The following is a 182,630-nucleotide window of genomic DNA, read 5'->3' as shown; positions in this document are numbered from 1 at the left end:
GCCCCAATATTGCCCCTTGCCTTTTTCCACAAACCCTGTCACCCATATGCATGCTCGGGCATTTTCATGCCGGTGACTGGACTGATTTGGTGATCCGCTGACGGCAGGCAGTGGTTGGGTTTCGGACCCGCGCAGACGTTCTTTCCCCGTACGTGACTTCTCGACTGGCTTTCGCATGGCGCGGAGGCAAAGCCGTCCGGATTTTCCGGATTAATTAAGACTGATGGGTAAAGGACTATCCCCCATGGCCACCAAGGGCACCGTAAAATTCTTCAACCAGGACAAGGGTTTTGGTTTCATCACTCCGGAAGGCGGCGCTAAGGACGTTTTCGTTCATATCTCCGCTCTCCAGGCTTCCGGCATCCAGTCGCTGCGCGAAGGCCAGCAGGTAACCTTCGACACCGAGCCGGATCGCATGGGCAAGGGCCCGAAGGCTGTCAACATCCAGGCTAACTAAGCCCTAGATGACTGCCTGAAAAGGTTTCGGACGGCGCGGTGCAAACCGCGCCGTTTTTCGTTGCCTTACGCTGTTTATCGTGAGCAGCCATGGCCACCGCATCCTTCCATAGACTCAACAGAAGGCAGGAAAACGCGGCGGAGCAAGCCGAGGCTAAAGCCAGCCGACATCCGAACGAGGACATCCCCCCTCATGGCGAGAAGGGTCGTCGCGAAGTCCAAAGGACCAATTGAAGCGCTTCAGGCGCTCGCGCGCTCGCCTTCACCGGCAAAATCGACCGCTGCAAAGGCGGCTGCGATCACTTCGGGCCCTGCGCCCGGCTTGTTGGCGTCGGTGGAGAGAATCTGGCGGTATCTGCGCGAGCCGGGCAAACCGCTGAACAGGCCGACCATGTGACGCGCGACGTGCTGCAGGCGCCCCCCCTCTGCGATGTGTCGTGCGGTATAGGCCATCATCCGGTCGCGCAGAAAGTTCCAGTCGGTCTCGACGGCCGGCTCGCCATAGAAGCGATGATCGACATCGGCGAGAATTGCGGCATTCTGGTAGGCGGCGCGGCCGAGCATGACACCGTCGACATGGGCAAGATGCGCCTCAGCCTGATCCAGTTTCTGGATGCCGCCGTTGATGCCGATGAAAACCCCAGGCCAGCGCTGCTTCATGCGGTAGACGATCTCATAGTCCAGCGGCGGGATCTCGCGGTTCTCCTTTGGCGACAGGCCCTTCAGCCAGGCCTTACGCGCATGGATCCAGATTGCATCCGCACCAGCATCAAGCACGCGCGTGATCAACTCGGGAAGCGCCTCTTCCGGCTCCTGTTCATCGACACCGATACGGCACTTCACCGTCACGGGCGCCTTCGATACCGCCTTCATAGCCGCGATGCAGGCGGCCACCGTCTCCGGCGTCAGCATCAGGCAGGCACCGAACGTGCCGGATTGCACGCGGTCCGAAGGACAGCCGACATTGAGGTTGATCTCGTCATAACCATAGGCTTCGGCAATCCGCAGTGCTTCGGTCAGCTTAGCCGGATCCGAACCGCCCAGTTGAAGCGCGACGGGATGCTCGGCCGCATCGTGACCCAGCAACCGATCCCGCGGCCCATGGATGATCGCATCAGCCACGACCATTTCCGTGTAGAGCAGCGCATGCCGACTGATCTGCCGATGCAGGAACCTGCAGCGAGTGTCAGTCCAGTCGATCATAGGGGCCACGGCAAAAATCTTGCGGCCGTTTTTCAGTGCGTCGCTATACATGGGATACCTTTCTGCCTCGCGCTCTACACCAAAAGCTTTCCGAAGGCCAGTTTTCCCGGTGGTAACAATGATGCTAGGTTGCCTGCACGGAGTCGGACGGCACATGCCGTTCCGAGATCAATGAGAGTTTTGAAAGCCCCCATGAACGCCAAGTTCAAGACAGTTATCCCACTTCCCGCCCCTGTCCTGCTGCCGATCGAGGGCGAAGCCGAGCATTTCCCCGTGCGCCGCGTCTATTGCGTCGGCCGTAACTATGCCGACCATGCCATCGAAATGGGGCATGATCCCAGCCGCGAGGCGCCCTTCTTTTTCCAGAAGAACCCGGACAATCTGCTCGCGTCGAGCGACTTCCGCTACCCGCCACTATCGTCAGACGTGCATCACGAGGTCGAACTCGTGGTTGCCCTGCGCAGCGGCGGCGGCGATATTCCGGTCGAGCAGGCGCTCGACTGCGTCTATGGCTACGGCGTCGGCATCGACTTCACCCGCCGCGACCTACAGGGCGAAGCCAAGAAGCTCGGCCGCCCGTGGGAGATCGGCAAGGCTTTCGAGCATTCCGCGCCTGTCTCCGCCCTGGTGCCCGCCACCCGCGTCGGCCATCCCGACAAGGGCGGCATCTGGCTGATGCGCAATGGCCAGGGCGCACAGCGGGGCGATCTCTCGCAGATGATCTGGAAGGTGCCCGAGATCATTGCCGAACTCTCCAAGCTCTTCACGCTTGCGCCGGGCGACATCATCATGACCGGCACGCCGGCCGGCGTCGGCCCCGTCTCGCGTGGCGACCGGATCAGCTGCGCCGTCGACGGCGTCGCGACACTGACCTTGAATGTAATCTGATCGAGGAGGATCGACCATGCCGCTCTATGCTCTTGCGGGCCTGACACCGAAGACACCCGGTCCTGGACGGTATTGGATCGCGCCGGACGCGAGCGTGATCGGAAAGGTCGAGATCGGCGAGGATGTCGGTATCTGGTTCGGCTCGGTGCTGCGCGGCGACAACGAACCGATCATCATCGGCAAGGGCACGAATATTCAGGAAGGCACGATGGTCCATACGGATCCGGCTTTCGCCGCCATCATCGGCGAAGGCTGCACCATCGGGCATCATGCCATCATCCATGGCTGCACGATCGGCAACAACTCACTCGTCGGCATGGGCGCCACCATCCTCAACGGCGCCAAGATCGGCAATAATTGCCTCGTCGGCGCCAATGCGCTGGTCACGGAAGGCAAGGAGTTTCCGGACGGCTCCCTGATCGTCGGCGCTCCGGCCAAAGCGATCCGCACGCTGGATGAAGCGGCAATCGAAGGCCTTCGCCGCTCAGCCCGCAATTACGTCGCCAACTGGCAGCGTTTCGCGCGCGACCTTAAAAGATTAGATTAGGAAACGATAATAAATGACTGACGGAGTAGCGAATGCGACTCCGTCAGGGGCTCACGCTGCACAATTGGCGCAATGGCCGCGGATCTCGATCGTCGACTTTTCCGCCTTGAATTTCTGCGATTTCAGCCAATCCATCAGGCGATGATCCACCTCGTGATCGTGGAACTCGATCACCTGGCCGCAGCTTTCGCAAATGGCGAAGGCAACGAGACCATGGCTGTGGCAATCCTCATGCGGATGTGCGCAGGCGACGAAAGAATTGATGCTTTCGAGCCGGTGTACGACGCCATATTCCAGTAGTTTGTCCAGCGCCCGGTAGACCTGCAGTGGCGCGCGAAAACCCTGGTCGCGCAGCTTGTCGAGAATCGTATAGGCGCTGAGTGGCGCCTCCGCCTTGGTCAGGACATCGAAGACGAGGGACTGGTTCTTGGTGAGCATCGGAGTGGTCATGACGACTGTCCTCTCTGTTGCGCCGCTGGCGTGCCGCTCCTGCGAACGAGGGGCAGCAGACTGACAATGAATAGGATGAGCGCAGCAACGACGATCGACGGGCCGGATGGCGTGTCGTAGCGCAGCGATCCGAACAGGCCGCCGACGACGGCGATCGCGCCGAGCAGCGAGGCGAAAACCGCCATCGTTTCCGGCGTGCCGGCAAAGCGACGCGCGGTGGCGGCGGGAATTATCAGCAATGCCGTGATCAGCAGAATGCCGACGATCTTCATGGCAATCGCGATCACCACGGCCATCAGCAGCATGAAGAACAGCCGCGCCCGCTCCGGCCGCAAGCCCTCTGCCTCGGCCAGCTCCGGATTGACGGTTGATGCCAGCAAGGGCCGCCAAAGCCACGCGATCGCCGAGAGCACGAAAATGCCGCCGACCCAGATCACAACAATGTCGGATTGGCTGACGGCAAGAATATCGCCGAAGAGGAAGGCAATGAGGTCGATCCTCACCCAGCTCATGAAGGCGACGATGACCAGGCCGATTGCCAATGTCGCATGCGAGAGAATGCCGAGCAGCGCATCCGCAGACAGCGCCTGCCGCCGCTGTAGGAAGAGCAGCAGAATGGAAACCAGCGCCGCGACCGCGAAGACGGAGAGCGTCAAATTCAACTGGAACAGCAACGACAGCGCCACGCCCAGCAGCGCCGAATGCGAGATCGTATCGCCAAAATAGGCCATGCGCCGCCAGATGATGAAGCAACCCAACGGCCCGGTGGTCAGCGCCAGCCCGACACCGGCAAGGATGGCACGCAGGAAGAAATCGTCAAGCATGGCGTTCTCCCTCGGCGTGATCACGCCCGTGGTGGTGATCGTGGTCAACGTTATCGTAGCTACGGTCGCCGTGCCCATGATGGTGATGGCCATCTTCGGCATGGCAATGATCGGTGATCGAGCCGTCTTCATGCTGCACGCGGCCGTCGGGCAGATGCGTATGATCGTGATGATGGCTGTAGATCGCCAGCGATTGAGCCGCCCGCGTACCGAACAGCTTTACATATTCGGGACTCTGGCTCACCGCCTGCGGCGTACCTCTGCAGCAGACATGGCCGTTCAGGCAAACGACGGTATCGGTCGCGGCCATGACGACATGAAGATCGTGCGAAATCAGTAGGATACCGCAACCTTGCGAGTTGCGAATGGACTTGATGAGGTCATAAAGTGCGATCTCGCCGTTAAAATCGACCCCCTGCACCGGTTCGTCCAGCACCAGAAGATCGGGTTTGCGGGCAATGGCACGCGCCAGCAACGCTCGCTGGAATTCGCCGCCGGAAAGATGCTGCACTTCAGCCTTGGCAAGATGCGCAATGCCGACCGCTTCCAGTGCGGCGACAAGCTCGTGCTCCGAAAGAGGCCCCGTGAGAGTCATCAGGCGCTGTACGGAGAGCGGCAAGGTCCAGTCGACGGCGAGCTTCTGCGGCACGTAGCCGATCTTCAGATCGGCAATGCGATCGACGCGGCCCTCGTCCGGCTTCAACACGCCGATAGCCGTCTTGGCGCTGGTGGATTTGCCGGAACCATTCGGCCCGATCAGTGTCACGATCTCGCCGCGACTCACGGAAAAATCCACACCCCGCACCAGCCAGCGGCCGCTGCGGCGGACGCCGACATCATGGAGCGACACCAGCGGTCGGCTCTTGCTGTCGATGGAAGAAAGCATGAAATTTCCAATTGCACTATTGCGCCATGCTATTGCACACGTTATAGCATAACGCAATTGATGTAATAACATAACATACCCATTCAAGGGCATTAATCGCATGAATGCAATAAAAGCTCTCCTACCTCTAGCCGCTTCTCTCCTGCTATCGGGCTTGCTTGTCAGCACCGCCGCAACCGCAGCCGATGCTCCAAAGGTGGTCGTCTCCATCAAGCCGATCCATTCGCTTGTCGCCGCCATCATGCAAGGTGTCGGCACGCCGGACCTGATCGTCGACGGCGCCGCTTCGCCGCATACCTATGCCCTCAAGCCTTCGAATGCCCGCAGCCTCCAGCAGGCACAGGTGGTTTTCTGGGTCGGTCCCGGCATGGAGGCTTTCCTGCAGAAGCCGCTCTCTTCACTCGGTTCCAACGCCACGATCGTCGAGCTTGACCAGGCACCCGGCATCGCCAAGCTCAAATTCCGCGAAGGCGGCGCCTTCGAACCGCATGATGATGGTGATGGCGACGAGGCCCCAGCCGGCGATAGCCGCGGACATGATCACAGCGACCATGATCACGGAGAATTCGACACCCATCTCTGGCTCGATCCGCACAATGCCAAGGCAATGGTCGCCGAGATCACCACGTCCCTGGTCGCCGCCGATCCGGTAAATGCACTGACCTATGAAACAAACCAGAAGACGTTGAACGGCAAGCTCGATGCGCTGGATGCGGAGATCGCCTCGACACTCGCACCGGTGAAGGACAAGCCCTTCATCGTCTTCCACGACGCCTATCAATATTTCGAGCACCGTTATGGTGTACGCGTCTCCGGCTCCATCACCGTCAGCCCGGAAACCATTCCGGGCGCGCAGCGCGTCGCTGAGATCCACAGCAAGGTCGCAGATCTCGGTGCGACCTGCGTTTTCGCCGAACCGCAATTCGAACCGAAGCTGGTCAATGTCGTGCTGGAAGGCACTTCGGCCAAATCAGGCGTCCTTGATCCCGAGGCCGCGACGCTGCCGCAGGGACCGGAACTTTATTTCGACCTGATGCGCGGCATTGCAAGCTCGCTGAAAAGCTGCCTCGCGGCGCAAGGCTGAAGCCCACCGAAGGAAGCGAGCCGAATGCTCCCTTTTTTAGAACAAAGTATGTAATGATATTACATTACAAGGAATTCTCATGAACAAGAAACTTCCGGTTACCGTCCTCTCCGGCTTCCTCGGCGCCGGCAAGACGACACTGCTCAATCATATCCTCAACAATCGTGAGGGTTTGCGCGTTGCCGTGATCGTCAATGACATGAGCGAGGTGAATATCGATGCCGCTCTGGTGCGCGACGGCGGCGCCAATCTCTCCCGCACAGAAGAACAGCTTGTCGAAATGACCAACGGCTGCATTTGTTGCACCCTGCGCGACGACCTGCTGAAGGAGGTCCGGCAACTCGCCGAGCAGGATCGCTTCGACTACCTGCTGATCGAATCCACCGGCATCGCCGAGCCCCTGCCCGTCGCCACAACTTTCGAGTTTCGCGACGAGGATGGCAGCAGCCTTTCCGATGTCGCCCGGCTCGATACGATGGTAACCGTCATCGATGCGGCCAATCTTCTCGCCGACTACGGGTCGACGGACTTCCTCGCAGATCGCGGCGAAACGGCAGGCGACGGCGATAACCGCACCATCGTCGACCTGCTGGTCGAGCAGATCGAGTTTGCCGATGTCGTCATCCTCAACAAAGTCGGTTCCGCAACGCCGGAGCAGTGTGACGCCGCCCGCAAGATCATCGTCGGCCTCAATCCCGACGCCAAGCTGATCGAAGTCGATTTCGGTGCGGTCGAGCCGAAGGAGGTCCTGGGCACCGGTCGTTTCGACATCGACCGCGCCGAGACGCATCCGCTCTGGTACAAGGAACTACACGGCTTCAAAGACCATATTCCGGAAACGGAGGAATACGGCATTCGCTCCTTTGTCTATCGCGCGAAGAAACCGTTCGATCCCATGAAATTCCAGGCATTTCTCAACCGCTCCTGGCCGGGTGTGGTGCGCGCCAAGGGCTTTTTCTGGCTTGCTACGCACCCCTACCATGTCGGTGAAATGAACCAGGCCGGCGCGCTGGTGCGCACCGGCAAGATGGGCCTGTGGTGGGCTGCGGTGCCACAGGAAAAATGGCCCCGAGATCCCTCGTTCAAGCAGGCTCTGTCGTCTTATCTCGATCCGGTCTGGGGCGATCGTCGCCAGGAGCTGGTGTTCATCGGTGCCGATCCCATGAACCAGCAGCAGATTATTGCCGAGCTGGATGCCTGCTTGCTCAAAACGGATCGCTTTACGCCCGAGCGCTGGCGCGATCTGCCTGATCCCTTCGCAAGCTGGAGCCGGCCCGCGACATGAAAAAACCGAAGGTAATCAGGTTTCACTGCTATTGCATAAAGTGCGACCCTGACGACAAGCCCGTTGACAAGGCTTTGCAACGCGCCATGGCGGATTTGGATCGAAGCAGTGGCGCAGACAAGAACTTGGATCCGCCGCTAGCGGTGGATTCAATCGAAAGAATATTGTTCGGTGCCTGAACGCGCTTTCAGGCTACCAGCATATTGGCCGGCACGACGCTGACTTCGTGCACGACGAGCAATGCACCGATCACCTGCGACCTCGCGCGTAACGGCGTCATACTGCAATGAAACACCTTGCCCGGCTCCATCTGACGATAGGACGGGTAGAGGCACTCGACCTTCTCGCCAGCAAAGCAGGCATCGAGCTTCACCTTGACGCTGTTCTCAAAATAGTCCGAGCCGACGAAATCAGCGATGTGGCGGCCGACAAGTTCCATTTGCTTCGATTTCAGAAACTCTGAATTGGCCGGATTGCTATAAAGATAGCGATAGTCGCGTGTAATCACGGCGACGCGATCCGGCAAACTGTCGAGGATGACATCGTTCAGGACGCTACCCTCGTCGAAGCCGAAGGGATTATCGCGCTCTCCCCTGCCGGTCGAAAATGCCATCAAGACATCCGCCGCAGATTCGTTTGCGCCGCCAAAATAACGATCAATCAGCACAGACAGCGATGCAGAATTGCGCACAACCCGCGACCGATCATCCGACTCTTCCCGGATGAGATTGTTCAGGAATTGCAGCTGCATGTAAATTTCAAGCAGACTGGTGGCCTTGTAAGCCAAAATAGCTGCAATAAGTGGCTCAAGCTCGCTATCAAGCGAATCTACGAGCTCGTCGTCACCTAGTTTTATCGCACGCTGAATCTGACTGCATTTCATGGAAAACGCATGAAAGAGTGCCAGCAAATCACCCTCCTGTCCTTGACCATTGTCAAATACCGAGGCCTCGTTTCCCGGCGTTGCCATGCCCAAGGATAATCAGTTTGGCGTCCGCATTCTCACCAAACTTTCTGTCAGGTGAATTAACATGACTTACAGACCGTTTCAATCCGGGTGAATCTAACTTGTCCGCGAAGCGGAGCGTTCTGAAACGAAGAGCTTACCGAGGGCGAGGAATGCGCGCAAATTGCGCCGCCAGTACCGCCGTATAAGCCGTAGCGGAAGATTAAAAAACAGCGTCCTTGATGTTCCAGCGATCATGGTACCAAAGCCACTGTTCCGGATGCTCCCTCACCCAGCTCTCGACCTTGTCGTTCAGCATTTGCGCGGTTGCAGTCAAATCCAGATTGCCCTGTTCGTTGTAAGGCAATTCCAGCCTCGGCTCGATCTCAAGCCTGTAGCGATTGCCCGGCAGACGAATGCAGCGAGCCGGATAGACCTCGCAGTTGAACTGGCGCACCAGCTTCGGCAGCAGCGGATTTGTCTTGACGTCGCGGCCGAAGAACAAGGTCTTCAAACCCTTGCGGAATTTCTGGTCCACCAGCACGCCGACGCCGCGCCCAGCTTCGAGCTCGCGCGCAAGGCTAAACGATGAGCCGGCATGCGACGGCACAAGTTTTCCCATGCGCTTCGCGCGGAAATCGAAGACCTTCTTCGCCACATATGGATTGTTTGGCGGCCGAAAGAGAACCGTCACTGTCAGGCCGAAGGCAGCCCCTGCGACCGGCAACAACTCGAAATTGCCGGTATGGCCGGTAAAAACGATGAAGGGGCGCGGATTGTCTCTGAGATCGAGAAAGATCGGAATGCCCGAAACTTCGACGCGGCCCGGCTTGTCGCTGTGAGGGTCGAAATCGAACAGCCGGTCGAGAAAGACATATTCCGCCGCAAGCCTGCCCATATTGCCCCAGCTCGCCAGCGCAATCTCGCTGATCTCCGCCTCGCTCTTTTCAGGAAAGGCATTGCGTAGGTTGGTCAACATCAGCTTGTGGCGGCGCAGGCGTGGACCGATCTTGCGGGTCAGCCAATCGGCAAACCTGATGCCGCCGTCCGCTGGAAACAGCTTTAGAAAATTCAGGAATCCGAAGATGACCTGCGCCACCAGCCACTGCCGGAAATTTCTGAGCGCGAGGACGATCCGGGTGATGAAAAGCTTCACGCGGCTCAATCCATCTTCAGGATAATCTTGCCGAAGATCTGACGCGATTCCATCCGCTCCAGCGCCCGGTCGATATCGCTGAAGCTCACTTCGGTGTCGATGACCGGATGAACGAGCCCGCGCGCCATCTTCTGCATGGCGTTGGCCATGTTTTCCATGCGGCAGCCGAAGGAGCCGAGCAGCTTCAACTGCTGCTGGAACAACATCATCAGGTTCATTTCGGTGGAAACGCCGGAAGTCGAGCCGCAGGTAACGAGACGGCCGCCGCGCTTCATGCAGAGCATCGAGCCTGCCCAGGTGTCCTTACCGACATGCTCGAAAACAACGTCGACGCCCTTCTTCTTCGTCAGCTTGCGCACGACGCCCTCGAAGCGGTCGGTGCGATAGTTGATGACGTGATCGGCGCCCAAGGTCTTTGCCTTTTCGATCTTGTCGTCAGAGCCGACGGTGGTGATGACGGTGCAGCCGATCTTCTTGGCAAGCTGGATGGCAGCCGTGCCGATGCCCGAGCCGCCAGCATGAACGAGGATCGTTTCGCCCGGCTCAAGCTTGGCATTGTCGAAAAGCATGTGCTCGACGGTCCCGAAGGTGACGGGGGCCAGTGCCGCGCCAACCGCATCGACGCCGGGAGGTGCCGGAACCAGCAGGCGCGCCGGCAGGTTGACTTTCTCCTGCGCGAAGCCGTCGAGATGGAAGCCATGTACGCCACCGACATGTTCGCAAAGATTGTCGCGGCCTTCGCGGCAGTGACGGCAGAGGCCGCAGGTGCGCGCACCGTAGATCGACACAAGCTGGCCCGGCAGCACGTTGGCAACGCCCGGTCCGATCGCTTCGACAACTCCGGCAGCCTCCGCACCGATGACGAGCGGCATCTTGCGCTTGGCGAATGCCATGCCGCGCCAGCCCCATACATCGATATGGTTGAGGGCGACGGCCTTGACGCGCAAAGTCACTTCGCCAGCGCCAGGCGCCTCCGGCTCGGGCAGATCGGTGATCTCAAGTTTGCGGTCGTCGATCAGTTGCAAAGCACGCATGGCAAAGTCCTTCGCCCCTCGGGCGCAGTTATCATTTATGATTCAAAGGTCCGATTAAGCCGGTTCAAGCGCCATGACAAGGCTGGCGTTCTGACCGCCGAACCCGAAAGAGTTCGAAAGAACGGCATTCACCTGCTTTTCACGCTTCTTGTTCGGCACCACGTCGAGAATAATGGACGTATCCGGGTTGTTGTAGTTGATGGTCGGCGGCAGCGTGCCCGTCAGCATGGTCTGCAGCGAGAAGACTGCCTCGACTGCACCGGCGGCCGTGAGCGTATGACCGATCATCGACTTGTTCGACGACACTGGAATGCCAGGGAGCTCCGCGCCGAAAACGGCGGACATGGCGCCATACTCCATCTTGTCGTTTTCCGGTGTCGACGTGCCGTGCGCATTGATGTAGCCGATGTCGCCTTCGTCCATTCCGGCATCAACCAGCGCTGCACGGATAGTGGCGATCGCCGGGCCGCCATCGGGCGAAGAGCGAGTGCGATGGAAGGAATCGGCCTTGTCGCCGGCTCCCTTCATGATGCCTAGGATCTTGGCGCCACGTGCAATTGCAGCCTCCAGCGATTCCAACACCAGCGTTGCCGCGCCTTCGGCAATGACGAAACCGTCACGGTCCTTGCTGAACGGCTTGGAAGCCTTGGTCGGCGGATCGTTTTGCGTCGAGAGAGCCGACAGAAGCGAGAAGCGGATCAACGCCTCGGCGCTCAGCGAACCATCGGTCGCAACCACCAGAGCCCGCGTCGTCCGTCCCTGACGGATCGCCTCAATACCAAGCTGGATGGCAGTGACCCCCGATGCACAGGCGGTCGACAAGGTCACGGGCAAACCGCGCGTGCCGAAGCGGTCGGCCAGACGCTCGGAAATCGCGCCGAAGAGCGCGGCCTCATGGAAGGCCGGATCCGGCCGCTGACGCATGGCGGCAAGGAAGCGCTCATAGGCGTCACCTTCGTGCTCTGCCGGCGGCGAACGGTCGGCAAGCGCAAAGCGGGCGCTCCATTCCGGCTCGATCGGCGGCGCAGCAAGGAAGAGCGGTGCGTCGAAGTCGCCTGAAATTCCGGCCTGGGCCAGAGCTTCGATCGTCGTTTCGCGGGCGAACGCATAGGAACGCTCGACTGCATTCGGCGCCGGGATATCGATAAAATCTACGGTGCCGGCGATGCGCGTCGAAAGACCGTCGGTCGGGAAGCGCGTGATGTTGTGAATGCCTGAAACGCCCGAGGAAAGCGCGTTCCAATTGTCCTCGAGACCCTGACCGAGCGAGGTAATGATCCCCATGCCGGTGACGGCGACGATCGGGCGTCCGAGATGGTCCTTATAGGCGGATGCGGTCATGATGTTGGTCCTCACGCTTCAGCTGATAGTACGGCGATGCCTTCGCCGCGTACATGGCCAACAGTCGTTACAACAGCATTACGTGTACCGGCCGCCATCGGTTTTTCATGCGCGCCATCGAATGGCGGCACCTTGGCCTGGTTGGCCACGGCCAGTGCCGCAAAAGCGATCCCGAGCGGGAACTGGGCTTCCAGCCCGTGGCCGGAAATGCCGGAATAGGCGCGAATGGGCGAGTTTGGAATCTGCGCCTCAAGCACCGCCTTCTCGCGCTTGGCAAGATCGTGAATCGCCGTCGTGCCGGAAAAGACGATGCTCGCCTCACCGTCCGCCTTCTTGGCAGGCGCCAACATGCGCTCCAGCCGCGCTTCGAACTTGCCCTCATCGCGGCGGCCGCGGTCACCTTCGACCGAATCGATGGTTGCATAGATACGGGCGCCGCGGCTCGCGGCGTGAACTCGCGATTCGAGCACGAGGAAGGCGCTTACCGAACCCATGATCATGCCGCCGCCGTCTTCGGGCTTGCGTGACCAGAGGGGATGCCAGTCGCCGATCGCATGTGCATTGATCGATTCGATCAGTAGGATCATATCGAGACGCTCCGCCGAGAAGGCCGCGCCCACCAGCGCATGGCTCGACTCGCCGGACTTGATGCGGTGAAACGCCGTCTCGACGGCGGAAACGCCGGATGCTTCCTCGCCCATGAAAGTGCGTGACGAGCCCGTAACCTTGTGAACGATCGAGATATTGCCGGCGAGCAGGTTCGAAAGCTGGGCCAGGAAAAGGGTCGGCCGCAGTTCCGTCGTCAGCTTCTCGTTCAGCAGCAACTCGCGGTCGTTGCGCTTCAGGCCTTCATTGACGATCAGCGTATCGACATTGATATCGCGCTCGCCGCCGCCGGCAGCAACGATCATGTCCATGGTGCCGCATGCTTCAAGATCGTCCTTGAAGCCGGCATCGTCGAGCGCCAGGCCGGCGGTGAAGACGCCGATGCGCTGCCAGTTTTCCATCTGGCGCTGATCGCCGCGCTTGGGGATTTGCTGCGACCAGTCGATCTCCGGCAGCGGATGCACCGGGTAGGGCTTGAACTTTTCGGTTTCTACGATGATCGGCGGCGCCTTGTCCGCGGTCAGCAGGGCCACATGCGCATCCTTGCCGACGCCCTGACAGGTAACGATGCCGATACCCGTGATCACCACATCATTCTGAGCCTTGCTCATTCATCAATCCTCTTCGAATGCGGTATCCGCAAGCCGCCGGTGTCAACCGCTGGCGGCGATGGCGTCGAGAAGCCCGACCTCGCCTGCCCGCTTGCGCACGATATCGGCAAGCGGCACCTCATTAAACGGCATGGTGCGCAGCTTCAACTGCGCATCGCAGATCTTCTTTCCGGCAATCGTGATCCGCGCTTTGGTCACCGCGAACCCAGACCCGTCATGCTCCAGATCGGCTTCGATATCCAGCTCTGCTTCCGGCTCGACGAACGTGCGCATCTTGGCGCCATCGACTGACATCAGGAACGGCATATAGGCAAACTTCGTCGCGGCCAGCACAAGCATGCCGGAGGCCTGCGCCATGGTTTCGATCAATAGAACGCCAGGAACAAGCGGCATACCGGGGAAATGACCTTCGAAGACCGGGCTCTTTGCCGGAACGACGGAACGCGCCTTCAACCGGCCTTTGGACAGATCGACGGACTCGACCTTGTCGATCATCTGGAAATATTCCAGCAGCATCAACGCCTCCGCTTAAGACCCGCAACGCAAGATGCCGCGGGCGGAATACGCTATTTAAGAATGAAACCGCCCGGCCGCCAGTTTCAGAGGCGGCTGGGCGTCAAAAAGTGCAAGGATGTTGCTCAGCCCTTGGCGGCGCGCAACTCGTCGATCTTGGCGCAGAGGTTCTTCAGCACGAAGTATTCTTCGGTCGAAACCTTGCCTTCGTTGACTTCCTGCGTCCACTGTTCCAGCGGGATCTTGATGCCGAATTCCTTGTCAATAGCGAAGACGATATCCAGGAAGTCCAGGCTGTCGATGCCAAGGTCGTCGATCGTGTGGCTATCCGGAGTGATGGTGTCACGGTCGATTTCGCTGGTTTCAGCGATAATGTCGGCAACTTTGTCAAATGTAGCAGTCACTGCCCATACCTCTTGAAATAATAATTCAATCCCCCTCATAGGGAAATCCATTCCAAAAGCCAATGGTTTCCACCAGAAACCCCGGCAATTTGGCAGGACACTGTTGCGCAAACAGCAAAAATTACGGTTGCGCCGCAACCTAGAAGGACTGCTGCGCGACATGCGTGCAAGATGCGGCAGCATTGCGGCCGGCCGCATTCGCAAAATCTTCACACAATCCGTCCGCTCACTGGCTGATGACGATACGCGTATTGTGAAGCCCTACGTCAGACGCCAGTGCGAAGAAGGTGGCGGCATTGCGCGTCTCCAGCCGCACGCAGCCATGCGATGCCGGCCTGCCGAGATGCCTGACTTCGTAGGTGCCGTGAACGGCGTAACCGCCATTGAAAAACACCGCATAGGGCATCGGCGCATCGTCGTATTTCTTCGAACGATGATCCTTGGAAAGCCATTTGGCGGTATAGGAGCCAATCGGCGTGACATATCCCTTGCGGGCTGTCGACACCTTCCAGCGATACTTGAAAACGCCGTCCTCGGACACCGTCATCGTCTGTGAACGAAGATCGACCGTCGCAAGAACGGTTCCTGCATTTGCAGCACCGACGTGCAGCTGCATAAAAAGACATGCTATAGTGGCTACTGCTACATATTTCATCTTATCCCCTCCGGCTGCTTGCTTCTTCGTGAAGCAATTCAGACGATGGGAAAGCTTAACAGCAGGCCGATTATACCAAATTAATACGTATAGTGATCAGTCTATTAATTGAAACGACGGGTTACAATAAAATCAGAAAGCCCATGAAGGCGAAGAATGTCAGCACCGAGCACGCCGAATAGAAAATGGTGATCCCGGCTTCGACATCGCTGACGGTGGCCGTATCCCGGCCGGCGCCATTAATCATCGGCTCGCGCACCAACTCACCGCCATAAATTCGCGGCCCTGCGAGCTGGATGTCCAGCGCACCGGCCATGGCCGCTTCCGGCCTGCCGGAATTCGGCGATCGATGCAGACCGCCATCCCTAACCGCGACGCGGATCGCATTGCCGAGTGCGGAGATCCCACGCTTTGCAAGGGCGCCGATGGCGATCAGCAGGATAGACAGCCGTGCGGCAGGCCAGTTCGCGATATCGTCCAGCTGCGCAGCGGCACGGCCGAAATCGATATAGGTTTCCGATTTGTGGCCGATCATCGAATCAGCCGTGTTGAGCATCTTGTAGAGAAACAGGCCCGGCAGACCGAAGATGCCGTACCAGAGCGCAGGCGCGACGACGCCGTCGGAAAAATTCTCAGCAAGGCTCTCGATTGCCGCGCGGCAGACGCCGGGCTCGTCCAGCGTCTCCGGATCGCGACCGACAATGCGCGAAACGGCAAGACGGCCGCCTTCTAGTCCATTGCTTCGCAAGGCCTGCGACACCTCGCCGACGTGATCGCCCAGGCTTTTCTGCGCGAGAAACACGGCAACGAGCGCCGCCTCGATCAATATGCCAAGCCAGCCGAAGATGGCGAGGAAGCCATGCACCACCCAGCCGATAATCGCGGCACCCATCAGCAGCGCGACAATCGACATGGAGCCGTTGCGACGGCGAAGCACGCCGGAGAGATGTTTTCCGTTGAAGCGTTGATCGAAGTAGGAAATCGCCTTGCCGAACAGCACGACGGGATGCGGCAGCCGCTGCCACAGCCAATCGGGATCTCCGACGATCCGATCGAGCAGCAGTGCAAGCACGAGAATGAGCAAATGTTCGTCGGCGGTCATGTCGAATAATCCTCAAGAGCATGATGCCGAAAAGTTTCAGCGGTTTTCGGACGACATCATGCTCAACTTATTTGTTTCTGGAGCGGATTCAGATTTTAGGTCGAACAGATCTAAAATCGTCCGACTCCAGTACCCCGGCGAGTCTTCGATCCCCTTCTTCATCCGGAGCAAGGCCGAAGCGCAGCCAATTGCGCGCATAATCGAACTTGCGGACAAGAATGTGATGGCGGCAGAGATGCGTATATATGCCTTCCGCATGGTCGTCGGCAACCAGCGCGAACAGTGCAGTGCCGCCCGCGACGGATAGGCCGCGGCGGCGAAGAATCGTTTCCAGGGCGAAATGCCGATCGAGAATACGTCGGCGAATGGCGCCCGTATTGCTGTTCATAAGGGACGCCGCGATCGACAGCGCCGGCCCGGATACCGCCCAGGGGCCAAGCCAGTCCTCAAAGCGCGCCATGACCGAAGCCTGGGCGATGACGAAGCCGAGCCGTAAGCCGGCCATACCGAAGAATTTGCCGAACGACCGGAAAATGATGAGGCCGGGCATGGACGACGCGTATGGGGCGATACTGGCCTCCGGCTCGACATCACCGAAGGCCTCGTCGACCAAAAGAAGGCCGCCGCGCCGATATTGCCTCTCGTGCAAATCGCGCAACTGATCGATTGAAAGCCGCCGCCCGTCCGGATTGTTGGGATTGACGACGACGACGAGCCTATCGTCCTCGGTCAGATCGTCCATCGTCAAAAACTGGCGCACCTTTTGGTTCGCGAGCGTAAAAGCGCGGGCATATTCGCCATAGGTCGGCGACAGGATGGCGACGCTTCCACGCGGCATCAGCCTCGGGAGCAACTGGATGACCGATTGGGTACCGGGAACGGGCAAGGGCAGGATATCGCCGCTGCGATAATATCCCCTCGCCGCCTCGCGCGTCCGCTCCTGAAGATGCTGGTCTGGCAGCCGATGCCAGGCCGAAACGGGCACATCCGGCAAAGCAACCGGGTTAGGATTGATACCGGTTGACAGATCTAGCCAATCTTCCGGCCGGCCGCCATATTGACGCGCCGCGGCAGTGATGCCGCCGCCATGTACGATCTTGCCCATCATTGCGTATCACCCGACAGATCGATCAGATGCATATAGGAACCGGCAATATTGGCACGCTGCAGGCCGGCCGCTGCCAGATCGGCGCCAAGCGCATCCTTGACGGCAAACAGGCGATCCGCATCGCCTTCCGAAACGATGGTCGAATAGTGAAACTCATGTGCCGTCATCGGCTTTTCGAAAAAAGAGCCGGCAAGTGGCATCAAGCGCCGATATCCCAGATGCCGTTGGCGCGTCTCGTAACTCGTGACGACGGGCAGCAGGCCGAGCATGGCGTGGCGGGTTCCTACCGAATCCACGAGCCCCTCGCCGAGCACCATGTAGCCTCCGCATTCGCCGTAGATTTTGGCCCCGCGCGCCGCCGCATCCCTGATCCCAGCCTGGAACTGATGGGCGCTTGCAAGCTTTCCCGCATGCAGTTCGGGATAACCGCCCGGCAGATAGACTGCATCTGCATCGGCCGCAGGCGCCTCGTCGGCCAACGGGGAAAAGAAAGAAATCTCAGCACCGCGCCGCCGCCAGCCCAGCAGCATATGCTCATAGCAGAATGCGAACGCTATATCGCGCGCCACCGCGATCCGCTGCCCAAGCGGCATGAGCCGCGCGATGTTGGCAGCAGACGGGCGCACGATATTCTGTTGGCTAGCCCGGAGCAGCATCTCGATATTGCAGGCTTTGGATACGATGTCGGCGGCCGAATCAATGAAATGCTCCAGCGCGATGTGTTCCCCCGCCTGCACCAGTCCGAGATGCCTCTCGGGCAGCGTCAAGCCCTTGTCGTTGCCGATAGCGCCGAAAACGGGCATCCGCATCGCTTCCAGCGCCCGACGCAGCATCCCCTCATGTCTCTCGCTGGCGACACGATTGAGAACGACGCCTGCAATACGGATATCGGCGCGGAAATTGGCGAAGCCGCTGACGACGGCAGCAACCGACTGCGACATGCGCGAGACATCGACGACGAGCACGACGGGCAGGTTAAGCAGCATCGCGAGATCCGCAGGCGTACCAGAACCGTCGGCAGCGCCGTCGAACAATCCCATCATAGCCTCGATCACGAGCAATCGGCCGCCGGCGCGATGAAGCGCCGAATTCGCTGAAATCAATTCGGCGCGCATGGCCCAGGGATCGAAATTGAGACAGGGCGAACCGGCAGCAGCCGCGTGAAAGGCCGGATCGATGTAGTCCGGGCCAGCCTTGCCCGATGCGACAGCGACACCTTTCCGCCGGAGCGCCCGCAGGAGGCCAAGCGTGAATGTCGTTTTGCCGGAACCCGATGCCGGCGCAGCTATCATCAGACCGCTCATGCCGACACCTTATGGCCGTTTCCTGCCCGCACCTCCGTCGCAGGCAGAAGCTTGCGGCCGGAAAGAGCACCAAGCCAGTCGAGGGAGGGCCGCAATTTCACGACCTCGCCGACGACGACGATGGCGGGAGGCTCCAAACCGGAGGCTTCGACATCAGCCGTCGCCCGGCCGAGCGTCGTCTCCAACACCTGCTGCGACGAGGTCGCCGCGTCACAGACGAATGCGACCGGCTCGTCCGGCGAACGGCCGGCCGCAACAAGATTGGCACTGATCTGGGCGATATGCTTCATCGCCATATACATCACGATAACGGGCGATCCCCTGCCGATCGCATCCCAGTTGATCGCATCGGGCACGAGGCCCGACGAATCATGACCGGTCAGGAAGGTCACGGCGTGATTGACGTCGCGATGCGTAACGGGAATGCCGGCATAGGCAAGGCCGCCGATGCCGGCCGTGACGCCGGGAACGATACGGAAAGGAATGCCATGCTCGACGAGCGTCAGCGCCTCTTCGCCACCGCGTCCGAATACGAAGGGATCGCCGCCCTTAAGCCTGAGAACCCGTTTGCCGCCGCGAGCAAGCTCCACGAGGCGCAGGGAAATATCCCGCTGCTTGGCCGAGGGTTTGCCGCCGCGCTTGCCGGCATATTCGAACACTGCCCCTGGCCGGGCGAGCTTCAGGCAATCGTCGTTCACGAGGGCGTCATGCACGACGATATCCGCCTCGGCCAGCCCCTTGGCGGCAAGGAGAGTCAGCAGCCCTGCATCTCCCGGCCCGGCGCCTACAAGCCAGACGGTGCCCGGCTCCAGCGCCGGCAGATTGGAAAATAGGGTATCGCTCATCCTACCTGTCCTATGCCCGCATGGCCGAAATTGCAACGTTGAGAACGGGATAAGGCAGCAACGGCAACGCGAAGGGCGTCCTGCTCGGTCTTGCGATTTTCCGAATTCGATCTGTTCGGAAATTCGACCGGCCACGAGCCAGGCTGGCAGGTCGGCCGCTTCGCGCAAATGGGGTGCGAGGAGAGCTGGATCCCCCTCCTCGCTTTAGGCTCAGTGCTTGACCTTGCCCAGGATCACGTCGCGGATCAGGTCGAGAACCTGCTGCGAACGAATGCCCGTGCAGGCGATCTGGCTCGGCATATTGTCCCAATCGCCCGGCGGAAAGCGGCGGCCGTCCGGCTTGATGATCGTCTGGCCATCGGCGATGCCGCCGCACACGACGCGCATCGACCCCTCGATCGTGTCGAACAGCTCGGGTGCTACCACATAGACGCAGGCGCAGCTGTCATGAACCATCATACCGTCTTCGACCGCGTGCTTGTAGAAATCGATATAGGATTGCGACAGGTCGGCCAGCAACTGCACGGACGGGCCGCCCTCCTTGGCCATATCGGCAAGGTAGCTGCGGCTCATCGTCGTCACCGACGTGACGTCGAGACCAACAACGACAACTTTCCAAGGCGCCTTGACGACGAAGTCGGCAGCTTCCGGATCGCCGTGGATATTGGCCTCTGCGACCGGGGAGACGTTGCCCGGCACATAGAAGTTGCCGCCCATGATCACGACGCCCTTCACGAGCGAAGCGATCTCCGGGGCGTGCTTTACCGCCAGGGCCAGATTGGTCATGCGGCCGACAGCGACTAGCGTCACCTCGCCCGGATTGGCGCGAACGGTATCGATGATGAACTGATAGGCCGGCCGCGGATCGGTCGGCAGGTCAATCGTTTCGGGCACAGCGACATCGCCGAGGCCGTTATGGCCATGAACCATCGTCGGCCAAGGGCGCTCCTGCCGCGAGGGATCGAAAGTGACGCTTGCGCCGCGTGCCACCGGGCACGGAATATTCCACTCGCGCTTCAGAAACAGCGCGTTGCGCGTCGTCGTGTCTACGGAGGCGTTGCCGAAAACCGTCGTCACGCCCAGAAGGTCGATATTCGGGTGACGATGCAGGAAGAGAAGCGCCATGGCGTCATCGACGCCCGGATCCGTATCATAAATGACCTTGTGCATGATTTTTCCTTGCCAATATGCTGAATAAGCTTGATCTTCCGGAAATTTCCTCCCGTCGCGGATCATGCTTGAACTAGTGGAATACACGAGTTCCGCCGATGGCGAAACGCTGCCGTGACGAAGCGCGGATCAATTCTGAGAACATCGGGCGATTGCGGTGCCCTATGCGATCCTCGTGATTGCCACGGTGACAGAGCCGGACTTCATCTTGGGAAGCACGAGTTCCGCATCGGGACCGGCCGCTGCCAATGCCGCAGCCTCGGCAACGCCATGGCAACCGACATGGGCAAAAACAAGCTCGGACGGGTTCTTCAGGCGAGGCGTTTCCCGCTCAAGCGCTGCCGCCTTGAAGAAGCGTACAGGCAGACGAAAATGAGTGGCAACCTCGAGGATGGCCGGCTCGTCCATGCGCGTGTCGATCGAGACGACCGCCAGAAGCTGCTCACTGCCGATGCCAACCTCCCCCAAGGCCTGCTCCACAAGCGCACGGACCTCATTCCAATCCGTGCCACGCTCACAGCCCAGGCCGAGAAAGTAGTTGCGGGTGGAATTGGCATATGTCGTCATATTCACTTCCCGGTGACGGCGGCGGACGCCGATAGCTGTAGCCACCGGATCGCGGCCCGTCAATTTTAACGGCTGTGTCCTGCAGGCGATTGCCATGGCGCTGCGGGAGTGCAAGAAGGCCCTTGATTTCTAGCCTCAGAGTTCCAGCCTTGCACGACATCACGCTTCAGATCCTGCTTCTGCTCTTTGCCACCGCTTTCTTTGCCGGTTTCGTCGACTCCATCGCAGGCGGCGGCGGGTTGGTGACCGTGCCCGCCATGTTGCTCGCAGGCATACCGCCGCTGCAGACGCTCGGCACCAACAAGGTGCAATCGATCTTCGGCTCCGCCTCGGCGACCATCGCCTATGCGCGGCAGGGACATGTGCACCTTCACGAACAATTGCCCATGGCGCTGATGGCCGTCATCGGCGGCATGTTCGGCGCGATGCTGGCAACGGTCATGCCAAGTGAAGTGCTGCGTATCATCCTGCCGTTCCTGCTGATCGCAATCGCACTCTATTTCGCCGTAAAACCCAATCTGGGCGACGTCGAAAAACACAGGCGCATGAGCGCGGGGCTCTTTGGCGTTACCTTCGTGCCGCTGATCGGTTTCTACGACGGCGCCTTCGGGCCGGGCACGGGCTCGTTCCTGATGCTCGCCTTCGTGACGCTCGCCGGCTTCGGGCTGCTGAAAGCGACCGCGCATACGAAGCTGCTCAATTTCGGCTCGAACCTCGGCAGCCTGATCGTCTTCATCTTCTCCGGCGCTATTCTTTGGAAGGTCGGACTGACCATGGGCGTCGGTCAGTTTCTGGGCGCCCAGGTCGGCTCGCGGCTTGCGATGCGCATCGGCGCAAAGCTGATCAAGCCGCTGCTGGTCGTCGTCTGCATCGCCTTTGCCGTCAAGCTTCTGGCGGATCCCGCCCATCCCGTGCGCATCTGGCTTGGGCTCTAAGAAACAGGCTTTTGATTACCTCCGACGTAATTGATACTACTTCGGTACGCGCCGATGATCGCCCTGCCTGAACGGTTCAGGCGATCCAAAGGAGTTGACCGATGACTGATGTAAACGCCATTGCCGACCGCTATATCGCCATCTGGAACGAGGCCGATGCCGAGCGCCGGCGTGCGCTCATTGCCGAGGCCTGGACGGAAAACTGCAGCTATGTCGACCCGATGATGCGTGCCGACAACCGGGAACAGATCCACGCGTTGGTCACTGCCGCTCACGACCGCTTCCCCGGCTTCCGCTTCACCCTGATCACGGATGGTGATCGTCACGGCGACAATCTCCGCTTCTCCTGGGGCTTCGGTCCGGCCGATGCCGAGCCGCTGATCAAGGGCACGGATTTTGCCATCCTGGAAGGGGATCGGCTGAAGTCGGTTCACGGCTTCATCGATCAGTTACCGGCCGCCGCATGATGAGCCCCGCCCGCTCTCTCGGCGATCATCTGCGCGAATGGCGGCGGCGACGCCGCCTGAGCCAGCTCGAGTTCGCCCTCGAAGCCGATATCTCGCAGCGACATCTAAGCTTCATCGAGAGCGGGCGCTCGCTTCCAAGCCGGGAAATGCTGATGCATCTCGCAGAAAGATTGGGCATCCCGTTGCGCGAGCGCAACCCGATGCTTCTCGCGGCGGGGTTCGCTCCGGTCTTTCGCGAACGCAAGCTGGACGATCCCGCCCTCGCTCCGGCGCGGCAAGCGATCGACCTCATTCTGAAGGGACATGAGCCCTTCCCGGCACTCGCCGTCGACCGACACTGGACGCTTATCGCGGCCAATGCTGCCGTCTCGCCGCTGCTTGCCGGTGTCGTCGATACCTCGCTGACCGAGGGGCAGATCAACGTCCTTCGGCTCAGCCTGCATCCGCAAGGCCTTGCGCCCAGAATCGCCAATCTCTTCGAATGGCGGGCGCATCTGCTGGAACGCCTGCGTCAGCAGATCGCCGCCACGGGTGACCCGGAGCTGATAAAACTGCTGGAGGAGTTGTCCGCCTACCCAGCACCAGCGGCGCATCGATCAAACACCCCGGAGCGAGACTTCGCAGGTATTGCAGTGCCGCTTGAGCTTATCACCGGGGCGGGACAGCTTTCTTTCCTCTCGACGACGACGGTCTTCGGAACGCCCGTCGACGTGACGCTGTCGGAACTCGCGATCGAATCCTTCTTCCCGGCAAACCCGCAGACGGCGGAAGCGCTAAGGACGATGCTGCCGGGCCGCTGAAAGCCCGGCCGACAATCAAAATTCGACGCCCGGCTGGCCCTTGATACCCGAGCGGAAAGGATGCTTGATCAGTTCCATCTCGGTGACGAGATCGGCAATCTCGATCAGCTCTTCCTTGGCGTTGCGACCTGTCAAGACCACATGCGTCATATAGGGCTTTTCATTCTTGAGGAATTCCAGCACCTCGTTGATATCGAGATAGTCGTAGCGAAGCGCGATGTTGATCTCATCGAGCAGAACCATCGAATTCCGCTCGTCGCGGATCAGTTCCTTGGCCTTTTCCCAGGCGGCAGAGGCAGCCGCGACGTCGCGGGCACGATCCTGCGTCTCCCAGGTGAAACCCTCGCCCATCGTATGGAACTGGCAGAGATCGGAGAAGTGCTTCTCGATCAGGTCGCGCTCGCCGGTCCACATGGCGCCCTTGATGAATTGCACGACGGCGCTCAGCTTTCCATGGGCGATGTGACGGAAGATCATGCCGAAAGCGGAAGAGGATTTTCCCTTGCCCTTGCCGGTATGGACGATGATCAAGCCCTTCTCGTCGGTCTTGGTCGCCATGATCTTGTCGCGCGCTGCCTTCTTCTTGGCCATCTTGTCGGCATGACGCGCGTCGTCGTTCCTCGGTGCGTCCGCGCCGGTTTCGGCCAGTTCGTCACTCATTATAGTCTCCCGGATATGATTGATTTTTGTGCCAGTGGGCCGCTGCGCCAAAGATAGAGCGCGACAAGCGGCTCGTCTTCCGTCCGCATGGCATGGCGAATATTCGAAGGGTGATGGATGATCCCGCCCGACCAGTGCGGCAGGAATGGCTGACCATCCTTGCTCCATAGGGAGCCATCGGTCAGCGGGATGTAGATTTCCTCTGCCGTATGATGATGGTCGGGATAGTGCACGCCAGGGCCGAGCAAGAGAAAGCCACCGGCCATCTCCGCACTTGCGAAATGCCCGCGTGTGCCGAAGAGCTCGACCCAGCCGTACCTCTGCAGGAAGTCGCTGCCGAAATCGGTGATGCTGTAGGTCTGAGCCCAATGAAGCATATCAGCCGCCTGCAAGAGCCGATCGAATAATGCCCCTTCCGCTCCATTCCCTGCCAGGTGGATCTCGCGAAGACTGCGGACGACAGGCAGATCATGCGAGGCAAGCGGCCGCTGCTCCATCGACCAGTCGAAATCCTCGATGAAATGCTTCAGCGTCAGGTCGCTGCGCGATAGAAGATAATCACGAAACGCAACCATAAGCTCGTCGACCGCACTCACGCCGCTACCTCTTTGCCATCCTTCAGGCTTTCCAGGTCGAATCTCGCCGAATTGCTTCTCGGCGTCCAGAGCTTGCGGTCGATCGCCTCCAGCAGACGCTCGCGCATGTCCCGAAGCGCTGCGGGATTCTTCTCAGCCATGAAATCGCGCACACGCTGATCGACGACAAAGGCCTGGTATACGGCTTCGAAGTGATGATTGCGGACCGCGCCCGTCGTCGCGGCAAAGGCGAAGAGATAGTCCACCGTTGCGGCAATCTCGAAGGCACCCTTGTAGCCGTGGCGCATGATGCCGTCGATCCACTTGGGATTAACGACGCGGCCACGCACCACTCGACCGATCTCTTCTTCGAGCGAGCGAATGACAGGCTTTTCTGGCCTTGAATGATCGTTGTGATAGATCGAGGGACGCGCCCCACCAAGCTGCTCGGCCGCTGCCGCCATGCCGCCCTCGAACTGATAATAATCGTCGCTGTCGAGCAGGTCGTGTTCGCGATTGTCCTGGTTCTGCACCACCGCCTGGATCGAGCGCAACCGCTCCTCGAAGACGCCGCGCTCCGCTCTGCCTTCCTCGCCGGCCCCATAGGCATAGCTGCCCCAGACGAGGTAGGCCTCGGCCAAATCGGCGCGCCGCTCCCAGCCCTTCTCATCGATGAGCGCCTGAAGGCCGGCACCATAGGCTCCGGGCTTGGAGCCGAAGATGCGATAGCCGGCCCGGCGGCTAGCGGAAGCCGTGTCGAGGCCAGCGGCTTCCAACCGCGCGATCTCGCCACGCATGCGCGCCGCAATGGGATTATCCGCCGCATCCTCATCAAGCATGCCGACGGCACGGATTGCCTTGTCGAACAGGGCGATCTGCTCGGGAAAAGCGTCACGGAAGAAGCCGGAGATTCGCAGCGTGACATCGACACGAGGCCGCCGCAGCATGGCAGGCGGAATGATCTCGTAGCCAGTGACACGACGCGAGGTCATATCCCATACGGGCTTGACGCCGATCAGCGCGAGCGCCTGTGCGACATCATCGCCGCCGGTGCGCATGTTCGAGGTTCCCCAGGCCGTCAGGCCGAAGGAGACCGGCCATTCGCCATGGTCCTGAACAAAGCGGCGGATGAGTAGCTCAGCGGATTTGCTGCCGAGCTCGTAGGCAGCTGGCGTCGGCACGGCGCGGCTATCGACCGAATAGAAATTCCGCCCCGTCGGCAGAACATCCGGCCGTCCACGCGTCGGCGCGCCGGAAGGTCCGGGCGGAACAAAACGGCCGTCGAGGCCTTTGAGCAGGGCGGAGATTTCCGCATCGCCGCAGGCGAGGATGGACGGCTGGAGCTTGGAGGCAATCTCGTTGAGAACCATGCGGGTGTTTGGCCAATCTTCAGGGCAAACTGCTTCGCCATCCACGAGTTTTGCGGCCAGAAGTTCGATGCGCTCGACGGTATCGCCCTGGGTGCGCCAGGGGTCGTCTGAGATGTCTTGAAGGATTGGGGCGCGCGGGCCGGTCCAATCGGCGGCCATGTCGCAGTCCAGCGGGTCGAATGGTTTGCGTGGCGAGATACCCTCCTCTGTCAGCTTCGCTGACATCTCCCCCATAAACGTATCCCGCGCAATCGCCCGCTGCAGGCTCTGATCACCACCCTCGCCCAGCCCGCGCGGCACCCGCGCCAGCGCCACCGTCAAATCCGTCAGCAACCGTCCGAACGGCGAAACGCCGAAAATGTGCAGGCCATCGCGGATCTGCATTTCCTTGAGATCGCAGAGATAGGCGTCGAGCTTGCGCAATGCCTCGTCTTCGCCCTCGCCCTTGGCGATGCCTGCATCCTGATCGAGGCCGATATCGGCAACGAGATCGAGGATCTGCTTGCGCAGGAGACGGATACGGCGCGGATCGCCACCTGAGGCTTCGTAATACTCGTCGACCAGCGCCTCCAGATCCTTCAGCGGACCATAGCTTTCGGCGCGTGTCAGCGGCGGCGTCAGGTGGTCGATGATGACGGCACTGGTGCGGCGCTTGGCCTGCGTACCCTCGCCGGGATCGTTGACGATGAAGGGATAGAGGTTCGGCAGCGGTCCGAGGATCGCTTCCGGATAGCAGCTTTCCGAAAGCGCCAGCGCCTTGCCCGGCAGCCATTCGAGATTGCCGTGCTTGCCCACGTGGATGACCGCATGGGCATCGAAGGAGCGGCGCAGGAAGGCATAGAAGGCCATATAGCCGTGCGGCGGGACGAGATCGGGAGAATGATAGCTCTCCTTCGGATCGATATTGTATCCGCGCGCCGGCTGGATGCCGACAAGCACCTCGCCGAAGCGGGCAAACGGCAGGGCAAAGCCGCCATGGAACGCGTAAGGGTCCGCCTCCGGCTTACCCCAGCGCGCAGTCATCTCATCCTGAATCTGCTTGGGAAGCGACGCAAAGAAATCCCTGTAGTGGCTAAAGGAAAGCGTCTCGCGAACAACGCGGCCATCATGCCCCGAATTTGTCGGGCCTTCCGCCAGGTGCCGCATCAACGCATCGCCATCGGCGGGCACATCGGCAACGCCATAGCCTGCCGTTTGCATCGCCTTTAGCACCTCGATCGTGCCGGCCGGCGTATCAAGCCCGACGCCGTTACCAAGGCGCCCATCGCGATTGGGATAATTCGCCATAACCAGCGCAACGCGGCGATCGCTGGGCGATGCATTGCGCAGCCGCGCCCAATTGGCGGCGAGCCGCGCCGTATAACGCACACGATCCTCAAGCGGTTCGCTGGCGACGATATTGGCCTCGACCCTTTCGTCATAGCGGGCGGCCGCCTTGAAGGACACGGCGCGGGCAAGAACGCGCCCGTCGACCTCGGGCAACGCCACGTTCATACCGAGATCGCGGGCCGAAAGCCCTTGAGATGATGCCCCCCAGGCTTCTTTCGAAGAAGCCGAGAAGATAGCCTGCAGAACGACGGCCTCGCCCGTCTCCAGTACCGTCGCCTGACGATCCGCGCCCGGCGCCGAAACGGCAAAGCCCGTGGCGTTGATGACCACGCCCGGCTTCAATTCGGTAAAGACACTCTCGAGAATGCCGACGGACACGGCATCCTTGAGACTATAGGCAAAGACCGGCAGAGGCCGCATGCCCTCAGCGACAAGCGCCTGCATCATGGCTTCGACAGGCTTTGTCTCACCGCTCTGGACCAGTGCGCGATAGAAGGAAATCGCGACCGTCGGGGGTTCGAGTCCTGCAGGGGCCGCCACCTCCGAAACGGAAACCCTCCTCCATTCCTCAACGCCGATCACACCTTTGCCCGGCCACCAAATGCCGGCCTTCATCAGCGGCACGGCAGGCATGGGCTTCTCGGCGCCTGATAGCATCGCCTCGGCGTAAGTGAGAAATTCCGTGGAATTCGCTTTGCCGCCCTCGATCAGATAGGACCAGAGCGCATTGAGATCATCGAGCGCAACATTGGAAAAAGGCGTCAGCCCCGGATCGGGCTTCGAATCCCCCGGCAGCACCGCAATCAAGGCACCCTGACGCGCCGCACAGGCATGCAGCGCCTCCAACGCGTAATGGAAGTAGCTTGCGCCTCCCAGCGCCCGCACGATGATCAGCTTCGCATGCCGGGCCGTCCTGTCGACATAGGTATCGACGGACATCGGATGCTTGAGGCTCATCAGGCTCGCAAGCCGAAGGGAGCGACCACCCTCGCCGTGCGCTGCGGCAATCGCCGCAAGCTCGGTGTCGGCGGCCGATAGAAAGAGGATATCGCCGGGCGATTGCCCGAGGTCGATCGCCTCCTCGCCGTCGCTGATCGTTCCCTTTTGAGCTAGGAGAAGGTGCATGGACTGACCTTAGACCAGCGCTTCGATCGCCTTGCGAACGATCGCCTCGTCCATCTCGTGCAGACCGATGACCACAAGCCGGGTTGCACGCGCTTCGCCCGGTGTCCAGGCGCGATCGAAGTAGGTATCGATACGGCTACCGACGGCCTGCAGCTGCAGGCGCATGGACTTGCCGGGGACATCGACGAAGCCCTTGAGGCGCAGCACGTCATGCTCGGCGATCACGCCCCTCAGCGCATCGACAAAGGCGGCCGGGTCGGCAATGGGGCCGAGTTCGACGACGAAGCTATCGAATTCGTCGTGGTCGTGCGGCGTGCCGTCCTCATGCTCCAGCTCGTGATGCGATTTGCGGTTGACGATATCGTCTTCCGTGCCGATGCCGAGGCCGAGCAATACGGCCGCCGGCACGTCGCCGTTCTTCGCTTCGATGATCGTCGGCTTGCGGGCGGTGCGCGAGGCGACCTCAGCACGGACGCGGCCGAGACCTTCACCGTCGATCAGATCGGTCTTGTTGAGCACGATGAGGTCGGCGCAGGTCAGCTGATCTTCGAACAGTTCTTCGATCGGGCTTTCGTGATCGAGCGAGTCATCCTCGATGCGGCGGGCTTCGACTGCGTCGTGATCGTCGGCAAAGCGACCAGCGGCAACGGCAGCGCTATCGACCACGGTGATCACGCCATCGACGGTAACGTGCGTACGGATATCAGGCCAGTTGAAGGCGGCGACCAACGGCTGCGGCAGCGCAAGGCCCGAGGTCTCGATGACGATGTGGTCCGGGCGCGAATCGCGCTCCAGAAGTTTCGTCATGGTCGGGATGAAATCGTCGGCGACAGTGCAGCAGATACAGCCGTTGGTCAGTTCGATGATATCGTCTTCGGTGCAGTTCTCTGCGCCACAGCCCTTCAGCACGTCGCCATCGACGCCGAGATCGCCGAATTCATTGATGATCAAGGCAATCTTCTTGCCCGCAGCATTCTGCAGGAGGTTGCGGATCATCGTCGTCTTGCCGGCTCCAAGAAAGCCGGTGATGACGGTGGCGGGAATCTTTTCCTGATTCATTATGGATTAACCCTTCATTTTCAGCGGCAAACCCGCTGCGATAAAATAGACTTCGGCACTTGCCGCCGCGACCATCTGGTGCAGACGGCCGGCATGATCGCGAAACTCGCGCGCCATGCGATTTTCCGGCACGATTCCAAGACCCACCTCGTTGGAGACGAGAACAAGCCGCGATCGCGTCTTTGGCAGGAATTCCGTGAGAGCAGCAAACTCCACCGCCATATCCCGCTCGGCCATCATCAGATTGGTAACCCAGAGCGTCAGGCAATCCACGAGTATTGCGCGCCCTTCAGCGTCGACAGCGGCAAGCTGCGCCACCAGATCGAGCGGCTCCTCATGTGTCCACCACAGGTCGCCGCGATCGGCACGATGCTGCGCGATGCGCTCGCGCATCTCATCGTCCCACGCCCGGCCTGTCGCCACGTAGTGACGTTCAAGCCCGGTGTCCACAATCAGGGATTCGGCGAATCTGGATTTGCCTGAGCGCGCCCCACCAAGAACGAAAACAGCCTGAGAAGTCGAAGAGGACATACGCTATTTCCGCCCGCGCACAACGGGGCGTGTCGGCAGCACGTGGCTGAAACTGGAAAAATGGCGTCTACACGCCGAAAACTCGTCTTGCGCCATGACAACCTCCGTGCTGGCAGCGGAACTCGCGTTCCCGAAACAGGCTTTTCGCCCGGCACGCCTGGCAGGTCTCCTGGCTCGCGGATAAGGCGCCGCGACGGGGGCGGACCGAAACCGGTCGCCCCCGATCGTGCGCCAGCGGGTCTTTCTCACCTTCCCGGCAATCCATCATGAAAAGGCGGACGATTCGTAGAATGAGAGGCGTCCAACCCCGGTTGATCATGATGCCACGCCAGTGGCTTTTCCGACTTGCGCCTACCCCGCCTCGTTCGCCCCATGCGAATCATCGACGAAATAGGCTTCAAACCGAACGAAAGACCCTGACCGCTCTACAGTCGCGGGGTCGGCTGTGATGAGAACGCCCGGATTGGGTCCGTCCCTTCACATTCCCTTTTCATCCCATGCGGCAGATCGCCGCCTAGGAACCATTCGTTATGGCGATCATGATTAGGCTCTCGCCCAGTTCGAGTCAATCAAGGGCGTCATTGCGACATTCTCCGCTTCACGCGCGAACTCGTAGCAAATTCCCCGGAGAGCAGCAGTCTTTTTGCCGCATTTCTTTGATGTTAGGAGTTTATAGAGGTTAAGCTCCCACATTCGAGTAGAATATATCGTCCGCTCCCCATGCTACAGAAATTTCAACCTCGCCGTCTTGGCGTCTTCTCGGTCCTATTCGATCTTGGTCGTTTCAGGGCATTGCTGCGCCGTGGCGAACTGGGGCTTGTTTTTGCCGGCGCATTGGCAGGTGTGACCTCAGGCTGTGCCGTGATTGCGATGAGCTACATCTCGCGCAAGCTGCATAGCCTCATTTACGGCATAACGGACTACGAGCGCCTCAGCTCGGCAGCCGTCGCAATTCCCGACAAGTCGGTACTGCTGATCGCGCCGATCGCCGGCGGCATCATTCTCGGGATTCTTCTCTACATATTGTCGCGCACGCGCAAAAAGCCCATGGTCGACCCGATCGAGGCCAATGCGCTGCATGGCGGCCGCATGTCGCTCACCGACAGTATCATCGTCGCCGTGCAGAACCTGATCTCCAACGGGTTCGGCGCCTCCGTCGGGCTTGAAGCTGGTTATACGCAGCTTGCCGCCGGCATCGCTTCGAAGTTCGGTTACAAGATGCAGATGCGCCGTGCGGATCTGCGCATGCTCGTCGGCTGCGGCGCGGCAGGCGCCATTGCTGCCGCATTCAATGCGCCGCTGACCGGCGCCTTCTACGCCTTCGAGCTGATCATCGGCAGCTATTCCATCCTGACACTGACACCGGTCGTCGTTTCGGCGTTGATCTCCACGATGATCGCCCGGCTGCTCGCGGGCGACGATTTCGCCATCGATATCGATCATTTTGGCGCGATCGTCCCGGCGGACTACCTTCCGGCCGTCCTGCTCGGCGCCTTCTGTGCCGGTATCGGCATCCTGATCATGCAGGGCGTCGCCTGGGTCGAGGAACTGGCGCGCAAGAGCGCCATCGCGATGCCCTTCCGCCCGGCCCTCGGCGGCCTGGTCGTCGGTCTGCTGGCGTTGATCTCGCCGCAGGTCCTGTCGGCCGGCCATGGAGCGTTGCATCTCAATCTGTCCACGGACGTAACGCTGGGCGCGCTCGTCGGGCTTTTCCTCCTCAAGTCGCTCGCGTCAGCCGTATCGATCGGCTCCGGCTTCAGAGGCGGCCTGTTCTTCGCCTCCTTGTTCATGGGCGCGTTGCTCGGCAAGATCTTCGCCTATTGTGCGCCCTATCTCGATCACGCGACTCTGACGCCTGCCGTCTACGCGGTGGTCGGCATGAGTTCGCTGGCTGTCGCCATCATCGGCGGCCCGCTAACCATGACGTTCCTGGCCTTGGAAATTACCGGCGACTTCCCGATTACCGCGCTGGTGCTGGCGGCAGTCATCACGTCGTCGCTCGTGGTGCGTACGACCTTCGGCTACTCCTTCGCGACGTGGCGCTTCCATCTGCGCGGCGAAAGCATCCGCAGCGCGCACGATGTCGGCTGGATCCGCAACCTCACCGTTGCCCGCATGATGCGCCCCGATGTTCACACCGGCAGCATCGACATGAGCATCGAGGAATTCCGCAAGAACTTCCCGATCGGCTCGGCCCAGCGCGTCATCCTGATCGACAAGAACGAGAAGTATTCCGGAATGGTTCTCGTGCCGGACGTTTATGCCAGCCCGATCGAAAAGGACGACGAAGAACACGGCCTTGCCGATTTCATCCGTTTTCGCAACGAGTTCCTGCAGCCGCAGATGAATGCCAAACAGGCCGCCGCGATGTTCGACCAGACCAAGAGTGAAGCGCTGGTAGTCGTCAACGACCTGATCGAGCGCAAGGTCATCGGTCTGCTGACGGAAAGCTATACGCTGCGGCGCTACAGCGAAGAACTCGATCGTCGTCGCCGCGAAGTTTCGGGCGAACTCTAGAGCAGGCCATCGACATCAGACTTAGTGAACGAGGCTATCCAGCCAGGCGGGGTCAAGTACTGTTTCAAGCTCCCGAGCAATATCGTCCAGCGCCGCATCGACGCTGGCCCGATAGTCCATGCGTTCGCCGGCGAGACCAAAGCTTGCCAGCAGCTTTGCCCGATAGGCGTCGCTGCCGAACAAACCGTGCAGATAGGTGCCCATCACGCGACCATCGGGCGATATGGCGCCATCGGGTCGCCCATCGATGACGGCCGACGGCCGCTCGCAGTCGCCTCCTGTCGTCACGCCGAGATGAATTTCATAGCCGGAGAGCGGAACATCGTACTCTTTGGAAACGGCAAGGCTGTTGCGCACCGTCTTTTCCGGCGCCATTTCCGTCTCGATATCAAGCAAGCCCAATCCAGGCGTTTCGGCAACCGTCCCCTCGATGCCGAGCGGATCATAGACCATCCGTCCAAGCATCTGATAGCCGCCGCAAATGCCAACAACGCGGCCGCCACGGCGCATATGCGCGGCAATATCGCGATCCCAGCCCTGTTCACGCAGGTCCAGCAGGTCACCGATCGTAGACTTCGAGCCCGGCAGTACCACGAGTGCCGCATCGGCAGGCAAACGCTCGCCGGGGCGCACAAAGACGAGATCGACATCGGGCTCGGCCCGCAGCGGATCGAGATCGTCGAAATTGGCAATGCGCGACAGCACGGGCACAGCAACCTTCAGCGCACCCGCTGAACGGCGTGCGAGCCGTTCCAGCACGACGGAATCCTCGGCAGGCAGGCGCGATGCCGCCTTGAGCCACGGCACGACGCCATGGCATTGCCAGCCCGTGAAGCCGCCGATCGCCTCGATGCCCTCTGCGAACAAGGATACATCGCCGCGAAACTTGTTGATGAGGTAGCCGCGGATCATGCGCCGGTCCTCTTCCGGCAGGATATGGTAGGTGCCGACCAGTGACGCGATGACGCCGCCGCGATCGATATCGCCGACCAGAACCACGGGCACGTTGGCGCGCGTCGCAAAACCCATATTGGCAATGTCGCCCCGCCGCAGATTGATTTCGGCCGGCGAACCCGCCCCTTCGACGATGACCAGATCGGTTCCCGCCCGCATGGTGGCAAAGCTCTCGAGCACGGCCCCAAGCAGCTGCGGCTTCAGCGCCTGATAATCCCTGCCCTTGGCATGCCCCCAGACCTTGCCCTGCACGATAATCTGGCTGCCGGTTTCCGATTGCGGCTTCAGCAGCACCGGGTTCATATGCACAGAAGACGGGACACGCGCAGCAAGTGACTGCAACCACTGGGCACGGCCGATCTCGCCGCCATCCTCAGCTACGGCTGCATTGTTGGACATGTTCTGAGGCTTGAATGGACGAACCCTTACGCCGCGATTGGCAAACAGGCGGCATAGTCCGGCGACCAATACCGTTTTTCCGACATCGGAGCCGGTTCCCTGCAGCATAATCGCCCTTGTCATTCCCCTGCGCTCCAAGATGGCGTGCCCCCCCTGAAAACCCGGCATTCTGCCTTGATTTCGCCGCGATCTTTAACGGCCAGATGCCATCTGCGCCAGGCAAAAATGCATCAGTCGTCATCATGCTCCATTTGCGACATCGGATGACGATTCCATCCGTTGTTAGTTATCCCGAAGAGGATTATTTCCATCGCGAAAAGATACAACGAAACGGGCCGCTGCTGCTCGGAGGAAACCCCAATGCTCTTCATCTTCAACAGACAGAATTCCATCCAGATCGCCTGGAATGGCAAGCTTCCGTCGCACCGTCCGGAAAGCCGCGTACAGCAGCTGGACACACGCTTTGGCACGATCGGCTTTATCCGCACCTACAACGTCGGCTAATACCGGGTCAAGCCGCAGCTCCTCAGCGCGAAAAGCCGCCATGCGCCCGCATCGGCGGCTTTATATTTTGTCGCTGCGGGAACGAAGCCGGCTGATTGGCCAATATTGGCACAGGCACGAAAGTGCATCGCGATCTCTAAGATTCGCTCGTCGCGCTTCCGGCCTTTTGATTTTGCCCATGGTGCAAGTCGCAACACCGCTCAAGACACCTGCGCAAGTTGCGTTAGAAGCGCGAAAACCGCGCGACCCGAAGATCAGCGCGGTTTGCCAAAAACGCCGGCTTCCTTGCACATACGCCGCAAGGTTCGCTTCCCCCGGTACGCAATACCTGATCCGGAGAAGCAGCGGTGTCCCCCGCCACGCATTGATTGATAAACCGACATCGTTACCGGACGGTTATTAAGTGCTTAACCAAGAGTGAATTTGAATTTTTTTTGAAAATTTTCCCATTGTCGTTATGAAATCGCAAACGACGCAAATGGAATAAAAAACGTCTTTCAGGGACGCGATATTTTAGGCTTATTTAATTTCATCCAGGCCGGATGGCTTTCACGGGGCTCGCATTGCCCATTTTGCAGCCGTGAATAGCAGAAAATAGGCTAATTCATAAGCTTATATCCGCTTCTCCAACAGGCACGATAAGTCCATCCCGCGGCCTGACTGTTGATTTCTTTCTTTAAATCCTTAGGCTGCCCGTTGTCGATGCAAAGAATGCCCAACCGCGACAGGGTTCCGCGGTCGCAAAAAGACTAAATGCACGACAGCAGCAAAGGGGACCGTGCGGGCGTCGTCAGCGGCGTATGAACGGTTGTGGTTGAACCACCGCTGACAGGGATCGACAGACATCATGCTTGCCTCTCATATCATGCATATGCCGCGCCGATATCCGCAACGTAACGAAAAATTGGGAGACATCATCAAATGAAGAAGCTTCTCGCTTCCGCCATCTTTGCATTTGGCGCCTATGCTTTGGCTGGCTCGGCGCACGCGGCATCATGCGGCGACGTATCGATCGCCGAGATGAACTGGGCCTCTGCCGGCGTCGCCGCTCAGGTCGATAAGATCATCCTTCAGAACGGCTACGGCTGTAACGTCACGCTGGTCACCGGCGATACGCAACCGACCTTCACTTCCATGAATGAAAAGGGCCAGCCCGACGTCGCGCCCGAGCTTTGGGTCAACGCCGTGCGAACGGCACTCGACAAGGCCGTATCCGAAGGTAGCCTGATCGAGGCAGCGCCGCTCCTCAGCGACGGCGGCGTCGAAGGTTGGTGGATTCCGAAATTCCTTGCCGACGCCCATCCCGACATCAAGACCGTTCAGGATGCGCTGAAGCATCCGGAACTCTTCCCTGCCCCTGAAGATTCCTCCAAGGGCGCGGTCTATAACTGCCCTGCAGGCTGGAACTGCCAGATCTCCACCGCCAACCTCTATAAGGCACTCGGCGCCGACAAGCTTGGCTTTACGCTGGTAGACACCGGTTCCGCTGCAGGCCTCGACGGTTCGATCGCCAACGCCTTCGAAAAGAAGAGCGGCTGGCTCGGCTACTACTGGGCACCGACGGCCATCCTCGGCAAGTACGAGATGGTACGTCTGAGCTTCAACGTGCCGCATGATAAGAAGGAGTGGGATGCCTGCACTGCGATCCAGGATTGCGCCAATCCGAAGGTAAACTCCTATCCCGTCTCTGACGTCTATACGGTCGTGACCAAGGCTTTCGCATCGAAGGCCGGCATCGCCATGGATTACATGAAGACCCGCAAGTGGGATAACGCCACCGTCGGCAAGGTTCTGGCCTGGATGACCGACAATCAGGGTACCAATGAGGACGGCGCCAAGTACTTCCTGAAGACCTACCCCGACATGTGGACCAAGTGGGTTTCGGCTGACGTCGCAACGAAGGTCAAGGCATCGCTCTGATCAGCACGAAAGCATAGGCGGCAGGCCTCCGCCTGTCGCCTATTTCATATTCGCTGGAGGCAACGACCGACGGACAGACGCGGTCGCAGGTCGCAACGAGCACAGATTGGCGCCGGCAAATGTAGTAGGAATTGAAAAGCAGCCTGCAGAACCGGTCGCAGCGCTGTAATACAGTTCGAACATGAAAGGCCACATGCTCGGACTGGACAGAACCGGATCAAGAAGGGGAAATACATGGCTATTCAATGTACGATCCTGCCGGACGTGCTTTGCAATTTTCCGGCAATAAACGAGTCGCTCATACGCGCCGCACGCAAGAATATTGATGATGGATTCAGGGCATCCGTGCGCGCCTACGGCAATCTCATCGACGCCATAGTGCAGCCGCTGCAATGGTTTCTGAATTATTTGGAGTGGCTTTTCACCAACACGCCTTGGTTCATTGTGCTTGTCGTCATGATGCTCGTCGTCTATGCCGCCAGCCGAAACCTCAAGATCGTCGCCGGCACCGCCATTTCCATGATTCTCATCGGAGTGTGCGGCCTTTGGGGCGACACGATGATAACGCTCGCAATGGTGACGGTCTGTACGCTCATCGCCGTCGTTATCGGCCTGCCGATCGGCATATTGATGGCCCGGTCCGACCGGCTGCAGTCGATCGTCAACCCGATCCTCGACATCATGCAGACCATGCCGAGCTTCGTCTATCTCATTCCCGTCGTCATGATCTTCGGCATCGGTAAGGTACCGGGTCTCATCGCCGTCGTCATCTATGCCATCCCGCCGATGATCCGGCTGACCAACCTCGGTATCCGTCTCGTCGACAGAGAAGTGCTTGAGGCTGCGGATGCCTTCGGTTCATCGAACCGACAGAAACTTTTCAACGTGCAGATTCCGCTCGCGCTGCCCACCATCATGGCCGGCATCAACCAAACTATCATGATGTCGCTCGCCATGGTCGTCGTCGCCTCCATGGTCGGTGTCGGTGGCCTCGGCAGGAATACGCTGGTGGCGATCAATAGCCAGTTCTTCACCGTGGGCTTCCTCAACGGTTTTGCGCTGGTCGCGATCGCCATCATTTTCGACCGCACGAGCCAAGCCTATGGCAGACGGCTCCAGAAGCACTCGGAGGTCATCCATGGCTAGTCACGCGATCCAGATCAAAAACCTCTACAAGATCTTCGGTCGCCATGGGCGCGACTGTGTCGATCTGGTCAAGGGCGGCATGGGCAAGGCGGAACTCAATGAGATACACGGCCACGTGCTCGGTCTGCAGGATATCAGCATCGATATGCCGGCCGGCGCGATCACCGTGGTCATGGGCCTGTCCGGATCCGGCAAGTCGACATTGATCCGCCATATCAACCGGCTGATCGATCCGACCGTTGGCGAAGTCCTCTATGACGGCGTCGACGTCTGCAAGATGAATGAGAATGCCCTGCGTGAATTCCGGCGCCACAAGACGGCGATGGTGTTTCAGAAATTCGCCTTGCTGCCTCACCGCACGGTTCTTGAAAACACCATCTACGGCCTGGACATTCAAGGCGTGGCACGCAGCGAAAGCGAAAAGAAGGGCCACTACTGGATCGAACGGGTCGGCCTCAAGGGCTTCGAACGGCACTATCCGAACCAGCTTTCCGGCGGCATGCAGCAGCGCGTCGGGCTGGCCCGCGCTTTGACCAACGATGCCGATATCCTACTGATGGACGAGGCCTACTCCGCGCTCGACCCGTTGATCCGCGTCGATATGCAGACCGTCCTGCTCGAGCTGCAAAAGGAGTTGAAAAAGACCGTCGTTTTCATCACCCACGATCTGGACGAGGCGCTACGCCTCGGCGACAAGATCGCGATCCTGCGCGACGGCAAGGTCGTGCAGCAGGGAAGTGGCCAGCAGATCGTGCTGCAGCCGGCCGACGACTACATCACCGCCTTCGTCAAGGAAGTGAACCGCGGTCGCATCATCCAGGCCCAGACCATCATGAAGCCTTTTGCCGGCGAACCCAGCGGTACGCGTGTCGCCGGTGACATGACGCTGGAAATCGTCGCCAAGCAGATAACCGAAGCGGGACAGACGGGAGCCACCGTCACCGATGCCGGCGGCAAGCCCATCGGCGCGATCGATCTGCAGAGCATTATCGCTGCCATGGTCACTCCCTCCACGCATCAAGCGGCGCAGATGGTAGCCGCATAGGCAAGCGCAGCTCTATCCGATCACCGAGAGCGCCCTCATCAGGCGCTCTCATTTCTAGCGGCGATCGGTCTTGCGTCGGGACAGCTCGCTCGTTGCGCCTGTCAGCAGATACGTCCATATTGACACCTCATACTTTTGCGCCTGCGTATCCCAAGAGATGTCATGCCGACCCCAGCCAATCCCCTCGTCGCTCTTCTTGCTGAAAAAGGCGTCCTGCTGGCCGACGGCGCAATGGGCACGAGCCTCTTCGCTTTGGGTCTAGAGCCCGGTCAAGCGCCCGAACTCTGGAACGAGTGGCACCCGGAACTGGTCGTAAAGCTGCATCGGGATTTTATCCGGGCCGGCGCCGACATCATTCTGACCAATAGCTTTGGCGGAACGCACCATCGCCTAAGGCTGCACCATGCGCAGGAACGCGTGCACGGCATCAACAAGATGGCAGCGGAAATCGCCCGTTCCGCCGCCGATGAAGCCGATCGCACGATTATAGTCGCCGGATCGGTAGGGCCGACCGGCGAACCGCTGATGCCAACAGGCGCATTGGCCTATGAAGACACCGTTTCTGCCTTTGTCGAGCAGATCGAGGGATTGCAAGCTGGCGGCGTCGATATCGTCTGGATGGAGACCATGTCGTCTCCCCACGAAATTCGGGCCGCCGCCGAAGCCGCCGTCAAGGTCGGCCTGCCATATATCTATACCGCTTCATTCCACGTCGGGGGTAGGACCATGGCGGGCCTGCATCCAGAGGACATTCACGGCATAGCGGCAGATATAGGCGAAGGCCCCCTCGCCGTCGGCGCAAATTGCGGTACAGGTCCCGCTGATACGCTAGCAAGCCTGCTGGTCATGACCGAGGCCAACCCATCGGCAACGGTGGCAGTCAAGAGCAATTGCGGCATCCCGGAATCTCGCGACGGCCAACTTCACTACCCCGGCACGCCACGGCTGATGGCTGACTATGCCAACCTTGCCCGGCACGCCGGCGCTAGGATCATCGGCGGCTGCTGCGGCACCTCTTGCAATCATCTGGCCGCCATGCGGCAAGCACTGGACGATTATCGGCTTGACCCTCGCCCCACGCTAGAGGCGATCATCGAACGGATCGGACCGCTAAGTTCCCCGGGGAAATAAGCCAAGCACAGCGTGCCAAAGCGCTGCAAACTCTACATATGCCGCCAGTGCCGGCGGAAAATTGCCGCCGGCTCACTGGAACGGCTCCGGCTCTCGGCGAGCCAGAGCACGCTCGTTCATGCGGAATGGATCACGCCGGCGAAAACACCGTGGACGTCACATCGACGAGCGGCTCTATCGGCTCGAACCAGTTTCCCCACTCGTCGGCATCCACCATCTTGAGTTCGTTGCCGTTACGAAGCGTCCACGCCCTGATACGACCGGCATGTTTCCACAGCAGTTCCTTATAGTTCGACACATGTTCGCCGCTGCGCGCGACAAGATGTACCTCGCAGAGAAACTCGGGGTGAAGCACTGTACGGCGCATATCGTCCGTCTCGTGATCGCAAGCGACGAAGATCACCGGATCTCGTTCACGTCCGCCCACGGCCAATATGAACTCCACCAAGCCATCAGCCTGGTCGGCATCGACAAGATAGATGATCGACGAGGCATCGGCTGCGTCCGAACGCAACAGTGAGACCGGATATGCCGATGAGGGAATATCATCCCGCTTCGTCGCGCTGTCATAGGCCAAACCGAAGCCCATGTTCGATTGACCGTAACTCGCAGGTCGCTGCCCTTCTATCGGCTGCAGCCAACGCTCTCTTCTCGGTACGATGTAGGCGGGAACGCCTTCAGCATGAAGGTATTCTGCGAAACGAGCATCAGCCGTCTTGCTGTCCTGAAAATCGCTCAGCTTCATCTTCACCATGCTGGAATGGAAAGCAGAGGCGTTGGTGCCGACCATATGGACCCGGCGACGACGCATCAAAGCCCGTTCCAATTCGACAACGACCCGTTCGTCGTGCGGGTAGTAGCCTCTGCTCGATTGCAGCATGATCGTGCCGCGAACACCGACTGCCACCAGACCGCGCGCTTGCGCTAGCTCGCCAATCATTCGCGCTACGAAATCGTCGGGATAGACGATGTCGTCATCGCAGGTGATGTAGACGGCATCCTCGACCTGCTCCAAGCCCCAGAACTTGCCGGCATCGCCGTAGCGAACACCGTCCATATCGATGAAATGCTGGATCTTGGGGTGCTCGGCAATGAAGAGCGGCGCTTGCGCGAAACCGTTCAGGTAGAGGTGGAGGCAATCGACTTGGGGCAACAGCGACACCACCGCTGCGCGCAGAGCAATTTCGTTGCCGGCAAAGCTCGCCATGCCGGCGACGATACGCTGCGTCGGCGGCAGCATCGTCAGATTGCGGGGATCGATCAAGTCGACTGCTCGGGTCGGAGCAGCGGCTTCCGAATGGACCGGCTCGAACAGATAGGTCGGAGTATCGTTGTAGAAGCGGATCTTCCGGTAGCCGAGTGGCCGGAGTACGGCTTCGACTGCCCCCAGGATCTCCCGCGTGGCGGCGCTGACAAGTAGCTTGGGCCGAGAGCGGGCGATGATCTCCTGCGCGCCGCGAAGCACGTCGGCTTCTGCCCCGCCGACATCGACCTTGATCAGATGCACTCGATGCTCCAAGAGGAGATCGTCAAGCTTAGCCATCTGGACGGCACCGTGCTCTCCTGGCTGGAAGTGCGCGTCTCCGAGATCGGCGGAATCCGCGCTCACGATCTCCCCCACACCCGGACCGGCGCCAAGAGCAAGCGGGCTAAGCTCGACAAGCCCGTTGATGCCGTTGAGCTCCACATTGGCCTGCAGTGTAGCGAACGCTGCAGGGTTCGGTTCAAAGGCAATCGTGCGGACACCAAGGACGGAGCCGAAGAAGAGCGTATGATTGCCGATATGTGCTCCAACGTCGACGATCAAGGCATCTTCCGGCAATGACGAACCGACATCCTCCAGCATGGCCCGCTCGTAGAAGGCGCTGTTCTGCACGATGATCCTTTGGATGTGATCGTTGAGGTCAGGAAGGTGGAACCGGACTGGATTCCGGTAACTGTTCACTTCACAGGCGATCGTGGCTTGCAGCGTCATCGCAGTTCTTTCCAACATGCAAAGGTTTAAGGGCAAGGACTTGTCGGGAATACATCGGCGGGTCGAAATGCCGTCAGCGACCGCCGACGACCAACAATCCACTGCCACCGATGGCATCAAGGCTGAACTTCAATCCCGCACTGACGCTGGCCCATCGTTCGGCCACCAGCGCCTCGGTTGCGCGGTCCTGCGCGAACAGGCAGAGACTGAACCCCAGAGGCGACAGATTATTCGCCAGCGCCGGCAAGGCCAGAAACGCACTCTCTACCGGATAGGGTGTATTCTGCAGATCCACTACGACCAGATCGAACTTGATACCTTCTGCGATCTGACGCGTATCGGGAAAGGTCGACGTAATTTCTTCGAAGCCCACCTGAGCGACTTCTGTCTCGATGATGGAAATACCCTCCGTCAGGCCGCTCGCGGTGAAACGCCCTTCCAGATCAGCGACGTCTTCCGGCGTCATGCACAGGCAGTTCAGACCGGCGCCGCGACCGGATAGCAACGATGCCAGCGCCAATGCAGAGCGCGGTGCTCCAATATGCAGAACATTCGGCCGCTCGCTTCTTCCGAATGCCGAGCGACGAAGCGCCCATATCTGGATCGGCGTCAGCAGATTGCGGCCAGCAACGCATTGAGCATCGAGCAAGTTCGGATAGTCGGCGGCAAGAATTCCACCTGCCACCGCCTGCCAGGCGTCCGCGCCACTGCCCACGGCGACGGTAGAAGCGGCGTCAGCTGTGCCACCATCGGCGAAAGCGGGTGCAACGACACGCCGCTGTATTGCCGATTTCAGCGGTCGCGTCAGCGGCAACGGCGGCTTGGTGAAAGCATGCTGTGCCGAACGCTGCTGCGCAGTGGAATTCAGGCCGCGCGAATGCGGGTCAAGATTGTGATGCGAGTAGGGATTGCTCGCGGTGTAGCAATGTGCGTTGACCGGCATGAATTCGTAGTGCCGCGTCTGATCGAGGATGGGCAATGCAAGAGCGATATCGCAGGCGGCCATGAACCACTGCCCGGCATCGTCCTTGAAATAGTCTTCGGGAATATTGGCAAGCAGGGACGCGCGAAAACTGAAGAGATGGCTGGTTTTCCAGCCTTGCCGGCGCGGCGACAGATTGGGATCGAGCGGACCATTGCCGCCAAGGCCACCGCCATCGGTGATGAAGTTCGTCCAGACGACGTCCTTGCCGTTCGCATAGCTGTACGACATCTGCTCGAGAATGTCGGCGATGATCAGCTGGTCGTCGCCGTCGAGGATGGCGACGAACTCGGCCATGTCAGCGCGGGGCCTCAAGTGCTCCCAAACGTTGCGCGATTTTCCGAGCTGCACATCATTGCGGATGAAGGTGTGCCGGTTTGGAAAAAGATCGTTCAGAAGGCCTGCGGCGATTATGCCCGTATCGTCCTTGGAGCAATCATCGACAAAAAGGACATGCAGCTCGTCGAGCGTCTGCCTCGAAAGACTAGCGAGGGATTGGCGGACATACATTTCGCAATCGCGCGCCGTCATGAAGATCAGCGCCTTCACCTCGTTTGCAGTATTTGTCATCAATGTTTCGAAGCCTCAATCCGACAATGTGCAGCCAGAGGATATGACATCCCCCTTTATCTTGATTAGCTGATGTGGCTGGCTCCAACCTTGCGCACCGCCGGTCTCAACCCGGCAGCATTTCCGTCACGGCGATGATAGGGCCGAGCGGAAATAGTCCATCGCGCCGCTGCCATTCGGGAATATCGAGGCTGGAAATGCTTCCGTCGAGAAACAGCGCATTCGCGCAACCGAGGTCGTCGCGGAAAAGCGTCGCCAAATCGTGGAAACGCACCGGGCCGTCGGAGATTGCGAAGACCACCTTGCCGTCTTTCGCGACACCGACCCCGTTTCGTGTCTTGAGGCTGGTGCTGTCGGCAAGGAAGGACGGGTGTAGCTGACCGCCGATGACGAGCATGGGACCGGATTGAGTGGCATAGAACGGTTTGATGCCGGAGGCAGCGAAAGCCTTGCTTTCCATAATGCCCGCCCGCCCTGGCAACAGATAGAAGATCCCGTTCGGCAGCAGGTGGAAATTGCCCCACCCCTTGTTGGTATTGATCGCCTTCAACTCGCGCCCGTTCTCGATAAAAAGGCCGACGGGCGACTGGTCGTCGAGATACATGCCGCCATTCATGGCGAAGCGCACATAGATGCGATCCTGGCGCAGGTCGTTCTCCAGCGCCCGGAAGGAACCATAGGGCCTGCCGCTGCGATCGTTCTGAAACAGCTGGATATCGTCCACCGCCGGATCGAAGATGCATACCGTGTAGCCCTCGCCGAGATGCTGAACCTTACGGCACGGCTCGCCCGCCGCCGCGACGCCGGCGCAAACAAGAACGGCAAGGATCATCATCAGTCGAATCAAGCACATGTCCTTGCGAACATAGCATGCGCGAGTGAGCGCGGTGCAATCATGCGCGAGGAGGTGTTGTCTCCCGTGAGATCGGTCGCCGCCGCCTCACTCGATGGCGTCTTACCGCAACATCTCGGCGTCGCCCCTGTAAAAATCCTGGCAACTCTGAAAGTATTCGTTGTAGCGCTGCACTTGCAGCTACTCTCGACCTATGCAGAGCAAACCCGACGATGTCTGATCTCTGGCACCTCCGCACAATTGCGAATATGGTGCTGCTCGCCGTCGCTTTTCGGCCCGGGCAGCGTCGTGCCAAGCGCAGCCCGCTAATCGGCAGCGGTGCATTGTTGGATAAAGGGAAGGGCCGACCTTCTCAAACGGTGGCTCAAGCCGGAGATATCGACGATGGCCGACGCCATGCAAAAATCGAATGCGGCGACACCCATTATGAAGACTGACGCCAGTAATCGTGCATCAGGCATGTCTTCGCCAAGTCCCGACAACCGACACAAATACGCGGTTCGTCTTTGGGTCGTGCGTCACTCCCGTTTCTTCGAATGGTTCTACGAGCATTTTGCCAACGCCTTTCTGCTGCTCCATCCGCTTTGGGCGCTGATCGGCTATCAACGCGCGGAGCGGCCGGTCGCCTTCGTCGAGCGCCATGTGAAGGGCTTCCTGTTCGACTGTCGCATGTGCGGCCAATGTGTGCTGTCGTCCACCGGCATGTCCTGCCCAATGAACTGTCCCAAGCAGCTGCGCAACGGCCCCTGCGGCGGCGTGCGCGCTAACGGCAATTGCGAAGTCGAGCCCGAGATGCCCTGCGTCTGGGTGCAGGCCTGGAAGGGTGCCGGCAACATGCTCCACGGCGGTGCCATCCTGAAGGTGCAGGCACCCGTCAACCAGTCGCTACGCGGTACCTCTTCATGGCTGCGCGTTACCGCGGAAGCAGCGGCAGCGCGTAAGGCCGTAAAAGAGAAAGCCTGACCAATGGCGCAGATCGACGAAAATCCCTTGGGCGCCGGTCTGCCGCTGGATCCCCTGCCTGGCCACTCCTCGCTCGGTCGATTGGAGCGCGTTCTGCGTCGCGGTGAGTTCGCCGTCACCGCTGAGCTTAATCCGCCTGACAGCGCCAATCCGGAAGATGTCTATGAGCGCGCCGCGATCTTTTCCGGTTGGGTCGACGGTATCAATGCGGTCGATGCATCCGGCGCCAATTGCCATATGTCCTCCGTCGGCATTTGCGCGCTGCTGACCCGCATGGGCTATGCGGCCATCATGCAGATCTCCTGCCGCGACAAGAACCGGATCGCCATACAGGGCGATGTGCTTGGCGCGGCCGCCATGGGAGTGTGCAATATCCTGTGCCTGACCGGCGACGGCGTGCAGGTCGGCGACCAACCGGGAGCCAAACCGGTTTTCGATCTCGACAGCATGTCGCTGCTCGAAACCGTGCGCACGATGCGCGACGAGGCGAAATTCCTGTCCGGCCGCAGGTTGACGTCACCGCCGAAAGTCTTTCTCGGTGCCGCCATCAATCCATTCGCCCCGCCTTACGACTTCCGCCCGCATCGGCTGGCGAAGAAGATCGAGGCAGGCGCGCAATTCGTGCAAAGCCAATATTGCTACGACGTGCCGATGTTGCGGGACTACATGAAGAAGGTGCGTGACCTTGGCCTTCACGAGAAGTGCTTCATCCTGATGGGCGTCGGTCCATTGGCATCGGCCAGGACCGCCCGCTGGATGCGGACGAACGTGCCCGGCGTGCATATCCCTGACGATGTCATCCGGAGGATCGAGGGAGCCTCCGATCAAAAGAAGGAAGGCAAACAGCTCTGCATCGACATTATCAATGAAGTGAAGGAGATCGAAGGCGTATCAGGCATTCACGTCATGGCCTACCGGCAGGAAGAATATGTCGCAGAAATAGTGCGCGATTCAGGCGTGCTTCGGGGCCGCCGGCCATGGAAGCACGAAGCCGGCCGCGGCGACGCGCTTGTCGCGGAACGTCTCGGCCACATCCGAGAGGGTAAGGAGGAAAACCAGCAGGCAATGGCGGAGGCAGCCTCCCACTCTCAGCCTCGCAAGGCAGATCGAGACTGAACCACGGATCGGCAAAGCTGTCCGAGCGCGTCAACGAACGGAAATCACGAGCGCGCACGACATATGCCGCCGCTTCAATCGTCCTAGAAGACATAAATGGCTCCGACCGGCTCTTTCGGTCGAGCGAAGTGCCCGCCGATTACAATATCAAGAACTGACCACGCACCAAAACGAAGGAGTAGCGATGTCGCCGAGCAGCCGCCTTTCCAACGACCTGGCCACCCTATGGATTGAAGCACCCATGGTCATTGCGATGCGCATGCAACACATGCGGATGTCTGCCCTGACCGGCAGCGTGAATGCCGCGGAGCTCAATCGAATGGTCATGGAAAAGCTTGTTGCAGCGGGAGAAAGTGCAGTCGCTGTCAACATGGCGCTGGCTCAGCAGAGCATCTCGACGGTGACAGCCATGGCCAGCGGAGCCGCTGTCTCATCGCACCGTGCCGCCGACACCGTCGCCCGGGCAGCGGTCAAGCCTTACAGCAAGCGCGTTTGGGCGAATGTCACTCGTCTCAGCAAACATAGGACCTGATCGGCGAAGCCGGCAGAACCACCGCCACGACAATGTGGCCGGCGACGATCCGCACCTCATGCCGCCATCTTTCGCCCGATCTCGACGAACGCCTGGCGTATGCTGTCGGCTACGGCCTTCATCGGACCCGTCATCTGCGATGCCGTCAGAAGACGAATGTCGAAGGAGGTCAGTTCCGGCAATCCCTCGTTCGGTCCGAGGATTTCCATATCCTCCGTAATGTAGGAGCGCGGAAACGGCGCGACCGCGAGATCCGAGACGATAGCAGCCCGTTGCGCCATGGTATGGGCGCTGAGATAGGATACGCGATAGGGTCTCTTCTGTCGCTCAAGCTGCGCCATCGCCTCCGATCGCCAGATGCAGCCCTCTTCCCAGATGGAGATCGGCAACGGGTCGCGGCGATAGGCGGTGCCGCATTTGGCGCCGGCCCAGACAAGACGCTCGGTATAGATCACTTCGCCTTCCGTCGGGAATGGTCGCGTTGCGCAGTTGATCAGTGCCAGATCGAGCCGTTGCTCTTCGATGCGCTTCTTCAGCTGGATGCTCATATCCACGACGACATCGACCATGATGCCGGGATAGCTTTCCGAGAAGTTTTTCAGAATGGTCGGCAGCAGGCGTTCTCCGATATCGTCAGGCGCACCGAGCCGCACCACGCCACTCAGTTCCGGCATGATGAAGCGCGATACAGCCTCGTTGGAAAGCGCCAGGATGTTGCGGGCATAAGAAAGCAGCATCTCCCCATGCTGGGTGAGGCTCACCGAGCGGGCGTCGCGCAGGAATAAGGTCACGCCGAGCTGCTCTTCCAACTTCTTGATCTGCATGGAGACGGCGGAGGGCGTACGAAAGACCGCATCGGCGGCCGTGGAGAAATTGCCGGTTTCGGCGATGGCCACAAAGGTGCGCAGAACTTCATTGTCAAGCAACGGTATGGGCCGGCGGAGCGGAACGGTCATATCGACACCTTCAATTTTTCTGATCTTAACCACCATATCATTTCATTTGTCTGAATGTCAACGAAACACCATATTAGGCTTAGGAAATTGATACAGGCAGCCGCAAAGGAGCAAAGCCATGGCTGACACGGCACTCAGCGAAACGTCTCGCCTTCTGAGCCTTCTGCATGTGCGCAAAGTCCAGCGGATAGCGCAGCACACGCTGGATGAGATCGCCGCACGCTTTCCGTCGCATCTGATCGACGACGTCAATGCGCGCGGTCTGCCGCCGGATCGTACGCTCTTCGCGCTGGAACGAAAGCCCGGCAAGCTACCGTCGTTCAAGAATTCTAATGCCAACTATAAGATCTATTCGTTTGATTGATGAATAGCTCGGGTTCATATTACCATTCGATGGTAGAGATCGTTTGAAAGTCCAACAAAGAAAGGAGCCTGAAAATGACGTCCATCACCTACAGACATGCTGGCCGGACGCAGGGTTCGTCCCTCTCTAACGGCAGCCACACGCCCCTCTTCTCCCGTGTTGCTGATCGCTGGCAACAGTGGCGCTCGCTGCGTGAGCTTGAGTCCCTGTCCGACGACGTGCGCAAGGATATGGGCTGGCCGGCCGCAAACGAGACCAAGACCCCAAAGGCTACGCGATGATCGCAAGAGCCAGTAAATAGCAAAGGCGACGCTCAACTCCGACGAGTGTCGCCTTTTGAACATCCGCTCACTTCCGCGCGCATTCCACCATAAACTTGATAATTAGACACATATATATTTGATTATTCCGGCAGTTTGCTTGCCTTCCTCCCACCTTCCCTTTCCAGTGATGCATTTTTCAAAGTAAACGCAAATATCCCTTTGCGGCCGCGATTATCCATGCCAATGTCGCTAACAGACCATCCAGTCGACGCATTTGACGCAAGGAATACAGTATGGTCCTGGAGGATGGATTTTCACGATATGAGCAAGACTCCGATTAAGACGCGTTCCCTGGTTTTCTTCCTCGTTCCACACTTCACCATGCTGCCGTTTTCCGCTGCGGTAGAAACGCTGCGGATTGCCAATCGCATGCTGGGCTACCCTGCCTATACATGGCGGCTCGCCTCGACGGACGGTCAGAAGGTCTATTCTTCCAGCGGCATCGGGCTCGAGGTCAACTCGGCGCTTGCCGACGAGCGCCGCTACCTCGGCGGAGAGAACCGCCCGAATATGGTGCTAGTCTGCTCAGGCATCTATGTCGAGGAGTTCCAGAACAAGTCGGTCAATGCCTGGCTGCGGGAAACCTACAATCGCGGCGTCGCCGTCGGCAGCCTCTGTACGGGCGCACATGTGCTTGCCCAGGCGGGTCTGCTGAACGGCAAGCGCTGCGCGATCCACTGGGAAAACCTGCCCGGCTTCTCCGAAACCTTCCCTCAGGCGGAAGTCTATGCGGATCTCTACGAGGTCGACAGCAATCTCTACACTTGCGCCGGCGGCACAGCCTCGCTCGACATGATGTTGAACCTCATTGGCCAGGATTTCGGCGAGAACCTTGTCAACCGGGTTTGCGAACAGCAACTGACCGACCGCGTCCGCAGTCCGCACGATCGCCAGCGCCTGCCGCTGCGCGCGCGCCTCGGCGTGCAGAACGCCAAGGTTCTCTCGATCATCGAACTGATGGAAAGCAACCTCGCCGAACCCTTGTCGCTGCTTGAAATCGCCGATGACGCTGGCCTGTCGCGCCGCCAGATCGAACGCCTTTTCCGTCAGGAGATGGGACGCTCCCCTGCTCGCTACTATCTCGAAATCCGGTTGGACCGTGCCCGGCACCTGCTCGTGCAGTCCTCCATGCCGGTCGTGGAAGTGGCAGTTGCCTGCGGCTTCGTCTCTGCCTCACACTTTTCCAAGTGTTATCGCGAACTCTACAATCGCTCGCCGCAGCAGGAGCGCGCCGAACGCAAGCTGACCATGTCGACGAACCGGACCGGCGTCGTCGTCTGAAGACCCTCGAATGCAATCAGCAGCAATACAGGCGGCTTACTCGGCCGCCTGTTCCGCCATTCGATAGTCTGAATAGACCTGATTGCGGCCATTGTGCTTGGCCATATAGAGAAACTGGTCGGCAGCATTGAGATAATTATCGAAGGATTCGTAACCGACGATCTCGGCAACACCGATGGAAACGGTAACCGAAAGTTCCTCGTCGTCGGCGTGCACCTTCAAGTTCGCCAGGCTGAGACGCACCTCGTCGCACAATGCCGTTGCCGCACGCGAATTCATCTCCGTGAAGAGAATCGAGAATTCCTCACCACCGAGGCGGGACAGCAAGTTGCCGCTTCCTTCAAACAGAGACTGAAGCCGGCCCGCGACCGCCTTCAGCACCTGGTCGCCGATCTCGTGACCATAAGTGTCGTTCAAATTCTTAAAGTGATCGATGTCGAGGATGGCGACCGAACTCGGGCGCTGGCGACGCAGGCACTCGTTCACGAGCTTAGGCCCGTGGTCGTAGAAATAGCGCCGGTTATAGAGACCCGTCAGATAATCACTCGCGGCCGCTGCGCGCAATTGCTTCAATTGCGTCAGCGTCTCAACATTCAAGGCGATGCGGCATTGCAATTCTTCCGGAACATAGGGGCGATAGATGAAATCGCTGGCACCGGCTTTCAGGAACGTCGCAGACAGCAGCCGATCGTTCGAAGAGGAAATGCCGATGATACGCATTCGATCCGACCCATGGCGGTGGCGGATGCGCCGGGTCAGCTCGTGCCCATTCATGTCAGGCATGTTGTAGTCGGTTACGACGACTTCGATGTCATCGAATTGCTCGAGCATCGCCAGTGCCTCGACGCCAGTGCAGGCTTCGGCCACCTTGAACTGCTGGGCCTGCAGCAGATCCGTCAACATCTTGCGAGCCGAAGGCAGATCATCCACAACCAGAACGCGCGTCAACCGGTTGGCGATGGCCCGCCGCACGGCCGAGACGAGATTGTCGAGCGCAAATTCGCTATCCTTCAGCACATAGTCGACGACGCTGCGCTCCATGATGCGGTTGCGTGTTGCGATGTCGAATGACGCGGTGAAGACGATTGTCGGAATATTATGGGCGACGGCGACATCGAGGGCTTCGCCATGCGCGGCATCCGGCAGGTTGAGGTCGATTACCGCCATGGTGAAGTCGCTTCCGACAGACTCCAGTGTCTCATTGAGTATCCTCAACGAGGAACAATGGGTGACGGCGAAACCAAGCTCGGTTTCGAACCGATGCGAGAGGACGGCGGAAAACATGCGCGAGTCCTCCACCAGAAGTATCTTCTGGCTGCTATGGCGACGGCTTACGCCATCGCCGAGGGATCTCGCATGCAATACCATTTCCCTTCAATTCCTCCCATGCCTTCCGGCACACACGAATATTCAGTCAATCGCAGGTCTGCCAAACCATCTTCCACGTATCCTGAACAGGATTCGTGAAAAAATTGGAACCACCGATTGCAGACTTTCACATAAAAATGAATCTTCCTCACATTTTGTCGGAGCAATTTCGCCTGAAACGGCTTGCGTCAGGCGGATTCGGTGACCCGACGGGCGAGCTGGATCTGCAATAACGTGTCCAGGTTTTGATTCACGCGGCAGTAGAATTCTTCATCGATAAAGGGGCGCAGAATGAAATCATTGCCGCCTGCCTTCAGGAAACGCGCGGAGAGCAGGCGATTGTTGGACGAGGAAACGCCGATGATGCGCAACTCATGGGAACCGGTCGTCGCACGAATACGCCGCGTCAGGTCGAAGCCATCCATGTCGGGCATATTGTAGTCGGTGACCATCAGGCCGATATCGGGATTGCTTTTCAGTAGTTCCAAGGCCTTGGCGCCGCTTTCCGCGACGCTGACACGGAAATTGTAGCGCCTCAGCCGGCTGGAGAGCAAAGCACGCGCCGTTGCGCTATCGTCGACAATGAGGACGTGATGGCGATGATTGGTGAGAAAGCGGCAGATCGACTCCGCGAGCATATCGACGGCGAAGACGTTGTCCTTCAGGATGTAGTCGACCACATCCTTGGCGATCAGTTCGTCACGCGTGCCTTCCAGGAAGGTGCCGGTGAAGGCGATCGTCGGGATGCTGAGATCGAGCAGATAGGTCAGCGCCTCGCCCTTTTCTGCACCCGGAAGGTTCATGTTGGAGATCGCCAGCTTGATCGGCTCCGATGACTTGTCGTAGGCAAGTTGCAGCTCATCGAAATTGCGGCAACTCTCAACATCGATATCCAGAAGCTCCTTCAGTTTGGCACTGATCATCGACGTAAAGAGATTGGAATCCTCAACGAGAAGAATACGCGAGCCCGCAAGCGACGCGCCGGAATATTGCATCCCCGAAACACCCAGAAATGGCATAGTAAAAAACCTGTTTGAAAATTACCCCTCTATAGTTTTTCTAGAACGAAAGTCTTTGAGTATTTATTAAGTTGCCTCGCGTCCCAACGATGAAGGAAGCGGGCCGTCGTTTGCGCGCAATTCTTCAGGCAGGCGCCCTGGCCGGCCGCCGGTGTCTGCGGACCTGCAGGATCTCACTCAGTCCTGGCAAAAGCCGAAGCGGCTTCAATCCGGCGGCGTTATCCCGAAGTGAGTTCGATTACTCGGCCGCCGATCTTCCGCGCCGACGGCCCGTGCTCTTCGCGTCGGGCACGCGGTCCTCGGCGGATGAGAGAATGCTCTCGGCTGCATCGCTCTCTCCTTCGGGACCATCGGCCGAATCCGTCAGCTTCTTGTCGCCGACATCGGTCCGCCGGCCACGCCCGCTATCGCGAACGATATGCAGTTCCTGATGCGGATAGGGAATGGAGATCCCCTCCTCGCGGAACCGCTTCAGGATCTCGATGCGAAGATTGTTGCGGGTCTCCATGCCGTCGGAAAGATCCGAGAGATAGAAGCGCATCTCGAAATCGAGCGATGAAGGGCCAAAACGCAGAAATTCTACGTGCGGCTCCGGATTTCTCAGAACCTTCGGAACGCCGCGCACGAGCTCCAGCAGGATCTCCATGACTTTGCGCGGATCCGAATCGAAGCTGACGGAGACCGGAATTTCCGAGCGTGCGAGCCGGTTGCGATGCGTCCAATTGCCGACAGAGGCATTGATGAGCTCGGAATTCGGCACGATGATCGACTGTTTGCGGAAAGTCTCGATCTCGGTCGCGCGAACCGAGATGCGCTTGACAATGCCTTCCGACGTGCCTGACACGATCCAGTCACCGACCTTGAACGGACGCTCGACCAGCAGGATCAGGCCGGAGACGAAGTTCGACACGATGTTCTGCAGACCAAAACCGATACCGACCGACAGGGCGCTGGCGACAAGCGCTAGGCTCGACAGATCGATGCCTGCAGCGGAGATGGAGATGATCGCAGCGACAGCGATGCCGAGATAGCCGATACCCGTCTTCACCGAATTGCGAACACCGAGATCCACCTGCCCGCGCGCCATGACATTGCTGTCGAGCCAGCGCTGGAACCAGCGCGTCACCAGATAACCGCCGGCAAAAAGCAGGATGCCCACGCAGATGCCAAGCAGGGAGATCGATATGTTGCCAATCTTTATCTCGGTGAAGAGCCTGTAGGCGAAAAGTTCCAGATCCTGGATATGGAAACCCCATGACAGCAGGATCAACGGAATGCCCGTCAGCAACGCGACGGCATAGGTCGCAAGTCCTGCCACGAGGCCACCCTGATCGAGTGCCACTTCGCCGAGCTTGAGGCGACTTTCCAGAAACCGGCCGATGATGGTCTCGGCAAAGACGCCCTGCTTGGACACGGCTTTGCCCAGCTGGATCCCGAGATACATGGTGGCGATGACGGCGCTCGTCACGATCATCTGCGTTGCCATGAAACGGGCAAGACCGACATAGCCGATGAAGGAGGTGAAGATCACCAATATGCCGAGGCCGCGAAGAATGATGGCCATGCCATGCGGCCACCGGCGGCCCGGCGCATCGGGATCGCCGTTCTTGGCCAGCATCGGTGAGCCGAAGGAAGCTGCGATGAGGATCACCCCGATCAGCATGGCCGCAAAGAAGCTCTTCGCCACGGTGACGACGACCGGAGATCCCATCGACTCGCTGATGCGGTCGAAGACATAATCCAGCCCGTTGACCACGGCCATGGCCTGCAGGCACCAGGTCAGCGAGTAAGCGCCCTTGTTCGACAGCTTCACCAGGCGCCAATGCGGCCTGAATGGTGCAAAGACGGCATTGCTCAGGCGTCCGACGAAATAGACGAGGCCGATGAAGCCGAAGAGCGCCGCCAGTATCGGCGCGATGTCTGGCCGCAGCACGTTGAAATTCGAAAGGAAGAAGAAGGAGGTGACGAGAAAGGCCGCTAGCGACATAGTGCGGATCAGGGTCGACCAAAAGGCGACGGAGAGCCGGCTGATATAGGGCGGGCTCTCGACCGTTTCGTCCTGCATATAGTATCGGCGAAACAGCCGATAGCCACCCACCAGGAAGATGAGCGCGGCGCCCATCGACAGCAAGACCGCGGCAAGGAGCGAGCCGAGCTTGGCCTTCAGTACGAAACCGATCCAGCTCGTAATAGCATCCCGAAAACTAACGCTCTCCTCGATCAGCGCCGATCCTGCATCCTGCAGTGTGCCCGCTGAAATTTCCGTGCGCTTCAGCAATGTCTCAGCGAACAGCTTTCGGCGCTTTTCCACCAGCTGCATGGATATCCGATTGGTCTCTGCGGTGAGATTGTCGGCATCGAGCATCAGCGCGCTGATTTGCGAACGCTCGGCATTCAGCCGATCACGCTCCTGGGTGACGATCACGGCTTCGGGCGGTTGGCCTTCCTTGGGCACGGGACCAAGCTGCGTCAGGCGCGCATCGATCTCGGAGGTACGAGGCTTCAGCTTTGCCGAGACTGCTGCGATCGAGCGCCCGAGCTCGTCTGCACGGCCGGAAAGCGCCACCAGCGTCTCGTCGTCGCCGCCCGGCTGCTTTGCGCTGTCATGCAGCAACGCATACTCTTTCCTTGCCTTGTTGAGATCGGTGACGGCGGCGTCCAGCAGCCCGTTGGCGAGCGGCTGGAGCTGCTGTTGGGCCGGCTGCGGCGATGGTGCCTCCGCCGGCGTTTCTACCTGTATCGGCTGCTGATCCTGTGCGAAGGCATCCGCGCTCCCCAGCGGAAAGACAGCCACAGTGGCGCTCAATCCCAACAGCAAGACGGGCAGCAAAAGAAGGCGGAAATTCAACAGGCGCAAGCAAAGCTCCTCGTCGCACGTGACGTCACGGGTAATGGATGACCAGAAACGCCACATAGAAAGAAGAATCGAGTCGTTTCCATCGTGGTTGCGAATTTCATAGCCTTTGCGCGTACGCCTTGTAAGACAAAGAAAGGCGACACAAAGGCATTCCGGCGATTATGAAGCATCTGGCCGCACCGATCGCAAGATCGTGTCTCATGCAGCTCGTTGCTTGCCGGAAATAGACTGAAGAAGGCGTACGGCAATAGGCAGTTTCGCGCCCATCCTTGCGATTGGGAAAGAGGCAGAGCCACTCCACCAAACAGCATCGGCCAAAACTAAAACCACACGCTCCACACTGCGTCCCACGATACGACCCACACGAACGCCCTGGCGCGCCGGTCCTTTCGGCGGTTAGCAGGCATCGCCGATCGGTTCGTCGCGGCATGGAGAAAACGGCTTACACCGCCTTGCACTGCGGATGAAATCGCGCTGCCATACTCTCTGCAGCAGCATAGGCCTGCGTGACGATTTCGGGCACCAGGTCGATGTCCGGGAGGCTCCCGAGGCCCAAAGGACCAATGGCGAAAAGCGCGCCCGTCGTGTTGCCATCTACCGCCAGCGCTCCAGTCGCCTCGACCGCCAGACCAAGGCCGAGCTCGTCCGGCACCGCCAGTCCCGCATCGATAAGACTGCGCAGCAAGGAGACATTCAGGTTCGGCGCCTGGCATCGACAGTCGATTACGTCATCCGCGTAGAGCTGCTCGGTATCCTGTCTTCCAGCTGGCCTCAGCACCAATCCGGTCGGCGTCCGGCGAATCAGGTGTCCGCGCCGCAGCAAGGTATTGCCCTCGGCTAGCTCCTGCTTCAGACGAACATGTAGCGCCTCCGGCAATCGATTGCGGTGGCTGTCATAGAGCGCCCGCAAATGACGATTGAACTGCTGCTTTTGTCCGGCGGGCAGAGAGCGCCAGAGGGAGCGTGCATGCTTGCGGAAGCCGTTCATGATCGATTGCCAGCTCTGACCATCGGCCTCGGCTGCTTCGCAAGCCTTGCGAATGAAACGTACGATCTCGCTCAACCGATTGGGCAGTTCATCGGCTGGAAACGCAGGATCGGCATTGCTGCGCGTATGACTTTGCGGCAAGAAACCACGCCTCGAGACGATGGTGATCTGGCCGGCATAGCCATTGTCGCGCATCTGCAGCAACCGGTCCACGACCCGCAGGCCGCTGCCAAGCAGGATCGCGTGCGGCCGCGAGACCAGACGACGTGCGCGCACCGTTGTCGGAATGCTAGCTAGGTCGCCGCCCTGCGCTTCCTGATCGGCCGTACCGTAGCCGGTTGCAAGCACGACCATGTCGAACGGAGCATTGACAGCACCATCGCTTTCGACAACAAAGCGTTCACCTCGGATACGGCGCAGCCCGAAAACCATGTCGCTGCTGACTTGCACGGTCACGTCGCGCCGCGAAGAAAAGGCCTCCGAAAAGCGCTGATAGACATAATCACTGAAAATGCTCTTCGGCACGAAGATTTGCAGAAAGCCCGGTATTGCGGCCGGAACGGCGCTGCGGAAGGGCGCATTTCCGCAAAGCCACTGATTGAAATCATCGGGATCGCCAACGGAAACTGAGAGATCGCGAACGCGGCTGTTGAGGATTTCGCTGCTGTGACCGGATGCCAGTGCCTGACCGCCGCTGACGCTGGAGTTCGGATCGAAAAGCTGAAGATGAAACGGAAAGCGAACCGTCTTCATCAGCGCAATCGCCATCATCATGCCGGAAAAGCCGCGGCCGATCACGGCGATACGGGGAATCGCATAGGCCCGGCTCGCCGCATTCGCCTTGGCGGAAAAAAATCCCTGAACCGTCATATCAACTCCTGGAGCAAGAGGTGGTCGATCATGCTTCTTCTGGGTTTACTCAGTTTGGCGACCTATTACTGTCTGCGAGGCATCACATCCCGTTGCCTGACGCCTGTCAGCCAACGCGATACGGCCCGTGGAACGCAAAAAGTCGCATCGGCTCTCAAAATTCTACGCATCCGCTTAAATTCGGGTTCCAAGCCCCGTTTCAAGAGGGATGCGACACGCGGGTCCAACTCTGATCTTAAACCAGATGCCCGCAATCGGCTGCACGCGTGACGACCAGTATAAAGGGTCAGGGCAGCGGGATTATTGCAATTGTCTACTTATTTAGTCGTATATGAAAGCGCGAAAAGGCGCCGCAAGCAAGTGCTTTCTTGTCGGCAGGGCAATCTCAGCGGATCAGGCGGACGCGGTGATTGCGCGAGAGACGCGTTGTGGCTGCGTGCCTTTCGGCGCTCTACGACCGGGCGCGTCGGTAAGGGAAGAGAATAGCTGGTAGCCCTGCCGCCACTGTCCAAACCCGCTTTCGATATTGATATGCCCGGCATGTCCAAGATCGTGCAGCTTCACCCCCCAAAGGGCCGCATACCGGCGAAGCCTGACGAAATCCATGTAGCGATCGCCGCGGCTACCGACCACAAAAGTCCTGAAAGGCAAGCGATCTGTCGGCATCTCACCGAAATCGATGACGCCAGGATGCAGCCGCTCGGTCCGCTCCAGATCGCAAGGTGCGACAAGGAAGGCACCTCTTACATGCCGCGCTGCCGGACGGGTGGCGATATGAGCCGCCAGCAGGCATCCGAGGCTATGCGCGACCAGCCAGGCATCCCCCACCCTCTCAAGTTCACCTTCGAGCGACTGCAGCCATTCATGCAGCGCCGGCCTCGACCAGGAGGCCTGCCGCACGATCGTCGAAGACGCATTGTCGCGCGCCCAATGGCGTTGCCAATGGCCTTCTGCAGAGCCGTTCAGACCGGGAAGGATCAAGGTCGCGACCATGGCAATCTCCTGCCTGCAAGTGCCCGCCTGAGCCGACGGCACGCTTACAATTTTCTATTTGATCCCTATTATGCCCAACGGCACGGCGCGAATAAGCAAAGAAAATCCATTGTATACGACGTCTATAGAAATTAAGATCTTACTGATTTGCCCTGCCTGAAACACCGATTTGGCAACGGCCGATGGAGTGATGAATGGGGACTGTTTCGCAGTTGCACGAACGCGTCAGGCAACCCGCGCATCGCATTCAAAGCGAAGAGGAAGCGCTCGATATCGCACGGTCGTTAGCGGCCGGTTTCGCGCAGCAGGCAAGCGATCGCGACATCAACCGCGTCCTGCCCTACGATGAAATCGAAATGCTCTCCCAATCCGGCCTGCTTGGCATTTCCGTGCCGTCGGAACATGGGGGCATCGATATCTCCAACTCCGTCCTGACCGAGGTCGTCGCGGTCCTGGCGGAAGCCGACCCTTCCATCGCACAGATCGCGCAGGCACATTTTCATGTGCTGGAGGCCGTGCGGGTCGGCGGCAGCGAAGAGCAGAAGGCGTCCCATTTCGAAAGAGCCATCATCGGCGACCGCTTCAGCGGCGTGTTTGAGCAGATCGATGTCAAAGGGCCGGAGCAAGACGATCTCCGGCTGACCCAGGTAGGTCTCGGCTACCGCCTGAATGGCCGCAGCTTTCATTCAACCAGCATCCTGTTTTCCGATTGGATCGCCATCTTCGTCCGCGACGAGCGCGATGGTGTCGTCGTCTCGGTCCTTCCGAGGAACGCTGATGGCATCCAAATCATCGACGACTGGGATGGCTTTGGCCAGCGCACCTCCGGAAACGGAACGACCATCCTACACAACGTCTATCTCAACGCCGGTGCCGTACTCGCACATAGCGAAAAGTTCAGAGAGCGCAACGTCATCGATGCAGTGAATCAGCTTACCCATGCCGGTATCAATCTCGGCATTGCCCGATCGGCCATGGCGGCCGCAATCGACTTTATCCGTTCACATGACAATCCAGGGGCAGACGGAGACGCGAAACGGACGGTCAGCGACCCGGTGATCGTTGCCAGGATAGGCGAAATCGCCGTTCGCATCGAAGCAGCAACCGCCGTGGTGGAGCGTGCCGGCAGCAAGATCGATGCCGCCCAGATCAATCTTACCGAAGCTCATGTGATAGACGCCGCACTCTCCGTCGCAGCCGCGCAGACGATGACGGCCGAAATCGCGATGGAAACGGCTAATACGCTGTTCGACCTGGCCGGCACTTCGGCAGCGCGCATCGGCCTCAATCTCGACCGTCACTGGCGCAACGCCCGCATTCATACGCTGTACGACCCAGCGCGACGGAAATACACAATGGTCGGAGATTATCACCTGAACGGCATCAAGCCGCCGATGCGCTGAACGCTCCGGTCCTCGACGGCGTGCCGAACCACTCAACCGATGTGTGAGGTACGGAAGTCTTCCGGCTCCTGGATCTCGATCCCCTGGCCACCGCCGGCAACGAACTGCTCCAGCGTCATGTTGTCGAGAATTTCGGCAATGGCATCGCGGACTTCCGTCATCGAGCGCCGCACCTGACAGCGCTCGGGATCGGAACAGTCGTCGCAGGCTTCGTAGGCCGTGCGGCTGGCGCAGCGGATCGGCGCAAGCGGGCCGTCCAGCGTGCGAATGACGTGGCCGATACGAATATCCGCTGCGGGACGGGACAGAGAATAGCCTCCACCCGGTCCCTTCTTCGAGCGAAGCACACCGGCGTTGCGCAGTTCAAGCAGGATAGTGTCGAGGAACTTCTTCGGAATGTTGTTGCGCTGCGCGATATCGTTGATGAACGCGGTTTCGCCGGGCGCCAGGCGCGCCAGATCCACCAGCGCCTTCAATCCGTATTTTCCTTTTTTCGTAAGCATCGCTATCCGCTTTACTGCAAAGTCGATTGTTGGAAGCCCGGCTTGGTTCAAGAGAGACTCAAGCGGCCGATCTTGTCATCATGGATTGCGGACGTAACCCTGCCATCCCGGACGAGCAAGATAGTAACTCACAAATTGTATAGTTTATATGAGTAAATTTAGGCAGATGTATCGTCTAAGCAACGATTTTGCGGCTTTTCTTGGATTTGCAGCATGTTCAGCCAAAATATGCGGCAGTTTTGCGATAATGACGTACGAGACATCCAAAGTTCAAATACCACCAGGCCGACGAGATCAGGAATGGCCATGGGCCTCGTCAGGCAGCGCTACTGGCCCGATGTGCCTTGCTATACTCATTCTCCCGCTCCGCAATTGACGCCGCCACCTGTTCGGCAACGAAAACCGCATGTTCGACAACTTCGGGCAATCCCATGAGTTCGCCGAAAGTCCCGCGGCCCAACGGCCCCGATATGAACAAGGAAGGTACGATTGCGCCAGTCTCATCCAGTGCCCGTGATTGAGGGTCGCAGGCAAGCCCGAGGCCCGTGGAATCCATCGCTAGACACCCTGCGTCCGCCAGCGCCTCGATCCAGTCCTGCGAGTGCAGAATGCCGCGATGACCTGGGCCTGTCGTGACGACCACGGCGTCAAATTGCCGTTCGATGCTCCGCTCTGACCGACTGAGATGGAATCTGCAATCGACAACGCCGTCCGTCACCGCGACGCTGACAACCGAGGCGGCAAGCACCTCAAGCCGGCCGCTTTCGATCGCCTCTTCGCTGACGGCCTCCACCTGCGGCGCAACGCGAAACCGGTGAACATCCCAGAACGGCCGCAAATGCCGCACGACGCGGCGACGCTCTTCGAGCGGAAGCGCCTGCCACAAATGCCGCCCCTGCGCCCGCACCTGATCGATGACGCCATGCCAGCTGCGCCCCTCGCCTTCAGCCTCCTTTATGGTGGCGCGCACACGCCGTAGCAGCGAAACCGCCGTTGTTGATGGATGATCGACGAAATCGCCGAAGAGATCCTGCTTCACATGTGGATGACCGCGTGAACGCAGCCCGCGACGGGATATAGCCGTAATCGGCCCCCTATGTCCCCGCAAATCAAGCGAGGCGATGACATCGGCCGACGTCAGACCATTGCCGACAACCAGCACACGATCATCGGCGCGGATGGCCACAAGCGCATCAGGCCTGGTCGGATCCGGGACGAAGCGCGGATGCGCGGCGAGGACCTCTCTTAGCAAAGCCGGCGGCAGCGGCGACGGATGGCTCGTAGCTATGATGAGAATATCGGCATCCAGACGCTGACCGGCCTCGCCGGTAATCGTCCACATGCCGCCGGACCGCTCGATGCGCTCGACGCCCTGTCTGACGTGAGCAAGGTGCCCACCCTCGACAAAAGGGTGTATCATGCTGTTGATATAATTGCCGAAAACAGCGCGGCGCGGAAACAGGCCACCATTGGCCGCAAGCGCGGCGCTGTCGTCGCCGACCGCATCATGCTCCTGTATCCACTTTTGAAAATGCTCGATGTCATCGGGAAGCAAGCTCATTCTGGCAGCCGGCACATTGATCCGATGCGCGGGATCGCGCGTGTCGTAAGCAAGTCCTGCCCCGAGGCGTTCGCGCGGCTCGAAGATGAACAGCTGGCCGAGCTGCACTGACTGACGCTGCAGCAAATGAAACGCAACTGCCGCACCGGAAACCCCACCGCCGACAATGGCGATAACGGGTAGATCACGCGCCTGATGGTCAGAGCCAATGGTCAATGGCCAACTCCTTCCGGATTGGTCGGCATTGAGCTACCGGCCCGCCGAACAATCGCAATTGCCTTACCCGACGAGGATATACTCTATAATTTTTATTGACAATACGATCCGGACGCGAGCGCTCGCGCAACTACAAACGATACCGGGAAACGAGGCCGATAAAGCTTTATAAACAAGTATTTAATTGTGCCCCGCACAACATTGTTTTTGCACCGCAGGATGTAAAAAACTTGGCACACAACGAATAAAAGAACATACTAATGATTGTTCTGATCCGTTTTCTCTTCGGGAGGAGAAACTCATGGAACTGCTTCGTCTACTCACCGCTTTCGACTATACATTGATACTGCTGCTGGTGGTCATCTTTGTATTTAGCGTGATGGAAGGCGGCCACAGAAAACACTAAAGCGCGTCGCGATCTCTCAGACCCGCCATTTGCGTTTTAGGTTCATGATATCGCGCTTGTCGTTGTCGCAAGATCACTGTACCTTTTTGCGCGGCATGCGTTTGGCTCGCACGTCAAGGCGGTGACATTCGCTGTCGGCAGCGGCCCCACACGTGAATGCGCACCGTGTCGTTAGCGCATATATCCGCAGGCCCAATCGACCGACGACGCCAGAGGCTCAGCGGCATCTATTCCGAGTGCAGCTGTGCCGACACCTCACGATGAAGATAAGCTGCTGCTTGCTGCGCTTCCTGTGGGCGGTCCGCCCAATCATCTCGTGATTTCCCCAGATAGGCATCGCGCGCTTGCGCAAGCGTTTCCGCGACATGATCCGGTAGCCGCAATATCGCCCAATCGGCGGCGGCGTCCTTTGAGACAAACTCGTTCGTGCTTGCCGTTCGCCACATGCGGGCAAGAGTGAGCAGCACATTTCGCTCGTCTCCATGTAAATTTTCCAGAAGCGCCGGCAACGCCTCGCGCATGGCAAGCCGAATCTGGTCGGAGGAAATTTCGGAAAGGATGGCATCAAGCTCAGGCCCAAGCAACGGTTGCGCCTGCTGCCGTGCCTGGGCCAGTATCAGAGTGTTTTCAGGATCGGCGTGAGCCTCGGGAATGCCACCCGCTTCGAAATGCTCGCGCAACCATTCTCCATAGACGACCTCGCTTCGCGCCGGAAAAGCCGGCTCGGAAAGGTCGGCCTTGAGAAATACCATGAGCTCAATGCAGCGCGGGCCGCCTGGGCTGGCCGGATGCGGGCCGGAAACCTCCATCAATGCCGAAACCAATTCCAGGCGCATCGCTTCGGTCATCGGTTGATCGATGACGGCTAGCACGTCGACATCGCTCTGCGGCCGCAACCCATCCTTCACCGCTGAACCGTGCAAGTACATCGCAAGAAGATGATCCGCAAAGATCTCTTTCGCGATCGACATTGCCGACATCGCCTCGGCCGGAACCGTTCGGTTAGCGTTCCCCATCACTCCTCCGCTTTATTGCGATGCGTTATAGCGAAGGAAATTCGCGTGCAAAATATGCAATCTCGCAGCGCCTCCATTTCCATCGGACACGGAATGGATGCAACCCAAATAATTCGCTCTTCCCTCGAATAGATTTTCCATTACTTCCATGTATGACTGCAGGAAAAGCACGTTTCTCCTTCCATCTTCATGTATTTTTCTCACAAGCCTCGCGCAAACAACGCCTGGGACAATGCCTCCTTACAGATGAGACTCTGGACATGAGGGAATATAGTCATGGGATATGATTGGGACGGCGCCAGAACACGGCGAATACAGAAACTGAAATACGGGATCTCTCTATTCCTCTTCACGATATCCCTAGCCGCGCCAACGATCTTCTTCCTGCACTTCCACTGACGCCAAAAACTCCGCATCGACGCGACATCTGCGCCGGAGACAGATGTGCAGAGCGGTACCGCTAAAAATGCACGTAACCGGCCAGAAGGACGGATCATACGACCGGCGTGCTGGGTAAGGCAGGAGCGGTCAGCGATCAATATCATCGGCAGCGGCGCGCGGCGTGCAGCTCGCTTAACGTCGGCTGCTGAAGAAAATCGTCGCAGCCAGAATAAGCGCAGCCGAGACCCCGACGACACTGAAGAAAAGCGGCATCATCCAAATATCGCCATCTGGCCCGACGCATTTCTGAATAGCGCAACCAATCCGGGCGACAATGATCAGAACGAGAAACACCAGGGTGATGAGGCTTGCGACGATAACCGCAGCTGTCTTCAAGAAATTGACCACAGCTTCCATCGTCAGGTCTGCCCCGCGCAGAGGAATGTTTCCCGCAATTTAGCCGGAAGCCGTTAAGTCTCGTTTGTAGCCCTAAGCAATTATTGACCTCGATCGGCGCTGCAGCGTGGAGCCTGATAGCTGCGTCAACCTGACTTCAATGCCGTGCGTCATGGCGCAGGCCGATCGATCAAATCTGATCTACGATACAATGAGCTCCCTGTGAGAGCACTTGGGCGAAATTGAGCGCTACATCTCTCAACAGGAACGGAAGGCAAAGTGTAAAACGCCCGCCAATCGCGTAAAATACGCGCAGTCGAAAACCCTTGAGACGTTTCAATTTATTCAACAATTTCAAGAGGTTTTTGGTGGGTGATGTAGGGCTCGAACCTACGACCCGCTGATTAAGAGTCAGCTGCTCTACCAACTGAGCTAATCACCCGTACCGCTTGATGGCGGCGTGACCGGGCATATAAATAGGATCGGTTTGATTGTCCAGCGGCCAGATGAATTTTCTTTGATTATTTCTCAAAAAAATTTCGGCGGCCACGAAAAACCCTTTAAAATCAAAGCTCAAGAATTCCGGAGGCGATACGCACAGCTTGGCCGCCAATACGCGCATTGGTGATCTGACCGGCATCGATATCGAGATGAAGATGAATCAGTGAGGGTCGTCCCATCTCGATTCCCTGCTCGATGATCACGGGATGATGCCCATCCGGCAATCCGTCGAACTGATTGATGGCTCCGGAGAGCGCCGCGACCGCCGAGCCGGTCGCAGGGTCCTCAACAATGCCCATCCCGCAAGGAAACATCCGGGCATGAAACTTGGCGACATGATTGACGCCGCCGCGGCAATAGATGAAGGCGGAGGCAAGGGCGCCGTCGACGAAGGGCACCGTCTTTTCCCAAAGCTGCAGATCGAAATCCAGCCTCTCGGCAGCGCCGACATCATGCACCGGCACCAGGAGGAAGGGCACGCCGGCACTCCAGATGGACGGGACATGGTTCTCGAAACCGATCTCGGTGATCTTCAGACTGAGGGCATTGGCGATATCGGCCCTGTCGAGCGGCAAGGGAATCTGCTGTGATTTCCTCGGCAGATCGAACTCGGCAAAGCTCGCCTTGTTCTGGCGCAGCTTGATGGCGCAGCGAACGGGGCCGACGCGCTCGTCCAGCACGGAAACGAGGTCGAGATCGCCGCCGTGGCTGGCATGAACCCTCTCCGCAAGCGCAATCGCCGTGCCGACCGTGGGATGGCCGGCGAAGGGCAGCTCGCGGCCTGGCGTGAATATTCTGAGGTTTGCGGTATGGGCGGGATTTTGCGGCGGCAAAACGAACACCGTCTCGGAGAGGTTCATCTCGCGCGCGATTGCCTGCATCGCCTCGTCGCTCAGACCCTCGGCGTCGAATATGATAGCAAGTGGGTTGCCCGCCAGCTTGCTGTCGGTGAACACATCATAAATACCGTATTCGCGCGCCAAACCTGCCTCCATTCACGCTTCCGCACTCAATTATTCATACCGGCAAGCGACTCCAGCGCAAGCCCAAGCTATTTATCCCCGCCGAAGTACCAGGCGAGGATTGGCAGCATCGCCGCGCTGTAGTGATGCGCGGACGGATCGGCCGAACGAATGGCGACAGCGCCGTCAACTTCGTCCTCTTCGGAAACCAGCATATGTGCTTCGATCCTCCGCAGCATATCCTCCGCCGTCCACGGGAAGCGGAAAATGCGAAAGAGAGTGACCGAACGGTTCAGATGCGTACCATAATAGCCGGGCTCGACCACGGCGTCATCGAGATCCAGGCCGGTCTCCTCCAACACCTCGCGACGCATATTGCCTTCGACATCGCAGTGCCCGTCGACGATGTCGCTCTCGTCCATCGATCCGGCAGCGCAATAGACCTGACCGGGATTGGCCGTATGCGGCGCCATGCGGATCGCAATCAATGCTCCGTCGGATGAAATCGCCACGGCAAAGGCAAAGAGGTGAAAGCCGCCCTGCGCCCTCTGCTTGCGCCACCAGAGAAAGGTGGAAAACGGCGCGATATAGGCTTCGCCTTTCACCACGCCATCCCGGATCGACACATGATGCTGGAAGACCATGCGGCCGTCAAAAAGCGCCGGATTGGCATGAACCTCCCTCGCCCAATTCTCCCGCACCGCCGTCAGCTCGCGCAGATGAAACGGATGCTCGCCAGGCAATACGGCGAGATCGATGTGGGAAACCGGAAACACTGTGCCCTCGGGCGGCCAGCCTGCCATGTCGTTCTGTTCTGAAACGGTCATATCAAATCCAATGTCATGACGACGGGGCAATGGTCGGAGGCCTTCGGTCTGTCCCAGCCGACGCGCGGATAGCGCTCCACCTCCTGCCCCGTTGGGAATATGGTGCGGTAAGGCTGGCCCGAGCGGACGATATCGGGAACGCCTGACGCGTTGGCGCGCGCCAGAGCCGGCGACAGCCAGATGTAATCGAGCTGGCAGAGCCGTTGCTCCTGCGGCCCGCGGGCATGATAGAGCGTCCAGCGGTCGAGCTCGTCGCGCCGCCGCGTGACGTTCTCCGCGAAACCGTCATGGCTGAAAATGTCGAGCGCGCTTTCTTTGTCTTCCCTGCGCGGCTCGAAACGATAACCGGTATGGCGGGTGCCAATGACGTCTATCCACTCCTGATAGTCGTTCATGTCGCCGCAGATGGCGAAGTTCTTGGATGCCGTATGACCTGCGCCAAAGCGATTTTCGATGATGCGGCGAACTGCCATCGTCTCCGCGCGACGGATCGGCATGGTCGCATGGCGCCCGTCCAATCCTTCCCGAGCAGGCCCCATCGATTTCAGATGGACCACATAGAGAGAAAACGGCACGCCACCAATATGGAGATGCAACTCAAGGCAATCGCGCTTGAAGATCTTGTCTTCCGCATGATGACCAAGCTCGGCCAGTTCGTCGTTGAAAAGACCGAAGTCGTCGTAAGTCACCATGGCGTGACTTCTTATATCGTTGAGCACGATGGGCTGACCATCGCGCGTCTGCTCACGCATCATCACGGCAACATCGATGCCGCGGCTATCATTGCCCTCGATCAGGTATTTTTGGCGATAGCCATTGCCGACCATGCGATAGAGATAGCCATATTCGAAGGCCTGCAGCGCCGCCATGTTGTCGACTTCCTGCAGGCAGATGATGTCGGCGTCCGCATCGGCAATCGCAAGCGCCGTCATCTGCCGGGTGTCGTCGGTCGCGGCAACCACGCGCGCCGCTTCCAGCTGCTGATAGACCTCTTCGTTGCGGACATCGAAGAGCTGCAACACGCGATCCTGCCGCAGTTGATTGCGAAAACCGGTATAATCGAAACGTGTCAGAAGGTTTTCAACATTGAATGTCGCGAGACGCAGGGACATGAAGCATTCCAATTTACGAGAAGACTGTGAGCCGGCTTATTACTTCACATCAGCCGGCTTTGGCTGTAACGGTCGACTTGAACTTGCCCATCAGATACGGGCCGGAAAGAACAGGCGCGTATTTCGGCTCTTCCCCTTCCTTCAGGCATGAGGGCAGGCAGGCAATCTCGGCAAACCAGTTCGGCTGGTGGAAGAAGGCAAGCGACTGCCGCCGCTGCATGCCACCCTCTTCCGGCGGCGGATTGACGACGCGATGCACCGTAGAAACCCAGCGATCATTGGTCCAGAGCGCCATCAAGTCGCCGATATTGATGACGAAGGCGCCCTCCACCAGCGGCACCGGCGTCCAATTGCCATCGGGCGCGATGATCTCAAGCCCCTTCGAGCCCGGCTGCGGCAACAAAATCGTCAGACTGCCATAATCGGTATGCGCGCCGGCACGAAGCTGGCCGGGTTGCGGCGGCACGTGCTGCTCCGGATAATTCAGTGCTCTCAGCGCGCTGATCGGCGCATCGACATAGGAATCGAAGAAGCGCTCATCGAGGCCGAGCGCGGTTGCGAATACCCGCATGATACGCGCCGCCAGATCCTCCATCGCCCCGTAATAGGCCTTCCATGCCTCGACGAATCCATCAAGCCCATCCGGCCAGATGGTGGCGGCATAGCAGAAGCCGAGCGCGTCAGGGTCGCTCATGCCTGCGGGAACGGAAAGCGGGCCACCGTTGAAGCTCTCCTTCAGGTCCGGCGGCGTGTCGACATTGCGCGATTTTGCGAGCGCCTCGGTGCCGGGCCCGAGATAGCCATAAGGATAGCCCGGATAGAGCGTCTTGGCGCGCTGTTTCGTCTCGGGCGGCAGATCGAAAAACGCCTGCGTCTTCTTCCAAACCTGGCCGATAACGGCGTCGGTGACGCCGTGGTTGGCAATTGCCAGGAAGCCGGTCGAGCGGCATATCCGATCCACTTCCGCGCCGAGCCGTTGTTTCTCGTTATGGTCGGCAGCCTCGAAGGTACAGAGATCGAAAATCGGAAAACTATGATCGGACATACGCGACTCCCATTCGTGACGTCGAAGCAAATCAATCATAGGAGGAGGCAGGGAACAACCATCTTGTCCCCTGTCCACTCAAAGCCGCCATGCAGAGCGAATAGCAACCGGATAGTCGTCGCCCGCGGTAACCGGCTCGCGGCTATAGGCGCGCAGCGCCTGCCCATCCGGCATTGATAGCCTCAGCGCATAGCGCTCGCCCTCATAGAGAACGGAAACCACCCGGCAGCAAATGCCTGCCGCATCGGCAACCACATCTTCGGGCCGCACCAGAATATCTGCACTCTCCGAGCCGTCCGCCCGGTTGTCCCACAAGCCCCGGAAGGAAGGCCAGTCGATGCGACGCAGCCCACCACCAGGAAGGCCGAGCGAGAGAATAGCGCCCTGCCCGACAAGCTCTCCGACCATTTTGCCTTCGGGGCGTGCATAGATTTCCGCCGGCGGCGCCACCTGCAGGAGCCGTCCTTCGGACATGACGGCAACGTCAGTGGCAAGCGCCATCGCCTCGCTCTGGTCGTGGGTGACATAGACCATGGTGGCGCCTGAGCGCTGGTGGAACTCGCGGAAGGTCTCCTCCATCTCCTTCTTCAGGTGGCGATCGAGGTTCGCCAGCGGCTCGTCCAGTAGTACGACGTCAGGCGATGTCACCAGGCAGCGAGCAAGAGCGACGCGCTGACGTTGACCACCTGAAAGGTCGGCGGGCCTGCGTTCGGCATAGTCGCCAAGTCGCACGGTCGTCAGAGCCTCACGCACTTTCTCGCGGTAGCGCTCGCCGGAGATGCCACGCACCTTCAAGGGATAACCGACATTGTCGGCAACGTTCATATGCGGCCAGAGCGCGTAGGATTGAAACACCATCGCCATATTGCGCCGCTCCGGCGGCAACATGTTCGCCGCATCCGCCAGCAGCCGCTCGCCGAGGTGAATGGAGCCATCCGTGGGCTGTTCGAAGCCGGCTATCATTCTGAGCACAGTCGTCTTGCCGCAGCCGGAGGGGCCGAGCAGCGCCAGGAAACCGCCCTCGCGGACATCGAGCGACAAAGCATTGACGGCCGCGCGACCGCCCGTGCTGAAATCCTTGCTGATGTGATTGAGGATCAGCTTCGCCAAGGCACAACTCCCTTCGGCAGGCGCTTGGCCATGATTTCCAAAAGCACCATCATGATGACGACCATGGCAATGACGATGACCGACATTGCCGAGGCTAGATCGGCGCTGCCGCCATCGTCGAGATTGTAGATGACGACGCCGAGCGTCTGCGTACCGGCCGACCAGAGCAGCGCCGAAACGGTGAGCTCGTTGCAGGCAATCAGGAAAACGAGGATCACCGAGGCGCCCGCCGCCGGCGCGACTAACGGCACGATGATGTCGGTCAAGCGTCTGAAGAACCCTGCCCCGGAAAGCCGCGCTGCCTCTTCCAGCGCCGGATCGAGCTGCAGAAAGGCGCTCATGACCGGCTTCAGGCTGACGGCGAAATAGGCGGAGAAATAGGCAAGCAGGATGATCCAGATCGTCCCGTAAAGCGTGACGTTGAGGATCGGTAGCGGCGCTGCAAACACCAGAATGAAGCAAACGGCGATGATAATGCCCGGAAGTGAATAAGGGATCTCGATCATGCCGCCGACGATGCGGCTGAGTGCGTCCTTACGCCGCGTCAGCGCATAGGCCGCGAGCACTGTCACCAAAAGGAGACCCAGTGACGTCATGCCGGCAAGGAACAGCGAATTGGAAAAGGCCGTGCGCGTTATGCTCTGCCGGAACAGGATTTCGGTGAATGCGTGCAGCGATGCCGTCTTGAAGGTAAGCGGCACGCCATAGGCCGGCACCAGCGCGCCTGCGACGAGCGCCAGAAAGGGAGCCACAAGCATAACGAACAGGATGGCGTAAAGCACCGGCAGGGCAAGAAAGCCCCAGCGGCCAAGCGAAAAGGCAGCCGTCGCTCCGGAAATGCCGATGACGCGATAATCGCGGCCCTTCAAAGCCCTGCCCTGCACGGCAAGACCGGCAACGGCAATGACGGCGATCATCGTCGACAGCACAGCGATATCGCCGAAGGTGCGCGGCCCGAAACTGGAGAACTTCGTGAAGATCAGGGTCGAAAGCGTATAAATCGAGGCGGGTATACCGAGGATCGCGGGTATGCCGAAATTGCCGATCGAGGAGACGAAGGCGATCGCAGCTCCGGCAATGACGCCGGGCAGTGACAAGGGCAGAATAATATCCCTGAAGACACGCAGGCCGGACGCGCCGGAAAGCCTTGCGGCCTCGACACCATCGCGCGGTAGCGCCATCAGGCCGGCACGCAGAGCGAGATAGACCAGCGGCGCGTGTTGAACACCGTAGAGCAGCGCAATGCCGCCAACCGAATAGAGTGGCTGCGGTGAGCCGAGCGGCGGCGCAATGTGCAACGCTTTCAGCAAGGGGCTGGCCGGCCCGGACATCTGCACCCAGGCAAGCGCCGTCACTTGCGGCGGGATCATCATCGGCAACACGAAGAGGAAGCCGAGCAGCCCCCTGCCAGACAGGTCCGTCAGAGTCAGCAGGAATGCAAAGAGGCAGCCAAGCAAGACGGAAACGATGGTGCCGAGCACGGCCGTCTCGATCGTGTACCAGGCCGAGCGCCAGAGAGCCGGATCGGTGATCAGCTCATAGGTGCCGCCTCGTAGCAGCGCCTCGATGCCCGCAAGCGCCAGCCGCGCCAGCGGCAGGACGCTGAGCAAAAGCACGACGGCAACAACAAAAGGAAACAGCCAGGCCGGCTGGCTGTTTCCCCTACGCACATGTGAGTACATTTAAAATCCGGGCCGGATCATTTCGACTTGAAGTAGGTGGAGAAGGTCTTCAGATCCTGATCCGTGTTCTTGAGCGCATCAGCTGCATTCAACGGCAAAACCTTGATGCTGTCACGTGCCGGGAAGCCCTCCGGCAGCGGCGTGCCGTTGCGGGCCGGAATATAGCCGAGCTTGAGGAAGCCTTCCTGACCCTTTTCCGAGAGGACGTAGTCGACGAACTTCTTGGCGGCATCGGCATGCTGCGTGCCGGCGAGGATGCCGACCGGCTCGGTGACGGCCGAAACGCCTTCCTTCGGGAAGACGAACTCCAGCGGAGCGCCCTTGGCCTTCTCGCGGATCGGCATGTAGTCAACGATCATACCATAGGCCTTCTCGCCGGAAGCGACCGACTTCAGCACAGCACCGTTGCCGCCGGACGCAATCGCGCCGTTCTCGGCGAGGTTCTTGTAGTAATCCCAGCCGAGGCTGCCGACGCCGGCCAACGTCTGCGCGTGAATGAGAGCGGCACCCGAAGCCAGCGGGCTCGGCATGGCGACGAGGCCCTTGGCTTCCGGCTTGACCAGATCCTGCCAGCTCGCCGGCTTCAGCGAAGCGGCAGTGTTATAAACGATACCGGTCGTGATGAGCTTAGTAGAGTAGTAATAGCCGTCGGCGTCATAAAGCGAGGCGGCGTAGTTCGCAGCTTCCGGCGACTTATAGGCGAGCAGCTTGCCGGCTTCCTTCAGACGCTCGAGCGTCACCGTATCGGCGATCAGCAGAACATCGGCAACCGGGGCGCCGGCCTGCATTTCAGCCTGCAGCTTGGCAATGATCTGCGGTGTGCCGTCACGAACCCAATCGACCTTGATGCCGGGATTGGCCGCCATGAAGCCATCGACGGTGGCCTGCGCATCGGCATTCGGCTGGCTGGTATAGAGGACGAGATCAGCGGCGTTGGCGCTACCGGAGAAAAGAGCGATGGCCAACAGGCCGGCAAAGGCGGAAACAACGGTCTTCATAAAAACGTCCTCGGCTGGGTTGTAGGAGGGTTCTCTAGACGTGCGGCTTAACATGATTGTGACAGTTGAATTTGAATAGTTTGCTGTTCGTATGATGATTGAATCTTGACCGCCGTCATCCAGCACTATTTCCTGACGCACGTATTTCAGATTGAGATTGAGGAGGACAGATCTATGGAATATCGCCTGCTTGGCCGCTCCGGCCTTAAAGTTTCCACCATCACCATGGGCACCATGACCTTCGGCGGCGTCGGCTGGGCGAAAGCGACCGGCGATCTCGGCGTCAAAGAGGCGAAGAAGCTTGTGGACATGTGCGTGGATGCAGGCGTCAACCTGCTCGACACGGCCGATGTCTATTCGCAGGGAGCATCGGAAGAAATCATCGGCGAGATCATTGGCGGCCCGCGCAAGAACGGCGTCCTCATCGCCACCAAGGCGCGCTTCTCGATGGGACCTGGCGTCAACGATGCCGGCTCATCGCGCCTGCACCTCATAAAGGCCTGCGAAGCAAGCCTGAAGCGCATGAAGACCGATGTCATCGACCTCTACCAGCTGCACGAGTGGGACGGACAGACGCCACTGGAAGAGACGATGGAGGCGCTCGACACATTGGTGCGCCAGGGCAAGGTCCGCTACATCGGCTGCTCGAACTTTTCCGGTTGGCACATCATGAAGGCGCTCGGCGTCAGCGAGCGCGACAAGTGCGAACGTTTCGTCAGCCAGCAGATCCATTACACCCTGGAAGCCCGTGACGCCGAAAACGAGCTAGTGCCTGTCAGCATCGACCAGGGCCTCGGCATCCTCGTCTGGAGCCCGCTCGCCGCAGGCCTGCTGTCTGGTAAGCATCGTCGTAACCAGGCAACGCCGGAGGGCACGCGCCAGTTTGTCGGCTGGACGGAGCCGCCGATCCGCGATGAAAACCGCCTGTGGAATATCGTCGACGCGCTGGTGGAGATCGCCGACGGTCGCGGCGTTTCGGCAGCGCAGGTCGCGCTTGCCTGGCTTATCGGCCGCAAGGGCGTGACCTCGGTCATCGTCGGCGGCCGCAACAAGGCTCAGTTCAAGGACAATCTCGCCAGTGCCGAGTTGAAGCTGACGGATGAGGAGCGCAAGCGGCTCGATGACATCAGCCTGCCGCCGCTGATGTACCCCTATTGGCATCAGCGCAATACGGCCAGCGACCGGCTGAGCGAGGCCGATCTCTCACTGATCGACCCACACCTTTCCAAGTAGAGAAAAAACGGTAATGGCGGCTTAGGCCGCCATTMCCCCGATCTCGCTCGCAATCAGCTTGCCGAGCCGCGAGATGCCTTCCTCGATCATTTCTTCATTGGCACAGGAGAAGCTGACGCGGAAGGTGTTCGCGCCGCTACCGTCGGCAAAGAAGGCCTGCCCCGGCACGAAGGCAACCTTCGTTGTCTCGAGCGACCGCGCGAGCAGCTTGGCGCCGTCCATACCCTTCGGCAGGGTGACCCAGACAAACATACCGCCTTCCGGCTTCGTCCAGCTCGTGCCTTCTGGCATGTATTTCGCAAGCGCCGCCAGCATGCAGTCGCGGCGATGACTATAGGTCTTGCGAATTTTGGCAACCTGCGCGTCAAAGCCGCGCTCGGCGACCTGATGGATGGCGATCTGGTTGATCGTCGAAGAATGCAGGTCGGCTGCCTGTTTCATCAGGACAAGCTTGCGGATGACAGACGCATTGGCGACGACGAAGCCGACGCGAAGGCCAGGCGCCAGCGTCTTGGAGAAGCTGCCGCAATAGATCGTCCGCGTGTCGTTGATGCTGCCCTTGCGCGCGATTTCCAGCGCCAGAATCGGCGCAACCGGCTCGCCGTCATAGCGCAGCGATTGATAGGCGGCGTCTTCGATGACGGCGATATCGAGCTCTTCGGCAAGGTCGAGCAACTTCTCGCGACCGGCCAGATCGACCGTTTCGCCCGTCGGGTTGGCGAAGTCGGCCGAAAGATAGGCGAATTTCACCCTGCCCCCCGCCTGAGCAGCCGCGGCGCGATAGGATTCGGGCGTGCGGTTACCGTTCGGCGTCAGCTGATCGTAGGCCGGCTCGTAGGCGTTGAAGGCCTGCAGTGCACCGAGATAGGTCGGCGCCGTCACCAGCGCCGTATCCTTCGGCGACAGGAAAAGCTTGCCGAGATAGTCGAGCCCCTGCTGCGAGCCGGAAACGATGAAGACGTTTTCCAGCTCGCAGGGGATGCCGAGCGCGCCCATCTGGCCGACAAGCCATTCGCGCAGCGGCTTGTAGCCTTCGCTGACCGAATATTGCAGCGCTGCGTTCACCGTCGGGCCGGAAAATATATCGGCATAAGCCTGCTTGAACTCGGCATCGGGAAACAGTGCCGGATCGGGAATGCCGCCGGCAAACGAGATGATATCCGGCCGCTCCAGCAGCTTCAGCAATTCGCGAATTTCGGAGGCGCGCATACGGCTCGAACGCGTCGCAAAGATATTTTCCCAATTCAACATGGGGCTTCCTCGTAATTTTTGGTCTTTCCAGCACAAGATCACGCAATAAAAGATAAGTCAACAATGCTGACCTAATTTGTTTCAACCGTGCCGGATATTCGCCATCTTTCCCGATAGCACTGCGCATCTCCATTAAAGAGAAGTGAGCGACAATACGCATGAGCACGGACCCGACATCGTCTTTCTACACCGACAACGCGACCCTCTATGCCGCGCGCGACCGCAATCTGCCGAGAAAGCGGCTGGATGCCTTCCTCGACACTTTGCCCGCTGGCGCATCCATCCTCGAGCTGGGTTGCGGCGCTGGCCAGGATGCCGCCTACATGCTCTCGCGCGGCTTCGACGTCGCGCCCACGGACGGCTCTGCCGAACTCGCCAGGGAAGCCGAAAAGCGCATCGGCAGGCCTGTTCGAATCATGCGCTTCGAAACCTTGGATTCCGTCAGCGCTTTCGATGGCATATGGGCAGAGGCTAGCCTCCTACATGTGCCGCGCTCGACGCTACCGGATGTTTTCAGGCGCATTCTACAGGCTCTGAAAACCGGCGGCATCTTCCATGCCAGCTTCAAGGCCGGGGAGGCAGAGGGACAGGACAAATTCGGACGCTACTACAACTATCCTTCCGCCACATGGCTTGAAGAGAGGCTGAGCACCGCGGGGTGGAGGATCGTCGCCATGACCGAAGCCGACGGTGGCGGCTTCGACGGCGAGCCGACAAGATGGCTCTATGTGACGGCCCGAAAATAGAAAGGCCGGAGCTTTCGCCCCGGCCCTCCATTCCGACAATGCGGAGAGCTTAGTTGACCGACTTGTCGACCAGCTTGTTCTTGCCGATCCAGGGCATCATGCCGCGCAGCTTGGCGCCGACTTCTTCGATCTGGTGGCTATCGTTCAGGCGGCGGATGCCCTTGAAGCGGGCAGCGCCGGAGCGATATTCCTGCATCCAGTCCGAGGTGAACTTGCCGGTCTGGATGTCCTTGAGGACGCGCTTCATCTCAGCCTTGGTTTCTTCGGTGATGATGCGCGGACCGGTGACGTATTCGCCCCACTCGGCTGTGTTCGAGATCGAGTAGTTCATGTTGGCGATGCCGCCTTCATAGATCAGGTCGACGATCAGCTTCACTTCGTGCAGGCACTCGAAATAGGCCATTTCCGGAGCGTAACCGGCTTCGACCAGGGTTTCAAAACCAGCGCGGATGAGCTCGACGAGACCGCCGCAGAGAACGACCTGTTCGCCGAAGAGGTCGGTTTCGCACTCTTCGCGGAAGTTGGTTTCGATGATGCCGGAACGGCCGCCGCCAACGCCGCAAGCGTAGGAAAGAGCGAGTTCAAGAGCGTTGCCGGACGCGTTCTGATGAACGGCAACGAGGCAGGGAACGCCGCCGCCCTTCTGGTATTCGCCGCGAACCGTATGGCCGGGGCCCTTCGGAGCGATCATGACGACGTCGACGGAAGCCTTCGGCTCGATGAGGCCGAAGTGAACGTTGAGGCCGTGTGCGAAAGCGATCGCAGCGCCGTCGCGGATGTTCGGAGCGATATCGGCCTTGTAGATGTCAGACTGCAGTTCGTCCGGAGTCGCCATCATCATCAGGTCGGCCCAGGCAGCAGCTTCGGCAACGGTCATGACCTTGAAGCCGTCGGCTTCTGCCTTCTTGACAGTCGGCGAGCCGGCCTTCAGTGCGATCACAACATTCTGTGCGCCGCTGTCCTTCAGGTTCAGCGCGTGCGCGCGACCCTGGGAACCGTAGCCGATGATGGCGACCTTCTTCGACTTGATGAGGTTGAGATCGGCATCACGATCGTAATAGACGCGCATTGTTTGTCCTTCCCTTTGCTTGTCTGGTGTAAATTTGGATCTGCTCAGACGGTCGCCGCTGCTTCCGCCAATACTTTTTCCGTGCCGTAGAGCTTGAGGAAGGCAGTAATAGCCTTCTCTGCCTGACTGCTGGAATCCCTCAAACCGGGTTCGCCGAGCAGCATGCGTACATGCAGATCGGAAACGATGAGCCCGTAAAGCGTGTGATATGCCTCGTCGGCATCGGTAAAACGTAACAGCCCTGCCCGCTTGCCGGCATCGATGAGGCCGATGGCGCGGCGGTCGATCTGCCGGCGGCCGCGCTCCAGCAGCAGCTTGCCGAGCTTGGAACCGTCGCGGTTCGACTGGCCGATCGCCAGACGGTTCAGCGCAAGAGAAACATCGCCGGCCAGAACTTCCAGCAGATCGCGCGCAAAAATCACGAGATGATCATGCAGGCTTGCGGTATTCAACCGTTCGCCATTGCGCTCGAAGGTGCGCACCTTGCTGGCCTGATAGGTTATCATCGCCGATAGCAGACCGTCGCGGTCGCCGAACCACTTGTAAAGGCTTTCTTTGGAGCAATTGGCAGCGCGCGCGACACCGGAGGTCGTCAGCGCCTTTTCGCCACCGTCGACGAGCAGACGCAGCGCCTGTTCCAGAACGGCGTTCTGGCGCGGCGAAAACTCGCTCGACTGTCCTACTTCGCTCAGCACGATGCTACTCCCAAATGCGTACCGTACGGTACGGTTCGTGAAACGTTATGTAGCACCGCGAAACGGTCGTCAAGCGGAATTCGTTGCTGCACCGCGGTAAAAATATGCAGAGCGCTTGTCATCAGGAACACACAGCGGATAGACCATGTCGGCCCCTCCATCGCTGGCGAGATTTCCTGATGAAACCCGTAGTCAATCCCTCAGACAAGGTGTCGCCGGCGCGGCGCGATGGAAGCCTGAAGAACGGCAAAGGCCGGGCAATCGCTCAAATCGTCGGGATTTGCCTTGCAATCGGACTATATCATCTACCGGTGCCGGTAGACGCAGCGTCCAAGTCCCTCGCCCGGCCGGCCGGGCACTATTGCGGCAAGCTTCTCTCCAGCGACCGGCTGGTCGATGTCGAAACCTCGCTCCAGGCCGATGCTGAAGGTCACCTATCAGGGACTTACCGTTTCAACGACGATGGCAACACCACGGTCGGCACTCTCTCGGAAATCGGAACGAAACCCGGCAAGATACGAACGCTGCGCTGGTTCGATAAATACGGAATGGGATCTCTGACAATCCGCTTCGATGCGGGCTATCATCGTTTCGAGGGTCTATGGGGACCGCAGGACACCGCTCCGAGCTACACCTGGAATGGCGGCAGTTGCAACGCGCCGATCAGCTAACTTCCGTTAGTACCAGGACCTACTCGGCAGCGACCACGCTATTGCGCATGGCCTCAACATCCTTCAGCGGCGGCAGACCGTAGAGACGGCTGTACTCTCGGCTGAATTGCGAGGGGCTCTGATAGCCGACACGATGGCCGGCCGATCCTACGTCGAGCTGTTCGACGATCATCAGCCGCCGCGCTTCATGCAGTCGCAGCTGCTTTTGATACTGCATCGGCGACAGGGCTGTGACGGTCTTGAAATGGTGATGTAGCGAGGAAACGCTCATGCCGACCCGCTCAGCCAGCTCTTCGATGCGCAGCGGCTGCGTATAGTTGCCGCGAAGCCAGGCGACCGCACGCGCCACCCTGTTGCTCTGGCTCTCCGCCATCGCGATCTGCAGCAGCCGGGGACCATTCGGACCGGTCAGCAGGCGATAGAGGATTTCCTGCTCGATCAACGGCGCCATGGCCGGAATATCTTCGGGCCGATCAAGCAACCTGAGCAGCCGCAACGAAGCATCCAGCAATTCCGGCGAGGCCGCATTGACTGCGATCCCGCGCACAGGCTCGGCAGTGACCGCTTGACGCGGAATGCTGACGCGCGACAGCAGCTCCTTCAGCCGCTCGCTATCCAGCGCCATGCCGAAACAGAGGTACGGCGTGTCGCTGCCGACATTGGTGACCTGCGTCGATACGGGAAGATCGAGCGCGGTCAAAATATACTCGCCGACGCCGTAGTGGTAGGTTTCAGCGCCAATCGTCAGACTCTTGCGGCCCTGGACCACGATTGCAAAGCACGGTCGGTAGGCGCCATGCTGCCAAACGGTTGCAGCCGACTGCCGATAGAGATGAAGGCTGTCGATCGGCGTTTGATGCTCCCCATCTCCCGTGGCGAAACGTGCAACGATCGATGCGAGTTCCTGATTGGGATTGAAAGGCAGCGTCATGTGCAACCGATTGTTTTGGAGTGGGTATCGAGGCTTATCTAGGTAACGTCATTCGATCGTGAAAGACCCATCGCGTATTTAGATTCGCAGGATCGTACATAAAGCTTGCAGGATCGCTCTAACGCTTCGGCCTATTCCCAGTGCATAGTCGGCCATCCCAATTTCACTCCCACCTCTCCTAGAAACAAGGAAATCTCCCATGCCTATCGCAAAGGGTTATGCCGCGACCGACGCGTCCAAGCCGCTTACTCCGTTCACCTTCGAGCGCCGCGATCCCAACGAAGACGATGTCGTCATCTCCGTCCAATATTGCGGCGTCTGCCATTCGGACATCCACCAGGCCCGCAACGAATGGGGCAATTCGAGATACCCGATGGTGCCGGGCCATGAAGTGGCAGGCGTCGTGACCGCGGTCGGTTCGAAAGTCACCAAGTTCAAGGTCGGCGACCGCGTCGGCGTCGGCTGCTTCGTCAATTCCTGCACGACCTGCGCCACGCGCGACCTGGACTACGAGCACTACATGCCCGGCGTCGTTCAGACCTACAACGATGTCGAAGCAGACGGCGAGACGCCGACCTATGGCGGTTACTCCGATAGCATCGTCGTCAAGGAAGGTTATGTTCTCTCCTTCCCCGATAATATCCCCCTCGACGCAGGCGCACCGCTGCTTTGCGCCGGTATCACGCTCTATTCGCCGCTGCGCCACTGGAAGGCCGGTCCCGGCAAGAAGGTTGCGATCGTCGGCATGGGCGGCCTTGGCCACATGGGCGTCAAGCTGGCCCATGCCATGGGTGCCGATGTCACGGTTCTCAGCCAGACGCTGTCGAAGAAGGAAGACGGTCTGAAGATCGGTGCCGACCACTACTATGCGACCAGCGATGCCGAGACCTTCACGAAGCTCGCCGGCACCTTCGACCTCATCATCATGACGGTCGGTATCGCCGTCGACTGGAATGCCTATCTCGGCCTCTTGAAGTTCGATGGCAGTATGGTCGTCGTCGGTGCGCCCGAGCATCCGGTTCCGGTGCATGCCTTCTCGCTGATCCCCGGCCGCCGCAGCCTCTCAGGCTCCATGATCGGCTCGATCAAGGAAACCCAGGAAATGCTCGACTTCTGCGGCGAGCACAATATCGTCTCCGAGATCGAGAAGATCAGCATCCAGCAGATCAACGAAGCCTATGAGCGCGTGCTGAAGAGCGACGTCCGCTACCGCTTCGTCATCGATATCGCCTCGCTGGCATAAATAAAGAAGGCGGCGTCCGCAGCGGGCGCCGCCTCTTTGTTATTCCTCGCGCATGGTTTCCCTTTGCGTGATCAGCCGGGCGCTGTGCTGCCGGCTGATATAGATCCACAGCCAGCTCCAGGCGACCGCGATGCGCCAGCGCACGCCGATCAGGAAGTAGATGTGGGCAAGCCCCCACACCCACCAGGCGAGCCATCCCCTCAGCTTCAGCCAGCCGAAATCGATGATCGCAGCACTTTTGCCGATCGTCGCAAGGCTGCCTTGATGGCGATAGTGGAACGGCCCAGGAACGGGTTTGCCGGCCAACTTTGCCTTGATCACCTTGGCGACATAGGCTCCCTGCTGCTTGGCGGCTGGAGCGATCCCCGGCACCGGACTGCCGTCGTCGCGCATGACGGCTGCCGTATCCCCGATCACGAAGACATCACCCTTGCCCGGTGCCCGCAAATCCTTGTCGACCAGGGCACGGCCGGCGCGGTCCGCGGGAATATCCAGCCATTTTGCTGCTGGCGACGCCTCTACGCCGGCCGCCCATACGATGGTGCGGCACGGGACGAAAACCTCGCCGATCGTGACACCCTCGGCCGTGCACGACGTCACCGGCTTGCCGAAGCGCAGGTCGACACCATGCAATTCCAGCTCCCGGCGCGCATAGTCGGAAAGATCCTCCGCGAAAGCGGCCAACACCCGTGGGCCAGCTTCGACGAGAATGATCTTCGCCTTGCTCGTATCGATATTGCGGAATTCCTTCGGCAAGGTCGTCCGCGCCAGTTCCGAGATGATCCCGGCCAGTTCGACACCTGTCGGCCCTGCCCCGACAATGACGAAGGTCAGGAGCGCCTCCCGGACAGCAGGATCCGTTTCCATCTCCGCCTGCTCGAAGGCCAGCAGCAGGCGGCGGCGGATGGTGGTGGCATCCTCGAGCGTCTTCAATCCCGGCGCCACCGGTTCCCATTCGTCATGGCCGAAATAGGCATGAGTGGCACCCGTCGCTAGCACCAGCGTGTCGTAAGGGATCCTCTGTCCATTCTTCAACAGCACTTCATGCGCTGTGCTGTCGACGCCGACGACTTCGGCAAGCAACGTCGTCACTTCCGGCCTGTCCCCGAAGAAATTGCGGATCGGCCAGGCGATTTCCGATGTTGCGAGCAGTGTCGTTGCGACCTGATAGAGAAGCGGCTGAAACAGGTGGTGATTGCGCCGGTCGATCATCGTTATGCGGACGGGCGCGCCTTTCAGATCGTTGACGACCTGCACTCCGCCGAAACCGCCCCCGACAACGACAACACGATGATCCTGCATGGCAACACCTCATGGCTATGTTTCGTCGAAAACGTAGGGTTGAGACGGGTAAGCAGCAACTCTCTTTTATGCATGGCACCCCTGCATAGGCACATTGCCATGAGGATTAGGATGCCTTTGTTGATTGCGCCCGCGCAATGAGATCAAATACCTCACGCACATTTGTGATTCCAAGAAAGCGAGGAACGTCCGACAGCGCAGGGGTCCAGTTGCTCATCTTACCGCGATAGCCGGATGTTGCTCCAGAATCTGGTCCGAAGTTGATCGTCCCTGTTCCGTCACTTTTCTGATCGAGATCCAGATTGGGCAATTGCTGAAGCGAGAGAGTCAGGAGCTTGGAGAACCAACCTTCGCGCGAAATGATGATGCGCCGATCTGTAACCGCATATTGGGTTCTGGCACGAACGAACGCATCGACCAGAAAACGGCCAATAATGAGATACAAGCCTATCAATACGAATGGCACGCCCCAAAGCTTGAAAAAGAATGGCGTGCCCGCCTGCGTTACAACCGTACTTTCCCAAAAAATTGCAAACCCACCCCACATCAACGAGAACGGCACAAGTAAAGCATCGTTCTTGCTGAACATGATTCCTTGCTTCGGGCGACCGGCCCAAAGCATTTTCTCGCCCGGCTGAAAGTAACTCTGAATGTCGGTGTTGCGGTTGACTACATTTCGCACAATAGGTTCCCTCAAGGCATTGGCCGCTGCTGCGATTGCACAAGTTGGAATCTTGCTATTTCCGTGATGTTTCTGTCCAGTGATTTCGCGTCTGAGTACGACTAAGGCGAGCCTACTGCGCATAACCGACGGGAACCGACGTGCCGCCTTTCAGCTCCTCCATTGAGATCGAGGCGGAGACGTCGAAAAGTTCGATCTTGCGCACGAGCATCTTGTAGATAACGTCGTAGTGCTCCACCCGCGGCAGCACGATCTTCAGAATATAGTCGTAGTTGCCGGTAAGCCGGTGCGCCTCGACAATCTCCGGAATATCGCCGATCGCCTTGCGGAATGCCTCAATCCACTCGTCTGCATGATGCGCCGTCTTGATCATCGCATAGACTGTGGTGGGCACACCCATCTTCTCGCGATCGAGCACGACGATGCGCCGCGCGATATGGCCGCTCTCTTCCAGCCGCTGGATACGGCGCGAACAGGCGGAGACCGATAGAGCGACACGATCGGCAAGCTCCGTCACCGAGGTGCCGGCATCGGCTTGCAAAATTTCGAGAATCTTTCGGTCACGTTCGTCAAGCATGTGCGGCACCTTTTCACTATCGCGCCGCCATTTTGCACAAAATGCGACTTAGGCGCAAATTATTGCAGATTAAATTGTCGATCCCACAAAGATTGCAAACACAAGGCGCATGAATAGCAACACTATTGCCCTACTTACGAACAACAAGCGGAGAACAGCCATATGCGCACTATAGGTCTCATCGGCGGCATGAGTTTCGAGAGCTCGGCGGTTTATTATCGCCAGATCAACGAGATGGTTCGCGATCGGCTCGGTGGTCTCTCCTCCGCCGAAGTGCTGATGTACTCCGTCAACTTCGAGGAAATTGTCGCCCTGCAGAAGGCCGGGCGCTGGGATGATGCAGCCGCCCGCCTCGGTGGCGTTGCCCATCGCCTGCAGGCAGCCGGCGCCGAATGCGTGCTCATCTGCACCAACACCATGCATCTGATCGCGCCGGAAGTCGCCTCGCGCATTTCCGTACCGCTCATCCACATCATCGACGAAACCGCCGCAGCCCTGAAGGCTGCAGGACGGGTAAAGCCGCTGCTGCTTGCCACGCGCTATACCATGGAGCACGGCTTCTATGCCGAGCGCATGGCCCAGAACGGCATCTCCATCATGGTCCCCGGCCCCGAAGACCGGACCGTGACGCACGACATCATCTTCAACGAACTTTGCGCCGGCATCATCAAGGCCGAGTCCCGCAGCAAGCTGCATGACATCATCGACCGCGCCAAGGCCGAAGGCGCCGACAGCGTTATCCTCGGCTGCACCGAGATCTGCCTCATCCTCGATCCCAATGCGCTGGTTCTGCCGGGTTTCGATACGACGACGATCCATGCCGAAGCCGCCGTCGACTTCGCTCTTGCGGATGAAAGCGCACGCAGTCGCGCTGCCTAAGTCAATCCATATACTTGACTCAGTCAAATAAATGACGAACATCGTCTTCTATAACCGAGGAGACGATGTCCCATGACCCCCGATGCAGAATTCGCAACCATTGACGCCGTTCGTGACTTCAATCGCTTCTACACAAACTTTCTCGGCGTTCTAAACAAGGCCTATCTCGACAGTCCCTATACGCTGACGGATGTCCGCGTGCTGTTCGAAGTTGGCTTTCGCGGTGGCGTCGCCGCTTCGACGCTGACACGCGAACTGCATCTCGATCCCGCCTATCTCAGCCGCATCGTCAAGCGCTTCCGTGAAGACGGCTTGATCGAAACGAAGCCCGATCCTGACGATGCGCGCAGCCAGGTGATAAATGTCACCGAGAAGGGACAGGTTCAGTTCCAGGAATTCGTCCGCCGCTCCCGCGCCCAGATCTCCGAATATTTCGACAGGCTTGCCATAGGTGAGCCCGAACGTATCGTCGAAGCGATGCGGACGATCCAGGATACCCTCGGCGCAAACCGCGCCTCTCCACCACCAGCCATCATCCGCCCTCACCGGCATGGCGACATCGGCTGGATCGTGCAAAGCCAGGCGCGCTTCTACTGCAGCGAACTCGGCTGGGATCATCGCTTCGAGGCTCTCGCCGCCGAAGTAGCCGGAAAATTCCTGGCCAACTTCAATCCGGAAATGGAGCGGTGCTGGATCGCGGAACGGGGCGGATTGAACGTCGGCTCGATCATGATCGCCGACGGCGGCAACGGCGTCGCCAAGCTTCGGCTTCTCTACGTCGACAAGACTGCGCGCGGCCTTGGTCTCGGCAAACTGCTGGTCGACGAATGCATCCGCTTCTCCCGCGAGGTCAGCTACACCAAGCTCTCGCTCTGGACCAACGACATCCTCGATACTGCACGAGCTATCTACATCAAGGCGGGCTTCAAGCTCGTCGCGGAAGAAAAGCACCACATGTTCGGACCGGAATTGAACGGCCAGACCTGGGAACTCGATCTCTAGAGTTGGGTCTACGCAGACATGGACAAGGCGCAAGTTGAGTTCTAGTCTCGATGCATCCCTGATTTGCATCGAGATATCCACCTATGGCCGACAGCACCGACATCCTGATCCGTCCCATCGCCGGCGAGCACATTGAAGGTTTTCACAAGGCGCTCGACACGGTCGCGCGCGAACGGGAATATCTGTCCATGCTTGAAGCGTTCCCGCTGGAGCAAATCCGCGCTTTCGTGCTCGAAATGATCGCCAAAGGGAACCCGCAATTCGTGGCGCTTGCAAATGGCGAGGTGGTCGGCTGGTGCGACATCAGCCGGCATGCGTTCCCTTCTCATGCCCATGCGGGTCGGCTTGGAATGGGAATCTTACCGGCCTTTCGTGGTCAGGGTATTGGTCGCAGGTTGATTGAGGCAACGCTGAAGGCCGCACGCGACGTCGGCATTGAGCGTGTAGAGCTCAGCGTTCATGCCGATAACAGCCGGGCCATAGCACTCTACGAGAAAGTCGGCTTTGTTCGGGAAGGGCGTGCTTGCAAATCCGTGCGCATAGACGGACGTTACAAAGACGCGATCCATATGGCCGTCATCAATCAATAGCGGCAGCCAAACCGAGTCCTGAACAGTCCGCAGCCGACAACTACTGCGCAAATCATGCTGCCTTGCAAAATTCGCTTGATTTGGAAACGATCATTTCCTAAAAGAGTCGCATGACGACGGATACCATCGAAATCGCCCCCAAGCTTCGCGGCCGCCCGCGGGAATTCGACATGGACGCAGCCCTCGACGAGGCGCTGCGGGTCTTTTCCGAGCGCGGCTATCATGCGGCCTCGATCAGCGAGCTGACGGAGGCCATGGGCCTAACCGCAGGCAGTGTCTACAAGGCCTTCGGCGACAAGCGCGGCATCTTCCTCGCCGCCTTCGATCGCTATCGCCAAGTCCGCCAACCGCTGATCGAGGCGTGTCTTGCCGAAGCTGCCAACGGCCGTGCAAAGCTTTTCGCATTGACGGCCTTCTTTGCTGAATCGTCCTGCGGCGAGATCGGTCGTCGCGGCTGCCTCGTCGTTGGCAGCGCGACTGAACTGGCACTTTTCGACGAAGAAATTGCCGGCCGCGTCGCCACGGCCTTCAATTTGGATGAAAGACGCATCCTCGATCTCATTCGGCTGGGACAGGCGGATGGATCAATATCGCAAGATGTCGACGCCGAAGGCATCGCCTGCGCGATACTGTGTCTTACCAAAGGGATGCGTGTCATCGGAAAGACCGGCCCCAAACCGGAACGCATGCTCGCCGTCGCGGAGGCGGCGATGAAACTGTTGAATTAATTTTCTTGAAATATCCGGGTAAGCCCTCCCAAGAAGCCCCACGCCCGCACCGAGGACAAGACATGTCTGCAACTGCCGCTGCCAGACGGGAGAGCGCGCCGCTCCCCGAAAAGACTATTTCACCGCTGATGACTTTCATGTTCGCCGCCGCCTGCGGGCTAGTGGCAGCCAATATCTATTATGGCCAGCCACTCGCAGGGCCGATCAGCCAATCGCTCGGCTTTTCGCCGGCCGCGACCGGCCTCATCGTGACTTTGACCCAGATCGGCTATGGTCTTGGCCTGCTGCTGATCGTGCCGCTCGGCGATCTGCTTGAGAACCGAAAGCTGGTGCTGATGCTGGTCGCGCTGGCGGCGCTCGCGCTCGTCGGCGCCGCCTTCGCCTGGTCGCCATCGCTGTTCCTGTTGGCTTCGCTCTGCATCGGTCTCGCCTCCGTTTCCGTGCAGGTTCTCGTGCCCTTTGCAGCTCATATGGCGCCGGATGCCAACCGCGGAGCCGTCGTCGGCAATGTCATGAGCGGCCTGCTCTGCGGCATCATGCTGGCTCGTCCGGCAGCCAGCTTCCTCTCCGAACTTTTCTCCTGGCATGCGGTCTACCTCATCTCGGCTGGCATCATGATCGGGCTGATCGTCATTCTGCGCATCGTGCTGCCGACCCGCGTGCCGCATACCAGGCTGCGCTATACCCAGCTGCTGTCTTCCATGGGCCATCTCGCGCTCCATACGCCGGTACTGCAGCGGCGGGCGCTCTATCAGGCGTGCATGTTCGGCTCGTTCAGCCTCTTCTGGACGACGACGCCGCTGCTTCTGGCAGGCCCGGCGTTCGGCCTGACGCAGAATGGTATCGCCCTCTTTGCGCTTGCCGGCGCGGCGGGCGCGATCGCCTCGCCGATTGCTGGACGTGTCGCAGACCGCGGCTGGACGAGGCTTGCCACCGCCTTTGCCATGACGCTCGCTATCCTCGCCTTTCTGATCGGGCACCTCTCAGGCGGCGGATCACTGCTGGCGCTGATCATGCTGACCATCTCCGGCATCATGCTCGATTTCGGCGTACAGACCAATCTTGTGCTCGGCCAGCGCGCCATCTTCGCCCTCAGCGCAGAGCACCGCAGCCGCCTGAATGGCCTCTACATGGCAACCTTCTTTGCCGGAGGCGCCATCGGTTCGGCGCTTGGCGGCTGGGCCTATGCCACCGGCGGCTGGAGCCTTGCCTCGTGGTTCGGCATCGCCTTCCCGGTGATCGCGCTGCTCGCGTTTCTGACCGAACGTAGGGACTGATCAGGATGGCTGCGGCGCAATCGCCCTCAGCCAATCGCTTTCCCGGAGGCCGGCAGCCGCGAAGGGATCAACCAGCGTGCCCGAGACGATCGCCGCCAGGATCTGCGGTGCCGGCGACACTCTGACGATGGTGGCGACCAACCGATCTCGGATCCAGGCCAGTGCAGCCGAATCCGATTGGTAAAATGGGGTGAAGGCGGCCGAAAGCAGCTGGAACAGCCGCACATGCATCCGTCGCGCCCTTGCATAGGCGGCAAGCGCGGCATGCAGGTTCTCATGCTCGGCCAGCGCATGAGCCAGCGCCGCCACATCGAGCAACGCCATGTTGGCGCCCTGCCCGAGCTGAGGACTGGTGGAGTGAGCCGCATCGCCGACAAAAACCGTTCGCCCGCTATAGGGTATTTTCATTGTGCGATGGGCGTAGCGTGCCAGGGTTAGCTGATCCCAATCGCTGATCTGCTCCAGCAATGGCTCGCATTCCGGCCAATAGCCGCGAATCCTGTCCTTCCAGCGATCGAGGCCACGTCTGCGCACCTCATCAGCCTCGGCGACCTTCAGGCTCCAGAACAAGGCAGCCTGCCTCGGCACGTCAGGCCTTCTGCTGCCGATCGGCAGCACGCCGATCATGACGCTCGCCTTGTCGTATCGCTGCGTCAACGCGGCCTGATCCACCAGCCCGTCCGGACAATCCAGCGTCGCCCAGAACGCGCCATAGGCAAGATTGCGCACCGAAGGTGCCACGGATGACGCAGCAACCAGTTCCGACCGCGCGCCGCTGGCATCGATGACGAGATCATAGGGTCCGAGACGATCGCCGCCCTCTATCGAAAGATAGCTGCGGTCGCCCTCCTCCATCACACCCATCACCCTTTTGCCGGTCAGAATCGGATGCTTGCGGGCGGAAACTTCGTCGTAAAGCGTATCGAACAGAGCCGCGCGGTGAACGGCAAGCCCATAACGACCGCCCGAAAGCGCGCTGTAGCGCACATCCAGCACGATGTTGCCACGGGTGTTTTCCGTACCGAACAGCCGGTCGATCCGATTGCCGGCCGCATGAATGGCGGGACCGAGCCCAAGCGATTCCAGCACGGTCAGTCCGGTCGGCTGCAACATCAGCGCCGACCCGACTGGCGCCGGGTTGTCGAAACGCTCGATGATGTCCGTGGCATGACCCGCGCGGGTCAGGAAGAGGGAAGCGGCAAGACCGGCGGGGCCGGCGCCGACAACGGCGATCTTCAGAGGCTTCACGGCAAGGCTCAGTCCGGGGATTGATCGAATTGGGCGCGTGCAGCACGCACCGCCTCGTGATTGGCCTCAGCCCAATTCAGAAGCTGCGCCAGCGGATCGTAAAGCGAATAGCCGAGATCGGTCATGCGATATTCGACACTTGGCGGCTTGGTGGGAAACACCTCGCGGGCGATATAACCGTCGCGCTGCAGGTCACGCAGCGTCTGCGTCAGCATGCGTTGGGAAATATCAGGCACCATGCGTCGCAGTTCACCGAAGCGATAGGGCCGCTTTGCCAGCGTTTCCAGCAGCAGCACCGACCACTTTCCGCCAATCTGCGAGATCAGATCGCGCACAGGACAATTGCCGAAATCCAGATTGCTGAGATCGACATCGCGTAGCGGCGGGTCCACACTGCGCAGATTGACGACGGTACTGGCGCTCATGCTGGTTCCCTTTTGGTAACTTGGAGCCAAAAAACTGCCTCCTTTACACCGTGAAGTCAATTCCTATTCTAGTGCTAGTCTCTTTTTGAGAGCAGCACGGCCCCTGCAAATCCGCAGCGGTCAAACAAGGGAAAAGACAATGAGCAGCACTCTTCTCGTCACCGGCGCCGCCGGGCAGCTTGGCCAGCGCGTCATTCATCACCTGCTGGAGACTTACAAGATCGCGCCCGGCCGGATCATTGCCGCCACACGCAGCCCGGAGAAGCTTGCCGATCTCGCCGCCAAAGGCGTGGTGACCCGCAAAGCGGATTTCGATGATGCCGTCAACCTGCCCACAGCCTTTGCCGGCGTCGACCGACTGCTGATCATCAGCACCGATGCGCTCGCCGTCCCGGGCCTGCGCCTGAAGCAGCAGACGGCTGCCGTCGAGGCTGCCAAGAAGGCCGGCGTGAAGCACATTCTCTACACTTCCATGCCCGCTCCGGAAGACTCGCTCGTCACCTTCGCCCCTGACCACCTCGGCACGGAAAACGCCATCAAAGCCAGCGGCATCGGCTATACGATCCTGCGTGACGCCTGGTATTTCGACAACTATCTGCATGGCCTGCCGCATAGCCTCGAAACCGGCAAGTGGTATACCGCAACCGGCAACGGCCGCGTCAGCAATATCAGCCGCAACGATTGTGCGCTCGCCATCGCCGCAGCACTCGCTTCCGCCACCGCCGACAATGCCACCTATACGCTGACGGGCTCCACTGCCCTGACGATCGAGGACGTGGCAAACGTCGTCAGCAGGATCACCGACCGTCCGCTTGAAGTGGTGCAAGTCAATGACGAGCAGTTCGCCGCAGGTCTCGCCGGCGCCGGCCTGCCGCCATTCGTAGTCGATATGCTCGTTTCCGCCGACGCCAACACCCGCGCTGGCAGATTCGATATCCTGACCCACGATTTCCAAAAGCTGACCGGCAAGGAGCCGCAGACGCTGCGCAGCTTCATCGAGGAGCACAAGGCCGCATTGCTCGGCTGAGCTTGCGGGAGGTCAGGCGAGGTTCTCTTTGCCACACCTTCACGCGTGGCCCCTCACCCCAACCCTCTCCCCGCAAGCGGGGCGAGGGAATTTTCACACCTCACGCATGATCTCCCCAAAAGTGATGCAATCACTTGGCTTACGCAGCCGTGTCTTCTCTCCGCAGTGCGGGGAGAAGGCTTGGATAAAGGGCTAGACTGAGGGCACGGCAAAGATAGTTGCGCCTGACCAGCCGTAGAGAATCGCCTGACAGCCCAGCGAAGGCAAAGCATGGTGCAGTAAGCCTTGTTAACAAGGCACGGAAACAAAGGGCAAAACCGACAATCAAAGCAACGCTTTAGCTCGCCATTGGCGAGTTGTGGCCGATACGGCCTTCATCCGAGACGAAATCACTCGCATGATTGCGCGAATTGAGAATATGCATGCTGCCGCAATCACGGGCAAAAGCATTGAGTAGATGATCAGCATCGTGTTCGCCTTGTTGCAACGATTTCCGTCAGGACATTGCTCCAATCCGTCCATAAAAGCCGTATAACCGGCAAACCCAACGCCAACGGCGTCGATTAGACTCAACAAACAGAGCGCAACAAGAAGAGCTAATTTAACAGCGTTCATCGTACGCAATTCCCCGGTGTCGGACCTACGCCGGCCGCGACGGCGAGCCTCCGCAGCCTGAGGCTGGAAAAGCAAACCATTTCAGCACTCTCCATGCGTGCAAAATGCCTGCGAATAATACTGAAAACAAGAAGCGTTCTGTCGTTGTTTAGACCAGCGACAACAACGACATCGCGTACGTCAAACCAAGAATGTGCGCGCAGTTGCTAGTTCAAACCGTCTGGCCGCAAGCCCGGCGGAAACGGCGCACCGTTTCGGCCATGCCATATTCCAGCGCATCCGCCGTCAGCCCATGGCCGATGGAGGTTTCGGCAAGCTTCGGAATGCGCTTCATGAGATCAGGCAGGTTCGCGACTGTCAGGTCGTGACCGGCATTGACGTCGAGGCCGATGGCAAAGGCAGCATCGGCAGTCTTCCCCAGCGCTTCAAGGGTAATCGCGGCCTTCGCCGGATCATCATAGCAGCCGCCATACGGACCAGTATAAAGCTCGATGCGGTCGGCGCCGACCTCCTTGGCGATCTTCACCGCGTCGGCATCGCCGTCGCCATCCGCAAACAGCGAGACGCGGCAGCCGATCTTCTTGTACTTGGCGACGACATCGGCCAACAGCGCCCGGTTCTTGCGGAAATCCCAGCCGTGATCCGAAGTCGCCTGGGTGGGATCATCCGGCACGAGCGTCACCTGTTCGGGCTCGGCAGCGGCGCAGAGATCGAAGAACTCGTCGGTCGGATAACCCTCGATATTGAACTCCGCCTCCGGAAACTCGTCGTCGATCAGCGCACGGATGGCGGGGAGATCGGAAAAGCGGATATGCCGCTGATCGGGACGCGGATGAACCGTCAAACCGCTGGCGCCGGCGGCAAGCGCGATACGGCCAAGCCCGATAACGCTCGGCCAGGGAAGATCACGCCGATTGCGCAGCATCGCGATGGCATTGAGGTTCACGGAGAGCTTGGCAGGCATGATCGAAATCCCTGATTTTCAAAGCGGATGATATCAGCCGTTTTATGCCATTATGCCTAGCAAAACCAACGAGATTCCGACATCAACCCATGCAAAACTTTGATGGGCGGGCTCGCGCCAAGTCACCATACCGTGACGGCTCCAAGATTAGCTCTAGACGAGAAGTCAGCGGACGATGGTCAGCGTCTCGGCGGCGCGCGTGATGGCCGTGTAGAGCCAGCGCTCGCGGGTATCGCGAAACGCCCAGCTTTCATCGAACAGCACGACATTGTTCCACTGCGAGCCCTGCGCCTTGTGCACGGTCAGCGCGTAACCATAGTCGAATTCGTCGTATCGCTTGCGCGTCGACCATGGGATCTCGCCCTCAACGTCCTCGAAGGCTTGCTTCAGGAGCTTGATCTTGGCCGCGCCCCTGTCCATGTCGTCATCTTCCGGGCGGATCAAAAGGTTGATACCAGGCTTCGTCGTTTCCCTGGAAGAGGTCATGACCTGCCAGAGCGAGCCATTGAGCAGCCCCTTGGCGGGATCGTTGCGCAGGCAGACCAGCTTGTCGCCGGATTGCGGATAGTCGGCCGTAAAGCCTTTCAGCTCGCGCAGACGCTGATTGTAGCGCCGGCGCGTCCTGTTGGTACCGACCAGAACCTGATCGGCCTCCATCACGAGCGGCTGCGTGACCTCGTTCTTCGAGATCACCTGCGCGGCGCCATAATCGCCATGCATGATTTCCTTGCCCTCGCGCACCTGCATGGCGAGCTGGATAATCGGATTATCGCGGGCCTGACGATGAATATCCGTGAGCAGATAATCCGGCTCCTCGTTCGTGAAGAAACCGCCGCCGGAAACCGGCGGGAGCTGCCCCGGATCGCCGAGCACCAGAATCGGCGTGCCGAAGCTCATCAGATCCTTGCCGAGCGCTTCGTCCACCATCGAACATTCGTCGACGATGATCAGCGCGGCCTTGGCGACCGGGCTCTGGCGATTGATGGTGAACATCGGCGCGATCGACGTCTTGCCGGTCTCTTCATCCTCGACGGCCTCTTCGCCGCGCGGCCGATAGATCAGCGAATGGATGGTCTTGGCGTTCGAAGCACCGCGCGAGCGCAGCACCTGCGCCGCCTTGCCGGTAAAGGCCGCGAACAGCACATCCCCATCAACATGCTCGGCAAAATGCCGCGCAAGCGTCGTCTTGCCTGTGCCAGCATAGCCGAACAGGCGGAATAGCGGCGAGCGCCCCTCCTTCAGCCAGTTGGCAACGGCCTTGAGCGCTTCATCTTGTTGCGGCGCGAATTGCATGCGCCGAAATGGCAGGATTCGGCCGATGGAAGCAAGCAGTAAAAAATACCCGGCGAGCTGGGAATAAAGTCGGAGGCACCTGTGTCTCATGTCCGGCAACGCAAAAATGCGAGGCCTGGGCTACCATCGCCCACCACCCGAGGAGAGATATCATGAAGACCTTGTGTTTCCTGGCCGCCCTCGCTGCGGCATCGGCCCTTGCGACAGCCGCCTTCGCCGCAGCCCCCGTCAAGACGGTCGAAAGCGCCAAGGGCAAGGTCCTTGCCGGCGAAAACGGCAAGACGCTCTATACCTTCAAGAACGACAAGGCTGGCACGTCCAATTGTAACGGCGATTGCGAGAAAGCCTGGCCTCCGTTCATGGCCGATGGCAAAGCCAAGGCCGAGGGTGCATATTCTATCATTACCCGCAAGGACGGGATGAAACAGTGGGCAAAGGACGGGATGCCGCTCTACTTCTTCGTCAAGGACGCAAAGTCCGGTGATGTCGCCGGCGACGGCTTCAAGGGCCTCTGGAATGCCGCACGGCCCTGACCGGACCGAAAACGGCGCGGCGGGAGCCTCCCCCGCGCCCTATGATTTCGAGGCGGAGGTGCTGGCGCTCCTTCCCTCGTTGCGGCGCTATTCCCGCAGCCTCACCCGCTCGGATACCGATGGCGAAGACCTGCTCCAGGATTGCGTTGAAAAGGTTCTGACCCGCCGCAGCCAATGGCGCGGGCTGAACTTGCGCGGCTGGGTCCTCACCATCATGACCAATCTCTATCGCAACGGCCGGCGCCAGCAAGGCGGCCGCAGTTTCGTCGATATCGATGACAACAGCCATCTGGCCGCGGCTGAAACAGACAATGACCCGTTGCAACGGTCACGCCTGGAAACGGCGCTCAACAGCCTCGGCGAAGACTATCGCGCCGTGCTGATGCTCATCGTTATCGAAGGTTACAGCTATCAGGATGTCGCGGACATGCTCGATATCCCGATCGGCACAGTCATGTCGCGCCTGTCGCGCGCCCGCCAGAAGATGACCAGCCTGCTGGCCGCAGGCAACGTTGTCACGCTTCGGAGACCCAAATGAACGAACACAAACCGATCGTGACCGAAGCGGATCTTCACGCCTTTGCCGATGGCCTCCTGCCGCCGGAAAAGCATGAGGAACTGGAAATGTGGCTCACCGAGAATCCTGAGGACGCCGCCGCCATTACGGCTTGGCGTACCCAGAACGACGAAATCCGGGCGATGTTCGCTCCCTATGCCGTGTGGAAGGACAGCGACACCAACCTGATTTCGAGAATCCGGAGCACGCCTTCCGCACAAGCGCTCCCACCGCAGCGAAGCCGCAGGCTGATGATGCTTGCCGCCTCGCTGACGCTCTTCATCGCCGGCGCAGCGACAGGCCATTTCGGCCCGGATCTCCTGGCACCGCGCGAATTGCAACTGACATCGATCGAAGCCCTACCGCAGCAGGCGCGCTCGGCCTTCATCGTCTATGCCAGCGATGTCCGCCATCCCGTCGAAGTCGGCGCCGATCAGGAAGCGCATCTCGCCACATGGCTCGGCAAGCGCATGAACGTGGCCGGCCTCAAGGTGCCGAGCCTGCAGAAGCTGGGCTTCCAACTTGTCGGCGGCCGACTGCTGCCGATCAACGGCACGCCTGGAGCCCTGTTCATGTATGAAAATGCCAGCGGCCAGCGCCTGACCGTGCTGCTAGGGCGCAACAGCGGCAACACGACGACCAGCTTCCGTTTCGCCAGCGACAATGCCGTCGAAACCTTCTACTGGATCGACGGCAACCTCGGCTATGCAGTGACAGGTGAGATTTCACGCGACATGCTGCGGCAGGTGGCGGACGAATGCTACAGGCAATTTTCGTCCTAGCTTGCCCTCAGCAGTAAAGCCACCCTCGGATTGCCCTATCGTTGCGGATCGTTTTCGAGCGCGATCGGTTTGCCATGCGGCGTTGCTTCAGCCGCACGTTGCCAGCTTTGCTGCAGAGCCACGATCGCATCGGCATCCGCAATCCCCTTAGACACGAGCAAGCTAGACAGCGCCGCCACCCAGCAATCGAAATAGTCGCTGCCGTCAACGGCGCGGCCGGGCTTATGTAACTCGCCAGACAGCTGCTCTGCCCATTCGCTCCAGGCGAACAGGCCCTTCTCATACAAATGAACGGTCATCGCGAAAGCATCCGCCGCCCAGGGTTCCGGAAAGACTGGCTCGCCATCGGTTGATTTCGGCAAGCCCGGCGATTGCGCCAGAGGCGATACGATCTCACACGCGCTCAAGATAGCTCTCCCAAGCATCAATCGAAACGGTCAGCGAGGGATCTGCGCCCTCGCCCCAGATCTCGGCGCCATCGAAGACAACCGTATAGACCCATTGCGGATTCTCGCCGCGGCCATGGGCGTTGTCGTCCGGGAAGACGAACGAGCCCTGTACGGCCTCAACGATACCCACCTTGGCACGGGCATAGCGCGGCAATCTGGTATGGCCGGTTGGATTGAAGTTCTTCGTCCGCACATGATCGCCGGTGACAAAAAGAGGCGTGGTATCGAGTGGCCGGTCGCACGGACCGCCCTTGGCCAGAACGCCATCGACCATATCCGCCTTGAGCACCCGCTTCGGTGCTCTGCCCTGTTCGAGCGAGTGGCCGATGCGCAGCTCCTCGGCCGTTGCGAAGCCGTGCCGCTCGAGCAGCATGTCGATGCCCCGCGTCCAGACCTCGTAATAGCTGGCGGCAAGATAATCGGCCGGCGGAATATTTTCGCGCGCATGCCGGCTCTCGTCGATGCTCCAGGCGCCGAAAGCACCGCAGGAGAGCGTGATGCCGAGCGCGCGCTTTTCCCATTCGGCGTGGAAATAGGGGGCGTTCTGTTCAGGCGCAACAGGACCGAAGCCCATCTGGCCGCCGAGATCATGCGGGCCATTCATAGCGCAGCCTCTGGCGTTTTTGCGACTGCCGTTCCTATCATGGCGTCGCGGCTGACGAGATCAGCAAGCGCCCCTTCGTCCATCCCTTCGGAACCGACAGGACGCTCCGGGATCACCAGATAGCGAAGTTCGGCTGTAGAATCCCAGACGCGGATCTTCGTTTCCTGCGGCAAAGTCAGGCCGAACTCTGCGAGAACACCACGCGGATCGATGACAGCACGCGAGCGATAGGCGGGCGCCTTGTACCAGACCGGCGGCAGCCCGAGCACGGCCCAGGGATAGCAGGAGCAAAGCGTACAGACGATCAGATTATGCGTTTCCGGCGTGTTGAACACCGCACGCATGTGCTCGCCCTGTCGCCCGGTAAACCCAAGGCTTGCAATCGCCGCCGTCGCGTCGCTCCGCAGCCAGTCGGCAAAGTCGGGATCGCTCCAGGCCTTCGCCACCACCTGCGCGCCGTTGCGCGGCCCGACCTTCGTCTCATAGGTCTCGACGATACGGTCGATCGCCGACGGGTCGATCAAACCCTTTTCCGTCAGCAGCGTTTCGAGCGCCTTCACCCGCGCCTGCATGTCGGAATAGTGATTGTCGTGGTGATCGTGATGATCGTCGTCATCATGCGAGTGTGCGTGCGACATGGCTGCCTCCTGTCTCTTGCCCGTTACTTTAGCATCGGCCAGAGACTGAGCACCAGCAGGACGGCCATCGTTATGTTGAACCATTTGAGCCGGACGGGATCGGACAGCCAGTCGCGCAGCGCCGAGCCGAAGCCGGCCCAGGTCGAAACGCTCGGGAGATTGACCGCGGCAAAAGCCAGCCCGACGAGAAGGACGGTGACGAGGTAGAGCTGTTCATTGGTATAGGTCGCCATGGCGGTGACTGCCATCACCCAGGCTTTCGGATTGACCCATTGGAAGGCGGCGGCGCTCATGAAGCTCATCGGCTGCGCTGAGCCTTCGCTTTCACTGAGGCTGCGCGAGGTGCCGATCTTCCACGCGATCCAGACGAGATAGGCACCACCTGCAAATTTCAGCACGGTGTAGAGTATCGGCACGGTATGCAGCACGGCGCCAAGGCCCAGGCCGACGCCGAGCAGCAGCGACAGGAAGCCGACGCCGATGCCGAGCATGTGCGGAATGGTGCGGCGGAAACCGAAGTTCACACCGGATGCAAACAACATCATGTTGTTCGGCCCAGGCGTGATCGATGTGGTGAATGCAAAAAGTAAGAGTGCCAGAAATGTATCCAGCGCCATAATGCCTCCTTGGACACCGTATGTGACGAAGGGCGGTATCCAAAATTCTTCTCATGATGTGGTTCATCCCCGCAGACTGCGGCGACGCATGGTCGATCCGACATTAGTTCGCAGGCAATACTAAAGCCATAGGACGATTGTCACGGTGACATCAAGGTCGCAGATTGCAATCGCGCGGAATGAACCTATCCTTGCATCTGAAAACCGAGGACATGCCATGCGAGACCCTATCCCGACAGTCACCCTTCCCTCCGGCATTACCGTTCCCGCGCTTGGGCAAGGGACGTGGAACATGGGGGAGAGCGCCGCCAAGGCCAGAGACGAGATCACCAGCCTCAAGACCGGCCTCGACCTCGGTATGACGCTGATCGACACGGCAGAAATGTATGCCGATGGCGGCTCTGAGGAGATTGTCGGCAAAGCGATCGAAGGCCGTCGTGACGAGGTTTTCCTGGTCAGCAAGGTATATCCGGCCAATGCCAGCCGCAGGGGTGCCGTCGAAGCCTGCGAACGCAGCCTGAAGCGCCTGAACACCGACCGCTTGGACCTCTATCTGCTGCATTGGCGGGGGAACTACCCGCTTGAGGAGACGGTGGAGGCTTTCGAAGGATTGAAGGCAGCAGGCAAGATCGAGGCCTGGGGCGTCTCGAATTTCGACGTTGACGATATGGATGAGCTACTTTCCGTGCCGAACGGCGGCAATGTCGCGGCCAATCAGGTGCTCTACAATCTCGGACGGCGCGGCATCGAATACGACCTTCTGCCATGGTGCCAGGAGCGCAGCATTCCGATCATGGCCTATTCGCCGATCGAGCAAGGTCGCCTGCTTCATGATCACGAATTGATCCGCATCGCCAAGACCTATCAGGCCACGCCGGCCCAGATCGCCCTCGCCTTTCTCTTGGAACGCGACGGAGTGATCGCCATTCCGAAATCTTCAAACCCGCAGCGTATCGAGGAAAATCGCGACTGCATCGATATCGACATGACGGACGAGGATTGGGCAGTGCTCGACGCCGCTTTCCCGCCGCCATCGCGCAAGAAGTCGCTGGATATGCTGTAGGATTCAGGCAGCAGCCTTCTGTTGCGCGACGATCAGCTCAATTGCCTGGAAGACGTCGATCTCTCGCCAGTCGGCCGGATCGCGATAGGTCGGATAAAGCGAGAAGGCCGCAGCGGCGATCTGATCGACCGTCCGCAGCTTCGTCCGGCGCCCGGCAAGTGCAGCTTTGGTGTAGACGCCGAGACGATCTTCGGTCACACCCCAGCCGGCATAAAAGGGGGCGGCATAGCAGCGAACCGGAATGCCACGCAGCAGCGCATCGAAGCCGAACTGGCTCGAGACCGTCCAGACCTCGTCGACAACGTCGAGAATGGACGCCACCGATACCGCATCGTCGAGCAGCACCGCATCGCCCTTGGCAACACCATCCGTAAGATATCCCTTACGGAGTCCGGCCATGACATCCGGATGAGTGCGAATGATACATTGCGCGCCACTCGCCAACCCATCGGCAAGCATCTTCTCGAAGGAAGTCTTGGAGCCGAGCGCCTTGCCAACCGAAACGTCACCAACGACCTGATCGACCATCAGGATGCGGCGCTTGCCGGTCCGCTCGATGTCGGGCGGTCGATGGGGAAGATGATTGTATTTGGACAGCTTGTTGAGAACGATCTGCTCACGAATGCTACGACCAAGCTCTCCCGCCTCTCCCGCACCTTCAATGAGGCGCTCAAGCCGTGACGGCCGCCCCGCATCGACCGGCAAGCCGAGATCGTCAATAACGATGGAAAGAGGAATGGCGCCGGATTTGCCGAGCCCCATGAACCGCAGGAAACCGTCTTCCAAATGCCAATGGCGCAATCGGCGAAACCGCGCAATCCTCGCCGCGATTTTCGCCGGCGCGCGGTCGCCCCAGGAAACGATGCCGCCTATACCAGGCGACAGCGCCGAGGCAAGTCTACGCGAACCGAAATAATGTCCGAGCCAGGGAAAGTCGCCGCGCACGAAAAACGCGGCGCCGAGAGGCATATCCGCCGGCGGATGCCACGGCTTTTCGCCTATATCAGGCAAAGTCTCGCAGGCAACGACTGCCACCTTCTACTCCCGCTGCAAACAGAGCCGACAATCCGGACCGGGCATCGCAGAAACTAAGCGACGTCTGCGAACCGGTCAACGATACAGGCTCTTACATCCCCTGTGGGCCGCGGTTCATCGCAGCGATGCCGGTGCGGCACACTTCGATGAGGCCAAGAGGCTTGATGATAGCGATGAACTGATCGATCTTCGAGGACTTGCCGGTAATTTCGAGGATGAAATGTTCGACGGTCGCGTCAACCACCTTGGCGTGGAAAGCGTCCGCCAGTCGCAGCGTCTCGGCGCGGGTCTCACCGCTTCCAATCACCTTCATCAGCGCCACTTCGCGCTCGATCGGCCGCTCCTGGCCTAGTTCGCGGGCACGTACGGTCAGATCGACGACGCGGTGAACGGGAACGATGCGCTCAAGCTGAGCCTTGATCTGTTCCAATACCTGCGGCGTGCCGCGCGTGACGATGGTAATGCGCGACAGATGGGCCTGATGCTCCGTCTCCGAGACGGTCAGGCTTTCGATGTTGTAGCCACGGCCGGAGAAGAGGCCGATGACGCGGGCGAGAACGCCGGGCTCGTTGTCGACCAGTACTGAAAGCGTATGGCTTTCGGCCGCCGCGGTTTCGGGCGAAATGAAGTAGGCGGAGCCCGTGGGTTGAAGGTGTGCGTTCATTATTCCTGTTCCGTTTCCTCGGTTCTTGTTCGATGGGCCAGCAAGATCGGCCCGTGCGCAGCATCAGCCGCGCCCGGTCTCTCGATCAAACCAGCGCGCGACCCTTGGCGTCGATGGCGTTGGCGACAGCCTCATCGGTCGCTTCATCAGGCAGAAGCATTTCGTTATGCGCCTTGCCGGAGGGGATCATCGGGAAGCAGTTGGCGAGATTGGCTACGCGGCAATCGAAAATGACGGGTTTCTTGACGTCGATCATCTCCTGAATGGCGGCATCGAGTTCGCCCGGCTTTTCGCAGCGCAGGCCAACGGCGCCATAGGCTTCGGCCAGCTTGACAAAATCAGGCATCGCTTCCGTATAGGAATTGGACAGGCGGTTGCCGTGCAGCAGTTGCTGCCACTGGCGAACCATGCCCATATATTGGTTGTTCAGGATGAAGATCTTGATCGGCGCGTCGTGCTGGATTGCCGCAGACATTTCCTGAATGCACATCTGGATCGAGGCGTCACCCGCAATATCGATAACCAGGCTTTCCGGATGGGCGATCTGAACGCCGAGCGCAGCCGGCAGGCCATAGCCCATGGTGCCGAGACCACCCGAGGTCATCCAGCGGTTCGGTTGCTCGAAGCCGTAGAACTGTGCTGCCCACATCTGATGCTGGCCGACTTCCGTCGTGATGTAGGTGTCGCGATGCTTGGTCAGCTCATAGAGACGCTGGATCGCATATTGCGGCATGATGACATCCTCGCTCGGCTTGTAGGCGAACGAATTGCGCGCGCGCCAGCGAGTGATGCTGGTCCACCAATCGCTGAGGCGGTCGGCGGCAGGCTTCTGCGGCAGGGCACGCCACAGACGAACCATATCTTCCAGAACATTGCCAACATCACCGAGAATGCCGATATCGACGTGAACATTCTTGTTGATCGACGACGGATCGATGTCGATATGGATTTTCTTCGAATTCGGCGAAAAGGCATTGAGGCGGCCGGTAATGCGGTCGTCGAAGCGCGCGCCGATACAGACCATGACATCGCAATCATGCATCGCCATATTGGCTTCGTAAGAACCATGCATGCCGAGCATGCCGAGCCAGTTCTTGCCCGAAGCCGGATAAGCGCCGAGGCCCATCAGCGTCGAAGTGATCGGGAAACCTGTCAGCTCGACGAGTTCGCGCAGCAGCCTGGAAGCTTCCGGACCGGAGTTGACGACACCGCCGCCGGAATAGATGACCGGCTGGCGTGCATTCTTCATCAGTTCGATCGCCTGGGTGATCTTGTTGAGATCGCCCTGAACCTTTGGCTGGTAGCTCTTCTGAGCGTCATGCGCTTCCGGCGGCGTATAGGTGCCGGTGGCGAACTGAACGTCCTTCGGAATATCGACGACAACAGGACCAGGACGGCCGGTCTGCGCGATGCGGAAGGCTTCATGAATAACGGCGGCCAGCTGGTTGACGTCCTTGACCAGCCAGTTGTGCTTGGTGCAGGGCCGTGTGATGCCGACCGTATCGCATTCCTGGAAAGCGTCCGAGCCGATCAGCGACGTCGGAACCTGGCCCGTCAGGCAGACGAGCGGGATGGAATCCATCAAGGCATCCTGCAGCGGCGTAACGGCATTCGTCGCGCCGGGGCCGGAGGTGACCAGCATGACGCCGACCTTGCCGGTGGAACGGGCATAGCCTTCGGCCGCATGGCCGGCGCCCTGCTCGTGTCGAACGAGAATATGCTTGATGTCGTCCTGCTGGAAAATCTCATCGTAGATCGGAAGCACGGCGCCGCCCGGATAACCGAAGATGTGTTCGACGCCGTTGTCCTTGAGCGCCTGCAACACGATCTCCGCGCCTGTCATTCGATTGCCGCTCGCCTGATTATCTGTGCCGGTCATACGTTTGTTCCGCTATCTGCTGGAGGTTTGGAAAGGTGAAATCTCGATTTCGGGCATAAAAAAAGGCCCCTTAGGGAGCCTGTCATCTAGCGCATGGGTGGCTATCGCCGGACGGTTACACCATCCTGCCCATGCGCCTTCCCACCACGATAAGAATAATCGAGTTTTTCATGGGCCGAATTGATAGACAGAAAATTTCGAAGCGTCAACGCGTGAAGCAATAAAAAATCGCGGCGCCACGCGAACCCTATAAAATGCGGGGCTGACCGACAGGATTTTGTTAAGCCACCGCCTCTATGCTCCAACATCTAGCGCTTGGGGTAACCTTTTGCTCAATAACGATCTGCAGACATCAGGCAAAGCGGGAGATTTTGATCGCCGCGATAAACTGACGCCGGGAAATCGATTCCTCGGCCGTGTCGTCGCGTGCAGCGGTTCCAAAGCGACGATTGCAGCTGTTGCAGAAGCGGGCGGTACCGACCTGACCGAACTCTGGTCAGTCGGAAAGCTGATTTCCATCAGCGTCGGGAAGAATCGCGTTGCTGCCCTGGTTTATTCGATGAACACAAACGGCGTCGGCTGGGGCGAAGGGCAAGATAACCTCTTCCGCATCGAGGTTGAGTTGCTGGGTGAAGTTCGCGTCGAGCCCGATGGCCGTGAGGAATTCTCCAGCGGCATCTCCGCCTACCCCTATCTCGGTGCCATCGCGCATCGCATCCGCGCCAGCGATCTGATGCGCATTTTCGATGCGGGCAAAAGCAATAGCTGCGTTGTCGGCAAGCTGACGCAAGACACAAGCATCGACGCGACCATCCATATTCCCTCCATGCTCTCGAAGCACTTTGCCGTCGTCGGTTCGACCGGCGTCGGCAAGTCGACAGCCGTCTCGTTGCTATTGCACAAGGCAATAAGCGCGGACCCGAAGCTACGGGTGCTGATCCTCGATCCGCATAATGAATTCGCCGCCGCTTTTCCCCGGCATGCAGTTGTCATCGATACAGATACGCTTGACCTGCCCTTCTGGCTGATGCGGCTGGAGGAATTCGGCGAAGTCGTCTTCCGCGGCCGCCCGGCAGTGCCGGAGGAGCTGGATGCGCTGCGCGATCTCATTCCGGAAGCAAAGCGCGCCTTTCGCGGAAGCGACTCGGGTGTCATGCGCCGCCAGGCAGATAAGGCGTCCGTGACCGCGGACACTCCGCTGCCCTATCGCATGGCCGATCTGCTGGCGCTGATCGACGAGCGCATCGGCCGGCTGGAAGGCCGCCAGGAAAAGCCGCATCTGCGCTCCTTGAAGATGCGCATCATCTCCGCGATCAACGATCCGCGCTACCACTTTATGTTCTCCAACAATACGATCACCGACACGATCATGGAGACCATCGCCAAGATTTTCCGCATTCCGGGCGATGGAAAGCCGATCTGCACCTTCCAGCTCGCCGGAATCCCGTCGGAAGTCATCAACTCCGTCGCCTCTGTGTTGTGCCGCATGGCATTCGAGTTGGCGCTTTGGAGCGACGGCGCGATCCATATGCTCGTCGTCTGCGAGGAGGCACACCGCTATATCCCGGCCGATCAGAGCCTCGGATTCTTCCCGACGCGTCAGGCCATTGCCCGCATCGCGAAGGAAGGACGCAAGTACGGCGTCTCGCTCGGCATCATCACCCAGCGTCCTGGCGAACTAGACCAGACGATCCTGTCGCAGTGCTCGACACTCTTCGCCATGCGCCTCGCGAACGACCACGACCAGGAAATCATCCGCTCGGCCATACCGAATTCGTCGATCTCGACGACCAGCTTCCTCTCATCGATCGGTAATGGCGAAGCGATCGCCTTCGGTGCGGCCATCGCCGTGCCGATGCGTATGCGCTTCTCCCGCGTCGACGAACAGCTGTTGCCGAAGGCCAGTGGCGCTCTGACCAAAATGAGCGAGGAATCGCCCGACACGGTCGACCTGCGCACCATCGTCAACCGCATGCGCGCCACGTCCGGTCCCGACATCAGCGCCCTGCAACAAAGCTACAGCACCGCAAGTGAATTCGCCGCCGATGTCAGGAGCAATCCCGGCGGCATGTCCGAGGAACAGGCTGGCTGGCGCACGGCGGACCCCGAGACATCTCTAAATGAACCCTATCGTCCGGATATGCTGCCCCGTGCCGCAAGCGCACAGCCTGCTGCATCGACACCGACATCACTCGACAGCAGGCTTGCGGAGCTGCGCCGGGAATTCCGCAGCGAGGATACGGCATCCATCGCGCGCCCCGCCCCGATCAGGGAAACATCGCCATCCCCGCGGCGAGAACCGGGCCTTTCACTTCGGGACAGTATCCTGAAGAAGCCGTTGAGCAGCCTCTACGAAAAGGACTGACCCCTCAAATCAAGGGCTGAGGCGCTCCCAACTCTCGTCCATCTGATTGCGAAACCACGTCATCTGCCGTTTGGCATATTGCCGCGTTGCCGCAGCTCCGGTTTCAAGAACGGCGGCGCGCGCCATCTCTCCCTTCAGCATGGCAGCGATCTGCGATACGCCGATCGCCTTCATCACCGGCATCTCAACTGACAATTCCAGCGCCAGAAGAGATCGGACTTCTTCCTCCGCGCCCATGGCAAGCATCTTCTCGAAACGGCCGTTGATCCGTTGATGCAACACCTCACGATCGGGCAGTACGACGATCTTCCGCGCACGCTCGGGATCAATCACGACAGGCCCCGCCTTGCCTTGAAAGGCGGCTATCGACTGGCCTGTCGCTTCAATGACTTCCAGAGCGCGGACGATGCGCTGACCGTCCTGAGGGTTGAGGCTCGCAGCCATGGGTTCGTCGCGACCTGAAAGCTCGCGGTGCAGGACCTCGGCTCCCTCCGTCAGCAATCGCGCGCGCAGACGACCGCGAATACCGGAGGGAATAGAAGGCATATCCGAAAGACCACCCGTCAGCGCCTTGAAGTAAAGCCCTGTTCCGCCGACGAAAACGGGCAATCGCCCCTCGCCGCGCAAGCGCTCCACCAATTCGGTCGCCTCGCGCAGCCAGACGCCCGTGGAATAGGCCTGTCCCGCCGGGACATGCCCGTAAAGATAATGCGGAATGCCTTGCATATCCTCTTCAGAGGGCCGCGCCGTCAGCACGCGCAAAGTGTCGTAGACTTGCATGCTGTCGGCATTAATGACGACGCCGTCATGCGAACGCGCCAATTCGACCGCAAGCGCGGACTTGCCGCTGGCGGTCGGCCCGGTTATCAGGATCGCGTCGATATTGCTCATAAGGTTTCTGCTCATGACCTTCGTTGCCACGCTTATTGCCAATCCGTCAAACCCCGTTCTCGTTCCGGCTATTGCCGAACAGGCGGCGGAAGCCGTGAAAGCCTCCGGGCTCTACTGGCTGGCGGATGGTATCGCTTGCGATATCGCCCTGCGTGACGGCACCGACCTCCAGGCAGCAGAAGCCAATATCCTGGCCGTGATTGGCAGCAAGCCGATCGATCTGGTGATTCAGGATGCCGAAACCCGCCGCAAAAAGCTGCTGATCGCCGATATGGACTCCACCATGATCGGCCAGGAATGCATCGATGAGCTCGCCGCCGAAGTCGGCCTCAAGGAGAAGGTTGCCGATATTACGGCACGTGCCATGAACGGCGAGATCGCCTTCGAACCGGCGCTGCGCGAGCGCGTAGCACTGCTCAAGGGACTGCCACTTTCCGTCGTCGACGAAGTCATCGCCAAACGCATCACCCTCACGCCGGGCGGTCCCGAGTTGATCGCCACCATGAAGACAAAGGGCTACTACACGGCACTCGTCTCCGGCGGCTTCACGGTCTTCACCAGCCGCATCGCGGCGACGCTGGGCTTTGATGAAAACCGCGCCAATATCCTGCTGGAAGAAAACGGCCTTTTGACCGGCTTCGTTGCGGAACCCATTCTCGGCAAGCAGGCCAAAGTCGATGCCCTGAACGAGATTGCAGAAGAACTCGGCATCTCCACCGACGACGCCATGGCCGTTGGCGACGGGGCAAACGATCTCGGCATGCTACAGCTTGCCGGCTCCGGGGTCGCGCTGCACGCCAAGCCGACCGTTTCCGCACAGGCCAGGATGCGCATCGACCATGGCGACCTGACCGCCCTGCTCTACATCCAGGGCTATCGGAAGACAGGCTTCGTCAAACCGTAACATCGGCAGACTGCTGAAATCGGAGGCACTGATGATCATCGCCGAAACCGAGCGCCTGATTATCCGTAACTGGCGCGAGACGGATCGCGATCTGGCCTACGAGATCAACTCCGATGAAGCCGTCATGGAGTTCTTCCCCTTCCGCCGCAACCGCGCGGAAGCCGACGCCTTCTTCGATCGTGTCCATTCCATGATCGCCGAAACCGGGCTTGGTCTCTACGTACTGGAGTTGAAGGCTACTGGCGAGACGATCGGCTATTGTGGTCTGATGCGGGCGGATCACCTGGAGCCATTCATTCCGGCTGGAACGGTCGAGATCGGCTGGCGGCTGGTGGCCCGGCAATGGGGCAAGGGCCTCGTCAGCGAAGCGGCGCGCGCTCTTCTGGCGCACGGCTTCGAAACGCTCGGCCTCGATCAGATCGTTTCCTTTGCAGTACATAACAACGTCAGATCGACCTCTGTGATGCAGAGGATCGGCTTGCATCGCGTCGCCGGCGGCGACTTCGATCATCCGGGCGTGCCCGACACCCATCCTCACCTCAAGCCTCACGTCCTCTATCGTCTGACGGCAACGGAGTGGCGTTCCGGGCGATGACCTTAATCGAAACATCACGGCTGGTATTGCGCCCCTGCCGCGAGGAAGATCGCGATCTGTTTTTCGAACTCAGTTCCGATTCCGAAGTCCTTGGATTTTTTCCGTTTCGCCGCAGCCGCGAAGATGCCGATGCGATCTTCACGATGATCAGGGATATGACGCCCGAAGCCGGTTTCGATCTTTTGGTGATGACCTTGAAAGGGAGTGGCGAGGCGATCGGATTATGCGGCCTCTCGAAGCCGCAGCTCGAACCCTATCTGCCCGCGGAAACGGTGGAGATCGGCTGGCGCATCGCGGCACGACATTGGGGCAAGGGTTATGCCACCGAAGCCGGCATCGCCTTGCTGCACTACGCCTTCAACACGTTGAAACTCAACGAGATGGTGGGGATCGCCGTGGAAAGCAATCTCGCGGTGCTGGCGGTCATGCGGAACATCGGCATGAAGTCGGATCCTGCCTGCGATTTCGACCATCCGCAGATTCCGGACACACATCCCCATTTAAAGCGGCACACGGTCTATCGCCTGAGCGCCGCCGAATGGCTTGCGCTACAGGCGGGGCAAGCGCCGCACTGAACCGCTATTCCAGTGCAACGGCAATGAACCGCAAGTCACCATTCGGAGACGCGATCATCAATTGGGCATTGCGTCGCCCTTCGCGCTTCAGCGAAGACACCTTGTCCGAAGCAGCACTTGGCGTCTGAACGAACTCCTGCGCCACCTCGACCACGACATCTCCCGCCTTCAAGCCCTTTTCGGCAGCCGCCGAACCCGGTGCAACTTCGGTGATGACCACACCATCGACGCTATCGGCGATGCCGAAGCTTTTGCGATTTTCGGCGGTCAGCTTTGCCAGCTTCATGCCAAGCACGGTCGAGCTTGCCTGTGCCGGCGGCTGGGCTTGCGGCGATTGCTGCGGATTGTCGCCCTGATCCTGGCCATCCATGCCGTCGTCATCGCCGTCATCGCTGCCGTTGGGATTGATGACCCCGTCGTGATTGCCGTTGCTGTCAGGCGCCAGCTGTGGCTTCTGTCCACCCTTGTCGCTGCTTGCAGCGGCGGCCTGGGTGCTGTCTTCCTGCCGGCCAAGCGTCACCTTGACGGTCTGCTCCTTGCCTTCACGGTAAATGACGACATCGACTTCCTTGCCGACCGGGCTTTCGGCAACGATGCGCAACAGGTCGCGCATCTCGTCGACTTCCTTACCATCGAATTTCAGGATGACGTCGCCAGCCTTGATGCTGCCATTGTCGACCGGGCCGCCCTTGATGATGCCAGCCACGAGCGCGCCCTTGGCGCTACCGAGACCAAGGCTGTTGGCGACATCGTCAGTGACCGGCTGAATGCGCACGCCAAGCCAGCCGCGACGCGTCTCGCCGAAATCCCTGAGCTGATTGACGACACCTTCGGCCAGCTCAGACGGAACGGCAAAGCCGATACCGATCGAACCGCCGCTCGGAGAGATAATGGCCGTGTTGATACCGATCACCTCACCCTTCATGTTGAAGAGCGGGCCGCCGGAGTTGCCCTTGTTGATCGCCGCATCGGTCTGGATGAAATTGTCGTAGGGGCCGGCATTGATATTACGACCGCGGGCAGAGACGATACCGATCGTCACGGAACCGCCAAGGCCGAACGGATTGCCGATCGCCATCACCCAGTCGCCGATCCGCATCTTGGAGGAATCGCCGAACTTGACCGCAGTCAACGGATGCTTCGGCTCCACCTTAAGCACGGAAAGATCGGTCTTCGTATCGGTTCCGATCAGTTTGGCCTTGAGCTTGGTACCGTTCGGGAAGATCGCTTCGATATCGTCGGCGCCTTCGATGACGTGGTTGTTGGTGACAATATATCCCGAAGGATCGATGACGAAGCCCGAGCCGAGCGAGCTCACCTTGCGGTTGCTGTCGTCGTCCTTCTTGTTGTTGAAGAGGTCATTGAATTCATTCTGGTAAGGCGAATTCTCCGGCAACTTCGGCGTCGCCGGACCGTTTCCCTCATCCTTCACTTTCTGCGAGGTGGAGATATTGACGACAGCATCGAGCAGACCGGCGGCCAGATCGGCAACGGAAGCTGGGCCGGCGTTCATTGCCGGGTTCATCGTCATCGTTGGTGCGGCCGCCTGCGTCGCTTGACTGCCGGCGGTTGCCGGCACCTGAGCGCCAGCCGGCGCACCGCTATTTTGCACCTGAGCGAAAGCCTGTTCCGCGCCGCCCGCAACCGGCCCGACAGTCAAGGCTATGCTGGCCAGCAAAGCAAACGAACGGCTGAAAGGCAGGCGATAGATCGGGGCCATCAGGCATCCTCATCAAAAAAGGGAAATCTTGAATAAGCATCAACATAAGGCGGAATGATGAAGCGTGAAATCACCTTTTTGCGATATCCCCGAACCTCAGTCCATTGCGCGGAAGCCATGGCAACGGCGGCACTGCGTCTAACGGAAAAGGGCCGCCGTGAGGCAGCCCTTCGAGTTCACTATGTTTGACGGGATCAATTCGCTGAAGCCGCCGGATTGGCCAGTGCCGGTGCACCTGTATTGGCCGGGGAGCCCGCGGGACTGTCAAAGAACTTGAAGAAGTCCGACTTGTTCGGCGGCAGGACCAGCGTCTTGCCTCCGGAGGCGAATGCCTTGTTGTAGGCCGCCATCGAGCGATAGAACTCGTAGAAGCCAGGGTCGCGCTTCGAAGCATCGGCGAAGATACCGTTGCGCTCGGCTTCACCCTGACCGCGCAGAACTTCCGACTCCTTTTGCGCATCCGCAACGATCTCGACGACCTGGCGGTCTGCAATCGCACGGCGGCGCTGGCCTTCTTCGTTACCCCGCGCACGGATCAGCTCAGCTTCAGCCAGACGCTCCGCCTTCATGCGGTCGAAGGTCTGCTGCGAGACCTCCTGCGTCAGGTCGGTCCGGCGGATACGAACGTCCTCGATATTGAGGCCGAGCGTTTCGGCATCGCGATGCAGGTCGTCGCGCACTTCCGTCATCATCGATGCACGTTCGCTGGATAGCGCAGCATCGAAACTGCGCAGACCGTAGACGCGGCGCAGCGAGGCATCGAGACGGGTTCTAAGCCGTGATTCCGCTGCATCGCGATCACCCGATACCGTTTCGCGGAACTTCCGCGCATCAGCGATCTTGTAGAGGACGAAAGCATCGACCTCGTAGAACTTACCACCCGAAACCTGAACGCGGATATTGTCCAGATCGAAGCGCAGTTCCTGCTGCTGAATATATTGAACCCGATCGGCGTCCATGAAGGCGAACGGCAGCTTGAAATACAGACCCGGCTCCGTCTTGACCGCACGAATCTGGCCGAAGCGAAGGACAATCGCCTGTTCGCGGGCATTGACCACGAACACCGACGAATAGATGAGTAGCAGCACCACCGCGAACGCGATGAGGATGGCTGGCAAACGGCTGGACGTCATTGTTTGGCCTCCGGCTGAGTTGCATTGGCAGGCTTGTTGACCTGCTTGCCGACTTCATTCAGAGGCAGATAGGGAACAACGCCCTGCTTGTCGTCGATGATGACGCTGTTGGAATTGCCGATAACGGCCTCCATGGTTTCAAGGAACAGACGCTTGCGGGTCACTTCCGGCGCCTTGGCGTATTCGTCGTAGATCGAGATGAAGCGCTGAGCCTCACCCTGTGCTTCCTTTACGATACGATCCTTGTAGGCGGCTGCCTCTTCGCGAATCTGCGCTGCACGACCACGCGCCTGACCGAGCTTCTGGTTGGCGTATTGGTTGGCCTCTTCCACCTGCTGGTCTTCGTTCTGCTCGGCGCGCTGCACCTCATCGAACGCGTCGGCGACTTCGCGCGGCGGAGAAACGTCTTCGATCGGCACGGCATTGATGGAAATGCCGGCATCGTAGCGATCCATCGTGTCCTGGATGATGTTTCTGACCTGAACGGCTATTTCCTGGCGGTTGTCGCGATAGATATCCTGCGCGGGACGGCGGCCGACAACTTCGCGCATGGCGCTTTCAGCCACCTGCTGCAGCGTCTCGTCGGGGCTCTCTATCTTGAACAGATAGGCCTGCGGGTTGGTTACCGCGTAGAGAACGGAAAACTGGACATTGACGATGTTCTGATCGCCGGTCAGCATCAGGCCGTTATTAGCCGAGCTGGCGCTCGAGCGGCTGCCGATGTTGCGCTGCTGCTCAGTCACCTTGACGAACTCGACGCGGTCGATCGGCCAGAAATGGAAATGAAGGCCAGGCATGGAGACTTCTTCGCGCGGCTTGCCGAAACGCAATTCCACGCCACGCTCGTCCGGCTGTACCGTATAGACGCACTGGATAAGCCAGAAAACACCGATAATTGCCGCAATAATGAGAAAGACGCCTGCATTGAAGCCACCGGGGACGAAACCCTTCAGACGATCCTGGCCGCGGCGAATAATATCCTCGAGATCCGGAGGTCCTCCGTTGCCGCTTCCGCGCGGCCGGTTTGGTCCTTGCCCCCAAGGTCCCTGGTTATTTCCACCGCCGCCACCGCCGCCCCATGGGCCACCGCCGCCGCCATTCTGATTGCTCCAAGGCATCAAAACCTCTTTGTTTGTTGACTCCCAGCATCGCGCCAAACCCACGAAATACGTGAGTGGCAGCGATTGCTTCCCGTTATAGGTATCGACGCACCTGCTTTCAACGCGACTTCAGGAACTTCGTCGGAATAACTGGAAAATATTTGATTTTTCGGGGCAGCTTTTACGCATTTCGCCTGAGATAAACGACGAAACGCGTCGGATATGTGTCTTTCTCGCCAGCCGGTACGGCAAGCTCGCTCTCGACCTGCCAGAGGACGGGATCGATCGTGGGAAAGGACGTATCCCCTTCCACTTCGGCCTCGACATGCGTAATCAGCAGACGGTCCGCCACTGCGATCGACTGCCGATAGATTTCTCCGCCGCCGAGAATGCAGATTTCGTCTGAACCGCTCTCCGCAGCGAGCAGCGACGCCATCTCTATGGCTTCGTCCAGTGAATGCGCCGCCGTCACCCCTTCAGCAGAAAAGCCTGCGTCGCGGGTGATGACGACATTCGGCCGGCCGGGCAGCGGCTTGCCGATCGACTCATAGGTCTTGCGTCCCATGATGACGGGTTTGCCGAGGGTCATGGCCTTGAAACGCTTGAGATCGGCCGAGAGCCGCCAGGGCATGTCGCCGTCACGCCCGATGATGCCATTGCGCGAAACGGCGACGACGATGGTTTTAATCGGTTGGCTCATGCTTTCCCCTCAGACGACAATCCATGCCAGTACGAATCGACCGACGATAGCGCCATACGATAGTCGCGACGGCGCAGAAAAAGCACCCCTTTCGATTTACCGTCCGCCATTGTTTAGTTTGTCGAGCTGCTCTGCCAGCAAGCCGCCATGTTCCCGGTCCTCTGCCATCTTTCGATAAAGACCGGCCATGCCCTTGAAGATCAAGGCGGCAGGATCGTCTTCACCGAGGAACTCCGAGATCTCTTCCATCTCGGCAACCCAACGATAGGCTTTAGGATACATGTCCGGAATGGCGCTTGCCAGTTTCGTATCAAGATCCGGTAAGCTCTCCTGCAGCTCGCGTTTCAGGGCCGCATCGGCTCCCGAACGGATCGCGGCAAGCAGCATGGCGGCGCCGAGACCGGTCACGCCCTTATTGATACCGGCATAGCACATTTTCAACGCCGACGCCGCGCCGATCGGTCCATCGATGCGGCGCACCTGGATGCCGTGTTCGGCGAGCACGGCGCTACTGTCGCCGGCATCGCCGCAAACATAGAGTTTGGGGCCTTTCTGCCCGGCTTTCGGCGGGCCACCGATAATGGAGCCATCAAGAACCGTACCGCAATCGCTGCCGAAAATTTCCGCGACCTGCTTCATCGTCTGCGGCGAAATCGCATTGCAGTCCATGAATGTGGTTTTCAAGCCGCGCCTGCGGATCGCAGCGGCGGTTTGTTCGGCAACAGCAATCGCCGTGGCAGGCGGTACAATGGAAAGGATGAGTCCTGCGCCCGCGACGGCGTCAAGATCGGCAGGCTGCATGCCGGCCATCTTCGCCCGCTTTATCGTCACTGCCGAGCGCCCTACCAGATAGGTCAGCACGCTTACGCCGTTTTCGACAAGGCGTTTCGCAATAGCGCTGCCCATCGCGCCCGCTCCGATGACTGCGATCTCCACGGCCGATCTCCTCGTTTGATATAGGGGAACGGCAGGAGCATAGCGCCTCTTGCTCGACCGAACGAGCGGAATGCCATGCAGTAACGGCAAGTTTAGCTCAGCGCAGATCGCTGGCGCTGCTGATCTACAGAGCCTTCTGCCAAGACATCTAAAGGCCTACGTACGACACCTCACGCGTTGCGAAGCACGAGAACGGCATAGATGCATGGCTTCCCGGTCTCGTTTCTGAAAACACAATCCGTCGGCGGACCAAGCTCTAGGCAATCTCCTTCCGACATAACGTGCCGGACATCCCCTTCAAGAAAAGTCAGCCGCCCTTCCAGCACCCATATGAGCTGCCGCATGAAGGCATAGGCCGATGCGGGCATCGGGACTTCAGCTCCCGCAGGTAACTCGATGCGAACCAGATCCAGCGGCAAATCGGACTTCGGGGAGACGTGCCGACGCTTGTAACCAGTCTGCGGATCGATCCAGACGGGTTGCTCCTCCTGGCGCAGAAACCGGCCCTGCTGCATCTCCGCACGCGCCATCAATGTCGACATGCTGAGGCTGAAGGCACCGGAGAGCTTACCGAGGAGGGTCGCCGTGGGGCTGCTCTCGCCACGCTCGATCTTATGGATCATGGCACGCGAAACGGCAGACCGTTCGGCAAGCTCCGTCAACGACCAGCCGCGGCTCTCGCGCTCGATGCGAATGCGGGCGCCGATGCGCCTTTCGATATCGTCATATTGAGACATATGTAAACTATAGTAGACAATCTCGGAGAGAGCAATCGGCACTGGATGACTTCCGCCGACTACATCACAGGAAGCCATCGACAATATAGTGGTCTCGACGCTTTGCGATTTCAGGCCACTTTCCGATTGATAATCAAATCGAATTTCATAAAACTCGTGGAAGCTGCGCCGCTTTTAGCCTTTGGATTTCCATAATAAGATAGTGGACAGACCTATAAATCGGTGTATGACAGCCTGAAACAACAGGATAGGTATCCGTCCAATTTAGTGGATGGCCAATGGGGTTGCCGATGCAAATTCGCGATGCAAGAGAAGAAGATCTCCCGGGGATTACCGCGATCTATAATGACGCCGTCGCCAATACCGCGGCGATCTGGAACGAGACGCAGGTCGACATCGCTAATCGCCGGCTATGGCTGCAGGATCGGCACAAGCTGGGCTATCCGGTGCTGGTGGCGACGAACGATCGAGGCGAAGTTATCGGCTATGCCTCCTTCGGCGACTGGCGCGCCTTCGACGGTTATCGGCACACAGTGGAGCATTCCGTCTATGTCCGAAACGATCAATATCGCGGCGGCATTGGCAAGGCACTGATGATCGAGCTGATCGAGCGTGCCCGCGCGATTGGAAAGCATGCGATGGTCGCAGGCATCGAAGCCGGCAATGTGGCTTCGATCAGGCTGCATGAAAAGCTCGGCTTCCAGCAGGTCGGCGTCCTGCCCGAAGTCGGAACCAAGTTCGGACGCTGGCTTGACCTCGCTTTCCTGCAACTGCTGCTCGACAAGCGCACGTATCCCGATAACGGGCCTGCTGCTTAAAGGCGCACACATCATGCCGATTACGGTGGCAACGCTCATTCTCGCCGGCATATCGCTGGTCTTGCAGAACGCATTGATGGTGCGGATCACCCAGTCGGCATCGACCGTGCTTATCGCGCTGGTCATCAATTCCTCGGTCGGGCTGACGACGCTGATGCTGATCCTGATTTCCCGCAACGGCCTTGCCGGCCTTGCGGAGGCCGTCGGAGCCATCAGGCCCTGGGCGCTGCTGCCCGGACTGCTGGGCTCGTTCTTCGTCTTTGCGGGTATCCTTGGCTATCAACGGCTCGGCGCCGCTCCCACCATAGCCGTGCTCGTCGCCAGCCAGTTGCTGGCCGGCCTGGCATTCGATGCCACCATCTCGGGAAAACTGACCAACCTCAGCGCATCGCAGCTTGTCGGAGCATTCCTGCTCGTGACCGGCGCCGTGCTCGTTGCCGGCCGAAATGCCTAAAGCGCTTCGCGATCTTTCAGATACGCTCTCCGCGCTTTAAGCCCTTATTTTGCTCATGTCGTTGTCGCAAAACCGCTGCACGCTTTTGTGCGGCACGCTTCAGACTGCAACTTCCGCTGCGATCGCAGCATGCGGCTCGTAGCCGGTGACCTCGAAATCCTCGATGCGGTAATCATCGATGCTGTCCGGCCGGCGAAGCAGACGCAAGGTCGGGAAAGGTTTGGGTTCACGGCTGAGCTGTTCGCGGATTGCATCCAGGTGGTTGAGATAGAGATGCACATCGCCGCCGGACCACACGAGCTCGCCCATATCCATATCGACCTGCTGCGCAACCATGGCCAGCAACGCCGCCTGCTGGCAGATATTGAAGGGATTGCCGAGGAAGAGGTCGCACGAGCGCTGGAAGACCATCAGGCTGAGGCGCGGACGCCGACCATCCGTGCCGGATATGTTCGAGACGTGGAACTGATAGACCATGTGGCAAGGGTGCAGCGCCATATCGGCCAGCTCCCCGACATTCCAGGCGTGAAAGATCATCCGCCGGCTGCTCGGATTGGTCTTCAGATCATTGATGACCGTGGCGAGCTGGTCGTGCACCCGGCCCTCCGCATCGCGCCACTGCCGCCACTGCTTGCCGTAGACCGGGCCGAGATCGCCCCATTGCAGCGCGAAGGCCTCATCCTCCAAAATCCGCTTTTCAAAGGCGACCTGATCGATCTCTTCTCCGGTCGCCTTACGATATTTGGCGAGCGGCCAATCGGTCCAGATACGCACATTCTCCTTGAGGAGATTGCGGATATTCGTATCACCGGTCAGGAACCAAAGCATCTCCTTGACGGCAAGCTTCCAATAGACACGCTTGGTGGTGAAGATCGGGATCTGCCCCTTCGAAAGATCGAAGCGCATCATCGCACCGAGGCCACTCAACGTGCCGACACCGGTCCGATCAATCCGGCGGTCGCCATGTTCGAGCAGGTGCTCCATCAGGTCGAGATATTGATACTCTGGGTGACGAGCCATCTTCTGCTCCGAAATCGCTTGAATTTTGCGGACAGCCAAATGCACCGACGATTATCTACCGTCGCCTGCCCGGCCGATTCCCTTTTCGCGATTTTAGTGACAAGCGGGCATGAAACCAACCGCAACGCAAAGTAATTCAGGCAAATCTCGCCTGAGCCACCGCAAACCGATGTTTCGGCAAAGCATTTATGACAATTGCCCTTCCCTTCGCCTGCGGAAAACACTATATCACCCTTGCTGGTCTTCGGGCCGGCTATGGCGATAAATGAGCGGTGTAATAAACCTATTGGACCCGGGGGCGGTACCCGGCGCCTCCACCAAAAACCGGCCGGCAAGACTGGCGACAGACCGGCTTTTGATGGGGGCGAAACAGGATCGACAAGGGTGTAAAGATCGACTTTTTGCTCGGCATTGTACCGCCGTTATCGGGCTAAAATTGTAGTTGCAAACGACAACTATGCGGAAGCTCGTCTCGCTGCTTAATCGCGGTGTGACACTTCAAATAAAGTCCTAAGGGGTCGCACTCTTAGGCGGGGTCCGAAGGCACCTGGCAACAGAAGCCTTCACCTTATCTTTCATTGCTATATTATAGTAAGACCGAGCGATGACTCGCGCACGGGGCTTTCCCCTTGGCGTCGAGCGTGGCATAAGCCTTAGAAAAAGCATGGGCTAACGAAAGACAGGAAAGTATGGCGCAGGATCATATCCGCTACGATATTTTGGCACAGGACGCCCTGCGTGGAGTCATACGCAAGGTGTTGACCGAAGTCGGCGCGACCGGCCGTCTGCCCGGCGATCATCATTTCTTCATTACCTTCCTGACGGGCGCTCCCGGCGTGCGCATCTCGCAGCACCTGAAGTCGAAGTACCCGGAGCAGATGACCATCGTCATCCAGCACCAGTTCTGGGATCTTAAGGTCACTGAGAGCCTGTTCGAGATCGGCCTCTCCTTCTCCGACGTTCCGGAAAAGCTGGTTATCCCGTTCAATGCCGTTCGCGGTTTTTACGATCCATCCGTCAACTTCGAGCTCGAGTTCGACGTGCCGCTGGCCGATGACGAGGAAATCACCACCAGCGAGATCACCGCCTATCCGGTGCCTGCCGAGGGCACGGACGAGCCGGCCGCAGCTCCCAAGGATGGCGAGGAAAAGAAGCCCGGCTCCGTCGTCTCTCTCGACGCATTCCGCAAGAAGCAGTAGGCATATCCGGGGAAGCATCTGCTTCCCCTTTTCATATGGAAAAGGGATAGACCAATGAGCGCGGAAATCGTCAATCTGCGTCAGTTTCGCAAGAAGCAGGCCCGTTCCGAAAAGGAAAAGCAGGCGGAGCAGAACCGCATCAGCTTCGGCCGCACCAAGACGGAAAAGAACCTGACCAAGGCGCTTAACGAGAAGGCGGAAAAAGCCCACGAAGCCGGTCACATCGAGACGCCCAAGCCCGACAAGTGATCGTGCCAAGAGTATAAAAAACTTCCAAAATCAGTTGCTTACTTCAGCATTTTGAATCATTTTGAGAAATACCCCCATCTTTTCCGATTTGATCGATTCACCGATGATCCGTAAACATTCCGCGACGCTGCATGGCCATCGCACGAGCTTTTCCCTTGAGGATGCCTTCTGGACAGAACTGAAGGCAATTGCCAATGCGCGCGGCATCTCGCTTGCTGCGTTGATCTCCGAGATTGACGACGGGCGCGAGGCGGGCAGCAACCTCTCGTCGGCACTTCGCCTCTACGTTCTCAAGTGGCTGAAAGACCGCCATTAGGTCAGGGCTACAAGAAGCCAAAGAAGTTTTATCAAAGATGTTGTGCCGTGCGCGGCGTCGCGCTTATGCACGCCTTGGCCAAGTGCTGGGCAATTCAGGAACGCACCATCGGATGTAGCGCTCCGGTATCCCGTGACCAAGCTATGGTGCTATTGAATGCCGCCAGGCAGCTCGTTAAAATTCAAGGGAGCCGGGGCTTTCGGTGTCTGCACGTTGGGTGCCGGCTGAGCCTCAGCTTTGGCGCGCTGCTCCGCCGCAGCTTTTGCCTTCGCGTCCTCTGCCGCCTGCCTTGCCTTGGCTTCCTCCTCAGCCTGCCTGGCCTTGACGTCCTCTTCGGCCTGCTTTTCCGCAGCGGCTTGCCGAGCTATATCGCGCAGCCGCGTCTCTTCGGCGCGGCGCTGCTGCTCGATGGCCGCATCACGCTGGCGCTGGGCCTCGCGCACGGCAGCCGTATATTTGTAAAGCGACACCTCACGCCGAAGCCGCTGCTTCTCCAGCACATTGGCCTGTAAGCGCTCGACACGCCGCCGTTCGCGCTCGAAGGCCCGAACGGAGAGGAAGCTTGTAATGTCGGTCACATCCATCGTTCGCCCCGGCGTTGCAAGCGGCCCGGCGAAATCGAGGCGTAGAGCCGGCTCAGCGCCACTCTGCGCTTCGCTTCCGGCCTTAAAGCCAATCCCAAGAGATCCGCGCATCCGCTCGTCTGGCAGGCTGATTTCTGCATTGCCCGAAAGCTTCGCCGTGTCGTTGCTGACAACAATGTTGGTGGCGCGCGCGACACCCGCAGAAATATTGAAGGGGATGCTGGTCTGCGCCAACACCGCCTCGCCATTGTTGAGCAGCGTCTGCACGATCGGCAAAACCTTGTCGGCTGTGATCTCGCCCTGAATTTGATCCGTGGCCGACAGCAACGGCGACAGGACGGATAGGTTGAGGCCGCGCACATGCGCTTCGCCGAGCTTGATCTCGCCCGAGCCGCTGGCGTTTGCAGCAAGCTCGGCAATGCTCTTGCCGCTCGCCTCGACATTCATCCCCAAACCGAAACGACCGCTGGCAAGCGGCGCGCCATCGCGTTGCCAGACCACGGCGGCCAGATCTCCGTTGACGAGATTGAGCTTCGTCTGCATCAGGCCCGTGCCGTCGGAATTGGCGAGCATCAGGCTGCCGTTCAACGTGCCGCCATTCCAGCCGCCAGCCAGATCGTTCAGACGAAACTCCTCGCCCTTGTAGACCACATTGCCGGTGAAGTTCGAAATCCGTCCGAACATGCCGGGCCACACCTGCTTTGCTGAAAGCTTGACCCCAATATCGAGCCCTGTGAAGGCCGGCAGACCAAGCTTCTCCTTAGAGAGATTTCCCGTTTTGGGATCCTCCATCGGCCCGTAGATCGCCTCCGCGAGCCAGCCGAGATCCATCTTGTCTAGCGCCAGCTCGCCCGTCGCCTTGATATTGGCCGCCTTTCTGTCGAGCGTGAACACACCCGACACATTGTTGTCTGCAAGCAGCCCCTTCATGTCGGACAGCACGATCTTGTCCGGGCTTAGAGCTGCATTGGCCTGCAACTTGACGGGCAGTCCGCTGCCCATCTGCGGCACCCCAATGCCGTTCATCACGAAATAGGGATCGATATCGGCGCTTTCGAGAGACAAGGCGATATTGCCGTTGAGGAAACTGTCGGGGCGCACATCGACCTTGCCGTTCGCCGTAAACGACGTCTTGTCGGTGGCAAAAGTCAATGCGGCGTCAGCCGGATCCGTACCGCTGGCGGAAACCTTCAGCGTCAGGCGGCCATTGGCATCGGCTTCGACCGGCAGCGGATCAAGCCCGGCCTGGCCAAACACAATCGAGGTGATGGAGTTTTCGAGCGTCCCCTCTAGCGTCGTCGTTCCCTTGCCAGCGAAAGCCGAAAGGTCCGACATGCGGTAGTCGAAATTGACGCGGCTGCCGTTGGAAACGCCTGCCAAGGTCACGGTCAGCGCATTATCCTGATCGCCGCCAAGCGTTACCGCGCCTCGAAGGGCGGTATTTCCGTACCATGCAGCATTGCGCACCAACCGGTCCATCACCGGGTGATGCGGCAGATGCTGACGCAGCATCTCGAAGAACGGCCCAGGATCCGCGGCCTTGAAGGTGATTTCGCCTGATCCCTTGTAGTCTGACGGCGAGCCCTCTGCCCGCCCGGTCGCGGTGATCTCGGCGCCTGCAACGTTGCGGACAGTCAGCTTATCGAGTGTGAGCGAGCCGTCGGCAATTGAAAACGAGGTGTCGACATTGTCTGCCGGCACGCCGAAAGCCATGAACTTCCCGGCTTGCAGATGCGCAGTGATGTGGTGATCGAATAGAGATTCGTCGCTGTTCTGGCCAGTCATAAGCCCAGTCAACGCCCTTAGCGCGTCGAGATCGAGTGCGTCGCCCGAAAGGTCAACGGCAAGCTTCGGAGTGGTCTTGCCGCCCGGCGCCACGCGATCGAGCCTGCCCTTCAGCGTCGCAGCGCCGATCGCGATCTCCAGATTCTCAAAGCGCTGCGCGTCGTGGCGCAGGCTGACATCGGCGGAGAACCCGGCCTGCCGCAACTGGCGAATCGAGGGATCGACGGACCCTACCAGCCACGAAGCAAGGCCGGAGGGCTGGTTCGACGCAACAACCAGATTGCCGACGAAATTCGGCTCACCTTGCAGCACGAGACTCCCACGCGCTTCGACCTGTGTGCGACCCGGCAGCATGCCGATCGCATGATCGATCTTCCATCCCGTTCCCGCCGGCTCCAGATCGAGCTGAACGTCACGGATGGTCGTGTCGCCGGCAACGATCGCCGGCAGGCGGAATGTCGCCTTGCCCGGCACCTGCGGCACCGGAATCTCAGCCGCGATCGCGATCAGATTGTTGAGGCGCTGACGAGCCGAAACCGCCGGGTTTCTGTTGGTCTTGCCATTGGCACCCTTGCTGTTGCCAAGCCGATTGACGTCGATCTGCTGACCATCGGCGGTCAGCAAAAACTCGGGCTTGGAGCCGGTATCCAGCGTCGCCTCGCCCGTGACCACATAGGGATCATCATCTGCACCGACTTCGAGGCGGTATTCCGGCACGCGAATACGATCATTCGTCAGTTCGAAACGACCCTTGATGCGGGGCTGCGCCTTCTGATCGCCAGAATTGCGCGACTGCTTGTCGTTGACCCCCGCCGTAAAGGATCCCATGTAGTCGGGCTTGCTGTTGACCAGCTTCAACTCGCCGTCGAGATCGACATTGAGGGGATGACGGTCAGGCATCAATCGTGTGCGGACGCGCAGGACGCCATTATCATCCGGCTGGCTGCTCGAAACCGTGAAATTGCCGTGCTCGCTATCGAGTGCCGCATCCCCTTCGATGCGCCACGGGCCGGCAAGCGATCTCGCGGACATCTGGGCATTGAGGTTTGCCACGTGCCGGGTGCGGCCCGACTGCTCGTCGATAAAGACGATATCGCCGTTTTCGACATGCACGCTTTCAAGCACCACAGACTTTGCCGGGATCTCGGGCTGACTGCCGCGCATCCAGTCCAGGGTGCCGTCCTTCAGCAACCGCAGACGCACCTTGGGCTTCGATACACGCATGTCGAAGATCAGCGCCTCGCCGGAAAGGAAAGGCGCGAGCTCGGCATCCATGGAGAATTCGGCAATCTGCACCAGCGGCGTGCCATCGGCCTCCTGGCCGACTCGCAAATCATGCAACGTCACGGATGGAAACGGCAACAGTCGCGCGTCGACGGTGCCGTGAACGGTCACCTTCTTGCCGATAATGCGGCTCGCCTGATCCTCGAAATTCTTGCGAAAATCGGTCCAGTCTATGAAGAGCGGAGCAAGCAGTGCCAAAAACAGCACCACCACAAGCAATCCACCCAGAAAAACCAGGACCCTTCCCAACAACGCTAGCCGTCTCCAATCTTCATTCCGAATAGACGATGAATCTCAGTCTATCCAAGCACATACACTACATCGCCCCAGATACGCACTTCTCTATTGGCTCTCAACCAAGAATCGCACCCATTTCCCGAGGCTTGCCACATAATTCAGCCCTTCCTGGCCGCTTTCCATGACATAAGTTGGGAAAAGCCGCTGCAGCCTAGAACATGATGCCGAAAAGTGTAAGCGGTTTTCCAGCGGCATCATGCCCTACTCCCTTGATTCTAGAGCGAATTCGGATCTCAGGTCGGTGTGGCCTAAAATCGCCCGGCTCTAGCACCATTCCGGTGCATAGCAGGCCAGGATCATGGGAATGCTTCACTCTTCAATGCGGGTGGAAAATCTTTCCTGGGTTGAAGATGGAATCGGGATCGAGGGCTTCCTTGACCTGTCGCATCACGTCGACGGCATTGCCGAGTTCCTGCTCGAGAAACGCCATCTTACCCTGCCCTATGCCGTGCTCACCCGTGCAGGTGCCGTCCATGGCAAGCGCTCGGGCGTTGAGGCGCCCCACGAAATCCTCGACAACGGCAATGCCTTCCGCAGTCTTGTCGTCGAAGAGCACGAGCACATGGAAGTTGCCGTCGCCGGCGTGGCCGACAATAGGCGCCAGCAAACCATGTGCCTCGATATCGGCCTGTGTTTCCGCGACGCATTCCGCAAGCCGCGAGATCGGCACGCAGACATCCGTCGACAATGCAGCGAGTTCAGGCGCCAATGCGCGGCAGGCCCAGTAGGCATCATGACGCGCTTTCCAGAGCTTGTTGCGCTCTTCTGCATTGTCGGTCCAGAGAAACTCGCCGCCGCCACATTCCGCTGCGATCTCTCCAAATTGCGCCGATTGCAGCGCGACTGTCTCGTCCGTGCCATGGAATTCGAGGAAAAGCGTCGGCTTTTCTTCGTAGGTCAGGCCGGAATAGCGGTTGGAAGCGCGCATCTGCACGGCATCGAGCAACTCGATACGCGCGACCGGAATGCCCATCTGAATGGTCATAATGACGGCATCACAGGCAGCCTTGATATCCGGGAACGCGCAGGCGCCACCGGCAATCTTTTGAGGAATGCCCTGCAGCCGCAGCGTAACGGACGTCAACACGCCAAGCGTGCCCTCGGCGCCGACGAAAAGCCGCGTCAGGTCATAGCCGGCGGAAGATTTCTTGGCGCGGCGTGCGGTGCGGATTTCCTCGCCATTGGCGGTGACGACGGTCACGGACAGCACATTGTCCTTCATCGTGCCATAACGCACGGCATTGGTGCCAGAAGCGCGCGTCGACGTCATGCCGCCGATCGAGGCATTGGCACCCGGATCGATCGGAAAAAACAATCCGGTGTCGCGCAGATAGACGTTGAGCTGCTCGCGCGTCACCCCAGGCTCGACCGTGCAATCCAGATCCTCGGCATTGACTTCGAGAATGCGGTTCATGCGGCTGAAATCGATGGAGATTCCACCACTCGGAGCGTTCACTTGCCCTTCGAGCGAAGAGCCCGTGCCAAACGGGATGATCGGAACCCGATGCTCGGCACAAGCCTTGACGACGGCCTGCACGTCATCGCGCGTCTCGGCGAAAACGACGCCGTCTGGAAGCTGCGGAGGGATGTAGGTGGTGGTATGGGCGTGCTGTGCACGAAAACTTTCACCGGTCTGGAAACGCTCCCCGAAAGCCTGCTTCAAGACGCCGAGAACGGCTGATATCCCAGCCTCGTTACGTTTTCCCGCCTTCGCATCAGCCAGAACCATAGTCCGAATCTCCCATCGCGAGCACAAAGGACGTTAACCTTTTGCGGTTCTATGGGACATAGAAACAGCCGTGTCCAGCCATGAAAAGGGCGAAACCGACCTCCCTTCCTCAGAGGGGTTGATGATGGCTTCAAACCGCTTGAAGGCGCACCGCCAAAGCCGGTCAGCCGGGCGTTCCCGCCGCGCGAACCATGCTGCTCCAGGCGCCTGGCGCAATACCGAATGCCTTCTTGAAATGCCGGGTCAAATGGCTCTGATCGGCAAAGCCGGTCGCAGCGGCAACTTCGGCAATCGGTTCGCCCTCGACAATCAACGCCTTTGCCTGCCGCAGCCGGCGCATCAGCAGAAATCGATGCGGGCTGGTGGCGAAAGCGGCTCGGAAATGCCGAGCAAGCGCAAACCGGTCGAGGCCAGTGATCTGCTCCAGCTCCTGGGAGCGAACACCGCGTGTGACGTGCGCTTCCAGATATTCCCGCGCCGCTTTCGCCTGCCCCCAAGCAATGCTGCCCAACGGCCGCTGCGGCAGGCGCGCATGCTGCACGAGACCATCGGCCAGGCGAGAAACGAAGTCGTCGACGAATAGCTCGTCCAATTCGCGATCAAGCTCGCCCAGCGCCGCCAGCAGCAAACCGGCAAGCCGATCGTCTTCAACGATCGGGTCATCGACGAAAGGCAGGCCGATGCGCGCGGCCTCCAGACACTGGAAGAGCACCGAAGGCTCCAGATAGAGCATGCGATAGACGAGCCCGTCCTCTGTCGCAGCGCCGCCGTCGTGCAACTCGTCTGGATGAAGGATGATCACCCGCCCCGGCTGGCTATAGCGCCGCTCGCCGCGATAGCGGAACGTCTGCACGCCTCGCATGGTGACGCCAAGCGCATAGGTATCGTGTCGATGCAGATCGAACGCATCGCCTCGAAATTGCGCCTGGATTCGTTCGATACCTGGATAGGCTGGCGCCGATAGGATGCGGTTGGCATCCGGCGTCACGCACAAACGTTCAAGACCCTCGAAGATCTGTCCCGCTACATCGTCGCGCAATGTCCCATTTCCAGGCTGCATGAAAGTGACCATCGATGTTCGATACTAAAATCGCGATCGTTCTGCGGAGCGATCTTCAATCCTGGCAGAAGCTGAACGTGACTGCCTTCCTGTCGACAGGCATCGCCGGGCAACATCCCGATATCATCGGCGAAGCCTATCGCGATCGCACCGGCAACGTCTACCATGCTTTGTCGATCCAGCCGATCATTGTCCTTTCAGCCGACCAAGACAAGATCTCCGCCATCCATCGCCGCGCGCTGGAACGCGGCGTCACCTCTTCCGTCTTCATCGAAGAAATGTTTTCAACCGGCCATGACGTGGCCAATCGTGCAGTCTTTTCCGAGTTCACCCCTGAAGACGCCAAGGTCGTCGGCATCGCCTTGCGCGCGGAAAAGAAGATCGTCGACAAGATCACCAAGGGTGCAAGCATGCATGCGTGACCGTGCGAGTAAAAAGAACGGCCGGATCGTGAGACCCGGCCGTTTCATTGAACAGGTTAGCCGTTCTGCGTGATCGGCGCGATCTGGATCTCGACGCGGCGGTTCTGGGCGCGGCCAGCCTCGTTCGCATTCGTTGCAACCGGCTGCGAAGGGCCGAAGCCGATCGCCGACATGCGACGCTGATCGATACCCTGGCTGCTGAGATAGGAAGCAACCGAGCCGGCACGGCGTTCGGACAGATCCTGGTTATGCTGCAGACTTCCGGTCGAATCGGTGTGGCCGTTGACGTCGATGAGGGTGCGGTTGAATTTGCGCAGAACGATTGCGACGGAATTGAGCGTCGCGAAGAATTCCGGCTTGATCGCATCCCTGTCGATGTCGAAAGTGATGGCCGACGGCATGTTGAGGATGATGCGGTCGCCGACGCGGGTAACCGAGACCCCGGTGCCCTGCAACTGCGCACGCAGCTCGGATTCCTGCTGGTCCATGTAGTTGCCGATACCGGCACCTGCTAGCGCACCGACGCCTGCACCGATCAGCGCGGCATTGCGGCGCGACGATGGCGAATGACCAATGAGAAGACCGGCGACCGCGCCGACGCCGGCGCCGATCGCCGCACCGCCGGCCGTGTTGGACACCTTCTGCTCGCCCGTATAGGGATCAGTCGTGGTGCACGCGTTCAAAAAGGCTGCCGCTAGGGCAAGAATGGCAATTTTCTTGATCATAGAATCGTCGCTCTCCGGTTCGATGTCCGCAGCAGATATGAAACATTGCGGCAAGATGATGAAGAGAAATATTCACCAATTCTCTGTTCCCTGTGTATAGAGCATATGCACAACTCCTGCGGAAAGCGCGGGATACCGGCGCTCTACGGGGTCGATGGTAACCCCGCCCCACCTTGCTTGCGGCGCCGATTGGCGATCAGGCGGCGTGGAAAAGCTGAAGTACGGCATTGAAGCTTGCATTGGCGATCGACAAAGACTGCAGGCCGAGCTGCTGCTGTGCCTGCAGCGCCAATACTCTGCTCGACTGTTGCTCCATGTCAGCGTCCACGAGTTTGCCCACACCGGTCGTGAGGGAATCGTTGAGATTTTTGGCGAACTCAGTCTGAAGACTGATGCGGGACTCGAGCGAGCCGAAAGCAGATCCGATCGTATTGAGCTGCTTCAACATCCCCGTCACCGTGTTGACCATGTCGGTGATCGCCCCCTTCGTCGTATTTGCATCAAGGGAGATTTCGGTCTGGCCGCTGGTGCTGCCGTTTTTGCTGCTGATCAGGACGTAGTTCTTGGCCGCGCCGGCCGCCGTCGCAAAGGCGGTCGATGTCAGCACGCCGTATCCGCCCGAACCACTCGATTGATCGTCGATCAGATATCGGGCATCGGCGGGAACGATGGGGCCGCCGGTCGAGGTCACGCCTTCGTAGTTCAGCATGCCGATCGAGATGCTTCCATTGGTGTTGCGGATAAAGGACCCGGGAATCTGATGCGGCTTTGTCGGATCCGTACCGTCTTGCAACACAGTCCAATTGACGCCGTTGAAGGTTGCCGATTCACCGACGCTGCGCAGTTGCTGCTTGAGCTGGGTGATTTCGTCGTTGAGCTTGGTTTTGTCGACGCTCGTCTCATAGGCGCTGACAAGCTTCGTACGGATCTGCGTCACGACATCGATCGCGCCCTCCACGCCTGTGGAGGCCGTGTTGACGGTCGAGGCAGCAAGACCGAGTGCATCCTGCACCGACGATATCGCGCCGACGTCGGTGCGCGTCAAAGCGGAGATTCTCCAATAGGTGGCGTTGTCCTTGACCGTCTGCACTCGCAGCCCGGACGACATCTGCCGCTCCGCATTGGCCAATTTGGTCTGGGTGTCCCTCAGCACTTCCAGTGCTGTAGTCATAGAGGGAGTGACCCTGATGAAGGTCGAAAAAATACTCACGGCACACGAACTCCGGACGCAACAATACGCAACAAATACAAGGAAACATTGCAACCCTGCCGCGGGCAATCATGCACACGGGCCGATCGTGTCGGCGCACGGGGAACCAGGCAAAAACAACGCCAAAGTTCCAGCGGTTACTCCCCGCTATGATTAGCAAACACACTTAAAAAAGCGCTAAGCCACACGCATAATTTACCATAACTCAGCGTGCACCCTTAAATCTGCGCAATTTATCCGTGTCGACTTCATTCAGCCGCGCGAAGATTGGCCAGCTTTGCGCGCAGCACCGCATCGGACATTTCTTCGTGCAGACGCTGCTCTTCATGCGTCTGCGGCTTGGCGAAACGGGCGATGAGGAGATAGGCGACCGGCGTAATGTAGAGAGTGACCAGGGTCGCGAAACCGAGGCCGCCCACGATCACCCAGCCGAGCGCGATACGGGCTTCGGCGCCTGCTCCTTCAGCGAACACAAGCGGCACGCCGCCGAGAATGGTTGCGATCATCGTCATCATGACGGGGCGCAGCCGCAGCGCACAGGCCTGCTCGATCGCCTCTCGAACCCCCTCGCCCTTGTCGCGAAGCTGGTTGGCAAATTCGACGATCAGAATGCCGTTCTTGGCCATGACGCCGACAAGCAGCACCAATCCGATCTGGCTATAGATGTTCAGGCTCGAACCGGTGACAACGAGCGCAAACACGGCGCAAGCGAGACCGAGCGGCACGGTGGACATGGTGATTAGCGACGACAGCACGCTTTCAAACTGGGCTGCCAGGATCAGGAAAATGATGACGATGGCGAAGCCAAAGGTCAGCGCCATGCCGCTGGAGTTTTCCTCCAGCGTCGCGGCTTCCGCGAGCGGCATCAAACGCGAACCCGGTGGCAGCAGAGGTGTAGCTACTCTCGTCACCTCCTCCACGGCCTGTCCGAGTGACATGCCATCTTTGAGGCCGGCGGTGATCGCCACAGACGCCAGCTGCTGATCGCGGGTAAGCTGCGGCGCGACGGCATTCTCTTTAAGCGACGCGATGACGGACATCGGCACGATCTTACCGTCGCCGGTCTTCAGAAAGACGTTTTCAAGATCCGTGGGATCGTCGATCGGACGCATCGTTGACGTCAGCAGAACCGGATAGGATTCGCCCGCGACGAAGACATCGACCACGGAGCGTCCCTCAAGCAGGGACTGGAGCGCCGTCGACAGTCCGGATATGTCGATGCCGAGATCGGACGCCCGCTCCCGGTCGATATTGACGGAGACCTGCGCCTGCGTCGGTTCGCTATTGAGCCGCGGCGTATCGAAGCGACCGGTCGCATCGAGCGCGTGAACCAGCTTCAAGGCCGCTTCGGTCAACGCTTCGTGATTGCTGCCGATAATGGCCATCTGCACACCGCTACCGGCGCCGCGAATGCGAAGGCTGTTGGCCTGAATGACATTGCCGCGCAGAGCCGGAACATCAGCCATGACGCGGTTGATATCGGCGACAATCTCTTGTTGCGTGCGATGCCGCTCATCCCAGGGCGCCAGCGTTAGCACCATGAAACCGGTGTTCTTCTGGCTGTTCAGGCCGGAAATCGCATAAATATTGCGAAGATCGCCGCTATCCATCAGTGGCTGCAGCCGCTCCTCCACACGCTGCAGCTGATCCTTGGTGTAGTCGAGGCCAGCCCCTTGCGGCGTGGTCAGCCGCAGCATCACCATTGCCCGATCTTCATTGGGCGTGAGCTCGCTTTTGACATTCGTGAAGGCGAAGATGGCGGCGGCCGAAAACAGGGAGCAGAAGACGATGACCACGAGCGGCGCATTGAGACAGGCAAGCAGCGTGCGGCGATAGACATCGGCAAACAGCTCGCCGAAACGGCCGAGCATGCCGTGATCCTCGCGCATCTCCTTGGTCAGCATTCTCGAGGCGAGCATCGGACAAAGCGTCAGCGCCACGATCGACGACAGGCCCACAGAGAAGGCCAGCACGAATCCGAACTCACGGAACAGGCCACCTACCTGCCCCGGCAGGAATGACAGCGGAATGAACACGGCGGCAAGCGTCGCCGTCGTGGCGATAACGGCAAAAAAGACCTCACGCGTCCCAAGCACCGCGGCGGCCCGTGGTCCGATCTTCTCGGCACGGCGACGAACGATGTTTTCCAGCACCACGATGGCGTCATCGACCACAAGGCCTGTGGCAAGCACGATCGCCAGCAGCGTCAGGATGTTGATCGAGAATCCGACTATATAGAGGGCGGCAAGGGTGCCCGTCAGCGCCACCGGCATGGTGACGACGGGGATCAGCGTTGCCCGCCAGTCCCGCAGAAACAGATAGATGACGATGGTGACGATGACAGCCGAAAGGACGAGCGCCAGCATCACCTCATGGATGGCGCCTTGAATGAACACGGCATCGTCGTTGGTAACGACGATACGCGTCCCCTCCGGCAGCGATTTCGAAAGCTGCGCGACGACCGCCTTGATACCCTTCGAAATATTCAGCGTATTCGACTGTGCCTGGCGGATGACGCCAAGCCCAACGCCCTGCACGCCATTGGAGCGCAACACGGTCGTCCCGTCGCGCGGGCCGAGCGTGACGGTCGCGACATCGGAAAGCCGAACGCGATCCTTGATGATGAGCCGCGAGAAATCCTCCGCCGTCTGCAGCGCGGCCGTAGCGCGCACCACGATATCCTGGCGCACGCTCTTCAGCGATCCCGCCGGCACATCGAGCGCCGCAGTGGCAAGCGCCTTCGTGAGGTCGCCGATCGTCAGACCTCGCCCTGCAAGCGCGGCCTGATCGACATCGATGCGAAAGACCTTTTCCTGCGAACCGTAAAGCTCGACATCGGCTACACCGTCAACCGAGGCGAGCCGGCTGACGATTTCCTTGTCCGCAAGCTGGGTCAGGTCGTCCATCGTCATCGTGCTGGAGGTGACCGCAAGGCGCATGATCGGCTGCGAATCCGAATCCGCCTTGACGATCTGCGGCGCATCCGCCTGATCGGGCAGCTGTTCGGAGATGCGGCCAATGGCATCGCGGACATCGTTGGCGGCAACCGAAAGATCGGTGGCGTCAGAAAACTCCAGCGTCACCCGGCTCTGTCCGAAGGACGAGCTTGATGATACCGATTTCAGACCGCTGACGCGGGCAACCGCTCCTTCGATGACCTTGGTCAGTTCCTGATTGACAGTCTGCGGCGACGCGCCTTCGAAGGTGGTTCGCACGGTAACGACGGGCCGATCGACATCCGGCAGTTCACGCACCTCGACGCCGAAATAGGCGGCAAGGCCAGCAACGACTAACAGCGTATTGAAGACCAGTGCCAGAATAGGCCGCCGTACGAAAAGTGCGGTGAAGGACTGCTTGCCCGGGCTCGCACCGGTTTCGTTCATATCGCCGCCGTGCCTTGTCCCATGCCCCATCATTGCGTCATGACCTCCGCCGCCTGGGCGACATCACGGGCGAAACGAACCGAGCCACCCTCTGTCACGCGCTGCAATCCTTCGACGACGATGAGATCGCCGTCGCGAAGATCGCCCTTCACCAACACGGCATCCGGATTGCGCTGCACGATGCTGACGCGCACCTTCGAGGACTTGCCGTCGGCAACGCGCCAGACATGCGCGCCCTCCCCATCCCATTGGACTGCGAGCGGATCGACGGAGGGATAGGAATTGCCGGCAAAGCGCATGGCGACATTGAAAGACATGCCGGCACGCAGTTCGTCGGAAGCATTGTCGATGCGCGCACGCACGCGCAGCGTCCGGCTCGCGCCATCGACGCGATTGTCCACGGCTTCGACGGCACCGGTGAAAATCCGCCCCGGCAGCGCGACCGATGTCGCCTCGACAGGCTGATCGACCTTGACCGTATTGGCAAAACGCTCGGGCACCCAATAGTCCACCAGAATCTCGGAGCGGTCGTCCAACATGACGATGTTGGTCGACGTCGTGACGTTATCGCCGACGACGACGGGAACGATGCCGACGATCCCGTCGATCGGAGCGACGATCTCGCGGCGCTTCAGGGCGAGTTCAGCCGATTGCAGCGCGAGCTTCGCCCCCTGCTCGACGATCTCAGCATCGAAGACATCCATGCGCGACACGGTAGATTTGATGTTGCGATAAAGCTGGAATTTCTCCGTCGCACTCTTCAGCGCCACTTCAGCCTGCCCGCGGGCAATGATCTGTTCGTCGTCATCGAGACGCGCCAGCACCTGCCCCTGCTTCACCCTGTCGCCCGATTTGATGAGGATCTCCCGGATGGTCCCTGCTGCCTGCGGCATGACCACGACCGAGCGGATGGCATCACCGGTGCCGATCGCGCTGAGACGGTCATTGACGATGCCGCCCTTGACCGGTTGCGTGACGACGAGCGGCGTATTCTGACCGCGCCGGGCGCCGCCATTTGCAACCTTGCCGGCCTGACCATCCTTTGCGGCATCGCTGGCCCCAAGCATCGCAACGACAGAGCCGGGAATACCAGCTTTCTGTAATAGGCCGGCCGCACCGGGCACGAATGCCACGGCAGCTGCAAAGCCTGCTACCAGTAAGAGCAAACATAAGGAAAGCTGCTTCCAGGCGGTCATGCACGTCTCCGGCTTGTTGTGTCAGAGGCGATGAAATCGCGTCGTCGGTTTGATATGGCCTCGTCTCTTCAGGAGCATGTGTTGAGGCCGGCTTCGGGTTGGTGGCGATATAACGCACGATTGTGCCCGATTTGCTGCAATATCGTTTTTTTGAGCATGAGCGGCAAGATTTGCCGCGCATTATGACAAAGTTGTAATCTTTGCGTGGACAACGATGCGTTTTATCAACGGCCTGACGCGCCGCTTGCGGCACAAAAATCCGCCTTCCCGATGACTTCCTCACCTGTGAATGTGCACTTTTTGTTCTAGTTTCGGCCCGTTTCTTTTGCCTTTCGGGGTAGAATCATTACATTGGGCCGCATGACCATCGGACACGACGACATTCCCTTCTTTGACGAGGAGCCGGAGCACCTGGCGCCGCGCCGCGCTGCGCCGGCTGCCGGCAGCGTTGGCGGCATCGCCGCCCGCGCCATGGCTGCACGCGACAGCGGCCGCCGGCCAGACTATCTTTCGGGCCTCAACCTGGAACAGGCTGAAGCGGTCGAGACGCTCGACGGCCCCGTTCTGGTGCTTGCAGGCGCCGGCACAGGCAAGACGCGAGTGCTGACGACTCGCATCGCCCATATCCTCTCCACCAACCGCGCCTTCCCCAGCCAGATCCTTGCCGTCACCTTCACCAACAAGGCGGCCCGCGAGATGAAGGAACGTATCGCGCTGCTCGTCGGCGGTGCGGTCGAAGGCATGCCCTGGCTCGGCACGTTCCACTCGATCGGCGTCAAGCTGTTGCGCCGTCATGCCGAACTGGTCGGCCTCACCTCCAGCTTCACCATTCTCGACACCGACGACGTGATCCGGCTTATCAAGCAGCTGATTCAGGCCGAAGGGCTCGACGACAAGCGCTGGCCGGCCAAGCAGTTCGCCGGCATGATCGATACGTGGAAGAACAAGGGTCTCAGTCCCGCTGATATTCCGGAGGGCGATGCCCGCGCCTTTGCCAATGGCAAGGGCCGCGAGCTCTATGTCGCCTACCAGAACCGCCTGAAGACGCTGAATGCCTGCGACTTCGGCGATCTGCTGCTGCATCCGATCAATCTGTTCCGGCGCAATCCGGACATCCTGAAAGATTATCACCAGCGCTTCCGCTACATCCTGGTCGACGAGTATCAGGACACCAACACGGCGCAGTACATGTGGTTGCGTCTGCTGGCACAGCGGCAGAAGGGCGAACCGCAGAACGTCTGCTGCGTCGGCGACGACGACCAGTCGATCTACGGCTGGCGCGGCGCCGAAGTGGACAATATCCTGCGCTTCGAGAAGGATTTTCCCGGTGCCAAGGTCATCAAGCTCGAGCGCAACTATCGCTCGACGGAGCATATTCTCGGTGCCGCTGCGCATCTGATCGCCCATAACGAGGGCCGGCTCGGCAAGACGCTGTTCACCGATCGCTCCGATCCCGACGACATCAAGGTGCAGGTGCACGCCTCCTGGGATTCCGAGGAAGAAGCCCGCGCCATCGGCGAGGAGATCGAGCAGCTTCAGCGCAACAAGCACAATCTCAACGACATCGCCATCCTCGTGCGCGCCTCCTTCCAGATGCGCGAATTCGAAGACCGTTTCGTCACGCTTGGCTTGAACTACCGCGTCGTCGGCGGCCCTCGCTTCTACGAGCGCCTCGAAATCCGCGATGCCATGGCCTATTTCCGCCTCGTCTGCCAGCCGGCCGACGATCTTGCCTTCGAGCGCATCGTCAACACGCCGAAGCGCGGTCTCGGCGACACCACCGTGCGTGCGCTGCATGACTACGCCCGCGTTCGCAATGTCCCGATGCTGGCGGCAGCGGCCGATATCATCGAAACGGACGAGATGAAGCCGAAGGCGCGCAAGGCGCTGTTCGACGTCGTGCAATCCTTCCGCCGCTGGCAGGGCCTGCTCGAAAATACGCCGCATACCGAGCTTGCCGAACAGATCCTCGAAGAGTCCGGCTATACGGACATGTGGAAGAACGACAAATCGGCGGAAGCGCCGGGACGCCTGGAAAACCTGAAAGAACTCATCCGCTCCATGGATAGTTTCGAATCCATGCGCGGCTTCCTCGAGCATGTTGCCCTCGTCATGGACACCGAGCAGAACGAGAATCTCGACGCCGTCTCCATCATGACGCTACACTCGGCCAAGGGTCTCGAATTCGAAACCGTGTTCCTGCCCGGCTGGGAAGAAGGCCTGTTTCCGCACCAGCGCTCGCTCGACGAAAGCGGCCGCGCCGGCCTCGAGGAAGAGCGCCGCCTCGCCTATGTCGGCATCACCCGCGCCAAACGCCGCTGCCACATCTGGTTCGTCTCCAACCGCCGCATTCACGGCCTCTGGCAATCCACAATCCCCTCCCGCTTCCTCGACGAGTTGCCGGAAACGCATGTTCAGGTCGCCGAAGTCGAGCAGTCCTATGGTGGGTATGGCCGCGGCGGCTACGGCCAGTCGCGCTTCGACAAGGCCGACCCTTTCGCCAACTCCTATTCCACGCCCGGCTGGAAACGTGCCCAGGCAAACCGCAATGACGCGACCCGCGACAACTGGGGCAGCCGCTCCGGCCATGCCGTCGAACGCATCGGCTACGGCGAAAGCGGCCCGAAGGTGCGCACCATCGACGGCGAGCTGGTGGCCAAATCCACATCCTCCGAACCCTCGAAATTCATGGTCGGCGACCGCGTCTTCCACATCAAATTCGGCAACGGCAATGTTTCCGAGATCGAAGGCAACAAGCTGACGATCGAATTCGATCGAGCCGGGCAGAAGCGCGTGCTGGACGGGTTTGTTGAGCGGGTGTGATTCGACTAAGCAGACCCTCTGGTTTGGGACCAGAGGGAGGCGCATTGATGCGATGGCAAAGATCAAGCAGACCGACAAGACAAACCCCGATTGGCGGGATTTATACCACGAGTTCTGGTGAAGCCGCCTCTGCGTCCGCTATCTGCGCATCCCGGTCCTTCAACCACAGCCCGAATTCCTTCACGATGGCCACCACCTTCTCCAGCCGGGTCCCATCCTCCGTCAGCGAATGTTCGACCTTCACAGGAACCGTCGGATAGACCGTCCGCTTGATGAGACCCGCCTCCTCCAGCGCCCGCAGATCAAGCGTCAGCATTCGCTGCGAGATCCCCTGCATCAGCCGCCGCAACTCATTGAAGCGCTGTGGCCCATCGACCAGATACGACACAATCAGCAGCCGCCAGCGGCCTCCCAGCAAATGCATTGCCTCCTCGACGGAGCAGCCCGTCACGGTCTTTTTCATCGCGTGCACCTCATGCCCGAGGCGGTATAATTTTTGTACCTAGATGTCAAACTTTTCCGTTCTTACTATTCCATACCAAGGGGACTACTTGGTTCAGCGACAGCCTTTCCACGTGAAGGCTGACACTGGAAAACACCATGGAGACCCCTCGTGAAACTGTATTACTTGCCCGCAAGCTGCTCACTCTCCCCGCATATCGTCATCAATGAACTCGGCCTCGACGTCGAACTGATCAGAGTGGATCACACCACGCACAAGACCGAAGCGGGATTGGATTTCCATGACATCAATCCGCACGGTTATGTCCCTCTACTCGAACTCCGCAACGGTGATCGCCTGCGGGAGGGGCCGGCCATCGTGCAATATCTGGCCGACCTGAAACCCGAGGCCGGACTGGCCGCGCCGGCTGGCACGATGGAGCGATACCGATTGCAAGAAATGCTCGGCTTCCTATCCACGGAAATCCACAAGGGCTTCATTCCGCTCCTCTATGCGCGATTGGCTGGAAACTATGTCGAGGCGGCAAGGCCGAAGCTTGAAAAGCGTTTTCAATGGATCGATGCACATCTCGCCGATCGCCCCTTCCTGATGAGGGATCGTTTCACGGTTGCTGACGCCTATCTATTCGCCCTGACAGGATGGGGCCAGGCCGTCTGGCTCAAGTCCTATTACAAAGCCGACATCCATTTCGACGAATTACACAATCTCGAGGCCTGGTATGCCCGCATAAGACAGCGCGATGCGGTTCGAAAGTCGATCGAAGAAGAAGGCCTAGCCTTCTAGGTGCCTCCCCGTTCGGCTTACCGGGGCGCTCTCAACTTGCAGGAGATCCAAATCCGGAGTGACCTCGCCTCGGGCCATGGGTTTTGCAGTTCAATCCCGACGTGCGCCGGAAACGCCAGATTTACCCCATCGAATGGATGCGAAATTTCTACTGGAGATGGAAAAATGATTTGCACGACGCAATCCTGCTTTCGCTGCGACGGCGTCCCGCCATATACATTGCTGCATTGCAAAATCCGCATCGCTAGCACGCTACCAATATAGCTCTAATCGATTATATCGACCTTAGTGGCTTCGAGGTTTCGCGTCTCCCGTGACACCTCGGCAAGCCGCTGCCAGCTCGTATCTCGGTCCGCTCCCGGTTCGAATATCGCAGCCCGGCAACAACAATAACCGAGGATAAGAAAGTGGCTGGACCAGTAACAAGCTCTGCGACCACCAGCGCCCGTGCATCCGCACATCATGGCCAGGGCAATTATCAATTCGCGCTTATCGCACTCACCTCACTCTTTTTCATGTGGGGCTTCATCACCTGCCTGAACGACATTCTGGTCCCGCACCTGAAAAGCGTCTTTCAGCTCAACTACACGCAAGCGATGCTTGTCCAGCTCTGCTTTTTCGGCGCGTATTTCATCGTGTCGCTGCCGGCTGGCGCACTCGTAAAACGCATCACCTATAAATGGGGCATCGTTGTCGGCCTCTCGATTGCGGCGGTCGGCTGCGCCCTTTTCATTCCGGCCGCCAGCTATCGCGTCTACGCGCTTTTCTTGGGCGCACTCTTCGTGCTCGCTACCGGCATCACGATCCTGCAGGTCGCCGCCAATCCCTATGTCACCGTATTGGGCCCCCCCGATACCGCCGCCAGCCGCCTCAATCTAACACAGGCGTTCAATTCGCTTGGCACGACGATAGCACCTTACTTCGGGGCGCTGCTGATCCTGTCCGCTGCGACGGTCGCAGCCGCCAACGCCACCCCTGAACAGATCGACGCCATGCGACTCACGGAAGCAGGCGCAGTCAAATTCCCCTATCTGCTGCTCGCCGTGGCCTTCCTTGTACTTGCCGCCATCTTCGCAGCATTGAAACTGCCCGAAGTCGAGGATGAGGAAACCGTCGAGCCCATGCGCGGCGGCGGCTCGGCCTGGCGGTATCGTCATCTCGTGCTCGGCGCAGTCGGCATCTTCCTCTATGTCGGCGCAGAAGTCAGTGTCGGCAGTTTCCTCGTTAACTTTCTCAGCCAGCCCGATATCGCCCATCTTTCCGAGGCCGATGCCGCCCACTACGTTTCCTATTTCTGGGGTGGCGCAATGGTCGGCCGTTTTGTCGGCTCGGTGATCATGCGTCAGATAGACGATGGCAAGGCACTTGCCTTCAACGCTGCTATTGTCATCATCCTGCTAGTGGTAACCGTGCTCACCACGGGCCACGTCGCCATGTGGTCGGTGCTGGCAATCGGCCTGTTCAACTCGATCATGTTCCCGACGATCTTCAGCCTGGCGCTGCATGGGCTCGGCAAATATACGAGCCAGGGATCCGGTATTCTTTGCCTCGCCATCGTCGGCGGCGCCGTTCTGCCCGTTATCCAGGGCGGCCTTGCCGATACGATCGGCATCCACCTCGCCTTCCTCATGCCGATCATTTGCTACGTCTATATCGCCTTCTACGGGCTGAAGGGCCACAAGCCTGCGTAAGGCTTTGCCAACCATTGTGCCTCGACGCATCATCGGCGGGGCGCATGGGGCTTGATCCGAACCGCGCCGCTTGGCATCGTGCAGTGCAACAAGACGGAAGGACAGGCCTCATGAAAGCACTGCTGCTCATCGACATCCAGAACGGCTTCTGCCCGGGTGGCAACCTGCCCGTCCCGGAAGGAGATCAGGTGGTGCAAGTTGCCAACAAGCTGATCGACAGCGGCAAATATGACCTCATCGTCGCATCGCAGGACTGGCATCCGGCCGGCCACGGCAGCTTCGCATCGGCCCATCCTGGCAAGAAACCTTTCGAAATGGGCACGCTCTCCGGCAAGCCGCAAATGATGTGGCCCGAGCATTGCGTGCAGAATACCGAAGACGCTCGTCTCCATCCCGGTCTCCATATCGATGCCGTCGACTTCATTCAACAAAAGGGTCAGAATCCGGCAGTCGACAGCTATTCGGCTTTCCGCGACAACGATCAGGCAGCGCTCACGGGCCTGGCCGCCTATCTGCGCGGCAAGAGCGTGACCGAGCTCGACCTTTGCGGGCTCGCGACCGACTACTGCGTCAAATTTTCTGCAATCGATGCGGTCGAGATGCTTCCAGGCGTCAGCGTCCGCTTTATCGAGGATGCAAGCCGCGGCATCGATCCCGCCGGCGTCAAGGCTGCGATCGAGGAGATGCGGGCGCGGGGCGTCGCCGCGATCGACAGCAGGGACGCGCTTGCCTAATATCAGGCACGCGGAGCTAAACCTTCTCTAAGGAAAATGATGCAGACTGCTCCCGATTAATGAAATACCGGGGCGTTCGCGTGCAATCGATTACCATCAACGGGCGGTTTCTTGCCCAGCCATTATCCGGCGTGCAGCGCTTTGCACGCGAATTGACGCTGGCGCTCGATAGAAAGGTCGCTGCGGGTGCAGTGCCGGCCGCATTGCAGGGCGCGAAATGGCGCTTGGCCGTGCCGCGCAATACGCGCGTCGACATCGATCTTTCAACCATAGAAGTCGATTCCTTCGGCTCTGGCCCCGGTCATATATGGGAGCAGACATCGCTGCTTTCGCGCTCACGCGGCAGCCGGCTGATCGGCTTCGGCGGCAGTGGCCCTCTCCTGCATCGCCGCCAAGTGGTGGTCATTCATGACGTGACCATCTTCCGGCACCCACAATCCTTCAAGCGCAGCTACCGTCTTCTTCATGGCGCGCTCGGCACGGTGCTCACCCGCACTGCGAAGATCGGCACGGTTTCGGAATTTTCGCGCGACGAACTCGCCTCCGTTTTCCGGGTTCCCGCGGGCGGCATCGATGTTGTCTACAACGCCGTCGATCATTTCGCCGCCATTGAACCCGATCAAGTCATCATCCAGCGCCTCGGATTGCAAACCAACGGCTTCTTCCTTCTTGTTGGCACGATGAAGCCGAACAAGAATCTCGATTTCGCCATCCGGGCTTTCGAGGCGCTCGGCGACGAAAATCAAAAGCTCGTGGTGGTCGGCGGCACCGCACCAACCGTATTCAAATCGGAAGGTCCGCAATCCAACGACCGGCTCCTCTTTCCCGGTCGCCTTACGGATGCTGAGATCGCCGCCTTGGAACGGCACGCCACTGCCTTCGTCTTCCCAAGCCTCTATGAAGGTTTCGGCATCCCGCCGTTGGAAGCCATGACGCAGGGCTGCCCGGTTCTGGCGGCTGATATCCCCGCAGTCCGCGAAGCCTCGGGCGATGCGGCACTTTACTTCGATCCCACCCAACAGAGCGAGCTTGTCGCCGCTATGCAGAAGATTGCCGCAGATGGCGCCTTGCGTGACGATCTACGCCGACGCGGCCACGAGAATGTCAGGCGATTTTCCTGGGACGGCAGCGCGGAGCGCGTGCTGTCCATGCTGGCAGCGCTTTGACGGATCTAGGTTCGGGCCTGCGGCCGAAACATCGTGACGAAATAGCAGTGAAGGCCGAGCAGGCAAAACAGAGCGCCGCCGCCGACGCCGATCGCCACCGAGATCCATAGCGAATACGTGAATCCGATCGTCGCAAGCACCGGCACAGCAAGACCAATTGCGGAGAAAATGACTGGCCGCCAGTTGAAGTTGAAGGGCAGTAAGGCGAGTATCCTCACCCCGATCACCAGTGTCACCAGCGCCCCGATCATGCCACCGCACATGAGGGCGCCATCGTCGAATGAGCCGAAATAGCCGCCGAGCAGCGTCCCGGCGTTCAGCAGCACGCAATCGATCAGCGCCAACAGGAAAATCGCCAGCAATCGGCGCTGAAGATGCGCAGGTGTCGGCAACATGTTCAACGTCAGCGCGCGACACACCGAAAGGCCGATGATAAAAGGTGCACTCGCAAGAAATCCGTCGCGCAAGCCCGCTGAAATGGCCAATTGCGCTATGGGTTGCAACAAGGCGAAAATCCCTGCTGCGGTCATCAAGGTCAGACCGGTCAGTAGCGAGTAATAATCTCCAAGCAGCTTCCTGAACGCAAGAGTTACCCCTTCGCGATCGTGGGAGGCAACCACATCCGGATATTGGATGGCCTGCAGTGCGGAAACGATCAGCACGAACGGACGCTGCAGCAAATCGAGTGCCAGCAGTGCGCCTGCAGCCCCTCCTGCCCCCAAAGCGGCCGTCAGAATCGACTTCAAACCCAATGGTGCGAGTAGGCCGAGCACCGAGGCGCTGGCCGCAACGCTGCCATAGACAAAATGCTTGCGGATCAGCGGCGGCTCCAGACGCGCTGCCTCGCGCAGACTGTCCCTGGTCAGAAACACCGCCCATAGACCGTAAGCAAGATAGCCGGCGAGCAGTCCGACGATGGTGCTTGTGAAGTTCGGAGCTGCGATTGCTCCTGCAAGCGTACCAACAGCAAGAATGGTGGCGCGCGATCCTTGCAGTCGTGAAAAGGCACGAAACTCCTGGCGAAAGCGCAGCATGGTGAGATGAAGATCGCTTCCGCCCTGCAGAACCGCAACAACGCCGCCAAGCATCGCAGTCTCGGCAGGAACCGAAAAGAAGATCGATGCGGATGCGGCGACCAGGCAAATCACTGCGCATGCAGCGAACTCTACCATCAGCGCCTTTCGCTCCGGGGCTTCGCTCCCGGGCTCAGAGCCCGGATAGAACCGGCTGCAGGCATGGCGGATCCACTCGAAGCAAAAGATCGCGGCGAACTGGCTGATGGTGATGAAAAGCGAATAGGCCGCATAATCCGCTGGCGTAAGCAAATGCGCGACCGCGATCAGCAGCCCGAATGCCACTGCCGCCTGATAGAAATATGCTGCCAACGCTACGATCTTTGCCATGCGGGCAGCTAACAGTAAAAGATTGAGAAAAGCGCTAATCCGGAACGGAAGAGTCCGCAGCTGGGAGATCATCGCGTCGGCTGAACCCGACCAGGAAAGCGGCGCAGCCAGCGTCGGCACAGGCTACCCTATTTCCGTCTTGCCTCCTCGCCCACCCAGGCAATGACCGTTTCCAAGGCTGCCGATTTCCGGTAGCGCGGCCACACGAGGTAGAAATCGGAAGGGCCGCTCAGCGACCCCTCGATGATCTGCATCAGGCGCCCCTCAGCCAAATCTCGCGCAACGAAATCGCGATTGGCAAGGACGATCCCCTGCCCGGCAATGGCCGCCTCGATGGCGTGCGACGTCTGATTGAAGCTGATGCCCTTATAAGGCGCCTGTGCCGCGCCGCCCAAATGCCTGTCGATGAATTCCGGCCAGGAATTATGCGCGTCATGGAGAAGTACGTAGGCCGCGAGTTCCTCAGATGTCCTGGGCGACTTCCGATCCCGCAGCAGCACAGGGCTGCAGACAGCGATGATCTCCTGCTCGAAGAGTAGCTCTACCGCCAGTCCCGGGCCGAATGGCGGCCGTCCATAACGCACGGCAAGATCGACTCCATCGGCCTGAAAGCTGGACATGCGCTCGGTCGCGAGGATGTGAAGATCGAGGTCGGGGTGACGGGCCGTAAAGTCCGGCAGGCGCGGGATCAGCCATTTCGACGCAAAAGTCGGCGTCGTGCTGATGGTAAGCCTGACGGGTTGCGGCCTGAGATCGCCGGTCGCTTGCGCGATAATTTCAAAGGCGCGCCTGATGTCGGCGAAATAGCCGCGCCCCTCGCCCGTCAGGACCAGGCTTCGCGGCATTCGCTCGAACAGTTTGACGCCGAGCTCCGCTTCAAGCCCTCGCACCTGCTGAGCCACCGCCCCTTGCGTGACCCCGAGTTCCTCGGCGGCAAGCCTGAAGCTATGATGCCGCGCCGACACCTCGAACGCCTTGAGGCCATTGAGAGAGGGAAGTTTACCGACCGAGTCATCCATATGATAGTTTTTCTACTGTCAAATAAGAACGCAACTGCTTCGCTCACGCGTGAGAAAGATGATATTCCACCGGTAATTTTGAAGCAATCAACTCTACCGTAACGAGACAACGGAGGAACCGAAAATGTCGATAGAAAAAGTGGCTGTTATTACCGCAGGCGGCAGCGGCATGGGTGCCGAAAGCGCCAGACGTCTTGCGGCCGATGGCTTCAAGGTGGCGATTTTGTCGTCCTCCGGAAAAGGCGAAGCGCTGGCGCAAGAGCTCGGCGGCCTCGGCATCACCGGCTCCAACCAGTCCAACGACGATCTCAAGCGGCTGGTCGATGCGACCATGGAAAAATGGGGAAGAATCGATGTGCTCGTCAACAGCGCCGGCCACGGCCCGCGCGCGCCGATCCTGGAGATCACCGACGAACAATGGCACATCGGCCTCGACGTCTATCTGATGAATGTCATCCGTCCGACACGCCTCGTGGCCCCCATCATGCAGAAGCAGAAGTCCGGCGTCATCGTCAATATCTCTACCGCCTGGGCCTTTGAACCCTCGCCGATGTTCCCGACCTCCGCGGTCTTCCGCGCGGGCCTTGCCTCCTACACGAAGATTTTCGCCGACACCTATGCCGCCGACAATGTGCGGATGAACAATGTCCTGCCCGGCTGGATCGACAGCCTGCCGGCCACCGAGGAGCGCCGCGAGAGCGTGCCGATGCAGCGCTACGGCACCAGCGCCGAAATCGCCGCCACGGTCGCCTTCCTCGCCTCCGACGGAGCCGGCTACATCACCGGTCAGAACCTAAAGGTCGACGGCGGGTTGACCCGCTCGGTATAGTCTCCTTGAGACATGACACCATTTCGCTTTCGCTCCCCTTTTGGGGAGCGTTTTTATGAGGAAGGGATGACCGAACTAGGTCGTTTCGGATCGAAGGCATGCCATCGCTCCGAAACCCTTGCAGCGCACCATTTGCTCGCCGGATGACAGCTAACGGTCCCGATAGTTTCTCTAGAATTCAGCGCTGTAAGGTGCGAAAATGGGAACAAACACCCGGTCCGTGATAGTTTGACGTCCCCAGAATTTGCTTTTTTGCACTGCACACGTTAGAAGGCCCCCGCGAATTCGAGGGACGGAAACGGGTGGTGTGAGGCGGCACTGCTTGGGAGGAGGGTCACTATGGATGTCATCAGCACGATAGCCACCTTGCGCGAACGGCTTGCCGAGCATCGCAGATCCGGTCGCCGGATTGGCCTGGTACCGACCATGGGTTATCTGCATGGCGGGCATATGGAACTCGTTTCCCGCGCTAAGGCAGAGAACGACGTTGTCGTCACCTCGATCTTCGTCAATCCCTTGCAATTCGGTGCCAATGAGGATCTGGCGAAATATCCGCGCGATCTTGAACGCGACAGCGCCATGCTGCGCCAGGCCGGCGTCGATTTCCTCTTCGCGCCCGAAGTTGCGGACATGTATCCACGCCCAATGGAAACCGCGGTCGACGTGCCCACTCTCGGTGCAGAGCTGGAAGGCGCGGTGCGCCCCGGGCATTTTGCCGGTGTCGCAACCGTCGTCACCAAGCTCTTCAACATCGTCCAGCCCGATAGTGCCTATTTCGGCGAAAAAGACTATCAGCAGGTGGCGATCATCCGCCGCATGGTCGAGGATCTTGCGCAGCCGGTGCGTGTCGTGCCCGTGCCAACCGTCCGCGATGCGGATGGTTTGGCTCTGTCCTCGCGCAACGTCTACCTCTCGAAGGAAGAGCGTGCCGCCGCTGTCATCGTGCCAAAGGCGCTTGCGGAAGCCGAGAGGCTCTACGCTCTGGGTGCAGACGATCCGGAAGCTTTCGAGAATGCTCTGCGCGGTTTCATCGAGAGCGAGCCGCTCGCGACTGCCGAGGTCGCCGCTGTCCGTGATCCCGACACGCTGGAGCTCTTGACGAAACTTCAGGGGAATCCGGTCCTCGTCGCGCTTTTCGTGCGCATCGGCACCACCCGCCTGCTCGACAATAGCGTCATCGGCCGCAAGCCGTCCGCCAACGAAGGGACTGCCTGAGATGAGCACGGTCGGACATACCAGACGCCGGACGCCCGCCGCCATTGCAGCCATGAAAGGCACGCGTCCCATCGTCAGCCTGACGGCTTACACGACGCCGATTGCCCGCCTCCTCGATCCCCATTGCGATCTCCTTCTGGTCGGCGATTCCCTCGGCATGGTGCTCTACGGCATGGAGACGACCGTCGGCGTCACGATGGAAATGATGATCGGCCACGGCCAGGCTGTCATGCGCGGCACCAAGCACGCCTGCGTCATCGTCGACCTGCCGTTCGGCTCCTATCAGGAATCGAAGGAACAAGCCTTCCGCAGTGCCGCACGCATTCTGAAGGAAACGGGCTGCGATGGCGTGAAGCTGGAGGGCGGCGAGGAAATGGCCGAAACTGTTTCCTTCCTTACCTCGCGCGGTATTCCGGTCTTCGGCCATGTCGGCTTGATGCCGCAGCAGGTCAATATGACCGGTGGCTACCGGTCTCTTGGACGCTCGGATGAGGAAGCGGACAAGATTCGCCGCGATGCCAGAGCAATCTCCGAAGCAGGCGCTTTTGCAATGGTGATCGAAGGTACAATCGAGCCGCTGGCACGCGAAATCACTGCCGCCGTCGCGATTCCCACCATCGGCATCGGCGCATCCGCCGCCTGCGACGGGCAGATTCTCGTTTCGGACGACATGCTCGGCTTGTTCAACGATTTCAAACCGCGCTTCGTCAAGCATTTTGCCGAGCTGGCACCCTTGGTTTCGAAAGCCGCCGAAGCCTACGCCGAGGAAGTAAGGGCACGCACCTTCCCGGCCACGGAGCACACTTTCCAGCCGAAGAAATGAGATCAGGTCAGCCCTTTGCAGGCTCCTTCTCCAGCAGATAGATCGCCTCGCCGAAGTCTTCCATCTTGCTCAAGAACGCCGCGTGAGCGTCGCGCAGGCCCTTGTTGTAATAGTATGGTCCGATCTCCGCTGTGAGGAAATCAAGCAGGAATTCGGCCGGCAGCGCGCCGAGCGTCTGGTCGAGTTCTTCCGAAAAATAGCGCTGCAGGCGCCCGGTGATAACAAGCTTCTCTTCCTTCGTGAAGGTGATCTTCTTCATGCTTCGTATCTCCTATTTCACAAGCAGGTTCAGGGAACTGCTTCAAGAAAATCAATTAATCCATCAAGTAAATTGAATTGCTGCTTCCACTCGCACGGCTTACAGCTCCCGCCATGGAACAGCGCTCGGGGGCAGATTCGCAAGGGGCGAGGCATTTCACCTGGCGCTTGATCTGCGGGCCGGACTGCAAATGCGGCATCCGGGCGAAAGCACCGGGTTTTCCACAAAGGATAGAGCGGACGATGAGTCGCGCGGATTTTCTCGAAGGCATGAAGGGCGGCATCGCCGTCGGTCTTGCTGCGGCGCCCTTCGGTGCTTTGTTTGGCGCATTGGCGCGCGACCAGGGCATGTCGCTCGGCGAACTGACGCTGATGAGCGGCACCGTCTATGCCGGCGCCAGCCAGATGGTGGGCCTCGACCTCTTCGGCCATAATGTCGAGGCTTGGCTCATCGTGCTGTCGATCCTGGCCGTGAACTTCCGCCATGTGCTCTATTCGGCTGCCATCGCGCGCTATATCAGGCACTTCTCGGTGGTGGAAAAGTTCTTCACCTTCTTCCTGCTCGTCGATCCGCAATTTGCCGAAACGATCAAGCGGCATGAAAGCGGCAAGGCAGTGACCTTCGCCTGGTACATGGGCTTTGCCGCGATGGTCTATATTCCCTGGGTGGTGATCAGCTTCATCGGCGGTCTGCTCGGCAGCCTGATCGGCGATCCGAAAGCCATCGGCCTCGATATCCTTTTGCCGATCTATTTCCTCGGCATCGTCATGGGCTTCCGCAAGCGGGACAACTTCCTGCCCGTCGTGGCCGCCAGCGCCGTGGCGTCCGCCATCGCCTATCGCTATGTCGGCTCGCCCTGGCATGTCAGCCTCGGTGCACTGGCAGGCGTTGCTCTTGCCGCAGTGCTGCCGCCGGTGAAGGCGAACCGCAAACCTGATATCGCCCACGAAAACCACGAGGTCTGACCATGTTCGATTTCAATTCGCATATGGTCCTGCTGATCGCAGCCGCGGCCGTCGTGACCTTCCTGACGCGAATCGGCGGCTACATCCTGATCGTCAAGATGACCCGCATTCCGCCGCGTGTTGAAGCGGCGCTGAACGCTGTTCCTGCAGCCGTCCTGACGACCCTCGTCGCGCCCGCCTTCTTCATAGGCGGTTGGGATACGAAAGTGGCCATGCTAGCAGCCCTTCTTGTCGGCCTGCGCTTTCCCTCGACCTATATGCTGGTCGCAGGTTGGATCATCGTGATGGCATGGCGCCATTCTATCGGCGCCTGAGACGTTAAAAAGCCCCATCTCGCCTTGTGCCGGGATGGGGCCAGCGCCTTTTAGTGCTTCAACTCGAGCGTGGCATTTTCAAGCCATGCGCGGATGTCGTGATCGTGAATCAACGGCATCAAGGCCTCACGCGTCCGCGCGTGATATTCATTCAACCAATGCAGTTCCTCATGCGTCAGCAATTCGACGAGCACCAGGCTGCGGTCGATCGGGCAGAAGGTCAGCGTTTCAAAGCCCAGCATCGGTATGTCGCCACCTTCGATCTCCTCCGGATCGCGGATGTAGATCAGGTTTTCGATACGGATGCCGAAATGACCCGGGCGATAGTAGCCGGGTTCGTTGGACAGGATCATGCCGGGCAGCAGTTCCTGAACGGCAAGCCGAGCGATGCGCTGCGGCCCTTCATGCACGGAAAGATAGGAACCGACGCCATGGCCAGTTCCATGGGCATAATCGACGCCCGCCTTCCAGAGCGCGATGCGCGCCAGCGGATCGAGATCACAGCCGCGCGTGCCCTTCGGGAACCGCGCCATGCTGATGGCGATCATCCCCTTCAGCACCAGCGTGAAGAAGCGCTTCTGCTCTTCAGGGACTGCGCCGATACCGACTGTGCGCGTGATATCGGTGGTGCCGTTGATGTATTGCGCGCCTGAATCGATCAGAAACAATTCGCCCGCCTCGATCAGCCGGTCGCTCGCCGTCGTCACGCGGTAGTGGATGACGGCGCCATGCTCGCCAGCGCCTGAAATCGTATCGAAGGAAATATCCTTCAGCGGGTTCTGCATGCTCTCGCCGACGCGGGCGCGGCAGGCTTCCAAGCGTTCGGCAGCGGCAATTTCCGTCACCGTTCCCGGCTTGCTCGTCTCCAGCCAATAGAGGAACTCGACCATGGCGGCGCCGTCTTGCAGATGCGCCGCGGCAGAGCCGTTGATTTCGGCAGCATTCTTGCAGGCGCGCGGCAATTTGGCGGGATCGCTGCCTTCGACAATCTCGCCGCCCTCGCGGCGGATGATGTCCGTGAGAGCATAAGGAGCCAGATCCGGATCGACGAGAATGCGTCCGCCATTGGCCGCAGCCGCGGCGAGGCGTTTGGTGAGTTCAGCAGGCGGCAGCTGCTTGCATATCTGCGCAAGATAGGCTTCGGCTTCGACCTTGGTCTTGCGCTTGTCGAGAAAGAGTTCCGCTGCGCCCTCGGCATGGATGATGGCACGCGCCAGCGGATGCGGCGTATGCGGCACGTCGCTACCGCGGATATTGAAAATCCACGCGACCGACGACGGATCGGTGATCAATACCGCCTTGAGGTTCTTTTCTTTGAGATTGGCCGCGATCGTCGCGAGCTTGTCCTTGGCGAGAACGCCCGCCTGACCGATATCCTGAATGATGACGCCACCGAGCGGCTCTGCGGGACGATCCGACCAGAGCTTATCGAGCGGATTATGAGGGAGAAACACCAGCTTGCCATCGATCTCGGCTAGAGCCTTTTCCAACCGCCGCACTTCCGCGCCGGTATGCAGCCAAGGATCGATCCCCAGGCGGAATCCCTTCTTGCCATGTCGCGGCAGCCAGACATGCGGCGGCTCGTTCACCAGATCGCCGCCTGTGAAGACGCTTCCATCGACCTGCTCAGCAAGCTGGGTGACATAGCGGCCGTCCACGAAAACCACCGCCTGGCTATGTGTCACAAGCGCAACACCTGCCGAACCAGTGAAGCCGGTCAGCCATGCCAGGCGCTCCGAGCATTGGGGTACATACTCGCCTTGATATTCATCGGCACGCGGCACCAGGAAGCCGTCAATACCGAGATCGCCGAAAGCGGCACGCAGGCCGGCAACGCGCTCGCGGCCGAACTGCGGGGTGGAGGTGACGTCAAAAGACTGAAACATGGCTTGATCCGAGACTGATGGAGAATCCGTGAAACTGAATGGTGCCAGTATGTTAGAGCATCAATGCTCGAAGTGCGACGTGATTTTCCTCGCTCTGCGAAAACTATCGATGCGGTGGCTATTCGGCAGCCCTGCCCGCTCGTATCCTTCACGATGCCGTTAACGAATCCGCCCATTTCATGAGCATCGCCGTCTGATTGTGACATCTTCACGGCAGACAATATGCATATGGCGCATAGCTCCCATGAAGCCTCCCCCCTGCCACTCAGAGGAACGAGTCGCTATATCGGCCGCATCAAACGGGGTTCACGAAGAACCAGCTCGAACTAAGGACTAAAGACAATGCCTATCACTCGCTCCGCATATGTTAGCCCGGCGCTGGCTGGCGAGCGTCGCACCGTACGCCACTCCGTCGGCGCACTTCGTCAGCTCGAAGTCGAAACCGCACGGGCAATCGGCGCAAGCCGCGGCGACCGCCGCTAAGAGTTTATGCGCTAGGCGTTCTAAGCAGATCGCGGTCCGGTTCTCCTCCTCCCTCCCGGATCATGATCAGAACGCTAGAGCCCGCTTGAGCACTCCTCCACACACGCTCGCGGGCAAGATCGGCGAAAGCCGATCTGAAGGCGGTGCTTCGGCACCGCCTTTTATGTTTCCTCTGGCCAGAATCACGTCACGTCAGGAAAAAGCCGACCGGCTCAGGGTCGGTCGAGATGAATGGTGACCCAGCCGTTGCGCCAGATCGTCCGGACGTGACGCAGCTTCGCGCCGTTGTAGGCGGCAAGCACCTTCCAACGCTGCTCAGCCAGGATGCCCGAAAGAATGACCGAGCCGCCCGGCGCCAGATGCGCGACCAGCTGCGGTGCCATCTTGATCAACGGACGCGCCAGAATGTTGGCTATGATCAGATCGAAAGGCCCATGACGCGAGAAAGCCGTGGAATGAAAGCCCGGCGCAGTCTCTAGCGTAACGCCTGAGGCAATCCCGTTGCCGCGGACATTTTCCCGGGCGACGCGAACGGCAATCGGATCGATATCGGTCGCCAGGACCGGAATATTGCGCAGCTTGCGCACGGCGATTGCCAGAACGCCGCTACCGGTGCCGAGATCGAGCGCGTTGCGTACGCGACGGCTGGCAAGAACCTTCTCGATCGTTTCGAGGCAGCCGGCCGTGGTCCCATGATGGCCTGTTCCGAACGCCTGTCCGGCTTCGATCTCAATCGCGATATCGCTCGCGCCGACCTTGTCGCGATCATGCGAACCATGAACGAGGAAGCGCCCGGCACGGACGGGCTTCAATCCCTCAAGCGATTTTGCGATCCAGTCGATATCGGGAATGACTTCCTTTTGAACGGATAAACCCGGAAACGTTGGCTTCAGGAGCGCTTCAAAACGGCTGCGGACGTCTTCTTCCTCGTCAGCATAGAGATAGATGGAGGCTTCCCAAATATCTTTCTTCTCGTCGATCTCGGTCGTCGCGATCGGCAGTTCCTCATCCTCGAAAACCGGCGTCATCAGGTCGAGGATCTCTCCTGCCTCTTTCTCGGTCGTCGTCACATAAAGGCGGATTTCGCTCAACTCGTCGTTCTTTCTCGTTCTTACTCGGCCCAGTCGATCCACGGCGGCCTTGGCGTATCGTAACCGGCTATGCTCCGAAGCAGGGCTCGTCGCACTGGTCCGAAGCCCAAAAGCAGCGGCGCAAGGAGATTGCGCGCCGCAATTGCCAGCGGATTTGTCATGGTGATCAGTCGCGTCAGGCCATAAGTCTGCTTCAACACTTGTTTTACGGCGGGAATTCTCAAGGCCGAATACTCTTGTTCGCGGCCTTCCGCAATGAGCCAGGCAAGCCAGCAGGCATCTTCGATACCGAGATTCATGCCGCGGGCGCCGGCGGGCGAATGAATATGAGCGGCATCACCTGCCAAAAACACGTTGCCTTTGGCCATCGGTTCGACATGGCGAAAATGAATGCGAAACTGCGAGGCCCAGATCCTTTCGGCAATCGCGGCCGGATGAACGATCCGGTTTTCGAAATCCTCCAGCGTCGAAATATAGCGAATGACATCAGATGCCACCGGCAAGCGACCGATCATGCCAGGATCCAACACGGAGACATCACCGAAATGGGTATCGACGGGCTCCGCATAGCGAAAATCGACAAGATAGAAATAGGCCTCCAGCGCCTCGCCCGGAAAGCCTGCGCCCATGGCCTTCCGCACGGCGGAATGGGCGCCATCGGCACCGACCAGAATATCCGGGCGAACCGTCTGCATTGTACCGTCCGGATGCCGAAGCGTAACCTCCGGCCTCTGCAAATCGGCGATCTCGCCTGCAACGATCGCCGTTTGCCATTCAGGCGCGATGCCGTAGCTCGCAAGCGCTGCCATCAGCAGGCGCTCCGTATGCCCTTGGGCCAGGCCGCGAATGGCGCTGAAGCGGCCGCTCACCTGCCTTGGATCCAGCTCGAAAAGCGTCTTTTCGCCGGAATGGAAACGGAAACGATCGATGGATTGGGCAGCTTCGATAATGCGCTCCGCGACACCGGAGGGAGAAAGCAAAGTCAGCGTGCGGGCGTTGACCCCAAGAGCGCGGCTCTCTTCGGCGGGCGTGGGGCCGGAGCTATCATCGACGATGCGTGGCGCAAAGCCGCGCCGGGCAAGCTCGAGCGCCGCGGTGAGACCGGCAGGCCCCGCCCCTGCAATCAGAATGGATCTTCTTTCCTTGCTAGCCCCGTTTCCCATCCAAGCTCCTATCCCTTCTTGATCAACTTCTCCAGCTTCTTCACTGCCACATCCGGATCTTCCTGATAGGCGATGGTTCCGGCAAAGCCGCCGGAAGCATCGAGAAGGAAGACCGAGGCCGTGTGATCCATCGTATATTCACCGTTCGGCTGCTTCTCATCCGCCGGCACCTTCTTAGCATAAACGCGGAAGCCCTTGACCATGTCCATCACCTTGGCCGGATCGCCGGAAATACCTGTGATACGCTTCGAAACGTTGGAAACATATTGGTTCATGATTTCGGGCGTATCGCGCTCGGGATCCACGGTGATGAAATAGGCGTTGAGCTTGCTGCCATCCGGATCGACCTTCTCCAGCCAGCCGTTCAGCTCGAACAAGGTCGTTGGGCAGACATCCGGACAATGCGTATAGCCGAAGAATACGGCCGAAGGCTTGCCGCGAAACGCCTGCTCGCTGATCGGCTGCCCACTCTGCGAAACCAGGGTAAAGGGCACGCCGTACGGCCCTGTTGCAGCGACATTCGGCGCCTTGCCGCCCCCGAAGCTCAGCCAGCCCAATATGCCGGCGACGATCAATACGGCCACCCAGACACCAATTCGCACGCTTCTCATGACGGCCATTCCTCATCCAACCTCGGCGACGGCACCCGAATGAGGGTACGGCCGATATACCAATCGGTGTAGCCGCTCGAAGTTGAGGACGCAATTCAAGAAGATGTGCCGAACACGCCGAAATTGCCGCAGCAGGCAGCCTTACCCCTACCGTTGCATCCCGGCACCCGCGTTCGCCTCCCCGCCAGGCTAGCACAGATAAATTCCGTTTCAGTGTTAAAGCAATCCTAACCTGTCCACGCGAACATCTACGGCAGATGTCGCGTTCGACTTCGGCCATGCCGAAATACGCGGCAAGTCGATTTACGTCAGAAGGGCATGACGCCCGCCGGAACAGCCAGGCGTTTCCCGCCGACGCACCGGACGCTGTCGCTGCTCAAGCCGCTCCAGCCGATCTTTCTTTTCAATTGCCAGCGCCTCCTGCCAGCGGCGCCAAACGGGAAACCCTCAATCATGACGAACGCCATCAAACAAGCCGGCGCTTATCTGGAAATCGTCTCCTTCCACCTCGGCGATCAGGAGTTCTGCATCGACATCATGGCCATCCGCGAAATTCGCGGCTGGGCGCCGGTGACGCCGATGCCGCACACGCCACCCTACGTGCTCGGCCTGATCAATCTGCGTGGCGCGGTGATCCCGGTCATCGACATGGCCTGCCGTCTCGGCATGAAGATGACTGAGCCGTCCGAGCGCTCTGCCATCATCGTGACCGATATCGCCGGCAAGCTTGTTGGCCTTCTGGTCGAACAGGTTTCCGACATGATGACCATCAAGAGCGAGGATCTGCAGCCGGCACCGGAAATCATTCCCGAAACGCAGCGCGCCTTCTGCCGCGGCATTGTGGCTCTGGAAAAGTCGATGGTCTGCTTCCTCAACCTCGACACGATCATTGCCGACCAGCTGGCACAAGCTGCATAACTTCAATAAGTTAGCGCAAACAAAAATCGCCCTGGAGCCTCGCTTCAGGGCGATCGATTTTTGTGTGACCAGCATTGGCAGGGGTGTAGCCAATGCGCCAGTCATGCAGGCCGTGAACAAGCGGAAGAGTCACCTCCCTTGTTCGTCTTCGAAAATGCATCAAAAAAGTGCAAACCGAAAGCAACCAGAAGGAATTCGGCAACCCAAGAGTAAGACTTTTTTTGGTATTTATCGCCCTGTCTGCCACGACCGAGATGCTCGGGCGGCTCTATTTCGGCTTGCCATTCTTCCAGTTCACGTTCTGACCGAAGAGCGGTATGGTCGAGATAGCCATCTTGGCCGACCCGTCCGCCAACTGGCGCGAATGGATGAGATAGACCAGCGTATCGTTCTTCTTGTCATAGATGCGGGTGACGACCAGCTTCTTCCAGATCAGCGACAATCCGGCGCGAAACACCTCTTCGCCACTCTGCGACAGATTGATATTGCCGATCTCGATCGGTCCGGTTTGGCGGCAGGCGATGGAGTTGTTCGAAGGATCCTCGAACCAGTTGCCCTTTCGCAACCTGTCGATAACGCTGCGGTCGAAATAGGTCACGTGACAGGTGATGCCTGAAACTTCCGGATCCGGCACGGCGTCGACCAGAATATCATTACCAGTCCAGTCCACGCCGACCTTGCCGACAACCTCGGCGGACGCGGAAAAGGGAGCAAGGGCTAGGAACGACGCAGCAATGGCGGCACAGAACTTCAGTGGGATCATCGATCATCCTCCATCATCAGCCGCCGGGAGCTTGCGCGGCACCGCTAACGTAAGATGGCAAATGACCGATGCAAGGGACCCCGGCTCACAAGCGGGCTTGTCAATGGGCAGCGACGGCAGTTGCGGTCATGAAGCGCCGTCACTCAATATATTCAATACGGAACTTTACAGTGGCTTTGAACCAACGACACGCGTGAAATCGAAAGCCTAAAGCGCCGGAAGCGAATCTCACAGAGATCGCGATGCGCTTTAGACAAAGTTGCGCTTCTCGACATGCGAGGATGACTCTCACTTGTGCGCGATGGCAACCTTTCCGGTCTCCAGCAGCGACTTGAGATTGGATAGTATCTTCGGCCAACCGCCGGAAACGGCTTCAATGAACTTGGAGTTCTCGACGTCGATCGTGTGAGTAACGGTCAGCTTGACGGCGTCGTCCGCCGGCTCCAGCTCCAAAATACAACGAGACCAACCTTCGACCTTCAAATCTGAACGCCATTCGTTCCGCCATTTGAAAGCGAGGCGCTTGGGCGGATCAAATTCCGAGATTTCTCCAAGATCGGCAACGCGGCCATCAGGGAAAAGCATCTTCCAGGGCGAGCCAACTTTCCAATCGGTCTCATGCGTCATGTCGAACCAATATTGCCTGATGAATTCCGGCGTCGTCAGCGCCGACCAGAGTTTCTCCGGCGAAGTGCGGATGAATGTGACGTAGACGAACTTACTTCCAGTCATGTCATTTCTCCTTGATTCACTATTCTTGCTTTGGTGGTTACGAACCGCTCTCGCTTTCGAGAGCCCGTTTCAAGGCCGAAAGCGCGCTTAGCTGCCGGTGCTCGAACTTGTTGATCCAGCGCTCGGCAATCTCGTTGATCGGCACCGAATTGATGAAATGCAGCTTCTCCCGCCCCTGCTTCTCCGTCGACACCAGATTGGCCTCCTCCAGAATGGCGAGGTGCTTTGCCACCGCTTGTCGGGTCATAGCGAGATCCTCGCAAAGCGCGTTCAGCGTCTGGCCGTTTTGCTCATAGAGCCGGTCCAGCAACTGCCGCCTGCTGGCATCCGCCAGAGCTTTGAACACTGCATCGTCATTCATAGAAATACGGAACCATTTGGTTGCCTGTTTTCTTCTTATAAGTAGCCAAATGGTTGCCTGTCAAGATGTCATCCAGGGACACTCTTGCGAACGGCGGGAGCAAAATTGACGAGATGCAATTGACAATAGTGGCATAGCGTCGGATCATCGCCTCATGATCGCACTTCTCGCCACAGTCATGCATCTTATCACCATCTCTCCCCTTGCAGGGCGAGTGGAAGCTATGTTGCGCTGAGCTGACTGCGATCCATCTCAACCCTGCCGAGGCGAGCAGGGTTGACGCTCCCTAGCTCTCCTCTCCAAAACCAAGGAGAGCCAATGTCTTTTGAACAGCAAGAGCCCGTAAAGCGACGATCCAGCACAGTGCGTCCGGTCACGATCCGCGCGACCCGGATGTCCGATGCCGAAGCAATTGCGGCAATCGCCAATCTTCCCGGCTTTCGCGCCGGCACCCTGCGCCTGCCGTTCCAAAACATCGAGGAAACCCGGCAATGGCTGGAGAAGCCGTCACCCAACTCGACCGGCATCGTCGCTGAAGTCGATGGACAAGTCGTCGGCAGCGCGGGCCTGACACGGCTCTCCGGCCGCCGCATTCACATCGGCCAGATCGGTATGGGCGTGCACGACGATTTCACGGGCAGCGGCATCGGTTCAGCGCTTCTGAGCGCGCTGATTGACACCGCCGACAACTGGCTGGCGATCAAGCGCCTGGAATTGACCGTCTATGCGGACAACCTCCCGGCGATCGGCCTCTATGAAAAGTTCGGCTTCGAAACAGAAGGGCGGCTGCGTGCCTTTGCGTTCCGCAACGGCGAGTATGTCGATGCGCTCACAATGGCACGGTTGAGATTCTGATCGATCAAGGGCGGCAGGATATGATCACGCCGCCCTACCGCCTATCCGCCGATCAGATCCAGCCACTCGTCCTCGGTCAAAACCTGGACGTTGAATTCCCGAGCCTTGTCGAGCTTCGAGCCGGCCCCCGGGCCGGCCACGACGATGTCGGTCTTCTTTGACACGGAGCCGGAAACCTTTGCGCCGAGGCTCTCCGCCTTGGCCTTGGCCTCGTCGCGCGTGAACTTCTCCAGCGAGCCGGTGAAAACCACCGTCTTGCCGGTCACGGGACTGCCCGAAGTCACCGGCTGTTCGGCTTCCTGCGGCTGCACCTGCTCCAGAAGCTTTGCAATCACCTCGGTATTGCGCGGCTCCTTGTAGAATTCGACGATGGCGCACGCCACCACCTCACCAATGCCCTCGATATTGTTGAGGTCGTTCCATGCATCGCCTGAAAGCGGAGCCGCTTCCTTCATGCCGGCTTCGAAAGCAGCGTAGGTGCCGTATGAGCGCGCCAGCAACTTGGCCGTGGTCTCGCCGACATGGCGGATACCGAGCGCGAAAATGAAGCGATGTAAGGCAATCTGGCGCCGCTCATTGATGGCCGCGTAAAGCTTGCCGACGCTGACTTTGCCGAAACCGTCGATATTTTCCAGCTTCGCAAGCGAAGCCTGCTGACGCTTCTCGAGAGTGAAGATATCGGGCGCGGTCCTGATCTGCAGCGCCGGATCCTCGCTCTCGAAGAAGAAGTCGATCTGCTTCGAACCGAGGCCTTCGATATCGTAGGCATTGCGCGAAACGAAGTGCTTGAGATGCTCGGTCGCCTGCGCACGACAGATGAAGCCGCCGGTGCAGCGCGTGACAGCATCCACCTTGCCGGTCTTTTCATTGATATCCCGCACTGCATGGCTGCCGCAGACCGGGCAAACCTTCGGAAACTCGTAGGACACGCTCGACGGCTCGCGTTTCTCCATCACGACATCGACGATCTGTGGAATGACGTCGCCTGCCCGTTGAACGATGACCATGTCGCCGACACGAATATCGCGGCCATCGCGGATCGGCTCGCCCTTGTTGCCGATGCCCTTGATGTAGTCGGCATTGTGCAACGTCGCATTGGTCACGACCACGCCGCCAACGGTAATCGGCTCTAGGCGCGCAACCGGTGTCAGCGCGCCCGTGCGGCCGACCTGGATATCGATACCCACAAGCCGCGTAAATGCCTGTTCCGCCGGGAACTTATGCGCCGTCGCCCAGCGCGGTGAGCGCGAACGGAAGCCGAGGCGCGCCTGCAGTTCCAGGCTGTCCACCTTGTAGACAACACCGTCGATATCGTAGTCGAGGTCCGGCCGCTGAAGACCGATCTGCTCGTAGTGGCCGAGAATATCGGCTACGGAATTCAATCGCGCCATGAGTGGATTGACCGGGAAGCCCCAGGATTTGAAGACCTGCACCATGCCATATTGCGTATCGGCCGGCATGTCCGACATCTCGCCCCAAGCATAGGCGAAGAATTTCAGCTTGCGGCTGGCCGTCACCTTCGCATCGAGCTGGCGCAAGGACCCTGCCGCCGTGTTGCGCGGGTTGACATAGGTCTGCTTGCCCTCTGCCTCCATCTGCGCATTGAGCGCGAGAAAGTCGCTCTTTGCCATATAGACCTCGCCGCGCACCTCGACGATAGCAGGCGCGTCTGCGGGCAGCGTCTGGGGGATTTCAATGATGGTTCTGATATTCGCGGTAACATTTTCCCCGGTCGTGCCGTCGCCGCGTGTTGCCGCGCTCACCATGCGGCCGTTCTCGTAGCGGATTGACATGGAGAGGCCATCAATCTTCGGCTCAGCTGTAAAGGCGATGGAGTTGTCCGGCAGGCGGCCGAGGAAGCGATAGACGCTGGCAACGAAATCCTCGACATCCTCCTGCGAAAACGTGTTGTCGAGCGACAGCATTGGCCTTGCATGCACAACGGGTGCGAAGGTCTCCGACGGTGCCGCACCAACCCGGCGCGACGGGCTGTCGGCACGAATCAAGACCGGGAAACGCGCCTCGATGGCATCGTTGCGCCGCTTCAGCGCATCATAGTCGGCGTCCGAAATCTCCGGCGCGTCCTTGCCATGATAGAGCGCATCGTTGCGCGCGATCTCGGCGGCCAGATAGGCCAGCGCCGCAGCCGCTTCCTCTTCGGTCAAATTCTCGACGGGCTTCTGTTCGGTGCTCATGAATCTACACTCCCCGATTTCGAAGATGTTTTAGAGCACTTCGAGAAAAAGTGCGAAGCGGTTTTCCGTTCGCAGCGCGCAAATACAACGGGAAAATTCAGATTGGAAAACCTGCTTGGAGATCAACCGTTACCAGAAAGCAAGCGCTTGGCGGCGGCCCTCGCCTCTTCCGTTACCGAAGCACCTGCGAGCATGCGGGCGATTTCCTCGGTGCGGTCCTTTGGTTCCATCGTCGCAACACGCGTCGAAATCTTTTCTGAGCCGTCCGCGACAGGCCCCTTGGAGATCAGCAGATGCGTCGCGGCACGCGCGGCGACCTGCGGTGCGTGGGTGACGGAAAGCACCTGCACGCGATCGGACAGGCGCTTCAGCCGCTGGCCGATAGCATCCGCAACGGCGCCGCCGACGCCGGTGTCGATTTCGTCGAAGACGAGAGTTGGCGCCGAGCCGCGATCGGCAAGCGCTACCTTCAATGCAAGCAGGAAGCGCGAGAGTTCGCCACCGGAGGCAACCTTGGTGATCGGACCTGGGCGCGTGCCCGGATTCGTCTGAACGTGGAATTCAACGACGTCGATACCGTCTGCGGTGCCCGCTTCCGGATCGGTCGTGATCTCCACCATGAAGCGTGCCCGCTCGAGCTTCAATGCCGGCAATTCCGCCATGACGGCGCTAGCAAGCGCCTCGCCCGCGTGGCGGCGCTTCTCCGAAAGGCTGCGCGCTGCAACATCATATTCCGCCTTGGCGGCTACAAGCTCGGCGTCGAGCTTTGCAAGCCTTTCCTCGCCGGCGTCGACATCGGCTAGATCCGAGACCATGCGCTCTGCGAGAGCCGGCAGCTCGCTGACCGGCACCGAATATTTGCGGGAAGCGCCGCGTAGTGCAAACAGACGCTCCTCGACCCGCTCCAATTCGCGGGGATCGTATTCTGTCTTGCGCAATGCGGCTTCGACTTCCATCTGCGCATTGGAAAGCTGGTCGAGGGCAGCATCGAGCAGCGCCACGGTGTCTTCCAGCAAGCCGGGCGCTTCATGGCTCTTGCGCTCAAGGCGTCGAACCAGCGACGCAATATGTGGCACGGGCGAGGCATTGCCGTTCAGGAATTCCGACGCTTCGGCGATATCGCCGGCAATACGCTCAGCCTTCATCATTCGCGAGCGCTTTTCCGCAAGCTCGTCTTCTTCGCCGTCTTGCGGTGAGAGTTTCTGCAATTCTTCGACGGATGCACGAAGGTAATCCGCCTCGCGTGCCGCCTTCTCCACCTGCTCCCTGTGCTTCTTCAGAGCGCGCTCGTTGTCGCGCCAGACCTTGTAAAGTCTCCCCGCCCCTTGAGCCTCTTCAGCAAGACCGGCGAACGCATCGAGCAACATGCGATGCGCATCCGTGTCGACCAGAGCCCGGTCGTCGTGCTGTCCATGAATTTCGACGAGGTGCTGCCCGATCTGGCGCATGAGCTGAACGCTGAGCGCCTGATCGTTGATGAATGCCTTGGTGCGGCCGTCAGCCGACTGGACGCGGCGGAAAATCAGATCGCCGTCGTCATCGATGCCGTTTTCGCGCAGAAGCTTGCGGGCAGGATGTTGCGTGCCGACATCGAAGACCGCAGTCACCTGGCCGCGATCTTCCCCATGACGCACGAGCCCTCCATCGCCGCGCCCGCCGAGGGCCAACGACAAACTGTCAAGCAGGATGGATTTGCCTGCGCCCGTCTCACCGGTCAGCACCGAAAGCCCGGACTCGAAGGCAAGATCCAGCCGCTCGATCAGAACGATATCGCGGATCGAAAGCTGGATCAGCATCTGCGCTCAATCTCACGTCCCAAGAAGAAGTTTCTTGCCTGCTCTGGAAATCCACGAGCCGGAGTTTTCGCTCGGATCCACGCCGCCTTTTTTCAGCAACTGATAAGAATCCTTGTACCAGCGGCTGTCCGGATAGTTGTGGCCGAGAACAGCGGCTGCCGTCTGCGCTTCCGGCACGATGCCCATCGCGTAGTAGGCCTCGACGAGACGTGCCAGAGCTTCTTCGATCTGGTTGGTCGTCGGATACTGTTCCACGACGATGCGGAAGCGGGAGATGGCGGCAAGATAGTCCTTGCGCTCAAGATAATAACGCCCAACCTGCATTTCCTTGCCGGCCAGCTGATCCTTGGCGAAACGGATCTTTTCCTGCGCGTCGCTGACATATTGCGACTTCGGATAGTTGTTGACGAGCTTGGTCATCGCCTCGATCGTCTGCTGCGCGGCGCGCTGATCCTGCGTGACGTCGACGATCTGCTTCGCATAGGAAGAGCCGACCAGATACTGGACGTAGTCTGCGTCTTCTGAGCCCGGATACTGCTTCAGATAACTGTTGCCCGTCTGCACGGCATCGTCGTAGCGACCCGTGCGGTACTTGACGAAGGTGCTCATCACCATGGCCTTGCGCGCCCATTCTGAGAAGGGCTGCTGCTGGTTGATGGCGTCGAACTTCTTGCCGGCTTCGGTCATGTTGCCGGCTTTGATGTTGGCAAGGCCCTGGTTGTAGAGCAATTCCGGCGGATCCGTATCGACACCGAGCTTGGTGATGTCGATATCCTTCTTCGTATTACAACCCGTCACCACAGCACTGGTACCGGCCAGAAGGAGCGATACGAGCAAAACCCGCGCTGCGACATTCATGCTTTCAGACCTTGCAAAACTCATCGGATCACTGTCCCACTAGCCGTCGTTGCGAAGACGGCGTTCTCTCGCTGGCGTTTCTAGCCGCAAAAACACCATCAGGGCAACGCATTGATGATGCATTAACGCATTTTTGTGGCAAAGACCGGATTTCAGCAGGCTTAATCACTGTTTTGACAGGGAATTCTTTGCGGGCTGCCGGATTTTCACGTCTTGCAACAACCGCAGGCAAAGCTGCGAATCGCCGGTCAAAAAAAGAGCCGCCCCTCATCGGAGCGGCACTCTCATCTTGCTTCGATTCCGAAAGTTCACGCCGACCAGGGCGCGAATTCCGGAGCGTTCACCGGGACGAATTCGCGGCCATGAGCGCGCTGACGCTGCGCCGGTGCTTCGACGACATCATAAGCTTTCGGATCGCTCAGCAGTGCCTTCAGGGCGTTTGCATTCATGCGATGACCACCCCGATAGGAACGATAATGGCCGATGAACTGCGCGCCTGCGAGCGCGAGATCGCCAACTGCATCCAGCGTCTTGTGACGAACGAACTCGTCCTCGGGATAACGCAGGCCCTCAACGTTGATAACCGTGTTGTCGTCCGAGATGACGACGGAATTTTCGAGCGATGAACCCAATGCATGGCCGGAAGCCCAGAGCGGCTCGACGTCGCGCATGAAACCGAAGGTACGCGCGCGCGACAATTCGGTCTTGAAGGTCTCGGCAGTCAGATCGCCTTCCCACTTCTGGCGGCCGATCAGCGGGCAGGCAAAATCGATCTCGACTTCGAACCGTGTGCCGTCATAGGGGCGGAACTCCGACCAGGAACCGCCGGATTCGATGCGAACCGGCTTGGTCACGCGGATGTAGCGGCGCTTGACGCCGAGCGACACGATACCGACCTGCTCGATCGCTTCGATGAAAGGATAGGAACTGCCGTCCATGATCGGCATCTCGGCGCCCGTTACTTCGATCACGACGTTATCGAGGCCAATTGCATAGATCGCAGCCATCACGTGCTCCACGGTCGCGATGGAGCGTGCCGGCGAGAAGCCGAGAACGGTGCAAAGATCAGTGTTGCCAACCTGCGAGGAAACGGCGCGCAGCTCGGTCACTTCGCCATTGCCGTGAATGCGCTGGAAAACCACGCCGGTGCCGGCCTCGGCCGGATATAGAGTAATAGACACATTGGCGCCGGAATGAACGCCGATACCCGAAAGTGTCACAGGGTTTGCAATAGTGGTCTGAAAACCCAGCAATCCGATCGCCATATAATTCTGCCTTCGTCTGTCTGATCCATGCCGGGCGGTCATCTTCGAACACTTACCCTTATCGCCGGTCCAGTCTGTTAACTATGCCGCGCATGCCACATACGTTCATTGCCGAATGTGATTCCGCAACCTTGCTTGCTATCTACATACGCGCCGAGGCACCGCATTCCAAATCACTGTTTCTTTCGCATTGTTACGAAAGCAGATGATTGAATTTGTTGGGTAATTCCAGATATGACAACAAGTCTAAAATAAGGAAATCCGGAGCTTTTCAGCCCCGGATTTCATCAGGATGGTTAGCAACCTATTAAAAAGTTGCCCGATACTAGGTCAGTTCGACTGGCGGCGCAGGAAGGCCGGAATTTCGAGCTGATCGTCTTCATGGCTCGCCATGCGGGCCTGCGGAACCTGACGGCCCTGGTCGTCGAGGTTGCCGCGACGCGGAGCGTAGAGGCTTGCTTCCGGCGACGGCGCGCGGCGCTGCTGCGGAGCCGCAGCCTGGGTCGGAGCCATCATGTCGTCGAAAGCCGGGTCTTCTTCGCGACGTCCGAGCGAGTTGGTGATGCGCTTCAGCAGGCCCATCGGGCCACGCTCTTCAGCGGCCTGCGGAGCAGCCGGCTGTGCGCGATGTTCCATCTCTGCCTTAACCACCGGCGGGAAGTCTTCCACCTTCGGCATACGAACCTGCTCGGGAGCCTGACGGATGATCGGTTGCTGATGCATGACCGGAGCCGGCTGAGGCTGAACCGGGGCCTGACGGATCGGCTGAGCTTCCGGCGCTGCCGCGAAGATGCGGCTCTGCGGACGGAAGCTTTCTTCCTGCGCTACAGGCTGCTGCTGTACATGAGCCTGACGGGCCATCTGGATTTCGAGTTCACGTTCCAGATCGGCTTCTGCTGCACGAATGGTCTGGGCGACCGGATCGACAGTGCGAGGAGCCGGAGCTGCAGCCTGTGCGGTATGGGCCTGCGCGACATGGACAGGCTGAGCTGCGGCCGCTACCGGAGCGGCGGCCGCGGACGGACGGATAGCCGGCTTCGCGACCGGGCGGAATTCCATACCGCGGTCGGCTGCTTCGTTCATCGCACGGTCGATGCCGGTTGCGACGACGGAGACGCGGATGATGCCTTCGAGCGATTCGTCGAAAGTAGCGCCGAGGATGATGTTGGCGTCCGGATCGACTTCTTCACGAATACGCGTCGCAGCTTCGTCGACTTCGAACAGGGTGAGGTCACGGCCGCCGGTGATCGAGATCAGCAGGCCCTGCGCACCCTTCATCGAGGTTTCATCGAGCAGCGGATTGGCAATAGCGGCCTCAGCAGCCTGCATTGCACGGCCCTGGCCGGAAGCCTCACCGGTACCCATCATTGCGCGGCCCATTTCGCGCATGACCGAGCGAACGTCGGCGAAGTCGAGGTTGATAAGACCTTCCTTCACCATCAGGTCGGTGATGCAGGCAACGCCCGAGTAGAGAACCTGGTCGGCCATCGAGAACGCGTCGGCGAAAGTCGTCTTGTCGTTGGCGATACGGAAGAGGTTCTGGTTCGGAATGACGATCAGCGTGTCGACCGACTTTTGCAGTTCCTGGATGCCCTGCTCGGCGAGACGCATGCGGCGGCCGCCTTCGAAGTGGAACGGCTTGGTGACGACGCCGACGGTCAGGATGCCCTTGTTGCGAGCGGCCTGCGCGACGACCGGAGCAGCACCCGTACCCGTGCCGCCGCCCATGCCGGCGGTGACGAAGCACATATGCGTGCCATTGAGATGGTCGATGATTTCGTCGATGCACTCTTCGGCAGCTGCACGGCCGACTTCCGGCTGCGAACCGGCGCCGAGACCTTCCGTGACGTTGACGCCGAGCTGGATGATCCGCTCCGCCTTTGTCATGGTCAGTGCCTGTGCATCGGTGTTGGCGACGACGAAATCGACGCCCTGCAAGCCTGCCGTGATCATGTTGTTGACGGCATTGCCGCCACCGCCACCAACACCGAACACGGTGATACGCGGCTTAAGCTCGGTGATATCTGGCTTATGCAGCTTGATAGTCATTGTACCCGTTCCTTCTCTTTATGGCCGCATCGCCACGCCGGCCAATTCACTGATTTCACTTGCCTGACGCTTACCCCGGAAGATTTTTCCGGGGTCAGGCACTCAAAAACTCTCTTTCAGCCACTGGCCGACACGACCGATCCGGCTGTTGTTACCTCCAAGCGACGAGAGCAGGCCGCTACTCGGCGCATGTGTCTCCATGTCCGCGACCTGCGGATAGATCATCAGACCAACCGCGGTCGAGAAGGCCGGCCCCTTGGCCGCCGTCGGCAAGCCGGATACACCCATCGGGCGACCGATGCGGACGTTTCGGGCAAGAACCCGGCGCGCCACGTCAGGCAGGCCGGTCAGCTGGCTGGCACCGCCCGTCAGGACGACGCGCTTGCCGACGATCGGGCTGAAGCCCGAACGCTGGATGCGATCGCGAATGAGTTCGAGGGTCTCCTCGATACGAGCCTTGACGATGCGCGACACCAGTGCCTTCGGCACCTGTGTCGGCTGGTCACGCTCGTCTTCGCCGATCGGCGGGATGGAAATCAGTTCGCGCTCTTCCGAAGAATTTGCGAGCGCAGAAGCATGAACGACCTTTAGACGTTCCGCATCCTCGATGCGGGTGGAAAGGCCGCGTGCAAGGTCGGTGGTGACGTGATGGCCACCAAGGCTGACAGCATCGGTGTGCACCAGCTTGCCTTCGGCAAAGACCGAGATCGTCGTCGTACCGCCACCCATGTCGATCGCTGCGCAGCCGAGTTCGACTTCGTCATCGACGAGAGCGGCGAGACCGCTGGCATAAGGCGTTGCCACCATGCCTTCGACCGAAAGATGAGCGCGATTGATGCAAAGTTCGAGATTGCGAAGCGCAGCGCGCTCAGCCGTCACCACATGCATGTCGACACCAAGCGCATCGCCGAACATCGCCAGCGGATCGCGGATACCGCGCTCGCCATCGAGCGAATAGCCTGTCGCCAGCGAGTGCAGCACAGCACGTTCTTGACGGACCGACTGCTGGCAAGCGGCGGCCAGCACCTTCTTGAGGTCGTTGGATTCGACTTCCTGCCCGCCGAGATCGATGGTCGCGGTATAGATGTCGCTGCCCAGCCTTCCGGCGGAGACGTTGACGATCAGGCTGTCCACGGTGAGGCCGGCCATGCGCTCGGCCGCATCGACGGAAAGCCGGACGACCCCTTCCAGTGCGTCGAGGTCGGCGATCACGCCGGTCTTGATACCGCGAGAGCGCTGATGGCCGATACCGATAATTTCGATGTTATGCGTGCGGTTCGGGAGAACCTGGCTCTCCTCGCGCGGCGTCAGCCTGCCGATCATGCAGACGACCTTCGTCGAGCCGATATCCAGAACCGACACGATGTGCGACCGCTTGGAGGACAGCGGCTTCAACCGCGGCAGGCCGAAATGAGACGAACCGAATAAGCTCATGTATCCTGCCCTGCTTTCTTCAAAGCCTTGTTTCTTGCATCCACCGCGGCCTGGCGGCGAAGCGTTGCGTCCGGGGTCAATTCTATTGCTGTGCGATCCGCAAGACGAAGATCCACCGCGGCGATATCGCGCTGCAGGAGATTCTGATCCTTGTCTAGATTGGTAAGACGTGCCAGCGCGCCATCGATATTGTCTTCCGGCAACCGGACGATCACACCGTTGTCAAGATAGAGATCCCAGCGGCGACCGGCGACGCGAACGAATGCCTTCACGTGATTGCGGACATCCGGCCACTTGGCGAATGCATCATCGATGGAGGCGGCTGCCGTCTCGGCGTCGCGACCAACGAACAGCGGCAGCTTCGCAAACTTGTTGTCGCGCAGCGGCGCAATCACGCTGCCATCCTTCTGGATCAGCGAGAGCTCGGCGCCGTGCTGCCAGATGGCGTAGGCCTTGCGTTCCTTCAGCTTCACTTCGACGGTCTTCGGATAGACCTTGCGAACCTCGACATTCTGAACCCAGGGCAGATTGGCGATCTTCTGGCGAGCGGCATCCGCATTGAGCGCGACAAGCGAAGTCGTCCCATCAAGGCCAAGCAACTGCAGGATCTCGATTTCGGAAGTCTCATCGTTGCCGGAGACTTTGACGTCTTCGATTGCAAACCCGACAGCTGACGTCGTCGCCTCAGCGACTGCCTGGCTGTGACCGCCGACCGACATGCCATAGAGAGCGGTCGCACCAAAGAGCATGAACGTCGCGACCGTGCCGGTATGCGCAGGGATGTTGATGCGACCGGAGCCGAGGCTCACCAGGAAGCGCACTGCGCGACGCAGAGGGCGCGGCAACACGAACGCGTCCTCCACATCGTCAATAGCGAGCGGGACGCGATGACGGGACCGCCTCATATTTTTGACCGTCAACGCAAACAAGACGCGTCCTCCACCATCCACCGGAGAAATTCACCAAACGAGTAGCCGGCATGAGCGGCCATTTCGGGCACCAGCGAGGTAGGGGTCATACCGGGCTGAGTATTAACCTCCAGCCAGACAAGCTCACCTTCTTCGGAAAAGCGATCATCGAAGCGGAAGTCAGATCGACTGACGCCGCGGCAGCCGATAGCTTCATGCGCCCTTAACGATAATGTTTGTATCTTTTGGTAAAGATTCGGTGAAATTTCCGCCGGAAGGACGTGTTTTGATCCACCTTTGGCATACTTGGCGTCATAGTCGTAGAAGCTGTGGCCGAGCGGCACGATCTCGGTAACCCCAAGAACCTTGCCACCCATGACCCCGCAGGTCAGTTCGCGACCGTGGATGTAACACTCAACCAGAACCTCATCGCCATAGCGCCACTCCGAGGACGTAACGATCTGCGGCGGGTGCGCCTGGTCTTCCTTGACGATGACGACACCGAAGCTCGACCCCTCGCGCACCGGCTTGACGACATAAGGCGGCTTCATTGGATGCTCGCCGACGATGCCGAAGCGATCCATGACGAGCGAGGTTGCGACCGGAATACCTGCGGCAGCCGCAACCGTCTTCGCTCGCGCTTTATCCATCGCAAGGGCAGAAGCAAGCACGCCGGAATGGGTATAGGGAATCTGCAGATATTCGAGGATACCTTGAATGGTGCCGTCCTCGCCGAACGGACCATGCAGCGCATTGAAGACGACATCCGGCTTCAACTCAGTCAGGCAGCTGGCGACATCGTGATCGACATCGACGCGGGTAATCCGGAAGCCTTCTGCTTCGAGAGCGTCAGCGCATGCCTTTCCCGAGGAAAGGCTGACGGGCCTTTCCGAGGAAAATCCGCCCATAAGGACAGCCACATGCTTGGCACCCATTAATACCCCCGACCTCTCGGTCTCTGCTCTGCTTTTGCGAGGCCTCGCCTAACAGCGATTCTCGCCCCTCTTTCAATAGGTCGATTAGAACGACATTAAGGTTAATGAAGCGTTTACTTTCGTTAACTTTCGGCCGCTCCGCCAACGCTCGAACCATTCGAATCAAATGGATACAAAGAATTCTGCCATTAGATTCAGAGAGTTGCTACTTTTGAAATCGCTACATTTAGTTTTTTTAAACAAAGAGACCCGTACCGGATTCTCCGATACGGGCCAGAACCCCTTAAAAACGCAGGCTGATTTTATTCGCTGTCGTCGACCAGCTTCCAGACGAATCCGCCCAGCGCTCCGCCCACGATCGGGGCGACCCAGAACAGCCAAAGCTGCTGCAACGCCCAACCACCGACGAATAGGGCCTGCCCTGTCGAACGGGCAGGATTGACCGACGTGTTGGTGATCGGGATCGAAATCAAGTGGATCAACGTCAAGCCCAAGCCGATCGCGATCGGCGCAAAGCCGGCAGGCACCTTGCCGCTCGTCGATCCGAGAATCACGACGAGGAAGAACAAGGTCAGCACTATTTCGGCCACCAGGGCCGAGACCATGGAGTAGCCGCCGGGTGAGTGCTCGCCATAGCCATTGGCAGCAAAACCGCCGAGCTGGAAATCTGCCTTACCGCTGGCGATCAGATAGAGCACGGCCGCTGCGGCGATGGCACCGATAACCTGCGCGATGATGTAGGGAATGAGCTGTCCGCCCGGAAAGCGGCCAGCCACAGTCAGGCCAACCGACACGGCTGGATTGAAATGCCCCCCGGATATGCCGCCGACCGCAAAAGCCATGGTCAGCACGGTCAGACCGAACGCAAAAGCGACACCAAGAAAACCGATACCGAGGCTCGGAAATGCCGCGGCGAAAATTGCACTGCCGCAGCCGCCAAATACGAGCCAGAATGTTCCAAGAAACTCAGCTATAAGCTTTTTCTGCATGAAGACTTCCCCTTTGCCCCCAATCGCAACGAAAATCAGCCGTCTATAAAAAGATTCCGGGAGGACTCGTCGGAAACACGCTTACGCCGTGGCAGACAATCGCTCAATTGCTCGCGAATCAACAATTACGGCTAAATAATAGCATACAACCATTGATTTCTTGCGTAGTTGGCGTTTGCGTCGAACAAAAATTACGCTAGGACACGATTTGTCCGCTAAGCAGCCCTTAGCATCGTCCAAATTTGGTGGGATCATGACTGACGCGATATCTCCTTTATCGCCGACCCCCTCGTCGTCGAACAACAACGTTGCCAATTCCCCGGCACGTGTTCTGATCGCGAGCCTCATCGGCACAACGATCGAATTTTTCGATTTCTACGTTTATGCGACGGCGGCGGTTATCGTCTTCCCGAAGCTGTTCTTCCCTGCAAGCGACCCGACATCTGCAACGCTGCAGTCCTTCGCAACCTTCTCCATCGCCTTTTTCGCACGCCCGATCGGCGCGATGATCTTCGGCCATTTCGGTGACCGGATCGGCCGCAAGGCAACCCTGGTCGCCGCTCTCATGACCATGGGCCTGTCGACCGTCGTGATCGGCCTGCTGCCGACCTTCGCATCCATCGGCGTTCTCGCCCCGATCCTGCTCGCGCTGTGCCGTCTCGGCCAGGGCCTGGGCCTGGGCGGCGAATGGGGCGGCGCCGTGCTGCTCGCCACGGAAAATGCTCCGGAAGGCAAGCGCAGCTGGTACGCCATGTTCCCGCAGCTCGGTGCGCCGATCGGCTTTATCCTGTCGGCAGGTCTCTTCCTGATCCTGCGCGAAAGCATGACCGACGCGGACTTCCTCAACTTTGGCTGGCGCGTTCCCTTCCTGATCAGCATCGTGCTCGTCGCTGTCGGCCTCTATGTCCGCCTGAAGATCACGGAAACTCCGGAATTCCAGCGTGCCATCGAAAAGGAAGAACGGGTTTCCGTTCCGATCGCGGTCATCTTCCGCTCACACTTCCGCAGCCTCATCCTCGGCACGATCATCGCCGTCGCGACCTTCGTGCTGTTCTATCTGATGACGGCCTTCACGCTGAGCTGGGGAACCCGCGCTCCTGGCACCGGCCCATTGCCGGCGGGCCTTGGTTACACGCAGGGGCAGTTCCTCGTCGTTCAGCTCGTAGGCGTCGTGTTCTTCGGCCTGATGATCCCTATTTCGGGTCTGTTGTCGGATCGCTATTCGCGCCGGCTGGTCCTGATCCTGACGACGATCGGCATCCTGATCTTCGGTCTATTCTATTCGTCGCTGCTGACCGCCGGCCTTGCTGGCGCTTTCGCCTGCTCGATCATCGGCCTGGCATTGATGGGCTTCACCTATGGTCCGATCGGCGCTGCACTCGCAGCCCCCTTCCCGACCACCGTGCGCTATACCGGCGCTTCGATGACCTTCAATCTCGGCGGCATCGTCGGCGCCTCGCTGGCGCCTTACATCGCCACTTGGCTCGCGACGACCTATGGCCTCGTCTATGTCGGTTACTACCTGGCAGCAGCGGCCCTTCTCTCGCTGATCGGCATCCTGCTTTCTGGCAATAACGAGATCTGAGAATTTCGATGCAACCAATTGAAAAGGCCGGGTGAAAACCCGGCCTTTTCTTGATTCGCTTTATGAAGTCTGCGTCAGTCGCAGCGCCTATCTACTCGGTCGTGACACCCTGGAACGGACGCACTTCGCGGCCGGGCATAAAATGACCGAGGCGCTTGATTTCCCATTCCAGCTTGACGCCGGAATTCTCGAAAACCTGACGACGTACCTGCTCGCCGAGATACTCCAAATCGTAGCCCGTCGCCTGCTCCATGTTAATCATGAAGTTGCAGTGCAACGACGACATCTGCGCACCGCCGATGACAAGTCCGCGGCAACCGGCTTCGTCGATCAGCTTCCAGGCGGAAAGACCCTCGGGGTTCTTGAAGGTCGAGCCGCCGGTCTTCTCGCGGATCGGCTGGACGGTTTCGCGGTGTGCACGTACGGCGTCCATTTCGGCGCGAATCTTGGCGCGATCTTCCGGATAGCCTTCAAACAGAACATGCGTGAAGATCAGCTCTTCGGAAGCATCCGAATGCCGATAGCTATAGCCCATCTCGGCATTGGTAAGCACATGTTTGTCGCCCTTGCGGTCGACCGCATGCACTTCGACAACGCGCTCGCGGGTCTCTGCGCCATTGGCACCCGCGTTCATGCGTGCAGCACCGCCGATGCTGCCGGGAATGCCGTAGAAGAAATGGAAACCGCCGATGCTGTTATCCATGGCCATCGCCGCGACATGCTTGTCCGGGCAGATGGCGCCGGCCAGAATGCGGTTTTCGCCCGCAAGCTCGACCGCGCCGAAGCCCTTGGCCGAAAGCCTGAGCACGACGCCCGGAATACCGCCGTCGCGCACCAATATGTTCGATCCCACGCCGACGACCGTCAGCGGCACCTCTTCCGGCAAGATCTTCAGAAATGCGATCAGATCGTCGGTATCGTGCGGCTGGAACATGAGTTCCGCCAATCCGCCGGCACGGAACCACGTGACGCGATCCATCGGCGCGTCCGGCGTGAGCCGTCCCCTGATATCCTTGACGCTGTCGCCGAGCGACGCCAGAAGCTTTTCTCCGTTAACCTGTTTCATGCGGACTTACCCGATAGGCCTTCCAATTCCTTTGGCAATGACGCTGCCCAGTATGTGATGCTGCCAGCCCCCAACAAAACCACAAAATCACCCGGTCGCGCAATCTCTGCAACCATCGCGGCAAGATCTTCCTGCGACGGCAGATAACGCGCGTCACGGTGACCGCCCGCCTTGATACGCGAAACCAGCGTCTGCGAATCCGCGCCCTCGATGGGATCTTCACCGGCCGCATAGACCGGAGCGAGGAAGATGCTGTCAGCATCGTTGAAGCACGCGGCGAATTCTTCGAAGAGGCTCGACAGGCGTGTATAGCGATGCGGCTGGTGCACGGCGATGACGCGGCCCTTGCAAGCCTCGCGCGCAGCCTTCAGCACAGCCTTGATCTCGACGGGATGATGACCGTAATCGTCGAAAACCTTCACCCCGTTCCATTCGCCGGTCAGCGTGAAGCGGCGCTTGACGCCGCCGAAAGACGCCAGCCCCTTGGCAATCGCGTCGCTGGAAATGCCAAGCCGGTTGGCAACAGCAACGGCTGCCGTCGCATTCGAAATATTGTGGCGCCCGGGCATCGGCATCACGAGATCCTTGATATGGATCACCTTGCCGGTGCGGCGCCTGCGGATTTCGACATCGAACAGCGATCGCGTGCCATCGATGCGCACGTTCATGAAGCGCACGTCTGCCTGCGGGTTCTCGCCATAGGTGATGACCTTGCGGTCCTCGATACGCCCGACGAGTGCCTGCACTTCCGGATGGTCGATGCACATGACGCCGAAGCCGTAGAACGGCACGTTCTCGACGAACTGCCGGAAAGCGGCGCGGACGGCATCGAAATTGCCGTAATGGTCCAGATGCTCCGGATCGATATTGGTAACGACCGCCACGTCGGCAGGCAGTTTCAGGAAGGTGCCGTCGGATTCATCGGCCTCGACTACCATCCACTCGCCCTCGCCCATGCGCGCGTTGGTGCCATAGGCGTTGATGATCCCGCCGTTGATGACGGTGGGATCAAGCCCGCCGGCTTCCAGCAGCGTCGCCACGAGCGACGTCGTCGTCGTCTTGCCATGCGTGCCGCCAATGGCGATCGCATTGCGGAAGCGCATCAGCTCGGCCAACATTTCGGCGCGGCGCACCACCGGCAGCAGCTTTTCGCGCGCAGCGACGAGCTCCGGATTGCTCTTCTTGATGGCGGTGGAAACGACCACGACTTCGGCGTCGCCGAGGTTTTCCGCCTTGTGACCGATATGAACCGGAATACCCTTGTCGCGCAGCCGTTGCACGTTGGCACTTTCCGACTGGTCGGATCCCTGCACGCGATGGCCGAGGTTATGCAAAACCTCGGCTATGCCGCTCATCCCGATACCACCGATACCGATAAAATGCACAAGGCCGATTGCCTTCGGCAGCTTCATACGCCTGCCCCCTTGAATTGCTGAATTGAACGTCCCCCGGCAATAGCTTCAACCATGTCGGCGAGCAAGTTTGCCGCATCAGGCTTGCCGGCCTGCTTGGCTGCTGCCGCCATCTTGGCGAGCTTTTCCGGCATTGTCATGGAACCGCGCAGGATCGTGGAGAGCTTCTCCGGCGTCAGCTCGGATTGTGCGATCACCTTGACGCCACCTGTTGCGGCAAGTGCGGCTGCATTGGCAGCCTGATCATGATCGAGCGCATGCGGATAGGGCACCAGGATTGCCGGACGGCCGATCACCGCGAGTTCGGAAACCGTGGAAGCACCGGAGCGGCAGAGAACCAGATGTGCAGCACCGATACGCTCGGCCATGTCCGTGAAGAAGGGCGCGACATCGGCACCCATCTCCAGCCGCCTGGTGCAGCTGTTGACCGTCTCCATATCCTCCGGGCGCACCTGCTGCGTGATACGCAGCCGCTTACGCAGGGGCTCTTCCAGCAAACTGATCGCTGTCGGAACCGCCTTCGAGAAATATTGCGCACCCTGGCTGCCGCCAAACACGACTAGATTGAACGGATCGTCAGGAACAGAAGGAACATAGGGCTGTTTCGCAGCCTCTACGACAGCGGGACGCACTGGGTTGCCTGTCGTGACAGTCTTTCCCCCAAACGGTCCCTCTTCCGAAAGGAAGCCGCCTGCGATGGCACGCACGCGCGGCGCCAGCATCTTGTTGGCGCGGCCCATGACGGCATTCTGTTCATGCAGCATTGAAGGCACGCCCAAACGTGTCGCAGCGAGCAGCGGCGGCACCGTGGGATAGCCGCCAAAGCCGACGACGCAGACGGGCTTGATTTTCTGGATCAGCTTGCGCGCAGCGCGCATACCCTTCCACAGCGTCCAAAGCGCGCTTGCAACCTTCAGCGGGCTCTTCGAGCCAATCGTTGCCGACGGCACGACATGGATTTCGTCGGCCGGGAATTTGCCGGCATAGCGTTCAGCACGGCTGTCCGTGACGAGGTGCACGGAATAGCCGCGCTCCTTCAGCTTATAGGCCAGCGCCTCAGCCGGAAATACGTGACCGCCGGTTCCGCCGGCGGCAAGAAGGACAATGCCTTTACTCATAATCTTCGCTCCCGCGAACAGCCCAATACTCGAGGCATCCCCTTAATATAGGAGGTCGCCCCGACCGCGTCATCGGCGCGGACCAAAGCTCCTCATAGCCCGCCGCCTTTGGAAAAGCGACCGGAGAATGAACAGGGAAAACGAGAGGGGGTAAAGGCAAATCCAAGACGATTACTCCGCAGGCAGCCCATGCGTCACGCGGAACTGGCTGCGATCCTGCGCTCGTTTTTCCGGGCGATGACGCGTCAGTGCCAGAATGAAGCCAGCCGTCACACAGATCGCCGTCATCGAGGAACCACCGTAGGAAATCAGCGGCAGAGTCATGCCCTTGGCGGGCAGAAGCTGTAGGTTGACGCCGATGTTGATGATCGACTGAATGCCGATCTGCAGCACCAGGCCCGCAACCGCAAAGCGGTTGAAGTCGTTCTTCTCCTTGTAGGCATGCGACAGGCCGCGCAGCACGAGGAAGGCAAAGATGCAGACGAGCACCATGCAGAAGATCACACCGAATTCTTCAGCCGCGACGGAGAAGATGAAGTCCGTGTGGGCGTCGGGGATGATGCGCTTGACGACGCCCTCGCCCGGGCCGACGCCGAACCAGTTACCATGGACGATCGCCTGCTTGGCGGTGTCGACCTGGAATGTGTCGCCCTCACCGGTCATGAACTTATTGACGCGTTGCGCCACGTGATCGAAGACATAGTAGGCGGCGACGAAGCCACCGGCGCCGAGGCCGCCAAGGACAATGATCCAGAGCCAGGGCATGCCCGCCATAAAGAACATGCCGCCCCAGACGGCCGTCGTCAGGATCGTCTGCCCAAGGTCAGGCTGGGCGACCAGCAGCGCGACGACGATGCCGAAGAGAATGATGGCAAAGAGGTTTCCGGGAATTTCCGGTTGGCGTGCGTGCTCGGCAAACAGCCAAGCGCAGACGACCACAAAAGCCGGTTTCATGAACTCCGACGGCTGAATGGACAGTGCTGCGATGTTGACCCAGCGTCGCGAGCCCTTGACCTCAATACCGAAGAACAGCGCGAAAAGCATCATCGCCAGCGAAACGATCAGCAAGATCACCGCCGTGCGCCGTACTTGACGGGGCGTCATGAAGGAAATGCCGATCATCGCCGCGATCGCCGGAACGAGAAACAAGGCGTGACGCTTGACGAAGTGGAACGGCTCCAGCCCGATGCGTTCCGCCACCGCCGGCGACGCCGCAAAGGACAACATGAAACCAATACCGATCAACAGGATGAAAAGGGCAAGGAATACGCGGTCGATGGTCCAGAACCATTCGGCCAAGGCCCCACGTTCAACGCGGCTTACCATATTATTTGCCTCCAGTTGCTGAACCGATCAGCATGGTAACGCCCTCGATCGCTGCCACATGGCTGACGAACGCGTCACCCCTGACCTCGAAATTCTTATACTGATCGAAGCTTGCGCAAGCCGGGGATAACATCACAGCTGCGGATTCATGCTCATCCCCAGCCGCATCTTCGGCGGCATGAGCAACGGCGCGCTCCAGCGTACCCGAGATCTCATAAGGCACCTGCTCACCGAGCGTCGCGGCAAAAGCCGGTGCTGCCTCGCCGATCAGATAGGCCTTCGTGATGCGCGGAAAGAGCGGCGAAAGGGTCGTGATGCCACCCTCTTTCGGCAGGCCGCCGGCAATCCAGTAGATGTTCTCGTAGCTCGAAAGCGCCGGTGCTGCCGCATCGGCATTCGTAGCCTTGGAGTCGTTGACGAAAACGACGCGGCCACGCCGCCCGACCGGCTGCATGCGATGCTTGAGGCCTGGGAAGGACTTCAAGCCGGATCGAATCTCATCGGCCGTGACGCCGACCGCAAGGCAAGCGGCAATCGCAGCCGCTGCATTTTGCGCATTATGGCCGCCCCGCAAAGTCTGGATACCATCCAGGTCGGCAATCTCGCTCGCTGCACCGTTGGATGCATGCAGGATGCGGCTCCCCTCGGCATAAAGACCGTCCGCCAGAGCATGGCGGCGCGATATCCGCACCACCTTGGTACCTGCCCGTTCGATGCGATCGGCAATCAGGGACGAATGGCTGTCGTCGACACCGACGACAGCAACGCCGCTGCCTGCAACAAGCCGTTCCTTGATATCGGCATAATGCTGCATCGTGCCGTGCCGATCGAGATGATCGGGCGTCAGGTTCAGCAAAATACCCGCCGACGGGTTGAGCGTCGGTGCGAGATCGATCTGGTAGGACGAGCATTCGACGACATAAAAGCGACCGGCCTTCGGCGGGTCGAGCGTCAGAATAGCCGTGCCGATATTCCCGCCGAGCTGCGTATCGCGTCCGCTCGACTGCAGTAGATGAGCGATGAGCGCCGTCGTGGTCGATTTGCCGTTGGTGCCGGTGATGGCAATGAACGGGCAATCCGGCGCATGCGCCCGGCGCTCTCTGACGAACAGCTCGACATCGCCGATGATCTCGACGCCTGCAGCATGTGCAAGATCGACGGTCCAATGCGACTTCGGATGCGTCAAAGGCACACCCGGAGACAGGACGAAGACCGACAGAGCATTCCAGTCGATCGTCCTGAGATCCACGACCGGTATTCCCTCGGCACCCGCCTTGACCACGCTGTCGGGATTGTCATCCCAGGCCATGACGTCGGCACCGCCTGCAACGAGCGCATGCGCCGTGGCAAAGCCTGAACCGCCAAGGCCGAAGAGAGCGACTTTCTTTCCTTTCAGCGTGGTGACGGGGATCATCGGCGCCTCACCGCAGCTTCAGGGTGGAGAGACCGATCATCGCCAGGATGACCGCGACAATCCAGAACCGCACGACCACCTGGCTCTCCGTCCAACCCTTCTTTTCGAAATGGTGATGAATCGGAGCCATGAGGAAAACGCGGCGCTTCGTCAGTTTGAAGAAACCGACCTGAATGATGACCGAAAGCGCTTCCAGCACGAACAGACCGCCGATAATCGCCATAACGATCTCATGCTTGGTCGCAACCGCGACCGAGCCGATCATGCCGCCGAGCGCCAAAGAACCCGTGTCGCCCATGAAAATGGCGGCTGGCGGCGCATTGAACCAGAGAAAGCCAAGGCCCGCCCCAATGACCGCGCCGAGAACGACGGCCAGTTCACCTGTGCCCGGCACGAAATTGATTGCCAGGTAGTCGGCAAACACGAAGTTACCGGCAAGATAGGCGATGACGCCGAAGGAGGCAGCCGCGATCATGACCGGCACGATAGCAAGTCCGTCGAGACCGTCGGTAAGGTTGACGGCATTGCCGGCAGCCACGATGACGAAAGCACCGAAGAAGACGAAGAACATGCCAAGATTGAGCAGCAGGCTCTTGAAGAAGGGGAACGCGACCGACGAGCCGAAGGTCGAACCGGCGGGGCCGGACGACAGCGCCGTGGTCATCATGAAGTAAACGGCGATGGCCGCAATGATGAACTCGATGCCGAGGCGCGCGCGACCGGAAAACCCCTTGTCGCTCTGCTTCGTCACCTTGAGATAATCGTCATAAAAGCCGATCGCGCCGAAGCCGAGGGTGACGAGCAGCGTCGCGACCACGTAGACATTGGCCAGATCAGCCCATAGCAGCGACGACACGACGATGCCGGCAAGGATCATCAGGCCGCCCATGGTCGGTGTGCCGGCCTTTTTGAAGTGCGTCTGCGGACCATCGGCACGAATCGGCTGCCCCTTGCCCTGACGCACGCGCAGCGATGAGATGATTCGCGGTCCGAACAGGAAAACGATCAACGCAGACGTGAAGAGCGAGCCGCCGGTGCGAAACGTGATGTATCTGAACAGATTGAGGAATCTGAAATGGGTACTGAAAAATTGAATATGGTCCGACAGTTCGGCTAGCCAGATCAGCATAAGAGCCCTTTCTAAAGCCCCTGATGGGTGTGGGGGCCCGTGTCGGAAAATGCGGGAAACTTGTCAAGCAAGCCGGCCACGATCTTTCCAAACTTCATCCCCAACGACGATTTCACCATCAACACGTCGCCCAGGGCGACCGAGTTGAGCGCGAATTCCGAGAGTTCCTCCGTCGTCTCACGATATTCGACATGAACACTTTCCGGCAGCTCATCCCTCAAAGCCGCCATCTCCGGACCCGCCAGCCAGACATGCTCGATGCCGGCCGCCAGAAGCGGTCCTGCAAGGTTCGCATGCACTTGCTGGGCATAATCCCCCATTTCCAACATGTCGCCGAGAACGGCGATCCGCCTACCCGTCCGGCCGCCGACGCCCGAATTCGGCGAGGTCGTCGCAAGCAGCCCGATGGCCGCGCGCATGGATGCGGGATTGGCATTGTAACTTTCGTCGATCAGCGTGAAGTAGCCGTTGCCGATCGCCCGCTTGTGACGCTGCCCACGGCCCTTTTCCGGCTGCAGATCGGCCAGCGCCGCGACGGCCTTGTCGAGATCCGCCTCGACCAGCATGACCGCACCGAGCACGGCAAGCGCGTTTTCGGCGATGTGACGCCCGGGCGCACCGATCGCCACTTCCAGCGTCTCGCCACCGATGGTCAGCCATAGGGTCGAATTCTCTTCCGACGCATTGAATTCGGCTAGGCGCACATCGGCCTTGGCATGCTGACCGAAGCTATGGATATGCTCGATGCCGGCCGCCGTTGCAGCACGCTCCAGCATCTCGAACTGGTCATTGTCGTGATTGAGGATGGCATGGCCGCCTGGCACGACACCCTCGAAAATCTCAGCCTTGGCTGCGGCAATCTCGCCGATACTATTGAAGTTGCCGAGATGCGCCGGCGCAATGGTCGTGATGATGGCGACGTCCGGCTGCACCATCTTGACCAGCGGCCTGATCTCTCCCGAATGGTTCATGCCGACTTCGAAAACGCCGAAATCCGTATCCTGAGGCATGCGGGCAAGCGTTAGCGGCACACCCCAATGATTGTTGAAGGAAGCGACGGAAGCATGCACCTTGCCTGAAGGCGACAGCGCCCGGCGCAGCATCTCCTTGGTGGTCGTCTTGCCGACCGAACCAGTCACGGCGATGATCTTGCCTTGCGTACGCCGGCGCGCGGCAACACCCAATCGCGCCAGCGCGGCCAAGACGTCATCCACCACCACCTTCGGCACGGTCAGGCTGCCCATTGCCGGCAGACGCGCCTCGCTGATCACGATAAAGGCGGCACCGTTCGCCATGGCGACATTGGCATAGTCATGACCGTCGACACGATCGCCCTTGATGGCGAAAAAAGCCTCGCCGGGCTGGATGGAACGACTGTCTATGGAAATGCCCGTAATGCCGGCGGGCAGCGTTCCGACGAAGCGGCCCGAGATTGCAGCGATCAGTTCCTCAGTTGTCCATAGCCAATTCAAGACTTCAATTCCTCCAATGCTTTGCGCAGTTCGGCGTGATCGGAGAAAGGCAACGTCACGCCGCCGATTGTCTGGCCTTCCTCATGCCCCTTGCCCGCAACGATCAGCGTATCGCCGGATTTCAGCATGCCGACGCCCTTGCGGATTGCTTCCGCACGGTCACCGACTTCCGTGGCGCAGGTAGCTGCTGCCATGATCTCCGAGCGGATCGTCGCCGGATCCTCCGAACGCGGGTTGTCGTCAGTCACAACAACCACATCGGCGAGACGGCAGGCGATTTCGCCCATGATCGGGCGCTTGCCGCGATCGCGGTCGCCCCCACAGCCGAAGACCACAATGACACGGCCGGTCGTAAATGGCCGGACCGAATTCAGTACGTTTTCCAACGCGTCGGGTTTGTGCGCGTAGTCAACATAGGCGAGCGCACCGTCATGGGTGTGACCGACAAGCTCAAGGCGACCGGATGCGCCGACTAGCTTTTCGAGCGCTGCCATCGCGACAGACACCGCAACTCCCGTCGAAATCGCAAGGCCGGCAGCGACGAGCGTATTGGCAACCTGGAAATCGCCAGCGAGCGGAATGTGAATCTCGAAGATCTCGTCGCCGACGTGAACCTCGGCGATCTGCTTGTGGCGAAAATGCTCGACACGCTTCAGCGTCAGAAAATCGCCCTTGCGTCCCACGGTCCGGACATCGTGACCGGCAGAGCGCGCAGCGGCAATCGCCTGGTCCGACCAGGCATCGTCGGCAAAGATCACCGCCGGCGAACCTTTCGGCAGCAGATCATTGAAGAGCCGCATCTTGGCGGCCATGTAGTCCTCGACCGTAGAATGATAATCCATGTGATCGCGGCCGAGATTCGTGAAGGCCGCGGCGGCGAGCCTGACGCCATCGAGCCGGAACTGATCGAGCCCATGGCTAGATGCTTCCATTGCCGCATGGGTCACGCCTTCGTCGGCGAGTTCTGCAAGCAGTTCGTGCAGCGACGCCGGATCGGGCGTGGTCAAGGAGCCGTAGTCGTTGCGGGTCGGCGATACGACACCCGTGGTGCCGATCATTGCGGCCGGATGACCAGCAAAAGCCCAGATCTGTCGGGCGAAGGACGCGACCGAAGTTTTGCCGGCGGTGCCGGTCACGGCCACCATGACCTGAGGCTGACGACCATAGAAATGAGAAGCAGCGATCGCCAAAAACCGACGTGGCTCGGAAACCTCGAGCAAAGGCACACCGTTTGCGACGACTCCAGGGCCTGTGATAATAACGGAAGCACCGCGCGAAATCGCATCTGCAATAAAGCTCGCGCCGTTGGCTTTCGTACCGGCAACCGCAACGAAGGCCATACCCGGCGACACCTGCCGGCTATCGGCAGAAATCCCGGTTATCTCAAGATCGCCGATTGCTCCGCCGATCTGTGTGTTGACTTCCGGAAATCCATCTCCGGCGATATCCCGCAGCTTCATCGAATATACTTTTCGTTGTTAATCCATCCGCCCTCTCGCGAATCGACCCGTGTATTCTTTCACGCTTAATAAGACGCCAGCAAGGCCGAGTTATCTTTTCCGAAGCTGGGCTGTACTCCGAGAATTGGTGCCGCTCTGGCGATGATATCACGCGCGATCGGCAGCGCTGTGAAGGCCGAGATGGTACCGCCGCCACGCTCACCGCTCTTCGGCTCGTCGATGAAGGTCATGACGATGTATTGCGGATTGTCGATCGGGAATGCAGCAAGGAAGCTGTTGAAGTTCAGCGTGTGCGAATAGCGGCCATTGACGACCTTGTCGGCCGTACCGGTCTTGCTGCCGACATTATAGCCGGGGACGCGCGCATTGCGGCCGGAACCTCTGGTGCCGTTAAACTCCAGCAGGTAGCGAATGTCGTCGCTCGTGCTTTTCTTAACCACCATCTTTGCAATTGCATCGGCCTGATCGCGCGTGCGCGGCAGGAAGGTCGGCTCGATCAGCTTGCCGCCGTTGATGAGCGCCGATGCTGCGACTGCGGTCTGCAATGCCGTGGTCGAGACGCCGTGACCGAAGGAAATGGTGATCGAGTTGATCTTCTTCCAGACGCGAGGCTGTGTCGGCATCTTCACTTCCGGCAACTCGGTGTCCATCTTGTTGAGCAGACCCAGGCGCGTGAGGAACTCCTTGTGCGCATCGATGCCAACGAGGTCGGCGATCTTCGCAGTACCGATGTTCGAGGAATACTGAAAGATTTCCGGAACGGTAAGCACGCGGCGCTGACCATGGAAGTCGTGAATGGTAAAGCCTCCGATCCGGATCGGCGCAGAGGCATCGAAGGCGTCGCGCAGCGAAATCTTGCCGGAATCGAGCGCCATCGCCATGGTAAAGGTCTTGAAGGTCGACCCCATTTCGAACGTACCGTTCGTCATGCGATTGAGCCATCCCTCGCTCGCCCCTTCGCTTGGATAGTTCGGATCGAAATCGGGCGCGGAAGCCATGCCCAGCACTTCGCCAGTGTGGACGTCGAGGATCGCGGCACCCGCGCCCTTCGCCTGGAAATTCTTGACGGCGTTGACGACGGCATCGCGAACGATACCCTGCACGCGCAGATCGATGGAGAGCTTGACCGGCTGCAGCGGCTGATCGTTGGTCATACCGGCGGCGGCAAGATCGGCAAGACCCTGGTCGTCAATATATTTCTCCATGCCTGCAACGCCGCGGTTGTCGATATTGACGTAGCCGAGGATATGCGGCGCGGTCGTGCCGCCCGGATAGAAGCGACGCTTCTCGGGACGGAAGCCGATACCGGGAATGCCGAGCGCCAGGATCTGGCTCTGCTGCTTCGGAGTCAGCTGTCGGCGAAGCCAGGCAAAGTGCGAATTCTTGGAGGATAGCTTTCTGTAGGTGGATTTCGCGTCGAGATCCGGCAGGACCTTGCGCAGTTCCTCAACCGCTTCATCGGCATCGATGATCTTGTTCGGTTCCGCAAAGAGCGAGACGGTGCGAATATCGGTCGCCATCAAAGCACCGTTGCGGTCTACGATATCCGGGCGCGAAGCCATCAGGCGGTCGGGCGGCAGAATGCTGGAGGTGACATCCGGTGGTGTAAGGGCGAATTGGGCGAGCCGCCCGCCGATGACGCAATAGATGGCGATGAAGCTGCCAACCAGCAGCACGACACGGCTCTTGGCTTGGTTGGATTTGCGCTTCCGCGCGCCCTCGAATTTCGAATGGAAGAAGCCGTCGCTCGGACGATTGTTGCCGTCGGTGGAGAAATGCGCCTTGCTCTTCAAGACCATGATGCGAGAAAGGAAAGACATTAGTGCGCCACCGATCCCGTTGCGATGTTATCGATATCCGACTTCTTGCGCTTGGCCACGACCGGCGCCTTGGGCCGAGGCGCCGGCGCGGACGCCACATCGGCAATCGCTTTCCTGATCTGCGCATCAGTCGTGTCGCCGCCCTTCGAAGCGACTGCGGCACCACCCTTGGAACCGGTCGACTTGCCGCCCTTGCCGCTATCCTTGGCGTCCGCCACAACCGGCGGCGGAACCTGTGAACGCAGCATCGGCAGCTCGCTTGGCTGAACGATGGCCGTCGACAGGGTCGGCTGCAGCTGAAGCTCGTTGCTATAATTGTTGACCAAACGCTCGAGCCGGTTCGGCTGCGAGACTAGAGCCCAGTCCGCCTTGAGGAGTTCGATCGTATCTCTCTCAAGCTTGATATCGGCCTCGAGGCGACGAACCTCTTCCAGCTTCAACTCGGCGCGATGCTTGATCGTATAGGTCACGCTGGCCATCGCCGTCATGACACCAATCAGCACGATGTCAAAGGTCTTCAGCATTCTATCCCCCGAGCTTTCCGAGACTGGCGAGACTTGGCAGATCGAAGATCGAAAGATCTGCCTCTTCCGCTGGCGCCAAAGTGCGAACCCCCGCTCGCAGCTTGGCGGAACGCGCGCGTGGATTGGCTTCCGCCTCAGCCTCGCTCGCTGAAATCAGCGACTTGCCGACCGTCTCGAAGGTAGCAAGCCGCTCATGCACAACAGGCATATGACGCGATCCAGTCGCACGGCCGGAGCGATCGGCAAAGAATTTCTTGACGATCCGATCCTCCAGGGAGTGGAAAGTCACGACAACAAGACGCCCGCCCGGCTTCAGTGCGCGTTCGGCAGCAAACAGCGCCTGAGCAAGCTCGCCAAGTTCGTCATTGACGAAAATGCGCAACGCCTGAAAGACGCGCGTAGCCGGATGGATCTTGTCCTTGGCCTTTCGCGGCGTCACAACCTCGATTAGGCCGGCCAGATCGCGAGTGGTCACGAACGGTGCTTCGGCGCGACGCTTCTCGATCGCATGGGCGATACGCGGCGCCTGCTTCTCTTCCCCCAGAAAAACGAAGATGCGAATGAGATCCGCAAGCTTGGCGCGATTGACGACATCGGCCGCCGACACACCGCTTGCCGACATACGCATGTCGAGCGGGCCGTTCTTGCTGAAGGAAAAGCCGCGCTCGGCCTCGTCGATCTGCATGGAGGAAACGCCGATATCGAGAACGACGCCGTCCAGACCACCATCGGGCGCATACTCGGCCAGCTGAGAAAACTGCGATTGGATGAGCTTCAGCCGGCCGGCATGAGCTGCGACGAGAGCCTGCCCCGCTGAGATTGCAGTAGGATCGCGATCGAGCGCGATGACATCTGCACCACCAGCCAGAATGGCCGACGTATAACCGCCAGCCCCGAACGTGCCATCAAGGACGACCTTACCGGGCTCAGGCGCCACCGCTTCGAGCACCTCGGCGAGAAGAACCGGAATGTGACGAACAGGTCCACCACCGGCATCAGAAGAACCTCCGCCTGAATTCGCCACCATTCCGCTTCCCCGTTCTATTCCGAGCGCCTGCCCGCCAGCCTGCGCCCCTCTCGTGCCTGCGCCTGCAAAGCCAGAAAGGCCTCCGGTCGCCACAATTGAAAATGATCCGCCCGACCGACGAAGGTCACCTCGCCCGTAATTCCGGTGAAATCGCGGATAAAACCCGTGACCATCAACCGTCCTTCGGCATCGAGCTTCATAAAGACCCCGCCCCCATGAATCAGGAGCGACATCTGGTTCGCCGCCGGCGAGAAAGGATCCTCCGCCGCAATCTGCCGCTCGAAGCGATCGAGCAGATCGAGACCGCCGACGCTGATCGCCGGAAACACAAAATCCTGGAAGCAGTAAAGCTCCTGGATGTTGCGCTCGGCCAGCATGGAACGAAACGCCGCAGGCACGGAAACCCGCCCTTTGGCATCGATCCGGTTGGTCGCATTTGACAGGAAGCGGTTCATGACGCGAAACACCCGTCCCCCATGACCCACAAGCACTCATGCGCTCGCGGACACAGCCAAAATCGGACACAGCGTCGCAAGCCGAAAGAGCCAACACCCCTTCGACACTCCCGAAGCGGGAGTAATCATGGCTTTGCGATAATTGGGCTCTGATTTGCCCGTTTGCAGTGTTCTTTTGGGATACCATGGGACCATATGGGCGTCAATGGGATGAAGCCGCATCAGGCGCGACGACAGCCTGAATATTCATAAGACGTTAAGTTTAACGAAAGGTTAGGATTGCCTTGAACAGACGTCCCAAAGCGGATTGTTTTCACAGGCGAAAACTTGCATGCGCAACAATCGAAAGCCCCGGAAAACCAGGGCATCTAAAAGCTCTCGAAATAATTTGCAGAGAGCGAAAGGCGCCTCCGTTGAAAGGGCGCGCAGATTTGCCAGTTGGCCTGTAAGCCGGGTTCTGTATGGCTCCGGCCGAGACCGGAACGTGGCAGCCATTCATCTGGGACGGCGCTTGCGCGACGCCTCTTGCAACCCACCCGGATGACCGGCCCGGAAACGGGCTGGAGCGCTTTCGCGTTCCGCGTCATCCCTATTCGGTTTTGCTCCCGGTGGGGTTTTCCGTGCCGTCGCTGTTTCCAGAGACGCGGTGGGCTCTTACCCCACCCTTTCACCCTTACCCGATCCTGAGATCGGGCGGTTTGCTTTCTGTGGCACTTTCCCTGAGGTTGCCCTCGCCGGACGTTATCCGGCACCGTGTTTCCGTGGAGCCCGGACTTTCCTCACCTCATCGCCTTTCGGCATTGATGA

General features: G+C 59.5%; 170 protein-coding genes, 1 tRNA gene, 2 other RNA genes and 1 riboswitch (1 of these 174 only partly in view). Of the genes, 62 read left to right on the top strand and 111 right to left on the bottom strand.

Translation table 11 applies throughout. The features are described 5' to 3' along the window. Positions 1-244 precede the first annotated feature (244 nt). Positions 245-457, top strand: a complete 213-nt coding sequence (locus tag QD461_RS08760; RefSeq protein WP_184354750.1) for a cold-shock protein — start codon at positions 245-247, stop codon at positions 455-457. 239 nt (positions 458-696) lie between these two features. Here the strand turns inward: QD461_RS08760 and dusA are convergent, their stop codons facing one another. Then, positions 697-1,710, bottom strand: coding sequence for a tRNA dihydrouridine(20/20a) synthase DusA (dusA, locus tag QD461_RS08755; protein WP_414087374.1), 1,014 nt, complete (start codon positions 1,708-1,710; stop codon positions 697-699). 141 nt (positions 1,711-1,851) lie between these two features. Here dusA and QD461_RS08750 point away from each other — a divergent pair, with 141 nt between their 5' ends. Together QD461_RS08750 and QD461_RS08745 are read left to right on the top strand one after the other, a co-directional pair. Next, positions 1,852-2,547 (top strand): fumarylacetoacetate hydrolase family protein, encoded by a 696-nt coding sequence (locus QD461_RS08750; protein ID WP_414087373.1) that lies wholly within the window; start codon positions 1,852-1,854, stop codon positions 2,545-2,547. A gap of 16 nt (positions 2,548-2,563) precedes the next feature. After that, entirely contained in the window at positions 2,564-3,094 is a 531-nt protein-coding gene (locus QD461_RS08745; RefSeq protein ID WP_184703941.1) for a gamma carbonic anhydrase family protein, read from the top strand. Positions 3,095-3,145: 51 nt separating this feature from the next. On the opposite strand, the gene QD461_RS08740 is transcribed toward QD461_RS08745, so the two are convergent. From QD461_RS08740 to QD461_RS08730, 3 genes are read right to left on the bottom strand one after another with little or no spacing between them, the layout of a single operon-like run. Then, a complete protein-coding gene (locus QD461_RS08740) occupies positions 3,146-3,544 on the bottom strand; it encodes a Fur family transcriptional regulator (RefSeq protein WP_075850764.1) in 399 nt (132 codons plus the stop codon). Next, positions 3,541-4,368, bottom strand: a complete 828-nt coding sequence (gene znuB, locus QD461_RS08735) for a zinc ABC transporter permease subunit ZnuB (RefSeq protein ID WP_414087380.1) — start codon at positions 4,366-4,368, stop codon at positions 3,541-3,543. The genes QD461_RS08740 and znuB overlap by 4 nt, the downstream gene beginning before the upstream one ends. Next, a complete protein-coding gene (locus tag QD461_RS08730; protein ID WP_414087372.1) occupies positions 4,361-5,254 on the bottom strand; it encodes an ATP-binding cassette domain-containing protein in 894 nt (297 codons plus the stop codon). Before QD461_RS08730 ends, znuB begins: the two co-directional genes overlap by 8 nt. A 100-nt stretch (positions 5,255-5,354) precedes the next feature. Between QD461_RS08730 and znuA the strand changes: the two genes are divergently transcribed. Both znuA and zigA read left to right on the top strand, forming a co-directional pair. Continuing rightward, on the top strand, positions 5,355-6,338 hold the full coding sequence (znuA, locus tag QD461_RS08725) for a zinc ABC transporter substrate-binding protein ZnuA (RefSeq protein WP_414087371.1): 984 nt from the start codon (positions 5,355-5,357) through the stop codon (positions 6,336-6,338). A gap of 79 nt (positions 6,339-6,417) precedes the next feature. Then, complete coding sequence (gene zigA, locus QD461_RS08720) at positions 6,418-7,623, top strand: zinc metallochaperone GTPase ZigA (protein ID WP_414087370.1); 1,206 nt, start codon at positions 6,418-6,420, stop codon at positions 7,621-7,623. A gap of 187 nt (positions 7,624-7,810) precedes the next feature. On the opposite strand, the gene QD461_RS08715 is transcribed toward zigA, so the two are convergent. The 14 genes from QD461_RS08715 to QD461_RS08650 all read right to left on the bottom strand — a co-directional run bounded on the left by QD461_RS08715 (position 7,811) and on the right by QD461_RS08650 (position 20,985). Next, positions 7,811-8,533: a PAS domain-containing protein gene (locus QD461_RS08715; protein ID WP_414087369.1), complete on the bottom strand. Its 723-nt coding sequence runs from the start codon at positions 8,531-8,533 to the stop codon at positions 7,811-7,813. 259 nt (positions 8,534-8,792) lie between these two features. Then, a complete protein-coding gene (locus QD461_RS08710; RefSeq protein WP_414087368.1) occupies positions 8,793-9,725 on the bottom strand; it encodes a lipid A biosynthesis lauroyl acyltransferase in 933 nt (310 codons plus the stop codon). 5 nt (positions 9,726-9,730) lie between these two features. Next, positions 9,731-10,759, bottom strand: a complete 1,029-nt coding sequence (locus tag QD461_RS08705; RefSeq protein WP_414087367.1) for a zinc-binding dehydrogenase — start codon at positions 10,757-10,759, stop codon at positions 9,731-9,733. 54 nt (positions 10,760-10,813) lie between these two features. After that, the gene (locus tag QD461_RS08700) at positions 10,814-12,100 is read right to left on the bottom strand and encodes a beta-ketoacyl-ACP synthase (RefSeq protein WP_414087366.1); all 1,287 of its coding nucleotides are present in this window, start codon (positions 12,098-12,100) and stop codon (positions 10,814-10,816) included. Between the two features lie 11 nt (positions 12,101-12,111). Next, positions 12,112-13,317, bottom strand: a complete 1,206-nt coding sequence (locus QD461_RS08695; protein ID WP_414087365.1) for a beta-ketoacyl-ACP synthase — start codon at positions 13,315-13,317, stop codon at positions 12,112-12,114. A gap of 42 nt (positions 13,318-13,359) precedes the next feature. After that, positions 13,360-13,833, bottom strand: coding sequence for a 3-hydroxyacyl-ACP dehydratase FabZ family protein (locus QD461_RS08690; RefSeq protein WP_414087364.1), 474 nt, complete (start codon positions 13,831-13,833; stop codon positions 13,360-13,362). Positions 13,834-13,955: 122 nt separating this feature from the next. Beyond that, positions 13,956-14,234: an acyl carrier protein gene (locus QD461_RS08685; RefSeq protein WP_069613139.1), complete on the bottom strand. Its 279-nt coding sequence runs from the start codon at positions 14,232-14,234 to the stop codon at positions 13,956-13,958. Positions 14,235-14,460: 226 nt separating this feature from the next. Then, entirely contained in the window at positions 14,461-14,889 is a 429-nt protein-coding gene (locus tag QD461_RS08680) for a L,D-transpeptidase (RefSeq protein WP_414087363.1), read from the bottom strand. A 121-nt stretch (positions 14,890-15,010) separates the two neighbouring features. Then, positions 15,011-15,991 carry an adenosylcobinamide-phosphate synthase CbiB gene (cbiB, locus tag QD461_RS08675; RefSeq protein WP_414087362.1) on the bottom strand — a complete coding sequence of 327 codons (981 nt, stop codon included), beginning with the start codon at positions 15,989-15,991 and terminating at the stop codon, positions 15,011-15,013. 88 nt (positions 15,992-16,079) lie between these two features. Next, entirely contained in the window at positions 16,080-17,099 is a 1,020-nt protein-coding gene (gene cobD, locus QD461_RS08670; protein WP_414087361.1) for a threonine-phosphate decarboxylase CobD, read from the bottom strand. Further along, on the bottom strand, positions 17,096-18,403 hold the full coding sequence (locus QD461_RS08665; protein ID WP_414087360.1) for a cobyrinate a,c-diamide synthase: 1,308 nt from the start codon (positions 18,401-18,403) through the stop codon (positions 17,096-17,098). The genes cobD and QD461_RS08665 overlap by 4 nt, the downstream gene beginning before the upstream one ends. Then, positions 18,400-19,248 carry a uroporphyrinogen-III C-methyltransferase gene (cobA, locus tag QD461_RS08660; protein WP_414087359.1) on the bottom strand — a complete coding sequence of 283 codons (849 nt, stop codon included), beginning with the start codon at positions 19,246-19,248 and terminating at the stop codon, positions 18,400-18,402. The genes QD461_RS08665 and cobA overlap by 4 nt, the downstream gene beginning before the upstream one ends. A gap of 210 nt (positions 19,249-19,458) precedes the next feature. Then, entirely contained in the window at positions 19,459-20,418 is a 960-nt protein-coding gene (locus QD461_RS08655) for a nucleoside hydrolase (protein WP_414087358.1), read from the bottom strand. A gap of 162 nt (positions 20,419-20,580) precedes the next feature. Next, positions 20,581-20,985 carry a cobalamin biosynthesis protein gene (locus QD461_RS08650; protein ID WP_414087357.1) on the bottom strand — a complete coding sequence of 135 codons (405 nt, stop codon included), beginning with the start codon at positions 20,983-20,985 and terminating at the stop codon, positions 20,581-20,583. Positions 20,986-21,134: 149 nt separating this feature from the next. Here QD461_RS08650 and QD461_RS08645 point away from each other — a divergent pair, with 149 nt between their 5' ends. The 3 genes from QD461_RS08645 (at position 21,135) to QD461_RS08635 (ending at position 23,187) form a co-directional block, all read left to right on the top strand. Beyond that, positions 21,135-21,920 (top strand): TSUP family transporter, encoded by a 786-nt coding sequence (locus QD461_RS08645; protein WP_414087356.1) that lies wholly within the window; start codon positions 21,135-21,137, stop codon positions 21,918-21,920. A gap of 101 nt (positions 21,921-22,021) precedes the next feature. Beyond that, positions 22,022-22,387, top strand: a complete 366-nt coding sequence (locus QD461_RS08640; protein WP_414087355.1) for a nuclear transport factor 2 family protein — start codon at positions 22,022-22,024, stop codon at positions 22,385-22,387. Beyond that, positions 22,384-23,187, top strand: a complete 804-nt coding sequence (locus QD461_RS08635) for a helix-turn-helix domain-containing protein (RefSeq protein ID WP_414087354.1) — start codon at positions 22,384-22,386, stop codon at positions 23,185-23,187. Before QD461_RS08640 ends, QD461_RS08635 begins: the two co-directional genes overlap by 4 nt. Before the next feature lie 15 nt (positions 23,188-23,202). On the opposite strand, the gene cobO is transcribed toward QD461_RS08635, so the two are convergent. From cobO to cobU, 5 genes are read right to left on the bottom strand one after another with little or no spacing between them, the layout of a single operon-like run. Next, positions 23,203-23,847 carry a cob(I)yrinic acid a,c-diamide adenosyltransferase gene (cobO, locus tag QD461_RS08630; RefSeq protein WP_414087353.1) on the bottom strand — a complete coding sequence of 215 codons (645 nt, stop codon included), beginning with the start codon at positions 23,845-23,847 and terminating at the stop codon, positions 23,203-23,205. Continuing rightward, complete coding sequence (locus QD461_RS08625; RefSeq protein ID WP_414087352.1) at positions 23,847-24,443, bottom strand: dimethylsulfonioproprionate lyase family protein; 597 nt, start codon at positions 24,441-24,443, stop codon at positions 23,847-23,849. The genes cobO and QD461_RS08625 overlap by 1 nt, the downstream gene beginning before the upstream one ends. After that, complete coding sequence (gene cobN / locus QD461_RS08620; protein ID WP_414087351.1) at positions 24,440-28,246, bottom strand: cobaltochelatase subunit CobN; 3,807 nt, start codon at positions 28,244-28,246, stop codon at positions 24,440-24,442. The genes QD461_RS08625 and cobN overlap by 4 nt, the downstream gene beginning before the upstream one ends. 9 nt (positions 28,247-28,255) lie before the next feature. Next, the gene (gene cobW / locus QD461_RS08615; RefSeq protein ID WP_414087350.1) at positions 28,256-29,305 is read right to left on the bottom strand and encodes a cobalamin biosynthesis protein CobW; all 1,050 of its coding nucleotides are present in this window, start codon (positions 29,303-29,305) and stop codon (positions 28,256-28,258) included. A gap of 6 nt (positions 29,306-29,311) precedes the next feature. Further along, complete coding sequence (gene cobU, locus QD461_RS08610; protein WP_414087349.1) at positions 29,312-29,836, bottom strand: bifunctional adenosylcobinamide kinase/adenosylcobinamide-phosphate guanylyltransferase; 525 nt, start codon at positions 29,834-29,836, stop codon at positions 29,312-29,314. Between the two features lie 141 nt (positions 29,837-29,977). Next, positions 29,978-30,377, bottom strand: a riboswitch (cobalamin riboswitch). 179 nt (positions 30,378-30,556) lie between these two features. On the opposite strand from cobU, the gene QD461_RS08605 reads away from it, so the two are divergent. After that, on the top strand, positions 30,557-32,353 hold the full coding sequence (locus QD461_RS08605) for a chloride channel protein (RefSeq protein ID WP_414087348.1): 1,797 nt from the start codon (positions 30,557-30,559) through the stop codon (positions 32,351-32,353). A 21-nt stretch (positions 32,354-32,374) separates the two neighbouring features. Here QD461_RS08605 and QD461_RS08600 read toward each other — a convergent pair whose 3' ends face one another. After that, a complete protein-coding gene (locus QD461_RS08600) occupies positions 32,375-33,829 on the bottom strand; it encodes a cobyric acid synthase (protein ID WP_414087347.1) in 1,455 nt (484 codons plus the stop codon). Between the two features lie 237 nt (positions 33,830-34,066). On the opposite strand from QD461_RS08600, the gene QD461_RS08595 reads away from it, so the two are divergent. The 5 genes from QD461_RS08595 (at position 34,067) to bmt (ending at position 39,452) form a co-directional block, all read left to right on the top strand. After that, positions 34,067-34,210 (top strand): hypothetical protein, encoded by a 144-nt coding sequence (locus QD461_RS08595; RefSeq protein WP_414087346.1) that lies wholly within the window; start codon positions 34,067-34,069, stop codon positions 34,208-34,210. A 921-nt stretch (positions 34,211-35,131) separates the two neighbouring features. After that, positions 35,132-36,130, top strand: coding sequence for an ABC transporter substrate-binding protein (locus tag QD461_RS08590; protein WP_184703915.1), 999 nt, complete (start codon positions 35,132-35,134; stop codon positions 36,128-36,130). Between the two features lie 234 nt (positions 36,131-36,364). Further along, complete coding sequence (locus QD461_RS08585; protein ID WP_184703914.1) at positions 36,365-37,276, top strand: ABC transporter permease; 912 nt, start codon at positions 36,365-36,367, stop codon at positions 37,274-37,276. After that, a complete protein-coding gene (locus tag QD461_RS08580) occupies positions 37,269-38,321 on the top strand; it encodes a quaternary amine ABC transporter ATP-binding protein (protein WP_414087345.1) in 1,053 nt (350 codons plus the stop codon). The genes QD461_RS08585 and QD461_RS08580 overlap by 8 nt, the downstream gene beginning before the upstream one ends. Positions 38,322-38,483: 162 nt before the next feature. Continuing rightward, complete coding sequence (bmt, locus tag QD461_RS08575) at positions 38,484-39,452, top strand: betaine--homocysteine S-methyltransferase (RefSeq protein WP_414087344.1); 969 nt, start codon at positions 38,484-38,486, stop codon at positions 39,450-39,452. Positions 39,453-39,582: 130 nt separating this feature from the next. On the opposite strand, the gene QD461_RS08570 is transcribed toward bmt, so the two are convergent. The 3 genes from QD461_RS08570 to QD461_RS08560 all read right to left on the bottom strand — a co-directional run bounded on the left by QD461_RS08570 (position 39,583) and on the right by QD461_RS08560 (position 43,832). Further along, positions 39,583-41,427 carry an FkbM family methyltransferase gene (locus tag QD461_RS08570; protein WP_414087343.1) on the bottom strand — a complete coding sequence of 615 codons (1,845 nt, stop codon included), beginning with the start codon at positions 41,425-41,427 and terminating at the stop codon, positions 39,583-39,585. A gap of 73 nt (positions 41,428-41,500) precedes the next feature. After that, positions 41,501-42,979: a glycosyltransferase family 2 protein gene (locus QD461_RS08565; protein WP_414087342.1), complete on the bottom strand. Its 1,479-nt coding sequence runs from the start codon at positions 42,977-42,979 to the stop codon at positions 41,501-41,503. Positions 42,980-43,085: 106 nt separating this feature from the next. Continuing rightward, a complete protein-coding gene (locus QD461_RS08560; protein WP_414087341.1) occupies positions 43,086-43,832 on the bottom strand; it encodes a phosphodiester glycosidase family protein in 747 nt (248 codons plus the stop codon). 212 nt (positions 43,833-44,044) lie between these two features. Between QD461_RS08560 and QD461_RS08555 the strand changes: the two genes are divergently transcribed. From QD461_RS08555 to QD461_RS08540, 4 genes are all read left to right on the top strand, one after another. Next, positions 44,045-44,269 (top strand): hypothetical protein, encoded by a 225-nt coding sequence (locus QD461_RS08555; protein ID WP_414087340.1) that lies wholly within the window; start codon positions 44,045-44,047, stop codon positions 44,267-44,269. Then, on the top strand, positions 44,259-44,795 hold the full coding sequence (locus QD461_RS08550; protein WP_414087339.1) for a methylenetetrahydrofolate reductase C-terminal domain-containing protein: 537 nt from the start codon (positions 44,259-44,261) through the stop codon (positions 44,793-44,795). The genes QD461_RS08555 and QD461_RS08550 overlap by 11 nt, the downstream gene beginning before the upstream one ends. A gap of 3 nt (positions 44,796-44,798) precedes the next feature. Further along, the gene (locus tag QD461_RS08545; RefSeq protein ID WP_414087338.1) at positions 44,799-45,911 is read left to right on the top strand and encodes a methylenetetrahydrofolate reductase; all 1,113 of its coding nucleotides are present in this window, start codon (positions 44,799-44,801) and stop codon (positions 45,909-45,911) included. A 184-nt stretch (positions 45,912-46,095) separates the two neighbouring features. Next, positions 46,096-46,443 carry a hypothetical protein gene (locus QD461_RS08540; RefSeq protein WP_414087337.1) on the top strand — a complete coding sequence of 116 codons (348 nt, stop codon included), beginning with the start codon at positions 46,096-46,098 and terminating at the stop codon, positions 46,441-46,443. A 56-nt stretch (positions 46,444-46,499) separates the two neighbouring features. Here the strand turns inward: QD461_RS08540 and QD461_RS08535 are convergent, their stop codons facing one another. Then, positions 46,500-47,399: a LysR family transcriptional regulator gene (locus QD461_RS08535; protein WP_184703906.1), complete on the bottom strand. Its 900-nt coding sequence runs from the start codon at positions 47,397-47,399 to the stop codon at positions 46,500-46,502. Positions 47,400-47,517: 118 nt separating this feature from the next. Here QD461_RS08535 and QD461_RS08530 point away from each other — a divergent pair, with 118 nt between their 5' ends. From QD461_RS08530 to QD461_RS08520, 3 genes are all read left to right on the top strand, one after another. Further along, entirely contained in the window at positions 47,518-47,763 is a 246-nt protein-coding gene (locus QD461_RS08530; RefSeq protein WP_414087336.1) for a hypothetical protein, read from the top strand. A gap of 74 nt (positions 47,764-47,837) precedes the next feature. Further along, positions 47,838-48,044, top strand: a complete 207-nt coding sequence (locus tag QD461_RS08525) for a hypothetical protein (protein ID WP_414087335.1) — start codon at positions 47,838-47,840, stop codon at positions 48,042-48,044. Positions 48,045-48,347: 303 nt separating this feature from the next. Then, positions 48,348-49,367, top strand: coding sequence for a GlxA family transcriptional regulator (locus QD461_RS08520; protein WP_409527678.1), 1,020 nt, complete (start codon positions 48,348-48,350; stop codon positions 49,365-49,367). Between the two features lie 36 nt (positions 49,368-49,403). Here QD461_RS08520 and QD461_RS08515 read toward each other — a convergent pair whose 3' ends face one another. The 5 genes from QD461_RS08515 to QD461_RS08495 form a co-directional block, all read right to left on the bottom strand. Continuing rightward, positions 49,404-50,735: a diguanylate cyclase gene (locus QD461_RS08515; RefSeq protein WP_414087334.1), complete on the bottom strand. Its 1,332-nt coding sequence runs from the start codon at positions 50,733-50,735 to the stop codon at positions 49,404-49,406. Positions 50,736-50,923: 188 nt separating this feature from the next. Next, positions 50,924-51,754, bottom strand: coding sequence for a response regulator (locus tag QD461_RS08510; RefSeq protein WP_414087333.1), 831 nt, complete (start codon positions 51,752-51,754; stop codon positions 50,924-50,926). A 238-nt stretch (positions 51,755-51,992) separates the two neighbouring features. Next, positions 51,993-54,602: a mechanosensitive ion channel family protein gene (locus tag QD461_RS08505; protein ID WP_414087379.1), complete on the bottom strand. Its 2,610-nt coding sequence runs from the start codon at positions 54,600-54,602 to the stop codon at positions 51,993-51,995. Positions 54,603-55,053: 451 nt separating this feature from the next. Beyond that, a complete protein-coding gene (locus tag QD461_RS08500) occupies positions 55,054-56,469 on the bottom strand; it encodes an FAD/NAD(P)-binding protein (protein WP_414087332.1) in 1,416 nt (471 codons plus the stop codon). Between the two features lie 393 nt (positions 56,470-56,862). After that, a complete protein-coding gene (locus QD461_RS08495) occupies positions 56,863-57,462 on the bottom strand; it encodes an RBBP9/YdeN family alpha/beta hydrolase (RefSeq protein ID WP_414087331.1) in 600 nt (199 codons plus the stop codon). A gap of 194 nt (positions 57,463-57,656) precedes the next feature. On the opposite strand from QD461_RS08495, the gene QD461_RS08490 reads away from it, so the two are divergent. Continuing rightward, the gene (locus QD461_RS08490; RefSeq protein WP_414087330.1) at positions 57,657-58,865 is read left to right on the top strand and encodes an SfnB family sulfur acquisition oxidoreductase; all 1,209 of its coding nucleotides are present in this window, start codon (positions 57,657-57,659) and stop codon (positions 58,863-58,865) included. Between the two features lie 32 nt (positions 58,866-58,897). Here QD461_RS08490 and QD461_RS08485 read toward each other — a convergent pair whose 3' ends face one another. The 3 genes from QD461_RS08485 to QD461_RS08475 form a co-directional block, all read right to left on the bottom strand. After that, a complete protein-coding gene (locus QD461_RS08485) occupies positions 58,898-59,368 on the bottom strand; it encodes an RrF2 family transcriptional regulator (protein WP_414087329.1) in 471 nt (156 codons plus the stop codon). 316 nt (positions 59,369-59,684) lie between these two features. Next, positions 59,685-61,145, bottom strand: a complete 1,461-nt coding sequence (locus QD461_RS08480; protein WP_414087328.1) for an FAD/NAD(P)-binding protein — start codon at positions 61,143-61,145, stop codon at positions 59,685-59,687. Positions 61,146-61,778: 633 nt separating this feature from the next. Continuing rightward, positions 61,779-62,522, bottom strand: coding sequence for an aminoglycoside adenylyltransferase domain-containing protein (locus QD461_RS08475; RefSeq protein WP_414087327.1), 744 nt, complete (start codon positions 62,520-62,522; stop codon positions 61,779-61,781). Positions 62,523-63,011: 489 nt separating this feature from the next. On the opposite strand from QD461_RS08475, the gene QD461_RS08470 reads away from it, so the two are divergent. Further along, the gene (locus QD461_RS08470; RefSeq protein ID WP_414087326.1) at positions 63,012-63,422 is read left to right on the top strand and encodes a hypothetical protein; all 411 of its coding nucleotides are present in this window, start codon (positions 63,012-63,014) and stop codon (positions 63,420-63,422) included. A gap of 288 nt (positions 63,423-63,710) precedes the next feature. Here QD461_RS08470 and QD461_RS08465 read toward each other — a convergent pair. The 8 genes from QD461_RS08465 to QD461_RS08430 form a co-directional block, all read right to left on the bottom strand. Then, positions 63,711-63,786, bottom strand: a tRNA-Lys gene (locus tag QD461_RS08465). A 124-nt stretch (positions 63,787-63,910) separates the two neighbouring features. Beyond that, positions 63,911-64,828, bottom strand: a complete 918-nt coding sequence (locus QD461_RS08460; protein ID WP_414087378.1) for a PhzF family phenazine biosynthesis protein — start codon at positions 64,826-64,828, stop codon at positions 63,911-63,913. A gap of 68 nt (positions 64,829-64,896) precedes the next feature. Next, the gene (locus QD461_RS08455) at positions 64,897-65,634 is read right to left on the bottom strand and encodes an NUDIX hydrolase (RefSeq protein WP_414087325.1); all 738 of its coding nucleotides are present in this window, start codon (positions 65,632-65,634) and stop codon (positions 64,897-64,899) included. Next, on the bottom strand, positions 65,631-66,746 hold the full coding sequence (locus QD461_RS08450; protein ID WP_414087324.1) for an endonuclease/exonuclease/phosphatase family protein: 1,116 nt from the start codon (positions 66,744-66,746) through the stop codon (positions 65,631-65,633). The genes QD461_RS08455 and QD461_RS08450 overlap by 4 nt, the downstream gene beginning before the upstream one ends. Before the next feature lie 49 nt (positions 66,747-66,795). Continuing rightward, positions 66,796-67,791, bottom strand: a complete 996-nt coding sequence (locus QD461_RS08445) for an isopenicillin N synthase family dioxygenase (protein ID WP_414087323.1) — start codon at positions 67,789-67,791, stop codon at positions 66,796-66,798. Positions 67,792-67,869: 78 nt separating this feature from the next. Next, positions 67,870-68,901 carry an ABC transporter ATP-binding protein gene (locus QD461_RS08440; RefSeq protein ID WP_414087322.1) on the bottom strand — a complete coding sequence of 344 codons (1,032 nt, stop codon included), beginning with the start codon at positions 68,899-68,901 and terminating at the stop codon, positions 67,870-67,872. Continuing rightward, entirely contained in the window at positions 68,889-70,583 is a 1,695-nt protein-coding gene (locus tag QD461_RS08435; RefSeq protein WP_414087321.1) for an ABC transporter permease, read from the bottom strand. The genes QD461_RS08440 and QD461_RS08435 overlap by 13 nt, the downstream gene beginning before the upstream one ends. A gap of 17 nt (positions 70,584-70,600) precedes the next feature. After that, positions 70,601-71,581 carry an ABC transporter substrate-binding protein gene (locus QD461_RS08430; protein ID WP_414087320.1) on the bottom strand — a complete coding sequence of 327 codons (981 nt, stop codon included), beginning with the start codon at positions 71,579-71,581 and terminating at the stop codon, positions 70,601-70,603. 174 nt (positions 71,582-71,755) lie between these two features. Here QD461_RS08430 and QD461_RS08425 point away from each other — a divergent pair, with 174 nt between their 5' ends. Next, entirely contained in the window at positions 71,756-72,814 is a 1,059-nt protein-coding gene (locus QD461_RS08425) for an aldo/keto reductase (RefSeq protein WP_414087319.1), read from the top strand. Positions 72,815-72,835: 21 nt separating this feature from the next. On the opposite strand, the gene QD461_RS08420 is transcribed toward QD461_RS08425, so the two are convergent. Further along, complete coding sequence (locus tag QD461_RS08420; RefSeq protein WP_414087318.1) at positions 72,836-74,065, bottom strand: PLP-dependent aminotransferase family protein; 1,230 nt, start codon at positions 74,063-74,065, stop codon at positions 72,836-72,838. Positions 74,066-74,223: 158 nt separating this feature from the next. Here QD461_RS08420 and QD461_RS08415 point away from each other — a divergent pair, with 158 nt between their 5' ends. Continuing rightward, positions 74,224-74,811 carry a class I SAM-dependent methyltransferase gene (locus QD461_RS08415; RefSeq protein WP_414087317.1) on the top strand — a complete coding sequence of 196 codons (588 nt, stop codon included), beginning with the start codon at positions 74,224-74,226 and terminating at the stop codon, positions 74,809-74,811. A gap of 49 nt (positions 74,812-74,860) precedes the next feature. Here QD461_RS08415 and ilvC read toward each other — a convergent pair whose 3' ends face one another. After that, entirely contained in the window at positions 74,861-75,880 is a 1,020-nt protein-coding gene (gene ilvC / locus QD461_RS08410; RefSeq protein WP_184703884.1) for a ketol-acid reductoisomerase, read from the bottom strand. 44 nt (positions 75,881-75,924) lie between these two features. Beyond that, a complete protein-coding gene (locus QD461_RS08405) occupies positions 75,925-76,575 on the bottom strand; it encodes a TetR/AcrR family transcriptional regulator (RefSeq protein WP_414087316.1) in 651 nt (216 codons plus the stop codon). A gap of 179 nt (positions 76,576-76,754) precedes the next feature. Between QD461_RS08405 and QD461_RS08400 the strand changes: the two genes are divergently transcribed. Further along, positions 76,755-77,246, top strand: coding sequence for a hypothetical protein (locus QD461_RS08400; RefSeq protein WP_414087315.1), 492 nt, complete (start codon positions 76,755-76,757; stop codon positions 77,244-77,246). 19 nt (positions 77,247-77,265) lie between these two features. Here the strand turns inward: QD461_RS08400 and QD461_RS08395 are convergent, their stop codons facing one another. Then, on the bottom strand, positions 77,266-78,177 hold the full coding sequence (locus QD461_RS08395; RefSeq protein WP_414087314.1) for an AraC family transcriptional regulator N-terminal domain-containing protein: 912 nt from the start codon (positions 78,175-78,177) through the stop codon (positions 77,266-77,268). Between the two features lie 199 nt (positions 78,178-78,376). Here QD461_RS08395 and QD461_RS08390 point away from each other — a divergent pair, with 199 nt between their 5' ends. Then, the gene (locus QD461_RS08390; protein WP_414087313.1) at positions 78,377-79,420 is read left to right on the top strand and encodes an NAD(P)-dependent alcohol dehydrogenase; all 1,044 of its coding nucleotides are present in this window, start codon (positions 78,377-78,379) and stop codon (positions 79,418-79,420) included. Between the two features lie 39 nt (positions 79,421-79,459). Here QD461_RS08390 and QD461_RS08385 read toward each other — a convergent pair whose 3' ends face one another. The 3 genes from QD461_RS08385 to QD461_RS08375 all read right to left on the bottom strand — a co-directional run bounded on the left by QD461_RS08385 (position 79,460) and on the right by QD461_RS08375 (position 81,981). Next, the gene (locus QD461_RS08385; RefSeq protein WP_414087312.1) at positions 79,460-80,722 is read right to left on the bottom strand and encodes an NAD(P)/FAD-dependent oxidoreductase; all 1,263 of its coding nucleotides are present in this window, start codon (positions 80,720-80,722) and stop codon (positions 79,460-79,462) included. 106 nt (positions 80,723-80,828) lie between these two features. Further along, entirely contained in the window at positions 80,829-81,404 is a 576-nt protein-coding gene (locus tag QD461_RS08380) for a PH domain-containing protein (RefSeq protein ID WP_414087311.1), read from the bottom strand. 112 nt (positions 81,405-81,516) lie between these two features. Continuing rightward, positions 81,517-81,981: an Lrp/AsnC family transcriptional regulator gene (locus QD461_RS08375; protein WP_199145839.1), complete on the bottom strand. Its 465-nt coding sequence runs from the start codon at positions 81,979-81,981 to the stop codon at positions 81,517-81,519. Positions 81,982-82,143: 162 nt separating this feature from the next. On the opposite strand from QD461_RS08375, the gene QD461_RS08370 reads away from it, so the two are divergent. The 5 genes from QD461_RS08370 to QD461_RS08350 all read left to right on the top strand — a co-directional run bounded on the left by QD461_RS08370 (position 82,144) and on the right by QD461_RS08350 (position 86,457). Further along, entirely contained in the window at positions 82,144-82,860 is a 717-nt protein-coding gene (locus tag QD461_RS08370) for an aspartate/glutamate racemase family protein (protein ID WP_414087310.1), read from the top strand. 72 nt (positions 82,861-82,932) lie between these two features. Continuing rightward, on the top strand, positions 82,933-83,862 hold the full coding sequence (locus tag QD461_RS08365; protein WP_414087309.1) for a GNAT family N-acetyltransferase: 930 nt from the start codon (positions 82,933-82,935) through the stop codon (positions 83,860-83,862). Between the two features lie 83 nt (positions 83,863-83,945). Next, entirely contained in the window at positions 83,946-84,452 is a 507-nt protein-coding gene (locus QD461_RS08360; RefSeq protein WP_414087308.1) for an N-acetyltransferase family protein, read from the top strand. Positions 84,453-84,562: 110 nt separating this feature from the next. Then, positions 84,563-85,180: a TetR/AcrR family transcriptional regulator gene (locus tag QD461_RS08355; RefSeq protein ID WP_414087307.1), complete on the top strand. Its 618-nt coding sequence runs from the start codon at positions 84,563-84,565 to the stop codon at positions 85,178-85,180. Between the two features lie 62 nt (positions 85,181-85,242). After that, the gene (locus QD461_RS08350) at positions 85,243-86,457 is read left to right on the top strand and encodes an MFS transporter (protein ID WP_414087306.1); all 1,215 of its coding nucleotides are present in this window, start codon (positions 85,243-85,245) and stop codon (positions 86,455-86,457) included. Here QD461_RS08350 and QD461_RS08345 read toward each other — a convergent pair whose 3' ends face one another. Beyond that, positions 86,458-87,705, bottom strand: coding sequence for an FAD-dependent oxidoreductase (locus tag QD461_RS08345; RefSeq protein ID WP_414087305.1), 1,248 nt, complete (start codon positions 87,703-87,705; stop codon positions 86,458-86,460). Between the two features lie 8 nt (positions 87,706-87,713). After that, positions 87,714-88,130, bottom strand: a complete 417-nt coding sequence (locus QD461_RS08340; protein WP_414087304.1) for a winged helix-turn-helix transcriptional regulator — start codon at positions 88,128-88,130, stop codon at positions 87,714-87,716. A 139-nt stretch (positions 88,131-88,269) separates the two neighbouring features. On the opposite strand from QD461_RS08340, the gene QD461_RS08335 reads away from it, so the two are divergent. Further along, positions 88,270-89,157 carry an SDR family oxidoreductase gene (locus tag QD461_RS08335; protein WP_414087303.1) on the top strand — a complete coding sequence of 296 codons (888 nt, stop codon included), beginning with the start codon at positions 88,270-88,272 and terminating at the stop codon, positions 89,155-89,157. A gap of 324 nt (positions 89,158-89,481) precedes the next feature. Here QD461_RS08335 and QD461_RS08330 read toward each other — a convergent pair whose 3' ends face one another. The 3 genes from QD461_RS08330 to QD461_RS08320 all read right to left on the bottom strand — a co-directional run bounded on the left by QD461_RS08330 (position 89,482) and on the right by QD461_RS08320 (position 92,029). Further along, positions 89,482-89,772: a hypothetical protein gene (locus QD461_RS08330; protein WP_414087302.1), complete on the bottom strand. Its 291-nt coding sequence runs from the start codon at positions 89,770-89,772 to the stop codon at positions 89,482-89,484. A 211-nt stretch (positions 89,773-89,983) separates the two neighbouring features. Then, on the bottom strand, positions 89,984-90,736 hold the full coding sequence (locus tag QD461_RS08325) for a pyridoxine 5'-phosphate synthase (protein ID WP_414087301.1): 753 nt from the start codon (positions 90,734-90,736) through the stop codon (positions 89,984-89,986). A gap of 165 nt (positions 90,737-90,901) precedes the next feature. Continuing rightward, positions 90,902-92,029: an ATP-dependent DNA helicase gene (locus tag QD461_RS08320; protein WP_414087300.1), complete on the bottom strand. Its 1,128-nt coding sequence runs from the start codon at positions 92,027-92,029 to the stop codon at positions 90,902-90,904. 152 nt (positions 92,030-92,181) lie between these two features. Between QD461_RS08320 and QD461_RS08315 the strand changes: the two genes are divergently transcribed. From QD461_RS08315 to QD461_RS08305, 3 genes are read left to right on the top strand one after another with little or no spacing between them, the layout of a single operon-like run. Then, a complete protein-coding gene (locus tag QD461_RS08315) occupies positions 92,182-92,562 on the top strand; it encodes a hypothetical protein (RefSeq protein ID WP_414087299.1) in 381 nt (126 codons plus the stop codon). Then, positions 92,546-93,100, top strand: a complete 555-nt coding sequence (locus QD461_RS08310; protein ID WP_414087298.1) for an RNA polymerase sigma factor — start codon at positions 92,546-92,548, stop codon at positions 93,098-93,100. The genes QD461_RS08315 and QD461_RS08310 overlap by 17 nt, the downstream gene beginning before the upstream one ends. After that, entirely contained in the window at positions 93,097-93,900 is an 804-nt protein-coding gene (locus QD461_RS08305; protein WP_414087297.1) for an anti-sigma factor family protein, read from the top strand. The genes QD461_RS08310 and QD461_RS08305 overlap by 4 nt, the downstream gene beginning before the upstream one ends. Positions 93,901-93,935: 35 nt before the next feature. Here QD461_RS08305 and QD461_RS08300 read toward each other — a convergent pair whose 3' ends face one another. From QD461_RS08300 to QD461_RS08285, 4 genes are read right to left on the bottom strand one after another with little or no spacing between them, the layout of a single operon-like run. Beyond that, complete coding sequence (locus QD461_RS08300; RefSeq protein WP_414087296.1) at positions 93,936-94,307, bottom strand: nitrile hydratase accessory protein; 372 nt, start codon at positions 94,305-94,307, stop codon at positions 93,936-93,938. Beyond that, on the bottom strand, positions 94,294-94,953 hold the full coding sequence (gene nthB / locus QD461_RS08295; protein WP_414087295.1) for a nitrile hydratase subunit beta: 660 nt from the start codon (positions 94,951-94,953) through the stop codon (positions 94,294-94,296). Before nthB ends, QD461_RS08300 begins: the two co-directional genes overlap by 14 nt. After that, on the bottom strand, positions 94,950-95,591 hold the full coding sequence (gene nthA / locus QD461_RS08290; protein WP_414087294.1) for a nitrile hydratase subunit alpha: 642 nt from the start codon (positions 95,589-95,591) through the stop codon (positions 94,950-94,952). Before nthA ends, nthB begins: the two co-directional genes overlap by 4 nt. A 23-nt stretch (positions 95,592-95,614) precedes the next feature. Continuing rightward, positions 95,615-96,208 (bottom strand): LysE family translocator, encoded by a 594-nt coding sequence (locus QD461_RS08285; protein ID WP_184703859.1) that lies wholly within the window; start codon positions 96,206-96,208, stop codon positions 95,615-95,617. A gap of 217 nt (positions 96,209-96,425) precedes the next feature. On the opposite strand from QD461_RS08285, the gene QD461_RS08280 reads away from it, so the two are divergent. Beyond that, positions 96,426-97,271, top strand: a complete 846-nt coding sequence (locus QD461_RS08280; protein WP_414087292.1) for an aldo/keto reductase — start codon at positions 96,426-96,428, stop codon at positions 97,269-97,271. A 3-nt stretch (positions 97,272-97,274) separates the two neighbouring features. Here QD461_RS08280 and QD461_RS08275 read toward each other — a convergent pair whose 3' ends face one another. The 3 genes from QD461_RS08275 to QD461_RS08265 form a co-directional block, all read right to left on the bottom strand. Beyond that, on the bottom strand, positions 97,275-98,306 hold the full coding sequence (locus tag QD461_RS08275) for a capsular biosynthesis protein (RefSeq protein WP_414087291.1): 1,032 nt from the start codon (positions 98,304-98,306) through the stop codon (positions 97,275-97,277). A 91-nt stretch (positions 98,307-98,397) separates the two neighbouring features. Continuing rightward, positions 98,398-98,970 (bottom strand): acetolactate synthase small subunit, encoded by a 573-nt coding sequence (gene ilvN / locus QD461_RS08270; protein WP_184703856.1) that lies wholly within the window; start codon positions 98,968-98,970, stop codon positions 98,398-98,400. An 85-nt stretch (positions 98,971-99,055) separates the two neighbouring features. After that, positions 99,056-100,849, bottom strand: coding sequence for an acetolactate synthase 3 large subunit (locus QD461_RS08265; RefSeq protein WP_414087290.1), 1,794 nt, complete (start codon positions 100,847-100,849; stop codon positions 99,056-99,058). A gap of 328 nt (positions 100,850-101,177) precedes the next feature. On the opposite strand from QD461_RS08265, the gene QD461_RS08260 reads away from it, so the two are divergent. Then, the gene (locus QD461_RS08260; RefSeq protein WP_414087289.1) at positions 101,178-103,214 is read left to right on the top strand and encodes an ATP-binding protein; all 2,037 of its coding nucleotides are present in this window, start codon (positions 101,178-101,180) and stop codon (positions 103,212-103,214) included. A 9-nt stretch (positions 103,215-103,223) separates the two neighbouring features. Here the strand turns inward: QD461_RS08260 and miaA are convergent, their stop codons facing one another. Continuing rightward, entirely contained in the window at positions 103,224-104,120 is an 897-nt protein-coding gene (gene miaA / locus QD461_RS08255; protein WP_414087288.1) for a tRNA (adenosine(37)-N6)-dimethylallyltransferase MiaA, read from the bottom strand. Between miaA and serB the strand changes: the two genes are divergently transcribed. The 3 genes from serB to QD461_RS08240 are packed head-to-tail and all read left to right on the top strand — an operon-like array spanning position 104,119 to position 106,179. Then, on the top strand, positions 104,119-105,009 hold the full coding sequence (gene serB, locus QD461_RS08250; RefSeq protein WP_414087287.1) for a phosphoserine phosphatase SerB: 891 nt from the start codon (positions 104,119-104,121) through the stop codon (positions 105,007-105,009). The genes miaA and serB overlap by 2 nt on opposite strands. A 31-nt stretch (positions 105,010-105,040) precedes the next feature. Beyond that, positions 105,041-105,604 carry a GNAT family N-acetyltransferase gene (locus tag QD461_RS08245; RefSeq protein ID WP_414087286.1) on the top strand — a complete coding sequence of 188 codons (564 nt, stop codon included), beginning with the start codon at positions 105,041-105,043 and terminating at the stop codon, positions 105,602-105,604. Further along, complete coding sequence (locus QD461_RS08240; RefSeq protein WP_414087285.1) at positions 105,601-106,179, top strand: GNAT family N-acetyltransferase; 579 nt, start codon at positions 105,601-105,603, stop codon at positions 106,177-106,179. Before QD461_RS08245 ends, QD461_RS08240 begins: the two co-directional genes overlap by 4 nt. Before the next feature lie 4 nt (positions 106,180-106,183). Here QD461_RS08240 and QD461_RS08235 read toward each other — a convergent pair whose 3' ends face one another. The 6 genes from QD461_RS08235 to QD461_RS08210 form a co-directional block, all read right to left on the bottom strand. Continuing rightward, positions 106,184-107,899 carry a Do family serine endopeptidase gene (locus QD461_RS08235; RefSeq protein WP_414087284.1) on the bottom strand — a complete coding sequence of 572 codons (1,716 nt, stop codon included), beginning with the start codon at positions 107,897-107,899 and terminating at the stop codon, positions 106,184-106,186. A 194-nt stretch (positions 107,900-108,093) separates the two neighbouring features. Then, positions 108,094-109,032, bottom strand: a complete 939-nt coding sequence (gene hflC, locus QD461_RS08230) for a protease modulator HflC (RefSeq protein WP_184703848.1) — start codon at positions 109,030-109,032, stop codon at positions 108,094-108,096. Further along, complete coding sequence (hflK, locus tag QD461_RS08225; protein ID WP_414087283.1) at positions 109,029-110,150, bottom strand: FtsH protease activity modulator HflK; 1,122 nt, start codon at positions 110,148-110,150, stop codon at positions 109,029-109,031. Before hflK ends, hflC begins: the two co-directional genes overlap by 4 nt. A 163-nt stretch (positions 110,151-110,313) precedes the next feature. After that, positions 110,314-110,832, bottom strand: coding sequence for a dihydrofolate reductase (locus QD461_RS08220; protein ID WP_414087282.1), 519 nt, complete (start codon positions 110,830-110,832; stop codon positions 110,314-110,316). A 96-nt stretch (positions 110,833-110,928) separates the two neighbouring features. After that, positions 110,929-111,768, bottom strand: coding sequence for a DUF1932 domain-containing protein (locus QD461_RS08215; RefSeq protein WP_414087281.1), 840 nt, complete (start codon positions 111,766-111,768; stop codon positions 110,929-110,931). A 170-nt stretch (positions 111,769-111,938) separates the two neighbouring features. After that, positions 111,939-112,505: a helix-turn-helix domain-containing protein gene (locus tag QD461_RS08210; protein WP_414087377.1), complete on the bottom strand. Its 567-nt coding sequence runs from the start codon at positions 112,503-112,505 to the stop codon at positions 111,939-111,941. A 290-nt stretch (positions 112,506-112,795) separates the two neighbouring features. Between QD461_RS08210 and QD461_RS08205 the strand changes: the two genes are divergently transcribed. Beyond that, complete coding sequence (locus tag QD461_RS08205; protein ID WP_414087280.1) at positions 112,796-113,323, top strand: N-acetyltransferase family protein; 528 nt, start codon at positions 112,796-112,798, stop codon at positions 113,321-113,323. 13 nt (positions 113,324-113,336) lie between these two features. Then, positions 113,337-113,777, top strand: coding sequence for a DMT family transporter (locus QD461_RS08200; RefSeq protein ID WP_414087279.1), 441 nt, complete (start codon positions 113,337-113,339; stop codon positions 113,775-113,777). A 99-nt stretch (positions 113,778-113,876) separates the two neighbouring features. Here QD461_RS08200 and thyA read toward each other — a convergent pair whose 3' ends face one another. After that, positions 113,877-114,797 carry a thymidylate synthase gene (gene thyA, locus QD461_RS08195; RefSeq protein WP_414087278.1) on the bottom strand — a complete coding sequence of 307 codons (921 nt, stop codon included), beginning with the start codon at positions 114,795-114,797 and terminating at the stop codon, positions 113,877-113,879. Between the two features lie 197 nt (positions 114,798-114,994). Here thyA and ssrA point away from each other — a divergent pair. The 4 genes from ssrA (at position 114,995) to QD461_RS08175 (ending at position 116,561) form a co-directional block, all read left to right on the top strand. Next, positions 114,995-115,365, top strand: a transfer-messenger RNA (tmRNA) gene (gene ssrA, locus QD461_RS08190). Positions 115,366-115,486: 121 nt separating this feature from the next. After that, positions 115,487-115,996 carry an SspB family protein gene (locus QD461_RS08185; RefSeq protein WP_414087277.1) on the top strand — a complete coding sequence of 170 codons (510 nt, stop codon included), beginning with the start codon at positions 115,487-115,489 and terminating at the stop codon, positions 115,994-115,996. Positions 115,997-116,050: 54 nt separating this feature from the next. Further along, positions 116,051-116,245 carry a DUF4169 family protein gene (locus QD461_RS08180; protein ID WP_184703840.1) on the top strand — a complete coding sequence of 65 codons (195 nt, stop codon included), beginning with the start codon at positions 116,051-116,053 and terminating at the stop codon, positions 116,243-116,245. Positions 116,246-116,348: 103 nt separating this feature from the next. Then, positions 116,349-116,561, top strand: a complete 213-nt coding sequence (locus QD461_RS08175) for a ribbon-helix-helix domain-containing protein (RefSeq protein ID WP_068398545.1) — start codon at positions 116,349-116,351, stop codon at positions 116,559-116,561. A gap of 149 nt (positions 116,562-116,710) precedes the next feature. On the opposite strand, the gene QD461_RS08170 is transcribed toward QD461_RS08175, so the two are convergent. The 3 genes from QD461_RS08170 to QD461_RS08160 all read right to left on the bottom strand — a co-directional run bounded on the left by QD461_RS08170 (position 116,711) and on the right by QD461_RS08160 (position 123,300). Beyond that, positions 116,711-120,466, bottom strand: coding sequence for an AsmA family protein (locus QD461_RS08170; protein ID WP_414087276.1), 3,756 nt, complete (start codon positions 120,464-120,466; stop codon positions 116,711-116,713). Between the two features lie 361 nt (positions 120,467-120,827). Beyond that, complete coding sequence (locus QD461_RS08165; RefSeq protein ID WP_414087275.1) at positions 120,828-122,240, bottom strand: FAD-binding oxidoreductase; 1,413 nt, start codon at positions 122,238-122,240, stop codon at positions 120,828-120,830. A 163-nt stretch (positions 122,241-122,403) separates the two neighbouring features. Beyond that, the gene (locus QD461_RS08160) at positions 122,404-123,300 is read right to left on the bottom strand and encodes an AraC family transcriptional regulator (RefSeq protein ID WP_414087274.1); all 897 of its coding nucleotides are present in this window, start codon (positions 123,298-123,300) and stop codon (positions 122,404-122,406) included. Positions 123,301-123,314: 14 nt separating this feature from the next. On the opposite strand from QD461_RS08160, the gene QD461_RS08155 reads away from it, so the two are divergent. After that, entirely contained in the window at positions 123,315-123,722 is a 408-nt protein-coding gene (locus QD461_RS08155; protein WP_414087273.1) for a DUF2000 family protein, read from the top strand. A 56-nt stretch (positions 123,723-123,778) separates the two neighbouring features. Here the strand turns inward: QD461_RS08155 and QD461_RS08150 are convergent, their stop codons facing one another. The 4 genes from QD461_RS08150 to QD461_RS08135 form a co-directional block, all read right to left on the bottom strand. Then, on the bottom strand, positions 123,779-124,447 hold the full coding sequence (locus tag QD461_RS08150; RefSeq protein WP_184703834.1) for an OmpA family protein: 669 nt from the start codon (positions 124,445-124,447) through the stop codon (positions 123,779-123,781). Between the two features lie 196 nt (positions 124,448-124,643). Beyond that, positions 124,644-125,618 carry a flagellin gene (locus QD461_RS08145; protein ID WP_184703833.1) on the bottom strand — a complete coding sequence of 325 codons (975 nt, stop codon included), beginning with the start codon at positions 125,616-125,618 and terminating at the stop codon, positions 124,644-124,646. 287 nt (positions 125,619-125,905) lie between these two features. After that, positions 125,906-129,040: an efflux RND transporter permease subunit gene (locus QD461_RS08140; RefSeq protein ID WP_414087272.1), complete on the bottom strand. Its 3,135-nt coding sequence runs from the start codon at positions 129,038-129,040 to the stop codon at positions 125,906-125,908. A 29-nt stretch (positions 129,041-129,069) separates the two neighbouring features. Then, complete coding sequence (locus tag QD461_RS08135) at positions 129,070-130,236, bottom strand: efflux RND transporter periplasmic adaptor subunit (protein ID WP_414087271.1); 1,167 nt, start codon at positions 130,234-130,236, stop codon at positions 129,070-129,072. Between the two features lie 360 nt (positions 130,237-130,596). Here QD461_RS08135 and QD461_RS08130 point away from each other — a divergent pair, with 360 nt between their 5' ends. Then, complete coding sequence (locus tag QD461_RS08130; RefSeq protein WP_414087270.1) at positions 130,597-133,059, top strand: ATP-dependent helicase; 2,463 nt, start codon at positions 130,597-130,599, stop codon at positions 133,057-133,059. Positions 133,060-133,159: 100 nt separating this feature from the next. On the opposite strand, the gene QD461_RS08125 is transcribed toward QD461_RS08130, so the two are convergent. Then, a complete protein-coding gene (locus tag QD461_RS08125) occupies positions 133,160-133,522 on the bottom strand; it encodes a winged helix-turn-helix transcriptional regulator (RefSeq protein ID WP_414087269.1) in 363 nt (120 codons plus the stop codon). Positions 133,523-133,672: 150 nt separating this feature from the next. Here QD461_RS08125 and gstA point away from each other — a divergent pair, with 150 nt between their 5' ends. The 4 genes from gstA to QD461_RS08105 all read left to right on the top strand — a co-directional run bounded on the left by gstA (position 133,673) and on the right by QD461_RS08105 (position 137,896). Beyond that, entirely contained in the window at positions 133,673-134,305 is a 633-nt protein-coding gene (gstA, locus tag QD461_RS08120; protein WP_414087268.1) for a glutathione transferase GstA, read from the top strand. Positions 134,306-134,712: 407 nt separating this feature from the next. Continuing rightward, positions 134,713-135,996 (top strand): sugar MFS transporter, encoded by a 1,284-nt coding sequence (locus tag QD461_RS08115; protein WP_414087267.1) that lies wholly within the window; start codon positions 134,713-134,715, stop codon positions 135,994-135,996. 110 nt (positions 135,997-136,106) lie between these two features. Continuing rightward, complete coding sequence (pncA, locus tag QD461_RS08110) at positions 136,107-136,730, top strand: bifunctional nicotinamidase/pyrazinamidase (protein WP_414087266.1); 624 nt, start codon at positions 136,107-136,109, stop codon at positions 136,728-136,730. Between the two features lie 80 nt (positions 136,731-136,810). Further along, a complete protein-coding gene (locus QD461_RS08105; RefSeq protein ID WP_414087265.1) occupies positions 136,811-137,896 on the top strand; it encodes a glycosyltransferase family 4 protein in 1,086 nt (361 codons plus the stop codon). A 5-nt stretch (positions 137,897-137,901) separates the two neighbouring features. Here QD461_RS08105 and QD461_RS08100 read toward each other — a convergent pair whose 3' ends face one another. Next, positions 137,902-139,299, bottom strand: a complete 1,398-nt coding sequence (locus QD461_RS08100) for a hypothetical protein (RefSeq protein ID WP_414087264.1) — start codon at positions 139,297-139,299, stop codon at positions 137,902-137,904. 128 nt (positions 139,300-139,427) lie between these two features. Next, positions 139,428-140,318, bottom strand: a complete 891-nt coding sequence (gene gcvA / locus QD461_RS08095) for a transcriptional regulator GcvA (protein ID WP_414087263.1) — start codon at positions 140,316-140,318, stop codon at positions 139,428-139,430. Between the two features lie 124 nt (positions 140,319-140,442). On the opposite strand from gcvA, the gene QD461_RS08090 reads away from it, so the two are divergent. The 3 genes from QD461_RS08090 (at position 140,443) to panB (ending at position 143,185) form a co-directional block, all read left to right on the top strand. Then, the gene (locus QD461_RS08090; protein WP_414087262.1) at positions 140,443-141,147 is read left to right on the top strand and encodes an SDR family oxidoreductase; all 705 of its coding nucleotides are present in this window, start codon (positions 140,443-140,445) and stop codon (positions 141,145-141,147) included. A 339-nt stretch (positions 141,148-141,486) separates the two neighbouring features. After that, the gene (panC, locus tag QD461_RS08085) at positions 141,487-142,362 is read left to right on the top strand and encodes a pantoate--beta-alanine ligase (protein ID WP_414087261.1); all 876 of its coding nucleotides are present in this window, start codon (positions 141,487-141,489) and stop codon (positions 142,360-142,362) included. A gap of 1 nt (position 142,363) precedes the next feature. Beyond that, complete coding sequence (gene panB / locus QD461_RS08080; protein ID WP_414087260.1) at positions 142,364-143,185, top strand: 3-methyl-2-oxobutanoate hydroxymethyltransferase; 822 nt, start codon at positions 142,364-142,366, stop codon at positions 143,183-143,185. Positions 143,186-143,192: 7 nt separating this feature from the next. Here panB and QD461_RS08075 read toward each other — a convergent pair whose 3' ends face one another. Next, a complete protein-coding gene (locus QD461_RS08075; protein ID WP_414087259.1) occupies positions 143,193-143,444 on the bottom strand; it encodes a DUF2164 domain-containing protein in 252 nt (83 codons plus the stop codon). 242 nt (positions 143,445-143,686) lie between these two features. Between QD461_RS08075 and QD461_RS08070 the strand changes: the two genes are divergently transcribed. Together QD461_RS08070 and QD461_RS08065 are read left to right on the top strand one after the other, a co-directional pair. After that, on the top strand, positions 143,687-144,409 hold the full coding sequence (locus tag QD461_RS08070) for an AzlC family ABC transporter permease (protein ID WP_414087258.1): 723 nt from the start codon (positions 143,687-143,689) through the stop codon (positions 144,407-144,409). A 2-nt stretch (positions 144,410-144,411) separates the two neighbouring features. Next, the gene (locus QD461_RS08065; protein ID WP_414087257.1) at positions 144,412-144,723 is read left to right on the top strand and encodes an AzlD family protein; all 312 of its coding nucleotides are present in this window, start codon (positions 144,412-144,414) and stop codon (positions 144,721-144,723) included. Positions 144,724-144,773: 50 nt separating this feature from the next. Here the strand turns inward: QD461_RS08065 and QD461_RS08060 are convergent, their stop codons facing one another. Next, positions 144,774-146,609, bottom strand: a complete 1,836-nt coding sequence (locus QD461_RS08060) for an aminopeptidase P family protein (protein WP_414087256.1) — start codon at positions 146,607-146,609, stop codon at positions 144,774-144,776. 342 nt (positions 146,610-146,951) lie between these two features. Between QD461_RS08060 and QD461_RS08055 the strand changes: the two genes are divergently transcribed. Then, complete coding sequence (locus QD461_RS08055) at positions 146,952-147,092, top strand: hypothetical protein (RefSeq protein WP_184703814.1); 141 nt, start codon at positions 146,952-146,954, stop codon at positions 147,090-147,092. 212 nt (positions 147,093-147,304) lie between these two features. Here QD461_RS08055 and QD461_RS08050 read toward each other — a convergent pair whose 3' ends face one another. Genes QD461_RS08050 through QD461_RS08040 form a run of 3 tightly spaced genes read right to left on the bottom strand, consistent with a single transcriptional unit; the run spans position 147,305 to position 149,957 of the window. Further along, positions 147,305-148,183: a 50S ribosomal protein L11 methyltransferase gene (locus QD461_RS08050; protein WP_414087255.1), complete on the bottom strand. Its 879-nt coding sequence runs from the start codon at positions 148,181-148,183 to the stop codon at positions 147,305-147,307. Positions 148,184-148,203: 20 nt separating this feature from the next. Beyond that, positions 148,204-149,346 carry an FAD-dependent oxidoreductase gene (locus QD461_RS08045; RefSeq protein WP_414087254.1) on the bottom strand — a complete coding sequence of 381 codons (1,143 nt, stop codon included), beginning with the start codon at positions 149,344-149,346 and terminating at the stop codon, positions 148,204-148,206. Positions 149,347-149,354: 8 nt separating this feature from the next. Beyond that, positions 149,355-149,957, bottom strand: a complete 603-nt coding sequence (locus tag QD461_RS08040; protein WP_414087253.1) for an SCO family protein — start codon at positions 149,955-149,957, stop codon at positions 149,355-149,357. 453 nt (positions 149,958-150,410) lie between these two features. Between QD461_RS08040 and QD461_RS08035 the strand changes: the two genes are divergently transcribed. Continuing rightward, the gene (locus tag QD461_RS08035) at positions 150,411-150,875 is read left to right on the top strand and encodes a chemotaxis protein CheW (RefSeq protein WP_034477031.1); all 465 of its coding nucleotides are present in this window, start codon (positions 150,411-150,413) and stop codon (positions 150,873-150,875) included. A gap of 268 nt (positions 150,876-151,143) precedes the next feature. On the opposite strand, the gene QD461_RS08030 is transcribed toward QD461_RS08035, so the two are convergent. The 3 genes from QD461_RS08030 to QD461_RS08020 form a co-directional block, all read right to left on the bottom strand. After that, positions 151,144-151,638 (bottom strand): CreA family protein, encoded by a 495-nt coding sequence (locus tag QD461_RS08030; protein ID WP_414087252.1) that lies wholly within the window; start codon positions 151,636-151,638, stop codon positions 151,144-151,146. Positions 151,639-151,926: 288 nt separating this feature from the next. Further along, complete coding sequence (locus QD461_RS08025) at positions 151,927-152,370, bottom strand: SRPBCC family protein (protein WP_414087251.1); 444 nt, start codon at positions 152,368-152,370, stop codon at positions 151,927-151,929. A gap of 37 nt (positions 152,371-152,407) precedes the next feature. Next, the gene (locus tag QD461_RS08020) at positions 152,408-152,731 is read right to left on the bottom strand and encodes an ArsR/SmtB family transcription factor (protein ID WP_414087250.1); all 324 of its coding nucleotides are present in this window, start codon (positions 152,729-152,731) and stop codon (positions 152,408-152,410) included. A gap of 318 nt (positions 152,732-153,049) precedes the next feature. Here QD461_RS08020 and QD461_RS08015 point away from each other — a divergent pair, with 318 nt between their 5' ends. Further along, positions 153,050-153,586: a GNAT family N-acetyltransferase gene (locus QD461_RS08015; protein WP_414087249.1), complete on the top strand. Its 537-nt coding sequence runs from the start codon at positions 153,050-153,052 to the stop codon at positions 153,584-153,586. A gap of 41 nt (positions 153,587-153,627) precedes the next feature. Here QD461_RS08015 and ligA read toward each other — a convergent pair whose 3' ends face one another. The 9 genes from ligA to aqpZ form a co-directional block, all read right to left on the bottom strand. After that, positions 153,628-155,781 (bottom strand): NAD-dependent DNA ligase LigA, encoded by a 2,154-nt coding sequence (gene ligA, locus QD461_RS08010; RefSeq protein WP_414087248.1) that lies wholly within the window; start codon positions 155,779-155,781, stop codon positions 153,628-153,630. Between the two features lie 122 nt (positions 155,782-155,903). Then, a complete protein-coding gene (gene recN / locus QD461_RS08005; protein ID WP_414087247.1) occupies positions 155,904-157,577 on the bottom strand; it encodes a DNA repair protein RecN in 1,674 nt (557 codons plus the stop codon). 12 nt (positions 157,578-157,589) lie between these two features. Then, complete coding sequence (locus QD461_RS08000; protein ID WP_414087246.1) at positions 157,590-158,459, bottom strand: outer membrane protein assembly factor BamD; 870 nt, start codon at positions 158,457-158,459, stop codon at positions 157,590-157,592. 284 nt (positions 158,460-158,743) lie between these two features. Further along, complete coding sequence (gene lpxC / locus QD461_RS07995) at positions 158,744-159,700, bottom strand: UDP-3-O-acyl-N-acetylglucosamine deacetylase (RefSeq protein ID WP_414087245.1); 957 nt, start codon at positions 159,698-159,700, stop codon at positions 158,744-158,746. 330 nt (positions 159,701-160,030) lie between these two features. After that, entirely contained in the window at positions 160,031-161,749 is a 1,719-nt protein-coding gene (gene ftsZ, locus QD461_RS07990; protein WP_414087244.1) for a cell division protein FtsZ, read from the bottom strand. A 102-nt stretch (positions 161,750-161,851) separates the two neighbouring features. Next, the gene (gene ftsA, locus QD461_RS07985) at positions 161,852-163,183 is read right to left on the bottom strand and encodes a cell division protein FtsA (RefSeq protein WP_092853246.1); all 1,332 of its coding nucleotides are present in this window, start codon (positions 163,181-163,183) and stop codon (positions 161,852-161,854) included. Next, the gene (locus QD461_RS07980) at positions 163,180-164,112 is read right to left on the bottom strand and encodes a cell division protein FtsQ/DivIB (RefSeq protein ID WP_414087243.1); all 933 of its coding nucleotides are present in this window, start codon (positions 164,110-164,112) and stop codon (positions 163,180-163,182) included. Before QD461_RS07980 ends, ftsA begins: the two co-directional genes overlap by 4 nt. After that, positions 164,100-165,026, bottom strand: coding sequence for a D-alanine--D-alanine ligase (locus QD461_RS07975; RefSeq protein ID WP_414087242.1), 927 nt, complete (start codon positions 165,024-165,026; stop codon positions 164,100-164,102). The genes QD461_RS07980 and QD461_RS07975 overlap by 13 nt, the downstream gene beginning before the upstream one ends. Positions 165,027-165,328: 302 nt before the next feature. After that, a complete protein-coding gene (gene aqpZ / locus QD461_RS07970) occupies positions 165,329-166,015 on the bottom strand; it encodes an aquaporin Z (protein WP_414087241.1) in 687 nt (228 codons plus the stop codon). Positions 166,016-166,268: 253 nt separating this feature from the next. Here aqpZ and QD461_RS07965 point away from each other — a divergent pair, with 253 nt between their 5' ends. Beyond that, positions 166,269-167,600 (top strand): MFS transporter, encoded by a 1,332-nt coding sequence (locus QD461_RS07965; protein ID WP_414087240.1) that lies wholly within the window; start codon positions 166,269-166,271, stop codon positions 167,598-167,600. A gap of 91 nt (positions 167,601-167,691) precedes the next feature. Here the strand turns inward: QD461_RS07965 and murB are convergent, their stop codons facing one another. The 13 genes from murB to rnpB all read right to left on the bottom strand — a co-directional run. Next, positions 167,692-168,666 carry a UDP-N-acetylmuramate dehydrogenase gene (murB, locus tag QD461_RS07960; protein ID WP_184703797.1) on the bottom strand — a complete coding sequence of 325 codons (975 nt, stop codon included), beginning with the start codon at positions 168,664-168,666 and terminating at the stop codon, positions 167,692-167,694. Beyond that, positions 168,663-170,078, bottom strand: a complete 1,416-nt coding sequence (gene murC, locus QD461_RS07955) for a UDP-N-acetylmuramate--L-alanine ligase (RefSeq protein ID WP_414087239.1) — start codon at positions 170,076-170,078, stop codon at positions 168,663-168,665. Before murC ends, murB begins: the two co-directional genes overlap by 4 nt. After that, positions 170,075-171,196 carry an undecaprenyldiphospho-muramoylpentapeptide beta-N-acetylglucosaminyltransferase gene (murG, locus tag QD461_RS07950; protein WP_414087238.1) on the bottom strand — a complete coding sequence of 374 codons (1,122 nt, stop codon included), beginning with the start codon at positions 171,194-171,196 and terminating at the stop codon, positions 170,075-170,077. Before murG ends, murC begins: the two co-directional genes overlap by 4 nt. Before the next feature lie 171 nt (positions 171,197-171,367). Beyond that, positions 171,368-172,522, bottom strand: a complete 1,155-nt coding sequence (gene ftsW, locus QD461_RS07945; protein ID WP_184703794.1) for a putative lipid II flippase FtsW — start codon at positions 172,520-172,522, stop codon at positions 171,368-171,370. A 1-nt stretch (position 172,523) separates the two neighbouring features. Continuing rightward, complete coding sequence (gene murD, locus QD461_RS07940) at positions 172,524-173,936, bottom strand: UDP-N-acetylmuramoyl-L-alanine--D-glutamate ligase (protein ID WP_414087237.1); 1,413 nt, start codon at positions 173,934-173,936, stop codon at positions 172,524-172,526. Positions 173,937-173,943: 7 nt separating this feature from the next. After that, complete coding sequence (gene mraY, locus QD461_RS07935; RefSeq protein WP_184703792.1) at positions 173,944-175,065, bottom strand: phospho-N-acetylmuramoyl-pentapeptide-transferase; 1,122 nt, start codon at positions 175,063-175,065, stop codon at positions 173,944-173,946. Between the two features lie 11 nt (positions 175,066-175,076). Next, positions 175,077-176,537 carry a UDP-N-acetylmuramoylalanyl-D-glutamyl-2,6-diaminopimelate--D-alanyl-D-alanine ligase gene (locus QD461_RS07930; RefSeq protein ID WP_414087236.1) on the bottom strand — a complete coding sequence of 487 codons (1,461 nt, stop codon included), beginning with the start codon at positions 176,535-176,537 and terminating at the stop codon, positions 175,077-175,079. Further along, a complete protein-coding gene (locus QD461_RS07925) occupies positions 176,534-177,997 on the bottom strand; it encodes a UDP-N-acetylmuramoyl-L-alanyl-D-glutamate--2,6-diaminopimelate ligase (protein ID WP_414087235.1) in 1,464 nt (487 codons plus the stop codon). Before QD461_RS07925 ends, QD461_RS07930 begins: the two co-directional genes overlap by 4 nt. A gap of 65 nt (positions 177,998-178,062) precedes the next feature. After that, positions 178,063-179,817 carry a peptidoglycan D,D-transpeptidase FtsI family protein gene (locus QD461_RS07920; RefSeq protein ID WP_184703789.1) on the bottom strand — a complete coding sequence of 585 codons (1,755 nt, stop codon included), beginning with the start codon at positions 179,815-179,817 and terminating at the stop codon, positions 178,063-178,065. Then, positions 179,817-180,341 carry a hypothetical protein gene (locus QD461_RS07915; RefSeq protein WP_184703788.1) on the bottom strand — a complete coding sequence of 175 codons (525 nt, stop codon included), beginning with the start codon at positions 180,339-180,341 and terminating at the stop codon, positions 179,817-179,819. Before QD461_RS07915 ends, QD461_RS07920 begins: the two co-directional genes overlap by 1 nt. 1 nt (position 180,342) lies before the next feature. Beyond that, entirely contained in the window at positions 180,343-181,368 is a 1,026-nt protein-coding gene (gene rsmH / locus QD461_RS07910) for a 16S rRNA (cytosine(1402)-N(4))-methyltransferase RsmH (RefSeq protein WP_414087234.1), read from the bottom strand. 14 nt (positions 181,369-181,382) lie between these two features. After that, positions 181,383-181,823, bottom strand: a complete 441-nt coding sequence (mraZ, locus tag QD461_RS07905; RefSeq protein ID WP_414087233.1) for a division/cell wall cluster transcriptional repressor MraZ — start codon at positions 181,821-181,823, stop codon at positions 181,383-181,385. Positions 181,824-182,253: 430 nt separating this feature from the next. Continuing rightward, positions 182,254-182,630, bottom strand: an RNA gene (gene rnpB / locus QD461_RS07900) — RNase P RNA component class A; it runs 23 nt beyond the window's last position.

This window comes from Rhizobium sp. BR 314, assembly GCF_047445805.1.
GTDB classification, from domain to species: domain Bacteria; phylum Pseudomonadota; class Alphaproteobacteria; order Rhizobiales; family Rhizobiaceae; genus Rhizobium; species Rhizobium lusitanum_B.
The sequence above is the reverse complement of the archived record's forward strand: the minus strand, read 5'-3'. Positions and strand labels throughout refer to the sequence as shown.

Bases quoted from the DNA above. Each gene is read 5' to 3' on its own strand.
- QD461_RS08760 (WP_184354750.1), top strand. From the start codon at position 245: ATGGCCACCAAGGGCACCGTAAAATTCTTCAACCAGGACAAGGGTTTT.
- dusA (WP_414087374.1), bottom strand. From the start codon at position 1,710: ATGTATAGCGACGCACTGAAAAACGGCCGCAAGATTTTTGCCGTGGCC.
- QD461_RS08750 (WP_414087373.1), top strand. From the start codon at position 1,852: ATGAACGCCAAGTTCAAGACAGTTATCCCACTTCCCGCCCCTGTCCTG.
- QD461_RS08745 (WP_184703941.1), top strand. From the start codon at position 2,564: ATGCCGCTCTATGCTCTTGCGGGCCTGACACCGAAGACACCCGGTCCT.
- QD461_RS08740 (WP_075850764.1), bottom strand. From the start codon at position 3,544: ATGACCACTCCGATGCTCACCAAGAACCAGTCCCTCGTCTTCGATGTC.
- znuB (WP_414087380.1), bottom strand. From the start codon at position 4,368: ATGCTTGACGATTTCTTCCTGCGTGCCATCCTTGCCGGTGTCGGGCTG.
- QD461_RS08730 (WP_414087372.1), bottom strand. From the start codon at position 5,254: ATGCTTTCTTCCATCGACAGCAAGAGCCGACCGCTGGTGTCGCTCCAT.
- znuA (WP_414087371.1), top strand. From the start codon at position 5,355: ATGAATGCAATAAAAGCTCTCCTACCTCTAGCCGCTTCTCTCCTGCTA.
- zigA (WP_414087370.1), top strand. From the start codon at position 6,418: ATGAACAAGAAACTTCCGGTTACCGTCCTCTCCGGCTTCCTCGGCGCC.
- QD461_RS08705 (WP_414087367.1), bottom strand. From the start codon at position 10,759: ATGCGTGCTTTGCAACTGATCGACGACCGCAAACTTGAGATCACCGAT.
- QD461_RS08700 (WP_414087366.1), bottom strand. From the start codon at position 12,100: ATGACCGCATCCGCCTATAAGGACCATCTCGGACGCCCGATCGTCGCC.
- QD461_RS08695 (WP_414087365.1), bottom strand. From the start codon at position 13,317: ATGAGCAAGGCTCAGAATGATGTGGTGATCACGGGTATCGGCATCGTT.
- QD461_RS08690 (WP_414087364.1), bottom strand. From the start codon at position 13,833: ATGCTGCTGGAATATTTCCAGATGATCGACAAGGTCGAGTCCGTCGAT.
- QD461_RS08680 (WP_414087363.1), bottom strand. From the start codon at position 14,889: ATGAAATATGTAGCAGTAGCCACTATAGCATGTCTTTTTATGCAGCTG.
- cbiB (WP_414087362.1), bottom strand. From the start codon at position 15,991: ATGACCGCCGACGAACATTTGCTCATTCTCGTGCTTGCACTGCTGCTC.
- cobD (WP_414087361.1), bottom strand. From the start codon at position 17,099: ATGATGGGCAAGATCGTACATGGCGGCGGCATCACTGCCGCGGCGCGT.
- QD461_RS08665 (WP_414087360.1), bottom strand. From the start codon at position 18,403: ATGAGCGGTCTGATGATAGCTGCGCCGGCATCGGGTTCCGGCAAAACG.
- cobA (WP_414087359.1), bottom strand. From the start codon at position 19,248: ATGAGCGATACCCTATTTTCCAATCTGCCGGCGCTGGAGCCGGGCACC.
- QD461_RS08655 (WP_414087358.1), bottom strand. From the start codon at position 20,418: ATGCACAAGGTCATTTATGATACGGATCCGGGCGTCGATGACGCCATG.
- QD461_RS08650 (WP_414087357.1), bottom strand. From the start codon at position 20,985: ATGACGACATATGCCAATTCCACCCGCAACTACTTTCTCGGCCTGGGC.
- QD461_RS08640 (WP_414087355.1), top strand. From the start codon at position 22,022: ATGACTGATGTAAACGCCATTGCCGACCGCTATATCGCCATCTGGAAC.
- QD461_RS08635 (WP_414087354.1), top strand. From the start codon at position 22,384: ATGATGAGCCCCGCCCGCTCTCTCGGCGATCATCTGCGCGAATGGCGG.
- cobO (WP_414087353.1), bottom strand. From the start codon at position 23,847: ATGAGTGACGAACTGGCCGAAACCGGCGCGGACGCACCGAGGAACGAC.
- cobN (WP_414087351.1), bottom strand. From the start codon at position 28,246: ATGCACCTTCTCCTAGCTCAAAAGGGAACGATCAGCGACGGCGAGGAG.
- cobW (WP_414087350.1), bottom strand. From the start codon at position 29,305: ATGAATCAGGAAAAGATTCCCGCCACCGTCATCACCGGCTTTCTTGGA.
- cobU (WP_414087349.1), bottom strand. From the start codon at position 29,836: ATGTCCTCTTCGACTTCTCAGGCTGTTTTCGTTCTTGGTGGGGCGCGC.
- QD461_RS08605 (WP_414087348.1), top strand. From the start codon at position 30,557: ATGCTACAGAAATTTCAACCTCGCCGTCTTGGCGTCTTCTCGGTCCTA.
- QD461_RS08600 (WP_414087347.1), bottom strand. From the start codon at position 33,829: ATGACAAGGGCGATTATGCTGCAGGGAACCGGCTCCGATGTCGGAAAA.
- QD461_RS08595 (WP_414087346.1), top strand. From the start codon at position 34,067: ATGCTCTTCATCTTCAACAGACAGAATTCCATCCAGATCGCCTGGAAT.
- QD461_RS08590 (WP_184703915.1), top strand. From the start codon at position 35,132: ATGAAGAAGCTTCTCGCTTCCGCCATCTTTGCATTTGGCGCCTATGCT.
- QD461_RS08585 (WP_184703914.1), top strand. From the start codon at position 36,365: ATGGCTATTCAATGTACGATCCTGCCGGACGTGCTTTGCAATTTTCCG.
- QD461_RS08580 (WP_414087345.1), top strand. From the start codon at position 37,269: ATGGCTAGTCACGCGATCCAGATCAAAAACCTCTACAAGATCTTCGGT.
- bmt (WP_414087344.1), top strand. From the start codon at position 38,484: ATGCCGACCCCAGCCAATCCCCTCGTCGCTCTTCTTGCTGAAAAAGGC.
- QD461_RS08570 (WP_414087343.1), bottom strand. From the start codon at position 41,427: ATGACGCTGCAAGCCACGATCGCCTGTGAAGTGAACAGTTACCGGAAT.
- QD461_RS08565 (WP_414087342.1), bottom strand. From the start codon at position 42,979: ATGACAAATACTGCAAACGAGGTGAAGGCGCTGATCTTCATGACGGCG.
- QD461_RS08560 (WP_414087341.1), bottom strand. From the start codon at position 43,832: ATGTGCTTGATTCGACTGATGATGATCCTTGCCGTTCTTGTTTGCGCC.
- QD461_RS08555 (WP_414087340.1), top strand. From the start codon at position 44,045: ATGTCTGATCTCTGGCACCTCCGCACAATTGCGAATATGGTGCTGCTC.
- QD461_RS08550 (WP_414087339.1), top strand. From the start codon at position 44,259: ATGAAGACTGACGCCAGTAATCGTGCATCAGGCATGTCTTCGCCAAGT.
- QD461_RS08545 (WP_414087338.1), top strand. From the start codon at position 44,799: ATGGCGCAGATCGACGAAAATCCCTTGGGCGCCGGTCTGCCGCTGGAT.
- QD461_RS08540 (WP_414087337.1), top strand. From the start codon at position 46,096: ATGTCGCCGAGCAGCCGCCTTTCCAACGACCTGGCCACCCTATGGATT.
- QD461_RS08535 (WP_184703906.1), bottom strand. From the start codon at position 47,399: ATGACCGTTCCGCTCCGCCGGCCCATACCGTTGCTTGACAATGAAGTT.
- QD461_RS08530 (WP_414087336.1), top strand. From the start codon at position 47,518: ATGGCTGACACGGCACTCAGCGAAACGTCTCGCCTTCTGAGCCTTCTG.
- QD461_RS08525 (WP_414087335.1), top strand. From the start codon at position 47,838: ATGACGTCCATCACCTACAGACATGCTGGCCGGACGCAGGGTTCGTCC.
- QD461_RS08520 (WP_409527678.1), top strand. From the start codon at position 48,348: ATGAGCAAGACTCCGATTAAGACGCGTTCCCTGGTTTTCTTCCTCGTT.
- QD461_RS08515 (WP_414087334.1), bottom strand. From the start codon at position 50,735: ATGGTATTGCATGCGAGATCCCTCGGCGATGGCGTAAGCCGTCGCCAT.
- QD461_RS08510 (WP_414087333.1), bottom strand. From the start codon at position 51,754: ATGCCATTTCTGGGTGTTTCGGGGATGCAATATTCCGGCGCGTCGCTT.
- QD461_RS08500 (WP_414087332.1), bottom strand. From the start codon at position 56,469: ATGACGGTTCAGGGATTTTTTTCCGCCAAGGCGAATGCGGCGAGCCGG.
- QD461_RS08495 (WP_414087331.1), bottom strand. From the start codon at position 57,462: ATGGTCGCGACCTTGATCCTTCCCGGTCTGAACGGCTCTGCAGAAGGC.
- QD461_RS08490 (WP_414087330.1), top strand. From the start codon at position 57,657: ATGGGGACTGTTTCGCAGTTGCACGAACGCGTCAGGCAACCCGCGCAT.
- QD461_RS08485 (WP_414087329.1), bottom strand. From the start codon at position 59,368: ATGCTTACGAAAAAAGGAAAATACGGATTGAAGGCGCTGGTGGATCTG.
- QD461_RS08475 (WP_414087327.1), bottom strand. From the start codon at position 62,522: ATGTCGATCGCGAAAGAGATCTTTGCGGATCATCTTCTTGCGATGTAC.
- QD461_RS08455 (WP_414087325.1), bottom strand. From the start codon at position 65,634: ATGACCGTTTCAGAACAGAACGACATGGCAGGCTGGCCGCCCGAGGGC.
- QD461_RS08450 (WP_414087324.1), bottom strand. From the start codon at position 66,746: ATGTCCCTGCGTCTCGCGACATTCAATGTTGAAAACCTTCTGACACGT.
- QD461_RS08445 (WP_414087323.1), bottom strand. From the start codon at position 67,791: ATGTCCGATCATAGTTTTCCGATTTTCGATCTCTGTACCTTCGAGGCT.
- QD461_RS08435 (WP_414087321.1), bottom strand. From the start codon at position 70,583: ATGTACTCACATGTGCGTAGGGGAAACAGCCAGCCGGCCTGGCTGTTT.
- QD461_RS08430 (WP_414087320.1), bottom strand. From the start codon at position 71,581: ATGAAGACCGTTGTTTCCGCCTTTGCCGGCCTGTTGGCCATCGCTCTT.
- QD461_RS08425 (WP_414087319.1), top strand. From the start codon at position 71,756: ATGGAATATCGCCTGCTTGGCCGCTCCGGCCTTAAAGTTTCCACCATC.
- QD461_RS08415 (WP_414087317.1), top strand. From the start codon at position 74,224: ATGAGCACGGACCCGACATCGTCTTTCTACACCGACAACGCGACCCTC.
- ilvC (WP_184703884.1), bottom strand. From the start codon at position 75,880: ATGCGCGTCTATTACGATCGTGATGCCGATCTCAACCTCATCAAGTCG.
- QD461_RS08400 (WP_414087315.1), top strand. From the start codon at position 76,755: ATGAAACCCGTAGTCAATCCCTCAGACAAGGTGTCGCCGGCGCGGCGC.
- QD461_RS08395 (WP_414087314.1), bottom strand. From the start codon at position 78,177: ATGACGCTGCCTTTCAATCCCAATCAGGAACTCGCATCGATCGTTGCA.
- QD461_RS08390 (WP_414087313.1), top strand. From the start codon at position 78,377: ATGCCTATCGCAAAGGGTTATGCCGCGACCGACGCGTCCAAGCCGCTT.
- QD461_RS08385 (WP_414087312.1), bottom strand. From the start codon at position 80,722: ATGCAGGATCATCGTGTTGTCGTTGTCGGGGGCGGTTTCGGCGGAGTG.
- QD461_RS08375 (WP_199145839.1), bottom strand. From the start codon at position 81,981: ATGCTTGACGAACGTGACCGAAAGATTCTCGAAATTTTGCAAGCCGAT.
- QD461_RS08370 (WP_414087310.1), top strand. From the start codon at position 82,144: ATGCGCACTATAGGTCTCATCGGCGGCATGAGTTTCGAGAGCTCGGCG.
- QD461_RS08365 (WP_414087309.1), top strand. From the start codon at position 82,933: ATGACCCCCGATGCAGAATTCGCAACCATTGACGCCGTTCGTGACTTC.
- QD461_RS08360 (WP_414087308.1), top strand. From the start codon at position 83,946: ATGGCCGACAGCACCGACATCCTGATCCGTCCCATCGCCGGCGAGCAC.
- QD461_RS08355 (WP_414087307.1), top strand. From the start codon at position 84,563: ATGACGACGGATACCATCGAAATCGCCCCCAAGCTTCGCGGCCGCCCG.
- QD461_RS08350 (WP_414087306.1), top strand. From the start codon at position 85,243: ATGTCTGCAACTGCCGCTGCCAGACGGGAGAGCGCGCCGCTCCCCGAA.
- QD461_RS08340 (WP_414087304.1), bottom strand. From the start codon at position 88,130: ATGAGCGCCAGTACCGTCGTCAATCTGCGCAGTGTGGACCCGCCGCTA.
- QD461_RS08335 (WP_414087303.1), top strand. From the start codon at position 88,270: ATGAGCAGCACTCTTCTCGTCACCGGCGCCGCCGGGCAGCTTGGCCAG.
- QD461_RS08330 (WP_414087302.1), bottom strand. From the start codon at position 89,772: ATGAACGCTGTTAAATTAGCTCTTCTTGTTGCGCTCTGTTTGTTGAGT.
- QD461_RS08325 (WP_414087301.1), bottom strand. From the start codon at position 90,736: ATGCCTGCCAAGCTCTCCGTGAACCTCAATGCCATCGCGATGCTGCGC.
- QD461_RS08320 (WP_414087300.1), bottom strand. From the start codon at position 92,029: ATGCAATTCGCGCCGCAACAAGATGAAGCGCTCAAGGCCGTTGCCAAC.
- QD461_RS08315 (WP_414087299.1), top strand. From the start codon at position 92,182: ATGAAGACCTTGTGTTTCCTGGCCGCCCTCGCTGCGGCATCGGCCCTT.
- QD461_RS08310 (WP_414087298.1), top strand. From the start codon at position 92,546: ATGCCGCACGGCCCTGACCGGACCGAAAACGGCGCGGCGGGAGCCTCC.
- QD461_RS08305 (WP_414087297.1), top strand. From the start codon at position 93,097: ATGAACGAACACAAACCGATCGTGACCGAAGCGGATCTTCACGCCTTT.
- nthB (WP_414087295.1), bottom strand. From the start codon at position 94,953: ATGAATGGCCCGCATGATCTCGGCGGCCAGATGGGCTTCGGTCCTGTT.
- nthA (WP_414087294.1), bottom strand. From the start codon at position 95,591: ATGTCGCACGCACACTCGCATGATGACGACGATCATCACGATCACCAC.
- QD461_RS08285 (WP_184703859.1), bottom strand. From the start codon at position 96,208: ATGGCGCTGGATACATTTCTGGCACTCTTACTTTTTGCATTCACCACA.
- QD461_RS08280 (WP_414087292.1), top strand. From the start codon at position 96,426: ATGCGAGACCCTATCCCGACAGTCACCCTTCCCTCCGGCATTACCGTT.
- ilvN (WP_184703856.1), bottom strand. From the start codon at position 98,970: ATGAACGCACACCTTCAACCCACGGGCTCCGCCTACTTCATTTCGCCC.
- QD461_RS08265 (WP_414087290.1), bottom strand. From the start codon at position 100,849: ATGACCGGCACAGATAATCAGGCGAGCGGCAATCGAATGACAGGCGCG.
- serB (WP_414087287.1), top strand. From the start codon at position 104,119: ATGACCTTCGTTGCCACGCTTATTGCCAATCCGTCAAACCCCGTTCTC.
- miaA (WP_414087288.1), bottom strand. From the start codon at position 104,120: ATGAGCAGAAACCTTATGAGCAATATCGACGCGATCCTGATAACCGGG.
- QD461_RS08245 (WP_414087286.1), top strand. From the start codon at position 105,041: ATGATCATCGCCGAAACCGAGCGCCTGATTATCCGTAACTGGCGCGAG.
- QD461_RS08240 (WP_414087285.1), top strand. From the start codon at position 105,601: ATGACCTTAATCGAAACATCACGGCTGGTATTGCGCCCCTGCCGCGAG.
- QD461_RS08235 (WP_414087284.1), bottom strand. From the start codon at position 107,899: ATGGCCCCGATCTATCGCCTGCCTTTCAGCCGTTCGTTTGCTTTGCTG.
- hflC (WP_184703848.1), bottom strand. From the start codon at position 109,032: ATGACGTCCAGCCGTTTGCCAGCCATCCTCATCGCGTTCGCGGTGGTG.
- hflK (WP_414087283.1), bottom strand. From the start codon at position 110,150: ATGCCTTGGAGCAATCAGAATGGCGGCGGCGGTGGCCCATGGGGCGGC.
- QD461_RS08220 (WP_414087282.1), bottom strand. From the start codon at position 110,832: ATGAGCCAACCGATTAAAACCATCGTCGTCGCCGTTTCGCGCAATGGC.
- QD461_RS08210 (WP_414087377.1), bottom strand. From the start codon at position 112,505: ATGTCTCAATATGACGATATCGAAAGGCGCATCGGCGCCCGCATTCGC.
- QD461_RS08205 (WP_414087280.1), top strand. From the start codon at position 112,796: ATGCAAATTCGCGATGCAAGAGAAGAAGATCTCCCGGGGATTACCGCG.
- QD461_RS08200 (WP_414087279.1), top strand. From the start codon at position 113,337: ATGCCGATTACGGTGGCAACGCTCATTCTCGCCGGCATATCGCTGGTC.
- thyA (WP_414087278.1), bottom strand. From the start codon at position 114,797: ATGGCTCGTCACCCAGAGTATCAATATCTCGACCTGATGGAGCACCTG.
- QD461_RS08185 (WP_414087277.1), top strand. From the start codon at position 115,487: ATGGCGCAGGATCATATCCGCTACGATATTTTGGCACAGGACGCCCTG.
- QD461_RS08180 (WP_184703840.1), top strand. From the start codon at position 116,051: ATGAGCGCGGAAATCGTCAATCTGCGTCAGTTTCGCAAGAAGCAGGCC.
- QD461_RS08175 (WP_068398545.1), top strand. From the start codon at position 116,349: ATGATCCGTAAACATTCCGCGACGCTGCATGGCCATCGCACGAGCTTT.
- QD461_RS08165 (WP_414087275.1), bottom strand. From the start codon at position 122,240: ATGGTTCTGGCTGATGCGAAGGCGGGAAAACGTAACGAGGCTGGGATA.
- QD461_RS08160 (WP_414087274.1), bottom strand. From the start codon at position 123,300: ATGCAGCCTGGAAATGGGACATTGCGCGACGATGTAGCGGGACAGATC.
- QD461_RS08155 (WP_414087273.1), top strand. From the start codon at position 123,315: ATGTTCGATACTAAAATCGCGATCGTTCTGCGGAGCGATCTTCAATCC.
- QD461_RS08150 (WP_184703834.1), bottom strand. From the start codon at position 124,447: ATGATCAAGAAAATTGCCATTCTTGCCCTAGCGGCAGCCTTTTTGAAC.
- QD461_RS08145 (WP_184703833.1), bottom strand. From the start codon at position 125,618: ATGACTACAGCACTGGAAGTGCTGAGGGACACCCAGACCAAATTGGCC.
- QD461_RS08140 (WP_414087272.1), bottom strand. From the start codon at position 129,040: ATGAACGAAACCGGTGCGAGCCCGGGCAAGCAGTCCTTCACCGCACTT.
- QD461_RS08135 (WP_414087271.1), bottom strand. From the start codon at position 130,236: ATGACCGCCTGGAAGCAGCTTTCCTTATGTTTGCTCTTACTGGTAGCA.
- QD461_RS08130 (WP_414087270.1), top strand. From the start codon at position 130,597: ATGACCATCGGACACGACGACATTCCCTTCTTTGACGAGGAGCCGGAG.
- QD461_RS08125 (WP_414087269.1), bottom strand. From the start codon at position 133,522: ATGAAAAAGACCGTGACGGGCTGCTCCGTCGAGGAGGCAATGCATTTG.
- pncA (WP_414087266.1), top strand. From the start codon at position 136,107: ATGAAAGCACTGCTGCTCATCGACATCCAGAACGGCTTCTGCCCGGGT.
- QD461_RS08100 (WP_414087264.1), bottom strand. From the start codon at position 139,299: ATGGCAAAGATCGTAGCGTTGGCAGCATATTTCTATCAGGCGGCAGTG.
- gcvA (WP_414087263.1), bottom strand. From the start codon at position 140,318: ATGGATGACTCGGTCGGTAAACTTCCCTCTCTCAATGGCCTCAAGGCG.
- QD461_RS08090 (WP_414087262.1), top strand. From the start codon at position 140,443: ATGTCGATAGAAAAAGTGGCTGTTATTACCGCAGGCGGCAGCGGCATG.
- panC (WP_414087261.1), top strand. From the start codon at position 141,487: ATGGATGTCATCAGCACGATAGCCACCTTGCGCGAACGGCTTGCCGAG.
- panB (WP_414087260.1), top strand. From the start codon at position 142,364: ATGAGCACGGTCGGACATACCAGACGCCGGACGCCCGCCGCCATTGCA.
- QD461_RS08075 (WP_414087259.1), bottom strand. From the start codon at position 143,444: ATGAAGAAGATCACCTTCACGAAGGAAGAGAAGCTTGTTATCACCGGG.
- QD461_RS08070 (WP_414087258.1), top strand. From the start codon at position 143,687: ATGAGTCGCGCGGATTTTCTCGAAGGCATGAAGGGCGGCATCGCCGTC.
- QD461_RS08065 (WP_414087257.1), top strand. From the start codon at position 144,412: ATGTTCGATTTCAATTCGCATATGGTCCTGCTGATCGCAGCCGCGGCC.
- QD461_RS08060 (WP_414087256.1), bottom strand. From the start codon at position 146,609: ATGTTTCAGTCTTTTGACGTCACCTCCACCCCGCAGTTCGGCCGCGAG.
- QD461_RS08055 (WP_184703814.1), top strand. From the start codon at position 146,952: ATGCCTATCACTCGCTCCGCATATGTTAGCCCGGCGCTGGCTGGCGAG.
- QD461_RS08045 (WP_414087254.1), bottom strand. From the start codon at position 149,346: ATGGGAAACGGGGCTAGCAAGGAAAGAAGATCCATTCTGATTGCAGGG.
- QD461_RS08040 (WP_414087253.1), bottom strand. From the start codon at position 149,957: ATGAGAAGCGTGCGAATTGGTGTCTGGGTGGCCGTATTGATCGTCGCC.
- QD461_RS08035 (WP_034477031.1), top strand. From the start codon at position 150,411: ATGACGAACGCCATCAAACAAGCCGGCGCTTATCTGGAAATCGTCTCC.
- QD461_RS08030 (WP_414087252.1), bottom strand. From the start codon at position 151,638: ATGATCCCACTGAAGTTCTGTGCCGCCATTGCTGCGTCGTTCCTAGCC.
- QD461_RS08025 (WP_414087251.1), bottom strand. From the start codon at position 152,370: ATGACTGGAAGTAAGTTCGTCTACGTCACATTCATCCGCACTTCGCCG.
- QD461_RS08020 (WP_414087250.1), bottom strand. From the start codon at position 152,731: ATGAATGACGATGCAGTGTTCAAAGCTCTGGCGGATGCCAGCAGGCGG.
- QD461_RS08015 (WP_414087249.1), top strand. From the start codon at position 153,050: ATGTCTTTTGAACAGCAAGAGCCCGTAAAGCGACGATCCAGCACAGTG.
- ligA (WP_414087248.1), bottom strand. From the start codon at position 155,781: ATGAGCACCGAACAGAAGCCCGTCGAGAATTTGACCGAAGAGGAAGCG.
- recN (WP_414087247.1), bottom strand. From the start codon at position 157,577: ATGCTGATCCAGCTTTCGATCCGCGATATCGTTCTGATCGAGCGGCTG.
- QD461_RS08000 (WP_414087246.1), bottom strand. From the start codon at position 158,459: ATGAGTTTTGCAAGGTCTGAAAGCATGAATGTCGCAGCGCGGGTTTTG.
- lpxC (WP_414087245.1), bottom strand. From the start codon at position 159,700: ATGGCGATCGGATTGCTGGGTTTTCAGACCACTATTGCAAACCCTGTG.
- ftsZ (WP_414087244.1), bottom strand. From the start codon at position 161,749: ATGACTATCAAGCTGCATAAGCCAGATATCACCGAGCTTAAGCCGCGT.
- ftsA (WP_092853246.1), bottom strand. From the start codon at position 163,183: ATGAGCTTATTCGGTTCGTCTCATTTCGGCCTGCCGCGGTTGAAGCCG.
- QD461_RS07975 (WP_414087242.1), bottom strand. From the start codon at position 165,026: ATGGGTGCCAAGCATGTGGCTGTCCTTATGGGCGGATTTTCCTCGGAA.
- aqpZ (WP_414087241.1), bottom strand. From the start codon at position 166,015: ATGCAGAAAAAGCTTATAGCTGAGTTTCTTGGAACATTCTGGCTCGTA.
- QD461_RS07965 (WP_414087240.1), top strand. From the start codon at position 166,269: ATGACTGACGCGATATCTCCTTTATCGCCGACCCCCTCGTCGTCGAAC.
- murB (WP_184703797.1), bottom strand. From the start codon at position 168,666: ATGAAACAGGTTAACGGAGAAAAGCTTCTGGCGTCGCTCGGCGACAGC.
- murC (WP_414087239.1), bottom strand. From the start codon at position 170,078: ATGAAGCTGCCGAAGGCAATCGGCCTTGTGCATTTTATCGGTATCGGT.
- murG (WP_414087238.1), bottom strand. From the start codon at position 171,196: ATGAGTAAAGGCATTGTCCTTCTTGCCGCCGGCGGAACCGGCGGTCAC.
- ftsW (WP_184703794.1), bottom strand. From the start codon at position 172,522: ATGGTAAGCCGCGTTGAACGTGGGGCCTTGGCCGAATGGTTCTGGACC.
- murD (WP_414087237.1), bottom strand. From the start codon at position 173,936: ATGATCCCCGTCACCACGCTGAAAGGAAAGAAAGTCGCTCTCTTCGGC.
- mraY (WP_184703792.1), bottom strand. From the start codon at position 175,065: ATGCTGATCTGGCTAGCCGAACTGTCGGACCATATTCAATTTTTCAGT.
- QD461_RS07925 (WP_414087235.1), bottom strand. From the start codon at position 177,997: ATGAAGCTGCGGGATATCGCCGGAGATGGATTTCCGGAAGTCAACACA.
- QD461_RS07920 (WP_184703789.1), bottom strand. From the start codon at position 179,817: ATGTCTTTCCTTTCTCGCATCATGGTCTTGAAGAGCAAGGCGCATTTC.
- QD461_RS07915 (WP_184703788.1), bottom strand. From the start codon at position 180,341: ATGCTGAAGACCTTTGACATCGTGCTGATTGGTGTCATGACGGCGATG.
- rsmH (WP_414087234.1), bottom strand. From the start codon at position 181,368: ATGGTGGCGAATTCAGGCGGAGGTTCTTCTGATGCCGGTGGTGGACCT.
- mraZ (WP_414087233.1), bottom strand. From the start codon at position 181,823: ATGAACCGCTTCCTGTCAAATGCGACCAACCGGATCGATGCCAAAGGG.